Raw genomic sequence first — 201099 nt, 5'->3', positions numbered from 1 at the left:
TACGATGTACTGCACCCATTTTAAAATCCCTTTTCCCTGTGCCGACAAAAAGCCAGTATAAAATGCCTCGTCTATCGTATGTGTCACTGTATTTCCATCCCACGGATCATAAATTACCAGTTCCCCGTTTCTCTTCCAGTCTAGAACCACAAATGAATGACAGATTCCCCTTGGATACAGAATTGCATTTCCAATCAGACATCCGTTTCTCTCAAAAACAGACTCAATCTGCCGGCAATAATCATGCAGGAGACTGTGTGCCGAGTCATATGTACCTAATGTAACTGTCTGTATCAAGTTACTCTCACAATCTCCCAGCACAACATACTTTAAGCCTCGCATCTTCATCTGATCATTTCCCGGAAAATTTCCCTCCAAACCTCCGTGCAGAAAGTCTGCATTCCTGGCAATAGCTGACTGCCACGCATCCACAAAATATATTCCATTTCTTCTTTTTACAATATCTGTACGCAGTCCATCCAGATTGCTGACCGCTACCTCCGTCTCCGGACTTTCCAGTGTAAACGCAAATTCCGTAAAATTTTTCTTATACTGCTCTCCGACAACTTTACAGGCCGCCACCCAGCACCAGTTTGTTCTGTTCTGAATATACTTCATTGATTTTTCTCCATCCTCGTCACTGTCGTAGCATTATAAGTAGGTCCTTCCACCATTGTTTCATCTTTTTCAAATCTTGTAAAATAGTAAACCTCATTATATGGTGCCCTCCCTGTAATACAGGATGCCAGACACCGATTCTACCGGCTCATCATAAGCTGCCTTACCCTCCGCCTTTTTATTGATTCCAGCCAGACATCGTTCCCAGAAAATCACATGCACCTATCTTCTCTCCAATGAGTAGAATGCGCCCTCCATCAGCAGCAGTACCTGTCCATCCTCAGATACGATCACTGTCACTGGATTGTATCTGTCGCTTTCTCCATCTTTAAAGCTGGCAAACAATTTTATATAGACAACTGGATATTCCACAAAAAATTTTTCCGACAGTGTCGTTGTATCACTGTAAATGGGATACTCGTCATTTATTCTTTCTGTACTTAAAATGATAGAAAACGGGCTTTCATAGCCATTGACACGGATTGTGTATCCATCTTCATATTCTTCCATCGGTTGTACTTCAACGCTGATATCCGGCACAGGACTCTCCTCTGCTGCTCGGACCGCCTCGTGATATTCCCCGAAAAACGTTTCCCGTGCTTCCTCGTCCGCATAAGTATCCGGCTCAAACTTGCGCAGGTTATACGGGAGAACATATCCCATATATGTATTCGTCGTCCATGTTCCTTTTAGCGGGGCTATCATAGCATCTGTCTCTTCCAAGCTCCACCGGTTGTTAATTCTTCCCGTATCCATCAGCCTGTCTCTGCTAACCGAAATTTCTTTTCCATCCAAAACCCGGAATGTGATATTCTCATTTTCGGAGACATCTTTACGCTCTTCCTCTGTACTTGAAATCTCTATCTCACTTTCATACTCGTTATGCCATATTCCTTGACCTTCTTGTCCTTCGGCAGAACATGCGCTAGTCTGGATAGTGAACAATATGATGATGCTGATAAAAATAAATTTTTTTCTCCCCATGACAGTTCTCCTTCCATAATCTAAAATCCATTCTGATAGATGGCATATTCTTCTTCCCTTCTTTCGCTCAATCCTGGATTTCGTTCTACATATGCTTTTGCTTCTTGTGCATTATCTTGATAAAGATACGTATATGCATATCTATAATCGAAATTTTCTAACAAACTCCACACCTTTTCATCATCTCTTTCTGCCATTGCATCTATCACCTCATGTGTAAGTTTGTTTGAATTTCTGTTATAAAATAAATCCATTACTGCATCATATGCATTCTGATCAAGCACCTGATTCGTGTCTTCCAGATAAGAATTTATCTGATTCTTTGACTGTTCCAAAACAATTCTGAGTAACCTCTCCCCTTCTTCTTCGCTCACTGTACCATCTGAATTATAATTTATTTTCACCTCTGGATACTGTTGCATATCAAATCCATATGCAATGGTCTTTCCACCATTATATGCTCTCGGAACAAATCCTTCTTGCTGCTTTACAAATTCCACAAGGTTGTCTGTATAATCTTTGACAAAATGTTCTGAAGAAATATTTTCCTCATTTTCATACTCACTTCCATGTACATTCCGCTCTGCCTGATTCTCCAACTTCATATAAAGCAAATCCTCGCAGTCCATTTCTTCCTCTTCCCCTGTACAGCCTTTCTGCACACGATTCAGCGCTTCCACCCTCTCTTCTTCCGTGGCATAATCAAACTCCTCTGCGCCCACCTCTCTGTCCTGCCCGGAATTGATGGGCATAATAATGCCACCGTGTTTACAGACAAGAAATGAATCCATCGTCAATGTATTGCACCCTTCTATTTCACCGTCCTCTTTTGGCAGCTTGTTTCCATTATCCACGATCTTCGTCTGGTCATACGATTCCATCCATGTTCCCAAAATATGGGGCTTACACTTTTTGCCATGGCACGTTTTTCCGTCATCTCCTATAAGCTGGATCTGCTCTGTCTCCAATTCCTCCCCGGGCGTGCAGATACCGAACCATGTGATGTTTTCCTCATCCCCCTGTATACAGTCTAACTCATGTACCACTGCATGAGCCTTGATATAAACCCCATGACAGGGACTTAAGTTCATCATCCTTTTATTGCTTCCCTGGCTGCACATCAGCTCTGCTCCCCGTACCAGATAGGCAGGATTCTTCTTGTTTTCGTTATGCTGGGTCAGGTGTTCCTTAATGATGGCAGCCGACTCCTCCTCGTCTGCATCCTCCGTTTCAAGGTTTTCCTTCTGCTCCATGAGTTTCTCCTGTCCGTCTTCCCCCAGCGCATCCCATTCCTCCTGCTGGCTTTTGATCTGTGCCGTATAATCCTTTCCTTCTGTCACCTGAGAGTTCTCATCTGTTTCACTCATCCTTCTCCCTCCATATCACTTGCAGCTCCGTCAATCCGATTCCCCGAAGCCCCCTCTTTAGCATACTCTCCACAACATCAAGATTTCCCACAATATATGCCTTTTCCACGCCTGCGATCCGGAAAATCGCATGTCCCCGCACTTTCTTTCCATCCAGCACAATCTCTTTTAAAAGACTGCGGTTCAGATTAAATACTGCATGTTTTGAAAGGCTGTCCACCTCCTCAAAAAACGGTAGAAAATACCGGGATACCTTCTCGTTTTCTCTGTCTAATAGTACCGTCTCTCTCCACACAGTCCGTGGCTCATACATCTCCACAACCCTTTTTGCTCCCTGCGACAGCAGAAAAACAGGGGTTGAAATTACATCCGGATAAAAGGTATCCGTATCTCCCTTTACCGTCAACAGCTGTCTGTGCGCGATCTTATATGCACTTTCCCGGTGAATATCCCTAACGTCAATCTTATCGTGCAGCTGGACAATCTGTGGCAACTGGGATATTTTTTTATCTGTTTCCAGAAGAAAATATTTCATCTGTCTTCCCTCTCTGATACAAAGGTATACTCTTTTCCATATACCGTCCAAATGAAACTACAACATCAGCATCCGGCATATTACACTCCCCATACACTTCTTCCACAGCCATAGGAACCAACTCCCGTAAAAGAAGCATCACCATAAAATAATGATTCCATAGATAAGTACTCCGCACATCATCAAGTTCATACTCCTTTATGCGTGGTATCTTTGCAGCCGCCTTCCTCTTAAAATCTGTGATATCATTCTCCACATGTTCAAAAATGAACGCCGGAGTCCAGTATTCATATACCGGGGTATCATCAAAAAACATTCTTTCATCGCAAAATGCGATCTGCAGCTCATAGCTTTTTGTCAGACTGCTACTGTACAAGACAGACAAGATGATATTCTTCACTGCCTTTTGTTCTTTCTGACAGCTTTGAATCCCCCGGCGCACTTTCCTTGTAAACTCCCAGCAGATCTCATTTCTGTTTGCCTTGTAATACTCTTTTATCTCCTCTTTCCGATCTGCGAATCTTTCTGCCCGATAGTCGTTTATGACCTGATCGATTTTCTCTGTTCTGTCCATCCAATCCCCTCTGACTTTTAATTCAGCCTGACCTTCGTTCCCTGCATGATCATGCTATCTGACAGCACCATACTGGTATTTCCCTGCTTTAAGGAGATTTTCTGCGGAGATACCAGATCTATATTGGCACTTACACTCGTAATCTCGATTGCCTCTTTTGATTCAAACATAATCTTTTTGTCACTGATAATAGAAATCCCGTCATCATCCGACAGTTCCAGTGACATTCCACGATTATTTGTGATCAGGATTGCGTCCGGTTTAAGTAAAATCTCTTTTCCCTGTTTATTTCTGATCGACTTGTTTTCCGGATTTGTCCTTTGCCCACCGGCTCCATTCTCGAAATGCATAGCATTTAGCACATAAGCCTCATCGGCATCCTCGGATGGAAAATACAGCCGCACACGGTCTCCTTTTTCCGGCATACAGTACCATCCGCTCCCATCCGGAGATGAATAAACAGTCGCATATGGAAACCATCTGCCTGCACCGGAACATTCGTCCTTGTGGATGGTCAGTGTGACCGATGTTCCCTTCACTCCGGTTACCGTTCCCTCAAGCGATACACCGCTTAGATGCCGGTTTTCCACTTCCTCCTCCGTTTTCTCTGTACCAAACGTATAAGTGTGATACAGCACACCCTTATTATAAAACGTTTCCCTTTGGATTACATATAGATTTTTTCCATTAAAATTTACACTATCTCCAATATCATAAATCTCTCGCAGTGTTCCCTCATAGGCAACGCCCGTTTTTGTCTGCCGGATCATGTATTCCGTCAAAGTCACGCCGCCTCTGTTTGTACCCATGGGTCTGCCAAAATACAGTTTTTCACCAGATCCAATATAGTTTGGATAAACAACGGTGTGACATAAATTTGCAAGACGCTTTGCAAACTGCCAGTCTGTTTCCTGATACTGACACAAAAATCGGTTGATGCTTTTTCTGTTCCCCGCCTCCATAATATATCCATATTCCTGATACGAACCTCCAAGGGAGGCCAATATCTCATCATAGGTACAGCCAGGACTTTGAAACGTCCGGATATGTGTCTCTAAATCCATCAGAAAGCTGCCTGTCTTAATTTTAACTTTCAGAGTTTTCAGTCCGTTTTCAACACTGATCTCCCCATCTGTCACAACTCCGGTAAATAAAACTCCCGCCTTTCCCCACTCATCGTATACCATTACGGATGCCCACACAGAGGAGCCAAGCAGCTTCAGGTATTCCCCCTCCTTTTCTTTTTTCATATATCCCTTAACCATCATAAAACCATGCTGGTTTGCACACACCACTCCACTGCACTGTAGAATTTCTGATAATCCAAATGGCTCTAATACGACCCGCTGTTCCCTCATAACTGTTTTTCCTCCTCCGAAAGATCAAGAATTGAATACATCATCTGTCTCGCCGCTTCTCTCCATTCAAGTACATCTTCGTAGTCACAGTTAAAAATACCATGCAGCATCTTCCCCCCAATTCTTGAGACAAACATTAAATTATATACATCTGTATCAAGCCCGTAGCTCTTAAACTCAAACCATCCAACAGGCACATGTCTCTTATCCACTCCGCTCTCATAAAATACAAATGCAGGGTTCAGCCTTTTTAGTGCTTCCCGTGACTGATCTCTCAACTCCTTGATGTGTTCTTCCTCTATTCCTATGTCTGTCAGACTCATACCAAAGTTCACAGTTGTATCCCTGCTAGTCCTGATGACCTGTGGACGCTGCTGGGAAGAATACTTTATCCTTGCCAGTTTTACAGGCAGTGTGACAAATGATTCCGGAAGCATGACCCCTAGTTTCCCCTGAAACATCTCCTTCCTCTCAAACCGCACCAACTCATTTTTTATGTACATTCCGGTTTCTAAGGTGCTGTATTTCTCATTACGGGCATGTCTTCTGTACTCCAATATCTTTTCATCAAAAAATTCTTCCATCCGCTTCTCCTATTTTCGGTTTACTCGACAACGATTCTCTTGGGTGTTTTTCTTTCCATTCTAGAGTTCTTATTGCCTATAATTCTTTCCATATCCCCATAAATTCTATTATTGTCATTTTTTTCTGCTGTATGATCCGCTAATTTTCCACACAGATATGCCGCAATCACCTTTCGCCCCACTCTCCCCTGCGCATTCCAGATCAGACTGCATATCCCAAAATCTGCCGCATCCTTCTCCCTCATATTCCAGAGTTCCTCCACAAACTGTAGGAGCAGTGCCGGGTGAAGCGTTTTCTCCCCAACTCCCGCCACCGTAGCACAGATCAGATTTACCGTATCGTACTCCGTTGACATATCCGCAAAATTCTTATAACTGTCACGCAGTACCGACCCTTCCCGCAGATAGAAGCGGCACATTTCCATCTGGTTCTCGCCAAGCTCCAGCTCCTCATCCAGAAAAAATCTGACACGGTATGCCTTGTAGTCTAAATTTGTCTCATCCTCCAAAAATTCGGCTTTCAAAACCTGCCACCTGTTCTTCGGTTGATAATCCACCCTCTCCTCTTCCATCATCAGATAGATAAAATCGTGAAATTTCAGCATTCCCTTCCCGATGACAAGCCGACCATCTTCTGCATGTATCTCGCAACCCTTTAACAGGCCGTCCGTATGATCCGCATAATACAACTGCCATCCTGCATAGGTGTAATCCCTGATATCCCACAAACTTTCTTTTTTCAAAATACGCCTGCCCGCAAACACCGGAACCCTGATTTCCATGAAACTTCACACTCCTATTTCTTCCCGTCAAAAAAACTGTTCACCCAGTTATCACTCTCGAAACTGAAAAATTCTGCTTTCCCCAGATAAAGTTCATCCATTTCACAATAAACCGGAACAACCTGAAATCCCCATTCCTCCTGTTCTGCCCATACGAAGAACTTCGCATCTCCATTCTCAATACTGTCCGTCTCTTTCTGTAGAATATGGGAACCATAAACCGCCTCAATCTCCTCATAGCTTTTCTGTGAAAAATCTTCTTGCCTACATACATACTGAAAACGGCAATGTTCCTCCCCGTCCGTATTTTTCAAATACAGCGGAAGAATCAAATCCTCCATATTCCTCGAAATAGTTCCCGCCGTATCCCAGTCTTTAAAACCATCCACCAGTACCACTTCTTTTCCATTATGGGTATAAGCGGTAATCCGATAGGGGAGTACAGCTTTCCCATTGTTCAGGTGAATATCTGCCAGCCCATATTTCCGGTCACGCAGATATTTCAGCGCCCCGTCCACACAAGTCATCTTTAATTCAAAATCTGCCGCATCAATATTCGCCCTTTTCCGAAACTGTATCATTCTCCCCGGAACGAACTCTTTTAACGCATCCTTGAACAAATCAATCTTGCAGGACTGCCCCGTCAGCTTAATAAAGGAAAAATCCTGTATTCTTCCGCTGTGGTATAATTCCTCCATAAATTTCTGTACAATGCCGTATATCTCGCCGGATAACAGCAGCTCTATCTCAAAATAGTTCATCATCACTTCCGGTATCATCTTTTCCACCGTAAGGCTGTTCCCTTTCCAGAAAGACAGTTTCCATTTATCCAATAAAATGGTATTTTCCCTCTGCTCCTTCTGTTCCGAAGTAACTGCGACCTCCAATGCTCCGACTTTTCCGTAAAATAATTTTTTTATCTGCTCTGCTGTATTGAACAAGGTATAAAAATTATTTTTCACCTTGTAATACTCGCTGCGGTTATATCTTTCAAAATCGGCAAAACGCGTTGGAAGTGTCTCTTCCGCTTTCTGATATTCCTGCTCTAAATACTGATAAAACGCCTTTACTCCATGAGAATCAATAAAACGGTAAATATCCGTATCCATATATTCCAAGATTTCTTTCACACTGCTTACATTCTGATTTCCTTTGGCACGCACCAGTGCGATTTTCAATATCTGCATGATGCGGTATGTCAGGTTATTTCCACCAAAGTCCGTGTCGCCATTCTCATAGGCAGTTTCCATATAAATTTTGTAAGCAGCTCTGCGGTCCTGAATACGGAAACGGTACGAACACAAATCCGTTGTTCCTCCTCCACAGTCAATGATAAGCGCTTCGTATTCTTCATTTTCTTCCAGAGTCTCCTGCTCTAACATATTGGAAATGGTGTTATATAATACAGCCATTCCCTCATCGAGCATCGTTTCCTGACCCGTCATATATTCCGGCAGTATCTCCCGGAACATTCTGCGGAAATAATGCTTCTGCTTCACCGGACTTGAGATATGTACCTGAGAAATGCGGCATTTAAAACGGTTCTCCGTTTTTCTTATGATATACAGGAAAAATCGACGTAAAATCTCCGCCCGCTTTACCAGCCTCCGCCGTCCCTGTCTGTCAACAATTTCTTCCTCTTTCTCGTATTCCCCAATCCAGCGTTTCACATCATAAAAGACACAAAAACCCTCGTCCACATAACTTGCATTTGCCAGCCTTATCGCATCATAACCGAACAGCAGCTTGTAATCCTCTTCTTCCACTGCCAATACTCCAATCACGCTGGGCAATAGCATACTTTCTCCGTTACCATCCTCAAAAGCTGTATAATTGATCTCATTTTCCCTGCAATTTTTTACCGCAGCCTGCTCTCCGACATTTTCAAAATAAGCAGAATCCAGATACACCCCGCCAGTGGTATTTACAGAACCAAAATCAATCGCCATGGGCAGCATCAGTGTGACAGGTTTTCTCACCACAAAATCAATCAGTGGTATACTGTAAACCTCGATATGCTCCGGCAATATCGTGGGCTCACCATAATACAAATGATACAAGCTCTCCGATGTCTGACATCCCATACAGAAAATTCTGTAATCTTTTCTCTGTGTCTCCCGTGTCTCTAACTCCGCAGCCTTGGTCAGATATAATTTTTCCTGTCTCCCTCCGTGCTCTTTGAGATTTAAAATTGCACAGAGTGTCATATCGCTTCCCATTAAAAAGGCATTTGTTCCTGACAGTTCTTTCTTATAAGGAATGGTATAGCCGTCATAATACTCGATGGAAAGTCCCTCGTAAGCTAAAATCTGGGACTGACAGTATAATTCTTCGCAGGGCTTTATCACAATTCTGGTCTTTTTTAAAAATTCTTCTACCCGCTCTTCTCCCCCTTTTTTCTTGTCACAGATAAAGAAGTCCTGTCTTTTTCCCATATAACGCATAATGGCCTGGATCAGTTCTTCTTTATCGAGAGGGTGTATGACACCGTTCATGATTTTTTCACGACGGCAGATTTCTCTTAGCTGATAGGTGGTCATCAACTCCAGTTCTGATTTTTCATATTTTATTTCGTTTTTCATCGTATCTGTTCCGGCTGCCTTCATACCTATCACCTCCGCCTCTATATTAAAAGTACCTGATCTAATATCATAGTTTCTTCTATTTCCAAAATTCCGAAATGTTCCAGATAAAAAACTTCTGTCCTCACTCCGATCGGTAAAAAAGTGTCTAATAAAAATTGAACCCTTTTCCTTTCTTCCTGCGTTTCTGCACTTCCAACGTAAATATAAAGTTCATTGGCGCAATCCATGCTTTTATATATAATAGAGTCTTTATATATCTCTTGAAACAGCCACTTGAAAATCTCACGATAGTTACGAGAAGATACGACATCCATGAGCGCCAATACAATATATTTTTTTTCATAGGATGAAAATAACTGTATAGCCGCCTTTGCCTTCCTCCCAAACTGCCCGCTTTCCAATTCCTCCACCAGAAACTTAACATAATAATCCTTCCTGCTCATGCCCATCCTTAAGTCCGTCAGCGCCAGATAATGAAATACCGCATCCACAAAGATTTCCTTTGTTTTTTCATATTCTTTCTGATTAATATCCAACACCCCGCTGAAAATATCAAAAAAGCGGTAAAATGGATTCACCTCTACGGCAGTCTGCTCCACTGTCTGCGTATTTAAATCGTAAAAGGAAACCTCCAGATACGGACTTCGTACCTCTGGCACCTCATACTGCAAATCAGCTTCCCTTATTCCGTTTTTTTCCGCTGCCAGCACAACCTCCCAGATATACTGCATAAAATTTAAACTCCTTTGTCCTGCAAAATACCGACACACTTATATTCACAGACCGATAACTGTATCTGTGACACAAAAAAACGTACCATATCTTCGCAAAAATTGTTTTTCTGTCCCTTTCGTCTAAAATACAATGCCAGAATTTTTCTTGTCTCCATCGGGAAAATGGTACTTCCTGAAAACGGATTCATATCCCCCTCCAGGCAGGAGTCCGGTGACATCCCAAGCACCTCACACTTTTCTAATTCTACATAAAAATTATTTTCAAAACGTTGTACCATCCAAAACAATTCCGTCCGGCTGCCAAGGAAAGTCTCCTGCTGTTCTCTGTAATTTTGAAAAAAACTGCTTTTTCTGCTGTTGCTCAACATTTCGTAGGTATACCCATGGGAACTTGTATCTATCTTTCCAATAAAGCGGTATGCCTCCCAATCACGAAAGGATTCTTTCAATGAGGTCATGATAATTTTGTCTTTTTCATGCCTGACCTTAAGAACATCCTCATTGATCCCAAGCATATATCCGCTGTCTAAATCATAATTTTTCAAATCCAACTCATGCTCATAATATTTCTCATCCATACACGGGACCATAAATTTACGGCATTGGAATGTGAATTTTTCAATATTCCATAACAAAAGCATGTCATTTTTGATATCTTCCTCATAGCTGCCAAACTCTATTTTCAGACTGTTTATGTCTGTTTCCCCGTCCGCATACACTTCATAGAATCTGTCCAGATATCCCGTATTGACTGTCGTCCAGCCTATCTTGTTATAGACAAATACCTGATATAACTCTGACAGCGCCTGCTGATAGCATTTTGCTTTCCGTACTCTGATGGCATAGGGCTTGCCATTGTCATCAAAACCCTGAAAATCTGCGGTTTTCTCAAATTCTTCTTTCCTCTGATAACTGCCTGCAAAATAGATAAGGCAGGGCATTGGTTCCGTCTTCTCCTGCTCCTTATCCTCCTGCACTAATACAGGAATAACCGGATACAGCGTTCCATTGATGGGGTCATAGTCCTTTTGCTTTATAACCGTCATAGAAACTGCATATTTTTCATTCGGAATCTCTATTTCCCGTTTGATTTGATTTTCCAAATCCAGATACCGTTTCTCCATCCGTTCAAAAATCGGCACGAGACCTTCTAACAATATCTCCCTTGCGTCCTTCCGCTCATCCAGATCCTCTATTTCTGTCAGCCTTTTTCGTATGTGCTGCTGTAAATCTGTAATACTTTCCACAATGTTCACCTCCTCCATCGAAAGCAATCCGTGAGAAGAACGCTGCTTTTGCGTTCTTCCGTGTGAAATTAGAACTTCTTCGGCGGTGTACCCAATGGTGCAGCGTCGATTTTAGAAGTTCTTTTCACATGCCATCCTGTCCAATCTGCGTATCAATATCACTTAAAATTCCCTCTATCCTCTGCACATCTTCATCGCTCCCAAGTTCCTGATAAATCGACTTTGCAGAGAGATACTGTGATTTTGCTCCCCACAAATCCCCGGACTGCCGGCAGAATTCTCCTTGACTTTCACAAGCAGCCGCTTTATTTTTCTGTTCTTCCTGAACACTCAACTTCTGTTCCACGGCATCCAGCTTTTTCTGCACAGCTTCCTCTCCCGCTGTATCTGATACTTCGCTATACTTGATAACTGCCATGGTGTAATAAACTTTCGCCCCTACATAATCTTTTTCCAGACATGCCTTATCTCCCGATGCCACCATCTCCGCTGCGGCAACTGTCTGCTGTGCCTGACTATCTGCTTCTTCCTTCGCTTCACTTTCGGCGTCCGCCTTTGCCTCATAAAGTTTTTCCAGTGAATCCATAGCTGTCTGTTTACCCTCTGTGTCATGTACGGACAGTGCAGCCTTTTTTGCCAGCAGATACTTCTCTTCTGCCCCATCGTAGTCGCCCTGCTCTAATAACGTATCTCCCAGTTTAATATAATCCTCCACCGACAGGAATACGCTGATATTTTCCAGCTTATTTTCTATGTAATCCGTCCCTACATTGTCCGCATATCTGATACGATCCAATGCAGAAAGATAGTATTCTTCCGCCGCTTCATAATCTGCGCTGCTGTAGCTTTCATCTGCCAGTATCACCGTCTCTATCACAAAGGAATATTCCTGCAGGCGCTTTCTCATACTGCTGTCCCTCAGCTTTTCTGCCAGTTCCTGCGCCTGCCAACATTCCTCTTTTGCCCTGACATAATTTCCGGTATTGATATATTCCACCGTATTTGTAAAATGATAGTTCATATCCTCGATGCGCTGCACCTTTTTATAATGTAGAAACCACAACACTACACCGATAATGATTACTGCTATGACAACAGCAACTGTAATCGTCACTATTTTTTTGATCCGTTTCCGTTTCTCCGGATTTTGATATACTTTATTGATAAAAATAACTGCCAGCGTATAGTTATCCAGATTCTCCGGCTGTCTTGAAAGCAGTAAATCCTCGATATTATCCACCGTTGTCTTTACTTCATTGTCAGCCTCTGCAAAGACATCGTCCAGCTCTGCCTCGTCCACATTCTCCCAGATTCCTCTTGTATACAAGGCAATCATATCGTTTTCTACCAGCTTTATCTTCTTTGAAACCACGGGCTTAAAATTTTTCTGTCCCAGATAAGCATAAAGATTATTTCTCTCTTCATGCTTCATCAACTCGTCTTTGGCGATTTTTTCCTGCTCCACCATCTCCTGGGCAAGAGACATATCCTTCGTCTGCCGGAAAACTGCCCCGCCCCGGTACATACGGAGCCTTGTGTTCCCCACATACCCATATCTCAATTTCTGATAGTCTGTTACAACGACTGTAATAGACGCCTTTAACCGTCTGTCACTTTCTTTTCCTAACAATGCCCGGTTTGCCTGCTTTAATAGGCCCTTTACAGACCACTTTGACATAGATGGTTTTTCCTGAAAACTCAGAATGACGGTCTCAATCGCAAGTCTTGCGCTTTCTACATCTGTGATCTCCGTGATTCCGTCCGCTATGACATAGCAGGCGAACTCGTCTAATTCCACATACCCAAAATAATCTCTGTTTTTTAACCTGCTTCCCTCTTCGGAAATAAACCGTGCTTCAAAGTCACTGTTCTGTTTTCTCATGCCATTTCTCCAACCTTTATCAGAACTACGCTGGCGTTGTCCTTATCGCCTTTTTTCTGATTTACCAGTTCCACCAGATCAAATGCCATTCTCCTGCAGCGTTTCTTCTGGGAAAGGCAGTCCTCCATCTCTTTCCATGTGACGCTCTCCTGCATTCCATTGCTGAAAATTGCCACCACGTCCTCTTCCTGTAAACGAATCGGTTTGTCGTAAAACTGGATTTCCTTAAAACCATCCCTTCCCAAGTAATTGTAAATTCTTTTTTCCTGCAGCATGAACAGGGCAGCTTCTCTTGTCAGAACACCTTCCACATACTTATCCTGTGCCAGCACATCTACAGTATGTCCCGTTCCAAGAGGAATCAGTTCCTCATTTCGGAATACTGCAATCTTTACATTCCCGACAATCCCGTAAAACAGAAATCCTCCCTGTATCATAACGGCGCTGACCGCCGCCATTCCTCTTCCCTCATCCATCTGTTTTAAAATTTCCCGGTTTGCAGTCTGAAATGCTTTCCTGAAAAAATAGGAAGGGTGATCCGCCATGTTATATGTTCCAAAAATTTCTTTAAAAACCCGGATGACCGTTTTGGCTGCTATCCTGCCGCCCGCTTCTTTTCCCATTCCATCCGCCAGAACCGCCAGTAACCCATTCTCATTTTCTTCTATTGTATAGTAATCCATCTGTATTTCACGGCTGCCGATGGTCTTGCTTGCTCCTGTCTCATATCCTTCTCTGCTGCTCTGGAATACCAGACAAAACCGGTACAAAAATGCAATTCCTAATAACACACACAAGATGCAGATGGTCAGGTATGGGGCACTCATTTATCGTCCTCCCACATATAATGCTCTCCGCAGAAAGGAACAAAAAGGAATGTACTCTCTCCCATCTCTATCACGTCATATGCGCTCAAAGGCTGCGGCAGATAAACCGCTTCGCCGTTCAGATAGACCAGACCATTACTGTCCCCCGGCAAAATCATATTCTCCCGTTTCTTTGCGTCGAATACAATCACTGCATGGTTTCTCCGTGCGATTTTGTTGTCCCCCAAAATCTGGATATCCATGTCGTCTGCCCGTCCCACAAAATTTTTCCCGTCCATTACCCGGTAATCCTTGCCTCTTCTCGGGCCTTTTACACATACAATCCAACCGCAGACCGGATGCTCCTCCTCCAGAAAGAGAATATCCTCAATCTCTTCCTGAGATTTCTCCACTGACTTTTTTTCTTTGGTTGCTGTCTCAATATTGCAGTACGGGCATACTGTTCCGTACCTTCTGCTTGAAAAAAGATGTCCATTTTGACAGCGAATTAAATTTCCACTCATACTTTGTCTCTCCTTATTTTGCCCTTAATCTTGTGTTCCCGATAAAAATAATGTCGCCTGCATTAATCCGGCATGGATGTTCCTTTGAAACCTGATACAGTTTCCCATCCCTTGCGTCCTGAATTCTTACACCGTTTCTGCTTCCTAAATCCTCGATATACCACTGTCCCGCCGCATAATTCAACACGGCGTGCTGACGGTCTACCATTCCGCCATACTCTGTATTTTGAAGGTTAATGTCCACATTTTCCTTGTGCTCGTCCCGTCCGATCAAAAGCGAGGTCTTTCCGCCAATATGCCAGGCAGAAATTTCGTTTCCCTCTTCATCTAACAGCAGAAGTTCCTGTATTCCCCGTCCGTTTGCGCCTCTTTTCCGCTTAGTCGGCAGAGAATCCATCACCGCCAGCAGCAGAAATGCCAGAAATACAATCCCGCAGACAGCTGTGAGCGTATCCCGTCCTCTGCTCTGCTCCATATATGTAAAACATAGAATTATAATTGCAGCGGAAAGGCTGCATATCATCATATCCATGAAATTTTTCTTATTCATTTTCACCTCAATATACCCACAAATTTGCATTCATAAAGTCAAACCGTCTTTCTCAGCGTTTAAATCCCATATAACGCTCAAATAAGTCTGTCACATCCATGGGATTTATTTTTTGCTGTGAACTGTTTTCCTTCTTCTCGCTCTGCACTCCTTTGGAAAAAAATCGTTCAAATTCCTTTTCGATATCTCCCGGATAAATCGATCCTCCGGCGCTCCTTCTGCCTGTTTGGGCACTGTTTCTGCCTGTCGCACTTTCCCGTTCTCTCTGTGCTGCTCTGGCATCATACTCTTTTCTTTTTTGTTTATCACCGAGAATCCGGTATGCCTCTCCGATTTCCTTAAACCGTTCCTCTGCTCTTTTATCTCCCGGATGAGTATCGGGGTGGCATTCTTTTGCCGCTTTTCTGTATGCCTTTTTTATGATATCCTCATCGTCCGTCTGCGAAACGCCTAATACCTGATATGGATTCATGTTTATTCCAACCTTTTTCATAACAATACAAATCTGATAACGCACACTTCTGATTACTGATTTAAGGCGCAGGCTGTCACATTTACTGACAATCTGCGCCCTGCTGTTATGCTGAATAATTTCCTTCTACCGCTACAGAAGCAATTTTGTCTTTCTTCTGTCTGAGCACTAACGTAAAGATTCCGACGCCTTCCTTGTTGTCAAAATCTTCACTGTATTTAATGACAAATGCATCGGGAAAACAATATTTTCTTTCCATCACGCCGCCTGCCACATGCTCTACCGTCACCTTGCGATAACAATCTGCTTTCTCTGCCGAAACAACCGACCATAATGCCAGCTTTCTTGTACTGTCCGTGATATCCCCGTCCAAAGCCGCTAAAATCTTTCCTGTAATCACCATAGTTGCGCCGACGTCCTTGGTTCTTGCATTCGAATCCAACGGAATATCAGTGGTAACATTTACGCTTCTGACACACTCCTTAGCCACTTCAAAGCTCTCGCTTCCTTCAACTTTTACTAAAAATGACATAATTCCATCTCCTTTTTAAAATATTTAAAATCCGCAAGAAGAATACTGAACCTGCATTCTTCTCATGCTATTCGCCGTAACCGCCTTCAATCTTCACCGCATCATTTTCGTCCTTCTTCTGCTTAATATGCAGGTAGAAAGTACCCACGCCGGTTTCATCGTCCAAATGCTCTTTATATTCCATGACAAACGCATTGGGGATTGTATATTCTCTTACCACCTGCCCTGCTGATACAACGTCGATCTTTGCACTTCTGTAGCAGTCTGCCTGCTCGGACGGAACCTGAGACCATTTGGCTAATCCGAGTGTTCCGTCATCTCCGTCTGCTCCCACTTTATAGAGCATTTTTCCGGTAATCTTTACTGCGATACCGAAATCTGTTGCCCTTGCGTTGGAATCTGTTGCAGAATCAGAACCGAAACTGACTTTCTCGATGGTTCTCTCATCCAGACTGATGTTCTCTGCGCCTCCACTCACTGCTAATCTAAAACCCATGTTCATTTCCTCCTTCTTTTCTTTCGGACTTTATTTAAAATGTTCTGTCCTCACTGTTGACCCGGTTAATCTCGATTTCGAGGTTCTTCACATTGCCGTTGAATGCGATATCAAGCGTGCAGTAGCCTGCCGTTTCGTCGATGGAATACCGGATATCATCTCCGTTTCCGATAATCGCATTAATGTAATCTTTTTTCTCCATCCACCTACTTCTCTGGCTGGTAGGCTTGCTGGAGAAAAACTCCACAATATTTTCCTGCTTAAAGTCACCTGTTGCCAGGCGCATCACCCTCTGAATATAAGTAGTCACCTGTGTCTTGTAGATTGGCTCATAGCTCTTTCCGTCTGTCAGCAGGTTACGCGCCTTATAAACCATGATGTTCTGAATATTCAGATCCTTAAGCACTGCGTTTTCAGAGGAAAATACAAATCCGAAATTCTTCCGGTTGATATCACTCTTAATATCATTCGTATATCCTGTAATCTCTTTTGCCATGGTTGTCCGAACCTGTAGTGCATGATCTCCTGACTCAATATCAAACCGAACACCTGGAAGCTGTTCGTCTACATTTTTCTTAAAAACTTCTTTTAAGTAGTCCGGACTCTGGTAAGCTGCCACCAGTCCGGCTGCCACATATGCGGCTCCTATATAAACGCCGTCAATCCAGATTTTCATAATATCTTCTTTTTCTTTGGACAGTGCTGCCGTATTCTGTTCCGTGACATACATCCTGTTATCCAGAATCACTCCGGATTTATCTTTAGGGATCACTGTAAAATTCGGAATGCAGGGAATTGCATACTCGCTGAATGGCTTGCCGATTAGCTGTGCGCACTTTGTTTCATACTTTTCAATTCCCTCTGTCGCCATAATATTAAAGGTGGTCTTATCCCCCGTCTCATAGCTGAAGAAACACTGCACTTCGTAATCTTTCAACGCATCCAGTATTCGAACCAGTGACTCCACGCTGTTTACATCCTCTTTCTCTACGTTCTCATTTCCCTGAAAACGCTGTCTTACCGCCTTAAGCTTAGAACTGCTGTTTAAAGAAACCGATGGAACAATCGCATACCAGATGGTATTCTCAAAATCATTTTTTGCATTTACTGTATTGAGATATGCTAAAAGTCTCGGAATGTTGCTGCTCTTTGCCAGCATATCGTTGCTTATATTGGAAATCACCATGGAAGGTCTCATGCCCTTGCAATTTCTCGGATATTGCTCAAAGAAAGACCATACTCCCATGATTTTCTCTACCAGTGGTTTTACCGTCTTGATAAAATCGTCCTTGCTCCGCTTGTAAAACTCAAGGTAAGAGTTGTAGTTCGATACTTCTTTCTCAATATCTACGACGCTCTCCATGGTAGAAGCCAAAGGACAGAACGTTCTCGCAACCAGGGACTTCACATACTCATTTCCGTCCTCATTCAGGTCCATATAATCTTTTTCGATTGCCTGAATCAATCCTGCATTGGCATTGTCGTCCAATACCATCAGTTCTTTTTTGTTTTCCTTCGGCGCCTCTAAAATCTTAAGTTCCCCATGCTCGTCCATGCTGAGAACGCCAAGACTTAATGGGGCTTCGTCTTTCTTCGTCTGCCCGTCTCCTAACAGCAGCCTTGTTTTGATATCCTCTATCGCAAGCGGCAACATCGCCATCACATTATTGTAGTTTACGCTTGCTTCTTCAAACATCAGATTCAGCTTATCCGCCGTATCTAACTTTTTTGGATCGCCGTCCTCAAGTTTCGCATACTCACTGTATGTATACTGGAGTTCCTTCCGGTTCTGCCGGATATCATCCATGACCTTTTTGGGGGAAATCATATCTGTCAGTTTCTCAAATTTAAAATCTACGTTAATACTTCCCTCTGCCCGCTTTGCCTCAACAAGAGTCATCAACATTTTCAGATAATCATTCTGGCGGTTCAGATGGATTTCGCTTAACAACTCATCCTCAATGTTTTCCGGTTTTTTGAGGGTATAGATTACTTTCTGGTTATTTGCGTCAAAATAAGAATATACTACCGGCTCAAATTTTTCTAAAAACTCATCGAAACTTCTTACCAGCAAGGCGTCGTTTATTTCCTTGATTTTATCATCACTTACGCTGTTTACCCCTCTGACGTCTCCCACAAGTGTTAGAAGATTCAGCTTTTCCGGATTGATTTCCTCAAAGAGAATCGTCCTGTTTGTCTGTGTTATTGTATTCACTTTGTTCCTCCTTACCTTTCGCTTGGTTTCATATTTTTATAATGAAGTTCGATTTCTGTTCCCCCATTATTAAAAATCAACAGTATTTTTTCTCCATAACATAAGGAATATTTTCTCTCCCGTTTCAAAATCTGGTTTCCTTTTACGATGGTTGCATAACCGTTGTTTTTGAAACATAAGGTGTGGTCTTTCCCTCCGGTAAACCGGATTTTGTCTGCATCCGATAATTTATAATCAATCCCGCAGCGGTCTTTCACCCAGTCAAAGGATATACTTTTCCGTGATTTTCCAAATAATTTAATACTACAAGGCGGAATATCGTCTTCCCGCTCTCCCTTTAACAGATACACTGCCAGTTGTCCTGAAAAATCATACTTTGGCACCACAGGAGGTTCTGACGGTTCTATGATAATGGAACCCGTCTCACCATCGTTTTTTTTTTGCTTTTTCCTTTCATATAAAACAGAAAATAAAAGCGCCACTGCACATAGCGATATAATCACAATCCAAAGGACTGTATAATCAGGTTCTTCCTCTACAACCGGAACTGTCAATTCCACCATATCTGTTGTCTCTATGTAATGGATCACATTTCCTGATGTCTGAGTGGTAACCTCTACATTTACATTTGTTGTCTCGTCTGTCTGATACGGAACCAACGCTGTACCATTTTCCACTTCGTAAGAACTCTCCTGACCGTCTATCAAAACAGAAATGCTATTTTTCAAGGTTTCTGAATCCAAAACCGGTTTATCCTGATGGTTTACAACATTTACCTTCAGGGTAAATGTCCCTTCCTCTGATGTATAGGATTTCTCCATATCAGCTTTTAAAAAATATTCTTTTATCAGATAAATATGGACATTTCCTCTGTTTTCCAGAGAATAGTCCATTGTAATCTGCCGTTCCAATGGATTTTCCAATTCAGCAACCGCAAACTTGTTTCCCTGAAGCATATTCAGACTCTCACACTGTCCTGTAACATGAAAATCCTCGATATTTTCTCCTGACACGAGAAGTATCTTTGCATTCTGCATATAAGTATCCTGCAGATCCACTGTCATATTTCCTTCTCCGGAAACCGCCTCACCAAGTTCTATTTTTTCTATCTGTAACGTCTGGAACAGATATTTTGCAGTGATTTCTTCCATCGTCTGGTTTTCGCCTACTGTATACTGCTCTCCTGACGTCACTTTCGTTCCATACGAAACCTCATTCTCCGTCTTATCATTGGGGATTGCAAACATGTCAATTTTTATTCCCTGTTCTGCAATCTGATCCACCATATTTTCAAACTGCCTGATTGCAGTTTCTGTTTCGCTTTGATCCCGCAGAGAAATTTCCCCGTCGGAAATAAATACCACTCTTTTATCTGCCGCCGCACTGTCAAACATATCAGCCGCCGTTTCCAACGCCACCGCTGGGGTGGTGTAGCCCTGCAGTTCTACCGTCTCGAGTGCATGTCTGGTTTTCTGATTAATGTTTCCGAAATCTTCCTCATAAACAATTTCCGTGTTATATACCAGCAATGCCACTTCGTATTCTTTCGGCAACGCCGACGCTATCATGCATGCGCTGTCCGCTGCCTCAATCCACTGTCCGTCTCCCTGCATTGATTTGCTTGCATCCAGCAAAAATATAATCTGTTTTTTTTCGGTGACTTCATTCTTTTCCGCTCCAAAAGTTCTCACCGGAAACAGTAAAGAAAAAAACATCAGCAGCATTACTAATTTAATTGTTATCTTCTCTATTTTTTTCATTTTTCTCCGTATATCTTTTTACTGACCATGCCAGATAACTTACTCCGCACCAAATTACTGCGCCCCAAGCCGCATAGGCAGCTTTCTTATTCACCATCAGAAATACCATTCCCACGACCAGTTCGGTCACAACTATGATTCGCGCTTTTTTCCAATGACTTTCTTTTCATTACGCATATAGTTTATACCTGAGTAATTCTGAAATCTCTTATACGTTGAATTTTCGACATAATTTGTCACTTTTTCCGGAAACACACTATATAGTATGTGCCTTTAAAATTGGTATAACTTGTCATCTCTATCGCACAAAACTCTTTTACTTTCATTCTCATCTTGATTAGATATATAAGCACATTATGTTTCTATTAACGCTGTCCGGTATTTAATTTACATTATACCGTTGTGAGTAAACTCCTAATAATTATGTAAAATAGTTATTAGAAAGGATGTCACAATTATGACTGAGAACCGTATCCGTGAGCTCCGCAGGAGCCACAACATGTCACAGGAAGCCCTTGGGACTATAATCAACACCACCCAGCAGGCGGTAAGCAAGATGGAAAAAGACACATGTGCCATCTCCACAGACCTGCTTATCAGCATGGCAAGGTATTTTAATGTTACCGCTGACTATATCCTCGGGCTGTCCGATATAAAACGGGATTTGAGCGGGCAGATCCGCATGAATCAGGAGATGGATCAGTGCTATGACATTGTACTCCGCTACAACAACCTGACGGACACGAACAAAAAGACACTCCGGTGTATTCTCAAACGTTTGGAACAGGCGCAGTTGGAAGAAGGGGAATCAGATATAGCAGAAGAGGTACTTAAAAATGCTGAAGATAGCCATATGTGATGATGACCTTGGCTTTACGGGAAACCTTGAGAACTTGGTGTTAGAAGAAAGCCAGAGTATGGGAATCCGGGTTAATACGGATGTATTTTCTGATGGAAAGACACTTTTGAAGAGCATACAGTCCGGGGAACGATACGGACTTATTTTTATAGATATTGAAATGGAACAGGTTGACGGCATTTCTGCCGCACGGAAAATCCGTGAGACAGATCGTTCAGTGCTGTTTATATATATTTCAGGATATGACAAATATTTAAAGGAACTGTTTGAAGTGGAACCGTTCCGTTTTCTATCAAAACCGTTGGATAAAGAAAAATTTCGCAGATATTTTAAGGAAGCCTGCCAACGGATAGGAGAAACGGAAATATTTTTCCAGTTCACTTACAACAGGGAGATCCGAAAGGTTCCATTAAAAGACATAGTATATTTTGAAAGTCGCAACCGTGTGGTGCATATCTTTCTGCGGAACGGAAGTACAGCATATTTTTATGGAAAGTTAAGCGTTGTTGAGAAGGAACTAGCAGACAGCCGGAGGTATTTCCTCCGCATCCACCAGTCATTCCTTGTGAATTATGATTATATAACAAAAATGAATTTTTTTAACATAACAATCAGTATGAATGGGAAAGAGATGGAACTGAAAATCAGTGAGGACCGACAGAAGGAAGTGCGCCGTCAGCTCTGCACAATGGCAGCGGGAAAGGCTGTCATTGAATGAGGGAATATCTTTCAATTATATCGGGATTTCTGCTTCCGGTACTGCAACTTCTGATTATACAGAGATACATAACAACCCTTTTCGGTTCGGGAAGCAGGAAACTCACAGGCATGATAGGCTGGCTTTTATACTATGCCTTCCTTGTTACGGCAGGGTTTGGTATCCTGTTTCCTCCGCAGTTTCTGTTGGTCGGGAATATCCTGATGGTATTTATGATCAATACCGTTACCAGAAAAGAGAGTCTGAAAAGACATTGTATCAGCACCCTTCTTATCTGTACGGTATGGATGCTGGTAGAAGTCATTGTGCTGCTGGCCTTAGAGGCAGTTGGCACAGACAAATGCGTCATTGATGTTGCTGGAAGTTTCATATCCAAGATGTGTATGCTTCTGTTTTCAGTACTACTTGGCCGTTACGCAAAGAAAAAACAGTATGCGGAAATCCCGCTGCGTTATTTCATCATAACCCTTTTGGTACCGGCAAGTAGCAGTTATATGATGCACCATATCTTTCTTATGACGGCGCTATATGCGGAATATTCCTTTTTTTCGGTTGTTGCAGGCATACTTCTCCTGCTTATCAATTATGTGATCTTTACAGTATATGACCGGGTGGGACAGGCAGCGGAGCTTCAATCCCGGAACCGGCTGTATGAACAGCAATTAGATTTATGCAGCCATCAGGCAGAGGAACGGGAAGGTTATTATCTGGAACTGCGTCGGATGCGGCATGACATGAAGAATCACTTATCGGGAATTCTTGGCATGGTAAATGCCGGACAGACAAAAGAAGCCAGTGATTACATACAGAAGATGCTGGATGATGGTATCGGAACTGGCTCAGATGAAATCTCCCACACTGGAAACATCGTGGTGGATTCCCTTGTGAACCATAAGTATGCCCTTGCCCAGAAGGACGGTATCCGGTTTGAGGCAAGGATATTTATTCCGTCCGTACTGCCGTTCCAGAGTGGACACCTAGCCATTATCTTTGGAAATCTGCTGGAAAATGCACTTGAGGCCTGTAGGAAACTGCCACAGGAGCAGAGATATATCATACTGGAAGCTACTTATATAAAAGAAATGCTCCAGATTTGTATAAAAAATGGTAGTCCAGAGAAATTAAAAAAAGACAGCAGCGGACGATACCTTACCACAAAGGAGGATAATGGCTGGCATGGAATTGGTCTTGCCTCGGTAGAACAAGCACTGGCTGATTATAATGGAGAACTGTTCACTAAGTATGAACATGGAGAATTTCGGGTATCTGCGGTGTTATATAGTAATTCCATAGAGAAAAACTGACCTGTATTTTCCTATTTTCTACAACTATTCGGTTTTTCTCTTTCTTTGTTTTATACTGTAAGATTATTAAAGGAGACCTCTTCTATGGAACATTTATCTATTGTACTAACGAACTACATCTTTAAAAAGGGGATTATTGATGAAAAAAATTATGAAATATACCAATATGGCTTTCAATGCTTTTTGGAAGTTTCTGCCAGCACAATTTGCAGTATTGTAATTGCCTTGTTGCTGCATATGTTTTCCGAATGCCTGTTTTTCTTCCTATTGTTCATTCCAATGCGTTCATTCAGCGGCGGCTTGCATTTAAAAACCTATTTTTCCTGTTTTATCGGCTCCTGCTTGATACTAACTACTACCCTACTTATTGTAAAATATCTTACTATCCCGATTCCTATTTCCTTTATGCTGTACGTGTTTTGTTCCATTATAATTTTAATCATAGGACCTGTAGATCATCCAAATCGGGAAGTTGATTCACAGGAAAACCGTATTTTTATCCGAAGAACACATTTCACCTTATTATTCAGTTTTCTGCTTGCAGTTATTTTCGCCATAACTAGAAATACAAGATATTTGTTTCTTCAGGCAATTGTATTTGCTTTTATATGTATAACCTCTTTTATCGGACACATTGCTTATAAACAGTCTTAATTTTCCACCTGTAAAGCAATATGGATTTTATTCTGAAGGATTTGTATACTTTGTCTGTATTCTTCCTGAAGCAAGTATGGAATTTTATTGTCAAGATTACAAATATTTTCGAAATCTTGACAGCCTAACAGCTTTCTATTCTTATAAAACCATTGCCAGCGCCAATTACGTAGCAAACTGTCTGCCATTTCTTCCGGCGAATGAAAAACCTCATCAATTTTCATTGAGTTGTTCTGTGTACTATCTCTTTCATACAATCCGAGTACAGATACATAGCCCACTTGGTACATATAGGCAATATGATAATCCCTTGATTGCTCAAGTGTCTCTGAAAAAACAGCTATCAACTCCTCGTATTTGTCCATCTAATAATCTCTCCTCAATATCACACCATTGCATAAAGGTTATAATGGTTATTATTTACTTCTCATATTAAAACTTATCATAACACTTATTTCTTTTATTAACTATTACTACATCAAATAATACCAAAATTCATTTTCTCTGTCCTAATCCTTAAAGTGAAAAGTTCCCTGCACAGGCCACGGTGAACCATACCATAGTCCACCTAACCGGCGCAGTAATCCCTTTGTGCTTACCTTATGATTTTAAACAGCAGACTGCTTCTGCCACCATTATCACGCCAGCGCTGTTTCTTGCGTATAAATCCGTTTTCCTCCAGATCGCTGATAGCTCGTTTTACGGTGCTGACAGACAGATGCAGTTCCCTGGCAATGGTACCGATTGCCGGGTAGCAGGTGCCTTCCTTATTTGCACGATCCTTTAGGTACAGATATACCGCCACAGCCCTATGGGGCAGTTCTGCTTCATATATTTCTTTTTTGTTCAACTAATCACCTAATCCTCTGTTCTGAGAGCCTGTCTGACCTTTGCCACCGTTTCATTCATCTGGGACTGCAGCATACCACCGCTTCTGGATGCAGTGCCTTGTTCCGTACCTTCCGTCTCCTCATCCACACAGCACATGTATCTGCGGATAATCTCTTCTTCAATCTCCTGCTTGTCTGCGTAGGCTACCTTTCTTGCTGACTTTTCCTCAATCTCGTATGGCTCCTCGAAAGTAATACCCCATTTTAGGAATAACTTCAGCTTGGTCCTCATGGGATGGCTGCCTGTTTTCGACACAATAAAGTTTCCTTTTGGCAGGGACTTTAATTCATCCGGTGTCATCAATGGTCTTTGTATCATCTGGAGGGACTGACTCGGATCATTCTTTCCCCTGCTGATGGAGCCGGACATGACCGTCTTGTTTCCAAGGCTCTTGGACAGTACCTCTGCGGATTCCGAGTTTGGTGCAAATCCACCGAAGATGGTATCCTGGCAGTTATCGATGATAATCTCTGCCCCTTCTTTTCCGTAGTTCTTATTAAGCTGTGCAAAGGACTGTATCATGGGTACGATACTTACCCTTCTGGAACGGGATGCAGAGAACATCATCTCCGCACTCTCAATCTTTGGTATGGTTCCGACCTCATCCCAATAGAAAACCACACGGTTATCCAGCTTTCCTCCATTCTCATCTGCCACCACAAGGATTTCCCTATAGAGTTGCTGCAAAATCAGAGAGATAATAAAATACTTGGTGTTGTCTTCTTCCGGCATCACTAAAAATACCGCTGTCTTCTGCTTACAAAACATTTCAGCATCGATAGCGGTATCAAAGCACAGTATCTGCTCCAGTTCGGAATCCAGAAAGGAGTTCAGTCTGGAGAGTGCTGTGGAAAGAACAGACTGCATGGACTGCTCTGCGGTATTTAAAGCTGCCCCGGCAAACCATTTGGCTTTGTGGGTATCCGGAAGCTTTGCCATAAGCAACTGAAACTGATTTCTTCCTTTTACCTTGGATGGCGCCAGTAAATCCTGAATCAGTTTAAATACACTAATGATGTGTCTTTTCTCCTTGGGACAGAATTCTGCTATTAACAGGATGACTGCGGTCAGCACACCTTCTGCGGCATCATAGAAGAATGCATTTTGTCCGTAGCTGGCACTGTCGGCTCCCCCAGAGGATATGATTGTCTTGGCAGTAATCTTTGCATACTTTTCTGCCTTTGCCTTGGCACTTAAGTTGTTATGATCTGCCAGATACTCATCCATGTACTTGTTTACCAAATGGAGCATATTATCGCCATCACTTCTAGTTGGGTTTCTTAAATCAATGACTGCGGTGTGGTACCCATAGTATTTCTTGGCGATGCCTGCATAGTTTCGGTAAAGGTCGCCCTTGGTATCCGTAGTCAGAAAACTCATTCCGCAGGCACAAGCATATTCGATGTTGGGATAGAGAAAGTGTGCGGTCTTACCCACACCTGCTGCCCCAATCATCAGACAATGCACATCCCCGGTATCCACAAGGGCATATAACTTTCCTACCCTCTCAATGCTGCCAAGCACAAGTCCCTGTGCTGTCGGCAGGTTTTCTCCTTTCCTCCACTTCTCCGGCTCATAGGCTACTTCCACATAGGTTTCTTTAATTTCCTTCTTGGTAGCAAACCGGGCGGTACCGTGCTGGCCATCTCCTACGGTCTTACTCTTGATTCCATTGAGCGTATAATAATGTGCCAGCAGGGAAAGTCCTCCAATCACTAAAAACATAATTCCTCCTAACACAAGCAACATCACGACTGGCTGCATTCCATCCTCATCTCCTTTCTCTGTATGGGTTCCTCATATTCTGTTGCAACAAAAATATGAGCCTTGATACACTCCATCGTCAGGCTCATACATTTCTTCACAAATTCTTCTTTATTCTCTTTTAAGGACAAATCCTCTTTGTCAAATACCTCCATCAGTTCCTCAAAGGCTTTCTGCATGTTCCGAAGCCTTGTATTGTAGTTCCCCTTATCCCTATGTGGCCGGTATCGCTTATGCAGGTTATCCAGTATTTCATCTGCACTTGTTTCCCTGCCAAGTTCCCTGCCTGTTTTCTCCATGCATCGGATTAACACCCCGGTTAAAAGCATTCCTCCACCGTCGAAAGCATCCTCCAGATGTTCTTTTCCGTTTCCTTTCTTCAGTGCATTGTAAATGTCTTGATAATACCGGCACACGCTTTCCTTGGTGGCATACTTCATATCCACACTGTCTGTGACCTGCTTTAGTATTTCCATCCACGCATCGCATTCCAGAATCTTTGGATGCTCCTGTGCCGGAATTACTTCTTCCCCATGCAGGAGTTTTAAATCTTCATTCCAGTCCTTGCAGGAGGATTTTAAATTCTTAATCTGTCTGTACCCATTCTGCACCAGAATCTCTGCCAGTCTTCCACAGGCTTCTATGCCTGCCGGATCATGGTCCAGGCACAGCACAACCGTATCCAGATTTGAGTAATCTTTTAACATCTGCAGCATGGCATGTTCTGAAACTCCGTTTAAGACAATATAACTGTTCTCCTGCCAGTTTACAGGGTACAAGGTCAGAAATGATAGAAAGTCAATGGGTGCCTCAAATACATACAACTTATTTCCTGCTCCGACATAACCGAACCCATAGGAAGAGTCCGAACCATCCTCGTTCATGCGGAAGCTCCTGCCATCCGAACAAGTACCCTTTTTATGTATGTGGCGTGCATTCCCTTCCTTATCCACTCCGACAAATACAGCGTTGTGATGCCCGGCCGATTCATACAGTGTTCCCTGTCTGGCAAAAAAGGACAGCACCTCCCTACTGATATGCCTTTTCTGCATCAGATAGGCATATACTCTTTTCATGGTATCGTTCTTTTCCGGCGGTATTAATACTTTCGGTTCTTTTTCTTCTGTGGTTTTCTCTTCCTTGGGACGTACTGATTTCTTGCCTGTTGTTTCCCTCGGCGGACTTCCTCCATGAATGACCTGTCCGGTTTCCCCATCTAACAAATAGGTAACTGCCTCCGGATAAGACATCCCAAAGAACTCCTGCATGAAATCAATAGCATGGCTTCCCATCTGTTGGCTGTGTCTGTACCAGCGGTTTCCACGGAACGTCACACTACCATGCCGCTTCCATCTCCATTCATTTCCGGAGCGTTCCACTTCTTCATGCTCCCGTTTCAAAATATCCATGATGGGTACTGCATTGGCTCTTTCCTTCTGCTCCTCTGTAAAATAAATGAAATCTCCCAATCTGCTCCTCCTTCCTATTGTGTCTGTACCATTTCTTCCTTATCATCTCTTGCATGACCCTGTGCAATTTTCTTATTCTTAATCTTTCTAGCCAGCTTACGGTCCATACCGGCTCGTCTGCCTCCTTTCTTTCCAGAAGCATCGTCCTCTATGATCTTTTCCAGATGATGCATGAGCCTGGTTGCCATTAGTAGTAAATCCGGATGGGGCATATCATTCCAGTGTTCCAGAAAATAAGTAGCGTACACATTTCCCTGCTCCGCTGCCAATCTGAAATATTCGTATGCTTTTTCCTTATCCTGCTCTACCTCTTTTCCCATCAGATACACCTTGCCAAGGACATACTGTGCATACTGATTTCCCACGCCGGCTGACTCCTCCAGATACAGTATGGCAGGTTCTACATTTTTTGCCACCTCCTCCCCTGCAAGATATAGCTTCCCAAGCCGGTATAATGCAAATTCATTTTTCCGGTTTGCTGCCAGTGTAAGATAGCGGACTGCTCTGCCAATGTCCTTATACTCATCCGACAGATATAGTCTGCCTAACCGGTACCACGCATAGGCATTATCTGCATCTGCTGCCCTGTGTAAATGATAGAACGCCTTTTCCATATCCTTTGCTGTCAGTTCCCCATCCGCATACAGTTTTCCAAGGGCATAATCTGCAAAAGAATTGCCCTGCTCAGAAGCTGCTGTTAGCAATTTAAGTGCCTGCTTGATTTTTTCATAGTCCGGTATTTCCTCAGGGTTGCTTTTCAGTTTCTCCGTTTCCTGACGTATGTATAGCTTTGCCAGTTGATAGGCTGCATGGGTATTTCCATAGTCCGCAGACTTACAAAGATACTTTTCGGTTTCCTTTTCATCTGCTTCGGTACCAACGCCTTGCAGGTACATGGTTCCGATACGGTACCATAAGGTATCATCCCTGGACTTCTTTTCCAGATTTAAAAAACCAAGAAACGCTACCCGGTAGCACTTCTCCGCCAGATCCGTATTCCTCTGGGTTCCTCTTCCGGCTTCATACAATTTCCCCAACTCAAAGGATGCATAAGGATTTCCCTTTTTATGGGAACGCTGAAACAACTGACAGGCTTTTCCCTCGTCCTGCTTCACACCTTTTCCATGCAGATACAGCATACCAAGGGAATATAAGGCGTACTTATGCTCTTTGCCTGATGCTATCTCAAACCATTTGGCCGCCTCCGGCAGATTCTCCTCGGTTCCCAAGCCATACTGACACATTTTACCGATGCGGTATTCCAGATAAGTGTTTTCTTTTCTGTCTTCCACAACAAGCATTGCCTTTAGAGACTTTTCATACCACTCCTGTGCTTTCGTCTTGTCTGCTTCCACAAAAATACCCTGTGCATACATCTTTCCCATGTCTGCCATTGCATAGGCATTTCCCTGTTCGGCTTCCTCCTTCATAACCTCATAGGCAGCCTCCTCATCCGTCTCCATCTCTGATGTGCCATACAGATATTCCCTTGCCTCTTTATAAGCATCCGTCCACTTAGCATAAAACTCCTGACTATCCGCATCTTCTGCTTCCGTTTCATCACTGAAATCATCTGCCGGGGTTTCTATCATATCTTCTGGCACTTCAGAATCATCTGCATCTATTTCTTCCCTTTCGGTTTCCAAATCTTCCAGTCCCTCATCCTCTGTATAAAGATATCCTTCTCCGTATCGTACTGCTTCCCGGATGACCATGTTTTTGATGCTTTTTAATTCCTTCTGCTCCGACAACGGAAGCTGCTCTGCATCTGCATCCTTGTAAAAATGGAGTATCTCACTTTTGCTCTCCATCCATTGTTTGTAACACTCTGCTACCTTTTCTTCCTTTGCCAGTTCATCCACAATACCATTAACAATTGCCTTTACATCTGCTTTCAGATATCCGTATACCTTCTTGCCTCCGGTATTCATTAACCGCTTGGATAACAACTGCATCTGTTCTGCAATTTTTTCGTTGTGACAGATACCACTTTGCATTTGCTGCAATAAAAAAAGCAGACTTTTATTTGCCTGCTCTTTCAACTGTTCCCTTTGCTGTGTTCTCTTTTCATAAATACTCATAAACTCCTGACGGAAAATGTCATGGGCATAGGTAGACCTCATGGTGTCAATACCTTTTGGCGATAGATAACCTTCCGATGGATTTGTGGAGTACACCACCAGATGTACATGAGGGTGATGGGACTCATTATGGAATGCTGCATACCATTTGAGGTTTCTGCTGTCTATCTTATAATTTTCACACAGAAGTTCCACCCTGCTCCGTAGCAGTGCCTGCCACTGTGCGGCATTGTCATATCCAAGCCTTTCTGCATCCTCTCTCCGCAAGCTGATAACATTTGTCCATATCACTCCCGGATGTTTTGCCACCTCCTCTGCCACATGGGACATCACAACAGACTCCCCCTCATTAGAAAACAGACCATGAGTACCGATTCTTTCTACTCTTGGTCTGTTTGCAAGGTAATCTATGTAATTTTTCTTCTTGGCAATGATATCAAGGTTGTTTTCCAGTGCCTGCGTGATAAACTCTGTTGCATTTTCCCTTGTTGGCCTCTGAAGATAATCATAATACTCATGCATGCGGTCTGCATCCTCTATCTTTGACAGGATATCTGCTATCAATTCCTTTTGCTTAACCGTAGCCGGAAGCAGACCGCAGGTATTATCTATCTTCTCCACACCTTCACGGGTGCTGATATAATTCATGTAATTGGCAAGATGTGAAGGAGGGGCATTCTTGAGATAGTTGCAGCGTAAAATTAGTTTAGGCATTTATTTCTCCTCATGAAAAAAGACCACTACACTTCTGCAATGGTCTTCTTGTTTAATTGTAAAACAGGTGCAACCTGAAGATTCACGTTCTTATACTTTCATTAATTGCATAATCTCCTCTACCTTGTCTGTATTATTACTCAATTACTTCTTCAATAATTTCAATAATTGCTTTTTCGGTTTCCATGTATTCATTCTGCTCTAATATGAAATCATCCAACTGCTCAATTATTGAACGGTAACTATAGTCGATTTCATCTTCCAAGCTATCTGCTACACCACCATCCTCATCATACTCCATATAACCCACTGTGAGTTCCACAGTTCCGCATGCTATTATTTCTTTTTCATCAGATAAACTAATATCAATCCATTCTTTATCACCTGCACTTGGATTAATATTAATTTCATCGATTTTCAAAAATAATTTTTGGTCATCAATCCCTAATATCTCAATATCATCTCCATATCCTATACTATCTGGAAGATTTGCTATATCCATTTTTCTTGACGCATCTTCATATTTGAAATCTACCCATTTCTTCATCTCAGATATTTCTTCTTCAGAAATACCATCTTCATCAATTACTCCTGGAAAATCTGTGATTTCTTCCAATTTTGAAGAAATAATACGAATTACACTTTCTATATTTTCTCTATCCGAGAACAATTCCAGTAGCGAATCATATATACTTGATATTTCTTCATATTCCTTATGCAATTCATTAATGCAACTAAAGCGCTCGATAATATCCTCTAACATTTTTGATTCAACAAGATCTTCTTCAAGGTATGTTTCATAATCACCCAATGGATTCAGTCCAACCGATTCACGATCCATATCCTCTATCTCTTGCTCATAATCATATTTCGAATCACCTTCTATCTCATATCTCTCTTTTCTTGAATCTCCACCTAAAATTATTTTAAATGGTAATATCTCAAAAGTATTTTCAGCTCTGTTAATTTCAATTCTACAAGCAAATTTCGCCTTATGCTCTTCTCTAATTCCAATAGTTTCCACATAAACATACTTTTTTTCTTCTGAATCCCATGGAGCATTATCATAGTCCTCGTAAAAACAATCCATAGTGAATGAGCCTTGGCATATTAAAGTTACAATGGATTTATTGTCATCAATTTCATCAACAGAATGAATTCCAATAGTTACATCTGACAAACCGTTCAAGTAGGTTTCTGTATAATCATAACCCTCTGTTACCCCTTTTCTGTCATGTGATAGCCCAATTACATTTATCTCCACATCATTTTGTATGTATCGAGCTAGTTGTGATTCAATACCAGATTTTTGGGCTATCACAAAATCTTTTGTAGCCGCATAAAATTTTTCCTGTTTATTCATTTCACCATATAAAGCTCCTAAAGAAGAAAAGAACAGATGATTATCCCATTGCTGACAGGCTTCTTTAAACCCGTTATCATCACTTATTATCGCAACCATTTCTTCATGTCCAAATCTCTCTCTGATTTGATTTGCTATAAATGCATCTGGAAACTCTTTTCTCTTTTTCTCACCAGTTTGAAATGGAGCTCGAATTTCAAAATAATCGTCTATTATTGCATCCAAATCTATTTTACAAGTATCAAGAATCTCCGCATCCAAATCTCTATATACTTATGTAGCAAATCTATACTCTTCTGTCTTATTTCAGCCTTATCAATACTTAAATCCAGAATATGCCCTAATCCCAGTTGTTTCATTTGATAATCAGTCGCTGTCTTCAAAGCATCTGCCCTTAGTTTTCGCATCAGTGAGCATACAGTAGCACCTCTTTGAGCAATATGTTTTTCCGCTTCCTTAACTACAATATTACTTAATACAACTTTCACTTTTCCTTTTTTTACATAGTTTACCAAAAGTTGAAGCGTACTCTTTTCATCAAAATCAAAATTTGCTGCATCCAAAATATTAGTATCTAATGTCACATAAATAGGATATTTTATCATTTCTCATCAGCCCTTTTTCGTTATTTAATATTCTCAACCTCTAGTTGAATTTTAATACCACTCTTATTGATATCTGCATTAGTCAATCCTTGACACTTAAAACCTCTCTAATTCTGCTACAATAAGACCGTAAATCTCAAAGTCGTTAACTATAAATCTTTTCCCCATTATATCATTCAAGGGAAAATATGTCATTGAATTCTTTCCCTTGCATCAATCATGCTGATATTTATACGCATCCTCAAAAGTTACCGCACCATTAATTCTTTTTACTTCATCCGTACACTTTGCCTGCAACTTCCTTAGTGCCTCTTCATCCACTCCATGACTATATGCAATCACATGGGACAGCTTTGAGGTTTCCACCGCCAGCTTATACATTGCACGGGCCATCCGGTTCTCGCTATCCTTCACTGTGGAATGCATCACTGAGGAGATAGTGGAAAGCATATAGTTTTCGATTTTCTCTGATGTCAAATAGCCGATATAAAATTTCAATGCCTGATTTAAAAATTCATTTCTTGATTTCACATCTGTCTGCTCCAGTAATCCATCTATCTGCTCCAGCAAGTCTTCCTCAATATAAAATCCCTTCCTTACTTTTCCTTCGCTTGCCACTCTCATCCTCCTTCTCTACTACTCCTCGCAGATATCTACGATGTGATCACACAATTTCTGCGGTATCACACTTCTTTCTCTGGCTCCTTTTAATCCCTGCGTCCCAGTCTTGCTTCCTCTTGGAGCTGCCACGTGACACGAATCTCCGTTATGACACATCGGCAAGAACTTCGGATCGGGATGATTCGTCCAGATGTCAGTCGGCTTCATCCGGTTGTCACCGTACTGACAATATGTCACAGTGCATCTTGACAGACCTTTCATCCATTCCATCTTCCGCATACCACCTCTGGTATTTTCAATAAAATAATACTTTGGCTGTAACTCTTCAATAAGTTTCAGCACATGCTGATCTACCATGTCACAAAATTTTGCATATGCACTGACCGGTTCCAAACTTCCGGTTTCAGGATTTTTTCTTCTGTGATGACTGATTGCAGCAATACTGAATGTGGAACAGTCCGGACTCGCCCAGATGACATCCGGCTTTCCAAAAAGCCTTAAGATATCTTCTGCGGTTACCTTACTGATGTCTTCATACAAATCAATGTTCTCAAAGTCCTTAGACCACTCCACACTGAATACTTCATGCCCTCTGCTTTCAAAGGCTTTCCCGATACTCCGTGTTCCTGCAAATAATTCTAAAACTTTCATAGTCCCATACCGGTAGTGGTGCGCACCTTACCCCACGGGACTACTCATTTCCTTTCCATTTTTCTTCTGCCTACAAGCATTATTGCGAAAGGCATAAACTTAAGTTCCCTCAATGCCTTTCAATCCTTAAAAACAATAAAAACAGGCATAACTTCTTCCAAATCTTCAAAAAAGTTATGCCATACCACAAATCCCCCAACGGCTCTGCCGGTGGGTGTTTCACGGGTTAGGCCGCGTATCAGCGGCATAACCCCTTTAACCTGCACTATTTTCGACCCTAGTTTTACAGCCCTCATTTACCCCGGATTTCGTTTCTTTACTCTGCCATTTCCGGCTATTCCGATTACATTTCCTCAAATTGGCTCAAACAGGGCAGAATGGGTGCATGTCGTTCACTTTATCTACTTTTGCCAAACGAAGGCACAAATCGGCTCACGAACGCTCACAGGGGGTAATTTCCCCTACTTCACTATCTGCGCTTACTCATTCTGAGAATATACCCCGGTAGTCATGCCAGCGTTTTTTGCAGTATTTTTGTTGCTTTTCTTAATAGCTGCAGGCACATCACCCCTGCTGTCTATGTATTCCCTTACGGCCTGGGGAACATATTTCTCATACATCTTTCCAAGCACCTCTGTCATCTCGGACTCGAAGTCGGCATCCTTCTTGCCCATATACTGCTTGATGGCATTGAGTTTCTCTTCTTCATACTTGATTGTTACTACTGCCTGTTTCATGTTCTTCTACCTCCATTTTTAAAACTTTGTTGTATTTTCCTCTTGGAAACACAGTTAATAAAACGCTTTGTTGTATCTACATCTGCTGTGTCATATCCTGTACCACAGATTGACTCTGGCTTTCCAAATAATTAAGCCACACATCTTTTTCCACACCAAACAATCCTTCATGAGCAAGGATTTCTTCCCTACTATCCAGCACAGCTTCAGTTCCGTCTTTATACAATTTATGGAGTTCCATCTCGGTATCCAGTAGTTCTAATGCCCTCTCCTTGGTAAGCGGAAGCATGCCATCCCACTGATACCCATATGAATGCATTTCTTCCACGCTAACCCTATCCGGCATAGGAATTTCCTCTTGAGATACCGCCACTACACGGGATAAGACTTGCGTATCACGGCTGTACTGATATACTTCATCTGATAAAATCTCAGTCGGATGCAGTTGGGTACGATTCACCTCTTTTACCATTTCACGCAGCATATCAAAGTCTGTATCTTTCTGTTTTTTTAACAAAATACTTTCGTGGATAGATGATGGAATAACCACAATATCTCCACCAACCCCTTCTGCTATCCTGCTCATGACTTCCGTATCAAACATATAAGCTGCACCATATTGTTTATCCTTATTGCTCAGAACATACATTTCCAAAAGTTCCGTTGCCTCCGACATTTCATCATAGCCAACAGAACGTAACACATTACTCATGGTAGAAAACTCAGGTGGATAGTGGTCGTGCATATTGTTCCAAGCCACTTCCTTTAATGTATTTTCATCGATTCCCCATGACTCCAAATGGGCATTATGTATTAAAACACTTCCCTTTTCTCCATTGGAAAGTTCTACATTAACCCTGTAAAGAAGTGCCAAGTCATCTCTGATTTCATGGGGAACATTTTCCAATAACTCACGGTTCATTTCCACATTCTGTACTACAACAAAAATCCCATTCTTTATCTTCTCATACTGAAATTCAGCAGCCGAAAAGTCACCCACCTGTTCCATACTTTCCATATACATATCTGCTATTTTCTGTAAAATAGCATCCATGCTAACACCTTCTGTATGGGCCTGATAGTATGGCTCAAGATAAATTGCAGGAACAATGTTCCTGTCTCCTTTAATGGAAAGTGCATCCCAAATTACATTGTTGTTCTTTCTCTGCTCCATGATATTGATTTCATGTACGTTGTAATCCTGTGGCAGAAAATCTCTTATATGGTCTGCCACATATTGTTTAAAACTTTCATAGTTCATAATCGTTTACCCTCCTGTTATTTACATACCCATAACCATACCGCTTTCCTGTTCCTGACCGGTTTCCTGTACTTCTCCCTCATCCGCTGTCCGAACGCCGGAATCCGTCTGCTCCGGAACAGTTTCCCTTGCAGCATTCTGTCTGCTGGTGCGTCTGCCCTGTCCTCTTGTCTGTCTCTGAGTCTCTGTCCCTTCTTCCTGCACAGTTTCCTGCTCCGGTGCCAGCTTGCTTTCCACAAATTTTCGCACCTGCTGGGGAACATTTTTCTCATAGATTTTGTCCAAGTGTTCTTTTAATGCTTTTTCTACGGTACTATCATTCTCCCTTAAGAAAAACTCCAAGGCCTCCATCTTTGCCTCGGAAAATCCAATCTTGATTTCTTTCTCTGCCATTTCTTGCTCCTCCTACATTGTCATATTCATTCCGGCAGTCTGTGTTTCCTGCACTTCCTGATACTGCTCCATGATTTCCTTTACCGATGGTACAAATGCAGCGTATCTGGCATAGGATGAGCCTTCGCTCTCCACCAGCACACCATCTTCCATGCCCTCTCCGGTTATTAAAAGACAGTGCCACACACCATCCTTTTCACACATCAAATCCACATTTTCCCTGATAAAGTCATAGTCATGCATCAGATGCTTGGTAAAGGATTCATACTCATTAGCCGGAAGCACAATGACCTTTTCCACACAGAATTCATTTGCCTCTATCTCCGGCTCTTTTCTAAAAAATACTGCTCTCACACTTCCTCCTTTTGAAGCGCAAAACAGATGCCTGTGGCATCAAAAAACTACTGTGGTCTGCCATAAAGCACCTGCTTGTCTTCGTCAAACAAATTTCGATATACTACTTTTCCCTTGGAATAAGATGCATCCACTACCTTTCCATCCCCGGCATAGATGCCCACATGGGTAATGTTCATGAACCGCCCATTGGGTTTATAACTCCAGAATACAAGGTCCCCCGGCTGTAAATCCTCTTTTGCAATGGTCAGGTTATGCTCCACCAGATATCTTCCCTGCTCTGCAGCAGTCCCCGGCAGAATAATCCCCACCTGCCTGTAACACCACAGTGTCATGTAACTGCAATCCACATAATTGTCTTTTCCTCTGTAGGTCTGTGAGTAAGGATGCCCCAGCCGAGACATGGCAAGTTCCACCACCTTTTCTCCTACCTCACTTACAGGCAGGTCATAATAGGTAATGTCACCGTCTCCGTTCCAGCCGGACCATCCATCAAAGCCATCTCCCTCCTGCGGTGCTGTGGTGTTGTATTTTGCGATATGCCACACATTCATTGCATTGGACTGCTGTTCATAGGTTGCTGACACTCCGTAGTGGTCTTTTATCCTCTCAAACAGTTCCACCTTGTCTGTAATGGCTATGGATGCCTGATAGGTTTCCATAGTCTGGGTACCGTCCTCATTGGTAACCGTCCGGGTACGCTCTTCAAAATTCACAAAGGATTCTGCAAATCTCTGGTAGTCCGATTCCGTAAGCCAGAGCCAGTCCTCGCCGAAATACAGAGAGTAAAACACCGCCTCGACCAGATACCTGTCCTGAACATCCCCCTCCGCTACTGCATCTATCTCGTCCATAGCGGCATCCAGATATCCGAAGCTTTGCTGCATCTTGTAGATATATCCTTTATAATCGGCAGGCATGCTTAAAGGAGCAATTCCTCCATGAAATGCCAGACGCACTGCCGCCCTGTTATGGTCTGCCGCTGCGGATGCAAGGTTTAGGATACACACTATGGCAAGAATAAAGGGAATGCATATCCCCACAATCACAGATGCTATCCCTGTCCAGACCTTTTTATTGGTACCAACCGCAATAGCGGCCTTGGCTATCATTGCAGCAGTTGTTGGTTCCATATCGGTTCCTCCATTCTTTCATTCTCAAGTCGTTTCTCCATCACTTCCTTACAGTGAGTCACGCTTTCAAGCAGTCGGTTTACATCAAAACCTGCGTCCAGATATCCTGCTGTGATGGTGTCCAGATAATATGAGGATGGCTTTCCAATCTCATGTCCTTCGTTCATTGTATAAGCCATAATGGTTTCACATCCTTCTTCCGTCTGTACCTCCAAGTCCACCTTGCCATAAAGTCTGGGATATCCTTCATACATATCCAGATTCCTTTCATCCTCCGGTCCAATCTCCCAGATTAACACCGGTACGCTGGAGCCTGCTTTCGGCTCCACTGTGGCTACCGCAGACATACTGTGTCCGCGAAACAACAGCTCATGATCCTTGATTTCCCCTTTGCCGATTACCTTTGCTGTGGGACATCTTCTTGCCATCTGTCCGAGATTTAAATTGGAACCATAGGCAATGTACTTCTTTCTTCTTTCCACTTTTCCTTACCTCCTTGTCCTATAATGACAGATTCATGCCGTGCTCCTGACACTCCTCTGCCTCTTCTATTGGTTCTTCCTGCACCGCCTCCTCCGATGCCCTTAAGGATTCCTCCTTTTCCTTTTTCGCCTTCAGCCTCTCCTTTTGTTTCTCTGCCTGTGCCGGGTCCTTCCATGCAATACCGCCCTCAAGATTTTCAAGCAGGAACTTTCTGGCTGTCTTAAACTCATCCCCAATCATGCCAAGCCGTAAGAGCCATGTGCGGAAGGTATACTTCTCATTGGTGCTGGTGGTCTTTCTGGTGGCGGCGCAGGTCTGGTTTAATGCCTGCCCGGAAATGGCAAGGCAAAACTGTATGTAGGTTTTTACTTTCCCTGCATGGGTAGTGGAATTAAACAGACGAAACTCAATGGTTCCCTTCTGGAACACACTGTGCAGGTTCAGGCAGTGGTATCTGCTGTCATGATAATGCCTGTGGCGGCCATCATTTCCCTTGTACCAGATGTTGCTGACCTCCGCCAATGTTTTTGGCTTTTTCCGGTTCAGACTCTGCAAAAAATCCTCTTCCACTTTCTTGCAGTAACGGTGTTCACGGTTTACATCCACCTGCAATGCCTTGTAGATTAAATCCTCTTTGCTATACATGATGTTGGTAATATTCCTGAGTGTCTTCGCATTATGGGGTGCGGCATTCACATGAACATGAATGCCACACTTTTCCCCTGCAATGGCTCCTGCATGACGAAGCTGCCTTACAATCTCCTGAATGGTTGGGATGTCTGCATATTCACAGATAGGGGATACAAACTCTACCTTGTACTCATCCCAGGCATGGGTTCCGTCCTTTTTCTTTGCCACAATACTGGAATCATACATGACCTTCCACTTCCTCCCCTGATTGTCATAGACACTGTATTCCTCATAATAACCACCATCATATTGGTAGCTGTTACCCAAGTATTTGGAGATAACCTCCGCTGCTTTCTGTCTGGTCAGACCGGTCAGTTCGATTTCAATCCCGAATTTCTGCTCCCGCATATCCATAGGCTAACCTCCAGTTATCTTCCGCCTGCACTACCGAACAGCTTCTCCTTATACTCCGGTGCGTGTACCATCAGATTGTATCGTTCATTGCCACACTTATAAAGGCACACACCTCGCTGGGGATAGCGGATGAGATTATACTCACTCTTCTCAAGCTGCAAGGTATCGATATAAAACTTGGCATCGATGTTACCGGCATTGAATAAAAAGGCATGTGTCGGGATGGAGAACAGCGGTTTTGTATATTCACGGATACCGTCAATGTTGAAGTCCTCCAGATTCTGGCTGGCAAGGATGACCGCACTGTCCTTCTTACGCACGCGTTTCATAAAGTTACGGATGTATTCCACCGCAGTAAGGTTGGTTAAGAACAGATAGAACTCATCGATGCTGGCGGCAGTATGACCGTTTGTTAACAGTTCATTGGACATGTAGGAAAGAATGTTAAACAACATTGCATCCTTCACATTTCTGCTGGCCTGTAACAAGCCTTTTACACCGAAAGTTAAAAAACTGCTGTTCGTGATATTGGTATGTCCGTTAAAAAATTTGGACTCCGCTCCTTTACACATGGAGTGAAGTCCTAAACAGATTTCCTGCAAAAGCTCTGCGGTATAAAGTTGTTTCTTTTTGGCATCGTAGTGCTTATATTCCTCCTCCATCAAATCATAAAGGTCTGAAAGGATAGGGTAATCGGTAGGTTTCAGTTTACTAAAGTCCGTATCATCCCGGATGTTCCACTTCTCATACAGCTTTCCTAACATGATTTCAATGGTATCAATCTGGCTGTCCGTGAAATTCTTATAGGTACGGAAGAAATCCTTTAAGAAAGAGATGTGCTGGCTAAGTTTGGAAGAACAGCGGAAGGCGATTGGTGCCTCCGTATCTTCAGGGCTTCCGTTCTCATCCCAAGTCTTAGGCTCCAGCACATTAATAATAAACTCGCCACTCATAAGATCCACAAAGCATCCACCCAGATTGTTTGTCAGGTCAATGTATTCATGCTCCGGATCAAGGCAGATAACCTTCATGCCGGACTCCCTTAAGATGGTTAATATCAGCTTTAACAGATAGGATTTACCCTGTCCGGAGTTTCCGAGAATCAGGATATTGGCATTGGTCTTATCATCGGCTCTCTGATTAAAGTCCACAATCACATTACTTCCAAACTTATCCCTGCCGATATAGAATCCATTCTTATCCGTTTTGCCGGAATAGTTGAAGGGGAACAGATTGGCCACGCTGGATGCAGGGAGCGCACGTTCAAACTGCTCACGGAACTCATTTCTGCCTACCGGATGGACACACATAAATCCCTGCTTCTGGCGAAGCAGGAGCTTGTCCACATTCAACTTGGAGCGGATTAATTCTGTCAACACCTCTGTCTGCAACAGCTTTAATTTGTCCATGTCCGGGGCAGACAATTCGATAAACACAGCCGTATGGAGCAGCGGCTCCCTGTTCCTGTGCATGGTGGCAATAATGGTTGTCACATCCTGTAAGTTACTTGCTGCAGTAACCGTTTCCTGCAAGTTTTCCGTATTCCCCTGTTTCATACGGTTCTTATTGGCAGCATTGCTGATAATCTTTTTCTCCTCTGCCGGTGTGACCTGTCTGGTATAAATCCTTAAGGTAACGCCATCCTTTTCTCCAAGGTGTCTTAAAATCGCCTGTTCATCCGTTGCAGTAGGATATTCTCTTAGCGCCCAGACACTACGGTATGTGTTTCCACAGATATAGTGGTCCGTATTAAACTGGATAACGGATGGGGCAATCATATCTAAAAAACCTTTCAGCTTTGCCTCGGCAGCCGATTCCGTTACCGTGTTTTTCTTTCTGTTCTTATTCATTTAAAATAATCCACCTTTCTCCGTCAAATTCTTCGAACTTTTCGGTTGTTACATTCTGCTCAAAGTACACTGCAAGGATTCTTCTGATATCCTCTTCCTCGGCTCTCTTGGATTTGAACCCCTGCTCCACAAGCATTTTCTCAATACGGTTTAAGTAGGAGAAAATCTCATTTTCCTTCTGATTACAGAGACGGATAATTAACAGAAACTCTCTTGCAGTAGCCATCTGCACCTGCATGCGGTCTAAGTAATTTGCATCCTTTTCCAGAAGCTTTCGCACCACAGGGTTGGTTTCCTCCTCCATACGATTCTTCAGATATCTCTTGTTGTCCTCAAAATTCTCTCTGGAATTTAAGCACATCATCTCAATCTCTGTAATGCCCTTAAGCACCGTCATCAGCCCATAAATTCTGGCAGACAGACTCTCTTCTGAAAGTACGGAGATGTTGCTCGGCTGGATTAAGAAATAAACCAGCTCATCATTTCTGTATGTTCTGACGCTGTAATCCGTCACTTCCTTGGTTCCCATCAGTTCTCTGGTGGACTCCATATTCTTCTTACTCATCCGGTGTATACCTCCATTCATAATGCTGCTGGTCCATTAAAAAGTACGCACAGGCATAGCGGATAAAATCCCTAATGCTGGTATCCTCCACCTGTATGGTTAAAAACGCATAGGCTCCGGCAATCACCAGCGGAAACCACAGCCCTGCGTATGCAAACGCAAACACAGAGAACAGAACAATAATACCTATAATGGCAAGGTCTTTTAGTTTCCACATCCACATGGTTGCCTTTGCTTTCAAGTTATCGGGATAGATATACATCCTCTTCCTCCTCTCCCATTTTTAATATATCCTGAGAAAGTCTTCTCAGGATTGTCGCGGCATTCGCCGAATGAACATGCAAGCATGTTCGCCCGGCTCATTGCTCGCACAAAAAATAGGCGATGCCGCATAGAATAAAATCCACACATGGCACCGCCACACTGTTTCCCAATGCTCTGTATCTTGCACTGTCACTTGCTCCCGGTATGTCTGTCCAGTAATCGGGAAATCCCATCAGCCTTTCGCACTCTAATGGTATTAGTCTGCGTACCAAGCTGCTGGTATCCACAATGCACTTGCTCTGGTCCACATATTGATTGCTGACCATCTTCTCATCCCCGGCACACAGACTTCCGCTGACCTCTTGATAAGGCTTTGGCATATTATCCGGATTGTACACACAATGCCTGTCTTCTGTGGTCAGGGTATAACTGATGCCTTGCTGGTACCCACATCCGTTTCCGCCATTCTTCTCCTTCCGGTTTACAATGTTCCCGGCAATGCAGAATGGCTCTTTGTTTACGGCAAGAGGCGGATTGGAACGTCCATGTGCAAGCAGGGTTCCGCTTTTGTTTTCATGCACATCCATCCGCTCTCCGCCCTGATCTAACAGGCAGATTACATAGTCTTTTCTGGGACTTGCCCTGCCTGCATCAGCAGTGCCTGTTTTAAAATAGCAGGCAACACCTTTCCTCTCTTCTCGCTTCTTCTGATAATTCCTCCACACGCTGTCGGACTCAAATAGTATTTCACCGGCACTGTGTCCTCCAAAATCTGCGACAAGGAAGATGCGATTTCTTCTCTGGGGCACACCCCAAAATTGAGCATCCAATACTCTCCAAGCAACAGAGAATCCTTCTCCCATAATAAGCCCGGCAGGAGTCCATGCCCCTCCCGGCGATCCAGGTATAGATATGTCTGCCTCTTTGATGCGGCAGACCTCTTCGAGGACTGTGTGGAAGTCGGCTCCGTGTGTTTCTCCACTGGAGAAGGCTCCCGGCACATTTTCCCAAAGCATATACCGAGGTCGAATAAACTCATCTGTCCGTCTTCTATGGTTTCTCATCCTCCTTCTGTCCTGTTTTCTCATTTCTTTTACAATCCGCACCTGTTCCATGAATAAGCCGGACCTCTCCCCTGCAAGCCCCTCTCTCTTGCCCGCCACGGATAAATCCTGACAGGGGGAGCCTCCTGCTATCACATCTACCACCGGCAGATTTGCCCCATGCAGTTTCGTAATATCCCCCATATGCTTCATCTGCGGAAAGCGGTATGCTGTCACCGCCATCGGAAAGGGTTTTATCTCGCTTGCCCACACGGGACGGATATCATTCATGGTAGCTGCCAGCGGAAATCCGCCTATCCCATCAAACAGACTTCCTAATTTCAACTCTATCATAGCACCACCTTATGCTGCCACTGCCTTCACGACCGTTCTGGTCATATTGATGGCGGTCTGGGCTGCATACACACTGCTCATGATATTGGTCTTGGTGCTGGTATCCAATCCGAACTGTCCTGCAATACGAGGCACTTCTGTGCTGGATAACATGAGTCCTAATCCTAACAATGAATGGTCTTTAAATACCATAAGTCCTGCGGTGAGGATAGTGGACTGCAAAAACGCAGTGATACAGATACCAATAACCTGCTTGCACCACTGGATAAATCCGTCTATGTATCCTCTGGGAACAGAGAACATATAAAGGCTTCCAACCGCTATCTGGATCAAGAGGATTCCGCCTCTTTTTAAGTTGGCAAAGAACACTTTGATTACTGCATACCCCATCATGACTGCACAAAAAATCATCAATATAGGATTTCCGATTCCCGGAAAAGATGCAGACATTAACACCTGCTGTGCTGTCAGTCCAATGCTTTCTGCATTGGTAATGCCCGTAATCGCCGAACCGAACATTCCTTGCAGGGATACACACAGCGAGTACAGGTTGACCGGCACTACCGTGAACAGACTTACCGCCATAAAACCTTTGATATAATTCATGGCAGTGTCTTTTATGCTTCCTCTGCCTCCCTGATACTCAATGGCACACTCAAAGGCTCCTACCACAAGTCCGACACCAAACAGTGCCCATCCAAAGTAACTAAAAAAAGTGGTAACTGCTTCTACCCAAGGTAATGCAAACAGTTCCACTCCCATGTTGTTCATCATCACAAAGAAATCATTTAAAAAACCTATGATTTTCCCATATATCCAGTCAAGTATCTGGTCCAGGATAGTCTCGGCCACAAAATCAAATATAAACATAGCTTGCCTCCTTCCTGTTTACTGCTCCCTATGTACCCATCTGCATGGTGCAATTCTGACTCTCCTGTGTCATTGACATATCCTGAAATATGGACAGATAGTTTTCCACAGTGTCTGCAACCTTCTGGTAGTCTGCCGCTCCCGGATGGAACACATACCACTCACTTTTTCCATTATCCGTCCAGATATGAGGATTTACTCCATCCTTAAAATTGGGATTGCTTACCTTGGGTTTACCCCAGATATCTGTAAACCGAAGCAGGACGCTGTCTACCACTCCTTCTCTTCTGTTGATAATGGATGCTTTTAAGCCTGCATAATGGTCACTTACTCCAAGAGTTACAAACTCTATTCTGGCTCTCAAATCCCCTCCAAGGGTTCCATAGCACATACGCCCTACATACTTCTGTTCTTTCAGAATGTCACTGTTTCCCATAATCTTTTTTAGTTCCGATTCAAAAAAAATCATATACACCTCCAAAACTCTATTTCCCCTTGCTGTAAAAAATTTAAGAAATAAAAAAGACATGCCAATCTCTCAGCACATCTTTTAGCGAAATTATAGTTGCAAACTATCAATCCATTCCTTCAGTTTTCTTTCGTTTTCCATTCTCTCCGCTTGTGTAGGTGGTCTTTTCGAAGGACAATCTGGATTTGAACACTTAATTATGGTTTCATTTCTTGTCCTTTCTCTTAAAACCTTTGTATGCGATTCCTTTATTTCATAATATTCTTTAACCCCTTGACCACAAGCGCATTTTTCTGAAGAAATCAATCTTTCTTCATCAACTTCCCAACTAGCACCCATACTTATCACCTTCCTTTTCTATATTTTACCGCAAGGAATAACCATGTCAAATAAAATATTTACATACCAAGAATCTTCCAGATATAGGCAGGTGCGGTCAGGGTAAAGACCAGACAGGCAAACAGAATTGCCGGAGCTGCCCATTCAAACTGTCCGTGCTTTCGGTAATCAAAATATGCTGTTCCTAACTTTGCAAAAAAGAATACTGCAAGGATCAAATCAATTGCAGGGAATACAACCTTGTTTACCACCGTCTTAATCTGTCCGGACGCATCTTTCCATGTTCCCTCAATGGCTCCGGCCACATCCCCGGTACCGGCTGCACATACAGTGGTTCCAAACATGCAGGAAAGCACAAGAACCAGCATTACCATCACTAACCATTTCTTTTTCTTCATTTCTCTTCCTTTCTCCTTTCGGTACAGAAAAAGACTGCCCGTAAGCAGTCCTTTTCCACTTGTTTTTAGTTACATTGTTATCTGAGGTGTTTGTGTCTGCTCCTGTAGCAGTTCCGCCACCTCATATATATTGGGGTTCTCATAGAACCTTAAATCTCCCCTGAAGCCTACCTTTAAGTGACTGAATTCCTCCCCAAGCCTCAGTATCTCCTCCGGCACCCCAGCAGGGAATTCCTGATTCCATATCACCCAATTTCCATTCTGATATCTTGGGGACAGCTCCAGCACCACATATTCCTCTGGCATAAACTTTGGATATCTCCTCGGCAATCCGTTTGTATCATAGTACAGTTTTCCTTCCTCCATGACCGTTAATTCCATCAGCCTTAAGGTATCCTCCAAGGAAGCGCAGAACCAGCATTCCGTATCTCGAAATTTCCTTATCCTACCGTCCTGTAAGATTAGCTCTATGTTCTCCCTTTTTGTGTAGTGATAAAGCAGACCTTTTGGTCTGTCAATTCTTTCATATGCCACTCAATATCTATGTCCTTTCTATAACCTGCGAACTTTGGGCCATCGGCACAAATTCGCGTGTGAAAAATCTTCCATATATGGATTTTTCACACTATTACCTTGCCCTTTGTGGTGCGATATGCCAGTCATCCCACAAATCACCCGATATCTGCACGGAGTCTGTCAGATTCACACTCAGCATTCCATCCGGTGTCCAGCAGTCCAATAAATAGGTGTAGACCGTATAGGTACCATCCGGCATCCAAATGGGGGTAAAATGTGTCCTGCGGTTATAGGTGGAATAATGGTTATTCCGAAATTCAAACCCAGCATGATATCCGCCACTTGTCTTCTCCAGTAATCTCCAATAGGTCTTATAATAAAACTCCGGGAAATAACTGACCGCTGTCTGCGGTGGTGTGGTTGATGCAGACTGGCTAGTGGATGCACTGGCATTTACACTGATGTTCACACCGTATCCACTCTTGATAGTGGTAGCTGTCGCAGTAGGGGATTTTGCATCCGTAGTAAGATCCATTGTTGCCGATAGGGATGCCGAATATCTGTCCAAATCAAACTCCCACCAGCCTTCATCCACATACTCTCCCTCATCTTCCCAATATCCATGACTGCTTTCACAGTCCTCCGGGCAATCTTCAGAATGAGAGCCAGTCTTCCACTCCCAATCACTATGCCATACCCATTTTTCTTTCCACCAAGGCCTCCATACACTCCATGATGCGCTTGTCTTTTGTGGATTTGCAGGAATAATGGCATTGTCTGCATTGTAGGAATCATTTCTGTCATCGGCTACCGGATTGGGCGGTGGATTCTTATCAAGGTCTACGATATTGGCAGTAATGGTTCCTTTACTTGCACTGCCTCCTCCGCTTACACTCACATTTATGGTGATGTGCTGTTCCGTGGATGGCGTATGCCACTTCACCCACACAACCTGCTGTCCGTCCTCCGGATAATACACATTATTTACGGTATAGTTCCTTCCGAGGATGCGGAAAGTCACGCTTACCGGATGGTCGGGATCGCTTTGTCCCCCACTTATGGTGACGGCTGTTACCACATCTGTGTCTACCCGGTACTCATAATCCGCTGCAATCACTTCCGGTGTTATCACCTCATCAAACCTTACAATACCAAGTCCTAACGAGCCTATGATTTCATCATCAGACACCTTCTGATTCTTGGCACCACCCCAAGCCGGATATCCCAAATCCGCAGTTTCAAGGAACATGGCAAGGGGCAGGTTCTTATGTGTCAGGGACGTCAGCTTTTTCCTTAACATACCGCCTCTGACCTGGTTATACATTGCTGCTTCTGTAGCGGTGAATGCAGTCCGTACTCCTTCAAACGTCACATACGCAATAGGTTCTAATAACAACTTATAGTCCCCACCTATCAACGTGTCATAATCCATCCCCACATATCCTGCTATGCTTCGAATAACCTGCTCATCCGTAAAATAACTTTTGATAGCGGCAAGACTGGCACTGCCTGATGATGTGGTAATAATCTTAGGCAGGGACTGTGCAGGAACATAATAATCATACCCTCCTACCTTTGCAGAAAGCCCTGCTCCACCTCTGTAATCAGACTTACATACTTTTCCAAAATGTACCTTGATATCACTTGGACTTCTATTTGTCAAATCAATGGATGCGGTCACTGCACTTCCATCACTGGCGCTTACCACTGTGACACGCACTCCTTCATCTCCTGTGTTCCAAAAGTTTGTATCCGTACCTTCTCCTAATCCTCCACCACCGTTGTCGATGTTTCCCTCTCCTTCAGCATGCACCGTCATGGGCGCCAGTGTGGATACGATTAACAAAAAAGTAAGAACCCAAAGTTTAAATCGTTTCATGTTGCCTCCCTTCAATGCAATGAACCACCTGCTGTTACAGATGGCTCACTGCATGAAAAAAGCACAGCGTTTTTTCACTGTGCCTCTTTCTTGGTATCCTTAATCCATGATACCTACCTTATTTCCGTTCTCATACATATCATCCGCATTCGTTCCCGAACCGGCACCCTCATCAGGTAACCATCCGAATCCTTCCACATATACCATTCCATCCTTGGTATCTCCGGTTTTTGGAGTATCATCCGCAGGCGTTTTCGTCTCTTCCGGCTCCTCATACTCTGGTGGTGTATCCGGCTTTGTGGTATCCGCATCCTCTGTTAAGGCAGGCGGTTCCTCCGGCTTTTCATCTTCCGTTTTTTCAGGCGTCTGCTGGATTTCCTGCTTTCCGCTCTCCATGCCATTCTCCGTTTCTGTTTCGATAACTAACTCTTTTGTTTCCTCTGTGCTTTCCGTTTCTTTCTGCACCGGCTCTGTCTTTTCCGTATCTACCACAAGTTCCATCTCTTCCGTAGTCTTGCTTTCTTCAGGTAACTCCTGCACCGGCTCCTTATAAAGCACCCTGCTGATACCGAAAATCAATAATACGCACACTGCTGCAAGTCCTGCGATGATAAGTCGTTTCTTTGTACTATCTTTCATAGCAATCCCTCCTGTATGTAATTTTTCATTTTTCTGTTTCTCAACCCACAACCTACCACACAACTTTGCATAAGTCTATCAAAATGTAATAGGTTGCATGATATCTGTAACATCTTACTAAAATTTTTCTGTATAGGCTGCCCGAACCTTTAGATTAATTGTCATATTTGTGATGATTTTTCCGGCAAATCTTACCGGCACCTCCAGCCGAATAGAGGCATCTGCATAATAGGAGCCGCCTCCTGCACCAAGAGCAGTATTGGGGATGGATACCGAAAGATTGCTCAAACGGTACTCCCTTTCTCCTCCGTTATTGACTCTTACATATCCATCCCCGTCCTCTTCCAGACCGAGTAAAAAACACATCCTGCTGTAAATATCCCCATAGTCCACTGAGGCTGAGAAAGTTTCCCCATCAGGCTCATAGCCTGCGGCATATCCTTCCCTTACACTGTGGTAAACCTCGTTATAGTTGTCATTGACTGTGGATATTACAGCAGACTCCATTGCATCCTTAATACCTGCAGCGGTAATCACAAGGCGCATGTATTCTGCAACTCCAAGGATAATAATCAGCATGCAGATGGTCACTGCCACCACTAACGGCATCATATTTCCTTTCCGGTCTTTTAACAGGGTGACAATCTTTTTCCTTAACTTCCTCATTTCCAATACACCTCACTCTTTCCGGAGGCTCTCGCACGGATGGTTATCGGGAACGAGCCAAAGTTTCCAAACAGCCCTAAATCCTTCTGCACTGTAACGGTTACCGTTACCTCTTCATTTAATTGCAGATTTCCGGTACTTGACCACTGCACAGTAGGGTGGAGTCCGGTTCTTTCTTCCAAGACCCTTTGTCTGTTCGAAGTCTCACTTCCTACCCTTCCATTGATTTCTGCCTCTCTTACCAGTTCGTCTGCAAAATTGTCTACCTGCATTTTGGTGATAAAGATGGGAAACAACCTTACACCAAGGGCAATCACCAGCATAACACATAGCACCATCACTGCCACATCGATATACCCCTCTCCCCTTTTATCATGCAGTATCTTTCTTATTTTCTTCATAGCATTCCTTTCTCTTAGGCAGAAGAATGGCTGTGCCATTCTTCTGTGTGAAACATAGTTATTCTTAGACTGCGTTCTTTGCAGGCTTAGAATAACTTTTCACACTGACCTCCCTAAAATAGCGTACCCATTGACTTGATAATCTCATAGATGATAATAGCGAAGTAAGTTGCCAGAAAACACATCAGCATGGCAAAGGAATACACTCTAATCTTGGGTGGTATCTTGGCTGCCTTCGCTTTCAGTCTCTGAAGCTCCGTCTGCTTAAAGTCATGGGTTAACATCTGGAAGTACACGGCTCCGTCATCTCCCCTTAATACACCAATAAGACCTCTGACCACATCCGATAACTGTGGGGAATTGAGTCTTGCTTCAAAGCGGGTTAGAGCTGCCTCGTAGCTGCTGGATCGCATGTCTGCACACACAATATCCAGTTCCTTCCGGAAGACTGCCCCGGCATTCTCCTTATAATGTTCCAGCATGGAAAGCACATCCCTGCTGTTTTTCAGTTCCTGCGTGATAGTAGATACAAAGCGGTATAACTCTTCCTCTATCTGCTCCCTTTTTTCTTTCAGCATTTCATCTGCCTTCTGGATTTCCTTGTAATAAATCATAATGCCTAAGAGGATTACAAATAGAACTGCCAGCGGAAACACATAAAGTGCCGGAATAATCAGCAAAAAGACACTTCCGGCTTTTAAGTATGCGTATGCGGTATATACTTCCGGTGTCATGCCAAGCCCAGATGCACGAAGCACACTTGCCATTCGGTTTTTCTTGTAATCATTGATACGGATGTATCTGGCAATCTTCACGGCTCCATCCATATAAAAGGCATCCAAGGTCTTGGATAACTGTTTTCCTTCCTTGCCTGTATCCATCATTACCCTGCTGGTCTTTAAGGTCGGCAGGCGTAATAGTCCTGCAAGCAGCAGAAAGAGACCTACAGAAAAGGTCAAAAACATACAAAATAATATCAGATTCATACTGCCTCCTTTCTACGACCTGTACTCTATCGGTTTTGTCAATCTGATTACATGGGCTGTGGATACAAAAATAATAATGCCTGCAATGCTTAACATGATCTGCCCCACCACCGTGTGCATCAGTGTGTGGTACCAATCCTTATTTAAGAAATATAAAAGGGGAATATTACCCACCACCAGCACTACCATTGTGATAAACTCTTTCCTCGGCTCCATGACCATATATTCCAGTTCTGCATTCACAATACGCATGTCGGACAGTTTGGCCACAATCGGTGTAAGAGTTGTCTTTAACGACCTGTCATACAGGCAGGCTTTTAAGGCATCCACCCATTCCTTAAACACATCATCTGCTATCCTTGTTCTAAGTTCATCCAAGGCCGCCTCCAAGTCCGGATCAATCAGACGGATTCTTGACACAAAATCCTGAAAGATGTTCTTTACCGGCGGATTTAGGTATTCCAGATTCTCTTCCACCGAAGTTAAGATATCCTCACTTCTAAGATACGCTGTAGTAATGATGGACAGTGCTGTTTCCAGTTCTGCCGACACATCCTTTTTAAAGTGGGATTCAGTCAGCTTAATGTACCAGAAGGGCAGGAACATAAACCCTACCGCTGCTACGGGTACCAGAAAGAGATTTCCAAGCATGACTGCTCCTGCGGCACCTGCGGCAAACAGTACCAGCGATACCGTGCATAAAAACGGGAAAGTGTTTTCCCTGTCCGTTGCCTTCAGGATACTCTGTATCTCTTCCACTTCTCTACTTAGGAAGGACTTTTTCTTTCTCTGTGTCTGCTCTAAAATCTCCTCACGGATGCCTTTTGGTCCATCCAACAGCCTCTTAAAAATATTACCGGTAAAATCCGTAAGATTAATGCCCAACAATAAAAATAAGCCTATGATGATACCCATACAGGCCATTACCTGCATTGTCAGCATACGCTTGCACCTCCTCCCGTAATTTTATTTAACACTTCCCTGGGCATTCCGTTTTCAAGGAACCTCTTTTTTAAGCTCCCTGAAATACCGCACACCTTTTTATGGATTCCGTTGATGATGAATTTATCTCCTTCCATCCGGTTTTCCGTAATTTCATAACGAAACAGGGAATTAAAATGTCTCTTTCCATCGGGTGTGATTTCACACTCCATGATTTCCATGAGCCTTCTTTTCTTGTTCTCAAGCTGCTTGGTAAATACCACGATGGGGAATGCCTCCGTTACCAAATCCATCAGCACCTCATCATCCATGTCGTATTTTCTCTTACACAGGGTTCTCATTCGGCTGTAGGTGGATTCACAACTGTTACTGTGAATGGTGGTAAGCACTGTATGCCCGGTTCTTGCAGATTCCTGTGCGGTATATGCTTCCGAGCTTCTCATCTCTCCCACACAGATAATCTCTGGGTTGAAACGCAGGGCCATATCAAGGAGCATATCCTGATCGATGTTCTGCTTTTCATTTTCGCTGAATCTGGTCAGGGTATGGATGACGCTGTTGGTTACCTTTCCATCCTTCTCCCTGACAAGAGCCAGCTCCCTGCTTCCGTTCTCAATGGTAAAGATACGCTTGTTATCGGGAATGGTAGTAAGGAGCCACCCTGCCAGAGTTGTTTTGCCGGAGCTGGTGGCACCTGCCACACAGATACTGATTCCATAACGCAGACATTCTGCCAGAAAATCTAGCATTTCATCGGTAGCGGTTCCTCCATCCACAAAGTCACTCTTTTTGAGACTCTGGGAATTTACGATTCGGATGGAAGCTGCAATACCTACGTCCTCATCCACAAGTGGTGTCTTTAACACCGCAATACGGATATTTTTACTCAAATGCCCAAGGACTGCCGGGGATGCATTATCAAGCACCATGCCGGACACATGGAGCATTCTTCGTATCACATTGATGGCATGCTCCGGGGACTCAAAGTGTTCCTCCATCTTCTCACATCTGCCATCGCTGTACTGCACCTCAATATCCCTCCATGAGTTGATATCGATTTCCTCAATGCCTGTTCCGAATATGTACTTGGTTAAAAAAGAAAACTCTGCCATTTCCGTATAAAGGTCATCGATTAGTTCTTCCCTTGTCTTTCCCTTTACGGTGATTCGATAATCTGCTATGTACTTTGAGATGTATCTCTTGACCTGCTGTTTTACCTCATCGTTCCCGCCTTCCACCATGAGGGTGGAATACTTGCTGGAGATATACTCCTGCACTTCCTTTAACACATCGGAGAATGCCCTGCCTTTTTCCTCCGGGGAAAAAAATAAATTCTGGTTATTTCCCATCATACACCGAACACCTCCTTGCTGATTTTCTCAATCTCTTTTCTGAATGCCCTGCTCTCCTTCAGTCCAAGCTCTGCCAACATATCTCCCTCCAGATACTGTGTTTCTACTTCCCTGCTGTGGGGAATCTGAAAGGAAACGGAGCCAAGCACCTGTTCCATATGGCTGCTTGCCTCCTGCTGTTTTACATTGGATGCCACCTTAAGCTGCTTATCCGCATCCCATTTGTTGTCACGAAGCAGTGGCAACTGTGAGGACAGATAACTGATGGATTTTAAATCACAGTTTACAAGTCTTAAGACCGTATCCGCTTCCATCAGTGCCACCGCCGACAACACATCTGAAGCAATGGTGCTTCCGCAGTCAATAATGACAAAGGGAGCCACCTCTCTTGCCTGCTCAATCAATTCCACAGCCTGTGTCTGGTCATAAGGCGGATAAGTGAACACGTTCTCCCCTTTTAACATCCCCACCATGCTTAAGTAATCATTCTTTCTGTAGAACATACAGTTTTTCTTAATCAGATTTTCCGTTACATGGGTGGCAGCAAGAATGCTCCCCAGGGACTTTTCTCCTTTCAAGTCCCCGGTTGCACAGATGCAGGGCAGGGGCGGTGTGGTCATGTCTGCAAAAATTAACAGCACATTTTTCTTTTTTCTGGCAAGATAATCTGCCAGCTTTACGGAAACCGTTGTCTTGCCGGAGGATGGACTCCCCCATACGGCAAGCACTCCACCCTGCACATCTGGCTGTTCCTCATCAAATCCTGTATTTCTCGTAAACAGAGAGTTCTGTTTAAAGTTCACGTTCTATTCCTCCCTATCTGTACTTGTTTCTTCTTCCTCTGTGGTTTCCTGACCGTCTGCATTCATAACAGGCTGACCGTCTTCTTCAGTTGCACCATCTTCCTGCATGGCAGCCTCCTCCGCTGCTTTTATTTCGTCCAGCATCTGATCCTGTGCCTTGATAAACTCCGAAGCTTTATCCGCATCTCCACGGAACACAAGGGATAAATGGATTTCTCCCTCTGCTTCCAATCTGGCAAGGAGTTTACTCTGCTCCGGTCTTACCAGAATGGTTACCGTGGAAGGCAGTTCTTTCTCTTCCTCCTCTGACAGTTTCTCCCCGGTGTTGGCATCATAGCCGGACTTGGCTGTCACTGCGATGACCTCCACGTATTTGAGTTCCACAGGGATTATGGTTTCTCCACTGCCAAGATAATCCGGTGCAATGACGGATACGATATCTCCACTCTTTAACTTGCCGGACAATCCTTCCGCAAAGGTATTGATGGTAATGGACATGGCCTGCTTTTCCCCATTTAAACTGTAAAGGTACTTATTTTCTGCGGCAGGCTCATTGGAAATCTTATCCGTAAGAATGTAATCTCCTGCATACACAGTTGTGGTCAGATATCTTCCCTCCACATCTGCAATATTTCTTATCACGTTTTCCGGCAGGTTATGATTTCCTACCTCTACCTCGTCCAACATACTTCTTGTAATCTCTTCGCCCTCATTTACCTGCCTATTAAAACGGACAATGGTAACCTTTTTGGATAAGCCTGCATTGACAAGGGGTGTAATGGCAAAGCAGATAATCAGGGACACTGCAATACAGAAAATCCCCAGCACGGTTCTGTTCTTAAATAATTTCATTCTATTCCTCTTTTCTGCGCACGCCCTTTGTGCATAACGAGTTTGTGTCAAGTGCGCGCAGACACAAATCTCGCGTGTGAAAAATCTTGCATATATGGATTTTTCACACTGTCCTCCTAATAATTTGTTCTTACCTTTGTATATTTCTTGCGGTTCTTACATACTGCAGCCACTACTCCAGTGATAACTGCCAGCACACCGGCTGCTACTAACATTTTTTTCATGATTACCTCCAATTCTTCACAAAAAAAGACACCGCATTTTTTACGGTGTCCTCTAAGTTCATCTATTACATTGTCATATTCGGCTCGGACAACTCCTGCTTTTCTGACATTACCATGTCATATGCAGGCTTTAAAATCTGTTCGAACCTTGCAGTTATATACCTCTTATAAAAGGTTTTCTGCAACTCGGTAATAAAGGGTACTTCCTCAATAAACCCTTTTATCTGCTCCAAGTTAATTTTCGGAACCATTCTTTGTATTGCGGCATTACACTGCGGCTCCTCTGCCGACATAAGAAAATCATAGTAATTGATTTTTCTTCCGTCTAACTTAATTGCTGATGTTGGAAATTGGTATACCCTGGCATTCATCACATCTTCATTTACCAGTGCCTGTTCCATAATCCTCTCGTCTGCCTGCGGCAACAGACAGCTTCCGCAGTCATAAACCGGAGCAATGCTTGCCTCTTTTGTAGAATCATCATACAAAAAGCCCCAGTTTCCATTGTGCCTATCAAAATTTCCAAGCAGGGCATCTACCACAAAGACATTAAAGAAGTGCTGCATCAAAAGGGACGGTTCCACATACTGCTGTTTTTCTATGGTATCCATAATGTCTGCCAGTTCTGTTCCGCTTCCTCCGGATTCGGAATCCAGAATGGTATTTTTTATGGAGCAAAAGTCAAACAACCGATATCCTTTCTCAGTAAAGTCCCGGCATGCACATACCACCTTCACTTTCCCGCTTACTTCATAGGTTCCAAGCAGGGTTTCCTGTGCCTTGATGCCAACCATGTTAAAAATACTGCTTGCTATATGCTCGCTGATACAACTGTTCGTATAGGACAGCCCTGTCGGCTTCGTAGCACCGGACGGTGGAAACTTAAGCATATACTCTCTTCCGTTATATTCCACTGCAATCTTCTTTCCGTTAGCACCATTGTATGCTCTTCCTAAAATCTTCTTGCAGTTTGTAAAATCAATCGTTCCTGTCATGTTTTCCTCCGAAAAGATACTTGTTTCGCAAAAATTCTGCATGTTCCCGTGTAATCGCTCCATCATTAATCTCTGCTATGTTAATGCTTCCGTACAGTTCTCCCCACAGGCAATCCAATAAATCGGACTTAGTTTTCAGACCTTCCTTGTAGGCATCTAAATCGTGCTGCAGATATTCCGGCAGGCCATACTCGTAGGCACGTTCCCTTTCTGCATTCTGTATTGCTGCAACTGTCAGCATCTCCATGGAAACGCCCAATACCTTTGCTAATTTATATACCGTTTCTGCACTGCATTTTTCCAGTCTGGTTTTTCCACTGCATATATCATTCAGTGTAGCGTGAGGAATACCTGCTTCTACTGCAAGTCGGTATTTTGTCATGTTCTGTTTCTTTAATAACCTTTCTACCATTTCCTCTTCCTCCTCTCTATCTATTATATCGGTATACCGAAATATTATCAATAGAAAGTAAAAAGTTTTTGTAGGGTTTTAGAAATGCCATTTTACAAAAACATAAAGACACTTATAACCATCCCGACAAGCAGGAAAGGAGCAAGCGGATATGCCTGTTCCTTCTCTGCTATACAATTTAGTTTTCTTATTTTCCTTATGCACTGCCTTACTACATGAAACAGTAACAGAAGACTCAGTGCCATAAGAAGTCCTGCAAGGGTCCGTTCAAACCCAAACACCAATCCGCAGGCTCCTGTCAGCTTGATATCTCCTCCTCCGATACCTCCTACAGTTATCCCTGCAACAAGTAGTGGTAACGCCACAAGAAGGCCTGTCAGATAAACAGGCTCCGATGGAATCAGACTTACCCCGGCAATTAAAAACGGCATCCAATCCGGAATGATTCGCTTTCGGATGTCAGAGACCGCCGCCAAAAACAGAACGAGAAAAAATAGGGCAAGCCTTATCATCCCTTCCACCTGCTACATTCCCATGCTCATGCCGGTGGTCTCTTCCTGCTCCATACCCTCTTCCGGCTCATCCTGATCAAGCACCGGTGTGAGAACACTCTCCTGATAAGCTGTTTCCACTGCCATGTCAAACTGCTGTTTCATGGACTTGTCCGCAAAATACACGGAGTCCTTATACTGCTCTGTGTGAGGCATCTTGGTTCGGGGCATGGTCACGGTAAGACCATAGTCATCCTGCTTAATCTTCACGTTACGGATCGTCATAATGTCTGCCACATTTACGTCTGCATTGGCAAGCACCTCTCTCTCCGGGTTATGCTCTGTGATGGTCACCTTAAAAGGTACCTGCTGTTCCATGTTCTCTGTGTTATTATTCTGTGTAGCTGCATTTCTAGGCATACTCTCTTCCTCCTTCTTTCTCTGGTATTAACCGGCATAATTGAACATTTCCTGAATTCTTCTGGTAAGGGTAGGCATTACTACATCTCCGAAGAGGGCATACAAACCGGCAAGCAAAAGGGCACCAATTACTACCGCAATCAAAATCTTAACTGCGGTATCCACATAGTTTTCTCCCTTCTTATCCTTCAACAGCATTGCTGCCCTTGCTACGGTTACCTTCATGTTTCCTGCTACCTTGTTCATCATCTTTCTCATTGATTTTTCCTCCATATGATTTCATTTTATTTTTCTGGTTATTTGGGTTTCTTACATACCGATCATGTCCATTGCCTGACCTTCCGGTGCCTGCTGCATTTCATGATGCTTTGCCATACTGTTCTGACTCTGGGTGAGCGCCTGTTCATAGGCACCAAGGACTGCATCATTTAACTGCTTTCTGCATTCCGGTGTAATAGGGAAACAGATATCTTTATACTCATTCCCTACCTTGTAGCTGGGCATGGATACAAATAATCCATGACTGCCCTCAATAATCTTGACTCCTCTGATTGCAAAGGCTCCGTTAATGTTTACACTTGCGGTACCTTTGATGGACTCATTTGGTTTGATGGACTGGATGCGTACATCAAAATCAAGAGGCTGTGTCTGTTTCGCCTGTTCGGACTGTGTTTCGCTCTGTGCATTCTGCTGGTTATTTTTTGTTCCTTTTCCCGCCATGTTCTTCCTTTCTGCCTTACGGCTATTCTGATTTAAATACAATTTCCGCAAAGCCTTTCGGCTCTACATAAAAATAGCGGCTTACCTCTTCCTCTGAAAATTCCACTACATCGGATATGGATAATGCATGTCCTTCAAAATCCCTTGGCACCCTTCTGCCAAATTTCTCCCAGACATTTTCGAGACTAAAGGTATCCATCTCTCCCTCATAAACAAGCGCATACTCCTTTTCTTTCGGTTTTTCAAAGTCTCTCTTTTCTCTCTCTGCCAGACTGATAAACCGCATAAGGAGCGGACTGTCCTGTTTAAGCTGATAGATTCTTATCCTCCTTCCTTTTGCTGCCTGTACTGTCACTTCCATCCCTCCGACCTCTGACAGACGGTCATAGACTCCCGACCTTATTTCCACTGCCAGCTTTTCTTTTTCAGACAGGTAAGCAATGATTTCCCCTTTATCAAAAATGGAATCCAATACTACTTTCCCCTCTGACAGATAACCTGCCGGATTTCCATAGTAGATAAGGATTCCATCACGAAAATATATGTTTTTCATACTGCTTCTCCATTCATATCCCACGAAGATACGGTATCAACTGATTATTTAGAAACTCGTTGTCCTCACAATACAGGAATAATTTTGACAACCCAATTAAAAATGGCTCTCCTTCCAACATGTGGATGGTGATAATGCTCCCCTCCTTGCAATTTTTAATAAAATCTGCAATGGCTATCAGGTTTCCTTCCACCACCGTTTCACTGACCTTGTCATCCTGAATTTCAAAGGCCTTGTATTTACTTTTTAGCAATCCGCTCCTCCCTCCTGCTGTGCAAGTTTCAAAATCCTCGCGGCAAGTGCCACCTGCTTTTCATGGCTCATGGTCTTTACGGCTGCATGGACATAAGCCTCCACAGCTTCTGCATCCTGCTTTCCTACCTCTAAAATGTCTACCTTGGATATAACAATCTTCCCGGAGTTTATGGAAACCTTTAAGATATCCCCTTTCTCCATCTCCGCTTTCTGTCGCATTTCCAAAGGTATCAGTACCCTGCCCTTTTCATCCAACAATTTATACACCGGCTTTTTCATCGCTTCCCTCCTCGGTCATTCGTAAAACAATGTTTACTTTTTCCCTGGGGATGCCAAGCTCTGCACAGATATCCAGAAGTTCTTTGGGTACATCCTCTGACCCCACATCCTCCGTAGGCAGAATCACAATTTTTCTATCCAAGCAGACAATGTCCAAGTCTGCATCCAAGGGAATGTGTGCATCTGCAAGCAACTGTGGCGGCAGTTTAAACTCCGTTTCCCCACTCTGCAGCTCCTCCAACGGATTTTCCCCTGCTCTCTTTAACATAAATTCCCTTGATTCATTCCGGTAATCCTTCTCACCTGCGGCAAGATAAATCAGATTTACCTCTTCTCCGGTATGAATACCTGTCTGTGTAAGCAATACAATGGGAATTTCAATACAGCCTTTTTCATTCAGCACTCCTGTTATCTCCACTAACTGAACCATCTTCGTCCTCCTTCCTGCTACTGCCATGCCACACAGAAGTCTTCTGCTCATCAAACATTTCAAACAGATTCATCTGCATCGGCAGGCTCTTTCTTCTTTCTTCCATGTCATAGTTGGCAATCAGCACCTCCGGAAACTCACTTCCATTGTCATAGCGCTGTGCCAGATTGTTGATTCGTGTTACCGCTTCAATCTGAAAGTCCTGATACAATTCCCTGATGTACTCACAGTCATTGTAGGAGACCATGAATTTCCCCTCGATGCCTACCAGCGTATCCCTAAGTCTTACATGGTCTTCTTTGCGGAACACCACTTCATAATGCCCTTCGGTTTCAAAATACGGTGGATCGCAATAAAAAAAGGCATTCGGTCTGTCATACTGACGGATGAGTGCCTCAAAATCTTTATTTTCAATCACGGTATCTTTTAACCTCCGGTTTGCCTCCCAGAGAATAGTAAAGGTCTTCCTTATGTCAAATGGCTGGCACCCATAAGAGGTACAGCCGCTTCCATAGCTGTAGCGGATAATCTTATAAAAGGCCGCCGCCCTTTTCACATCCCCTACCTCTGCCCTTTCCATAAGGATGTCACAAATCTCTGCTGCCTCCGGCTCTTTTAAGAAATGAGTTGCTATCTCCAGTTCCTCTGCCAGATGCTCGCTTTTGAATTCTTCCATCGTAAGGAATTTCCTGAGTGTCACAAACTCATCCCTGGAGTTAAGCGGCAGGAAAGACAATTCCCGAAGCAGTGCCATCGGTCTTTCCTTGACACAATAAAAGAGGTTTGCAAGATTCGAATTGAAATCATTGTAAACCTCCATACATTTATCAGGCGGCTTTCCAAATAAAACCCATCCGCCTCCGCCAAATACTTCTATGTAGCGGTCATAGTGCCCCGGCATTCTCAGGTATATCAGGTCACGGAGTGACTTCTTACCGCCTACCCAACTGATAATGCTATTCAATTATGTCCTCCTCTCCTTTATTTCGGTCCCTCCATCTGCTGTGCCTGTCCTGTCACCAAGGATTCATCCACCAGCCTGCGGATGTCTGCAACTGTCTCCGGCATATCCGTAAAGTTCACATGGTGGTCACGTTCAACGAGTGGCGTGTACCAATAATCGTAGGGAATATAGTATTCCCTGATGGCACGCTTCTGCTCCTCCGTAAGCTCTGCATGTCCCTGCACCAATGGTCCTCCCGGTGTAAGGAATGTAGTACCCCAATGCTCACCGGATGATTCCAAGTCCAGTGTTACCAACGCAAGGGCCTGTATGCCGGATTCCCTTCCTCTTACCACCGCAGGCATCATAATCATACCATAGCTTTCATCCACATACCCTTCTCCATACACTTCCTCGAATGCCTGATGCATGGCAAGGAGCTTCTCGGCAGCATAGGATGTATTCTCCGTATTACAGGACGTATTTAAGAGCAGGAAATCTGTCTTGTCCAAGATTTCATTTATCTTGTCAATAAACTCCTGCTCTTTCTTTTCACTAATTTCATCCTGATGTGTGATGATATCGAAACGGTCTTCTTCCACATTTAATGCAAGGGAGCTTCCGTTCTCCCACTTCATATGGATTTGCCCGATGTCATCCACATGGTCTACAACTCCCCGGCTCCCCGGCGGCACGGTCTGCTCCCCTTCCATGCTGTAAAGACGAACGGGCGTACCTTTCGGGTACTGTTCCTTAATGCGTTCTACTTCTTCTCTTCTTAACATGATTCTCCTTCCTCAATCTCCTTGATTCTTTTCTTTAGGCGGATACCATCCTTGACACCCTGCAAGTATAACTGCTCCTGTTTAATACAGCTAATGTCCAGAATACAGCCTGTCAGTTCACTGATTAGTTTGTACTCTTCCGACCTCGGTCCGCCAAATCTTTCCCTTATCCGGTTCCATGCTCCGATTTCTTTTTCTGCCAGTTCTTTGGCATCCTCCCTCTGCAAAATGTCATGACGGTAACTCTCAATTAATTCCTGGAAAAACTGATAAAAAATATCTGCTCTCTCTTCCATAGGTCTGCTCCTTTCCTTTTTGTAGGACACACAATACTACAGAGCATCCAATATACCCAGCACAATATTTTTAGCAGCACATATCCATTCCCTGTACCTGTCCTCCCATCAGTTCCTCTTCCGTCATAACGCTCCAGAAATTTACACTGTTCCAGAAACTGACATAAATTTCTCCGTCCTCTACGTTAATCGGACGCTGTTCAAAGCCTTCGCCCCATCCGTCACTCATCTGTCCGGTCCAGTATTCTTTCAGTACCTTAATATCTTCCTCTGTCAATGGCTCACTGATTTTACATTCCAGAACACCATACAGTTCCCCATTTATCTCAGCTACCTTGGGATGTGCCGACATAACTTTTGCTGCCACTTCCCTGCTTTCATCAAAGTAATGCATGAGACCTCTGGTTTCTTCTCCTACACATTCCTCCTTTGCAATGGCTTCTGCTATCGCCTCTGCATACGGTGTAAGGTCACTGCGGTACAGATTGCCTTCGTCTACGCCTTCCACCATCAGGTTTCCTGTAAGAGGACTATATAAACAAAACTTTTCAAAGCAGTCATAATCAATTTCCAACGGTTCCGCAAACTCTCCCTTGTACTGACCATACTCCTCTATCGGTCTGATGGCTCCCACGAAGCCACCCTCCACATATCCGCTTGTTACAAGAGTTCCAACTCTTTTATCAGCGGCAAAGGATGCATAATTGATATGAGGGAGTAAGATTTCATCCACATCAAACAATCCCGATTCCGTTACAAGAAATTTTCCATACTCTTCATCGTTATGTACCAACGGATTGATTTCAAACTCCCCAAGGTGTGTTGCAATATAAGCCACATCCGGGAAATCACATAAGCCGGTAAATTCCACCACCATTGCAAGCTGATTCATTTTTACTTCATCAAACCGCTTGACGGCATGACACATTTCGTTAAACAGTGTCAACTGTTCTACCTCTCTTAAATCCTCCGTTGTCGGCACAAGAATTTCCGGCAGATGTAAGTTTTCAATTTCAATTACTTCCATTTCCCAATAGTCCTGCACCTGTAACCGTTCCTTTACCTTGTTCATGGAACAGATATCCATTGGCAGATAGAAAAATTCCGTATCCTCTCTCTTGTTCTGCACCTCTACAACTGCCACAATCTCATCCGATGCAACAAAAGGCGGAAAGTTTTTCCCGTTGTACACTTCCTGCATTTGAAAGCCATGATCTACAAAGACACCATAGGGTAAGACTTCTAGCCGGCTCTCCTTCAAGGTCTTTTTCGCAAACTCAATAAAATTGGTCTGTGCTTTTTCTTCTTCTGACATTCCGAGGAACTCATCCAAGTAAAGACGTTCCCCGACCTGTCTGGCATCTGAAAAATCCGTAAGCAGTGAAAGACCTTTCATACTGAATGTCAGATTGATTAAATCCTGCATGGTAGCCACACCATAATCCTCCGCATACACTGACAGAACTTTTCTTTCATATTCCGTCAGGCTTTCCATCCTCTTGGCAAAGAAATTTACCTCATCCATGTTTACAGTCTGACCTTCAAATCTATGCAGGGGATTTTCCTGCTCTGACACTTCCACAAGTCTGCACATGGGTACTATTTCTTCAATACCAATCCGCCTCATCTGCAAATTTAATTCCGCATCTGACAATGGAAGTTCAATATTTCTTCTTCCTCCGCTTAATACCTTAATCCGCATTCCACACCTCCTGCTTTACAATTTCCACTCCACACTTCTCGATGACAAAGGCATTCACGATGCTCCTTAGTATTTCATCGGGTATCAAATCCCGGTCAGTCAGCTCCGACAATCGGATATGTTTGGTTCCGTTATAAACATCCTTCGCTGCATGAAAAAGAATGTACTGCTCCAGTGTCACACCACCGAGCCTTATCCTGTCAAAGTAAATCCCGGTATCCAGCACATTTTTACTGACTCTGTCCCAGAGTTCCTCATCCGCAGACAAAAGAAATACGGCGGCAGCATAATTGGGTGTATGCTGTAATGCCTTCGCCCTCTTACCCATAAGCAGGGAATAAAAATCATTTCTGTGTTTCTTATTTCGGAAAATCAATTCCCTATCTGCCTCTGTAAAGATTTCCTCCACTCTCTTTTTCAGATGTTCCAACTGCATCCGGCTGATTACACAATCCACGATTTCAGAATAGTTTCCCCGGCTTTTCCAGTCCATCTCCTCAATGATGCAGATACCACACCCCCTCGGTCTGTATCCCGGCGGCTGCTGCATCTGCCTTTCCAGTACACGAAGTCCCGGACTTAAACAAAACAATTTTGACATTTTTACCTCCAAACAAAAATAAGGCGGCACCTATTTCATTTCTAAAATAAGTACCGCCTTACATATTCATCCGCATCCCCTGTCCTGTGTCTTCCGGTGGAATGCTTTTTCTCAGTTCTGACACCTCATCCATGATATCAAAGACTTCATCATATGGATGATAACTGATTGCTCCAGATTCATCCACCACGACTGCAAACTCACCTTTTAAGGTAAGCGTTAATGCTCCACCCTGCATACCTTTCATTTTAAATCCTTTGTTTCTGGCAAGTTCTGCCACCGCATAGAAAAAAGGTGTCATCCCTTCCATTGATATCTCTTCCTCCACAGACTGCCTGTCCTCAGACAATGCACTGCATACAAGTTCCGTAAATTCCTGTTCGTTCATACACATTTCACGGAACCGTCTGCCATACTCTGCAAGGACATCAAAATCACTTGAGTAACAGAAGAACCCTCCTGCTTCACAGTCGAACGAAATCTTTTTCAGATTCTCTTCGCCTTCAAACGCCTTTTCAAACACATACTTCCATTCATGACCATCTCCATGCGTATAAAATCTGCCATCGGTTACCGACTCTCCTGCCCGGATAGTATACTGATTAAACGCTTCCTGTCCAAAATCCCTGTACTCCTCGCTTAAAAAACTAAGAGGAAGACATAAACTATAAACACCATCTTCATGATCCATCATGTAGAATGGTTTATTTTCTTCATCAAATTTCTTTATCTGTTGCTTGATATCCATAGACCACCATCCTTTCTTTAATCGTCCCTCTTTCATAAACAAAAAAGTAACCAATTTTTACGTTGGTTACTTTCTCTACTCTCTACTGCTCTGCAATTCTTGCGGCTAATTCTTCTAAGTACATCCACCTATCCATCTTTTCTTCCAGTAGACTCTCTGCTACTTCTTTATCAGCCATTATCTGATTCAATTTTACAAAGTCTGTTGATACTGCAGCCATTTCACTTTCAAGCTTTTCTATTTTTTCTTCCAGTGCGGCAATATCACTTTCTATCGTTTCATAATCCTTCTGTTCCTGATAGGTAAACTTCAACTTCTGCGAGCCACGGGTACGCTGTCCTTTCTGTGCCTGCTGCGTATTCGTCTTGGATGCATTGCCTGCTTTCTTTGCCTGCTCTGCCTCCTGTTCCTCTTTCTCTGCTAATTTCTTCAAAGAATAATCGGTATAACCACCTTCGTATTGTTTCAGTTTTCCGTCTTCCTCAAAAGCAAAAATGCGTTTCATGGTTCTATCAAGGAAATACCGGTCATGAGACACCGTAACAACAATGCCCTCGTAGCGGTCCAAGTAGTCTTCCAAGATAGTTAATGTGGCTATGTCGAGATTGTTACTAGGCTCATCCAAAAGGAGGTAATTTGGGCTGGTTGCGAGTACACGAAGCAGGTTTAATCTCTTCTTTTCTCCGCCGGACAACTTTCCAATCGGACTATACTGCTTTTCCGGCGGAAATAAAAACCGTTCCAGCATGGCGGATGCAGAGATACTTCCCTCTGTTGTCTGGATATATTCTGCGGTATCTTTTACATAATCAATCACTCTTTGCTTCGGGTCCATATAGGATAAGTCAACTTCATTATCATCGTTGGTTTTTTCTGAAGCAATTTCCTGTGCATAATATCCCATCTTAACAGTCTGTCCAATGATAACCTGTCCGGAGTCCGGCGGTATCATCCCTGCAATAATTTTCATCAGCGTGGATTTTCCGCAACCGTTTGGTCCAACAAAACCAACCCTGTCCCCTTTCAAAAAGATATAGGAAAAATCATCTATCAGTTTTTTCTCCCCATATGCTTTGCAGATATGTTCCAGCTCTACTGTAGTTTTACCAAGTCTTGTAGAGATAGAACTTAATTCCACCTGTGAATCTTGCACCGGAGCCTGACGATCTCTTAACTCCTCATAACGCTGAATGTGTGCTTTCTGCTTGGTGGAACGCGCCCTGGCTCCTCTGCGTATCCATTCCAGTTCTACACGAAGTATGGACTGGCGTTTTCTTTCACTTGCCAGTTCCATTTCCTGACGCTGGGTTTTCAATTCCAAGTATCCTGAATAATTTGTCTGGTAACTATAAATTAATCCCTTATCGATTTCAATAATCCGGTTTGTCACGCTGTCTAAAAAGTAGCGGTCATGGGTTACCATGATGAGCGCCCCTCTCCAATTTTTCAGATAGTCTTCCAACCAATCTGCCATGTCATTATCTAAATGGTTTGTAGGCTCGTCCAGCAACAAAATGTCTGCCGGGGAAAGCAATACGGAAATCAATGCAAGACGCTTTCTCTGTCCTCCGGATAACTGTCCTGCCGGCTGCATGTAATCTTTAATTCCAAGCCGGGTCATCATTGCTTTAGCTTCACTCTCTATGGACCAACGGTTTTCCTCTGTCACATTTCCTTCCAGTACACAATCTAGACTACTTTTATCCGGTGCAAACTCCGGGTGCTGTGGCAGGTAACGGAGTACCACATGGTTGGCAAGCGTAACGGTTCCTTCATCCGTTTCTTCCTCACCCATAATCATTCTAAGCAGGGTTGTCTTTCCGGTTCCGTTGATACCAATGACACCCACCTTCTCTCCTTCCTGTAAGGAAAAGGATGCACCATCAAATAACTTCCTCTCAGTATAGGACTTTGTCAGATTCTCTATGTTAATCAAATTCATGTTATTGCCTCACTCATTTACTTTATCTCTCATTATACACCAAATAAAAAAGTAGTCATCTCTTTTGACTACATTCCTTGTTACACAATACACAGTATAATGACATTTTTGTGTATCCAGTACCTTTTACACCTATTTTTTTACACAATACACTCTATGCACTCCTCAAAAGGTTACTCCAGTTTACATCCAGGATCAGCACATTGGGCGCCTCCATCAGAACACGCAGGAGGTTCAGCCGCCTCTTTTCCCCGCCTGAAAGCTTGCCGATGAGGCCATACTGCTCTTCGCCCGGAAACAGGAACCGTTCCAGCATCTGGGAGGCGGTTATGCTCCCTTCCCCTGTCTGTACGTACTCCGCCGTTTCCCGGATATAATCAATTACCCGCTTCGACGGATCCATACCGGCTGTTTTCAAATCGATAAAGGCGCTCCCGCCTTCGGCGGGGGCCGCCGCAACCCCGCTTGCGATTTCCTGGGCATAATAACCGATTTTGATGGTCTGTCCCACTACCACCTCTCCCGTATCGGGCTGCAGCTGTCCTGTAAGGATCTTCATCAGGGTCGTTTTTCCGCAGCCATTGGGGCCGATAAATCCCACCCGGTCTTTTTTCAGGAAAACATAGGAAAAATCTTCGATCAGCTTCTTTTCCCCATAAGCCTTGCCGATATGGGAAAGCTCCACTGTGGTACGTCCCATCCGGGAGGAAACGGATCCCATCTCCACCCTGCCGTCCCCAGACGGCCCCTCCGCATTCTTAAGCTCCTCGTAGCGCTGGATACGGGCCTTCTGCTTGGTGGAACGCGCCCTGGCCCCTCTCTGCATCCAGGCCAGCTCGTTCCGGAGGATGGACTGCCTTTTCCGTTCGCCGGCAGCCTGCATCTCCTCCCGTTCCGCTTTCTGCGCAAGATACCCTTCATAATTGGACTGGCAGGAATAAATATTCCCTTTATCAATTTCTATAATCCGGTTTGCCACGCTGTCCAGGAAATACCGGTCATGGGTTACCATGACCAGCGCGCCCTTCCATTTTTTCAGGTAATCCTCCAGCCAGTCCGCCATGCTGTTATCCAGATGGTTGGTAGGCTCGTCAAGGATGAGGATATCCGCAGGCATAAGCAGAGTGGCCACCAACGCAAGGCGCTTTTTCTGTCCGCCGGACAGCTCCCCGCATTTCTGCCCGAAATCCGTCACCCCCAGCCTGGTAAGCATGGCCTTCGCCTGGCTTTCCAGTTCCCAGCCGTCATGACTGTCTCCCTCCCCCGCAGGTTGGTCTGCAGACAGGCTCTTTTCACTCCCCTTTTGCACGCTCTCCAAAATCGTATCCCCGGGATCGAAAACAGGCTGCTGGGACAGGAAACGCACCACCACATGGTTGGCTCTTGTTACATTTCCCTCATCCGGCTCCTCCGTACCCGCCATGATTTTCAGCAGCGTGGACTTTCCGGTGCCGTTGATACCGATGACGCCTACCTTTTCCCCCTCCTGCAGGTAAAAAGAAGCGTTGTCGAACAGCTTCCTCTCTCCATAGGATTTGGTGATATTTTCCACTGTGAGTATGTTCATTAGGGTAAATGTCCTTTCTTAAAAATCTTTTAATTCTGTCTGTCCCGCTATCTTTCCCGTTCTGTTTTTGTTATATTATTGCTATAGCAAACAACGCCGGCAGCGACCTGCCTGTAAGCCCTGTGTTCTCAGCGTCCGCTCCGGCGGGCAGAAAGGAGTTCTTATGAAAAAAATGATAGTAGCGGCTGCCGCAGCCGCCATGCTCACCCTGAGCGCATGCAACAATAGTGACGGAACCATCGCCGTTGTTCCTTCCGCGGCGGAACCCGATGTAAGTACCATAACCGTGAACAGCAGCGAAAAGGTCAATGTAGTGCCGGATATCGCCGAGGTTGTTTATTCCGTCCAGACGGAAGGCACGGACGCGGCCGGCTGCCAGCAGCAGAATACCCAGGATGTAAACAAGGTAGTGGAGCTTCTCACAAGCCTGGGCGTGGAAGAAGGCTCCATCCAGACTACCGGCTATTATATGAATCCCCGCTATGACTGGAGCAATGATACCCGGAAGCTTATCGGTTATGAGGCCACAACCACACTGACCGTATCGGATCTACTCATCGACCGGCTGGGGGATATCCTCACCCAGTCCGTTAACGCGGGAATCAACAACATCCAGTCCATCTCCTATTTATCCAGCAAATATGACGAAAGCTATCAGGAAGCCCTGCGCCTGTCCATCGAAGCCGCCAGGACAAAGGCAGAGGCCATGGCGGCCGCCGCCGGCTGCCAGCTGGGTGATATAACGGATCTCAGGGAACAAAGCAGCTACAGCCAGGCGCGTTACACGGATAATTCCCTTATGGAAAAAACGAATCTGTCCGCAGCTGCGGATACCGGCAGCGTAACCATTATGCCGGGTGAGCTGGAAGTGGAAGCACTGATTACCGTGGAATACCAGCTGTTTCCCAATTCCTGAACGGAGGGCCGCAACGAATGAAAATCCTGATTATTGACGGACAGGGAGGCCGCATGGGCGGCCTGCTTGCTGAAAAAATAAAGAAAGCCTCCATACCGGGCGCGGAAATCTATGCCCTGGGAACCAACAGTACGGCCACTGCCGCCATGCTGAAGGCCGGAGCCGATTACGGCGCCACCGGAGAAAACCCGGTGCTGGTAAACTGCCGGGATGCGGATTATATCATAGGTCCGCTGGGTATCATGGCGGCCGATGCCTTATTGGGAGAGGTGACTCCCGCCATGGCGGTGGCAGTAGGCCGCAGCCAGGCTATGAAGATACTCCTGCCGGTAAACAAATGCAGCCAGCATGTCGTGGGCGTGGGGGAATACTCCATGTCCGAGCTGGCGGAACAAGCCCTCTCGTATCTGCTTTCCTGCATCCGGGAAAACGGCTGATACCCGGCGGTAACTAAACCGCCTGTCCCCGTCCGTTCCCCGGCCTTTTCCTACGGCTTCCTTCGGAACATGGCAGCGGCCCCTGACGGATGTTAACCTGCGTCGGGGCCGCTGCTGTTTTGTGGCTGCACCGTATGCTGCGTTCCAATCCGGCCGGTCAGCATACGTATCTAGTTCACTATTCTTCTCACCGACAGAATCGGCTTGTAGGTGGCATATCCGTATTTAATTCCCGTTTTCACACTGCTGGCATGGACAATTCTGCCGTTTCCCAGATAAATAGCCACATGTCCGGCATAGCAGATCAGATCGCCCGGCTGTGCCTCTTCATAAGACACTTCCCTTCCCGCGCTTCTCTGGGAAGCGGAATTCCTGGGAAGGCTGTAGCCATATACCTTATAAACCGACTGCGTGAAGCCGGAGCAGTCCGCCCCGTTGGTCAGGCTGGTTCCCCCCGGTACATAGGGGTTGCCTACAAACTGACAGGCATACTGGGCGATATCGCTGCCAGAACCGCTGCCCATTTTGGGCGGTACGGTTTTCGCACCTCCCGAGGTGGCGGGTGTGCCGGAAGAGCTTTGGGAAGAAGATGCATTGTTTTTCTGCTCCGCCGCTTTTTTCTTTGCCTCCTCTTCCGCCTTCTTGGCCTGTTCGGCCGATGCCAGCTTCTGGATCTCCGCATTCTGCTGCTTTATCCTGGCTTTATAGGCCGCCGCCTCCTGCTTTGCCTTAGCCAGCTGGACCTCATAATCCGCGGCGATGGCTTTCTGTTCGTCCAGGGATTCCTGCAGGGATGCTTTTTCCTGCTCCAGCTCATATTCGGCTGCCTCCAGCTCGGATTTCTGTTCCTCCAGGCTCTCCTTCAGTTCGGCCACCTGTTTTACCGTCGCTGCATAATCATCCAGCATATTTCTGTCATAGGTGTAGATTTCCTGCACATATTCCGCCTTGTTCAGCATATCCGACCAGCTTTTAGACGCCATCAGAAGTTCGATATAGCTGGTCTCTCCTTTTTCATACAAATATTGGATCCGTTTTTTCATGGCATAATATTGGGCATCTTCTTTTTCCTTGGCCGCATCATAATCCTTCTGTGCCTGCTCAATCTGCTCCTCCGTATCCGCGATTTCGTCCTCAAGCAGGCTGACGCTTGCCATGATTTCCGCAATCTGGCTTGTCAAACCGCTGATTTCGGCATCCACATCCTCTTTTTCCCCGGACAGGTCATTGATCTGATCATTCAGGGAATCCAGCTGGTTCTGGGTGCCTTTCTTCTCATTTTCCTTCTCCTGCCGCTGCTTCTGAAGGTCGCTGATACTGGTAGCATATGCTGTCTGCGTCATGGTGAAAGCCAATATTAATATCAAAATCAGACTGGTAAATTTCTTCCGCATATTCTGCCCTTCTTACGTATCCATCGGTGCACTTTATCTGTCAGTTTTATTTTCCCTTACAACGAGCCATACGGACGCATTTATGCGTCCACCTGGGTGCTGCGGCGGGGTATTGGACTCAGGTATTTGCCTTATAATTCGCAGTTCTTTACTGTCCTGGGGAAAGGAATGACATCCCTGATATTTCCCATTCCGGTCAGGTACATAACGCATCTTTCAAAGCCAAGCCCAAAGCCGGCATGGCGTGCGGATCCGTAACGCCTTAAATCCAGATAGAAGTCATAATCCTCTTTATTAAGGTTCATTTCCTCCATACGCTTCTCCAGCAGCTCCAGCTTGTCCTCCCTCTGGCTACCGCCGATGATCTCACCGATACCGGGAACCAGGCAGTCCATAGCCGCAACCGTTTTGCCATCTTCATTCAGCTTCATATAAAAGGCCTTGATCTCTTTCGGGTAATCGGTCACAAAAACAGGGCGCTTGAATTCCTTCTCGGTAAGAAAACGCTCATGCTCGGTCTGCAGGTCGCTTCCCCAATGAACCTTGTATTCAAATTCCTCATTGTGCTTTTCCAGGATTTCAATGGCTTCGGTATAGGTCACATGTCCGAACTCGGAAGAAAGTACATGCTCCAGACGTTCAATCAGGCCCTTATCCACAAACTGGTTAAAGAAAGCCATTTCCTCCGGGGCGTTGTCCAGCACATAACGGATTACATATTTCAGCATGCCTTCTGCCAGAATCATATCATCCTTCAGATCCGCAAAGGCCATTTCCGGCTCAATCATCCAGAATTCCGCAGCATGGCGTGTGGTATTGGAATTTTCCGCGCGGAAGGTAGGCCCGAAGGTGTAAACATTACGGAAAGCAAACGCATAGGTTTCCGCATCCAGCTGCCCGCTCACCGTGAGATTGGTGGGCTTGCAGAAAAAGTCCTGGCTGTAATCCACCTTTCCTTCTTCCGTCCTGGGCACATTTTCCAGATCCAGGGTGGTTACCTGGAACATTTCGCCGGCGCCTTCACAATCACTTCCGGTAATCAGGGGCGTATGCACATACACAAAATTCCTTTCCTGGAAAAATCTGTGAATGGCGAAAGCTGCCAGGGAACGGACACGGAAAACTGCCTGAAAGGTGTTCGTTCTGGGACGCAGATGGGATATGGTACGAAGGTATTCAAAGCTGTGACGCTTTTTCTGCAGCGGATAATCCGCCGGGGAAGCCCCTTCCACAAGAACCTCTTCCGCCTGCATTTCAATAGGCTGCTTTGCACCGGGCGTCTCCACAATCCTGCCGGTTACCACAACAGCCGCACCCACGCCTATTTTCGTTATATCCCCGAAATTTGTCATTTCACTGCCATATACAATCTGAAGCGGCTCAAAGAAGGTTCCGTCATTGACCACAAGGAAACCGAAATTTTTGGAGTCCCTGTTGCTTCTGACCCATCCTCCCACAGTTACCTGCTTTTCCTTATACTGTTCTTTTTCTCTGAATAAATCCTTGATGTTTGTCAGTTCCATTTTCACTCCCGCTGCGGCTTTGGCCGCATTTCCAATCTGAGGAGCTGAAAGTGCACTTCTTTCAGCGTTCCCCCTACGTTACTTTTTCGTTACTATTGTTATCCTGCTGTTATTTCGTTTCTGTCTGTGTTTCGGAAGCTGTCTCGGCTGCCGTCCCCGTTTCGGTCTCATCTGCCTGGGCGGTTTCCTCCGCAGATGTTTCTTGAGCCGCTGTTTCTTCCGGCTGGGTATCGGTTATCACCGCATTATCAAAAAGGAAAGACAGCACCTTTTCGGTCATCATATATTCCTTATACCCCTTCAGATCCAGAGCTTTTTTGTATTCCTCCACATCCTCATAGCCATAATCGCCCGCATTCTTTGCAAGCTCTTCATCCATATCCTCATCCGTCACATTCAGGTTTTCCGCATCGGCTATAGCCTTCATGGCGATGATTTCCCTGGAAGCCTGTTCCGCGGATTCCTGGAGCTGTTCCTCTGAAGAACCGGTAGCAGCCATAAAACTTTCCAGATCATAGCCATACATGGCGGCATAGGAGGACATATTGGATTTAATCCTGTCATAGTACCTTGTCACCATTTCAGCCGGAGGCTCCTTGAATTCGGAATTTTCCACCACTTTGGCTAAAATATCCATCTGTGCGTTGGAGTCATGGGTGCTCTGCTCATCTTCCATAAGCAGTTCATACGCATACTGTCTGTATTCGTCAACCGTGCTGCAGTTTCCTTCCAGCCCCTTAACCAGTTCGTCGGTCAGTTCCGGGATAGTCTCCGTATGGATGCTGTTTACCGTAACCGTAAATACCGCTTCTTTGCCTGCCACCTCTTCGCTGGGGTAGCTTTCCGGGAAAGTAACCGTTACATCCCTGGTCTCACCGATTGCAGCGCCGATCAGGCCATCCTCAAAGCCGGGGATAAAGCTTCCGGATCCGATTTCCAGATCGTATCCCTGGGCGGTACCGCCGTCGAATGCCACTCCGTCAATCTTTCCTTCATAGTCAATATTAGTAAAGTCTCCGTTCTGAACGGCCCTGTCCGTAATATCCGTAGTCACCATGTTGCTCTGCAGCACATAATCGATATAGCTCTGCAGATATTCATCGGTTACCGCCGGAGCTTCCGCCGTAACTTCGATGCCTTTATATTCTCCCAACGTCACATAATCCCCTACGTTAATCCCGTCAACATAGGCATCGTCTCCATATTCCACGGTCTCCGTCCCGGTTTCCGCCTGGGTTCCGGTTTCCGTGCTGCTTTCAGTAGCGGCCTGGGTGCTTTCCCCGCTGTCCGCCGACTTGCCGCATCCTGCAAGTACAGAAGCTGACAGGGCCAGTACTGTAATTGTCGTAATAAATTTTTTCATGATTTGTCTCCTCTTATCATTCACAATAGCGCAACCTGCACCGTCTGTCATTGTATCATATTTTTTTCTTTCTTAAAACCCTTAGTTACGGTAATTCACATATATTTAAGAAATAACGGTAACCAATTCCTTGCTTAATCCCCGAAAGTCTGCTACAATATTTTTGCATATAACATAAGGAGGTTTCCACGTGAATACAGTTACTATAGTATTATTAGTCATATTGGCTGTCTTAATCGTTGCGGTTGTCGTTTTATACATCCTCGGAAAAAAAGCGCAGAAGAAGCAGGCCGAACAGCAGGAACAGATCGAAGCCTACAAACAGACCGTATCCATGCTGATTATTGACAAAAAAAGGATGAAGCTGAAGGATGCCGGGCTGCCCGCCGCGGTGATAGAACAGACTCCCAAGCTGCTGCGTGGTTCCAAGCTTCCTATCGTTAAAGCAAAGGTCGGCCCCCAGGTCATGACCCTTGTATGCGAGGAAAGTATTTTTGAATCCGTACCGGTAAAGAAAGAAGTAAAAGCTACCGTGAGCGGTATTTATATCACTGCTGTAAAAGGGCTGCACGGAACCGCTATTGTGAAGCCTGCCAAGAAAAAGGGCTGGTTTAAGCGCAATGTGGAGAAGCTTCAGGAAAAGGCAGGAGCCAAACCGCTGAAGTAAGGAGCCTGTGCACTTGCCTGCAGGGCATAGATGAAATGTGCGCCGTCGGATGCACAAGAGAGAGTTTGAAAATTCATTCCCGCAATTTTCAAACTCTCTCCGGAAAAATAACGGCTGCCGGATGGCATACATCCGGCAGCTATTTTTATGCCTGTTTTATTCCTGCGGGAAGGCTTCGCTATATCCGTTCCCTGTTGTATACAATATTCCCTCTTCCGCCGTCCTTCCGGCCCATCTGAGGGGTCACGGCCCTGGCAATCAGCCCTCTCTTTCCCATAAAGGAAAAAGGGACATCATCGGTATTCCCCGCCTTAATATCCTCACAAACAGCGATTACATCCTCCAGAATCTCCTTATGCCCGTTCCCGTCTCCATGGGAAAGATAAACGGTATCGAATTTCCCTTCCAGCTTTCGGGAAAGTTTTTTCAGGCTTTCCTCATATTCCGTTATCGTTGTGGAGTAGTAATCAAACAGGAATGTGAAATAATTGCACGCATCTCCGAGAAGAACCGAACGCTCCTGAGGAATCAGCATGACCACGGAACCAAGGGTATGCCCCGGGCAGTCGTACACCTCAATGGTGGTGTCTCCCAAATCAAAAACATCCCCGTCCGACAAATCCCGGAAATCCCCGCAGGGTGCTTCGGGGATAAAATCGTCCGGTTCCACCTCCCATTCCAAAGGAGTCCCGGCAAGCCCTTCCTTCCTGAATTCCAGGGAGCAATGATCGTTATAGATCGAATCATCCTTATGGTTCATATACACTTCTGTAAATTCCGGGGCCCCCATGGCATGATCCACATGGCCGTGGGTGAGCAGCACCATAACAGGCTTATCCGTCAGCTTCTCCACGCAGGCCTTCAGGCTTTTGATACCTGTCCCGGTATCCAGCAGGGCGGCTTTCCTGCTCCCTTCCACCAGATACATCAGTTCTCCGCAGAAGCCGTAGATTCTGGTTACCCGGTCCGTTAGTTTTTCTGTTCGAAACTGCAGCATGTTAATCCTCCCCTTATCTGCCTCACCGGCGGAATATCAGATATACTTTCTGATAAACTCCTCCACCGCATCCAGCGCTTCTTCACAGTTAAAGCCTCCAAACCCATGGTTCGCACCCACAAGCTTGACGAATTCCACCGTTTTATCCAGCTCCTTCATTTTTTCATACAAGCGGCAGCTCTGGTTAAAGGGAACCAGCATATCGCTTCCCCCATGCATGATCAACAGCGGCGGCGTCTCTTTGTCCCTTTCCAGATAATTCATGGGTACCGTGGCTTCGGCCAGTTCCGGATTCTCCAGCACATTTTTCCCGCCGATAACACAACCCTCGGGGCTTTCAGGGCCGATATGATCCTGCACGCTGGGATAGAAATTCATTTTCCCAATGTCCGTAGGCCCATACCAGTCCACAATACACCGCACGCACGCCGACTGTTCCCTGTAGGCATCCATATCCGGCTCCCTGTCTCCTGTAAAACCTGCCATCAGCGCCGTATGCCCGCCGCTGGAATCCCCCCACAAAGCCACACGCTGCGCATCTACCCTGTACCGGGATGCATTTATTTTCAAAAACCGGATCGCCGCCTTCGTATCCACTACCTGCGCCGGAAAGGGTGCGGTCTCACTGGGCCGGTATTCCACAATCGCTATGGCATAGCCGCGCTGGCTCATACGCAGAAGGTTAGGCAGATGACAGTACAGATCCTGCTTATGCCAGGCAGACCCCTGCACGAATACCAGCAAAGGCCATTTTCTGTCCGCCTCCTCCGCCGTTTTGGGAATCAACAGCTGCAAATGAAGGTTCATGCCGTCCCTGTTGGCATACACCTCATCCGGCAGGAACTCCACATCATACCCAAAGGTATCCTTCCATCTTACCGTTTTCACCCCCTGCGGCAATTCCTCCGATTCCGGAAACTCCCCCGCCCCCGCCTCAAGCGGCGGGATTACCTTCCATTCCTCCATGTTCCACTCCTCCTTAAGAATCCTCTTCTTTTATTTATCCTTGCCAACTGTTCCGTATTTTTACGGTTATTGTCATTGTACCACAGATCCGCACGGGTTTGAAAATTGCTTTCTGTTCAGAGGTGCAAATAAAAAAGCAGCCGGCCCCCGGAGGTTTACGTGCTCCCCCGGCAGATCAGCTGCCTTACTCTATACATTCCGTCTGGCTTATTTATTGTTCATGGGAATAAAAGATATATTCCCCCGGGCCAACTTCGGTTTCCACGCCGTCAATCACGATAACTGCCGGAGAAGGGGTGGTGATTTCATAGCGGATACGGCCTTCCTCCTGCTTCCACAACGAACGGACAAGACCCTTTCTCGTATCAATAGAAGCTTCCAGCCATTCCAGCCTGGTATCGGGCTGCGGCGCAATCCTCACCCGTTCAAAGCCGGGCGCCTCTTCCACGGTATGGATTCCGGCCGCCTCTTCATATACCCAGTCGGCTACAGCGCCGTAGGCGTAATGGTTGAAGGAATTCATATCCGTACTCCAGAAATCGCCGTTCTCCATGATGCCGTCCCAATGCTCCCATACGGTGGTCGCCCCTTTGGTAACCGGATACAGCCAGGAAGGATATTCGGTACGCAGCAGCAGTGTATATGCCAAATCGGTATGTCCATAGCTGCTGAGCACATGGAGAAGATAAGGCGTGCCCACGAAGCCCGTCTGCAGTTTGCTGCCGCAGGAAACCACCATATCCGCAAGGGCATCCGCGGTCTTCTGCGGATCCTCCGCCAGGTGAAAGTGCACCGCCAGAACATGCTCGGTCTGGGTACGGTAATCGGTAAAGGTCTTACGGAAGGTTTCCACAATATTCCGGTACAGCTCCTCATAGAAGCTCACATCCTCCCCCAGCACTTTTCCCGCTTTCACCACAAGAGAGGTGGAATGGGCATAAAATGCGGAGGCGATGAAATCTGCACGGGAGGATCCCTTATAGCTTCCCACAGGTGCATCCAGCCCCAGCCAGTCTTCATAATGCTCCCCGCCCGTCCACAGCCAGGCATCCTTCGTGGTATCGGTGATGAAGCCGATGTATTTCTTCATGCAGTCAAACTGTCTGGCAAGGATTTCTTTGTTCCCATAGGTGAGATAGATCTGCCAGGGGCAAATCGTAGCCGCATCGTCCCAGGCGGCGCTGCCGCTTCCCACATACAGCGTGGGCACCACATGGCCGATCGAACCGTTGGGAAGCTGATCCGCAGCCATATCCGCCAGCCATTTAGTAAAAAACCGGTCCACATCATAGTTATAGCTTGCCGTCTTTACAAAGGCCTGCGCATCACCGGTCCAGCCCATGCGTTCGTCACGCTGCGGGCAGTCGGTGGGCACATCCAGGAAATTTCCCTTCTGCCCCCAGATGATATTGCTGAAAAGCTGATTCAGCAGCGGATTGGAGGAACGCAGATAACCGGTGCGTTTCATATCGGAATGCACGGCTATGGCATAAAAAAGTTCCGGCTTCGGTGTCCCCGGGAACTGATCCAGGCGGATATAACGGAAACCGAAGAATGTCATTTTCGGTTTATATGTCTGCACTCCGTCACAGCAGGTATAATATATTTTGGCTTTTGCAGCACGGTAATTGGCATTATAAAAATTACCGTCTTTGTCCAGAACCTCCCCGTGGGATATTTCTACCATATCCCCCGCTTTGGCGTCTACCGTAAACTGAAGGTAACCGGTCACTTCCTGTCCGAAATCCACTACAGTTTCCCCATTGGGAGCCGTAAATACAGAAGCGGCCTTCACATATTCCTGTTCGGTAATGACCTCCCCTTCCTGGGGGATCAGGTTATCCGTGGTCCAGTCAAATACGGCAGCCGGAAGATATTCCCCGGCCTCAAAGCTTGCATCAAAGGTTTCTCCGTCATAGATCTCACTGAAACGGATTTTACTTTCCCCCGCCTTCCAGCTTTCATCCGTCCCCATGACAAAGGAATTCCCTTCCGTATCCGTAACCGTTATTTCAGCGAGCAGCCCGGCAGGGACAGCCGCTCTCTGCGCTTTCCCTTCTTCGGTAATCCATCCTGGTATCGGACTTCTGTACCAGCCCTTGCCTACCGTAACGGTAAGGAGGTTTTCGTCCTCCAGAAGCTTAGTAATATCATAAACCTGATATTGAAGCCTTGTTTTATAGGAGGTCCACCCGGGTGCCAGCACATAATCGCCCACCCGCTTTCCATTCAGGACTGCCTCATATACCCCCAATGCCGTCACCTTTAGTTCCGCTTTGGCAATCTGTCTCCCCCATTCCCTGCTGCGGTCAAATTCCCTGACAAAAACAGGGCAGACCTCTCCCATCTCCTGAGACGGTTTGATCCATTTAGCCTTCCATTCCATATGTAATCCCTCTCCGTGCGCTGCAACGCACCTGTTATTATGACTGCCGGACACGCCTATTTGCCCGGCCTGAACCGGCCGGCTGGATAAAAACAGCCGCCGTTACTTCCTGCAATTATAAGCTTACCTGATTTTTCTTGCTGCGGTACTGCTGGGGTGTGCAGCCGAAGCTTTCCTTAAAATTTCTGTAAAAGCAGCTGATATCCGAATATCCTACCGCAGCGGCTACCTCTTCTATGCTGCAGGAGGAATTTTCAATCATCCCCGCAGACTGCTTCATCCGGAATTCCTTCAGCAGGAAACGGAACGTTTTTCCTGTTTCCCGCCGGATATACCGGCTTAAGTAGCCTTCACTTTTTCCGAAATGCTTTGCCAGGGAGGTTAGGGTCACCGTCGTGTAATTCTCACGGATATACCGTACAATCATGGGCAGAGCGGCTTCGCTCACACGGATGCTCCCCATGTTTTCCATCTCCTGCTGGTGGGCTTTCAGCGCCCATCCGAACAAAAGCATCACATAGCCTTTCATCATCAGGCTGCCTCCGGCTTCCCGGCTCTTTTTCTGCAGCAGGCCTTCCTCACACATTTCCAGCACGATCCTGCGCAGGCGCTCATCCCTGCCGCAGCGGACCACCAACACCCGTCCGCTTCCCTTACTGTAAAGCATCTGCCAGAAAAAATCAGAAATGCTGTCATTTTCCAGAAGCAGGCTGTAGAAGGCCTCTCCGAAAGTGCTGCGCTTGAGGATGATATTGACAGTCACCGCATCCTCCTCCCAGGTAAAAACCGCCTGGTTCATTTCCGGAGGGACAACACAAAAGTCCCCCTCTTCCAGCAGTGTCTCCCTGTCCTGGGTCTTACCCTGGGCAAAAAAACGGCATCTGCCCCTGAGCGCATATACCACCTTGATGAACTTCAGGTTATGGTAAAACGGCGGGGCATACCGATCATGGAGAATGATGGAGCATTCCATATTTTCATCCGGAAAGCAATCCTGCTCCGTGAGAAGGTTTCCCATAAATACCGGAGCCGTTTCCCCCAGCGTACAGCCGCTTTTATCGGTGCTGCGGAACCGTTCTTTAAATTCTTCCCAGTTCCATACCACATGCCGGAAGGCCTCCGGGTTAGCCAGGTAAATTTCCCGGCAGCTTTCTTCATAATCCCGCAGCGGGATCAGCCTGTTCTCAATATCCTGATAATCCATACGCCCATATTCCTGTATTTACATTAACTATGGTAAAATAACAGTGTCTGTTACATGATATCTTCCAAAGCCTTTCATTTACTGCTTTCTTACATAGTAAATGCTTTGTCATAAAAAGTCACTATGATTTTTGGCTGTCTTTTTATGACCTCCTGTATCACGAAAGGGCTGTTACGCAAGCACTTGGTAACATGCTTTTTGTAACAGCCCTCCGCCGCATCGTTTCCTTATTCGTTTCCTTATCTTCAGGAAATCAGGCTGATACCCCGGTTTTCCTTGGGACGGATATGCATCTCTATCTTACAGTCTGCGAGATATTCATAATTTACCTCCAGGGCATAGTCCACATTAACCCTGATTTCCTTCTCACTTTCCGTATAGGTTACCTTGCCGGTATCCAGTCCGATCAGGATGCTCCCATAAGGGGTGAGATAATTGGTCATATTTTTTTTATTTTCTTCAAATACCATATAAACATTAACCAGACCCCGTTTGGTCAGGTTAAGTTCCCGATCGCGGAATTTGATTATGTTCTTGGTAGGTTCCTCGTAGCCTTCCATCACTTCTTCGTAAATAACATAATGCGTATCATTTTTCTTATAATATTGGCCCCATTGGATTGTTTCAATCTCTTCACTGTCGGCTCCCTGGTCAAACTGCAGTCCTTTGATGGAAACCATTACCTCTTTTGTCATAGCAAACCTCCTGTTGTCAGTATTCTTCAATCTGAATGGTCTTGGCCGACAGGATTCCATATTTAATGATGGAATTGGCAAAGCGTTTAAATTTTTCCGCTCCGTCACTGACATAAAATTTATATTTATTATCCCCTAAAGCCGGCGCCTGGGGATTCAGCAGCTCATGCGCGGCCAGAAGCTTTTTCAGCTCGGCCGCCGTTTCATAAGCAGGATTCACCAGGGTTACCTTATCCCCCATAATCCGACCTACCGTGGAACGGATAAGCGGGTAATGTGTACATCCCAATATTAACGTATCAATCCCGATATCTATAAGCTCCGTCAGATAACGGGAAGCAATTTCATCCGTCACCGGATCCTGGAGCAGCCCTTCCTCCACCAAAGGGACAAACAGCGGACAGGCTTTTCCGGTTACCCTTGCATCCGGGTTTATATTATGTATGTAATCTGTATAAATCTGGCTTCCAATCGTTCCCTCCGTCCCTATGACGCCGATTTTCCCGTTCGAGGTCACCTCAGCGGCCACCCTGGCCCCGGGCTTCACCACACCGATAATGGGAATATCGATTTCTTTTTCCAGACTGTCCAGGGCATAGGCGCTTGCCGTATTGCAGGCGACCACTATAGCTTTTACCTCCTGGGTACGCAGGAAGCGCACGATCTGCCGGGAATACCTTGTTACCGTATCCCGGGACTTGCTGCCATAGGGCAGCCTGGCGGTATCCCCGAAATAGACGATTCTTTCATTGGGAATCTGGCGCATAATTTCCCGCGCCACTGTGAGGCCGCCGATTCCGGAGTCAAACACCCCGATTGCAGCGCTTCGCAGCTCTGTTTTACTCTGTATCATTCTTTCCTCGATTCCGCCGCCGAAACGGCACTTTTAACCGATGGAAATCTGCCTGTTACCATTCCACTCCCGCAGAATACGTTACCTGGTCATCCTCCCGGAAGCCGGGGGAAGCTTCACTGCTGCCTTCCTCTCTTTTTCCGGACAAATCCGCTTTTTTCCCTTTTTCTTTCTCCATAAAGCTGAAACGGATCGTAACCTCTCCTTTTCCGGCATCCAGTATCTGATAGTAATCCTTCACGTTATCCGCGGATTCCACAGGAGTTCCATCCTCTATTTTCTGATAGGCATCGCCCGCAAAGGTGTATTCCGGATATAAAATATTCCAGAAGCTGCATACAAGCAGCCCCGCTGCCGCGATATCCCGTAATGTGTCCTTATATTTCATACTGTCAGTTCCCTTCCGTTTTGTCTATGGAAAGTATTGACAGCTGCTGCCCGGCTTATACCCGGGATGAGCCCTTATTCTGCTGAATCTGGTTCAGGATGGACTGTTCCTGGTTATAAATATGCATTTTGATCGCACCGGCCCCCGCGTTTTTATCTCTGCTGCTGATGCATCTGTATATCTCTTCATGCTCTTCGATCAAGCGTCCGTGCTGGCTCACGTCCTTAATATATTCCAGGCGGTAGCGGTACATCTGCTGGGAAAGATTTCCCACCATCTGCGCCAGCTTTTCATTCCTGCTGCCCTGTACAATAATATCATGAAGCTCCACATCGGCCTGGGCTATCCGGACAGCATCCTGGGTTTTGGTAATTTCCGCAAAATTATCACAGGCCTCCCGGAGCCTGCCGATCTCTTCCTCCGAAATTCTCTCACAGGCCAGCTCCATCGCCAGCGCGTCCAGCGCCTGGCGCACCTCCAGCACATCCCGCAGGCTCTTCGCGGTGATCTGTGCTACCTCCGCCCCCCGCCTGGGTATCATGGTTACAAGCCCTTCCAGCTCCAGCTTGCGGATGGCCTCCCTGATCGGGGTGCGGCTGACGCCCAGCTTATTGGCAAGATGGATTTCCATCAGCCTTTCTCCCGGCTTCATCTCCCCTTTCAGTATGCTTTCCCGCAGCGTATTGAATACCACGTCTCGCAGCGGCAGGTAATCATTGGTATTTTCTTCAGCTTTCATCTATACTCCCATCTTCTTGCAGTTATTTACGGATACAGGTCTTATCGGAAAAAGAGGTAAGATATACCTGTTTTGCCAGGCCGGCCCTCCGCAGATCCTCACAGGCCCTTGCAGCAAGATCCTTCCTGTCATACAAAGCAAATACGGTGGGGCCGCTGCCGCTCATCAATGCCCCCAGCGCCCCCCTGTGTACAAGGAATTGTTTTATCTGTCCAATCACAGGATATTCCTTCTGTGTTACCGTCTCCAGCACATTTTCCAGCCTCTCAGCCACACCCAGGATATTGCCTTCCCGTATGCTATCCAGGATACCGTCAATATCAGGATGTTTTTCCAGGCTGTCCAGACGCAGGTTTTCATAAACAAAACGGGTGGAAACATGAATGGGAGGTTTGGCTATAATGACCGAACAGCGGGGTGCGGACGGCAGTTCCGTCAGGATTTCCCCTATCCCCTCGGAAAGCGCGGTTCCTCCCTGCAGGCAGTATGGCACATCGGCACCGACCGATACCGCCCTTTTCTGCAGTTCCTCCAGGGTCAGGCCCAGCCCGAAAAGCTCATTCATTCCCGCAAAAGCGGCCGCAGCGTCGGTGCTTCCCCCCGCCATTCCTGCCGCAACGGGTATTTTTTTCTTCAAATGGATAGACAGGCCTTCCCTGATACCGAATTCCTTCCTGAGAAGCTCTGCGGTTTTTACGATAAGGTTATGCCCGTCCGTGGGAAGGGAACGCAGATTGGCGGTCAGCCGCACCTTATCCCCCGGCTGTTTCCGGAAGGTGAGCTCATCATACAGGTTTACCGTCTGCATGATCATCCTCACTTCATGATATCCGTCTTCCCTGCGCCTTATGACATCCAGGCCCAAATTGATCTTGGCCATTGCTTTTAATGTAATTTCTTCCATTGCCGGCTCCCATCTGTGCAGCAGGGTTTCAGCCCGGATAGAGAGGGGACGCCCTGTGCCTGTACCTATTCTGTTCCTGATTGTATACACTGATTGTACTTAAGTATATACAATCAGGGCGGGTTCGTCAATGTTTATCTTTCTTTGCCAAAGGCCCGGAAAGCCGCGTAAATGCTGGGAATAAAGTACATTTGACAGTTCGTCTTAGTTTATGATATTTTATCTTGTTTTATACCGGTTTAATAAGAATTGGGGTACAGATTGGGGTATTTTTATGTTGTCCATTTCCTGCTGTTTTGTGTTGGGAAGCACATGGGAATACAGGTCCATTGTCATAGCAGGCTGGAATGCCCCAAAATTGTTTTCAGTACCTGAGGGCTGCCGCCCTGCTCTATATAGCGTGTGGCGAAAGTATCCCTGAGTGCATGGGGATATCTCGATCACTTGTCCGGCTTTCAGGAGTATCTACCGTGTGTTTTCCTCCCTCTGTCCGGCTCTGGGTCGATGAAATGTGTATCACATTATTGATATAATCCACATCCTTCCATGTTATGGCCGCCGCTTCCCCGACACGCATTCCGGTGCAGAACAGGAGAGGGATTAGTTCATAATACCATTCCGGGCGCAGCAGTTCCACGAAAAGAGTCTGCTCTTCTACTGTCAGGGCCCTGTGATATGTCTCACTTGCTTTTTTTCCATCGTCCTTCAGCGGCTTTACCCCAGCAGCCGGACTTCTGGTTATAATTCCATCTCCTACGGCTGAATTGAGCATGCTTTTCAATGCCCCCAGAGTTTTTTTCGGCATACCATTCTCCTCCTACGTTTCAGCTTGCTGGCCAAAATATTTTTCCACCTCCGCAAAAGCTTCCTGTAGCTCCGTAATCTTATCGCTGCCGATTCTGTTCAGCTCCGCTTACAAACGGACAGGCAGCCGGCAACCTCACTGTTTTCATTGACAGAAGAAAAACCCATCCTAAGGTAAAACACTACCTCTGACAAATCCACAAGTTCCTTCTTTTCCACGCTTGATCCCATTTGTCGGAAACTGATATTCATTTTCCTGTTTTGGATATGCCGCCGCAAAGGAATAGACAATCCGTTTTAACAGCCTATCATTGCTTATCATCAAAAGAAGCCTGCCTATGTATTCCCTGTATTCTTCATTGATAGTCCCATTCATTTCCCCATTATCCTGGGGAAGTTTTTCATAGTGCATTGGTAAAGCCCTCCTATAATTTTTCTTTGGCAGGAGGGATAATACTGTGCTATAATCAGACTATCCCCTCTACATTGGTGTGTGGTCGGGTATTTTCTTTTATTAGCCCTGTGCAGTTGCCGCTGCATGGGGTTTTTAAATACCCTGCGCTTCCTCTTCGGTCCCTCTGGCCTGCAGCTCCTGCTTTCCCTCTTCCTGGATAATCTCCATCTGCTTTTCAATGGCTTTCTTCCTCTCTTCCAGAGTTTTCAGGGTGTTTACCTTCTTTAATAATGTTTTCGGGGTAATAGGCCCTTCAGCCTTTCAAGCATCTTCTGAACTATCGTTTCCGCTCTGGTCCGCTCATCAGTATATGGCTTGAAATTTATGGGGGCTTTCGGCCTTCCCGGTTGCTATTCTCTTGTTTGTTTCTAATTACATATTACACTTTATAGTGTATAATGAAGTCAGGAGGTGATATGATGGCTTTAACTTACGGTGAAAAAATCAAAATACTTCTAAAGAGAAAAGGGTTAACTATTACAGAACTTGCTGAACTACTGGGAACATCTCGTCAAAATCTATCAAACAAATTTGCTCGTGATAACTTTCAGGAAAAAGAAATGATAGAAATCGCGCAAAAATTAGGCTGTACCTATAAAGGATCTGTAATCATAAACGAAACCCAGGAGGAATTGTAAACTCTTTGCCTCCTGTCCATACTAAGGATATTCACAAACCGAATACCCATCACCATGAAAGGAAGTGACTCTTATGCCATTACCGCAGGAAAGAACTTATACTATCGATGATATTTACGCTCTGCCTGATGGGGAACGTGCTGAGCTGATTGACGGCCAGATTTATTATATGGCTCCTCCGGCACGAAAGCACCAACGTATTGTTTTACAATTATCGCGTGTTATATCCGACTATATTGATAAGAACAATGGCCCTTGTGAGGTCGATATAGCCCCATTTGCCGTGTTTCTGAATGGAAACGATAAAACCTATGTAGAACCGGATATCAGCGTTATATGTGACCCTGGCAAGCTTAATGATAAGGGCTGTTCTGGTGCGCCTGACTGGATTATTGAGATCGTGTCTCCCAGCAGCAGAGCAATGGACTATCTGACAAAATTACTCAACTACAAAATTGCCGGTGTTCGTGATTACTGGATTGTGGATCCGGATAAAAACCGCATCACAGTTTATCGATTTGGAATAGATAAAGTAGATGAGTACTCCTTTACCGATGATATCCCGGCCAGCATCTATCCCGGCTTCTCCATTAACCTGTCAAAACTGAATATCTGACCACATGCCTGCTGCCGCCGGATTGCTTCTGAATGGCAGCAGGCTTTTTGTATCCATGTGCTTCCCTTTTTCATTGGACTATATCAGGCAGGCCATTCTTGTCAGCTTGGCCGCCACCAGATTGTAGGTTGCTGGATGGAATTAAGGTCTGACAATATTGTCGGACCTTGATGGGGATCCCTCAATTTTGGGGGACCCTTTTATCGATTTCAAACAACCTGTCAAAACTGAATATCTGATCACACGCCTGCTGCCGCCTGATTATTCCTGAATGGCAGCAGGCTTTTTGTATCCGCGGTACATTCCTTTCCCCAGAACATATTCATCTCTTCCGGAGTATGCCTATCCGGCCGGAGTGCATGCGCAATCGTTGGGATTCACATAAAACAGGAGCATGCTCCCCCCGGTTCATGCTCCTTCACGTGTCTTATGCTATCAGGAAATCCCTTTTACAATCAATAATTTATCGCCCGGATGGATTTCATCCGAAGTCAGTTCATTGATATCCTTGATCTGGGAAACCGGCACATAATATTTTTTGCCGATATTCCAGAGGCTGTCGCCTTCCCTCGCTATATAAGCGACAATGCCGGGCAGGCTGCTGAGCTTATCGGGATCCAGATCCGTCACCTTCACATCCTGGATCATAGGCTCTTCATAATGGCTGAACACAATACCGTGGAAACCCAGGACGGCCTTAACCTCGACCTCATCCGCATCGATCATGGTAACACTCAGATCCTCGGGGACCGATTCCAGCTTGTAGGTGCATTCCGGTGTGATGCCGGGTATCTCCAGTACATAGCTGAAAGGAATCGTACCGGCTATGCTGTCGTAGGGTACCTCCGGATCTCCGGTCCCGTACAGGCTCTTTACCGCTGCCGCCCCGGTAATCCGCAGGCCCTCCTCCACAATCTTGGTTTCCGCCATCTGTATCTCGCATTCGCTGTGACACAGCTGCTGCATTTTAGGCAGGCCTGCCGCAACCTTAAAGCGGCCGGAAATCTTTGTTTTTCCCATATTTTTCATCAGAAGCTGTTTCAGCTTTCCTACGCCGGCGACTGCTTCCATTTCTTTGGTAACCCCATATACATCGGAAAGAATTTCCGTCTGCTCTTCTTCATATATTTTCATATCCAGGTCGAGGACGATTTCCAGACCGATAACCCGCTCTTCCCCGTCGGTATCCGCTTTTACCTCCAGCTCCTTATGCCCGATCTGGCAGGTGATATCGTCCACCATGCGTTCCCTCATCCCCTGGCAGTCCAGCACGCCGCTGAACGGGATCGAAGACTCATACCACATGACAGGGCGGTTCTCCCCTTCTCCTTCGTAAAGGAAGAACAGATGGACCTCTCCCTGGATGGAAAGCTTCCCTTCCGACAGCCGGAACTGTGTTTCCCCCAGCTTGCAGGTCTGCCAGAAAATAGTAAAGATATTGGGATACCCGTTAGGCAGTTCCATTTCTTCACGGATACGGAAAATATCCTTTTTCTGGATAGCCAGGCCGGCGAGATTGATGGTTTTCTGCCTGAATTCCACCGGTTCGCTGCTGCTCAGCTCCACCGCCGCCTCTTCATCATAAAGCTCTTCCACATACAGCCCCAGCCGGATCAGCGCCTGCACGCTCAGTTTTCTGGAGTTTATCATTCCGACACTCAAATCCTCCAGATCCTTTTTCACGGAAACGCTGTCGGTGGAAACCACTCCTTCCATATAAATCTGTTCGTCAAAAGGAATGCTTCCTTCCATGCTGGCAGGACGGCGCACATCATCGTCCGACAGATACAGGACGCTAAATTCCAGCTTTCCTTTGATATACACATGATCCTGCACCGCTCTGATTTCATCGATGACCACTTCCCCCTGCTCCTCGATGAGCTGGTAAACGTCCGGCCTGGAATCCGTGATATTGATATCGTCTTCCATCGTCACCTGCGTACTGGCCTTACATTTAATGCGGTCCATATGTATATTCTTTTTTATTAATTCCATACGAATACCCTCCACGCGAATGCCTTTGTACAATGTATTCGCCGGATGCTAAAATATGACGGCTGCGGGCAAAAAAAATACCGCCGGGGCAGGCCGTAAGGTTCTTTCTCGCGTTTGGGTATCCTGTACCACGCCCTGTGCAGTATGCTGTTCCCCAGATACTGATATACCAAACGTTCCGATGAGCCCAAAGCATCCCATGTGGCAGATAGGCTGCCCCATGGGATTGGTCTCATCTTCACGGTATATAAAGCATCTGGGGAACAGCATACTGCACAGGGCGTGGTACAGGATACCCAAACGCGAGAAAGAACCGGCCGTAACCCCACAGGCGGCATTTTTACCGGTGCTTTATTTCACACATCCGATAATTTCATGGATATCCTGAATCTTCTCTTCCTTCATAAATGCTTCGATCCCTTTCACCACCTCTTCGGTGGCATAAGGATTGATAAAATTGGCGGCGCCCACGGCCACTGCGGTGGCTCCGGCCATTAGGAATTCCAGGGCATCTTCGGCGTTGGATATGCCGCCCATACCGATAATGGGAATGGAAACCGCCCGGGCACACTGGTAAACCATGCGTACGGCCACCGGCTTGACGGCAGGGCCGGACATGCCGCCTGTTTTATTTGCCAGCACAAAGTTCCTGCGGCGGATATCAATTTTCATCCCCGTGAGGGTGTTAATGAGGGAAACGGCATCCGCACCCGCCGCCTCCGCCGCCTTTGCCATCTCCGCAATATCGGTTACATTGGGGCTCAGCTTCATGATAATGGGCTGTCTGGCTTTTTTCTTTACCGCCGCGGTGATGTCGGACAGGCAGTCCGCCCTCTGGCCGAAGGCTATGGCCCCTTCCTTCACATTGGGACAGGAAACATTGATTTCCAGCATATCCACATCCGTGTCCGCCAGACGTTCCACCACCTCCAGATAGTCCTCCACTGTTTTTCCGCATACATTGACAATGATCTTCGTATCGTACTGCTTTAAAAAAGGGATATCCCTTTCTATAAACACATCAATCCCCGGGTTCTGCAGCCCGATGGCATTGAGCATGCCGCCGTATACCTCCGCCACCCTGGGCGTGGGATTTCCGGGCCATGGTACATTGGCCACCCCCTTGGTCACTACGGCACCCAGCTGGTTTAAATCCACGAATTCCCCGTATTCCATGCCGGATCCAAAGGTACCGGATGCGGTCATCACCGGGTTTTTAAAGGTAACACCTGCTATGGTAACTTTTGTATTCATCTTCAACAATCCACCTCCCTGGCTTCAAACACAGGCCCGTCCGTACATATCCGGGCATTATGGACATGGGAATGGGCGTCCACATCCTTTGTTTTACAGACACAGCCCAGGCATGCCCCCACACCGCAGGCCATGCGCTCCTCCAGGGAAATATAAGCCGGGATATCCGCTTCCAGCGCATACTGTCTGACAGCCCGGAGCATAGGCATGGGGCCGCAGGCATAAATGATGTCGGCCTTCAGCCCGTTTTCACGGATGGCGTCCATTACATTGCCTTTGGTTCCCACGCTGCCGTCCTCCGTGGCGATGTACACCCGGCCGTTTTTTTCAAAATCCGATCGCAGGAAGCAATGATCATCCCGGTATCCCACAATTATCTTTTTATCACATTTCAGCTGTTTGGCAAGCTCCAGAATAGGCGGTACACCGATACCGCCGCCTATCAGGAATGCGGTCTGCCCTTCCCCCGCTTTATCCAGGGGGAAGCCGTTACCCAGAATTCCCAGGATATCCACCCCGTCACCTTCCCGGTACGTGGAAAATTCCCCGGTTCCTTTGCCTGCCACCCGGTACACGATACGCAGGCTCCCTTCCTCCTTATCCACCTCGCAGATGCTGATAGGGCGGGGGAGCAGGGTGCTTTTATCCCGGGGATAAAGAGCAATAAACTGGCCCGGTGCCGCGTCCCGGGCTAAACTGGTGCCGATCCGGCAGTCGTAGATGCCGGGAGCGATCTCCCGCTGGCTTAAAACCGTGGCTTTTTCTTTTTTCTTTAGTGCCATTTTCAATCCTTTCTGTTTTTACATTCGCAAATGGTATCCTTCCGTCCATGAGGAACACTACATACCGCCGCATGGATGGAGCCTGCTTTATGATCTAATCCGGTAAGCTATCCTTCCCGCGCATATCGTATAGTGGATCCTTCCCTTAAGTTCCCGCCCCAGAAAAGGCGTATTTGCAGATTTGGAGTAAAAACGCTCCGCCTTCCACGTTTCTTTATCATTAAAGAGAATGAGATCCGCAGGGCCACCTTCCGCAAGATATCCCGCATCCAGGCGGTAAAGTCTGGCGGGTGCCAGGGACAAACGCTCCAACAGCTGGGAAAGGGTCAGCTTTCCGGTATCCACCAGCTCCATAATCCCTAGGGAAAGCGAGGTTTCCAGACCGATAATACCGCTGGGCGCCTCCGTCAGGGGCTTCTGCTTCTCCTGCGCCGTATGGGGGGCATGATCCGTGGCTATCATATCAATGGTATTATCCTGCAGGCCCTCTATAATGGCCTGCCTGTCCGCTTCCTCCCGGAGGGGCGGATTCATTTTGGCAAGACTTCCGTATCGGATAACCGCCTCCTCCGTCAGGGTAAAATGATGGGGTGCCGCCTCCGCATGGACATCCGCCCCCCGCCGTTTCGCCTCCCGTACCAGCGCCACCCCTTCCCGGGTGCTGATATGCTGAATAACCACCGCAGCCCCGGTTTCCTCCGCCAGACGCACATCTCTTGCAATCATATCGATTTCCGCCTGCCGGTCGGAACCTCCTATCCCGTAATACGCACTGGCCTTTCCCCGGTTGATGCCGTTATTCTCAATAAATGCCGGATTTTCTTCATGAAAGCTGATGGGGACACCCAGCGCCGCCGCCGTTTCCATGGCTTTACGCGCTGTTTCTTCCTTTAAAAGAGGGATGCCGTCATCCGTAAACCCTGCCGCCCCTTCTGCCAGAAGGCCTGCCATATCCGTAAGCTCTTCCCCCTTCATACCCATGGTAACATTGGCACAGCTCTTCACATGGACAGACGTATGACTCCCCTTTTCCAGCACATACCTCAAGGTTTCCCTGTTATCCACACAGGGCCTGGTATTCGCCATGAGAATCACCGTGGTAATCCCCCCTGCCGCTGCCGCCCGCGCCCCCGTATTTATATCTTCTTTTTCCGTAAATCCAGGATCACGGAAATGCACATGGGCATCCACCAGGCCCGGAGCCGCAATCAGTCCCTCCCCATCAATCACCTGAAGCATGTCCGCTTCGTCCCCGGAAAAAACAGCCGCCTCGTCTTCCCGGATCGTGTCCCTAATTTTACGTATTTTCTCCCCCTGCACCAGAACATCCTTTTTGGCATCCGTACCGGACGCAGGGTCTATCATTCGTGCATTTTTAATTAACAGCATGCCGTTCTCCTTTACTCTCAAAACCAGCCGGTCCATGCCCCCATTCCCATGCGCTTCCGCCGGCTGCCCGCAAGGTTTTTAACCATTAAGTATTTCTATTGTACCAAGTCGCTTAGGCGACGGCCATACCTATTTACAAAATTTTCACCACGCTTATGTCAAGTTAACGACAAAATTATAAAAGCTCTAGCCAAAGCCAGAACTTTTATATAAGCAACATTTTCACTATGGCCGTGTTCCTAATAGCCGAACATCTTACGAATTTCTTCGTCAGTAGGTTCAGGTTCGTCATTTTCATATTTCTCCGTTGTATAATCCCCAGAGCCTCCGTTATCAAACTGCTCAAGGAACTTAATTGTACCCGTTATCCCCAAAGTCTCTTTTAATGCAATTAATCCTTTTTTCTGAATTTCTGTACTGCTCATTATATTTAATCGCTTTGTAATCATAAATACAGCACCTCCAATAACCACTGATTAGGACCTAATACCCTCGTGTACGTGTTAATACGGTTACAATTATTCATAAATTTTCTATCTGTTGTTAATAATACATCTGCCTTTGCTGCTTCCGCACAGGCCAAATGAATACTGTCTTTATACTTTATATTAGAATTATGCCTTATTTCCTCTGCCCTATCTACTATTTGTAAAGTGATTTTAGTTTCCTCTGAACACAGCCCATATACCAGTTGTAATACGGAATCTTATACAAATCCTGCGTATCATTCATTTCCCTGACAAGCATTTCACTACCAATTAAACGAATTGCTGACTGCTCCACTAACTCCAAAATAGCATAACCGAATTTCTTTCATAGTATATTTGCGAATAGCTTCGGTCATCCAGCAAACGATTATAGCAACAATTATCCAGATAAATTCTCATATATACCTCCAAATCTACTTTATTATAGCCCAAAATTCTAATTAAAACAATTGATTATATCCCATATTCGAAATAAGCGGTAACAGTTCAGCCCTCTGTAGGAGCCCGTGCCTACCCAGTGCCCTGCCCTTTGCGTCATTCGTTGGCCAACATCTCCTGAAACCGCGATGATGGTATTCGCTAATACTGCAGAGTCGGAGATAGGGAATATCCCAGTGGACAAGTTGAGAATAGTGGAAAATTAATTTACGCTGTTTAAAGACGGAGGTTTACATATGTTGCTGAAACAAGTTCTGGCACAACAGCTTTACAGACCTCCCTGAAGGCTATAAAGGTATCATCCAGTCCCGTTCCCGGTGATCTATACCAGGCGCAGGAGTGCCGCCCAAACGGCGGAAAGTCCGTGCTCCCTTTCCCCCCAAAGCAGGCCGGGGCGAAGGGGGACACGGACTTTCCGCCCCACCTCATTCACGGTAGATCCGGATGCCGGATGGCAGTCCGGCAGCCTCTCTTCAATCAAATACCACCGTTTTATCGCGGAATTCAATCTTCAATACAATATAAGGATAAGAAGGACTCGTCGCGGGGGCGCTTCCTGCCTTCGGCCCCAGCAGGTTGGTATTTACATAGACCGCATTCTCCGTCTCGTACAAATCATTCACCGTAACACTGTAGCCGCCGCTTTCCTGCTTTCCGTACCCGATACAGATATACAGGTACCCCTCGTCCGCATAGGTAAGCTTGAAGGCACTTTCCTTTTTCTGATCCAGGATTTCCTTCAGCTCATCCGGCAGCCTATCCTCACTCACCACCGTGAATTCCAGATTTTCCCGGTTTTGTTCGTTTACCGTATCACCGCCGCAGGCAGAAAGGCAGGCAGCCATAATGGAGGCTATCACCAGCAAGCATATTTTTTTCATAAAGAACCTATCCGTCTTTTTTACTAATCTATTGGCGTACAGGATGTCCTATGCCTGCTTTTTCCACAATCCTGTTTGTTTTTTTACCCGTTATCCACAATATTGCGGGCAACGTCAGGTTTGTTTGTGATTATGGCGTCAATGCCTTCCCGGACCAGATACTGCATATATTTTTCTTCATCCACTGTCCAGACATGCAGAAGCAGCTTCCTATCCCGGCACGCTTCCAGAAAACCGTCATACTGCAGGTTATACAGCGCCGGATGAAGGGCGTCCGCCCCCAGCCCGGCCGCATAGCCGGGAACATCCTGGAAGCCGTCCCCATACAGCAGCCCGGTTCTCGCCGCCGGATCAAATTCCCGCATTTTCATCACGCTGTAATGGTTAAAGGACGAATATATGATTTTTCCCTGCATCCCCTTTTCCTTCTCCAGCAGATACAATTTTTCTTCAATACCCGGATAAAAATAAATCCCCGTCTTGATTTCCACATTGATTTCCAGACCCAAAGGCTTCAAAAGGTCATAGACCTCCCCCAGCGTGGGGATCCGCACATCCTGATATTCCGGATGGGTTTTGTTAAACTGTAGTTTCCTCAGTTCCTCCAGTGTATAATCCCGCACATATCCATGCCCGCCGCTTACCCGGTCAATCGTCTCATCATGGATTACCACCAGCTCCCCGTCTTTACTAAGCTGTACGTCCAGCTCCACGCCGTCCGCCCCCTGCTCCGCTCCCAGGCGGAAGGCCTCCAGTGTATTTTCCGGCGCATATGCGCTCGCTCCCCGGTGTGCCCAGACCTTTGTTTTCATATACATTTCCCTCCTATATTTCCAGCTTCATTCCATCATATGCCGCAATCTTGCTTCCATACGTCTCATCCGGGCTGTGCAGCTCTCTCGCCATATGGGAAAGCACCAGCTTCCCGTCCTCCTTCAGGATACCGCATTCCCTGACGGAAGCCTCGAGAAGCTCCACCATGGGCAGGGTATTATGTCCGCCTATCCGGTAATTGGCCCGCAGATTTCCCACCGTAGCCTCCAGAATCATCACATCCAGCTTCTGCTTCTGCAAGAGCGACCAGGTATGGGCCAGAAACCAGGCGCCGTCGCAGCCGTAGAAAAAAGCCTTCCCTTCTGCCGAAAACAGATAGTGGAGAGCCGTTTCCTGTGTCCTGGACACCTCATGGTTGGCTCCAAGCGGCAGAACGGACACCCTCCCGGCTTTTACCCGCACGCCGGTCTTCAGCGGATGCAGCCTCATCCGATCCAGCTCCTCCCGGGTAAGCTTCAGCCAGGGAAGCGTACCTTCATGGCAGTAAAAACCCACCTTTCCCTTTGCTTCTCCCAGAAAATCATGCAACGCCTTATGGCTGAAATGATCCTTATGGCTATGGGTGAGAAATATGCCTTTCAGCCCCGATAAGTCCAGCTTCAGTACCTTTTTGGCAAAAAACCAGGACTCCGGGGCCGGATCAATCAGATATGTTCCGTTGACCAGCAGGCTGGAAGTACGGCGGATAACTCCGCCCGTATCGTATCTCACATCCGCTCCCGGCCGCAGCGGCCAGTCGGCAGCTCCCGTACCCAGAAAAATAAGTTCAAACGCCGCCATAATCCTTCTCCTCCTTACGCGTGTCCGGAAATTCTTTCTGCACGCTCTACTTCCGGCTTTTCTGATATTCCTTCGGTGTCATCCCATATTTCTTTTTAAACAGGCTGAAAAAGTAGGGGTAGCTGGTAAAGCCGGAACGGTCTATGATTTCCTTCAGCTTCCCGTCCGAAGTATCCATACATTCCTTGGCCCGTTCCAAACGCACCTCGTTCAGATATTCCACGAACCCGGTTCCCACCTCGGCCTTGAACAGGGTGCTCAGATAAGAGCTGTTCATGCCCGCATTTTCCGCCGCATCCACCAGGGATATCCCTTCCCTGTAATGTTGATGGATATAGGATACCACTTTCTTTACCGGAACGGAATAGTCTTTCCCGTTTTCCAGCCTTCCGTTTTCCGCAAGAACGGCCCCGAAAAGCTGCAGGAAAAATTCACGGCATTCCTTCAGCTTTTCCAGCGAGGCCACATACTCCAGAACGCCGGTGCGGTGCCGGTACACCTTTTCATACGCGATGCCCTGCTTTTTGCAGAAGGATAAAGAAAGGATGATCAAATCGGAAAAAAGCTGGCTGCAGCCGGTCCTTCCCGTGTTCTTTTCATAGATTTCCCGGAAAATCCCTTCCAGTACGTCCTCCAGCGCTTCCTTATCCCCCTGCTTCAGGGCCGCCGTCAGCTTTTGCTCCTCCTCCAGGCGGATGCCATTCCCTTCATTGTATTCCCGATTGGCTGCGGCCTCTTTAGGCTTATTTAAGTCCAGGAATTCATTTCTCCTCCTGTTTTCCAACTCCTGGAAGCCGTCCTGCATTTCCGTCAGTGCACCGGATCTTCCGATATGGAAATTTCCTTCCAGACGCATGAATTTATCCAGGCAGAAGCTGCTGCGGTTTACGATCCGGCGCAGCTCCTCCCCCGCTTTCTGCTCGCTGACAACGCCGTTCAGGGAAATGAGCAGCAGTATTTCATTCTTTTCCAGAGGCACGGCAAGCCCCTGGAATTCTTCCCGTATAATTTCTTCCAGCACGTTGCACACGGAAAAAATCACCAGCCTTTTATCCCGCAGGGTCCCTCCGTTTATCTTTTCCTCCAGATTCCGGATACTCAAAAGCACGGGAATGACCCGGCCGGCATCCAGTTCAATGGACAAGACCTGCATATCCCGTTCAATAAATGCCTCTTTTCCCCGGTATTCCCCGCTTATCAGCTGCAGCACAAACTGCCTGCGCAGCGCCTGCAGGTTGTTCTCATCTTTTTTGATTTTAGGGCCTACTTTCAGGACCTCCTCCGCTTTATGCAGCGATTCCAGCAGGCTGTCGGGCGTCAGATCATTTTTAATCAGATAATCGATGGCATTATGCTTTAATACATCCCTCACATATTTGTAATCATCGTAGCCGCTCAGGCAAATGGTACAGATTTCGGGATATTCCCGGGCGATCCGGCGCACCAGTTCATCCCCGTTCATCCGGTTCATCCTGACATCGGTAATCACGATCTGGGGACGCAGCAGAGGGAGCAGGGACCATGCCTGTTCGCCGTCGCCGCATTCCCCGCAGACGCAATAGCCTTCCTTTTCCCAGTCGATGAGAGAGCGTACCATCATCCTGCTGAGCAATTCATCATCCACCAACAATACTCTAATCATCTTCTTCACCAACCTGATATCTTTTCGGAATGCGCAGCGAAACACAGGTGAAAATGCCTTTTTCCCCTGTGATGCTCACACCGTATTTCTCTCCGTAATATAGCTGAATCCGTTTCTGGATATTGAACAGGCCTATCCCTTCCCCATTCTGGAGATTGGCAAGGATATCCCTGCTCTCCTCCTCACTCAGCCCTTTTCCGTTATCCTCCACATCTATCTGCACATCTTCCCCTTCGGAATAGACGGATACGGAAATACAACCGCCCTCCCGATCCATCACCCCGCCGTGCTTCAGGGAATTTTCCACAATAGGCTGTATGAGCATCTTAAGAATATAGCATGACCGCAGCCCTTCCTCGATTCTGCATACGAATTTTATACGGGCCGCCTTCTGGAATTCCTTCATGCAGACATATTTATTCAGATAATCCAGTTCCTCCTGAAAGGTCATATAAGTATTCTTAGACATATTTACCTGCATGATGGAGCTGAGGGCATTTACCGCATCCACAATGGAATCCGCCCCCTGCATCTGTCCCATCCATTTGATGGTATTCAGGCTGTTATACAGAAAATGGGGATTGATCTGGGCCTGTAAGGCCCTCAATGCCAATACCCTTTTTTCCTTTTCATGCTTTTTAATATCCGTGATCTGTTCTTTGATCCGATCGATCATATCCCCGAACCGGTGATACAGCACCTCCGCCTCATCGCCGGAGTGGATAGCCACATCAAGGCAGAGATTCGATTTCTGTATTTTTCCCACCGCATCGGTGAGGATTTCTATATTTTTTAAGAACCGTTCCGCCAGGACGCGGCATAAAAATACCGCAACCAGGGACAGCAGCACCAGCACCACTGCGTTGATTGACAGCATTCTGCTGTGCTGCCCGGAAATCTGTTCATAGGGTATCAGCACAATGCTCTGCCAGCCGGTCACTTCCGATACCATCCGCAGCAGCAGCACCTTCCGGTTTCCGATCCTGCACACCGCCTTATCCTGACTGCATACCATTCCGGATATCTCTTCGGCTCCGACAGCGCCCTCCTGCGTAAACCATTCCAGGTTATTTCTGTATATTTCCTGCCCGCAGGCTTTATCCCAGACGAGCAGCCCCGAGTCATATCGTTCCGTCTCGTTATAAATCCCATATATCCCGCGGCAGTTAATCAGCATGACCACCCAGGCCCCGGGCGTCCCTTTTCCCATATTCAGCTGCTTTGTCAGCACGATCCGCGGATAATCGTATTTATCCCGGGCCTGCTGTACCCCGAATACCACATCCTGTTTTCCGGCCATATCCTTATAATACTTCAGGGTTTTATCATCCAGCTCCGTATACGCCCCTCCCGCGGAGAATTCCATTCCGTTTTCCGTATACACATAAATATTCTGCATATATTCCGCACCGGTCATGACAGCCTTTAATAAAAGCTGCATATTTCTCATATCCGTCAGACGTTCACTGTCGTCCTCATAAGAGGTTTTATTCAGTATGGGCTTTGCCAGCGTATTATTCTGCAGGACAAAAGCAATGAGGCGCAGCTTTTTTAAATAGCTTTCCACGTTTCCGTTGGCAGTTTCCGTCATCTGACTCGCATACTCCACCCCGCGCTCGTCAATTTCACGGGTAAAAGCCACTCCCCAGATCACGGTTGTGGCCAGAACAAATACAAAAAGCAGGCTGGCCACAATAATAACAAATTTATGCTTCATACTGAAAAACTTTTTCTTCATAAGTTAACCCTTTACCGCCCCGTCCGCCAGCCCTGCCACAATATACTTCTGCATAAACAGATACAAAATGACAATGGGCATGGAAACCAATACCACATCCGCAAACAGCAGCTGCCAGTCCGACGCCTTCTGTCCCATAAACAGATAGGTGGTGAGCACCGCGGTGGTCCTTTTTGCACTGTTCAGCAAATAAAGGGAAATCCCGAAATCATTCCATATGGACATCACGCAATGCATCAGCGCAGTGATGGTCACCGGCTTGAGCAACGGGAAAATAATACGGAAATACATGAGAAGGGGGCTTGCACCGTCAATGATCGCGGCTTCGTCAATTTCACTGGAAATCCCCTTGATAAAACCGGTATAAATAAAAAAGATAAAAGGGAAAATACTGGCTGCATATACCAGTATAGCACCGGCAACCGCTCCTGTTCCAGTGGTCATATGTACTTTTGACAGCATAAAATAAACCGGTACCATTGCCAGGGGAAGCGTCAGGCCCATCACGATAAAATTATTCACCGCCCTCATGGCCCTTGTTTTTCTCCTGACCACGACAAAAGCTGCCATGGAAGCACAGGAGAGCACCAGAGCCGCTCCCAGAAAGGTGACTATGGCACTGTTCATAAAGCTGGAGACCAGCCTGGCCTCCCGGATTACGGTTCCGTAGTTTTCCAGGAACTGGTTCCAGGAGATTCCGGTCAGGCTCAATTCCAGCAGATTGGCCTGCCTTTTGCTTTTCATGGAATTCAGGAACACCATCAGAAAAGGAACCAGAACCAGGAAGCTGATCAGGACGCCCAACATTTCACAAACAGCCTGCTTACTTTTTTTCTTATTCATCAAACCTCCACCTCATTTTTGGCAATTGTCCGGTAGGTGCACAGGGTTATGATGAGAATCATCACAGCCAGCAGGGTGGTTCCCGCTGTGGCTTCCCCATATTTCTGGTAGCTGTAGGAATTATAAATCATGGTATTGAATACCTCCGTGGCATAGCCCGGCCCTCCTCCCGTCGTCGCCACAACGATATCAAATACCTTCAGTCCGCCGATGATACTCAACACTACCACGTTATTGATAGATGCCATCAAAAGAGGAACCGTGATTTTAGTAAACTGCTGCCATTTAGTAGCCCCGTCCATGAGCGCTGCCTCGTAATAATCTTTGGATATATTCTGCATGCCGGCCAATAGAATCATCATGGTATACCCGGACCATTTCCAGATTTCGATAAAACAGATGGACAGCATGGCAATGCCCGTATCCGTCAGCCATTTCGGCTGGAAACCGGTGAGTCCCGCCGCACGCAGCGCCGTATTGATCAATCCCTTGGAGGGGTGCATCAAAGAAGTGAAAACAATGCCTACCGCTATGGAATTGACTACCGCCGGCATATAAAAAACAGTGCGCAGATAGTTGGTGGTTTTCAGTTGCCGGTTCAGCAGCACCGCCAGAAGCATACCGATGGACACCTTTCCCGCGGTGGTTACTATGGTAAAGAGGAACGTGTTTTTAAAAGCAATGCTCATATTCGGGTTTTTCAGAATACTCACATAGTTTTCCAGGCCTACGAAATCCGCTCTCCTGAAATTCCAGTTCGTAAAAGAATACCGGAAGCCCATAAGAAACGGGACGATAAAAAAAAGCAGAAAAAGGAAAATACCGGGCAGGGCAAAATAGACGGGGTATTGTTTTTTTCTTAACATATATCATTCCTTCCTTCTAAAAAAGGGACAGGAGCCCGGCTGCAGGGCCGGACCCGCGTCCCTTATCCGATGGGGATCAATAGCCCCAGTCCGGATTACCCGCTTCTTTTGCATAGGTATCCCAGTCGGTATCATAGCCTGCCAGAACCTCTTCGGGGGTCTTGTCACCCGCCAGCATGGCCTGTACGTCACTTGCCATGGAAGGAGTGGAATACAGGGTATTGGGAAGGGTATTGGTTTTTCCCGCTTCCATCAGGGCGGATACATCCGCCGGGATACTGCTCAGCTCCACTTCCACGCCGTTTACGGCGGGAATGCCCTGGTGCAGCTTATAATACTCTGTCATCGCTTCTTTCGATACCAGTTCTCCCACAATCTGAGCTGCCAACTCCGCTTTTTTTCCGCCTGCCGGAATCACAAACCCGGTGGGAGTTTCCGTATAAGCGATGGAATCTGCCGCATCCGTGGCGGGAATAGGGAAAAATCCGATATTATCCAGCTCCTCCTCCGATTCCGCCAGCTTGGTCAGCTCCGCATAGATCCAGGTTGCCTGGGGATACATGGCAGCCGTGCCCGTGAGCAGCGCTTCCTGGGCATCCGCATAGCTGTCCGACAGGAAGGTATCCTGGATATAGCCTTGATCCTTCATTTCCTTCATCCGTTCAAAGGTGAGCTGCATATATTCCATATCCGCCCAAAGCTTTTCATGGCTGTTTAGAGATGCAATGCTTCCGGGCACCGTACTCTCCTGCTTCAGCCGGGCGTCAATGGGAATGATCTGAAGTGTCCACTCATTATCCGTTGTTCCCGAAATGTACATGGGGGTAACCCCTGCGGCCTTCAGTGTCTCACAGGCAGCCAGGAATTCCTCCCAGGTCTGGGGAACTGCAATCTTGTTGTCCGCAAAAACCTGCTTATTGTAACACATGCCGAAAACGGTTACATCCCCGAAGGGTGCGCATATCAGCCTTCCATTGTAGGTCTGGTTGGGGGATTCCAGAATGCTGGCATTATAATCCTGTGTCCAGCCGCCGGACAGTTCCATAAATAAATCTTCCCCGATTTCCGTAGCACTTGTCTTAGCCCCCTGCCACCAAAGGATATCCGGGACCTCACCGGACTGCATTTTTGCAAAAATCAGCTCGTTTCCGGATCCGCCCTCCGGCACCTCTTCAAATTCAAATTTAACGTTACATTTTTCCGCCACATAATCAAACACCGCATTGGCTTCTTCAGTCCTCCAGCTGGAATGACACATAACATTCAGGGTTTCCCCGCCGCCGTCCACACCGGCGGCCTCTGCAGGCGCACTTTCCTGACTCTCCGTCGCCTGCGCGGAACCCTCCTCCGTTTTGCTTTCCTCCTGTACGGCTGCCGCCGGCTCACTCGCCGCTCCCGCACCGGAACTGTTCCCGCAGCCTGCCAGAGCTGTTACCCCCATAGCTGCACACAATAAGATACTGACCAGTTTCTTTTTCATTTCTTCTCCCATCTGCGCCTCACAGCGCGCACATCCGTCCGGGCAGCCGGACACCTGTCCCTTCCGGTCCTTGCCCTGTTTTGTTGTTTCCTGATATCTTTATTGTAACAAAGGTTTTCATTCGTAAGATTACTGTTTTTTTGGATTCATTACTTATTTTTTGGGTGGAAGCTACCGTTCATGGCCTTGTGCCTGCTGCCCGGTGGTTATGCCTGCCCGTTTTCCCCACCCGGTTTTTCCCTGGGGCGGCGGTGCTGCAAGGTTCCTTCCAGGGTCCGCTCCCGCTCGGCCGAAAACGCAGCAGTACTAACGCTGCACAGGACACAGCGCAAGGACTGGCGTTTTCAGACGCCCCTTCCAGGAATCCTTGCAGCACCGCCGCCCCAGGGAAAAACCGGGTGGGGAAAACGGGCAGGCATAACCACCGGGCAGCAGGCACAAGGCCATGAATAACAACGATGGACGGCCAAGAGTTTTCCCTTAACAATCTCTTGCGTTGGCAATAATGGTAGTATATACTAAAAAGGCAGCGTAGTCTTTGCTTCCGCTGCCTTTACGCAACCAGAAAAGGAAGGGATTATCCTATGATTCGTTTTATCAGTGTGGCATTGTTTGTTATTCTGTTTCTCATCCTGAGCATTCCGTTACTCATCGCAGAGTGGATTATCGGTAAATTTAATATGGATATTAAAAACCGCAGTTCCCTTGCGATTGTCAATTGGGCATTCCGCTGGTGTCTGCGCCTGTCCGGTGTAAAAATCACCTATATCGGTGAGGATCGAATCCCAAAGGATCAGGCTGTCCTTTATATCGGCAATCACCGCAGCTATTTTGATATTCTCATGACCTATGTACGGGTTCCCCGCCCCACCGGATATGTGGCAAAGGTGGAAATGCTGAAAATCCCGCTTCTGAGCCACTGGATGAAAAACCTGCATTGCCTGTTCCTGGATCGGAAGGATCTGAAGCAGGGAGCTAAAATTATCCTTACTGCAATCAGTAAAATCAAAGATGGGATTTCCATCTGTATTTTCCCGGAGGGTACGCGCAACAAGGTGGTTGATACGTTTCTGCCTTTCCATGCCGGAAGCTTTAAGATCGCAGAAAAAAGCGGCTGTCCTGTCATCCCCATTGCCCTGAATAATGCGGGGGATGTTTTTGAAGATCATTTCCCCAGAATTAAGAAAACCCATGTGGTTATTGAATATGGGGAGCCGATCTATCCGAATGAACTGTCCCGGGAGGAGAAGAAAAGGCTGCCTGATATTACGTTGGAACGGATTAAGGAAATGTATTTCGGAAATAAAGAATTGGTTTAGTACATAAATCCAGCCCGCCGGTATTCCCGGCGGGCATTTGGCTTCCCGGGCTTCGAACAGCTACTTTCCCTTTCGGGAACTCGCTTATTTCTAATTGTGGTCACTTGTAAAGTGTAGTTTAGCTTTAAAATACATTTGGTTTATCGTTGCATATTCATCTTCTGCATGATAAAATATCTACGTATAATTGAAAAGAAATCAGAGGATAGTCTGATGGTTTCCTTCGGAAATAAACGAAGGAGGAAAGGGAGCATGGACACACTTGAAGTGTTGACATTGGTGCTGGTAATTTTTGCGGCACTTGCTTACATAGATAACCATCAGGACAAAAAATAGCTATCCTCTACTGCCATTAGAGGATAGCCCGTAACTAAAAATTATGTGTCAATCCGAAGTGCAATCATTGGATCACCCAATCCTTTGATTACTTCTAAGTAGATTATACACGGGGTACTTGATTTTTTCAAGTACCCTTTTTATTTGCATATACCATCTTTTTGGTAAACTTTTTGGTAACAGTTCAGCAGACAGAGGTACACTGTGTACTCCGTATTTACCAGAAGTGCAAAATATTTACGGTACACACCTTAAGAGTGTCATTTATATGGTTCCTATGCAATTTCATGCATTCCCATTCCCGATGAATCGGTCACAGGAGTTCATTACAGTATAGTACATAAATCCAGCCCGCCGGTATTCCCGGCGGACTGTTATTTTGCAAGGTGTGTTGTTGTTTTTGTCTACTGGCCGAAGGAACAATATCTGTCATATGCTCCCTGATATATCGCAACTAATTCTTCCATGCCGGCGGCGTTCAGATCTTGTTTGAACTTATCCCAGCCCTCATCCGTGGTGCCGTTCATAACAGCATCCATCTGGTATGCATTCACAATATTCTCTATGGTACCATAGATCTGTGACAGCTTGTTGTTCTCTTCCAGAGAGAGCATCATTTTAGGTATGGCGGGGATTTCCTCCAGGCATTCTTCTTTTCCGTTTACCCTCTGGCCTTCCAGAATCGGCACCGCATCCCATGTATAATCCACATATTTGTCGTAATATTCATTTAAAACAGCCAGGGAGCCTCTTGTGGGGGAAGTATTGGTTCTCTGCTCTGAAAAATACTGCCAGCCGTTCTGCAGAATGATGTTATCATTTTCATCCAGGTTAAAATGCAGGAGGCCGTCATCCCCTTTTACATAGGTATAACCGATAGCACCCCAATTCAGCGTAATCGATATTTCCGGATCCATGCAGTAATTTACCAGCGCCGCTATTACCTCCGGATATTCGCACTTATCGGTGATTGCCACCATGGAGGTATCCTGCATCTCCGAATAATTCAGTACATTTCCGCATTTTCCTTCCGGTCCGGACAGTCTTGGCAGCGGGACATATTCTTCTCTCACGTCCAAATCCACAATATTATCTCTGGGCGTCCAGCACTGGAATGCCCCGATAACCGCATCCGGCTGTGCCAGCTTATTAATATATAGAGGGGTTCCTGTTCCGGAAGGTGCAAAGGAATCCGGATCGATCAGCCCTTCTGCATACATATCATGGAAGAAATCACAGGTTTTGCGGAAAGACGCATCGGCGGCTGCAAAAACTATTTTTCCGTCAATCAGCCTCAGATGGTTTGCCGTAGCATTCCCCGAACATACCGAATCCGCCATTCCAAAGGCTCCGGTAAAATAATAGAATGAATCAAAGGAACCAAACCCGTCATCATTTCCGAATTCAAGAGCATACGGGATTTCATCCGCTTCCCCGTTCCCGTTCAGATCGCCGGCCTCCTTAAATGCACGCATGCAATCCACAAACTCTTCGACTGTGGCAGGCATTTGTTTGCCCACCTTATCCAGCCAGGCCTTGTTTATCATAAAAGGCCCCGGTGTCAGTACAAGCCCGTGCATCTCTTCAATATAAGGGAAGCCATAGCTATGGCCGTTGGGTGTTGTGGAGCCCTGCTTATACTGGGGGTGATCCTTGAATATCTGTGCCAGCTTTGGCGCATATTGATCAATCAAATCCTCCGTCGGGACAAAAATATCCTGATCGGAATACTGAACCGCCATATCGCTGCTGATTCCGTTCCAGAAAACGTCGGGATATTCCCCGCTGGTCAGCATAAGGTTGATTTTCTCCGCAGAACCGTCGGCGGGAATTTCCTGCCATTCAATCGGAATCCCCGTTTCCTCCGTAATTTTTTTGGTCATTTCCTTGTCTTTGGTGGGTACCGAGCTGTCCGCCCCAATCACCACCGCAATGGTAATCGGCTCCATCTTACCGGGATCCTTCACAATAGGAAGCGTCCCGTCCAGATTAAAATTGTCCAGGCGCCCGGCTTCTGCCGAACCGCCGTCCTGCTCCGTTTGGCTGCTTTGCGCTGCGGGCGTATTTTGGCATCCTGCCGTAACACACACGCACAAACATAACATACATGCTAACATTTTCTTTTTCATACAATCTCCTTTTCCCGGAGCGTGCTGCAAAAACACGCTACCCTTTCACAGCTCCCATTAACACACCTTTTGCAAAATATTTCTGAACAAACGGATAAGCAACCAGCAGCGGCAGTGCCGATACTACAATAATGGAATATTTTAATTGCTCAGCCATCTTCATTCTCTGTGCAACCTCTGTTCCGCTGGATGTGAGGGCAGAGGTCTGGTTGGATAATACCAGGTTCCGTAAGATTACCTGCAGCGGCATCTTATCCTGCGTCCCCATAAACATCAGCGCATTCATAAAAGAATTCCATATGGATGTGGCGTAAAAGAGGAGCATAACCGCAATAATCGTCGACGACAGCGGAACCGCTACGCGGAAGAAAAAATCGAAATCATTGCAGCCGTCGATTTTTGATGCGTCGTACAGTTCATCCGGTATATTGGAATCGAAAAAAGAACGGCAGACAATCAGGTTATATACGGATACCGCTGTCGGCAGAATCATGGCCCATATTGAATCATATATGCCAACCGTATTGATAATCAGATACAGCGGGATAATACCGCCGCTGAAAAACATGGTAAAAGTAAATAAGAAGTTAAGCACTCTCCTGCCCCACAGTGCCTTTCTGGACAGGGCAAACGCACAGGGAACCGTTGCCGCTATGGCTGCTGCGGTTCCGCCAAATGTATAAATAAGTGTATTGGCATAACCCGTCCAAATAGGACGGTACTGAAATATCTTTTTGTACCCGCCCAGGAAGAGCTTTTCCGGATACAACAGAATCTTTCCCGAATTCACAATCGTAGGATCGGTGAAGGAAGCCAGCAGTACATAATAAAGTGGATAAGCAATCACCAGGCAGATAAAAACCATCAACACGGCGTTTACCATATCAAAAACCCGGTCCCCCCACATTTTTTTCATCCCTGCGGGCAGAGAACCGCCCCTTTCCCTTACGGGATTTTGCTTCTTTTTCATAAGTCCCCTCCTAAAAGATATAACAAGACAGACAAGACTAAGCTGTCACTAGAAAATACTGATATCCGCAGTTTTTCTGGATATGGCATTTACTATCAGCAAAATAAGGAAATTAACAATGGCGTTAAACAGGCCGACCGCTGTGGCAAAAGAGAACTGGGCGTTCTGCAGCCCCACCTTATACACATAGGTAGAAATAATCTCGCTGACCGTGGTATTTGTCCCGCTTTGCATCAGATATACTTTTTCATACCCGATTGACATGATATTTCCGATAGAAAGAATAAACATGATGATAATTGTGGGCATGATTAAAGGGATATCGATGTACAGAATCCGTTTCAGCTTTGTGGCCCCGTCCATAATAGCCGCCTCATAGTAGTCCTGGCTGATCCCGGTCAGCGCCGCAATGTAAACGATTGCAGAAAAACCCATGGTCTGCCATATATTGGAGATAACGTATAAGGATCGGAAGTATTCGGCCGCAGACGTAAGATACAGGGCATTGCCTCCGTTAAAAAATTTGATAATCGTATTAATAAAACCGCTGGGGGCGCAGATAACGCTCAGGATACTTACAACGACCACATTGGAAACAAAATAGGGTGCGTAGGAAATCGTCTGTACCACTTTCCTTCTTTTGTTATTTTTAATCTGGTTCAAAAGCAGGGCAAAAATAACCGGAACCGGAAAGGAAAGCAATATGGTCAGCAGGCTCAGTATTATGGTATTTCCGATAATCTGGGGAGCCACGCTGGTACTGAAAAATGAAATAAAATGCTTCAGTATCGGTTCCGCCCAGGGGCTGCCCAGGATTCCCAGCTTGCCTTTATAGTCCTTAAAGGCTATGAGTATGCCGTACATAGGCATGTATGCAAATACCACCAGCCAGAACAACGCCGGCAGCATCAAAACATACAGTCTCCAGTTCCGGGAAAATGTCCTCTTAACTTTTTCCTTCATATCTTCCGCCCCCTTCCCGCTATTTAACAAGAGTCCTGTATTCCAGGTTTTCGATGCAGGCTTCCCCGTAAGAAGCTGCAAACCCGAACGTTCCCTCCCGGAACTCGTTCATTCTGGCGCTCATGGCATATTTCCCTCCGAAATATACCTCCAGAACCGGTCCGTCCTTGATGACATCCATGTGATAGGTCACATCCGGCAGCACCTCTGTTTTTCTTTCCGACTCAAGCATAAAGGGATAATCGCTTCGTTTTCTGGGCCACCGGTCAAAGGTCATCCGGTTCATGACAGGATCAATGCCCACATAATAGGCCGCTTCATTATCCTTGTCACTGTTTAAGAACAGGTAAAAATTGCGGATTCCTTTCCGGAAGGTCACATCAAAGGAAAGCCTGCAGCTGTTTTCCAGGTCGCCCAGATCCAGGCTGCTGAAGCCGTCCGGCCTGCCGATTCTCCAGCTGTCCTGGTATTTCAGCACCGTACCGATGGTATAGCCTTCCCGGTAGCGTACCGGAACACAATAGGACTCCTTTATTTTATCGGGCACCGCTGCAAAAAGCTGTCCGTCCTCCCCCTGCACAATTTTATGGATGACGATGTTACCACCCCACTGCGTATCCGCAAAATCCTTGTCCTGATCCGTTGTGGGATTCCATCCGATGATGTATCTGTCCGTTCCGTCCGACACCGTCTTGGCCGCATAAAAATTACGGTTGTCAAACGTGTCGTATTCCGGTGTCAGCCATGGCCCCTTTAACGACTTTGCCATACGGTAATGCGTTTCGCATTTGTCTGTGAATTCACTGAAAACCAGATACCACCATTCTCCCATGCGGAACAAATCGGGACATTCATGGGTAAAGTACTCTCTCGGACTGTAAAACGGTTCCTCCTGAACCTCCCAGGTAATGAGATCCCCGCTGACCGCAACCGCCGTGCATCCCCTTCTTCTGCTTGGGCCGTAATTCACCCTGGCTGCCAGCAGCATGTTAAACTTTTTCGTTTCTTCATTATAAAAAACAAACGGATCCCTGAAATCGTGAGGTTCAAAGCAGTCCGGTGCGTCGATCCTGAACGCAGGGTCTTTTTTCCAGGTCCGGAAATCGCTGCTCACCGCCATCCTGATGACTTCCTGTTTCTTCCCTTCTTTCGGGAAATGAGGATTATGGCCGGTATAAAATATGTAATAGCTGCCATCCCTCTCAAAGACGCTTCCGGTAAAAATATAAAGATCCTGCTCCTCCCGGCTTCCTCTGGAAATAACCTCCCCCTTTTCTGCAAAAGTAACAAAATCCCTGGTTTCCAGCAGATACCACGGGGTACCTTCCCCGCATCTGCCCGCATCCCGGAAATCTCTCAGGTAGAATAACTGAAAGGCGCCGTCTTTGTAAAAAGGGATGACATCAGCGGCTGCCGATTCTTCAGGTCTGTAATACATAATGGGTGTCCTCCTTAATGTATACGTTTACATTATCTCTTTAAAAAAACTGCAGTATCCTCACTGCATTGTTTGTATAGGCAAATAATAACAGCGAATGTAAACGTTGTCAATACTTTTCCTGTTTTTCTCTTATTTGCACAAAAAACAAAAGGAATCTCCTTTCTTTTTCCCATACGTTATTATATAATATTAACAAATACATCAAAGGAGGATTCCTATGGCAACCAGCAAAGACGTCGCCAGGCGGGCCGGTGTATCCGTAGCCACTATATCCAGAGTTTATCAATATCCTGAACGAGTAAAGCCGGAAACAAGAGAGTTGGTTTTAAAGGCTGCCAGGGAATTGGACTACTATCCCAACCTTCTGGCCAGAAGCCTGAAGCAAAGCAGGAGCAACTCCATCGGCATTGCTGTAAACGATTTCACAAACCCTTTTTATTTTCAGGTAATCGAACAAATACATAACCGGCTGGACCATACCGATTATCAGCTGTTAACGTTTTCACCTTCCGGTAACTACTTCTCGAACAACAAGGTAATACGTTACCTGCGCTCCAACCAACTGGATGCCTTTCTGTTTACCCCGTTATTTTATAACAAGGAGGATCTGCGTCTGTTTACGAATTCCAAACAATATTGCCTTCAGCTTTATACGGACTACTACGACGGACTGGATTCCATTACCATTGATGACCGGTACGGCACCTACCTTGCGGTCAAATATCTGCTGGAAAACGGCCATCGTAAAATCCTGGTGCTGAACGTTGCCGTAGATGGCAAGGATGTGCGGGACGAAGGGTACAATCAGGCTTATTTTGACAGGGATCTGGTTCCGGATCCGGAATACATCCTTCACTACTCCTGTAACCGGAATTACATCAAATCCATCGAAGATAATATCATGCGGTTAAAACCTACCGCCATCATATGCCACGCGGAAACGCTGACCATATGGACTCTGTCCGCCCTGAAGGAACTGAATCTGAACTATCCGGAGGATATCAGCCTTATCGCATATGATGATCACCCCTGGGCCGATATCATGGGGATAACTGCAGTCGCCCAGCCTATAACTCTTGTGGGAAGCACTATTGCGGATACGGTATTGGACGCGCTTTCCTCCACGGATCCCAAACCTGTCATCAAGAAAAAAATAAGACCGGAATTGATTATGAGGGACAGTGTGCGGATGCTGTAAATTGCGGCATTGACCACAAAAAAAGGCTATCCTCTGCTGCCAACAGAGGATAGCCTGTAACTAAAAATTATGCGTGAATCCGAATTGTAATGCCGGTTACTGAATGCAATTCTTTATAAAATAGTTTTCAGCCGGTGACAACACCCTTTTGCAGCATCACGTTGGCATAAACAGCCATTTCCCCGGTTGCCACAATGGCATAGGCGGTTTTGGCCTCTTCATAAAAAGCGAAACGTTCGATATTCCCCACCGCATCGCTCCCTCTGTCGTCATGCCTGGTGATGATTTCCTTATACGTATCCCAGATAGGGGTCTTTACCGGATCGCCGGGCATTACCTCCATGAGGTTCACCGGATGCTCCACATAGGTGTCCAGCGGGAATACCCGGAGGATCGCATCCAGGATTTCCGGCACACCGTGGCCGTCAAGACGCACGACTTTGGCATTTTTCCCCATGGATTCCACCGGGAAATTGCCGTCCGCAATCACGATTCTGTCACTGTGGCCCATCTCACACAGAACCTTTAAAAGCTCCGGTGATAAAATAGAAGGGATTCCTTTTAACATAGCTGCCTCCAATCACCAATTCTGTAACAGTTCGGACAAGTCTGTGCTGTTACACCCAATTCTTACAATCTTCCTGATATTTCCGGTATGCCGCTTCCCATTTTTCCGGATCCTGAGGCTCAAACCTGCGGATATCCTCCGATGCACGGATCACACTGCGGATTTCGCCGAGGCTTCCGATAGAACCTTCCGCCATCAGCTGGATAGCGATGTTTCCGTAAACGGTTGCTTCCACCGGGCCGGCGCAGACCGGGCACCCGCACGCATTTGCAGTCAGCTGGCAGAGCAGGGCGCTCTGGGTCCCGCCGCCCACCATATGGATTACCGGATATTCTTTTCCCGTGCATTCTTTAATCTCTTCCAGCGCCATGCGGTATTTCAGCGCAAGGCTTTCATTGATGCAGCGCACCAGCTGGCCTTCTGTTTCCGGCACCGGCTGACCGGTACGTTTACAGAATTCCCGTATTCTGCGGGGTACATTTCCTGAAGGGGCGAATTCCGGCGCATCCGGATCGATCAGGGATCGGAAGGGTTCTTCCGGTGCAGCCAGTTTTTCCAGTTCCCCGAAGCTGAATTCTTTTCCTTCCCTCATCCACTGGCGGCGGCTTTCCTGTATCAGCCAGAGTCCTATAATATTTTTCAGGAAGGAAATCTTTCCTCCCACGCCGCCTTCATTGGTAATGTTAAAACGGGTGCTGTTCTCATTGATAACAGGAGCATCCAGTTCCGTCCCGAACAGGCTCCAGGTACCGCAGCTGATAAAAATAAAATCCTTTTCCCCGGTAGGCACCGCGGCCAGCGCGCACTGGGTATCGTGTCCGGCACCCGCCACCACCTTCATGGATTCCACTCCCAGCTCCTCGCAGATTTCCGGCCGCAGCATACCTACCGGTGTACCGCTTGGAACGATTTGCGCAAGCAGACGTCCCGGCAGCTTTAATGTTTCAATAACCTCCTGTGACCATTCCTTGTGCACCGCATCCAGCAGCTGTGTGGTGGATGCCGCGGAATACTCACAGCATTTTTCCCCGGACAGATAATAGGTAAAAAGATCCGGCATCATCAGGAGGCTGTCCGCCATATCCAGCAGCCTTTTCCGGTTCAGGGATAAGTACAGAAGCTGGAATACCGTATTGATTTCCATAAACTGATTGCCGGTGATTTGGTAAAACCGCTCCTTGTCAATGCTCTCAAAGCTTTTTTCCAGCATACCGGCAACTCTGCCGTCCCGATAGTGCACCGGATTCTCCAGGAGGTTTCCCGCCTCATCCAGGATGCCGAAATCAACCCCCCAGGTGTCCACACTGATGCTGTCTATTTTGCCGTAAGCCTTGGACTTAAGCAGCCCCTGTTTTATTTCATGGAATAACCGGAGGAAATCCCAATACATCGTTTTTCCCAGAATAACGGGGTCGTTGGAGAAGCGGTGAAGCTCCTCCACGGTTATTTTATCCCCGTCAAAGGTTCCCAGCATAACCCTGCCGCTGGAAGCCCCCAGATCAACCGCCAATACCTTCTTTGTTTCCATAGGCCCCTCCTACTTGTACAGAGGTCCGTATGCCTCACATGCACGGTAATCCTGGCCTTCCTTATCCATGCCAAACGCATTCCATGCGGAAGGGCGGAAAATCTTTTCCTCCGGCACATTGTGCATGCTTACCGGAATCCGCAGCATGGAGCACATGGTAATCAAATCCGCTCCGATATGTCCGTAGCTGATAGCGCCGTGGTTAGCGCCCCAGTTATTCATTACATCATAAGCCGTTGCAAACGCGCCTTTTCCCGTAGTGCGGGGTGCGAACCAGGTGCAGGGCCATGTATAGTCGGTACGTTTCCAGAGCTTGTCGGATACCTCATCCGGCAGCTTCACGGTCCAGCCTTCCGCAATCTGAAGCACAGGCCCCAGGCCCTTAACCAGATTCAGACGGATCATGGTAACAGGCATTTCCGCTTCGGTAAGGAATCTGGAAGAATAGCCGCCACCTCGGAAATAGCCGAAATCAGCCGCATTCCAGGTAGTGGCATCCATAATGGCTTTCTGATCCTCTTCGGTAATATCATACCAGGGCTTCATCACGCCATTGCCGTTTTCGTCCTTTGCCTGTCCGTTTGCATCCAGACATGCCGCACCGGAATTGATCAGATGGATAAAGCCGCCCGCATCCCTGGCAACACCTTCGATATCATAGCCGGTTGCTTTCTTAACTGCTTCCGGGCTCCAGTAGGTACGCACATCGGCAAATATCTGCGCGCGGTTGGTCAGAAGCTTCATGAACATCATTCCCAGGCCGTTCAGAACATCATTTTCGGTTGCAAGGACATAAGGCTCCCTCGCCCCGTTCCAGTCAAAGGAAGTATTCAGCATCGCCTCGGCAAAGTCACAGTTAGGATAGAAATCCGTCCACTGGCGCTGTCCCTGGAAGCCCGCCGCGATGGCATTGTGTCCCACCATTTCTTCTTCGCAGCCTTCGGGAAGATTCTTATTGCCGTTCATCAAATCCTTGATGATACACATCATCTTCACAACAAACGCCCAGTCCTCATCTTTCTTTTCCCTGGATTTCTGAACAGCTTCCGGATTCTTGTCAAAGCCCTCGATACAGTTGGCCTTTGTCCAGGCTAACGCTTTTTCAAACTCGGCTTTATCATAAATACCTTCCGTCATGCGGCGGATAATTTCCACTTCATCCACGGATTCCACACGCATACCCAGATATTCTTCAATAAATGCCGGATCGATAATGGATCCGCCGATCCCCATACAAATAGAACCGATCTGCAGGTAAGACTTGCCTCTCATGCTGGCTACCGCTACCGCAGCGCGGCCGAAACGCAGAAGCTTCTCAACCACATCCTCCGGAATATCGGTGGCATCCGCATCCTGCACATCATGTCCGTAAATACCAAAAGCAGGAAGCCCCTTCTGTGCATGGGTAGCCAGCACGCTTGCCAGATACACCGCACCGGGACGCTCTGTTCCGTTAAATCCCCATACCCCCTTGATGGTTTTGGGATCCATATCCATGGTCTCCGCACCATAGCACCAGCAGGGTGTTACCGTCAGAGTAATATCCACACCGGCCTTACGGAATTTATCCGCACATGCCGCAGTCTCACCCACCCGTCCGATGGTGGTATCCGCGATAATAACCTTTACCGGATCACCGTTGGCATAACGAAGGTTTTCCTCAAACAGCTTCGCCGCCGCCTTCGCCATATTCATGGTCTGCTCTTCCAGAGACTCCCTCACCTTAAGATAGCCTCTTCTTCCGTCAATCGTAGGTCTGATGCCGATCACCGGAAAATCCCCCACATATCTGTTCTCTGCCATTTTCTTTCCCTCCTTGTAAAAATACCATTACCGGTTTCTCTTTGACATGCCGCAGTTATATATATACGGACGATGTCTGTTATGTTCAGTATAACATTGGCAATTTGTTTTTGCCTGTGTTATAATGGCAAAAAATATAACAATATTCACTTTTATACAAGCTTCCCTTTTCCCTGTGAAAAAGGAAAACGGATTCTTTCAAAGGCCGCCCCCCAGGGGTGCTGCGGAGGGAAACAAGAATGCATTATCTGGATTATAATGAAAAGATAGAACACGGGACCCCGGACTTTCCCATCGCCTTTTATCATGTGGACGAGCATCATTCCCGCTACAACATGCCCTTCCACTGGCATAAAGAAATGGAGCTGATACAGGTGCAAAGCGGCTTTCTGCGCCTGTATCTGGACGACAGGGAGATTCTGGCCCAAACAGGTGACGTGATACTGATCGAGGAGGGCGTTATCCATGGGGGAATCCCGGAGCACTGCGTATATGAATGCGCCGTATTTGACCTTAAGGCCACCCTGATGCACACGGATGCCTGTAAAAAATACATCCGTCTCATTTCCCGCCATCAGATTCAGCTATATCCTTATTTTCAGGCGGTTCCTCCAAAAGAAACGGATCCGTCCGTTTCCTCCCTTCCCGGTATATCCCCCGCCCCGAAGGATTATACCCGCCTTCTCCGGGCCGTGGAAAGGCTCTTTGATGCCATCCGCTATCCTCATGCAGGCAGCGAACTAAGCACCCTCGGTGCCCTTTATGAGATTTTCGGCTGTCTTTTTGAAGAGGAATACTATACACCGGCCACGGATGCCCCCGCCTCCGGCCAGAAAAAAATGGATCAGCTGAAGCCGGTGCTGGAATACATCGATTCCAATTATTCCGGCACCGTCACGCTTACGGATCTTTCCCGTATCGCGGGTATGACCCCCAAATATTTCTGCCGGTATTTCCGGGCCGCCATTCACCGCACACCCATGGATTACCTGAATTATTACCGGATAGAACGGGCCTGTTATATCCTGAGCACCACGGAACTTCCTGTCACCGACGTCGCATATCAGTGCGGTTTCAATGACAGCAGCTATTTTGTGAAAACCTTCCGGAAATATATGGGCGTTACGCCGAAGCAGTATGCACTCCGCCTGTAAGCGGCTTCCGGCCCCGGGGAACTTCCCCCGTCCTGCTTAGACCAAGTAAGCGGCTTCCCTCCCGTCACAATTCCATCCCGCAGGCTTGAACAAAGCCTGCAAATATGGCCCTGCTGTCTTGCGATGTGATATACGAGAATTCGGGATGCCACTGTACTCCAAGGAAAAACCGTTTTCCTTTCATATAGACGCTCTCAACCAGCCCGTCCGCCGACCGCGCCGCTGCTTCCAGCCCGGGTGCCAAATCCCGGATAGCCTGATGATGGCAGCTGTTCACAGAAATCGTTTTTTTACCGGTAATTTTCCACAAAAGAGAGTCTTTTTCCACAATTACCTCATGAACGCTGCGATCATAGGGCGACTGCTGGTGATGCTCGGTTTCTGTGGGATACTCCGTGGGAATATCCTGGTACAGCGTCCCTCCCAGCGCCGCATTCATTATCTGAATCCCTCTGCAAATCCCAAGCACAGGCTTGTCCGCTTTCAGGATTTCGGGCAGAAGGATCTGTTCCATCTCATCCCGCATGACACAGGTTTCCCCGCAGGTATCCTTCTTTTCTTCTCCATAGACAGGCGGCTCCACATCCGGCCCGCCTGTCAGCACAAAGCCGTCCAGCTGTGCGGCAAGCTGACGCAGTGTCTCCTGTTCCCCGGTCAATGGGAGCATTACCGGGATTCCCCCCGCATCCTCCAGACCTTTCATATATCCGGGAAGCATCCAATAGCTCTCCTTCCCGCTGTCATACAACGGGGCTATTCCTATTACAGGTTTCATTTTCCATCCTCCTTCAGCAGATAGGTAGTTCGGGCCTAACCAATTATAGCATCTCTCCGGCGGTTCGGAAATAACGGCTGCATCCTCCGTGATCCAGCTTTATGTCCCACAATGGTAACAGCTCTCTGCGTTCCAACCTTATATTCAGTAACGCACCCCTTTTTATTCCGCAAAAAAGGTGCCGCAGAACCTGTTATCCCGGCTCTGCAGCACCTGTGTATAGCTATTTTCAGATCTCGTACCAGATAATCTGGTTCGGTTCCAGATCCAGCTGAAAGCTGATGCCGTCTCCCTTGTAAACGGTGGTGGACTGTGCTTCATAAGTATTGTTAACCACACAGTATTTTCCGTTCTTGATATAGGCATGTACTTCTACGTTAACATTCGTGCTGAACCACTTGTTAATATTTTCTTCGTCCCCGGCGCTCCAAAGGATAGCGCGGTATAGCAGTCTGCTGTTTTCAAAGCTGTAAGGAAGGCCGCTGATGTAAACGGCACGGCCTTTTCCGAACTCGTTCACTGCCAGATGCACCTCTTTATCCTCTGCGCACAGCACCTTTGCATCCGCAAGCGCATAAACGTATCTTCTTGATTCCCCAAAATCAATCGCGCTTTTCGAATCCTCCGTGATGAAATGGCTGTGGGTTTCCCAGTTATACTTATCATATCCCAGGGTAAAATCTCGTTCTTCTTCCACGCCGAATACATTGGACAGCTGGAAGAAGTGGCCGTTGGCCTGATGGCCGCTGGGTTCTCCCACCCCGATAATACCGCCTCCGTTGTATACAAATTCCTTTACGGCGGAAGAAATCACCGGATTGCACCACCACTCGCCGCCCGTATGGGCCGTATCCGCATCCCCTACGTTGATAATCACATCGATATCTTTGAGAATGTCCTTATTTTCCAGAATATCCTCAAAGCTGATAAATTTCACATCAAAAGGAGCTCCTGAAAGGGCCTCTATGATCCCTGCATAGGAGTAATTCTGTTTGAAGTAAATGGCATGGTGCACCATATGGCAGCCCCAGGCTCTCATTTTACCCCAGCAGTTCAGTACAGCCACCTTTTTCACACAATAGGGGGTGGTACCCTTGATATTTTCATACAGTTCCCTGAATTCCTCACAAACCGATTCCACATATTCCACAAAATCGGGGAACTCATTGGCAAGCTTCAGATACCCGCCGTAACCGATACGATCAATGGGTTTTCTTAAGATAGCGCGCCTTGCCGTCACCCAGTTATATTTTGCCTCTTTTACCGGATCGCCTCCCTCGTGGAAGGTATCGGGGAAGAAATAAGGCAGAAGGCGGCCTTCCGTATACGTAACCCCTTCGATATCACTGATCAGGCGTAAGGTCGATCCATTGCCTACGCTTCCTACCACCGCGTCCAGTCCGATGCTCTTGAATTCTTCCATGAACGGTTCCGTACCGATCCAGTGATCGCCCAGGAACATCATGGCCTCTCTGCCGCATTCATGACAGATATCCACCATTTCCTTAGCTATCTTGGCCACTTCCCGTCTCTGGAAAGCCTGGAAATCCTTGAATTCCCTGGAAGGAATGCGGTACTGGTTATTGTAATAGCCCTGATCGATGATATATTCCGGACGGAAAGGATAGCCTGCTTCCTTTTCAAACTGCTCCAGGATATAAGGGCTTACCGATGCGGAATAGCCATACCAGTCCACGTACTTTTCTCTCGCCAGTTCGTCGAACATCAGGGTGAACTGGTGGAAAAAGGTGGTGAACCGGAGCACATTAACATAAGGATGATCCTCAATGAACTTCCGCAGACGCTTCATCGTATATTCATGGGTTTTCGGCTGTCTCACATCAAAGGTGATCTGATGCTCCACATCCTTCCAGTCATTTACAACGGCATTGTACATGTGAACCGGATCCCACATAATATAAGCAAGAAAGCTCACCGTATAATCATGGAAAGGAATACTCTTGATTTCCACTTCTCCTGCGGCCTCATCATAAGACCAGTCCCCTGCGGGCACCACCTCTCCGGTGCTCCTGTCAATCACTTCCCACCAGCGCCTGATATCATCCCGGCTGTTAGGTGTGAGCATATCCGGATACAGGCCTTTCATGAGACGGACCCTGAGAACCTTCCCGTCCGCCGTGTAAATAGGCGTCATTACATACATCTGCTGGATTTCATCCGGATTGGCCTTCGCCCAGTCATTATCTTTTCTGGTGGTATAATAGGTGGAATATACCTTTAATCCCACATCCTTTAATTCTATGGGGAAATCTGTACCGTCGCAGTCGCGCACCGCGTCAGCCCCCCAGCGCCTGGATAATTCCAGGGTCTCCTGAATCACATCTATATCAGTAGGAATTGTTACTCTTCCTTTCTTCTGGTCCATCCTGCGGCCCCTCCTGTCTTTTCTTTTATTTACAAGGTATTATCCCTTGATACCGCCGCCTGTTACGCCGGCAATAATCTTCTCGGATAAGAAGATATATAATAAGAACGTAGGTAAAAATACGATGACAACAGCTGCGAACAATCCGCCGTAATCTCCTGTGTATTTCATGGAGTTTACAATCTGCAGCAAACCGACTCCAACAGGTGTCATCTTCTCGGAGCTTGCGAAGATCAGGGCCATGAAGAATTCATTCCATACTCCCAGGAAGTTGAAAATAGTAACCGTGATCAGCGCGGGCTGAACCAGAGGCAGCATGATAACCCAGAAGGTTTTCGCCGGAGGACAGCCGTCAATCGCCGCCGCTTCTTCATAGGTTCTTGAAAGCGTTGCGAAGAAGTTGAGCAGATAGGTTGTGGTATAAGGCACATTCAAAAAGATATACAGCAGTATCAGAAGAATCCTGCCCTTCAGGTTCCATTTCGTTGTCAGGGCAAAAATAGGCATGATAATCATAACAGCCGGGATACTCATAGCCACAATAAGCCCTGATTTGATAATCTTATTTCCAATGAAATCAAATCGGGACAGCACGTAAGCGCCCGGTGCAGATATCAGGATAACCCCTGTACAGGAAACGACTGCATATAGCAGGGAGTTGGCAAAGAACACGGACACATTCTGTGCCTGCCATGCATTCACATAGTTTTCCAGATGGAATCCCGTCTCAAATTTAAAAACGCCGCCGGAAAAGATTTCCCTGGATGTGGAAAGGCTGGCCCCAAGAATCCAAAACAAAAAGGCGGCGGTAAAAATAATCCAGACAAGTACGATAATATATCCCGGAAGGAGAGCCAGTTCTTTTCTCCAGTTCACTTTTTCTTTTACTTTGTTCTTTTTACTCATCTTACCCTCCTTAAAATTCCAGATCGTCATCCCGAAGCAATCTGTTCATAACGAAATAAATCACTATGATAATGAGTGCAAGGACAACACCCACAGCAGCACCTGCGCCCGCATCCCTTGTTGCATTCGCTTTTCCGCCGAATACCGTATCATACAGATAAACTACCGGAACAATGGTGGTCGCTTCCGAATCCACCGGGGAGAACATCTTGGACCAGAGGAAGAATGTGGTGGTATGCACACTCCAGAATGTGATATTGGTTTTGGTAATCCCTTTCAGCAGGGGCATGGTTATCTTTCCGAACTGCTGTACTTTATTGGCACCGTCAATGGTGGCCGCCTCATACAGATCCTGCGGGATTCTTTCAATACCGCTGATAAAAATCAGCATATAATAGCCCACGGCGCCGAAAATGAAAGCAAAGAGCATCGCCCAGAATTTGGTATCCGTTCCCAGCCATTTCACTCCGTTCAGCCCTAATGTGGTCAAAATCTTGTTCAGCATACCATAATCGTTATTATATACGTACTGAATCCACATGGTAGCCAGTGCAACCGCACTGATTACGTTAGGAAGGTAAATGGCAGCACGGAAGAATTTTTTAAAACGGATTCCGCTGGTAAGGATTACCGCAAAAAGCAGGGAAAAAGACAGAGTAATAATACCGCCCACCAGCCAGATACGGAACATATTCCACATGGAAACCAAGTAGGTAGGACTCTTAAAAATCCGGGCATAGTTCCCAAAACCGTTGAAAGTCCATGTGGACATGTTGGCGGTAACACTCTCTATCTGAAAGAAACTCATGACTAATGTCCTGGCAACCGGGTACAGATACATAACAATCAGGGTCAACAGGCATGGAAGTATGAAACCTACAATTAAAGCCTTGTTTTTTTTCATTCTATGTCACCTCACCTTATGAAAAGAGGCGGCGCCACTTAAGCGCCGCCTCCGCCAGAAAAACTTATTTATACAAAGCGTCCAAAGCCTTGGCAAAGTCTTCGCCGGTAGCATATCTGCCTTCATACAGTCCGATACAGATATCTTTAATATTTGTGCCCAAATCAGCGTTTTCATTCAGTCCCATGTTCCAGCTGAGAGGGTTGCTTGTTGCTAACAGAGTTTCAACGGTACCATTCATGATGGCAGGAGCTGTGTTGTTAGGGTCCGCAGGAATCTGAGAACCTGCATCGGCCATCTTCTGGTCAAATTCTCCGCTTGTAAGTAACATCAGGAAATCGAATGCTGCCTGAGGGTTCTCACTGTAAGAAGTAATTGCAAGGGAGTTGGCACCTGCATAAGCGTTGGAAGGATCCGCGCCGCCTTCTATTTCAGGGTAATTGAACATTCCCCAGTTAATCTCTGAGCCGGTGTTATTGTTGATTTCAGCTGCTACGTAGTTCGCACATACAACCATTGCCACCTTGCCGGTAAGGCCGATTTTGTTCTGGCTGGAAGGATATTCATCCGGTGCGCCGTCTGCCAGATATCCGGCATTTACAAAGTCAATAATCTGCTGGGCTGCTTTAGCAACGCCTTCGTTCTCACTCCATCCGCCGTTCAGGGAAAGTTCTTTAATGACATCCTCTCCGATAACCCTGTCAAGATGGTAACCGAATGTGAAATCGGAATATGTACTGTCAAGTGCCAGCGGCTGATATCCCTTGTCTACCATAGTCTGGCAGGCTGCGAGGAATTCTTCCCAAGTGGTGGGAACTTCGATTCCGCAGTCATCGAAAATATCTTTGTTGTAGAATACACCGCCTACCTGAGGCTGTTCGGTAATTGCGCAAAGGAATCCGGCCCATCCTGTTACCACTTCATTAAAGCACTTAAAGCTGTTGGCTTCATAGTTGGCGGCCTTTGCCATGTCTGTTAAATCGTAGCAGTATTCTGCATAGGTCTTTCCGATTCTGGAGTAGTCATCCTCGAAGATATCAATCTTCTCTCCGGATTCCAGTGCCGTTGCAAGTATGGTCTTAACATCACGGCCCTTCCACTCGATATTTATGGTTGCGCCTGTCTGCTCTTTAAAAGCGTCGGCTGCTTCCTGGATTACTTTTCCCTGAGGTTCTGTGGAGTTCCACATGGACCAGAAGGTCAATGTTACGTCGCTGTAATCAGCTGCACCGGCATCTGCTGCGGTGGTCTCTGCCGTTGTATCAGCGGGTGTTTCTTCTTTTGCTTCTTCGGTAGCTGCAGGCGCCGGTGTCTCGGCCGGTGTGCTTTCAGCAGGTTTGCTGCTGCTGCCGCAGCCTGCGAGCAGGCTCGTCGCCATAACAGCAGTTAATAACAAACTGACAATCTTCTTTTTCATTTTTTTCCTCCTTTTGTTTGAACATTTCCGTATTGCTTTTTGATAATATCAGTATATCCTCAATAACATATCTATACAATCCATATGTTGCTTCATTTTTTATAATTATTGCTTTTTGAAGCAACATTTGATAAAATATTTTTAGTGATAAACGTGCATCAAAGAAAAAATTAAATAATTTTTTTAAACAATGTGCTTAAGAGGGGGATTTTTGAGGTTGTCATTTTTACATTTTTGCACATCTTTTTTGTACAAATGCTCACTTTCTTTGCACATCCTATTTTTGCCAACGCAGTATTTCTAAAAAAGGAGCGTATTTATGCCTATTTCAAGATATCCGCTGGAAAATGATGATATTAATCCGATCAATGCCAAACTGTTATACGTCACACATTCCGTTTATGAAAATGACTGGCCGAGCCTGCCCCATACCCATTACTTTACGGAGTTATGCTATATTAAAAAGGGGAACGGGAATTATTTGATAGAAGATCAGATTTATCCGATAAAAGAGGATGATTTCATTATCATAAACGCCAATATCGCCCATACGGAACGTTCGGTGGGAGAGGTTCCTCTGGAATATATCATCCTGGGCGTGGAAGGGCTTAATTTTTCTTTTGAAGGGGATCACGAGCACATTATTTTCAACTGCAGGAATGATCATGCCAAGTTTATCTATCTTATGAATGGGCTGCTCTCGGAAATGGAGGAAAAGAAACCTCATTACGAACTGGTATGCCAGGATCTGCTGGAACTGCTGATTGTCAACCTGATCCGGCGCACACATTTTGACTTTGAGTTCGTCCCTTCCGTTAAATCCAGCCGCGAGTGTATTAAGCTGAAACAGTACATTGAGTCAAACTATCCCCAGGATATCACCCTGGATACCCTTGCGGAGGTGTCCCATCTGAATAAATATTATATGGTGCATGCCTTCACACGCCAGTTCGGTTGCTCCCCCATCAATTATCTGTGTGAGGTAAGAATAAAGGCCAGCAAAGAGCTGCTGGCCACTACGGATTACAGTATTACGGAGGTCGCCCAGTCCTCGGGCTTTTCCTCCCAGAGCTATTTCGCCCAGTGTTTCCTGAAGCACTGCCGCATGACCGCCAGCGCATATCGGAAAGCCTGTCACAACGAATGAACATAAGCTGTTTTCCGATCTGCAGCAAATACACCTATGGACGGAACAGGAACGGATATCCTTATTTTCTCAAAGGGGCAGTTCATACTGCCCTTCGAAGCAGGAAACAGCCTTTCGCTCCCTCACCTTCTCCCCTTCCCGGACGCTGCCCACGAGCAGCTCTCCCTGTTTGTCCGCCTTACGCAGATTTTCCTCCAGGGACCTTGGCGAATGGTTAGCATAGCAGTAAATGCAGCCGTTGCGGCAGGTATTGTAAGCGCCGATATCAACGCTTTCATAACAGCCGCAGCCTTTCCGCTGCCCTTTATCCGGCTTAAGGCGGAGCTTTCCGCCCAGGATTTCCTCCAGCACCGCCTTATCGATACAGGCGGCCCTTCCCACACCCAGAGCGGACAGATCCGCTTCTTCACAGCAGGCATTTACAGGAATGCCCATAGATGATGCGGTGCGGGAAAAAAAGGCGGCAAGCTCTTCCATTTCTTCTTTATTTACAGGACGCAGAAGTTTCTCCTCCCGTAAACGCAGGGCGTCACTCCCCGCCTCCGGGCAGCCGGATCGCTGCGCGGCGTTTCCTATCCCGCGCTTTTCGTACATATCCACAAAGCTGATGGTAATACTCCGCATGCATCCCTGAAGCTCTCTGCAAAGTCTTGCAAATTCCCTTTTATGGTAAGCCGGATTCAGGACCTCATTTACCACCACCGGATCATAACGCCATATGATGCGCTCTCTTCCGATTTCCCGGGCAAGCTCCCGGAAGCAGTCCTCGATCTCCTTTTTATCCCGCAGCCCCGGTTCCAGGTTTTTTCCGTAGGGGGTCAGCGTGAACTGGAAATAATACCGGTAGCCCCTGTCGGAAAGCTCCTTCAGATAGGGCATGAGGGGCGCCGGATCCTTGCTCCAGAATACGATGCCATCCACGGTTTCCGGGGAAAGGGGGATTCTGCTGATCTGGCCGTGGTTCATGGGATTTCTCACCACCACATATCCGGCCCGGATCCGGTTCATAAACCATTCGCTGTGCCGGCACGGGATATCGGTCCGCCTGGATACGGATACAATCATGACAGCTGCTCCACTATCTTTTCAAATCCCATACCATGGGAAGCTTTAATCAATACGGTATCTCCGGGCCTGAGTATCTCTTCTATCCCTTTGAGCAGGCTTTCCCTGTCTTCAAAATAGAAAACAGCACCTGCCGCGCCCGTGTTCTTTTCTTCTGCCGCTTTCACTGCCCCTTCATAAATACAGCGGGCCAGTGTTCCTGCGCAGATAACGCATTCCACACCTGCGTCAACCGCGTATTTTCCCACACGGGCGTGCATTTCCTTTTCCTGCTCCCCCAGCTCAAACATATCTCCCATGACGGCGACCCTGCGGCCGTCCGCCTGCAGAAGCAAATCAACAGCAGCCTCCATAGAAACCGGATTGGCATTATAGCAGTCATCGATCAGCACCTTATCCGCCAGCTTAACTATATGGCTTCGCCCGCTCACGCTTTCCGCCCCGGCAATCCCGTCCCGGATTTCCTCCGGCTTCAGCCCAAGCAGCAGCCCCGCCGCGGTTGCCGCCAGGGCGTTATATACCATATGCTCTCCCGGCAGGGGGATTTGTACCGCAAAGCTTTCCCCGTTCCCGTGGATGACCGCCTCGCTTCCAAACAGACCTTTCCCCCGGATATCCGTGGCATATACCTGACATTCCTCCGACAGGCCGAAGGTGACAGGCTTTTTGCCCTTCACTTCCTTTATGGAAGCCAGCATATCATCATCACCGTTCACACAAACGCTGCCGTCTTCGTCCATAAAATCAAAGATTTCTGATTTTGCCTTCAGGATCCCCTCCCGGCTTCCCAGGAATTCCAGATGGCACTGGCCGATATTGGTCATAATACAGATATCCGGCCTGGCAATACGGCTCAGATTATGCATTTCCCCAAAATGATTGATCCCCATTTCCAGCACGGCCACCTCCGTATCCCCGGGCATGGAAAGCACGGTAAGCGGTACCCCTATTTCATTATTATAGTTACCCTGGGTTTTGTGTACCTTATACTTTTGGGCGAGCACCGCCGCCACAAACTCCTTTGTGCTGGTCTTTCCCACACTTCCGGTGATTCCCACCACCTTTACAGGCAGCTGCCTGCGGTAGAATTCAGCGATCCGTTTCAGGGCCTCAAAGCTGTCCTTAACAACAATACAAGGGCCTGGTATATCCTCCGGCTCCTTTTCACATACTGCGCCCAGGGCACCTCCGGCAAAAACATCAGGTATAAACCGGTGTCCGTCCACCCGTTCCCCCTTTGTGGCAACAAATATAAAATCCGCGGCCGCCTTTCTGGAATCGATCACAACGCCGGCTGCTTCCCTGCTGCATGTTTCCTTCCTGCTCTCTTCGGAAGGGTACACAAGCCTTCCTTCACAGACCTTTGCAATATTGGTCAGTGTCATATTTTTCATACTCGGTTTCTCCTCATGCTATTCCGTTCCGGTTCGTTCGTAATCGTTCAGACAGCCCGGATGGTTACATTCCGTCCTTCAGTGCCAGCTGCAGAATCCATTCGCACAGATCCTCAAAGCAGATGCCGATAGCCTGCGCTTCCTGAGGAATCAGGGAGGTGGGTGTCATTCCCGGCAGCGTATTGGCCTCCAGGCAATAGACCTTCCCGTCCTCGTCCATCATGAAATCCATACGGGCATACTGCTTCAGGCGCAGCGCCTGAAATACCTGCTCGGAGATGCGCTGCATTTCCTCCGCCTTCTCTTCCGGCAGATCAGCAGGGCAGGTTTCAACCGTGCTGCCCGCCTGGTATTTATTTTTATAATCATAAAATCCGCTGATGGGTGCAATTTCAATCACCGGCAAGGCTTTTCCGTCGATGACGGCACAGGAAAATTCCCGGCCCTGAATATATTGTTCAACTACCGCTTCCTCATCATATAGGAAAGCTTCCTTTAGGGCCGCCTGGTATTCCGTCTCATCATGGGCGATGCATACACCGACGCTGGATCCGCCCCTGCAGGCTTTTACCACACAGGGAAAAGGCACCCGTTCCCCGTTATCCTCACCTTTTACCACATGGATCCCCTCCGGGGTGGGTATGGAATGGAAAGCAAACAGCTCCTTTGCCAGGCTTTTATCCATAGCCAGTGCGGAACTGACATAATCCGTACCGGTATACCGGATTCCCAGCAGGTCAAAGGCCGCCTGTACCTTTCCGTTTTCCCCGTCTTCGCCGTGCAGTCCCAGGAAAACCACATCCGCCATCTGGCAGACAGGGATGACTCCCGGGCCGAAAAAGCTCTTCCCGCCGTCTGGGCGCATCGCTTTTATCCGGGAAATATCCGGATTGCTTTCCCGAACCCCACCGATAGTTTCCGCCCAGTCCCTATCCTTTTCAAAAATATCTTCATAGTCCCCTTCATATCCTAAATAGACATCCAGAAGAATGGCCTGGTGTCCTTTTTTCTTCAGCGCTTGATAAATCATCCGGCTGGAGCTGAGGGATACATCCCTTTCTGTACTGATTCCGCCGCCTAACACTACGATTTTCATGCATTTCCTCCCTTATCCCGTCATTCCACAGTCTTTCTTTTTGGTAACAGTCCCTCTCCTTCACAAACGGCTGGATTCCTGTGAACGGTTACCCTTTTTCTACCTTATTTTTCACCCCTCCTGTTTATGCAGGGACAAGTCTGAAAAGTGTATTTTTGACTGTGCTTCTCAATTGTAGCATATATACAGCGTTTGTAAAATGAAAAAAGTGCTTCTTTTTTGGCGCTGTGTGCTGCTAAGTTACTGGTCACGGACTAAACAGTAACGCTGCAGAAACGGAAGCTTGCAAACCGGGAGGCCGGGACAATGCAGGGAGGGACAAATGGAGAGATAAGACATGCGGAAGGTTCTCTCCCCTGTCCGGGGACAGGGGAAAGAACCTTTGTTTTGACGGCAATGAAGCCGGGCCGGCTGTTACCGGCAGGAATTTTAGAGGAAATGGTTAGAAATTTTCGGCACGGTATACGATATTGCCGTTAATTATGGTGCACATGGTTTTGGTGAAGGTTTCCATGGGGTTGCCGGAAAAAATGGCGATATCTGCATCTTTTCCGGGTTCCAGACTGCCTACTCTGTCGTAGACACGGCAGATGCGGGCGGGGTTGCAGGTGATGGCACGCAGGCCCTCTTCCATAGGGAGGCCGGATTTTACGGCAAGGCCTGCACAAAGAGGGAGGGACTGGATGAGGGTGACGGGATGGTCCGTGGTTATGGCCACGAGAACTCCGGCTTTGTGGAGAATGCCCGCCGTTTTAAAGGCCATGTTCTGTACCTCGATCTTGCTGCGGCTTGACAGGTCGGGTCCTACGATGGCAGGAAAGCCTTCCCTGGCCAGTTCCCCGGCTATGAGGTGGCCTTCGCTGCAGTGGTCAAGGGTGATGGAAAGGCCGAACTCCCTGGCGATCCTGATTGCGGTAAAGATATCATCCACGCGATGTACATGGGCTTTGAGGGGGATTTTCCCTTCCAGGACGGGCAGCCAGCATTCCATGCGGAAATCGGGTTCAAAGGGAGCATCGGATGGTTTGTCTTTATCCTGCCGGGAAGCCTGCCAGGCTTGTTTTTTCTTTTGGTATTGTACGGCTTTGAAGAGTTCTTCCCGGAGCAGCCCGGCTATAGCCATCCGGGTGACAGGTGATTTCTGCTGGTCGGCAAAGTTCACTTTTGGATTTTCCCCGAAAGCGATTTTCATGGCAGCGGGTTCTTTGACGATTAAATCGTCAATGCGACGGCCTTTTGTTTTAATAAAGATAAACTGGCCGCCCACGATATTGGAGCTTCCCGGGCCTACCATGATAGAGGTGATTCCCGCACGGACAGCGTCATCAAAAGCGGCGTCCATGGTGTTTACCGCATCCAGTGCCCTCAGCCAGGGTGTGATGGGAGACACGTTTTCGTTGCAGTCGTCTCCCTCCATGCCTTTTTTCTCTTCCGTGATGCCCACATGGCAGTGCGCCTCTACGAGGCCGGGCATAACCAGACAACCGGAGGCATCGATAACTTCCGTGTCTCTGCCCTCCGGTATTTTTATCTGATCCGTAACTGCGGCAATTTTTCCATTTTCAATAAGCACGCATCCCCCTGGCAGGACTTTCCCTGCCATAGTCAGAATGCGCCCATTTATAATAAGAAGCGTTTCACCCATTTCAGCTCAGCCTGTTCAGCGGATTCACCGGTTGGCCGTCCTTGGTCAGCTTGAAATAAACATTGCAGCCCTCCACGCTGTAATATTTCGTGGGTTCCGCTACCTTTCCTATAATTTCTCCTGTGGTGATCACATCACCTTCCGCAACGGTAAGATCGGTGAGCTGTCCGTAGGTAAGCTCATAGCCGTCTCCCAGGTTAACCACGACAGCCATTCCGATTTCAGGATCCTGATAGACGGAGGAAACCTGTCCATCCGCTGCTGCGGCAATTCCTTCTCCCTGGGTGGCTGCGATAATGATGGCGGGATTATACTTGTATTGCTGGAGAGTTGCGAAATAAACGGTCTTGTCCATGCTGTAATTGACAAGTACATTTCCCACGATAGGCCATACCAGGGTATCGCTGTCCGTAAAATCAAGGGCGGGTGTGGTGTTCATGGCATCCTCGTCACGTTTTGCGGTATCGGAGGAATCGTCTGTTTTGGCAATGGCATCCGCCGCATTGGCTTCCAGCACTTCTTCAGCCGGATCTGCGGCAGCAAGTTCCTCATCCTTTGCCGCCTGTTCGTTCTGTGCGGCATCCGCCAGGCCTTCGCCTGCCTGTCCGTTTTCCAAAGATGCCTGATTTTGTCCGGCCGTGCTTCCCAGCATGTTCATGCCGGGGTTGTCCACATCTCCGGAATTGGCTTCCTGGAAGCTGGGATCGTAATCCAGTTCACCGCTGTCGGCAAGCTGGCCGTCTCCTGTGCTGCCGTCGGCCTGTGCTTCTCCTGCTTTTTCTTTATTGGATTCTTCCAAAGCGGTGAAATCCACCACATATCCGTCTTCCTTGTCCTGACTTTTGTTTCTTACATACAAACCGGTAGCAGTCAGCGCCGTCAGAACGAGGCAGCTGGACACCAGCATGATCGCTTTTTCTTTTCTAAAGCTTGATCTCCTTCTTCTTCTCATAGGGCATTCCTTCTCTTTCCTATTCATTTTGGCAGATGCCAATTATCAGTTGAAATCCTTCAAGCTTAGTCTTTCCGTTTTCCTTTCCTTTATTCAGTTTTTTGTATTTCAACGCCTTCAAAAAAACCTTTTAAAAGCGCGAGAAAATCTTCTCCCTGTACTGCCCTTCTGTTCGCCTCATACTGGCAGAATCCCAGACCATGCCCTACTCCCTTACTTTCCAGCGTGACGGTTCCCCCATTTTCACTTATGGTAAAGCAAGAGGACTGGATGGAAAAAAGGCTTCGGAATTTTTCTCCGGACATATGTATTCCTTTTGCCTCCACCCACAGCACATAACCGGCGCTGTCCCGGGTCAGGGTGATTTTTTCAGCCCCGTCCACTCCCATGGTCTGCCAGAAATCTTTTTCCTTCAGGGTGACGGTGCTGCTGTAGCCGGACGCCTCGATGTCATGGCTGCAGTCCACGCTTGTCAGGTAGTCGTAGCCCTCTCCGAACACTTCTTTTCCGTTTCTTGTCTTTCCCGCGCTGAGCCAGAAATAAGCGGGTTCAATCACCTGGCCTTCCCAGGTCAGGTACATTCCTCTGGTCTGCGCCGCGGCGGAGGATATTTTGGCCTGTTTTTCTTCATAGGCATCCTCCCAGAGGGTTTCCCTGCTGCGGACATCCAGATAATCCTGTCCGATATCCCGGGCATAAATGAGATTATCATCAATGGAACTTCTGTTTTCATAGGCCCGCATGCAGAGGGTGCGCAGGATTACCGCCTGGGCCTTGAGAGTCTCCTCTTCACAGTCCGCGGGAATGCTCGCGGCAAGAGCGCCCTCCACATAGGTTTCCAGAGGAAGCCTGCTCACACCGACCCCGGTTTCGCAGGCCACCATAATGCTGCTTTCCTCTCCGGGTACCGCCAGGGTTTCCTCTCCCACCTCTCCCTTTCCGAACAATAAACTGCAGGCATAGGGCAGAAGCAGCAAAAATAAAAGCACCGCGCAAAGGTCCAGCAGCCTCTGCCGGCCTGCGGTGCTTCGGAACGTACCCTGCAGCGGTCTTCGGGAAAAAGACCGCGCTTTCGGTAATAGGGAATTTCTGTCCATATGCATTTCTCCTTTTCCCGCAAAAATGGTTACCATTCTCATCCTGCCGGTTTTATCCCGCCGGCGTCCTGCAAACAACCGGATCCGCAGCGTAAATTGCAGGTACTATATTTTATGTGACAATCGTGAATTTATTCCCGCGGACAACGGGCCAAACGGAACGCAGAGCAAATACCCCATGAACTTATATTTACTGCGCTTCCTGCAGAAAAAAGGGACAGAAAAGCCGCCTCCGGGATTTTTCCCGCGCCGGGAAACCAGGGCGCGGGAAAAAACGCAGATACGGCTCATATTTTTTTATACTCTGTTGTAATTGATAAGGCAGCCCTCCAAAATAATCCGGCGTTCTTCCTTTGTCAAATCACCTAATGTGAGGGTGAAAGGCTTCAGTCCGTCCGCTTTCACCGCATAAGCGGTAATGCTGCCCTGCTCTTCCTCCACTGCCTTCCGGATCCCGGGGATAAACAGATAATCCAGATTGGCGAAGGGCAGTTCCCCTTCTTCTATAAGGAAAGGAAGCATTCCCCAGTTGATCAGGTTGGAACGGTATCTCTTGGTGGCGTATTCATTGGCTATATTAGCCCAGCCTCCCAGCACCTTCTGACAGCTCGCCGCCTGTTCTCTTGCGGAACCGTCTCCGGGCTTGACCGCAAAAATAGTGGAACCAAAACCGATATTTCCTTCTCCCGCCTCCGGGAACTGCTTATGGATGGTTTCCATGACAGGAACCAGCTCGGGTTTTGCCTCTACAGGGCATCTGCCTTCCATCACTGCGGTCTGCGCTTTTTGGATTTCCTTTGCCCTTCCCACATAGGCGGGATCTTTTCTGGACAGGGTGAACTCCGCAAGCCCCAGGGGGTTGGAGCGGTAGGAGGAGGTTTCCCCGGAAGGGATCAGTTCGTCCGTTGTGGTGACCGGATCATGGATTTCGGATACCACCTGAAGCACCATATTCTCAGGAAGGCTGCACATTGCCGGCCAGTCTTTGATATTGGGACCGAAATGGATTTCCACCTCCGGATCGGCCACGCCCCTGGAATCGAATACACGGTTTTCATAAATCTTGGAATCAAAATGATATTTATATTTTCCAAGCTCACCCTCAAATTCCGTAGCGGGCGTGAGGAAACCTTTATTGGCTGCCGTTGCAGCAATGGATCGGGCATCCATGAGGGCGACAGATGCAATCTGCCCGTTCTGGAGCTTGCTTCCTTCCCTGTTGGGGAAGTTCCTGGTGGAATGACGAATGCTGAAGCCGTTATTGGCAGGCGTATCCCCTGCACCGAAGCAGGGACCGCAGAAGGCAGTCTTCATTACCGCGCCGGTTTCCAGAATTGCGGCCGCACAGCCGTTTTTAATAAGCTCCATATAGACAGGCATGGAAGCCGGGTATACGCTCAGGGTGAATTCATCCGAACCGATGTATTGTCCCTTCAGGATATCCGCCGCCGCGCAGATATTCTCAAAACCGCCTCCCGCACAGCCTGCAATAATCCCCTGATCCACATAGAATTTTCCGTTTCTTACCTTATCCTTCAGGGAATATTCCACCGCGCCGTCAAGGCTTACCGCCGCCCGCTGCTCCACTTCATGGAGGATATCCTCCAGATTGGCATTCACTTCTTCAATAGTATACGTATTGCTGGGATGGAAAGGCATGGCGATCATAGGTTTTACCGCAGACAGATCCACGCAGATCATGCCGTCATAATACGCCGCCTCTCCGGGGGCAAGTTCCTTATATTCTTCTTTTCTTCCATGGATTTCGTAAAATTTCCCGATAACCTTATCTGTTTTCCAGATGGAGGAAAGGCAGGTTGTCTCCGTGGTCATAACATCAATGCCGATACGGAAATCCGCACTTAATTTTTCAACGCCGGGGCCTACGAATTCCATCACTTTATTTTTCACATACCCATTTTTGAAAACAGCCCCAATAATAGCCAGCGCAACGTCCTGGGGACCTACCCCCTTTACCGGCTCCCCGGTAAGATAAACGCCTATCACGCCGGGCATCTTGATATCATAGGTCTGGTTCAGAAGCTGTTTAACCAGCTCCGGCCCGCCTTCCCCCATAGCCATAGTGCCCAGGGCGCCGTAGCGGGTATGAGAATCGGATCCAAGAATCATCCTGCCGCCGCCCGCCAGCATTTCCCTGGCAAACTGGTGGATAACCGCCTGATGAGGGGGAACATAAACTCCGCCGTACTTCTTTGCGCAGGTAAGCCCGAACAGATGGTCGTCCTCATTGATGGTTCCGCCTACCGCACAAAGGGAATTGTGACAGTTGGTGAGTACATAGGGGATGGGGAACTTCGTCAGGCCGGAAGCCCTCGCCGTCTGAATAATCCCCACAAAAGTGATGTCATGGGATGTGAGCTTGTCAAATTTAATTTTCAGGTTGTCCATGCTGCCGGAGGTATTGTGGCTCTCCAGAATCCCGTAGCTAATCGTTTCCTTTGCCGCCGCTTCCTTATCTATCTGCTTTCCGGTTTTTGCCGCAATAGCAGCAGCCGCTTCCTGATTATCAGGAATGATTTCCGTGCCGTTTACAAGATAGGCACCGCCTTCCAGTAATGTTACCATGTGTTTCCTCCTTCTATTTATGTAATGCATCAATAAAACTTTCCTAGTTGGTTACTAATACTTTATTATAGAGGAAACAGAAAAAGGAATCAATCTTAAATTACGGAAGGCAAAATAACGGCAAATGGCATATGTTAAATTATTGCTAAATTACACCCAGGATTCTTGATTCTTATCTCCCGGTCTGGTATTCTGTTTCATAAAAAATAACAGCAGAAAGGAGGAATGCATTATTATGGAAGAATCGGACGACGGCGACGGGAACCCTTCCCGCTTTCAATGCCCTGCGGTTATTCTGCTGGAATGAACAGAGATATCATTTTCCGGGTAACTGTCATAGGATTGAAAAAAGAAAGGATTTCATTTACATATGAATATTACTTTGCTCATAATTGTATTTTGTATTATCATGTCTGCTTATTTCTCGGCAACGGAAACTGCATTTTCTTCTTTAAACCGTATCCGTATTAAGAATATGGCTGAAAAGGGAAACAAACGGGCCGCTTTGGTTTTGAAACTGTCGGCGGATTATGACAGGCTTCTGTCCACCATTCTCATCGGCAATAATATCGTGAATATCGCCTGCGCCTCTCTTGCCACACTTTTGTTTGTGCGTCTTTTGGGAGAAGATTTGGGCGCCAGTGTGTCCACTGCCGCCACCACCGTCATCGTCCTTATTTTCGGTGAAGTTTCTCCGAAAAGTATTGCAAAGGAAAGTCCCGAAAGCTTTGCCATGTTTTCCGCACCTATCCTGAATGTTATGGCGATACTCCTCACTCCCCTGAATTATTTGTTCAAGCTTTGGAAGCGGGTGTTATCCAGGCTTTTCCGCACATCCTCCAGCCAGGCGATTACAGAAGAGGAACTGATAACCATTGTAGAGGAAGCGAGGCAGGGCGGCGGGATCGACGAACAGGAAGGGGATTTGCTGCGTAACGCCATTGAATTCAACGATTTAAAGGCAGCGGACATTCTCACGCCGAGAATTGATATCAAAGGGGTGAGCATGGATTCCTCCAAAGAAGAAATCGCTTCCGTCTTTGCAGCCACAGGTTATTCCAGGCTCCCGGTATATCATGATTCCATTGATAACATTACCGGCATTCTGTATCACAAGGACTTTTATAACCAGATTTACGGAGCGGGAAAGAAAGCCGAATGCCCTGAAGCAAGCCGCGGAGTATTTGACCCTCACGACAGCCGCCAACCTGACGCACAAGCGCGTACGGCTGGTTCGTTTCCCGCAGGAATAAAGGACGTAATACGTCCGGCCCTCTACATCACCAAGCACAGGAAGATCAGCCATTTGCTGCAGGAGCTGCAGGCTTCAAAGCTGCATATCGCCATTGTTATCGATGAATTCGGAGGAACCGTAGGGATTATTACCCTGGAGGATATCCTGGAAGAGCTGGTAGGTGAAATCTGGGATGAACATGATGAAATTATACAGTCCATACAGAAGCTTTCCGGCAATGAATTCGTTGTTATGGGAAGCGCCAACGCGGATAAGCTTTTTGAGCAGCTGGGTATTGAAGAGGAAACGGAAAGTGTATCGGTTAACGGCTGGATAATGAATGAGCTTCGGAAAATACCCGAAAAGGGGGATTCCTTCCGCTTCCATGACTGGCAGGTTACCGTCACGGAAATGGAGGAAAGGCGCGTGAAAACAGCGCGTCTCTTCCGCACTGCCGCCTGACGGGGATACCCGCCCATAAAAATACCGCGCCGGAAAACCGGCACGGTATTTTTCATCTATATCATTCCCCTAAAGGCAGCCTGCTGTTTTATATATACTTCTCTGCAATACTCATCATTTTGTCCCACTTGCTTTCCATATCCGCAACCAGCTTGAATTGTGTGCGTGCCCGATCCAGATTATGTTCGGGACGATGGATTTTAAAATATACATCACCCTGGAGGTAATCCGCCAGGAAGCGCATTCCGCATTCCAGCGTCATCAACTTGGCCCCCATGGGAAGCATCCTGATTTCCTGCTCCGTCAGGCTGCCCCCGCAGCCTTCCACATAACCCTTTGTATATATCTCAAACAGCTTTAAATCACAGCTGATCAGATCCAGGTTTTTCTCGTCCTCCGCTCCTGTGCTGGCTCCGAAACGAATGGAATCGCCGTAGTCATAGAGGGCGGAACCCGGCATAACCGTATCCAGGTCAATGACGCAGAGCCCTTTACCGGTTTTATTATCTATCATAATATTATTCAGCTTGGTGTCATTATGGGTCACACGCAGCGGAATCCTGTTTTTAGCCAGGGCATCACAGATAACATGGGTATCCGGCTCCCTGTCCAGCACAAAACGGATTTCCTTTTCCACTCCTGCCGCCCTTTTGAAGGTATCCGCTTCCACCGCTTTTCTGAAATCGGCAAACCGTTTCACCGTATTGTGGAAATCAGGGATCGTCTCATGCAGGGTCGCTGCCGGATAATCCGCAAGCAGCTTCTGGAAATTGCCAAAAGAAAGAGCACTGTTATAGAAGTCCTCCGGCTTTTCCACGGTATCAAAGCTGGTGGCATCTTCAATAAAAATATACATCCTCCAGAAGTCCCCGTCCTCGTCCACCAGATAATTCTCTCCGTCCACGGTGCGGATAACATTCAGGGTTTCCCGATCCGGGTCGCCGCCGTTCCTGATGATTTTATTCCGGAGGAAAGAGGTGACATTCATGATGTTTTCCATCAGTTCCCTGGGTTTCTTAAAAATATCATCGTTCATGCGCTGCAGGATATAACGTCTGTGTTTCCCGCTTCCCAAATCACAGGTCAGACATACGGTATCATTGATATGGCCGCTTCCGTAAGGAACCGCCTCCGTCAGGATTCCTTCCGTGCGGAACCTGGGAGCAATTTTTTCTTTTACCAAATTCATGTCCAAATTATCCATTTTCCTACCTCACCTTATGTTTCTCAGCCGCAGTCCCGCCGGCTGTCCCCGTTTTGCAGTTTCATTATAACACTCTTGTACAAAAATTATTTACACAATAATTTCGGTTTTTTATCCGATCATGGCATTTCTCGTCTTTTTTTACAATTTTTCAGGTAACATCACCATTTTTCTATTATGTATTTCTATCCCAATCGGATTATTGGGCACAGCAAAAAGTCGGATTGCACAATTCCCTATTTATTTTTTGCACAATGCATCCAAATCTTTGTACTATTATAAAATTCTCAATAAAACGGAAGAAAAAAAGGTGATTTACTGCGTAAAATTTGTTACTATATATAATAGAACTCAAACTACGCAGGTGCCAGATGGCCCTCTGCGTAGTTTGAGAAACAGAAGATAAAGCCGGGATGCGGGAAATACATGCGGGAAGAATTCGGGAAGAAACCTGTTTTCCCTGCTCCGGAGCCGGAGGATGATACAAATGGAGCCGAATACCGTCAATAACTACGAATCTGTAACCTTACATCAATCCCTTCTGATCAGCAAGCTCTTTACCGTCCATTATTTTGAATACATGAATGATTTCTCATTTCCCGGGGAAGCCCATAATTTCTGGGAGTTCCTGTGTGTGGACAAGGGGGAAGTGGATGTGGTGGCAGGAAGCCGCACCCTTTCCCTGAAAAAGGACGAAATCATCTTCCATAAGCCGAATGAATTCCATACGGTGCGGTCCAACGGAAAAGTCGCGCCCAATGTGGTGGTGGTTTCCTTTGAGTGTACTTCTCCTTCCATGGATTTTTTCAAGGATCGGATCCTTACCATCGGGGAGGCGGAGCGGAGCCTGATTGCCCAGATCATAATGGAGGCCCGGCAGATGTTTTCCTGCCCTCTGGATGATCCGTATTTAAAAAAGATGGAACCGGCTGAAAATCCGCCCTTCGGCTGCAGCCAGATGATACAGCTCCATCTGGAACAGCTGCTGATACAGCTGATCCGCCGCTACACCGCATCCCGTCAGGAACGCAGGCAGCCTTCCACCCTGAAGCAGAAATCCGATGTGGATTTATATGAACGGATTATGACGTATCTGGAACAGAACCTGTATTCCCAGCTGACCATCGAACAGATCTGCAAAGACAATCTGGTGGGGCGGTCCCAGCTGCAGAAGCTGTTCCGGGAACGAAACGGCTGCGGCATCATCGATTATTTTTCCCATATGAAAATTGATGCGGCAAAGCAGCTCATCCGGAACCAGAGTCTGAACTTCACACAGATAGCCGACACCATGGGTTATACCTCAGTCCACTACTTTTCCAGGCAGTTTAAAAAGGTGACAGGAATGACGCCTTCGGAATATTCCTCTTCTATTAAGAAATTATCAGAAGAACCGCAGTTCAGGAAATAACCTGAACTGCGGTAAATGGTAACCGTCCAGACAGATCTTTGTGCCCTGCGGCTGCTATGATTCCCCCAGGATCTTTTCCAGTTCCCGGATCACAATCTTCAGCGCTTTGATTCTGGCATATTTTTTGTCCGTGGACTCCAGGATATGCCAGGGTGCATAAACCGTGCTGGTCTTTTGTATCATTTCGTTTACAGCCGCCTCATAGGAATCCCATTTTTCCCGGTTTCTCCAATCCTCATCGGTTATTTTCCACCGTTTTTCGGGTGTGTTCTGTCTCTCGTTAAAGCGTTCCAGCTGCGTATCCTTATCAATATGGACCCAGAATTTGATAACCACTGCGCCCCAGTCTACCAGCTCCTTTTCGAATTCATTGATTTCGTTATAGGCCCGCTGCCAGTCGTTGGTGCTGCAGAAGCCTTCAATGCGTTCCACCATGACTCTTCCGTACCAGGTGCGGTCGAAAATGGCAACATGGCCCGTCTTGGGCAGCCGGGTCCAGAAACGCCACAGATAGTGCCGCGCTTTTTCATGCGGTTCCGGGCTGGCGATGGGATGCACCTCAAAGCCTCTGGGATCCAGCGCTCCGGTGATCCGTTTTATATTGCCTCCTTTTCCGGCGGCATCCCAGCCTTCGTAGGCAATGATCAGAGGCACGCGTTTGCGGTAAAGCCGGTTGTGAAGCTCTCCCAGCCTTTTCTGAAGCTTTTCCAGCTCCTCCTGGTATTCCTCTTCCTCCATGGTTTTATCCAGGGGAATTTCCTCCAGCCGAGGCATTTTTTCCAGAGGGAAAGTGTTCTGCAGCAGAGGGACCGCCAGGCTCTTATTCTGCAGCGCCACCTCTATTCCCTGACACAGCATTTCCAATACCTGCAGCTGCGCCCATTTACGGGAATGGGCATCCACAATGTACCAGGGTGCGGTTGACACATTGGTATCATTCAGATACCGGTCAAATACCTTCATGCATTTGTCATAATGCTTACTCTGCCAGCGGTCAGAATCGCTCACCCTCCAGCTGGTATCCTCGTTTGACAGAAGGCCGTCCAGACGTTTTTTCTGCTCTTTTTCTTCTATATGGAAGAAAAATTTCATCACCAGATAGCCGTTATCCGTCAGCTGCCTTTCAAAACGCTTCACGCTTTCAATACGGGAAGCATACCCCTTTTGATCCAGCTTATCCCGCAGCACATCACCGGTGATTTCTTCCATCCAGCCGGAATCCAGAAACGTGAATTTCCCCGCTTCCGGCAGTCGTGCAAAATAGCGGTACAGGAAAGGCTTGCGCAGTTCCTCCTCCGTGGGGGCGGACATGGTCGCCACCTTGAAGAAACGGGGATCAATGTTACGGATAATTTTACCTATCGTACTTCCTTTTCCGGCGGCCCCCCAGCCTTCCATCAGGACCAGCACCGGAAGCCCCCTGTCCTTAATCTGCATCTGTAAGGCAAACAGGTGGTTCCTCGCATCCTCCAGCCGTCTGAGCAATTCCTCTTCCCGGGGTTTTTCCTGCTCCACATGATTTTTCAGCATACTGCCTCCTCCCTGATTCCCTGTACGGAAATCCTGCGGCTTTTGTTTATAGTTTTTGCCTGTTTTGGCGCCGCTATTCAAAGGTGGCCCTTTCTGACATGCCGGCGCTTTCTACCTTCAGTGTAGCATACGGTGGGTCTGGAAACAATTCCCATTTCTGTCCGCCAGCCATGGAATGTTACTGTTCACGGCCGGCGGACATCGCGTCCTACTCCGGCCCGTTTTTCTCCAGTCTCATGCAGTAAAAGCAGTATACGCCCGTGTGTACGCCCCACAGAACGCACACCAGGACAATGGGAAAATTGCCGGTGCCGAACATTAATTTCCCCAGGAGGGCAACCGCTTCCATAATAGGAAGCAGGGATTTCATGACCTGGAAGGTACCGTAGGCAGACTTGTAAACTATCATCCGTTCGGCTTCGTCACAGCTTTCCATCCATTTCTTATTAAAATTAGTGTCGCCCACATCCCCTTCTTTTAAGGGATGGATTTTTTTAATCTGTTTTATCAGAAGCGCTTCCATAAGAAACACCACAGAACAGAACACTAGAAACAGAACTACAGACACAAGCATATACGGATTCTTCTTATCCATGGCTAAACCGAACAGCAAAAACTGGATGACCATATTCATTTCATTGGCGGTCATAGCGGCATTCTGATAATCGTTTGCCTGATCCTCGCCTTCGTAGGTTCCCAGCCTGATCTGTGCTCCCGCTTTCCGGTAATACACAAGGGCCACCGCACCTAAAACCACAAAAAAGCCTGCCTGGTACCCTAATGCATACTGTAAATAGCCGTTATAAAAGAAACGCATGGCGTCTGCCGTATCCCCCTTGACGGCAAAAACAAGAAATGCTGCCGCGTAGCCGATAACTCCCCCTATAACCAGCCACAATGCCATTTTAGCAAGAATTCGTCCCATACTTTTAGGTTTGTTTTTATTGTCCTTCATCGTTCTCTCCCATCCGCCGGTCACAGCCGGCCATCCGCTGCTATTGCATTATTGCTTTTTTCAGTCCTGAATCCCGGGCAGAACCGTAAATGCACGGACCTGCCGAACGGTTATCTTTACTCTTCATATCGGAAAATGTCCTCCACCGTAGTCTGACAGATAGCAGCCAGCTTCAGGGCCAGACTCACGGAAGGCGAGTAATCCCCTCTCTCAATCAGGCTGATCGTCTGCCTGGATACACCGGCCATTTTCCCAAGCTCCTCCTGGTTTACTCCCAGTCTTGCCCGATGCTCCTTCAGTTGGTTATATAATGGCATTACGGCCTCCTTTCCCACGGCTGTTCCCGTGAAATTCCCTGTAACACAAAAAAGGATGACAACTTTCCTTGTCATCCTTATCATAGCATTGACAAATAAAGTTGTCAATGACAACTTTATTTGTCAACTTTTATCGTTTAAGACCATGAAAATATCCGGTTTGGTCTTTACAGGTTCTCCCCCTGATTCGTCTCTGCCATAAGCTGCCCGGTATCAGGCCAGTCCTGATTGGTCCATGAATTCCCGGACCGTCCTGGCTTTGGCCGCCAACTTAAGCCACTTTTTCAGAAGCACTAAGTCGGTTTCCGATAGGATCCGTTCATGAAGCCCGGCAGGAATTTCTCCCACATCCTCCAGCAGATCAAGTACATTTTCCGCTTTTCCCACACTGTATTCATCAGCGCGGATTTTTTTCATTTCTTCTTCTTCGTTATACTCAAAAATTGACATGGCAACAACCTCCGCCCTCTGTGCAGACAAAAAGTCTGCAAGGATATTTTCCTGGATGCATTCCGTCACCCAATACAGACGACTCAACGCTGTGTTAAGTGTCCGCATTGCTTCCCACCGCCATATTGTTTGGCAGCTATCCTTGAACCAAGGCGGATAGCCTCCACTACAGCGAACAGTAAATCAACCACTTGAAAATTGAAGTACATTTGTTTTTGCTGTCTGCCCGACTCTTCCGGCCAAACCGGCGGTATATATGGAATATCGGGTTCCACAAACAGAATTGGCATGTCATTATCCGTTTTAACCCCAAGATAATCAAATAAAATGGTTCTTTCCAACCCCAAAAGGTCAGCATAAAACTCACGTGCCCGACTGGCGTCGGTGCAATCAATCATAAGGTTTCCAATAGTTAAATCCGGTATCATTTGTATCCCTCCCCTTCAACGACCGTGTTATTTATTCCAAAGGATACTTTGCATAAAAAATTTACCTGTCCCGATATTGGTATTCCAATGGTTCTTTCCGGGAAGCAATCCAATCTGCTTTGCTCATCTCATAATTTATAATGGAATTCATGATCCCCAGCTGATCACGCCAGGCATTTTTTTCTAATCCAATACGCCGGAAGCCAAGCTTATTTTCGTATACATGCTGCGCTCGTTTATTATTAAGATTCGTGTCTAAGATCATTTTTTTATAGTCATGATGAAGGAACAGCGCATCTATAAATACGGAAAGCAATATCGTACCATAACCCTTTTCCTGCTGGGAAAAATCGCAGATTTTAATACCAAGTTCTGCGGCACCATCCTTATTGCGGTAATTCATTTCTCCAATAGGCCTACCGTCAAGTTCTATGATATGCCTCCTATGGGTTTCATCTGTATCATCAGCAAGACTTTTACGTATTTCTTCCGGCGTACATCCCAAACCATTTGGCAGGCCTGCGTGAGCCATAATCTTTCCGTCATTCCACCATGCACAGAGCTGAATGGCATCAGCCGCTACTGCATTGCGAATGATTAAGTTATCATATTTAATGAACATATACATACCCCTATCCTTCTGCCGTTCTATACAAATATAAATGGTACAAGCCATTCCCTTATTCCCTCGTTAATTTCCGTATCCAATTCCCATAATGGGATTCCAGAAATGCAGGAACACATTTGAATATCTGATCCGCATTCAGACAGCATACCACCACCGCAGGAGATGCCTTCACCACGAATGCCATAAGAAAAGACAGCGGAATAACAATTCCCCAGATACTTATCAAGTCCATTTTCACAACAAACATGGCATTTCCGCCACCGCGGATGATTCCGTTATTTGTAGGCATCTGATAGGACATCCCCACGATCACAACGCTGAGTATCATCAGGAAGGTATTCGCCATATCCTTGGTCGCCGGTGCCAAATCATAGAAACGCAGCAGAGGGACGCGGATAACAAACAGGATAAGGCCGGAAACCGCACCTATTACCAGAAACATCCGCTGCATCAGCCTGGCATACTGTTTAACAAGGGGAATATCACCTGTCCCGATTGTCTTACCGATGATTACGGATGCCGTTGACGCCGCACCCACCGCCATGGATTTTACCATCAGGAAAATAGTGGACGCCACACTGTTCGCCGCGATTGCCGCCGCAGTCATATGGCCCAGGATAACGGTCTGAAGCGCCGTATTGACTCCCCACAGTCCCTGCACCACCAGCATTGGGGCGGTGACTTTAAGATAATCTCTGCATAAGTCCTTATCCAGGTGAAAATAATCCCCCGGCCCAAGCCGCAGATTGGTCTCCTTTTTGCGGATATAGAAAAGCAGCACCGCAAGCTCTATTATCCGGGCTGCCAGCGTTCCTGTGGCCGCTCCTGCCGCCCCCATTTCCGGCGCGCCGAAGTGCCCGTATATCAGGACATAATTGATTCCACAGTTTATGAAAAATGTGATAACAGACAGCCCGAAGGCGATTTTCACCAGCTCCACGCTGCGCATGGTGGCGAGAAGGATCTGGGTTATGGCAAAGAAAAAATAAGTAAAACGGATAATGACGAGGTAACGGACGCCTTCCTTAATAATCGCCTGCTCCGTTGTAAAAATCCCCATGGTCTGGTACGGAAAAATGCTGACCAAGGTAAACAGGATAACCGCGACCCCAAGCCCTGCCCACATAGCCCCTGCCGCGATTTTTTTCATCGGCTCCGTTCGACGCTGTCCCCAGTACTGGCTGCAGAAAATGACAAGCCCTTCTCCCAGCGCCGTCAGGAGCTGTTGATAAATAAACTGGATCTGGTTCACTGCCGCCACTCCGGAAAGGGCGGTTTCACTATAAGCGCCCAGCATCATATTGTCCGCCAGATTCACACTTAAGGTCACCACATTCTGCAGTACAAGCACAATATAAATGGAAAAAAAGTTCCGGTAAAACGAGGTGTCTGTTTTTTGTCTCATGTAATTCGATTCCTTCCTGCCGTTCCGATTGCCTGAAGCAGATCTGCAATACTTATACCTGGGGAGCCATTATTGTTTTGACGCCCTTGTCACCGAAGCCCGCTACCAGCTCGTCCGGCGCATGCCAGTCCGTAATGAGAACATCCACGTCCTCCGGCCTGGCGATCAGAACCATGGAATCATCCCCGAATTTGGTATAGTCCAGCAGCATGATCTTTTCTTTGGAAATAGTAAGGATTTTCCGTTTCAGCTCCGCTTCTCCCAGCGTTGGCGTGGAAAAGCCTCTTTCCACCGTAAAATGATTGGCACTGATAAATCCTTTGTCGAAAAAGAGGTTCCCCAGCACCTGCTCCGCCAGATATCCCACGCAGGAATAAATATTGGTGCGAAGCTCGCCTCCTATAATAATGCTGTGGATATCTGCAGCTTTGGCAAGCTCCATCGCCACAAAAATATTGTTGGTACAGGGCATGATATTCCGTTTCGGCCCTTCCACAATCATGCGGGCGAGTTCGAAGGTCGTCGTTCCGCTGTCCAGGAAAACCGCCTCCCCATCCTGGATGCAGTCGTAGGCCGCGGCAGCAATCGCTTTCTTTTCTTCCCGATGGCGTACTTCATTTTCCTGATGGGAAAACTCCCGCAGAGAACCGTACCGGCTTACCGCACCACCCCAGGTACGCTTTAAAACCCCTTCCTGTTCCATATTCGCAAGCAGCTTACGCACGGAAACCTCCGAAAGTGAAAAAGCTTCACTCAATTCCGAAACCGATATGGAAGATTTTATTTTCAGTTGATCCAAGATGTATTTCCGCCGTTCGTCCTGATTCATAATGCACCTCACTGCCGGATGGCCCGGCATATTCTTTTTTTACTCCAATTATATACTTCCTCGCGCACACTCTGCAACCATCTCTTGCTTTTTTCCTCAATAACCGGTAACCGTTCGTTACTGTTCACTCAGTACTGTGCATTTACTGCACAGTACGTGAAAAAGTGATTCAAGAGTGCATAAATCTCATCGCCGCAGGCGATTTTAAATGGATTTATGCAGGTTGCTGGTCACGGAGTGAACAGTAACTACCGTTCAGCAGAACACAAAGGGCCGGCTGAACGGTTATCGGTTATTGTGACTGTACAGCCGTAAGGAGGATAACCCGGAAAAATCAGTCAGAACGATCGCTTTGCTTTCAAATTAGTTACGAATATATTTCACTTTCTATAGACATCAAAAGATGAATATATTATAATGCAACTAGAAACGGTGCCGCTGACGGCACCGATACATATACTTATTTAGTAGGAGGAATCCATATGATAATCGACAGTGCAAAGCTGAACGGCCCCTGTTCCTGCGGCAGAAGCCATGAAATGATCACGAAAGAGGCCGTCATCGAAGCCGGCTGCCTGGAAAAGCTGGATTTTTATACGGACAAATACGGAATTACCGGAAAGCGTGCCGTTATTTATGACGAAAACACCTATCATGCCACAAACAGGGTGCATCCCGCCGCCGAACAGGAAATCATCCTGGATCCGGCCAACCTGCATGCCAATGAAATCGCCGTGGGAAAGGTGATGGAGCAGCTGTCGGAGGATATTGATTATCTGGTTGCCATAGGCAGCGGCACCATTCATGATACGACCCGGTACTGCGCCAATGACAGAGGAATCCCTTTTATTTCCTGCCCTACTGCCGCCAGTGTGGACGGCTTCTGTTCTACCGTGTCCGCCATGACCTGGAAGGGATATAAAAAAACCATGCCCGGTGTGGCGCCTGTTTTTGTGCTGGCGGATATTAACATTATCAAAGAGGCTCCCCTGTATCTGGCCCTCAGCGGCGCAGGGGATATCTTCGGAAAATACACCGCTCTTGCCGACTGGAACATCGGCCATGCCCTGACCGGGGAATATGTATGCCCGGTTATCGAATCCATGACCCGGGATGCGGTGGACGCCGTCCGTTCCTGCTGTACGGGATTGAAGGTACAGGATGAAACCGCCTTTGAACAGCTGACTTACGGGCTTATCCTATCCGGTCTTGCCATGCAGCTGATGGGAAATTCCCGTCCGGCTTCCGGCTCCGAGCATCACATCTCCCATTTGATTGAAATGCAGCCTGTCGCCTTCCCGTTCCGCTCCGATGCGTTGCACGGGGAAAAAGTAGGGGTGGGTACCATCCTCATCTCCCAGGCCTGCCACAGGCTTGCGGACATCGAAGATATCTCCCCCTATGTCCGTTCCTATTCCATGCTTCCCGGGGATGAACTGGAAGCCATGTATGGCCCCGCCCTGTATCCCAGCATCCTGGAGGAAAACAAAAAGGATTGCATGGATGGGGTTACACCGGAAATGCTTATAAATGCCTGGCCGGAAATCCGCAGAATTATCAACACAATTCCCCGCCCGGAAGAGCTTACCGCTTTATATGAAGAAATCGGGGCGAAGAAATCCATGGAGGATATTGAGGTCCCTTCCGCTTATCTGCCGCAGCTTCTGCGCTTTTCCCCCAGCGCGCGGAACCGGCTGACTATGATGCGTGTCTGCTGGATGCTGACCGTTTAAGAAAACCTTGTCCGATTTTTACTATGACAACATCGAAGTTTATCATACAATTTCCTCAAAGGAGGAATAACATATGAAATATCAGGGTTGTCTTTTAGCAGTGAAGGATATATCAGTATCCAGGAATTTTTATGAAAAGGTGCTTCATCAAAACATCATTATGGATGTGGGCGAACATATAACCTTTGAGGGGTTTTCCCTGCAGGAGGGATATGCCGGGCTTATCGGCGTTGCAGCTGATAGTGTGGCAGAGCAGTCCCACAACTTCCAGGTCTATTTTGAAACAGAGGATTTAGACGGCATCTATGAGGAATTGAAACGCACGGACGGCCTGCAGTGGGTACATGAAATAAAGGAATATCCGTGGGGCCAGCGTGACATCCGGTTATATGACCCGGACAGGCATATTGTGGAAATTGCAGAGGATATGAATACGGTTATCCGCCGCTTTTCCAGTCAGGGTATGCCGCCTGAGGAAATAGCCGCACGTACCATGCTTCCCCTGGAAATTGTAAAGCAGGCATAACAAACCGGGCACACCGCTGTTTTCAGCGATATGCCCGGTTTTGTTATGCCTTTCCGCAGTCTATTCCTCCATCTCCACTTCCAGCACATAATCAATATCATCCGGCAGCACGGGGTCCGGCCCCAAATCAGCAAACACAATATCCGGATAATCACTGTGCACCCAGCTGGTGGATACCGGGATTTCATAACCGGTGGACAGGGCGCGGATTTTTTTCACCTTGTCTTTTTCCAGCCCTATGAGGGGTACCGGGCCGATGGTATTTTCATACATATGGAAATAATAGCGGTTCCCGTTCCTGGTAATGCGTCCGAAATCCGGCTTCGGCAAATCACAGGCCCCGCAGCCGTAGATGCTGTCATGGTTGTATCGCATCCATTTACCGATGGTTTCCAGTATCTCCATGGACTGGGGCGGGATATTGCCATAGGCGTCCGGCCCCACATTCAGCAGCATATTTCCCCCCTTGGAAACACATTCCACCAGCTTCTTAATGAGCATGGGGGCAGGCTTGAAAAACCGGTCGGTACCGTGATAGCCCCAGTTCCCGTTCATCGTGACGCAGGCTTCCCAGGCAAGCGGTTTCCCCTCCTTATCCGTCAGCCCTTTCGGGGGAATGATCTGCTCAGGGCTTACAAAATCCCCATGATAGGGGGTGGGGGCACATTCCGCCAGGGAACCGAAGCCCTCTCCGCTCACCTCCAGCCGGTTATCAATAATGACCGTAGGCTGCAGGCTGCGTACCATATTGATAAGCTCCGTGGCCCTCCATTTTTCACCCCTCATATCGTCATAGGAAAAATCAAACCACAGCACATCCAGCTTTCCGTAATTGGTGCAGATCTCCCGGACCTGGTTGTGCATATAATCCAGATAACGGTTAAAATCCCTGTTTTCGTCGCTGTAGGCTTCGTTTCCCCTCATGGGATGGTTCCGGTCGGCGTAATGAGGGTAATCCTCATGGTACCAGTCCAGCAGGGAGAAATAAAGCCCCACCTTCAGGCCCTCTGCCCTGACGGCTTCCACATATTCCGCCACCAGGTCCCTGCCGCATTTGGTATTGGTGGACTTGAAATCCGTATACTGGCTGTCAAACAGGCAGAAGCCGTCATGATGCTTCGCGGTAAGCACCACATATTTCATGCCGGCATTTTTGGCCGCCCTGGCCCATTTTTTGGGATCGTAGTCCCTGGGATCGAATTCATAAAAATACTTCATGTACTCTTCTTTGGGAATCTGCTCCGTACTGCGCAGCCATTCCCCCCTTGCCGGAATGGCATACAGCCCCCAGTGGATAAACATCCCAAACCGCGCCTGCCTGTACCATTCCATTCTTTTGTCATAGTCTTCCCTGTTAAACTGATACATGTACCCTCTCCTTTTCGGTTACCCTTTTTTCCTTGTCTTTCCTTTACAGCTCCTCCACCCAGCGTATGGTTTCCCATACCGGTTCTCCGTCGTTGCGCTGTGCAGGTCCCGGCGTGCTCCTTCCCCGGAAAATATGAGCCTTCAGAAGCCCACGCAGTTCTTTCTCCACCTCCGGGTAATCCCCGATAACATTCCATCGCTCTCCGATATCGGCGGATAAATCATACAGCTGGAACCTGGGTGCACCCGCAGGTTCTTCTCCGGGCCTTGGATCCGACCAGCCACCGGATCCGGGACACATTTCCAGCTTGAACCGCCCTTTCCGGATCGAAAGGGAGCCGTCAATGCTCTGATGGATCAAATCTTCCCTTACCTCACCTCCGTCCGGATTCAGCCACAGAGGCAGATTGCTCACGCTGTCCTCCCCCATGCCGGGATCCAGCGATAGCTGCAGGTAATCCGCCATGGTTGCCATGATATCACAAAGACAGACCACCGCCCCGCAGCGTTTTCCCTTCGGCACTTTTCCCGGCCACTGGACGATCAGCGGAATCCGGTGCCCGCCTTCATAAATATCAGCCTTGGTCCCGCGGAAAACATAGCTGGGATTATGCCCCTTTTCCAGAAGCCGGGGATAATCTGCCATAGGTGAACAGCCGTTATCTGAAGTATAGATCACAATTGTATTTTCATAAAGCCCTAATTCTTTCAGCTTCCGGTTGATTCTTCCCGCCACATCATCACAGTGAAGAACAAAATCCCCATATTCATTGGTACCGGATTTCCCCCGGAACTGCTCCGCCGGAAGAATCGGGGTATGAGGCGCCGGCATAGGAAAATATAGAAAAAACGGTTCAGCCTGGTATTCCTCTATTTTTTCCAGCACCTTGTCCGTCAGCTCATCCAGCACCCGCTCCTGTACAAAACCCGGAGCCGTTGGCCCTTCCCGGAAAAACCCTTTTCCCGTGCCCTTAGTCACATGATCCGGCAGCGCCGTGAAATGATCGTTCTCGATATAAATATAAGGAGGCATATCCAGAGAGGCACTGATTCCATAGAAATAGTCAAACCCGTTGGAAACCGGGGAGCGTTCTATTTTACCGGCATAATCCACATGATCGCAAGTCTCGAAGTCCGGTTTTTCCACAAACCCCTGCTCTTTGGCAAAATGCATCCCCAAATGCCACTTTCCAATCATCGCCGTCCGGTAGCCGTTTTCCTTCAGCATATCCGCCAGCGTTTTTCTCCCCGTTTCGATTAAAGCCTCCGAATAGCCTCCCATCACGCTGGATTTCAGCCGGGAACGCCAGTTATAGCGTCCGGTCAGGATTCCGTAACGGGACGGCGTACAGACGGCGGCCGTGGCATGGGCGTCCGTAAAGCAGATCCCGTTTTCCGCCATTTCATCCAGGTTCGGCGTCTGAAACCCGCAGTTTTCATTCAGCGCGGAGATATCACCGTACCCCATATCATCCGCCAGTATATATATCAGATTCGGCTTCGCCATAATAATCCCTCCCAAAAGGGGCCGGCCATCGGGCCAGCCCCACTTATTCCTCTGTCCAGACAGGAAATCCTGTTATTGTGTAACGGCTCGATCCCTTCCCATTTACTGCGCATCCAGCCCGTAATTGTTATCGGCACTCCACTCTTTTTCCGCCTTGATGGTTTCAAATACCGTACGGAAGGAGTCCTGCACATATTGGGCAAACGCATCGGTATCATAGGTCCCTTCCAGATACATCTGTCCGCCGCGGCAGAAGAAATCACGAAGTTCGCTGTTCACTCCCGTGTAATAGGCGAAACGGAGCGGTTCCTCTGTAATAATAAAGCCGGAAAGCCTGTCGGGCAGCTCCGTACTCGTGGAAAGCGGGATACGGTTAATCCCTTCCGCAAACCTCCTCTGCACATCCGGGGATGACATAAACTGCGCGAAATCAATGGCAGCCGCCAGCTTCACGGGATCGGACTCACACGCTTTGTTTACGGCAAATATGATATCGGGCTGACCGCCCAGAATCACGGATTTCCCCATGGCATTTTCATTGGTTTGTGTTGTGATTACCGGGATTGCCATAACGCCGTATTCAAAGCTGTCTCCCACATTTGCGGAAATGGCGGTCAGGTTGGTGGACATGGCCTGTACCATGGCAACCTCGCCCCGGATAAACATATCGATTGCTGTTTTCTGATCCAGCCCGTTATAGTCGGAGGTCCAGTACTGCGAAAAATCCTTCATCAGGTCAAAGGAATCCTTGATGGAATCGGAGGTGAAATCCAGCGTCCCTTCATCAAAGGCCTTTACCATTTCATTGAGTTCGATAAAGCCGTTTCCGGATATATCCGTCTCAGCCACCAGGTCGTTGTTCAGCTGGCTGCACACGGAGTTGTTGAACCACAGCCAGGATAGATCGTCCTTAGAGGCATTGGGGAAGGCAAAGGGTGTTGTCCCCGCACTCTTCAGCTTCCCGCACACATCCATGAATTCCGCCCACGTTTCCGGCACCTGGACACCAGCGGCGTCAAACAATGACTTATTGTAGAAAATCCGCACAACGCTTGTGGAGGAAGGATATCCCGGCACATCGTTATCCGTCAGATACATCCTTTCCAGAATGGAGTCCGGCAGCGTTTCCTTCCACGGCTTGCCCGTATCATAGGGGCTTTCCTTTTCATACAGATCCTTGAAATTATACAGATATCCCGCTTCATAATCCGCCGTGATATCATAGATAATCCCTGTATAGACATCAGGTCCCTGGTTTGCGGTAAACTGAGTGGTCAGCCAGACCCGGTAATCGGTAGGCTGCTTTTCAAATTTCACGGCAGCCCCTGTCTTGGTTTCCCATTCCTTAATAATTTCTTCGGACAGCGTATTGGCTGTTTCGTCCGTGGATAGGTCCTGGGCAAATACAAGCGTCACCCCGGAAAAATCCATATCCCCGGCTGCTGTTGTTTCTTCCCCTCCCGTTTCCGCCGCTGCCGAAACCGGTGTCTCCCCGCCGGTACCTGCGCCGGTTTCCGCCGGTGCCTCCGTGTTCCGGGAACTTCCGCAGCCCGCAAGCAGCGTTACGGATATTGCGATTGCAGCGATTGCTTTCCATCTCTTTTTCATTTCCATTCCTCCTTGATTTTAACCTTGATTTTTACCCTTCCTTTTCCTGCTTCCGCATAACGGTTCCGCCTTGTCTGAACCGTTATTTTTTCCCTCCTGTATCAGCCCTTTACCGCGCCCTGCGTGATGCCTGCCACAAAGTATTTGCTGGCAAAGCAGAACAGGATAACGAGAGGAAGAGAAGCGATGATATATCCGGCAAACAGCACGCCGTTACCATCCGATACCGATACAATCAGTTTGGTCAGCGCCACCGCTATCTGCTGCGTGGCCTCGCCGGAACTGGCAACCAGCGGCCAGATGTAATTGTTCCATGCATTCAGCCCTGTCATGATAGTAACGGTGGAAAGGATAGGCTTTGACAGGGGAAGCACTACCTTGAGCAAAATATCCATATCCCCTGCGCCTTCGATTTCCGCGGCTTCAAACAGACTCTTGGAAATGGACTCCATGGAGCTTCGTGTGAGAAAAGTCCCCATTGCCACCTGATAGGCAGCGGGCGGCAGAATCAGTCCCCAATAGGAATTAAACAGCCCCAGATTGGTAATCTGTACAAACTGCGGTATCAGCATGACAAAACCCGGTATCATAAGAAGCGCGATAATCCCGTAATAAAAAAACTCTTTTCCCCAAAAATACTCATACCGGACGAAAGCGTAGCTTGCCAGCATGGAAACCACTACAGTTATCAGAATGACCGCAAAGGTCACCAGCAGGGAATTCAGCATGGGCCGGACCACCTGGGGCAGAGCCTTCGCATAATTCAGGAACTGCCAGTTCACCGCCAGTTGAAATGGCGTCTTAATGATTTCGGTCTGCCCTTTAAAGGAATTGATAACCAGCAGGTAAAAAGGGGCCAGAGTGAGCAGCAAAAGAATGCCCAACAGAATACGGCTGAAAATACTGATTGTTTTTCTCATGGCGCTGTCCCTCCCCTAATCCATACGTTCCGTATTTTTCATAACCCTCTGGTTAATCACCGTCAGTATCATAATAATGGCAAACATAATTACCCCGATTGCGGATGCGTACCCCATTTTCCGGTAGGTAAAGCCCTGTTCGTAGAGTACCACCGAAGGTGTGATGGTGGCTGTCCCCGGCCCGCCCTTGGTCAGTATATAAACCGTATCAAATACCTGTACCGCATTAATTATAGCAAGCGTTACCGTAAGCTTCATCTGGCTGGCCAGCATGGGTAAATCAATTTTGATAAACCGCTGGAATATGTTGGCGCCGTCTATTTCCGCCGCTTCAAACATGTCTTTGGAAATATTCTGAAGCGCCCCGAAATAGAGAAGGAACTGCAGTCCCCCCAGGGAAGCGCTGCCAAGCCAGGGAAACCCTATGGCTATGATAGAACCCAGCGCCGTCGTGCTGTCACCCAGCCACGGCTTTGCCAGATTCTCCAGGCCGATGGAGGAAAGGATATTATTCAGTACCCCCGTATCCCCCGCCAGGATCCATTTCCACAGCAGGATGATTACCACACTGGGAACCACCATAGGGAACGTGAAAGCAGTTCTCACCACATATTGTTTTCCGGCGGACTTCACCGCATACAGCAGTTCCGCTGCCAGCAGAGGGAACGAAAGGACAATGAGAATGTCCGCTCCGGCAATCCAGAGGCTGTTTACCAGGGATTTGGTGAAGGTGATGTCCCTGAATGCCGCTATGTAATTGTCCAGCCCCACAAAAAGATTGACGTTGGCACCATTCCAGTTAAAAAAGGATTTTATAATCGCCATACCAAAAGGAATATACTTGAAGGTGACCATCAGCAGATAAATAGGCAGAAGGAACAGATACGGCTTCACCATCCCGGACAGAGATTTCTTTTTCAACGGCTCCTTCCTATTCCCCCGGGGGCCGCCGGCCGGTTCCTTTTGTATATGAGGATAGCTCGCAGAACGTGGCATCCGTTGTTTCATATCCCCTTCCCTCCTTCGCTTGTGGCAAATGTGATATTTCCTTTGATAAAATCACTTTTCTCTTATTCACTTTATTCGATATATTTATTTTATAAGGTTACAAACCGTAAATCAGTGGGTTATTTTTATATCTTATGTGTATTATTTTTAACTTTTTTATATATTTTGCCTCATTCCTTCAGGTTACTTATCCAAAACAACGGATATCCCGCACTACAGGACATCCGTTGTCAGCATAAGACATCTTTTATTCCCTCTTTTTGCGCTTGTAACCGTTCATCCAGATCTGAACCGTTACCGCCACGTTTTCTTACGGGCAGCGCAGTAAATGCGCAGGCCTTCCTGAACTTTACTTCATCTTTCCCTTCATCACCACCCGGCAGCCGCCCCCCTGTGCCGGATACAGTGTCACGCCATATTCCGGGCCGTCGGAAAGCTTGATGCGGTTGTTCACATTTTTCAGCGCCACACCGGTCCCGTTCTCCGAATCCGTGGCCTCATAATTGATCTCCGCCAGCTGGGCGTTCAGCTCCCTGCTCCTCTCCGGCGTAATGCCCGTTCCGTCATCGGTTACGGTCACCGTCAGCGTTTCCCCTTCCGCTTCGGCACAGATGCGGATGCTTCCCCGGTGGCCGTTTTTTGGCAGAATTCCGTGGCTCCAGGCATTTTCCACGAGAGGCTGCAGCGTCAGCTTCAACACACTTATCTGTAAAAGGGGGCCGTCCACCCTGCATTCCAGGCTGATACTGTCATCAAACCGCATATTTATGATGCTTACATAGGCTTTGACATGCTCGATTTCCTTCGCCAGAGGTACTCTGTGATTTTTCATATCACAGCTGTACCGCATCATATGGGACAGGTTTTCCGTCAGCAGGACAATGGAATCCACCTCTTCTATCTGGGCGATGCAATAAATATTATCCAGCGTATTATACAGAAAATGGGGATTGATCTGGGACTGCAGGGCGGAAAGCTGGGCTTCCTTTTCCTGTACCCTGCTCAGATACATATTGGCGCTCATTTCCTGAAGCTTGCGTTTCATCTGATTGAAGCGGTTGCCGATCTGGCCCAGCTCGTCATTGCTTTTCACCTGGATAAACGTATCATTCTCTTCTTCAATGGTGCTGATAAGCTTGTTCAGCAGCGTTATAGGCATCATGATCCGGCTGCTGAAAATAACAGTCAGCGCCATGGCGGCCACACCGGTTCCCAGAATAATAAGATTGATATTCCGTATAATACGGTTCATATCCCGGAAGGTATCCTCCGTGGATTCTGCGGAATAAATATGCCATCCGAACTGCTCATTCCCCACCCCGTCCACAAACCATTCCTTATTCAGGAAGGTTCCCGACTTTCCCAGATCCTCCCTGTGGTTAGCAATCAGCCCGGTGATGTCCTTCTCCTGATCCGGCGTCAGGTTGATGCGGGCCAGTATTTCCCCGTCGCCGCCGGCTATCAGATACCCCCTGGAATTCTGCGTATATTCCTCAAAAATCCCCCGGATATAATCCATATTGATGCTGAACAGAATAAACGGCTTCTCCTCCTGTCTAAATCCGCTGGAAGAAGGCACATTCCAGGCCCTCATATAATAGATCGCCTCATTTTTAGTTATATTTTCCGGCCTGAAGTCCTCCGTCAACGGCCCGTACACCAGCTTCAGGCTGCCGTTTTTGCGGAATTCCCGATACCAGTCCGCTTCCTGAAACGAGAAATCCTTCTGTATGGCGCCGTTACCCACATAGGCATTTTTATTTTCATTCACATAAAAGATAACCCCCGTAACAACGGACTGCAGGTTATTGCCGTTTATCGTTTCCTTCACCTCATGTTCATAATCCAGCCGCTGCTTCATCTGTTCAAAATCACTCATATGAGGCTGGTAACGGAACATTTCATACAATTGCTCGCTGTTGAAGGATATAAAAATCTGATTCACCTTATCAGAAAGGCTGTTAAGTTCATAATTGATTTCCTTCATCTGCTGGGAATTATTCTGCTCCAGCAGGCCGCTGATAAAGTCATGGCTGTAATAATTAATAGAAAGCGTCGTCCCCAGCATTGCCACCAGCAGAACCAGGCCGAAGGCCAGGATCAGTCTCGTCCGCATCCCCAGCTTTTCAAATTTCCGTTCCATCCCCGTCCTCTATCTCTCTGGCAATGCGCGCTTTATATTCTCCCGGGGTCTCCCCGCTGATTTTCTTAAACACCTTGGTAAAATACTGGTAATCATCATACCCCACTGCCCCGGCAATCTGTCCCAGCTTATATTCCGTGGATGCAATCAGTTCCTGCGCTTTTTCCACCCTTATCTGCGCAAGATAGTTCACCAGGGATTTTCCCGACACCCTCTTAAACAGGCTGGAAAAATAGGATTCCGTCACATGGCATTCCTCTGCCATCCGGCTGAGAGGATAATGCCTGGCACAGTCCTCCCGGATATCCTGCATGAGCTTTTCCACAAACCGGGAGGAAGAATTCTCGTCCGTAAGCGCCGCCAGACGCTCCTCCAGCACATCTCCCACGGGACTCTCCCCCTGCTGCCGCTCCGCCTCAAGCTGCCGCACACACTCATCCAGAATCCCGTTCAGTTGATCCCTGCTCACCGGCTTCAGCAGATAATCCACGGCCCGGAACCGGATCGCCCTTCTCGCATTGTCAAAATCATCATAGGCAGAAATCATCACAATTTTCGCTTTGGGGTTGATTTCATAAATCTGTTCTCCCAGATCACAGCCGTTCTCCTGGGGGAACATAACATCCGAAAGAATGATATCCGGCATCTCCTGCCGGAAAATCTCCAGGGCCTGCGTTACATTTTCCGCTTCCAGGACATCCCCGATATGATTCCTCTCCCTGTCAATCATCCGGACGATACCCTTGCGGATCCATCGTTCATCATCCGCCACAAGTACTTTCACCATAACTCCCCTTCTCTCCCGTAAATGATAGTAACCGTTCAGACCTGTCCGGACCGTTACAAATAATTCCCTCTATGCATACCATAGTCCCCCTGCCTCCAAACCCGGGAAAGAACCATTTCCCTGTTATATAGCTTATCACCAGCAGCATTTTGCAGTCAATGTGTTCCGCCGCATTCTTTCCGGTACCGATCAGGACATAAAAAACAACACCTAAACCTTTTGGCTTAGGTGCGTTACTCAAACTTCGCAGGCGCAAAATGGCCTTCCGCCCGCTGTCTGCGGCGCGCTGCCGGGATGGAGAAGGATTTTTCTTCTGCGTTCAATCTTCCGTGATTTCACGCACCTTATCCACCGTAATTCCGCATATTTCTGCGATTTCCCCTTCACTTCGGCCTTCTTTCGCAAGGGTAATTATTTTTTTTGCAAGCAGCAATCCTTGTTCTATGCCCTGTTCTTCAATCGCCTCACTTAAATTGCACATTTCTTTCAGCTCCTCTCCCATTTCACGTTCCATGTCCATCCCATATTTTTGTACCAGAATTTTTTCTTTTGCTTCCACCGGCGCATTCATGCATATCCATATACTGTATACTTTTTTCAGCCCGTTATAATCGGAAGCGGTAAATTCCCTGTCCATTTGTTCCGAAATCATTCGTGCCCCATAAAATATTCCCCTTGTGACAATCCGGTATTTTAAATAAAAACTTTTCTGCGCTTCAATATTGATCAGGAGCTTTATCATGGACGGATCTTCGTCCCCAGGAATCCAGGCCCGGAACCGGATATCATATGTAATGCAACCTTCCCCCGGGATTTTACTTTCTGTATTGTCCCCTGTTATCAAACTATCCTCTTTTCCCTTCCCTCCGGGACGCAACGGAGTCCTGGCAATTTCAATATCGGTATCAATCCAACTGACAATCTCCTCAACCGAATACCCTTCATATTCTGCCGCAGCACCTTTAAGAATCCGGGCAAGAACCTGCCTGCTGCCCAAAATGCGTTTCACATGTTCATCATACTGTACCTTTATCCGGGCAGCTTTAAGCTCCTCAGATATCCATGTCCTTTGTTTCATTTTTACCTCCCAAATGGGCAGGAACACGGATAATGCCGCCTTGAGGCATGCCTTTCGTCCCTGCCGTTAAATAAATGTGATTTTCGGCAGAAACTGCCAGAATGTGCGAGCGCACATGATGAAATAATACGAATATAATTATCATACTTTACAGTTTACTGATTGTCAATATAGCAGTCAAAACTTTAACATATCCTTTTTAACAACGGGAGTAACACTCTAGTACAGCATTACCGTGATAGTAATGTAACGCTGTACTAGTACTGGCATTCCTTCCGGTACCGTGCAGGGGTTATCCCGTGGCACTGTTTAAATACCCTGTCAAAATAGCTTCTGTCCCCATAGCCTGTCTGTGCCGCAATCTCCTCAATGGTCATCCTTCCCTCCTTCAGAAGCGTACAGGCCCGGTTCATACGGAATTCCATGACCAGGCTGCTGAAGGTCCTGTAGGTATATTTTTTTATCAGACGCATCATTGTCCGCTGCGTATAGTTAAAATGACCGGCCAGGGTTTCCAGCGTGATATCTTTGTAATGAACGGAAATATAAGAGATAACCCGGACAATATCCACCTTATCCTCCCCCATGCTCCGGCAGGCGATCCGTCTTTCATACTGACGGGCCAGAGCGATAAAAAGCCCGGCCAGATTCACATTCATCATATTCTGGTACATTTCTTTTTTCCGGTAATATTCTTCAATAACCGTCAGGAGATAAGAACGTGCCCCGCTGTCCTCCTCACAGGAAAATACCAGATGGCCGGCAGGCGATTCGATATGGTACAGCGCTTTGATAAAAAAGGCGGATATAGGATTGGTATTATCCAGCAAGGGCAGAAGCGTACTGTGAAACCATTCCTTCTTCATAATAATATTAAAAATAACCGATTCCTCCTCCTCAATTCCCAGCTGATGCACAGCTTCCAGGTTATAAATACAGATATCGCCCTCGTTAAGCGTTCCTGCTTTCCCCTCTATCGTGGTGGTACAATGCCCCTGATATACAAAAACCAGCTCAAAAAAATCATGGTTGTGATACCGGGTCACAAACCGGTGCACTCCCTTTCTGCGATCCGCGGTTTTTATCGTTTCCATAGCTGCCTTTACCTGCTCTTCCCCGGCAAAGGCATGCTCCGCCCGTATGGTTTGATGGTTTTCCTTTTCCCCGTCTGCCCCGGCCTCTTCCTCCCCGTTATCCCCAGACAGATTGGTATAATACCCCTCTCTGCTGTCTTTGGGGCTCTCCGGCCTGCTCTTTTCCCATGCGATCCATTCCCGCACGGCATCTTGATCCTTCTCCTCCGCCATCGCTGTCTCCTTGTCACTTTATTACATAAATATTATTCTTTTTCGTCCTGTTATTCAATACTGTCCTGCCAAAAAACATCCTATAATGGACACATCATGTAACAGGCAAGCCAACAATTTCTTACTTGATTCCCAAGAGGTGATATTTATGAAAAATTACCGTACCAATCCCCAATGGCCTTCACTGGCCCACTATGAAACCAAAGGAAGCTTTCCGGAAGAATTCCGGAAACCCGCCGGGTGCAGCCGGCCCAGAATGCGGTGGTGGCTTCCCTCCGCCATGCTCAGCATGGACGGCATTGAAAAGGATATCCGTTCCATGGCGGAAGCAGGCTTTGGCGGCGCCGAAGTTGTCCCCATGCCCCGCTTCGATACCTCCGGCGCTTTTACCATTGAATGGGGCACTCCCGGCTGGAAAGCTTTCGCCAGGCATATTCTGCGTACCGCGGCGAAATATGACTTTACCATTGATTTTTCCATGACTCCGTTCTGGCCCCTTTCCCTTCCCGGCATCACCGATGCCTCCGACCCTTTGCAGGGCGCGCAGATGGAAGCGGATTCCGCTTATCGGGACGGAATCACTAAAGACCGCCCTTATTCCGGCCCCGTCCCGATCCCTCCCCAGGCTGTGGAGGATGCCGCCAGTGCAGGCACTCTTCCCCGGCTGGCTGCGGTGACCTGCGCCCGTTATGCGGATAAAGAAACCAAAACACTTGCTTATGGCTCGGCCAGAGCATTCCGCCTCGGGGAAGAGGTCATTCCAAAGGATGGAGATCCCCTTTCCTGGAGTATATCCTTCTGCCCGGAGGAGGAAGGGGAGTACGTGCTGTTCGGCTGGTGGGAGCATCCTTCAGGAAACAGGACCTGTCAGAATCTCCAGCTGGATCATTACAGCAGGGAAGCCACCAGGCGTCTTACCGGATATTGGGAAAGGGAGCTTATCCCCTGCTTCGGCGGGGACTTTTCCAATATGGTTTCCCTGTTCATCGATTCCCTGGAATTCCAGACCCATCTGGACTGGACCTATGGCTTTCTGGATGCTTTCCGTGAGCAAAACAAGTATGATCTGGCCCCCTATCTGCCGGCTCTGTATGATCCGGACAGTCCGGGCTGTTTCGTATCCTTCCCTGTGCCGGAATTTCGGTTCGATGAACACACGGAACAGATCCTACGTGATTACCAGGAATTTCTCACCCGGCTCTACATAGATAACCATCTGGTGCCGCTTACCGCATTTTGTGAAAAGCATCATATAAACCTGCGCTACCAGACTTCTTATGGAAAGGTTCTGGAATTGGCCCAGACAGCCATGTATGTATCCATCCCGGAGACCGAAACGCTATACGGCGGGGATATCCTTGATTTCTACCGTCTGCAGGCAGGCAGCATGCACCTTTCCGGCAAACAAATCTATTCCATTGAGGCTTCCGCAGAAATGAACGGAAGGGGCAACGGCGGCGTTAATTCCGGTAATTACCAGCAGACCTGGGGGAACCAGCTGTGGCATATACAACGGGCTTTTTCCTGCTGTGTCAACCAGGCCGTGTTCCATGGTTACTCCTACGAGGGTTATTATGAGGGAGAAGGAAACGAAAACGGGTTTCTGCCGGGAACACACTGGCCGGGCTACACCACCATGGGCTACAGTGAATTCTCCAACAACTGGAGCAGCTGCCAGCCCAACTGGCTTCATGTGAACCATTACACCGATTTCCTCGCCCGGAATCAATTCATACTCCGGCAGGGGATTGGCAGAACCGATCTTGCCGTCCTCCGGCAGAGCTATGAAGAAACCATTGATTTCAACCAGGCGGTTAAATTATATGATGACGGCGGGCTTTTGGAGCAGCTTGGCTATACCTATGATTTTATCAGCCCCTCCGCATTGGCACTTTCCGGGACCATAGTCTCCGAATCGCCGCAGGAGCCGCACCATGCGGTGCTCGCAGCCGACGGCCCGGCCTATAAGGCGCTGCTTTTGGAAAACCAGACCTTCCTGCCCTATGAAACCGCCCTCCGGCTGCTGGATTTCGCCCAAAAAGGCCTGCCAATCCTGTTCGTGGGTGAGCTTCCCCGGCAGTCCGCCTTCCATCGGGAAAAGGATATCACTCCGATTATAGAGGAACTGCTGCTTCTTCCCGGGGTAAAACAGGTACCTTCCGTACAGGAGGTTCCCGGACAGCTGGAGGCCCTGCGGATCCTTCCCCTTGCCAGATATCACAAACGCTCCCGGATACTCAATGTTTCCCGGCATACGCCGGATACGGATTTTTATTACTTCTATAATTACGGAGATGCCGATACCTATCCCCAGGCGCAGGAAATGCCTTCCCAGGAAACCTTGGTTACCCTGACGGGCGAAGGGATCCCCTGTCTGCTGGATGCCTGGAGCGGCTGTATCCGCCCTCTTGCCGCTTACCAGACAGGAGAAGGGACCGTTACCGCACTTCTGAACCTGGAACCAGGCGGCAGCTGTATCCTTGCCCTGACCCGGGATCCGGCCCGTCTCGGCCTGGATCTGCCTTCTGTCCATACGGAAGATTTAAGCATCCGGGCAGAATATGATACAGCCGGCGGCATATACGAGCAACTGCCGTCCGGCTCTCCCATTGCGTTGGAAAACTGGAAGCTCATACTGGAAAAATGGACCGACAGCCCGGTTCCCTCCGAAAGCGTAAAGACGGTTTTCACTTTCGATCCGCTGCCGGATCTGGTACCCTGGAAGGATCTTCCGGGGCAGGAAAGCACCTCCGGTATCGGTATCTATGAAACTTCTTTTTTCCTGGATAAGGCCTGGGAGGACAATACAGGCTATCTCCTGAAACTGGGAAAAATCTGTGACAGCTTCAGCATTACAGTCAACCACAGAGAAATCCCTGTGAATCAGTCCTCCTCATCCATCGATATCGGTCCCTGCCTGCACAGAGGGGAAAACACACTGACCATTACCGTAGCCTCCACTCTCCTCAATGCCCTGCTGGATTATACCTACAGGAATGCGGTCACCTATCCTAAATGGCAGGCTGAGATAAGAGTTCCCGATCCTTACGGTTTATGGGGGAATGTCTGCCTGCTTCCCTATGATAAAAAGACGCTTGTTTCCCCGCAGAGGTAACTTTATTCAGGAAACCGGGACGGCCCCGAAAATGGACCGCCCCGGTCATTTTTCCGGGTTTTTTCTGTTTCAGTCCGGCCCTGTATCTCTCCCGTTCCGTTTTTTTAACGTCCGTTTATATTCCCGGATGGTCATCCCTGTTGTCGTCTTGAAAAGGCGGATCATATAATTCATGTTCTGGAAATTCATCAGGGAAGCGATCTCATTCAGGGAATATTTTCCGCAGTCCAAATATTCCCTTATCTTTTCCACCCTTCTGTTATTCACATATTTCACATAGGTTTCCCCGGTATATTCTTTAAACCGTTTGCAAAAATGCGGCACGCTCATAAAACTTAGCTGTGCCGCTTCTGTGAGGGGTATCGCTTCACAAATATGCGCTTCCAGATACTGCAGCACCGATTCCATCGTGTCATCGGCCAGCCTTTTTAACAGGGACCGGGACAGCTCCTGCATTTCTGCCGTCAGCTCCTGTTCCAGCCGGCTTACGCAGGGAGCGTTCATAATTTCCTCCAGCTTTCCCCCGAATCCCAGAATCAGCTGGCTTGCCAGGCTGTATTTCTGGGCAAGGGCATAAATAAACCGGTTCATCCCGTGGAACAGTTCTTTTTTAACCAGATCCGGATCCTCCATCCTGGCCCTGCAATGTTCCAGAAAATCCCCCAGCTGCCTGCCGAACTCTTCCATCCATCCTTCTTCTGTAAAACGATCCGCATCCGGAGAAAAGGACACTTTCCTACCCATCCCGGATCTATCTGCTGCAAAAAACCACTTTCCCTGTTCATAGAAATCCTGGCGCAGCATGGCAAGCCCTTCCTGGTACCGTTCCCGCATTTCCTTCAGTTCTTCAAAAAACCCGCTGCACCCTATCAGCAGCCGCTCGTTTACAAACAGCCGCACATTCTGATTCAGGCCGTCACAGTATGTTTGGAGCTGCTCCGCCTTTTTTCCGGCGCTTTGTTCCCCGGGAAACTGGAACAGGATAAACATTTCTTTATTATAAGGCGAAAAAAAGGTTCCCATACCTTCCTTTTCCACAATGTTATCCAGCAGATGGATCAGCATCGTTTTATCCACATGCCCTGATAAAAGGGAATCATCCGGGCTGTCGCGGCTCTGAAGCTTTAAAACCCCCACCGCATAGCTGCTGCAGCTTACCTGTCCCTCCTGTGTCCATCTCTCTTTCCCGCCCGGGCTTTTTTCCGCAAGCCGTGGCAGGATTTTCTCCCCGTTTATTTTTTCTATTACCTCATTTAATTTTTCTTCCGTAACCTCCTGCTTCAGGATATAGCTGTCCGCCCCTAATTCCAGCGCCTCCCTGGCATAGGAGAAATTATCATGGCAGCTAACGATTATGATACCCGTGCTCAGGTTTTCATCCCGTACCGCTTTAATAAACGCCAGCCCGTCCATATCCGGCATCTCGATATCGGTTATCACAATATCCACCTGGCTGCCTCCCCGCAGGTACGCCAGAGCATCCAGGGAAGAGGAAAAGGTTCCCTGCACCATGATATCCTGTTTCCCTTCCAGAAAGGTCTGGATCCCTATCCTTGCCAAGATCTCATCATCGATTATAATTATCCGTATCATTTTCCTCCCTCGCTCCCCTCTCCATAACCGGCAGGATAAAATGGGCGCAGGTGCCTTTCCCCGGTTCACTCTCCATAAACAGGCCAAAGGGTTCTCCGTATTCCAGTTTGATGATCTGCCGGATATTCTTTATCCCCACATTGGTATGCTGCTTGTCGGCGGCCTCCTCCTGCCGCTCCCATTCCGGGACAGCAAAACCTTTCCCGTTATCACGGATCACCACATGCAGCTTCCCTTCTTCCCGGTACGACTGCAGCTCTATCCTCCCGCCGCTCAGTTTCCCCCTGCTGAAGCCGTGGATAATGGCATTTTCCACTATAGACTGCAGCAGGAATTTCCTAATCAGCAGGTTCTCCGTATCCGGTTCCACACAATAATGCATCTCAAAATTCATAAATCTTGTTTTCTGGATCACCACATAATGCTCCAGCAGCTTTCTTTCCTCGGCAACCGTATGAAGGCTGCTGCCCTTGTTTGTGATCTGCATCAGGATATAAATGAGGGAATCTGTCACATTTTGAATGGTGGCCTGCTTGTTAATCACCGCCAGCCATTTGACCGTGTTCAGAGAGTTATAAATGAAATGGGGATTCATCTGGGAAATCAGCACCTGCATTTCGAAGCTGTTTTTCTCCCGTTCCACCTTCCGGTTATCCAGAATCAGTTCGTTTACTTTTCTTGTCATTGCATTGAAATGGATGAAAAGGCTGTTGATTTCCTTTGTCTTATAGATTTCCTCCGCGCTGATTTGCAGTTCGCCTTCCGCAAATCGGTCCATGGCATGGGTCAGGGAAAGGATAGGATGGATGATATGACGGTTCATCAGCACAATCATTACAAATATCAGAATCACATAGATACAGGCTATCATAAAAATACTGATCCCCACCGGTTTGAAATCCGTAAAAAAAGAGCTGACCGGAACGATTGCCAGCTGGATCCAATCCGTCTTGTAGGATTTCGAATAGGCTACAAGGCAATTCGCTCCCTGTATTTTCCGGGTGAAAAATCCGGTTTTCTCCGTAAATACCATGCCTGGTATATGAAAGTCCTGATTCAGTCTGCTGTTATCCGAGGAATACAACACCATGCCGGAAGGGTGAAGGACATAGGTGACGGCACCGTTCATTTTAATGGTGCCGAAGGCATCGTCAAAAACCGATTTATCAACCGTCATAAACATGATTCCAATATTCTGCTTATCCTCTGCATTCAAAGCGCGGGCAATCACATACTTGTAGGTCCCGAACGGATAGGGGGAGTATATGCTTCTGGGAAGCCAGACCACTCTTCCTTTTTCGCCGGTAATCTGGGATCTGCATTTATTTACATAATCAACGATAGAGGCATTGGATGACCCCGCATGGACCATAGTCCCCCGCACTTCTATCTGCATGGACGCCATTTTCGAGTTGGCATTGCAGATGTTGCTCATTTCCAGGCGTATTTGCTCCCAATCCGCATCGGTGATCTCCTTTTTTTCCAGAATATCCACCGTATTATTATGATACAGCGTCATGGATAAATCCCGGTACTGGTTATAAACGGTATTCAGCTGTTCCTGGGTGGATTTCAGATTAGTGACCAGATAGTCCCCATAAATCCTGCAGGTATAGCGGTACATGATACTGACCGACAAAAGTATGACCAACAGAAAAGGTGCTATAATCAGAAAAATATAGTACAGCACCACATGATGCTTCAAACTGATTGACAAGGGCTTTGCTAAAAATAGGCTTTTCTTCTCCATAAACCCTCCCGTACGCACGGATAGAATATTTTTCATTCTATCATACGCTTTTTTCATTTACAACCGGACGGAAGGTTCTGGAAAATTCGGATAAAATCGTGAATAAATCATAAGATCCGTAACATTTTTAAATTCTTATGCAGGGATTGGATAATATTGTGAACCGGAATGGTAAGATTGTTAATTGTTCCGTACCCAAAAGCCGATATAATGAAACCATAATCTCGAGGTTACCGCAAAAACAAGGAGGATTCATTATGAAAGGGAAAAAAGTTCTGGCTCTCTTAACCTGTACTGCGCTTCTGGCCGGCAGTCTGACAGCCTGCGGCAATGCCGCTTCCACAACGGCGCCATCCGCACAGGAGCCTCAGGAAACAAGCACAGCTCCTGCATCGGAGGCTGCTGAAGAAACACCCGCCGCCTCAAATGAGAACGCGGCGGATGACTCCATTACCGGTTCTTTAACCATTTGGGAACATGGCACCGGCTTTGAAAACTCTCTGGCCGCCGTAATTGAAGGTTTCCAGAAAAAATATCCCAATGTGGAAGTGGAATATGAAATCAAGGATGGGGATACCTATTACAGCCTCCTCACCACTGCCATCCAGTCCGGGGAAGCTCCTGATCTCTTCTGGACCAACGGCACTGCTACCACAAATATGCAGGATTATGTAAAAAACGACGTCCTCATGGATATCAGCGATTTGGATTTCAGTGCCCTTACCGAGGACAGCATGAAGCTTGCCACCATCAATGACACGGTTTATTCCGTTCCCTGGCTTACCATGGACACAAGGGCCTGCTTCTATAATAAGGATCTCTTTACCGAAAACGGCTGGGAAATCCCCTCAAAATTCAGTGAATTTGAAGATTTGCTTGCAAAACAAAAGGAAGCCGGCGTGATTCCCATCTCCTTCTCTCCCACCAGCTTCGGCAGTGTTTTATTTATCTTTGAACCGGTTTTATCCGCAATGGATCCGGAATATACCAAAGGTCTTTCCGATTATTCCGTTAAACTGACCGATCAGCCGGCAAAAGATGCCCTGAATAAAATGCTGGAATGGGCGGACAAAGGATATTATGGAGATAACTACAAAGGTGTTATTGACGGCTCTGCAGCTATTCTCACCTTTACCACCGGCAAAGCAGCCATGTTCATCGGCGGATCCTGGGAAATGTCCAGCATTGAATCCAATAACCCGGATTTGAATTACGGAGCCTTCCAGATTCCCGCGGAAGATGGTACTACCGGTATGGTTGGTACCTGTGCAAACGGCTTTTCCATTTATAAAGATACCAAAAGCCCGGAAGCGGCAAAGGCCTTCGCCCAGTACTGCGCATCCCTGGAAGCACAGACCACATGGGTTCAGGTACAGAGAGCCGTATCAGGAAGCCCGGAAATCCAGTCTGCGAATCCCATTGCCAACGAGATTTCCAACTGTGATAACGTATATACAAGCTGGCAGTCCCTCATTTCCAAACATTCCGTGGAAGGCGGAACCGGAAATGCAATTACCGAAGAATACTTCCCCAAGCTTTTCGTAGGGGATATCACCGTAGACCAGCTTATGGATGATTTGGGAAAAGAAATGCAATAGCAAATGCCCGATACGGACCTGTAAAGCAACCATCCAGACGGCCCTTTGTGCCTTGCGGCATCCCCTCCCCTAGCAGGGAGGGGATGCTATGGACGGTTTCGCCGCAGGTCCGTATAGATGTCACGAAACAGACAGGAGATCGAATATGAAACAACGAAGAAAGAAAAAGCCGTATCTCTTTTTTATAACTCCCGGCTTTATTGCATACACCATTTTTATCATCCTTCCCATCCTTTATGTCATATACCTGTCGGTGTTTGAGTGGTCCGGACTGGGTGAAATGAAGCTGGTCGGAATGGAGAATTTTAAAACCTTATTTACAAATACAAGAATTGCCCCCGTATTTTTCAACGCCCTGAAAAATAACCTGAAATACCTGCTTTGTGTCTGGTTTATCATCACACCGTTCCAGTTCCTGGTGGCATATTTGTTTTATCTGAAGATTCCCTTCTTCAAATATTACAAGTTCATGATATTCATGCCCTATGTAATCAGCTCTACCATCGTAAGTTTTTTTGCCACTATGGTATTTAACCCTACCATAGGTTTTCTGAATACCTTTTTTGAGAAATTAGGGTTGGACGGTCTGGTGAGCGCATGGGTAGGTGACCCCAAGCTGTCCTTTAAAATCATGATTGCCCTCGTCTTATGGCAGGGCGCCGCGTCCGGTATGATGATTTTCTACGCCAATATGATGGATATCCCTTCGGATATTATCGAAGCCAGCAAAATAGACGGCTGTTCCGAGGCGCAGCGCCTGTTCCGCATCCTGATCCCTTTGTCCCTTCCGGCCTGCTCCTCCATTATCGTCATGAGCTCTATCTGGGCACTGGGTGTTTTCGATATTCCGTTTATGCTGGGAGGCCCCACCGGGGGCGTAAACAGCTCCCTGGATTTTGTCAATCTGGTTTTTTACCGGTATACCTTCGGCAGTGTACTCAGCGGCGAGGTAAATCTGGGCTTCGGCGCTTCCATCAGCGTAACCATGTTTTTTATCATCATGATCGTTACCTTTATCCAGAATAAAGTGCTTACCAAATTTGAATACGATACCTAAGGAGGACATATGGCAAAGAAAGGAAAAAACAAAGAAATCATATCCGGCACTTCCCGCCTGGTGCGCTGGATATTTTCCATATTACTGCTTTTATTCACAAGCATCACCATATTTGTCCTGTTTTCCACCTTTTTAAATTCCTTTAAAACAAAGGCAAATATCCTGAACGATACGTTTGGCTGGCCCCAGTCCTTTTCCCTGGACAGTTACATCGAAATTTTCAAAAAGGACAACTTCGGACGCTACTTTCTCAACAGCATCCTCCTGACCGGCTGCGGCACCACCGGCTGCGTGATGCTTGCCGCTCTGACGGCATTCGGCATTGCCCGGTATGAATTTAAGGGAAAGCCCCTTCTTACCTCTTATTTCCTGTTTGGAATGATGTTCCCCATCCAGGTGAGCGTCCTCCCCTTGTTCATCATCCTGAAAAAGCTGTCCCTTCTGAATAAGCTTCCGGGAATGATACTGGTATACGCCTCCGGCATTTCCCTTTCCGTATATATCTTCCAGAAGTTTTTCCGCACCGTCCCCACCGCTTTGGATGAATCCGCACGGCTTGACGGCGCAAGCGAATTCCGCATTTTTGCCCAGATCATCCTTCCGTTATGTAAACCGGTTATTTCTACGGTAGCATTAATCACGGCGGTAGGCGAGTGGAACGATTTCTATATGCCTATGGTTCTCCTGGGCGGGAAGAGTGTGCGCACCCTGCCTCTGGCAATTTATAATTATCTGAATGAGTTCATCAAATATATGAATGTGTCCTTTGCGGCTGTTATGATAACGCTGATTCCCATCATTGTTATTTATTTCCTGTTTTCCAACCAATTGGTGGAGGGGATTACCGGCGGGGCGGTCAAGGGGTAGGGCGGAACACGGTATCCCTTTTTCCTGTATCACATTCTTACGGTCAGCGCAGTAAATGCGCTGACCTGCTGATTAGTTTCTAGGAATTTGTCGCCATTCAGTAACAGTTCACGTCCTCTCCCACAGGTGCAGAGATGCTGTGAATGCTAACATTTTCGTTCATGAATTTAAAAGATGCCTTCTCACCAAACCAGTACTTTTTGTACTCCCCTTGATGAATCCGGCATCTTTTAACAACAGCTCCCATTTGTCCGAACTGTTATATCTTTTATTCTACTATCATCCGATTACACTTTATGTCAATGAATATCGTTTATTTTTCCGTCACCTTGGTCTTCTCCGCCCTCTTCGGCAGCACCACCTTATCCAGATGCCAGATTTCATCCACATATTCCTGGATGGTTCTGTCGGAGCTGAACTTTCCGGAGCAGGCGACATTCAGTATGGCGCTCTTCGCCCAGTTTTCCTCATTCCGGTAAGCTGCTTCCACCCTGCTCTGCGCTTCGGCATAAGGCTTGAAATCCTTCAGGATGAAATACATATCCGCCTTGGAGGTGCTCTGGGTGTTCAGCAGGGAATTGTAAAGAGGACGGAACAGCTCCGTATCATACGGGGCAAAGGTCCCGTTGATAAGCTGCATCAGCACTCTGCGGATATCCGGGTCGTTGTTGAAAATGTCCATGGGATTATAGCCGCCGTAGTTTTCAAACCGGATGACTTCATCCGAGCTTAAGCCGAAGATGAAGGCGTTTTCCATCCCCACCTCTTCCACAATTTCCACATTGGCTCCATCCATGGTTCCCAGCGTCAGGGCACCGTTAAGCATGAATTTCATATTTCCGGTTCCGGAAGCTTCTTTGCTGGCCGTGGAAATCTGTTCGGACACATCCGCCGCCGCAAATATCCATTCCGCATTGGAAACCTTGTAGTCTTCAATAAATACCACCTTTATTTTGCCGCCGATGGAAGGGTCGTTGTTCACCACATCCGCCACCGCATTGATCAGCTTGATGGTCAGCTTGGCATTCCGGTAGCCCGCCGCCGCTTTGGCTCCGAAAATAAATGTCCTGGGATAGAAATCCATATCCGGATGGTCCTTCAGTCCATTATAGAGGTACATGATGTGAAGGATATTCAGCAGCTGGCGTTTATACTCATGAAGGCGTTTCACCTGTACATCAAAGATAGAACGGGGATCCACCTCCACACCGTTGTGCTCCATAATGTATTTGGCAAGGCGCACCTTGTTCTGGTACTTGATGTTCATGAACTCCTGCTGCGCTTTTTTATCCTCCGCATAAATCTTCAGGCCGCTGATCCGGGACAGATCCGTAATCCAGTCACTGCCCACATGCCCGGTTACCCACTGTGCCAGAAGCGGATTCCCGTGAAGAAGGAATCTTCTCTGGGTGATGCCGTTTGTCTTGTTATTAAACTTTTCAGGCATCATCTCATAGAAATCCTTCAGTTCCTGTTTTTCCAGGATTTCCGTATGGAGCCTTGCCACGCCGTTGACAGAATAACCGGACACGATAGCAAGATGCGCCATCTTTACCTGTCCGTCATAAATAACGGCCATTTTGGCAATTTTGGACTGGTTGCCGGGATACATCTGGGAAACCTGGGCCACAAAGCGGCGGTTGATTTCTTCCACAATCTGGTAAATACGGGGGAGAAGTCTGGAAAACAGCTCAATCGGCCATTTTTCCAGGGCTTCGGCCATGATGGTATGGTTGGTGTAGGCACAGGTCTTTGTGGTGACCGCCCAGGCCTCATCCCAGGTCAGATAATGATCATCCATCAGGATGCGCATCAGCTCTGCAATCGCAACCGTAGGATGGGTATCGTTGAGCTGGAAGGTTACCTTTTCATGGAACTTCCGGATATCATCGTGCTTCCTCATATACTTTTCCACCGCTTCCTGTACGGAGGCGGAGATAAAGAAGTACTGCTGCTTCAGGCGCAGCTCCTTACCGGCGTAATGGTTATCGTTGGGATAGAGCACTTCCACAATATTTCTTGCCAGGTTTTCCTGCTCCACAGCCTTCTGGTAATCCCCTTTGTCAAAGGACTCCAGCTGGAAGCACTCCACCGGCTCCGCATCCCAGATACGCAGCGTATTCACAATACCGTTTCCATAACCCACAATAGGCATATCATAAGGTACGGCCTTCACGGACTGATAGCCTTCCTGCTTAAAGCAGTTGCGTCCGTTTTCATCCACATATACATTGACGTAACCGCCGAATTTAACCTCTTTGGCATATTCCGGACGGCGCAGTTCAAAAGGATTGCCGTCCGCCAGCCAGTTATCCGGCACTTCCATCTGATAACCGTCGCGGATTTCCTGTTTAAACATCCCGTAACGGTAACGGATTCCGCAGCCGTATGCGGCATAGCCCAGAGTCGCAAGGGAATCCAGGAAGCAGGCCGCCAGACGTCCCAGGCCGCCGTTGCCGAGCGCGGGATCCGGCTCCTGATCCTCCACGATATTGATATCAATACCCAAATCCTCCAGGGCTTCCTCCACATCGCTGTACGCCTGCAGGTTGATCAGGTTATTTCCCAATGCACGGCCCATCAGAAATTCCATGGAAAGATAATATACGGTTTTCGGATCCTTTTTCTGATACTCCTTCTGGGTATTCATCCAGTTATCCACAATAGTATCCTTGATGGCATAGGACACCGCCTGGAAAATCTGCTGCTGGGTAGCTTCCTCCAGGGTTTTACGGTAAAGGGTCTTTACATTATAAACCACACTGTTCTTGAATAAATCTTTGTCAAATTTCTGAATCACCGGTTTCTTAAGCATTTATTTCCTCCTCGCTCCTCATAACTATCTCTCAATTTCCGGTCTCCTGCGGTGATGCGGGGACCGTTCTTTCCTACTATATTTATGCCTGATGTACGCCCAATACGTACAGTTTACAACAATTTACCAGATATGAAAACAGTAATTTTGTAAAAATAAGTATTAAATTCAAATAAAAAAGCCGCCACTTTACCAAAGCGGCGGCTCCTATCGTCAGCAAAACAATAATTACTGCACTTTTTCGATAGCGATGGTCACATTTTCCCCGTTTACGTTCCATTCCTTGCTTACAGCCAGCATATCTCCTGCCGTAATGGAATCTGCAAGCACCTTGCCGGCAATGAATTCCCGGTTGGCGGAGGCTACCTCTGCTATTGAATCGTTTCCGCACAGAGACACCCGGATGTGATCCATGACCTCAAAACCTGCTTCTTTACGCATCGTCTGGATTTTACTGATGATTTCAAATACAAAGCCTTCTTCGATGAGTTCTTTTGTCAGATTGGTATCCAGGACTACCGTCATATTGTTGTCGGCCTCGGACACATAACCCTCCTTCTGGGTCATCTCAATCAGCAGATCCTCCTTCGTCAGGCTGACCTCCACACCGTTTACCTCAAAGGTAATGGCTCCGGAAGCATTCAGCTCGTCCATTGCGGCATTTCCGTCCAGGGCAGCCAGGGTCTTTTGGATTCCTCCCAGCTGTTTGCCGTATTTCGGGCCTACCGTACGCAGCTGGGGCTTGAAGGTGTAGGTGGTAAACGCTCTCACATCGTCGGTGAATACCACTTTTTTCACATTCAGTTCATCCTCCACGATTTCCTTATAGAAATCACTCAGGGCGTTTCCTGCTTTTACAAACATGGTACCGATTGGCTGACGGTTCTTGATATTCGCCGTATTTCTGCAGGCGCGTCCCATTACCACGATATCCAGCACTTCTTCCATGGCCTCTTCCAGTCCCTTATCCACAAAGGCGGGATCCGCAACGGGGAAATCACACAGGTGCACGCTTTCCGGCGCGTTTTTATCCAGGCTTCTCACCAGGTTAAGGTAGATTTCCTCTGTCATAAAGGGAATCATAGGTGCTGCGAGCTTGCTCACGGTTACCAGGGCGGTATACAGCGTCATATAAGCATTGATCTTATCCTGCTCCATTCCCTTAGCCCAGAAGCGCTCACGGCTTCTTCTCACATACCAGTTGCTGCAGTCATCCACAAAATCCTGAAGCGCTCTGGCCGCCTCCGGGATCTGGTAAGCGTCCAAGCGGGTATCCACCTCCGTGATCAGGGTATTCAGACGGCTTAACAGCCATTTATCCAGCACGGAAAGCTTATCGGCCTCCAGCTTATACTTGGTGGCGTCAAAATTATCAATATTGGCATACAGTACATAGAACGCATAGGTGTTCCAAAGGGTACCCATGAATTTACGCTGTCCTTCGATCACAGCCTTGCCATGGAAACGGCTTGGCAGCCAGGGCGCGCTGCTGGAATAGAAATACCAGCGGATAGCATCCGCACCGTATTCCTGCAGGGCCTCGAAGGGATCGATCGCATTCCCCTTGGACTTGCTCATCTTCTGTCCGTTCTCATCCTGCACAAGCCCCAGGACAATCACATTTTCAAAGGAGGTCTGATCAAAAAGCAGGGTGGATTCCGCCAGCAGGGAATAGAACCATCCCCGGGTCTGATCCACAGCTTCGGAAATAAACTGGGCAGGGAACTGCTGCTCAAAGGTTTCTTTCTTTTCAAACGGGTAATGGTGCTGTGCAAAAGGCATGGCTCCGGAATCAAACCAGCAGTCGATTACCTCCGGCACACGCTTCATGGGCTTGCCGCATTTCGGGCAGGGTATGGTGATGGCATCGATATACGGACGATGCAGCTCCACCGTCTTTGCCTCCGGGATGCCGCTTAATGCTTCCAGTTCTTCCCGGCTTCCAACGGAAAGCATTTCCCCGCAGTCGCACTGCCAGATATTCAGGGGCGTCCCCCAATACCTGTTTCTGGAAAGCCCCCAGTCCTGGATGTTTTCCAGCCAGTCTCCGAAACGGCCTTTTCCGATGGATTCCGGAATCCAGTTTATGGTATTGTTGTTGGCGATCAGATGCTCTTTAACCGCCGTCATTTTTATGAACCAGGATTCCCTCGCGTAATAGATTAACGGGGTATCGCATCTCCAGCAGAAGGGGTAGCTGTGCTCAAATTTGGGTGCCGAGAACAGCAGGCTGGCCGCCGCCAGTTCCTTCAGGATGACCGGATCCGCTTCCTTACAGAAGGTCCCCGCCCAGGGGGTTTCCTTCGTCATTTCCCCCTTGGTATCCACCAGCTGGACAAAAGGCAGATCATACTTGCGTCCCACGTTGGCGTCGTCCTCACCGAAAGCAGGGGCGATATGGACCACGCCGGTACCGTCGGTCAGGGTTACATAGCTGTCACAGGTTACATAAAATGCCTTTTTATGCTGTTTTTCACAGGTTTCCACCGCACAGTCAAACAGCGGTTCATATTCCTTATATTCCAGATCCTTACCCACATAGGTTTCCAGCACCTCATAGGCGGGAACCTCCGGATTTTCCTTGTTCAAATCGCCCAGGACCGTATCCAGCAGCGCCTGCGCCATATAATAGGTATATCCGTCCGCCGCTTTTACTTTCACATACTCTTCTTTGGGGTTTACGCAAAGAGCCACGTTGGAGGGCAGGGTCCAGGGGGTGGTGGTCCATGCCAGGATATAAGCATCCTCTCCTTTTACCTTAAAACGGGCGACCGCAGAGCGTTCCTTCACGTCCTTGTAGCCCTGGGCCACCTCATGGGAGGACAGGGGCGTACCGCAGCGGGGGCAGTAAGGCACGATTTTAAAGCCCTTGTAAAGAAGGCCTTTATCCCAGATTTTTTTCAGCGCCCACCATTCCGACTCGATATATTCATCATGGTAGGTTACGTAAGGATCATCCATATCCGCCCAGAAGCCGACCTTCCTGGAAAAATCCTCCCACATGCCCTTATATTTCCATACGCTCTCTTTACATTTCTCAATGAAAGGGGCGATTCCGTACTCTTCAATCTGTTCCTTGCCGTCCAGGCCCAGAAGCTTCTCCACCTCCAGCTCCACCGGAAGTCCGTGGGTATCCCAGCCGGCCTTTCTGGGAACCATATACCCCTTCATGGTACGGTAACGGGGAATCATATCCTTGATGGCACGGGTTTCCACGTGGCCGATATGCGGTTTCCCGTTTGCGGTGGGCGGTCCGTCATAAAAGGTATAAGCAGGGCAGCCCTCCCTGATTTTCATACTTTTTTCAAATATTTTGTGGTCTTCCCAGAATTGTTCCACCTCGTGTTCCCGTTCCACGAAGTTCAGATCTGTATTTACCTTGGTGTAAAGTGACATTTCTTTCTTCCTTTCCACGGCCTTCAGCCGCTAACGTCCGGGCAGGCCCGAACCGTTGCCCTCAGCCATTCCTCCTGAAAAACTGCTCCATAAAACCATTGACAGGACTGCCGGTCTCCCGGTATTTCCCGGAAAACAAAAACCCCGTCCTTGTAAAAGGACGAGGTTCAAGACTCGTTATACCACCTGTTACAGCATACGGCCTATAAAAACAGACGTCTGCATAAATGACGCTGTCCCTATAAGAATATATGGTTTCCCGTAACGGGGGAAATCCGGCGTTGCCTACTCGTTCCCTTTCAGCCCGCAGCTAAGAAGTGATCTTCCCCATGCCTTACTCGTACCGGTCTTCCACCTGCACCGGCTCGCTGCAGCTTTCCAGCATGGCTACTGTCTTCCTCATGGCTTTTTTCCTGTGTTCATGTCGGTATTATATAGCCCGGAAAGCCGCATTGTCAAGGGGTTTTAGATTCTTTCAAGGACAGCGCGGCAGAGAGGCCGTGAATTATAACCACAAAGGAGCGAAATTATTATTATTTTGATACCAAATATGCTAAATGAGTCTCTTCATCATTATCTTTATTTCTTAAAAGCATTATGATTCGGATTCCTCCTATTCCATCATGCGCTTCTACCTGTCCAAGCGGTAATTCAACATATTTTTCAATTACTGTCCCATCCTCCGCAAGCCAATTATCGGGTACAATATTATTCTCTATCCGTATTGCTCGAAGAAAAATTGACCCGCATTGTGTATTCACAGCAAACCTATCTCCACCCTGCATTTTATATACTTCGTCTCCACTATTATAAGGCTCAAGAATTTCCTGTGTTCCGGCGGACTCATTCCAAACTACCAAATTAATTTCTTCTGAACCTTCCTGCGCAGCAAATGTATCAAAATCTTGTATAGCAATTATGGGCTCTGAATTCCCTTCTTCTATATTTGACTCAGCTTGGATACTGTCAGTTTCCATTGCAGAAGGCGCTTCCTGTGTTACCACACTTTCTTCCGGCTCCATTTTTTCCTCAGGACTTCCGCAGCCCCACAATACCACAGGCAGAAATAAGAATACACATAATAGACATATTTTCTTATATTTCATATCTTAATCCCTCCATACCATACTATTATTTTTTAACAATAATAGTAACTGTCACATTTTATGTCAACGATTTTATTAAAAACTAATCCGGCAAGTCTTGGTTGTAACGTTCAGACGCCCTTTGTGCTCTGTCCCTGAAAACTTGAAAAAGTATTTTCCCTGGCCTCCGATATATGGTATATTCTGTTTGTATACAATCTTGTTTGCCTAAGATAAAGGAGTTTATTCATGAATTGGATAAAAGCATATGTACTTAAAATATACCATAATATGGGTCAATATCTGCGGTGGCTGTTTTTCAGCGCCCTGACCGGGACGGCCGTGGGCCTCTTTGCTTCTCTCTTTTCCTGGTGCCTGAACCAGGCGACCGCACTGCGCACCCGGAACCAATATATGTTCCTCACCCTCCCGTTGGGCGGTCTGCTGATTGTTTTCCTCTACAAGGCTTTTCATTATGAAAATAACGGCGGGACGGATTCAGTCATCGAAAGCATCCACAGCAAGATCATCATTCCCTTCCGCATGGCGTTCCTCATCTTCTGTTCCACCATTATCACCATCCTCTGCGGTGGTTCCGTGGGGCGGGAGGGCGCTGCTCTTCAGATCGGAGGAAGTATGGGTAAAAAGCTGGGCGACCTCTTCCATTTTAATGAAACAGACAAGAAAATCATTCTGATGAGCGGCATGGCTGCCGCTTTTTCCGCGCTGTTCGGCACCCCTATGGCGGCCGCCTTTTTTGCCATGGAGGTCTCCAGTGTGGGCATTATGTATTACGCCGCACTGGTACCCAGCATCTGTGCCGCCCTGGTTGCCAACGATATCGCCAAATTCACGGGCGTGCAGACGGAAAATTTCCACGTCATGAATGATCTGGAGCTTTCCCTTATCCCCGGCCTGAAGGTAGTGCTTCTGGCTGCCTGCTGCGCCATACTGAGCATTTTGTTCTGTATGATGCTTCAGATGGGGGAACGGGTATTTAAAACATATTTTTCCAACCTCTATATCCGTATTGCTGCCGGAGGCTGCCTGCTCATCCTCCTGACCCTTCTCACACAAAGCCAGGACTACCTGGGCACCGGCATGCCCGTCATTGAACACGCCCTGGCCGGCACCGCACTGCCGTGGGCTTTTTTCTTTAAAATGCTCTTTACGGTCATTACCATCTCCGCCGGCTACAAGGGCGGGGAAATCGTACCGTCCCTTTTCATCGGCGCCACCTTCGGCTGTACCGCAGGGGCGCTCCTGGGACTACCCGCTTCCCTGGGAGCAGCCGTGGGCATGATCGCCGTTTTCTGCGGAGTCACCAACTGCCCTGTCACCTCCCTGCTCATCTCCTTTGAGCTGTTCGGCTTTGACGATGCGTATTATTTTCTCATCGCCGTAGCCACCAGTTATATGCTGTCCGGCTATTACAGCCTGTACCACAGCCAGACCATTGTCTATTCCAAATTTGAAAACAAATACGTGAACCAGCATACCAGCCACCGGTTTTAACCGCTTGGCTTCCTGATCCCCGCACAGCGGCGGCCATGCGTGGTAACCTGAAACATGAAAAAACTTGCTTTCTTTCTCAATTACGCGTATTATATTTGTAACTCAAACTTCGCAGGAGCAAAATGGCCTTCCGTCCGCTGGCAGAGCGGTGTCTCCGGGACGGAAAAGGAATGTTCACCAGCTCCTCCCGAATTACTTTAGTAATTTACCATGGAGATGAGACCGGTCAAGTGTGTCAGCCTCATCTGACACACTTGACGCCTTCGGGCTCATCGGAATGTCCGGCCTGATGGACTGGCGAATATCCTTTTCCATCCCGGAGACACCGTTCTGCCAGCGGGCGGAAGGCCATTTTGCTCCTGCGAAATTTGAGTTTGTAATTTCATGTAACTGTCCGGCTGTGCAAAGCCTGAATTATAAACAAAGCGGAGGAGAACCCATGAAAACGCGGAATCTTACCCTTATGACCGATCTCTACGAACTGACGATGATGCAGGGCTATTTTAAAAACATGGACCGTAATGAAACGGTTATATTTGACGCCTTTTACCGGAATAATCCGATGGAATCGGGCTATGCCATCAGCGCAGGGCTGCAGCAGGTGATTGAATATGTGGAAAACCTGCATTTTGACGAGGACGAGCTGACTTATCTGAAAAGCCTTGGCATCTTTGAGGACGCCTTCCTGGAATACCTGAAAAGCTTCCGTTTTTCAGGCAGCATTTATGCCATCCCGGAAGGGAGCGTCATGTTCCCCAGAGAACCCATGATCAAGGTTATCGCTCCCATTATGGAGGCCCAGCTGATTGAAACTGCCATTCTGAATATCATCAACCACCAGAGCCTGATCGCTACCAAGACCTCCCGGGTATGCTACGCCGCCCGCGGTGACGGAATCATGGAGTTCGGGCTGCGCCGCGCCCAGGGTCCGGACGCCGGCATATACGGCGCGAGAGCCGCTATGATCGGCGGCTGTATCGGTACCAGTAATGTGCTGGCCGGACAGCTGTTTGACGTACCGGTAAAAGGGACCCATGCACACAGCTGGATCATGAGCTTCCCCGATGAATATACGGCCTTCAAGGTTTATGCGGATATGTACCCCGGCGCATGCATCCTGCTTGTGGATACCTATGATACGTTAAAATCAGGCGTACCCAATGCCATCCGCGTCTTTACGGAAATGCGGGAGGCGGGTATCCCCCTCACCTTCTACGGTATCCGCCTGGACAGCGGCGACCTGGCATATCTTTCCAAGAAGGCCCGGAAAATGCTGGATGAGGCAGGTTTCCCGGATGCGGTCATTTCCGCTTCCAACGATCTGGACGAATATCTTATCGACAGCCTGAAGGTACAGGGCTGTAAGGTTACCTCCTGGGGTGTGGGCACCCATATGATCACCTCCAAAAACTGGCCTTCCTTCGGCGGTGTGTACAAGCTGGCCGCCATTATGGATGAGAGCGGAAATTTTGTACCAAAAATCAAGCTTTCCGAAAATTCGGAAAAGATCACCAATCCCGGCAACAAGGTGATCCACCGGATTTATGAAAAGGATTCCGGCAAAATAAAGGCCGATCTCATCGCCCTGTCCGACGAGGTATTCAGCGAGCACGATCCGCTGCTTCTCTTCGATCCGCTGGAACCCTGGAAAAAGACACTGCTGGAAGCCGGCACCTATACGATGCGCGAGCTTATGGTCCCCGTATTCCTGGATGGGAAATGTGTATACCGTTCTCCCAGTGTCATGGAAATCAGGGACTACTGCCAGAAAGAGCTGAATACCCTTTGGGATGAGACAAGACGTCTTGTCAATCCTCATCAGGTATATGTAGACCTTTCTTCCAAGCTGTATAACATCAAAATCCAGCTTCTGGATCAGATGGGCCAGGTACACTGACCGGAAACCGGAACCGACAAGGAGAATTTATGCTTAAAATAATTACCGATTCCGCTTCCGACCTGTCGGAAGAGCTAATCAACCGCTATCAGCTTCACGTCATCCCCACTCCGGTGGTTATAGACGAGGTGGATTATCTGGATGGAAAAACCATTCATACCAGGGAATTTTATGAAATACTTGACGATACGTCCAGGGATGTGAGAACCTATCACATAAACCCCGCCATGTTTGAAGAAGCCTTCACGCCCTACGCCAAAAACGGGGACAGTATCCTTTACCTCTGCTTTTCCACGGGGATCGCAGGAACCTTCAACGCTGCCAATATTGCCAGGAACAACGTGCTGGAAGAATACCCTTCTTTTGATCTGACCATCATCGATTCCCGCTGCGCCTCTGCAGGTTTCGGCCTTCTGGTGGTCAAGCTCCTCACAATGCTGGAACACGGGGCTTCCAAAGAAACGCTGATAGAAGCAGCCGAATTCTACCGCAGCCATATCCGCCACGTGTTTACGGTCAATACCCTTGCCTATCTCATTAAAGGCGGCAGGCTTTCCAAGTTTAAAGGAAACCTGGCCGAAGCGCTGGATATGAAACCGGTTCTCATCGTGGATGGGATCGGAAGCCTGCAGGTACTCAAAACCGTCCGCGGGCATAAAAAATCGCTGAAAAGCCTGGTTGAATATGCGGAAGAAAACGGAGCCGATCTGGAAAAACAGCTTATTTCCGTCTGCCACGGCGAAGACGAAGAAGCGCTGCATTTTGTTGTGGATATGATAAAGGACAAGCTGCATCCTGCCGGTATCATGGTGTCCGTAGTAGGCTGTGCCATCGGCGCCCATACCGGCAGAGGTATTATAGGCGTATGCTTCCTGGATGCCCCGGAGGATCCCTATCAGGAATATCTTTCATAAATATGCAACAAGAAAAGCCGCCTGCAGCCTGCAGACGGCTTTTCTTGTTACATATAAGTATGGCCTGTGAATCGTGCGTCCGTTGTTTCTATCCTTTTCCGTACAAAAACGGCCGCGCCGCATGCACACGAAAGAAGTCAATCAACGGTCCCATAAAGAACGCCGTGACCACCGTCCCCACCCCCACTACCGAGCCCAGGGCAAATCCCACAATTACGCAGATTAAATCCGTAGTAATCCGCAGATAGCGGAATTTGCCGAGCTTTCGTTCCGTGAGGATCAGGGATACAGCGTCATAGGTGGATACTCCCAGATCCGCCGTAAAGTACATAGCCGATGCAAAGCACAGAATTACCAGCCCTGCTGCAAGCAATGCGATCCGAACCGGCATGGACGGGCTGTCACCGATGATACCCGCAACCACATCATCGGAGAACTGTACCACATATCCTAACAGGAAAATATTTACAAACGTGGATATCCCGATATGATGTTTGTTCAGGAAAAAAATCAGCAGAAGCATCAACAGATTGATTATCATGTACAGCGTGCCGAAATCCATAAACGTCAATTTGTTGCTGATCCCGTTTACAAACACCTGAAAAGGATCCGTGCCGAACCGGGCATTCCGGAACAACCCCACCGCCATCCCGCTGACTGTCACACCTATAAATGCCATCAATATTCTTTTTCTGATTCTGTTATCCTTCATAACGCCCTCACCGCTCTTCCAGCAGTTTTTCCTCCAGATCCCTGCGGTTGCGGATCCGGATAGTATGGTCGAAGTCCGTATAATCCGTAAAATATACCGTAGCGGCTCCCGGGGTTTTCGTTTCACTGTCCTCCTTGCCTTCCGTGAAACGATGCTCCCCGAAGCCCGGCCCGATCAGCAGGCTGTCCTTTTCATTGTACGCCTCCAGCTCCCGATCTTTTATGACCAGCACCTCGCTGCCGTTCACAGGAAGCATCACATGCTCGCTTGCCATGTATGCAATGCCGGAAAAGGCCAGTTCCACTCTCCAGGGCGCTCCCTGCACACCGTTTGTCACCACCCGTATGTCAATGCCGCATTCCGCAGGAGCCACATACACATCTATTTCCATATCAGGCCCCAGCTTTTTCCTGCGGCTGCTCTGATCCATCTTCCACCAGTCGCTTGTCTCCGGTTTTTCCTCAAAAGGAAGATAATACCACCCCCTCATGGTCTGATGGAGATGGGCTGTGCCGTCCGGCAGGATTTCCATCGTTTCCGCCTTAAACGCCCGGTGTTCGCAGAAGCTTCCCGCCACCTTCATCTCCAGTTTGCTTGTCCCGTTATGGAAATAAAGGAAATTGGATTTCTCCCGCATTACCGTATAGCTGTAATTTCCCTTCCTGGCCCGCAGGATACCGGAATCTTCATAAAACCGGGTAAAATCCGGCTGCTCATAGCGCCCCACATATTCGAAGCGGCGATATTCCGGATGCAGCATCAGATGAATCAGACATTCCGGAGAGAAAATCCTTTTTTCTTCAATTATATCGAAAATAGTGTTGCACATCCCCAGGAATTCCGGAATTTCATATTTTATGCCCATAGCCAGATACTCTATATAATAACTCAGGGGATATACCAGCCGGTCTTTATCAAAACGGGTGGAATTGGCTGTGAAAATACTCCCGTCCGGTTCCCAGTAGGTGAGCATCATATACAGGTTTCGGATGGTATGCTGTTCATACTGGGCATCTCCCCTTGCTTCGGAAAGCATCAGCATGGCATCGTTATTTACACTATTATAATTTCCGGCAGATTTCTCTGCAAATTCTCCGTCGGCATTACAGTCAATCCCTTCTATCAGGTAACTATCGGCGGAGTCCGCCAGCTTTTTATCCCCGAAAAGCACACCACATTTCGCCAGTGAGGAAGCAATGGCCCAACGATGGTTGGGGGTATGGAAACCTCCTTCCAGCAGGCCGTACGCACCGTCATGCACAATTTCCCCTATCCGTTTCAGGAAGCTTTCTTCCTCTCCTGTGCGCTCCTGCTTTTTCTGCAGATACTCATACAGCGGGATAAAAAAGCCGATACAGAAAGCGGTATCCGGTGCGGATAAAAAATTACAGGTGACATAATCAAAAAGGCCGTTTTCATGCTGTACACTGCGGATATATGCCAACCCCAGTTCCGCCCGCCAAGCCAGCAGCGGATTGCGGTAATAACGGCTGTCCGGATTACAGTACAACGTAATCATGGGTTCCACGCAGATAATTGTATACTTTGCCTGAACCATCCGATTCGTGTCATAAAATCCTCCGTAACAGGGGCTTTTTTCATCCATTTCCTGCGCCCGCAGACGGCTGGCCACCCGTTCCTCGGTGTCCTTCAATATTTTTTTATAATGTTTTTCCATTGTTATACCCCGCCCATCAGTTCAGGCTGTCAAAGTATTCCGCCCTTCCGTCCAATATCTTCTGAAGCCCTGCATTTACCAATTCATTATAGCCGGACTCCCAGGTTGCGTCAAACTGATCTGCAGGAGCAACGATACATCTGTACACAAATTCAATCATACGGGTCTTTACATCCGCACCATAGGTCTGTTCATCCTCTGTAATATAGGAGAATACCGGGAAACGGAACTTTCCTGCCTCCTTCACTTTCTGGAAATTCTGATACCATTCAAGGCTTGCCCATTGGGTAGCCTGGTTGTTAAAGGAGGTCTGGGCCAGCACCTCGGGATCATTGGCCCACTCGAAATTCAGGTTCATGAGACACAGATCATCACAGGTTCCGGGATAGCCTTTTTCATTCTTTTCCGCTTCGGCCGGTTCTACTGCCACACCCAGATCATCTATTTTGTGTTCCGGCGTATAACGGATATTAAGAGCCACCTCCGGATCGGCCATCCAGTTCAGATACTTCATACAGGCCGCCACCTTCTCCTCACTTGCGCTGGAAGGAATCATTACAAACATGGCATAACGATATTCATAAGGCTCTCTGTAGCTTCCATCCGGCAGGTCAAAGCACTGGACGGGTACGAAGGTTTCATGTCCCACCGCATTATTCAATATCTCAAAGCTTGCATGGGGGTGATAAGGATCATCCAGCACGAAGCCCACACTGCCGTTGGAAATAGCTGCCATAAATACATCTTCTGCCGTATCGGTTGGGAAATCTTTGGTAATCAGGCCGTCATTATACCATTGGTTCAGCTGCTTCAGGCCTTCCTCGGCACCGGGAGCCACCGACATATACCATTCATTATAAATGTAAGCTGTACGGTCATCCGGCAGATCCACATAGGAACCCAGGAAATTCAGATACATTTTCTCGGTATCGTTCCGTCCGCTCATAGCCCAGGGAATCGTGGTATCGCCGCCCAGATTATTTTCCTTTGCTGCTGTCAGGTATTCGCCAAGCTCCTCTTTCGTAGCGGGCATTTCCATGCCAAGCTCGTCCAGCCAGTCTTGTCTGATGTATGCCATGTGGCGGGGTTCTTCCGTACCCCTCTGCTTCATCACAGCGTATTTCGCATCGCCCACCATACTGATATCCTGGGCTTCGCCGCAGAAATTCTGGATATTGGAGCCATACTGCTTATAAGCATCCGTCAGTTCATGGAGCGCACCGCTGCTGGCATAGCTGTAAAACAAGGTCTGGTCATAGGTAAATACGATATCCGGCGCCGTTCCGCCGGACATCATGATATTAAGTTTGTCGTCAGACTCCGAACGGGGAACCGAAACATATTCCACATTGATATTATACAGTTCCTTTACCTGCTCCTGAATCCACTTCGTCAGCGTATTATTCTCCGTTGTGGTTCCGGGGGCCGCATTTCCCCTGTCCCATGCCATCACACGGATCGTTACCTCTTCCCCTTTTTCTGCTGTCTCCGATCCGGCTGAAGCCGTGGCCTGTGCGGCGGTGCCGGCCGTCTGTGCACTTCCTCCGTCTGTCGTGCCGGCTGCTGTGTCTTTTCCGCCGCATCCCGCCGCTGCCAAAGTCATGGCAGAAGCAAGGGCAATTGCCAGTGTCTTTTTCAAGATACCTTTTCTCTTCATAACTGTTCCTCCATTTTTTTATTCATCTATAAATTACATTATCCGGGTTTTTCCGGATATGTTTTTACGTAGCTGCGCTCAACCTTTAACAGCGCCAATCATTATCCCTTTTGTAAAGAATTTCTGTACAAACGGATATACTACCAGCATCGGAAGCATGGAAATCACAATACTTGCTGCTTTGATGTTCTCCGCTATCAGATTGGTGGTAAGCCCCTCCTCCACAGAGACATTCACTGCCTCCACAAACTGCTTCAGCACCATTTGTACGGTGTATAACGATGAGGTGTTAATATAGTACAATACATCACTGATACCGTTCCACCGGCCCACCGCGTAGAACAGTCCCAGGGTCGCCATGGTAGGATACACCAGCGGAAGCGCCACTCTGGTCAGCGTGGTAAACTGACCGCAGCCGTCTATCTTGGCCGCGTCGTAGATTGCGGAGTCTATCCCGCGGAATGCATTGCACATAATAATCATGTTGTAAGCGCTCAGCGCCCCGGGGATAATCAAAGCCCATACCGTATCAATCATGTGGAAGCTTCTTACATTCAAATATTCGGGGATTATTCCGGGGTTCAGATACATGGTCAGCACGAACAGGGTCATAATGATGCCGCCGCCTCTCAAGCCTTTCTTGGAAAGCGGATAGGCCGCCAATACGGTCATCAGCAGGTTCACTGCCGTGGAACCCAGCATCAGCAAGATGGAATAGCCGAAGGCACGCACGAAGCTTCCGCTCTGTAATGCCCGGGTATAGGCCTCCGTGTTGAAGCCCACTGGGAATATGAATACTCTGCCTGCTGTAATCGCATCCTTGGAACTGAAGGATACCGAGATTACGCGCAGGATAGGAACCATGGCTATTACCGTTACCAGAATAAAGAATGCCGTCCAAAAAAACTGGAATAATTTTTCGGTTCTGCTGTTTACTCCGCTGTTCATTATACAATACCCTCCTGTCCCATCTTTTTTATCACCCAATTGGCTGACAGTACCAGCACCACTCCTACCACGGTCTGGAAAAGCCCCACTGCAGTAGCAAAGTCAAAACGTCCTGCCGCCAGGCCGATGGAGTATACATAAGTGCTGATTACATTAGAAGCATCCCGCACCATGGTATTTCCCATAAGGTAAGGCCTGTCAAAGCTGATAGTCACCAGCTTGCCAATCTGCATAATCAAAAGGACGGTAATGGTGGAAGAAATCTGCGGCAGCGTCACATGCCAGATACGCTGCAGGCGGGTGGCGCCGTCTATGTAAGCTGCCTCCCCCAGGGAAGCGTCCGTGGCCATCAGGGCCGCCAGATATACGATAAGGGAATAACCTGCCCCCTGCCACACGCCGGAAAACCAGTATACAAACCGCCATACCCCTGTTTCGCTCAAAAAGGGAATACTCGATCCGCCCAATGCGTTTACGATATTATTTATCATGCCGGTATTGGCAAACAGCTGGGTGGCGATACCCGAAATAATAACCCAGGACAGGAAATTCGGCAGATACAGAAGTGTCTGTGTCACCTTACGCACCCTTGCGCTGCGCAGCTCGTTCAGGAAAATTGCCAGGAATATCGGGATAGGAAAGCCGAGAACCAAATCCCCCATATTCAATACCAGTGTGTTTTTCAAAGCAACCCAGAAATCCCCGGATGTAAAGGCTTCCTTAAAATGTGTCAGACCTATCCACGGACTGTCCCAGATACCCTGGAAGATATTGAATTTCTTAAAGGCTACAACTACACCAAGCATGGGTTTGTACTTGAATAGAATCATGTAGATGACCGGCACCAGCAGCATGGCATATAACTGCCAGTTATTTCTCAGGTAAAGTTTTCCGTTTGTTTTTTTCCTGCCCGCCCGGAACGGTGTATTTTTCCCTCTCATATGTCCTCCTGTTTTGATGTATACAGTAACTGTTCACTCCCTTTGTGTCCCCTCTTCCATTCAACAAGGAACAAAATAGCCAGCGCCTGTCCATAGGGCATGGGCTTGAGCGGTATTTCTTTGTAAAAGTCCCTGCTCTCCCTCCCCATGGGGGTACCGTAGGATACCTGTCCCAGAACCCCGTCCTCCGATATCAGGGACAGAATCGGATTCAGCGCCCGGTCTGCCGCTGCCAGCCACTTTTCCTCCAGAAGGCCGCTGTGTACTCCCCGCAGGATTCCATACGCAAAACCGCATGTGGCGCTGGCTTCCTCGTAGGATTCCGGGTCATCCAGCAGCGTATGCCACATACCGCTGTCCGCCTGACACCTCGACAGGGCTTCCACCTGACTGCAGAGGGTTTCCTTTAAAATACGCTCCACAGGCTCAGGACAGGATATCATGCTGAGCAGCTCCGGAATCGCAATGGTACTCCAGCAGTTCCCTCTTCCCCAGAAAGCCCCTGCAAAATGATTCCTTTCCAGAAAAGTCCAGCCATGGTACCAGAAGCCGCTTATCGGATCCTGCAGATATTTCATATGAAGCAGAAACTGATACTGGGCCTCGTTACGGTAATCCTCCCGATCCAATATCCTTCCCATATTGGCAAGGAAAAGCACGGTCATCACCAATGTGTCATCCCAAAGCTCCTGCTCGTTGACATCATCAGAAGTCATATGCTGTATCCCGCCTTCCATGGTGCGGGGCATTCCGTTCATAATCCATTCCGCCGCTTCCCGGCAGGGCTTCATATAATTCTCATCCTTCAGGTATTCCGCCAGATAAGACATAGTCAGGAAAGGAGCCGCCGTATTCACATTGCACTGCGGAAAGCCTACCTGCAGCTGCCTGTCATAATAACGGGTAAGCATTTCCAGATATTTTTTTTCCCCTGAGGCCGCAAACAGTTTCCAGATACCGTAAAGCCCTACGCCCTGGGTCCATTCCCAATGCGCATATTTACGCAGCTCCTCTTCCGATAACTTCTTCTTCCTGCGCATATTTTCCATAAATACGTCATCATCTTCATATAAGATTCCCGTAAAGGCATTAATCAGCTTTTGAAGCTTTTTATCTATTTCCTGTAACATTCCTTTATCTCCCCGCCTGTAACTATATTTTCTTCCTATTCCTTGCTTTTTGGCATTTGATCCACTATAATATAATTGTGAAAAAATAGGCTGTTTGCAGTAAATGGGGAAAGAAGGTATCCTATCCATGCCTCAGACAATAGAATATAAGGAAAAACATTTTATTATTGTCAACGATATTAAAAATTCTTTATTTTATTTTTTTGATTTTGATATCCGTTCCACAGAAAAAAACATGGAATTCGAGCATCTTCATTCCTATTATGAAATTCATATCCTGCTAAGCCCTATGGCCACACATTTTATTGAAGGCATTCCCTACCGCATCCGGACCAATGATTTCGTGCTGCTGGAACCATCCCGCCTGCATAAGTCCTTTTATCCCAGTGAGACGCCCTCCAAAAGGCTGGTAATCACCTTTATGTACCGTGATGATGGCTACGGTTTCAAGGAGACCTATGAAAAGCTCCTGACACCATTTCATGAACATGTACCCATCTTCCGTTTCCCTGAAGCCCAGCAGAAGGAATTGGTACGGATTCTGAACGAAATCGTGGCGCTGTCCCATCAGGCCGGCACCCAGGAAATGACCGGCGCTTATGAACTCATGATACACAGCCTGTTCACCCAGTTTCTGTATTACCTGAAGGATTTCCATGACTTTAACATCTATGAGACAGAGAATCCGCAGGACCGGCTGTCTGAGCGGATTTATACCGTAGCCAATTATATCCATACCCATTACATGGACGACCTGACTCTGGAAGAGCTGGCGAAAAATATCTACATGGATCCTTTTTACCTGTCCCACCAGTTCAGGGAGGTTACCGGCTATACGGTCACCCAATATATCCATCTGGTCCGGATCCGTAATTGCCAGTTCCTGCTGCTGAATACGGAAGATAAGATTTCAGATATCTCCGCCGCCTGCGGATTTACCAGTTTTTCTCAATTTAACCGCGTCTTCCATAAATTCTGCAATGAATCTCCTTCCGAATATCGGAAAAGTCAGTCAACCAACCGGCTTCTTTCGGAACGGCCGAAGTCCTTACGGCACTAATCGTATCATTCATTGTTTTAAGTATAGTAAATTCAAATAGCATAGTCTATGTATTAATTGTCTTTTACAGAGCAAAAACATTGCATATTTTGCGTTGGATTAGTAATAGCCATATTGGTAAAGTCGGAAGCTGCTACAAAAAAGAGCCACTTGCATTCCCTGCTTTCCGCATTCCAGGGAAGAATCATACTGTAATCATAATATCCTTTACCCCGGGTTTCCTCCCGTTGCGTAAGAACTATTTTTCTCTCATACCCGCCGCTGCCGTAAATAGATAACTGCTCCAGGGGCAGATTTCCCAGAATTGTCAGTTCTATCCCTTCCTTCCGGGGGGTCGCGTACAATATCGGGCCGTTGGTCAGGAAGCTTTGGCCATTGCGCAGTGCATCCAGCACTTTTTCTGAATCCGGCCGCCCCTCCAGCTTTACATAGGTCCGCACACCGCCGCTTGTAAGATTGGACTCCGCCCATTTCTCCAGGCGTGGCAGCAGACGGGTATGCAGCAGATCCAGGCAGCCCAGTTGTGCTCCATAGCTTTCTTCCAGCCGTCTCCGTATTTCTTTCTGCTCTTTCAGTACGCTGTCAATCCACATCAGCTCCCCAAACAATTCATGATAATCATTCGCGCGTATATTGTGGGTATCGCTCCCCGTGACCGCCGGAATATACCTGCCCTGTTCCAGCAGTTCCCGCCACAGCTGCGCCGCGTCGGCATTAACGGTGCCGTAATACATAGGATGGGATCCATTCCATATTTCCATAGTCTGAAATATGTCCAGCATATCATAAAAGGCTGGGTTGAATGAGGTGGAAACACTGTAATCCCGGGGATGATTCAACTGAGGAATGCCTCCTTCCCCACGGATTTGCGAAGCAATCCGCCTGAACTCCGAACGCAGGGCCTCCTCTGTACGTTCCTCCCCGGGTACATGGTAGATGACATCTTTCTCCACGCCGAGAGACAATACATGACCGTTGGAAGTGGATATCTCCTTGGACACAACCGGCAGGAAATCTTCTTTTTCCTGTGCCCTCCATGCGTCGTGATTCAAGGTATTATGGTGATCGCTGAGAGCGCCGAAGGCCAATCCCATGGCCCGCATGGAACAGCTCACCTCCTCCGGCGTCTCGCATACATCATCGTCCCCGCCGTAAACCGGGCTGCTGTAAATACTGTGATGATGTAAGTCTCCCGCATAATACCCTTTTTCCCCCAGATTCACAAAGCTCTCTAACGAATAGCTTTTCCGTATGCCTGTCTCCGTTATCCTAAGTTCCTCTGTAATGATGATATATTCACTGCCTTTGGAGATTTCCGCCATATACCTGCCTGTGGGAAGGCTCTTCTGCAGGATTCCGTCTTCACCGGTCATTTCCCGTATCATATCAATCCGGCCGTTGACCTTATGGAAGGTCCCTGCGGATTCCCCTGCCCGGAGAGGGAACAGCTTCACCTGGGCAGGTGTGGGCAGTCCCTTCTCATCCGCAACCGTTACATGAAGGGTTCCTATGCGCCTCTCCTGCATCGCTTTCCCGGGATATAGAATCCCCCGCTCTTCCAAAAGGTTCCGTGCCTGCCGGATCATTCTCCACAGCTGCTTTGCATCGCAGCCGGGCTTTTCTCCCTGTGCTTTCAGAATACTGATTCCAATGGACAAAAATTTCTCTGGTTTTGACATGTATTTTTCCTCACTTAAATAAAGTACATAGCTGCTGCAATAAAATATACCGCCGAATAATACAGCGTAAGAAGCACCGCACTCAAAACACGGGACTGCGTTTCATGCAGAATCCGGAACCCCAGGATATTGTCTGAAATATAAAAACAGATCCCGCCTGCCGCCATAAACATTCCTGCCATACCGCCCATTTCCCGGGCCACAGCCAGGGCCATCGCAGTCATAAAGGATAAAAGAGCGCCGTATCCCACCATATAAACGGCCTGTCTACCGAAATGGTACAGAAACCTCCCGTGAAGCAAAAGCATAAAAGCAAGCAGCAGCACAAAAAGGAGGACTGTTGTGATCCTTACCGGCACCAGATGAATATAAGCCGCCAGGAAACAAACATGCCCCATTCCAAAAGCTGCCACCCCCGCCAGGAAAACCAGCTCCAGCAGTACATCCGCGGCCATACAGAAAAAGGTGCCCGCAAATATCCAAAGGGCAACGCCGCGTAGCTGTCCTTCTGCACCTGATACATAGAATAATGCCGCCAGAACAGGCATAAAGGTTGCCAGTGCTTTAAAAACAAGTCCCCCTTTCCCCTTTTTCTCCTTATTCCGGAAGTAATATTGTCCAAACACAGCCGTAAGCACCGCCGCAGTCAGGAGTATTATATTTTTCTGGAGAACCACAGGCAGCTCCCTCTCTTTCCGGGCGGTACTTCCCTTTCCAAACCGCCTCCATTTTCCCATCATAACTCATGTCACCCAAGATTTCCAGCGCAGACTGTTCGAACGTTACTGTTCATAGTTGCTTCCCGGCTGCATTTGCTATTGAATCCATGCCCATTCCCTGCTATCATTGGTTCATACAGACAAAAACTGCTGTACCCGTTTCTGTCCACATGGCATTGCGATGCCTGTAATCACGGTCACATCACGATAGGAGTATCATGACAAAAAAACGAATATATGTATGTCTGTCAGTTCTTCTTTTTATGGCCTTCCTTATCTGTCTGCTGACCTTACGGATCTATGGCAGCTTATCCGTAAAAGGCGGACAGGCTGCCATAGCGCCGGACTCTGTTTTCTTTTCCCAGAAAAATCCGCTTTGGGCCGGTGATACCCTGGGGAATTCTTCTTTCACCATGGAATCCTCCGGCTGTCTGACGGCCTGCCTGGCGGCGGCATTGCGCATGCAGGATATTGCCGTTCCCGGCCTGGCCCCCGTAGATCCCGGCAGTTTGAACGCCATGCTTTCCCGGGAACAGGTCTATGATGAGGAAGGGAATATCCGGTGGGAGACTCTGCAATCGGCGCTGCAGGTATCCATAGAACGGGTGAACGGCGTATCCGCCATGAAAGGAACCGATCTGGCGGCACTGATATCCGAAGGAATTTACCCCATCGTCCGTGTCCGCATGAACGGGCTGGGCAGTTTTCATTATGTTCTTCTGATCCAATGCCGGGACGGACGTTTCTGGTGTATGGATCCCCTCAGTCCTGACGAAAAACCGGTTCCTCTGTCGGATTTCGGAAACCGTATTTATGCTATACGCTATTTTAATAACCGTTCAGACAAGTCTGAACGGTTACCTTTTTGTACCTCTTCTGCTATTAATCCGCAGCTATCAGATCCTCCAGCATTTTCTTCGCCATCCGGATATCCTTTTTCTGCTCTTCTCCGGAGATTTCCCTCTCAATGGTGATGTCCCCCTCATAGCCGATCTCCTTCAGCTTTCTGATAAACGCAGGATAATCTACCTTTCCCTGTCCCAGAGGCTTCTCTTCGCCCAGTTCATGGCCGTCCGTGGGGTAACATCCGTCCTTGCCGTGTATCCCCATCACATATTCCCCGAATACATCCAGGGAATCCACCGGATTCCCTTTTCCGTACATCAACAGGTTGGCGGGATCCAGATTCACCCCTACATTATCCATTCCTATATCCTGAATGGCGCGCTTTAAGGCCACCGGTGTTTCCTGTCCGGTTTCAAAAAGGAAATTCTGCCCGTTTTCCCTGCACTTTGCCGCAAGCTCCTTCAGGCACGCTATCACCCCATGATAGTTGGGATCATACGGATTTTCGGGCATAAAACCTACATGAGTCACCAGATTTCCCACTCCGATCCAACGGGCGAAAGCAGAGCCTTCCATCAGCATGGCCAGCCGCTGGAAACGGAACGCCGCAGGGACCAGGCCCAAAGTCTCCTGCCCTTCATAAAAATTCCAGGCTTTCGGTCCTTCCCAGCCGCACCAGAAAGCAGTGATTTCGATCTTCTTCTCACAGACCGCTTCTCTCACCATAACCGCGGTTTCTTCCGTAAGAAGGCTCCTGTCCCAGCACACAAGCTGGCAGCTTTCCACGCCCATCTCCCGTAATTCGCCGAATTTCTCCTTCAAGTCCGTATCCGCATGCAGATTTACCAAAATACCTACTCTCATCTTATACCTCCTGTGATACTTCCTTATTTCCCACTCTGAAAGGCGCTTTCCGCCTTTCCTCTCCTGTCCGCACTTTTGCGCATCTCAAGTATGCCGGCTCTCTGCCAGGCCCTCCAGATACTTCTTTCCCGCTTCCAGCTCCTTCAGACCCAGAAGCACCGATTTCACACCTTCCTCCAAAGGCGCTCTCACAATTTCCCTCTCCTGCGCCAGACACTCGTAAAAATACTTGATCTCCGTATAATAAGGCCCTAAATCCGATATATTAATGCCCGCGGACTCATCATGCATATTCCATTCCCCCGTAAGCTCCGGAACGGATATCCGTTCTCCCTTATGATAAACCTGCAGAGACGGCGTATCATTTCCCCTGTAAAGGATCGTGGCATCCTCAAAACACGCCCGGAAGGAAGATTCAAAGGGAAGTGCCGTACATACATCCCAGATTCCCTCTGCTGTTGCGAAAACGCTGCCAAACTGATAAGAGGTAACCACCTGGTTTATCATCCCGCTTGGGAAAGCCGTCGCTTTTACCGTAAAAGAATCCGGTTCACCCAGCATATATCGCAAGAAATCCAGATCATGGATATGCAGATCAAGCACGACACTGCCGCTTTTTTTCTCCTCATGGAACCAGTCCTCGTATCCCCATTTCGTATCACCGCTGATACGCTGCATCACAATAGATTTCAGTTCACCAAAGGTTTTCTTCTCATAAGCCTCTTTCAAATACCGGTATTCTTCAAAAGAACGGACTACCTGGCCCACCATCACCTTCACACCCGTTTTTTTCTGCACCTCCAGAAGCCTTTTACAATCTTCCCCCGTCAGACAAACAGGCTTTTCCACAAATACATGCATGCCTTTCTCCATCGCCGCCACAGCCATCTCGGCATGAAGATAACTGGGCAGACAGATATGTACCGCATCCAGCTCCTCCTCCCTTACCAGATCCATTCCCGTCGTATACTTCCTGGCCGACCGCCACTGCTTCGATGCCCTCTCCAGAAATTCCTCCCTGCAGTCAGCCAGTGCCGCCACTTCCACATCCATCTTACCTGAAAGCGCCTTTAAAGACAGATTATGGGTCGTGCCCATACCTCCGCAACCAATTACTCCGACCTTCATAAAGTATCCCCTTTCCCAACCTATGTTTTAACGGTTCAGTCCCTTCACAGTTCCTGCCATAATCCATCCTGAATCGCCTTTAGCGATGACTTTTGGCACTCTGTGATTCTTTAATTTGTCCTATCATATTACAAATTCACAATACCATCTGCCCTTCTCCTTGTCAATCCCCCTTTTCCCCATACCGTAACAGTCCAGCCTTCGTCCGTACTGTTACGGCCTGTTTTCTCACAGTCTGCGCAGAAAATGCACAGCCATGCCTGAACTGTCACCACGGGTCATTCCATCTTGCAGTTTCCCGCCACTCATGATACAATTCTTATTAGTAATTCCATATTACAATTAAACCAAAGAGGCATTTATGAAATTAGTAAACCAACAGCTGATCAAAAATACAAACCTGAAGCAGCTCTACAATTCCGTTTTCGAAAACAGGGGGATTTCCCGGGCTGCGCTGGCCAAACAGACAGGTCTGAGCCGTACTGCGGTTTCCGCGCTGATTGACGAACTGTCCGAAAGAGGTTTTCTATATGATTCCGGTATGGGGGACAGTTCCGGTGTAGGCAGAAAGCCGAACTGCCTGGAACTTTGTGCAGGGAATTATTATGTGGCGGTATTCGGCTGGGAGGAAACCTCGGTTCATGCCTTCCTTATTGATATCTGCGGCACTACGGCTATGCAGGAGCGGCTGGAAAAGGCTTCTTCCGATTCTTATGCCCGGCTTTGCCGCAGCTTTCTCACCGGACAGATCCTGGAACGGATCCGGCCGGAGCAGATTCTGGGGCTGTGCTTTGTCCTGCCGGCCATGATCGATCCGGAAAAAGAAGAGGTGTTCTCCACCACCTTTCCCTTAGACAACGATCAGGGGGAAGCCGGGGTCCTTCCCTTTCTGCGCTCGCTTTTTTCCGATTATGCCGTAGCTGTCCTGAACGATACGGCCTGCTGCGCCTACGCGGAAAAAATCTATACCGGCATCCGGGAAAAGGATTATGCATTCATCCAGTTCAGCAGAGGGATCGGCGCTTCTCTTTTTATCCAGGATAAGCTTCTGGGACAGGCCTGTGCCTCATATACCCAGTTCGGCCATTTCAGCATTTCGCCGGAAGGCCCGCCCTGCCCCTGCGGCAACCGCGGATGTCTGGAGGTGGTACTGAGTGAGGCCACCCTCCGGAACCGTCTGCTGGAGAAGGGCACCACTTCGTCCCTGCTCTCCCGGGACGCTGTCCGCTATGAGGATCTGGGCAGGGCCTCCCTGTACACAGACACGGCAGCCGTACTGGTTATTAAAGATTTAGCCGGGGAATTGGCCCTGGCCTTGTCCAACCTCATCTGCCTGGTACATCCCCGGCTGATTGTCCTCGGCGGGAAATCCGTTTCCTTAGGTCCTGTATTTCTGGAGGAAATACGCCGCTGCCTGGGTGAAACCGGTTTTTCACGCATGACGGGAAGCGTAAAACTGCGCTACAGCCAGCTGGATTCCTACGCCTGCTATAACGGCGCCATGAAATATTTTTTCGACACCCATTATCAGTTTACCGCCACCATGAATGGCTCTTTTTTTATCGGCTGACCCGATATATCCTGATTAGGCCCGACCGGCTGTCAGGTGCTTTCACTCAAACTATATTGTAGTAGAAAAGAGGAATATATGTATGAAAAAGCTGAGAACCGCCCTCATCGGCTGCGGAAGGATATCCGCCAGCTATGCCTTTGCCTTTCCCCGGCTTACGGATATTTCAGAATTCGTCTGTGCCATTGATATCGAAGAGGACAGGGCAAAGGCTTTCGCCGCCCCCCTTGGCGCCGCCTACGGCACCTGTCTGGAGGATTTACTTGATAAGGATATTGATGCGGTGCATCTGTGTCTCCCGCACTACCTCCATGCGCCCATGGCTATCCGTGCTATGGAAGCGGGCATGCATGTCCTTACGGAAAAGCCGGTTGCCGTCACCCTGCAGGATGCGGACAAGATGAAAGCCGCCTCGGAAAAAACCGGGAAAAAGCTAGGCGTTATTTTTCAAACCCGTTATGAAGCAAGCGTACAGCAGCTGCGCAACATGATCCGGGACGGCGCTTTCGGCCGCATCATAAGCGCCCGCTCCATTCTCACCTGGTCACGCCCCTATTCCTATTACGAAGGCTGTGACTGGAAGGGTACCTGGGACAAGGAAGGGGGCGGTGTGCTCATCGATCAGGCCATCCACAGCATCGACCGGATCCGTTATATGCTGGGAAGCGATGTGGAATGGATCGAGGGCAGCATACATAACCATTACCACGACCGTATCCATGTGGAGGATACCGCAGAGGCCGCCATCTGTTTTAAGAACGGCTGTCTTTACAGCTTGTATGCCACGAATTCCTATGCTGCCGACGCTCCCATTTTCCTGGAGTTCCAGGGGGAAAAGGGCCGCTGCGGCCTGAAGCAGGATGTCGGCTTCTATGAGCTGGACGGCACTTACGAAGAAATACAGCCGGTGCCCGCGCCGGGAAATAAGGACATCCCTGATTATTGGGGCATGGGCCACTATGCACAGCTTCGGGATTTCTATCTTTCCCTATGTAATAATACTCCGGTTTCCATCGATGTGACCGAGGGCAGAAAAACATTGGAAATCGTAAAGGGCATTTATTATTCTTCCCTCTGCGGCAGACGGATTACCCTTCCTTTTGAGGATACCGGTTATACCGATCTGAATGTGGCGTCCGTTCCTTCGCTGTCCTCTTCTGCCCTCTGATGCTTTATCCGGACATGAAAACAGCCGCAGGATCTACCCTCCGGGATTACCGTCCGCTCTCTGTCTGCCGCTTCTTGTTCAGGCAGGGAGGGATAATAAACCCGTAGGGTAGATTCTGCGGCCTTCTTTTTCTTATTGTTCCATTTGTCTGCCCAGAAAGCCGGCCGCGGACAGGATGAGCTTCTGCTCCACTTCCCCCATCTTCCCCTTGGGGTCATTGTTCAGAAGAAGCACCGCTCCAATCACATCCCCTTCACAGATAATAGGGCTGACAGCCTCATTCACATATTCCGGCTCGCCTTCTTCCGCCACCTGGATAAAACTCCTCTCGTTCTTTCCCGCAAGAATACTTTCTCTGTTCTCAATCGCTTCTTCCAAAGCCTTGCTGATGGATTTTCCCAAAAGCGCCTTACAGCCTCCTGCTGCTGCAATAAACTGATCCCGGTCTGCAATCAGTGTCATCTGCCCTGAAACCTGTGCAAGGCTTTCCGCGTACTGCTTTGCAAATGTACTCATTTCCCCGATAGGAGAATATTTTTTCAGAATAATTTCTCCTTCCCTGTCGGTAAAAATTTCAAGGGGATCACTCTCCCGGATACGCAGTGTCCTCCTGATTTCCTTGGGGATTACAATCCTCCCCAGGTCATCTATTCTTCTCACAATTCCTGTTGCCTTCATGTTTCCTCCTTCTAAAAGGCCGACCGGCCCGGGCCGCACAGCCTCTTCTTTCCGTTTTTAACATTTATTTCTTTTCGGGTTGGTAAATGTAGTATTTGTAAAATTGAGGAAAATATGCAACCAATCTTTCCGGAAACTACGTTGGACAAATCTGTAGTCCTCTTTTATAATAAATGTAAGAACCCGGGAGCCGCAGCCGCTGCAGGGAATGCGGTTTTCCGGTTAAAGGAATATATGAGGGGTTTTATGTATACATATTTTATTGCCGATGACGAAACCAAAATAAGACAGGGTCTGCGCCGGCTGATCGACTGGGAGGAGCTGGGCTTTTTTTGCGTGGGCGAAGCTTCAAACGGGGAGGACGCCCTTGCGGTCATCCTGGAAAAAAAACCGGATATCGCTTTGCTGGATATCCGTATGCCGCGGCTGAGCGGCCTTGATGTGGCACGCCTTGCCAGAGAGAAAAATTATGAAGGCACCATTCTCATCCTCAGCGGCTATTCCGATTTTAAGTATGCCCAGGAGGCCATGTGTTACGATGTGAAATTTTATATCACCAAACCGGTGGATGAGGACGACCTTACCGCCCATCTTCTCAAAATACGGGAAGAGCTTGATGAAAAAAAGAAACGCACCTCCGCAATTGAATATTACAGCGAAAAGGCCCGCAGCGGCATCCTCCGTGATTTTCTCACCGGTTCCTCCCGGACACTTACGGAGGAGCTTAAAGAGCTTGGTTTGCTTTCCGGCTGTTACCAGGCCGCCATTTATGAAAAATACAGTCACGATGCCGCCGCGGTATCCTACCGCTTTTCCGATTTGCTGCACCTCACCAATGAGGATAACCATTCGTATGAAACCTTAACCATTGATCATAATGAAATTATTCTGTTAAAAGGAGATTTTGCGATCCGTCGTTTTTCCGAATTTGTGGAGCGGTTCGAACGGGAGGTAAAGCCGCAGAAGGGTTCCCCCTTAGACAGCCTTTTCATTACCTACGGAAGGGTCGTTTACCGGCCGGAAGATATCACCGGCTCCTACCGGGAAGCCCTTTATCTTTTACAAATGCGTTTTTACTGTGATCCGGGGCAGCATACCTTCGGCTATCACCAGCTGGCCCCGCCCCAAAACAGTTATTTTATACCGGATAAAGCCACTCTGGAGGAATACAGGGACATGCTGGTGGATTATATTCAGACACGGAACCGGCGTTTGCTGGCGGAAACTCTCGGCCGGCTCCGGGAACAGATCTACCTCTCCTCCGTCCCCATCGAGGATATCCGGCGTTTTTTCCTTGATCTCTATCTTCAGGTCAGGGAAGCTGTCCGTTATCATTATCATACCGCAGATATCCCTTTTCCTCCGGGCAGCTGGGCGGCGGATTTTATCAATACCCGGTATTATCTGTATGAAATCATCACCTTTATCTCCGAACAGACGGAAATGATCCTGCGTTCCCTTGGGACCGCCTCCCGGGAAAGCACCCTGGACAATGTCATTTATTACATCAGGCATAATTACATGAATAACCTGAAGCTGGAACGGATCGCACCTCTTTTTGGCTATAACAGCTCCTATCTGGGAAAGCTCTTCACCCAGAAAATAGGCATGAATTTCACGGCTTATCTGGATCGGGTGCGGATTGACGCCTCCCTGGAGCTGCTGAAGGAAGGTACTCTGAAGGTTTATGAAATAGCGGAAAAAGTGGGCTACAGCAACGTGGATTATTTCCACACCAAGTTTAAGAAGGTAATGGGAGAAAGTCCCGCGGAATACCGCAGAAAGCTGCGTTAACAAAGGAGTTTCCATATGTCGTCAAAGCACGGTCCCCACAGCAGGATACAAAAGCATATGCACCGGATGCTGATACCGGTCATCCTGGTTCCGCTCCTGTTTATCGGTGTTTTCCTTTCTTTTTATGCCATAAACTTCCTGTACCGCCAGGCACAGACCCAGGTAGAGTCGGATAATCTGCGGGCGAAGTCCGTCCTCCTGGACGCTGCCCTTCATTTTTATACCATTTCCGAGGAGCTGTTTTCCGACGGGGATCTGTCCCGTATTCTCACTGCGGATTATGAAAACGAAGAAGAGGCAATGCGTATCTGCAACGGTTATGAACGGCTGGCAAGAACCCACGCCAATAACGCTGCCATTTCCTCCATCCTCATTTATACGGATAACCCTTCTATCCCTGACTGCCGGTATATCCAGCAGGCCGACCCGGATATGCTGGCGGAATGGTTCCCCCTGGTTTCCGTAAGCGGCACCACATCCTGGCAGTCCAGTACCCTGGGCTACAGTGAATCCACTTACCCCGGGACCGACGAACGTTCGCCGGAGCTGACCTTCCTGCGCTCGATTCCCCTTTCCCCGTCCTCCCATCATGCGATTCTGGTCATCAAGCTCAGCAACAATTACCTTAAAAACCGCATCCAGAATAATGCCCTGTTTACGGCCCTGTCTATCCAGGATCAACCCGTTTTTTTCTCCAGCAGCCGTTTTTACCAGGGACAGCCCCAGCCGGTTCCGATTGATTTCGAGAAAAAAGGCTTCCACACCAGCGGTTTCCTTCCCTTCGGAGGGGAGAAGCAAATCGGCTGTATCACCACCCTTCCCGCATACCATACGGACGGACAGTTCTATCTCACTACCATCGATTTGCATGCGAAAACCTCTATCTACCAAATAGGCTTCATCTGCCTGCTGGTGCTGACCGCAGCCATTGCCGCTTCCCTCTACGGCATCCTCTACTCCACCCGCTATTTCAGCCGGCGTGTGACGACCCTGCAGGCCGCTATGGAACATGCCAGCCGGGGAAATTATGACATTATCGATACCTTTAAAGGCGACGATGAACTCACCGATACCTTTTTGAACCTGAAAATCATGATCGGCAACATCAAACAGCAGGAGCTGCAGGTCTATGAAGCCAGGATAAAGGAACAGACCTTGATCAACCAGCAGCAGCAAATGGAATACAAGCTTCTTGCCAGCCAGATCAATCCCCATTTCCTCTATAATTCCCTGGAAACAATCCGTATGATGTCCGTGGGAAGCGGAGACCGGGAAACAGCCTCCGCCATTAAGCTCCTGGGGAAAACCATGCATTATGTGCTGGAAAATACGGGAACGGCCAGCACCACTCTGGATAAAGAACTGGATTATATCGCTTCCTACCTCGCCATCCAAAAGCTGCGATTTGAAGACCGGTTTGATTATACCCTTCGGATCCCCCCTGATTTTTCCCTCTCTTCTTATAAAATACTGCCGCTTCTCCTTCAGCCCATCATAGAAAATGCTATCCTGCACGGCCTGGAGGAAAAAGATACCGGCGGTCAATTGACCATCACCCTGCATACGGAAGAGGAAAAGCTTCATATTATTATAGAGGATAACGGAAAAGGCATGACCGAAGAAGAATGGCACACCCTGTCGGAAAAACTGGAAGCCTCCGGGGATCCGGATATCCCTGATTTTCCGGATCCCTCCGTCCCTGCCGGCAGCATCGGTCTATGCAACATCAGCCGGCGCATCCGTCTCATTTACGGTTCCCCTTACTCCATGCACCTGACCAGCAGTCCCGGGAGGGGAACCTGTGTCCGCCTGCTTCTCCCCCTGATTCCCGCAGACTGAATGGAACCGGATAGGGGAATCCGCCCCTTCTGCTTTCGTGCCTTCATACCAAAGGAAGAGCCGCCTCCTAAAGAGTATTCTCTTTAGGAAGCGGCTTCTTTTTTACAGGTTATGACCGAGAAATTCCTCCAGGCTTTGATAATCCCGGTTGGCAATGAGCCTCTCAGGGAAATGGATTTCCTCTAGCATCCGGAGTGATTCCGGATACAGCCCGATGGAATGGGCGGAGTGGGCATCGGAATTTACCATAATCATCGTTCCTTCCCGGGCGCACAGCTGGGCGGCCTGACGGCAGACAGCCGGGATATGGGCGCCGAACCGGGCGGAGGCTTCATTGATTTCCAGAGCCTTTCCCAGCCGGCGGGCTTCCCGGATAACCGGCAGCATATCAAACCGGTAGCCGGATCTCCCCACATGGCCCAGTACATTGACCCTGCCGTTCTGCAGCACCTTCAGATACATATTTGTATTTGCGGCGGTATCTTCCCGGTCGGTTTCCATTTTACCAGGCCCCCGGTGGACGCTGGCAATCACCAGCTCCAAATCTTTCCATGCCTCCTCCAGCACACTTTTCCCCTCATGCATCACATTATAGTTGGCCAGATGTCCTTCCAAATCCACGATATCCGCTTCCATTCCGCGCAGGATGCGGACTCCCCGGATATGGGAAGGAAGCACGGTCAGGTTGATGATGGGAACTGCCTTATCCCCGAATTCCTCTTCTTTTATGGGACAGAAATGATCCGTCACCGCGATGCATTCCAGCTTCCTGCCGGCCGCATAGGCGGCGCATTCCTCAATGGTACTGTACGCATGCCCGCTCAATATGGTATGGACATGGCAATCCGTTTTTATCTGATACATGAATCCCCATCCTTTACTGAAGCACTTTCTGCCTTTCCGCCTTTTGATCCTCCACCTTCTGCATATCTATTTCCAGAATTCTCTCATATCCCAGGCCATAGACGGTTTCCTGCATCTGGCGGATGTATTCCTTAAATTCCGCTTCGTCCTTTGCAAATACCGCCTTCCAGGAATACTCCACCACCGTGGAGTTAATCTGTGTACGGATTGTGGCGATTTCGGAATCCTCCGCCGGTTCGGAATAGGAGCATCCCGGGGCCACCAGCACCTGCCCGTGATCCTTGTAATATTCCACCGCCGTCTTTACTCCATAGTGCTCCTGCCAGTCCTCGATCAAAGGGTTGCTGTTTAATTCCGTATAGGAATCCCATAAGGTATAATCGTAAGGATGGTTTGTTTCCGGATTGATTTCCGCGCTGGAGATCGCTTTGATTCCCAGCTGGGACTTTCCGTCCTTCCAGCTTCCTCCGCCGTATTCCTCCGGCATCTGTGCATCCCCGTCCACCAGGCACTGCCTGCCGAATTCGGTAAGGACCGGCGCACCATCCTTCATTTCCCAGGTAAGCCCTTCGGGTCCGCACAGGGTTACGCTGTGTCCCGCACTGTTGCCGATCCCTTCCGGGGAATACAGCCAGTCAATGAAATCCGCCATCCTCTGGGGATCCTGGGCCTTGCTTCCTATCATGGCACTGTTGGCGGGGTTTCCTTTGGCATAGCAGCCCCAGGAATAAATCCGGGTATCCGCAACGGGAATCGCCATAAACCCCTTTCCCTCCTCCACATGCTCGGTCACATTATAGGCCGCCTGTCCCAGCCAAGGCCAGGGAGAAAAAAGAACGGCGCCGTCTTTATATTTACTGTAAAGCGTATCATAGTTCTGCGTGGTGGATTCCGGATCCATCAGCCCCATCTGGTTGGCTGTGAAAAACAGCTTTAAATTACGCACATATACGGAATCATCCTCAACCAGGCTCTGGGGCGGAAGGGAATCATCTG

The 201099-nt window shown here is 47.5% G+C and carries 183 protein-coding genes and 2 pseudogenes (1 of these 185 cut by a window edge); 30 read left to right on the top strand and 155 right to left on the bottom strand.

Annotated features, from left to right (window positions below; genetic code table 11):
* From DXA36_RS08455 to DXA36_RS08360, 20 genes are all read right to left on the bottom strand, one after another.
* On the bottom strand, nucleotides 1-618 hold a 618-nt coding region (locus DXA36_RS08455), incomplete at its 3' end, for a hypothetical protein (RefSeq protein WP_069431780.1).
* Between the two features lie 222 nt (nucleotides 619-840).
* Nucleotides 841-1602: a hypothetical protein gene (locus DXA36_RS08450; RefSeq protein WP_069431781.1), complete on the bottom strand. Its 762-nt coding sequence runs from the start codon at nucleotides 1600-1602 to the stop codon at nucleotides 841-843.
* A gap of 20 nt (nucleotides 1603-1622) precedes the next feature.
* Nucleotides 1623-2969: a PAAR-like protein gene (locus tag DXA36_RS08445; RefSeq protein ID WP_069431782.1), complete on the bottom strand. Its 1347-nt coding sequence runs from the start codon at nucleotides 2967-2969 to the stop codon at nucleotides 1623-1625.
* Nucleotides 2962-3504, bottom strand: a complete 543-nt coding sequence (locus DXA36_RS08440; RefSeq protein WP_069431783.1) for a hypothetical protein — start codon at nucleotides 3502-3504, stop codon at nucleotides 2962-2964. Before DXA36_RS08440 ends, DXA36_RS08445 begins: the two co-directional genes overlap by 8 nt.
* Complete coding sequence (locus DXA36_RS08435; RefSeq protein WP_069431784.1) at nucleotides 3476-4078, bottom strand: hypothetical protein; 603 nt, start codon at nucleotides 4076-4078, stop codon at nucleotides 3476-3478. Before DXA36_RS08435 ends, DXA36_RS08440 begins: the two co-directional genes overlap by 29 nt.
* Before the next feature lie 17 nt (nucleotides 4079-4095).
* Nucleotides 4096-5436 (bottom strand): phage baseplate assembly protein V, encoded by a 1341-nt coding sequence (locus DXA36_RS08430; protein ID WP_118678115.1) that lies wholly within the window; start codon nucleotides 5434-5436, stop codon nucleotides 4096-4098.
* Entirely contained in the window at nucleotides 5433-6020 is a 588-nt protein-coding gene (locus DXA36_RS08425) for a hypothetical protein (RefSeq protein ID WP_069431785.1), read from the bottom strand. Before DXA36_RS08425 ends, DXA36_RS08430 begins: the two co-directional genes overlap by 4 nt.
* Nucleotides 6021-6040: 20 nt before the next feature.
* The gene (locus DXA36_RS08420) at nucleotides 6041-6802 is read right to left on the bottom strand and encodes a hypothetical protein (protein ID WP_069431786.1); all 762 of its coding nucleotides are present in this window, start codon (nucleotides 6800-6802) and stop codon (nucleotides 6041-6043) included.
* Between the two features lie 14 nt (nucleotides 6803-6816).
* Nucleotides 6817-9408 carry a molecular chaperone gene (locus DXA36_RS08415; protein ID WP_069431787.1) on the bottom strand — a complete coding sequence of 864 codons (2592 nt, stop codon included), beginning with the start codon at nucleotides 9406-9408 and terminating at the stop codon, nucleotides 6817-6819.
* Nucleotides 9409-9425: 17 nt separating this feature from the next.
* Entirely contained in the window at nucleotides 9426-10118 is a 693-nt protein-coding gene (locus tag DXA36_RS08410; RefSeq protein WP_069431788.1) for a hypothetical protein, read from the bottom strand.
* 5 nt (nucleotides 10119-10123) lie between these two features.
* Nucleotides 10124-11368 (bottom strand): hypothetical protein, encoded by a 1245-nt coding sequence (locus DXA36_RS08405; protein ID WP_242878370.1) that lies wholly within the window; start codon nucleotides 11366-11368, stop codon nucleotides 10124-10126.
* Between the two features lie 124 nt (nucleotides 11369-11492).
* Nucleotides 11493-13250: a PP2C family protein-serine/threonine phosphatase gene (locus DXA36_RS08400; protein ID WP_069431790.1), complete on the bottom strand. Its 1758-nt coding sequence runs from the start codon at nucleotides 13248-13250 to the stop codon at nucleotides 11493-11495.
* Complete coding sequence (locus DXA36_RS08395) at nucleotides 13247-14077, bottom strand: PP2C family protein-serine/threonine phosphatase (RefSeq protein WP_069431791.1); 831 nt, start codon at nucleotides 14075-14077, stop codon at nucleotides 13247-13249. Before DXA36_RS08395 ends, DXA36_RS08400 begins: the two co-directional genes overlap by 4 nt.
* The gene (locus DXA36_RS08390) at nucleotides 14074-14580 is read right to left on the bottom strand and encodes an FHA domain-containing protein (RefSeq protein WP_007888293.1); all 507 of its coding nucleotides are present in this window, start codon (nucleotides 14578-14580) and stop codon (nucleotides 14074-14076) included. Before DXA36_RS08390 ends, DXA36_RS08395 begins: the two co-directional genes overlap by 4 nt.
* A gap of 13 nt (nucleotides 14581-14593) precedes the next feature.
* A complete protein-coding gene (locus DXA36_RS08385; RefSeq protein WP_069157957.1) occupies nucleotides 14594-15130 on the bottom strand; it encodes an FHA domain-containing protein in 537 nt (178 codons plus the stop codon).
* 52 nt (nucleotides 15131-15182) lie between these two features.
* Nucleotides 15183-15602, bottom strand: a complete 420-nt coding sequence (locus DXA36_RS08380) for a J domain-containing protein (RefSeq protein ID WP_069431835.1) — start codon at nucleotides 15600-15602, stop codon at nucleotides 15183-15185.
* Between the two features lie 106 nt (nucleotides 15603-15708).
* Entirely contained in the window at nucleotides 15709-16134 is a 426-nt protein-coding gene (locus DXA36_RS08375) for a membrane-associated protease 1 (protein WP_069431792.1), read from the bottom strand.
* Nucleotides 16135-16201: 67 nt separating this feature from the next.
* Nucleotides 16202-16630 (bottom strand): hypothetical protein, encoded by a 429-nt coding sequence (locus tag DXA36_RS08370; protein WP_069157722.1) that lies wholly within the window; start codon nucleotides 16628-16630, stop codon nucleotides 16202-16204.
* A gap of 34 nt (nucleotides 16631-16664) precedes the next feature.
* Complete coding sequence (locus tag DXA36_RS08365; RefSeq protein WP_069157723.1) at nucleotides 16665-18845, bottom strand: transcriptional regulator; 2181 nt, start codon at nucleotides 18843-18845, stop codon at nucleotides 16665-16667.
* 11 nt (nucleotides 18846-18856) lie between these two features.
* Nucleotides 18857-20605 (bottom strand): vWA domain-containing protein, encoded by a 1749-nt coding sequence (locus DXA36_RS08360; RefSeq protein WP_087758629.1) that lies wholly within the window; start codon nucleotides 20603-20605, stop codon nucleotides 18857-18859.
* A gap of 457 nt (nucleotides 20606-21062) precedes the next feature.
* Between DXA36_RS08360 and DXA36_RS08350 the strand changes: the two genes are divergently transcribed.
* The 4 genes from DXA36_RS08350 (at nucleotide 21063) to DXA36_RS08335 (ending at nucleotide 24140) form a co-directional block, all read left to right on the top strand.
* Nucleotides 21063-21464: a helix-turn-helix transcriptional regulator gene (locus DXA36_RS08350; protein ID WP_118678113.1), complete on the top strand. Its 402-nt coding sequence runs from the start codon at nucleotides 21063-21065 to the stop codon at nucleotides 21462-21464.
* Complete coding sequence (locus DXA36_RS08345) at nucleotides 21442-22182, top strand: LytR/AlgR family response regulator transcription factor (protein WP_069431794.1); 741 nt, start codon at nucleotides 21442-21444, stop codon at nucleotides 22180-22182. Before DXA36_RS08350 ends, DXA36_RS08345 begins: the two co-directional genes overlap by 23 nt.
* Nucleotides 22183-22292: 110 nt before the next feature.
* Complete coding sequence (locus DXA36_RS08340) at nucleotides 22293-23486, top strand: ATP-binding protein (protein WP_243114590.1); 1194 nt, start codon at nucleotides 22293-22295, stop codon at nucleotides 23484-23486.
* Nucleotides 23487-23570: 84 nt separating this feature from the next.
* Nucleotides 23571-24140 (top strand): accessory gene regulator ArgB-like protein, encoded by a 570-nt coding sequence (locus DXA36_RS08335; protein ID WP_069157728.1) that lies wholly within the window; start codon nucleotides 23571-23573, stop codon nucleotides 24138-24140.
* Here DXA36_RS08335 and DXA36_RS08330 read toward each other — a convergent pair.
* The 51 genes and pseudogenes from DXA36_RS08330 to DXA36_RS08075 form a co-directional block, all read right to left on the bottom strand.
* Nucleotides 24137-24505 carry a hypothetical protein gene (locus tag DXA36_RS08330; RefSeq protein ID WP_069157729.1) on the bottom strand — a complete coding sequence of 123 codons (369 nt, stop codon included), beginning with the start codon at nucleotides 24503-24505 and terminating at the stop codon, nucleotides 24137-24139. The two genes, DXA36_RS08335 and DXA36_RS08330, sit on opposite strands and share 4 nt — an antisense overlap.
* Before the next feature lie 230 nt (nucleotides 24506-24735).
* The gene (locus DXA36_RS08325; protein WP_069157730.1) at nucleotides 24736-24990 is read right to left on the bottom strand and encodes a helix-turn-helix domain-containing protein; all 255 of its coding nucleotides are present in this window, start codon (nucleotides 24988-24990) and stop codon (nucleotides 24736-24738) included.
* An 8-nt stretch (nucleotides 24991-24998) separates the two neighbouring features.
* The gene (locus tag DXA36_RS08320; protein WP_069157731.1) at nucleotides 24999-26795 is read right to left on the bottom strand and encodes a VirD4-like conjugal transfer protein, CD1115 family; all 1797 of its coding nucleotides are present in this window, start codon (nucleotides 26793-26795) and stop codon (nucleotides 24999-25001) included.
* Entirely contained in the window at nucleotides 26780-28264 is a 1485-nt protein-coding gene (locus tag DXA36_RS08315) for a DUF3991 and toprim domain-containing protein (protein WP_069157732.1), read from the bottom strand. Before DXA36_RS08315 ends, DXA36_RS08320 begins: the two co-directional genes overlap by 16 nt.
* 14 nt (nucleotides 28265-28278) lie before the next feature.
* Nucleotides 28279-31059 (bottom strand): MobP3 family relaxase, encoded by a 2781-nt coding sequence (gene mobP3, locus DXA36_RS08310; RefSeq protein WP_069431796.1) that lies wholly within the window; start codon nucleotides 31057-31059, stop codon nucleotides 28279-28281.
* A 136-nt stretch (nucleotides 31060-31195) separates the two neighbouring features.
* Nucleotides 31196-33027: pseudogene (locus tag DXA36_RS08305) on the bottom strand (PIN domain-containing protein).
* Nucleotides 33028-33240: 213 nt separating this feature from the next.
* Nucleotides 33241-33651, bottom strand: coding sequence for a ribbon-helix-helix domain-containing protein (locus tag DXA36_RS08295; protein ID WP_081338317.1), 411 nt, complete (start codon nucleotides 33649-33651; stop codon nucleotides 33241-33243).
* Between the two features lie 12 nt (nucleotides 33652-33663).
* Nucleotides 33664-34299 carry a DNA cytosine methyltransferase gene (locus DXA36_RS08290; RefSeq protein WP_069431798.1) on the bottom strand — a complete coding sequence of 212 codons (636 nt, stop codon included), beginning with the start codon at nucleotides 34297-34299 and terminating at the stop codon, nucleotides 33664-33666.
* A gap of 479 nt (nucleotides 34300-34778) precedes the next feature.
* A complete protein-coding gene (locus DXA36_RS08285) occupies nucleotides 34779-35036 on the bottom strand; it encodes a DUF6103 family protein (RefSeq protein WP_069431799.1) in 258 nt (85 codons plus the stop codon).
* 76 nt (nucleotides 35037-35112) lie between these two features.
* Nucleotides 35113-36297, bottom strand: coding sequence for a DUF5688 family protein (locus DXA36_RS08280; RefSeq protein WP_069431800.1), 1185 nt, complete (start codon nucleotides 36295-36297; stop codon nucleotides 35113-35115).
* Nucleotides 36298-36318: 21 nt separating this feature from the next.
* Entirely contained in the window at nucleotides 36319-36690 is a 372-nt protein-coding gene (locus DXA36_RS08275) for a DUF6103 family protein (protein ID WP_069431801.1), read from the bottom strand.
* 12 nt (nucleotides 36691-36702) lie between these two features.
* A complete protein-coding gene (locus DXA36_RS08270) occupies nucleotides 36703-37044 on the bottom strand; it encodes a DUF6329 domain-containing protein (RefSeq protein WP_069157741.1) in 342 nt (113 codons plus the stop codon).
* A gap of 47 nt (nucleotides 37045-37091) precedes the next feature.
* Nucleotides 37092-38177 carry a C40 family peptidase gene (locus tag DXA36_RS08265; protein WP_069157742.1) on the bottom strand — a complete coding sequence of 362 codons (1086 nt, stop codon included), beginning with the start codon at nucleotides 38175-38177 and terminating at the stop codon, nucleotides 37092-37094.
* Nucleotides 38153-38605 (bottom strand): gamma-glutamylcyclotransferase family protein, encoded by a 453-nt coding sequence (locus DXA36_RS08260; RefSeq protein ID WP_069157959.1) that lies wholly within the window; start codon nucleotides 38603-38605, stop codon nucleotides 38153-38155. Before DXA36_RS08260 ends, DXA36_RS08265 begins: the two co-directional genes overlap by 25 nt.
* A 73-nt stretch (nucleotides 38606-38678) precedes the next feature.
* Nucleotides 38679-39704 (bottom strand): amidoligase family protein, encoded by a 1026-nt coding sequence (locus tag DXA36_RS08255; protein ID WP_069157743.1) that lies wholly within the window; start codon nucleotides 39702-39704, stop codon nucleotides 38679-38681.
* A 14-nt stretch (nucleotides 39705-39718) separates the two neighbouring features.
* Nucleotides 39719-41554 (bottom strand): VirB4 family type IV secretion system protein, encoded by a 1836-nt coding sequence (locus DXA36_RS08250; protein ID WP_069431802.1) that lies wholly within the window; start codon nucleotides 41552-41554, stop codon nucleotides 39719-39721.
* Nucleotides 41547-42119, bottom strand: a complete 573-nt coding sequence (locus DXA36_RS08245) for a hypothetical protein (protein WP_069431803.1) — start codon at nucleotides 42117-42119, stop codon at nucleotides 41547-41549. The genes DXA36_RS08250 and DXA36_RS08245 overlap by 8 nt, the downstream gene beginning before the upstream one ends.
* Entirely contained in the window at nucleotides 42112-42381 is a 270-nt protein-coding gene (locus tag DXA36_RS08240; protein ID WP_069431804.1) for a hypothetical protein, read from the bottom strand. The genes DXA36_RS08245 and DXA36_RS08240 overlap by 8 nt, the downstream gene beginning before the upstream one ends.
* 97 nt (nucleotides 42382-42478) lie before the next feature.
* On the bottom strand, nucleotides 42479-43780 hold the full coding sequence (locus DXA36_RS08235; protein ID WP_171905559.1) for a DNA cytosine methyltransferase: 1302 nt from the start codon (nucleotides 43778-43780) through the stop codon (nucleotides 42479-42481).
* A gap of 9 nt (nucleotides 43781-43789) precedes the next feature.
* Nucleotides 43790-44650 (bottom strand): conjugal transfer protein TrbL family protein, encoded by an 861-nt coding sequence (locus tag DXA36_RS08230; RefSeq protein ID WP_069431805.1) that lies wholly within the window; start codon nucleotides 44648-44650, stop codon nucleotides 43790-43792.
* Nucleotides 44651-44678: 28 nt separating this feature from the next.
* A complete protein-coding gene (locus DXA36_RS08225; protein WP_069431806.1) occupies nucleotides 44679-45119 on the bottom strand; it encodes a hypothetical protein in 441 nt (146 codons plus the stop codon).
* A gap of 90 nt (nucleotides 45120-45209) precedes the next feature.
* Complete coding sequence (locus DXA36_RS08220) at nucleotides 45210-45458, bottom strand: hypothetical protein (protein ID WP_069431807.1); 249 nt, start codon at nucleotides 45456-45458, stop codon at nucleotides 45210-45212.
* 59 nt (nucleotides 45459-45517) lie between these two features.
* Nucleotides 45518-45856 (bottom strand): DUF3852 domain-containing protein, encoded by a 339-nt coding sequence (locus tag DXA36_RS08215; RefSeq protein ID WP_069431808.1) that lies wholly within the window; start codon nucleotides 45854-45856, stop codon nucleotides 45518-45520.
* A gap of 69 nt (nucleotides 45857-45925) precedes the next feature.
* The gene (locus tag DXA36_RS08210) at nucleotides 45926-46390 is read right to left on the bottom strand and encodes a hypothetical protein (RefSeq protein WP_069431809.1); all 465 of its coding nucleotides are present in this window, start codon (nucleotides 46388-46390) and stop codon (nucleotides 45926-45928) included.
* Nucleotides 46391-46484: 94 nt separating this feature from the next.
* Entirely contained in the window at nucleotides 46485-48251 is a 1767-nt protein-coding gene (locus DXA36_RS08205; RefSeq protein WP_069157754.1) for a hypothetical protein, read from the bottom strand.
* Between the two features lie 99 nt (nucleotides 48252-48350).
* Entirely contained in the window at nucleotides 48351-48890 is a 540-nt protein-coding gene (locus DXA36_RS08200; protein ID WP_069431810.1) for a DUF6550 family protein, read from the bottom strand.
* A 117-nt stretch (nucleotides 48891-49007) separates the two neighbouring features.
* The gene (locus DXA36_RS08195; RefSeq protein ID WP_069157756.1) at nucleotides 49008-49556 is read right to left on the bottom strand and encodes a hypothetical protein; all 549 of its coding nucleotides are present in this window, start codon (nucleotides 49554-49556) and stop codon (nucleotides 49008-49010) included.
* Nucleotides 49553-49957: a DUF4320 family protein gene (locus tag DXA36_RS08190; protein ID WP_087758498.1), complete on the bottom strand. Its 405-nt coding sequence runs from the start codon at nucleotides 49955-49957 to the stop codon at nucleotides 49553-49555. The genes DXA36_RS08195 and DXA36_RS08190 overlap by 4 nt, the downstream gene beginning before the upstream one ends.
* A 113-nt stretch (nucleotides 49958-50070) precedes the next feature.
* A complete protein-coding gene (locus DXA36_RS08185) occupies nucleotides 50071-50943 on the bottom strand; it encodes a secretion protein F (protein ID WP_069431811.1) in 873 nt (290 codons plus the stop codon).
* Nucleotides 50944-50955: 12 nt separating this feature from the next.
* Complete coding sequence (locus DXA36_RS08180) at nucleotides 50956-51885, bottom strand: type II secretion system F family protein (RefSeq protein WP_069157758.1); 930 nt, start codon at nucleotides 51883-51885, stop codon at nucleotides 50956-50958.
* Entirely contained in the window at nucleotides 51879-53234 is a 1356-nt protein-coding gene (locus DXA36_RS08175; protein WP_069157961.1) for a type II/IV secretion system ATPase subunit, read from the bottom strand. Before DXA36_RS08175 ends, DXA36_RS08180 begins: the two co-directional genes overlap by 7 nt.
* Nucleotides 53234-54040 carry an AAA family ATPase gene (locus DXA36_RS08170; RefSeq protein WP_069157759.1) on the bottom strand — a complete coding sequence of 269 codons (807 nt, stop codon included), beginning with the start codon at nucleotides 54038-54040 and terminating at the stop codon, nucleotides 53234-53236. Before DXA36_RS08170 ends, DXA36_RS08175 begins: the two co-directional genes overlap by 1 nt.
* Before the next feature lie 3 nt (nucleotides 54041-54043).
* Complete coding sequence (gene cpaB / locus DXA36_RS08165; RefSeq protein ID WP_069157760.1) at nucleotides 54044-54892, bottom strand: Flp pilus assembly protein CpaB; 849 nt, start codon at nucleotides 54890-54892, stop codon at nucleotides 54044-54046.
* 289 nt (nucleotides 54893-55181) lie between these two features.
* Nucleotides 55182-56111: a HipA domain-containing protein gene (locus DXA36_RS08160; protein WP_069157761.1), complete on the bottom strand. Its 930-nt coding sequence runs from the start codon at nucleotides 56109-56111 to the stop codon at nucleotides 55182-55184.
* Nucleotides 56095-56523, bottom strand: coding sequence for a helix-turn-helix transcriptional regulator (locus DXA36_RS08155; protein WP_069157762.1), 429 nt, complete (start codon nucleotides 56521-56523; stop codon nucleotides 56095-56097). The genes DXA36_RS08160 and DXA36_RS08155 overlap by 17 nt, the downstream gene beginning before the upstream one ends.
* 92 nt (nucleotides 56524-56615) lie before the next feature.
* A complete protein-coding gene (locus DXA36_RS34200) occupies nucleotides 56616-57035 on the bottom strand; it encodes a prepilin peptidase (RefSeq protein WP_069157763.1) in 420 nt (139 codons plus the stop codon).
* A 12-nt stretch (nucleotides 57036-57047) separates the two neighbouring features.
* Nucleotides 57048-57434, bottom strand: coding sequence for a septation protein SpoVG family protein (locus tag DXA36_RS08145; protein WP_069431812.1), 387 nt, complete (start codon nucleotides 57432-57434; stop codon nucleotides 57048-57050).
* A gap of 27 nt (nucleotides 57435-57461) precedes the next feature.
* Nucleotides 57462-57659 carry a DUF6133 family protein gene (locus tag DXA36_RS08140; protein ID WP_334293119.1) on the bottom strand — a complete coding sequence of 66 codons (198 nt, stop codon included), beginning with the start codon at nucleotides 57657-57659 and terminating at the stop codon, nucleotides 57462-57464.
* An 84-nt stretch (nucleotides 57660-57743) separates the two neighbouring features.
* Nucleotides 57744-58154: a SpoVG family protein gene (locus tag DXA36_RS08135; RefSeq protein WP_069157962.1), complete on the bottom strand. Its 411-nt coding sequence runs from the start codon at nucleotides 58152-58154 to the stop codon at nucleotides 57744-57746.
* 22 nt (nucleotides 58155-58176) lie between these two features.
* Entirely contained in the window at nucleotides 58177-58707 is a 531-nt protein-coding gene (locus DXA36_RS08130) for a YodL domain-containing protein (RefSeq protein WP_069431813.1), read from the bottom strand.
* Between the two features lie 13 nt (nucleotides 58708-58720).
* Nucleotides 58721-58960 carry a hypothetical protein gene (locus DXA36_RS08125; protein ID WP_069157767.1) on the bottom strand — a complete coding sequence of 80 codons (240 nt, stop codon included), beginning with the start codon at nucleotides 58958-58960 and terminating at the stop codon, nucleotides 58721-58723.
* Entirely contained in the window at nucleotides 58954-59241 is a 288-nt protein-coding gene (locus tag DXA36_RS08120; protein ID WP_069157768.1) for an AbrB/MazE/SpoVT family DNA-binding domain-containing protein, read from the bottom strand. The genes DXA36_RS08125 and DXA36_RS08120 overlap by 7 nt, the downstream gene beginning before the upstream one ends.
* Complete coding sequence (locus tag DXA36_RS08115) at nucleotides 59222-59671, bottom strand: hypothetical protein (RefSeq protein WP_069157769.1); 450 nt, start codon at nucleotides 59669-59671, stop codon at nucleotides 59222-59224. Before DXA36_RS08115 ends, DXA36_RS08120 begins: the two co-directional genes overlap by 20 nt.
* Complete coding sequence (locus tag DXA36_RS08110) at nucleotides 59634-60635, bottom strand: DNA adenine methylase (protein ID WP_242878372.1); 1002 nt, start codon at nucleotides 60633-60635, stop codon at nucleotides 59634-59636. Before DXA36_RS08110 ends, DXA36_RS08115 begins: the two co-directional genes overlap by 38 nt.
* Nucleotides 60636-60652: 17 nt before the next feature.
* Nucleotides 60653-61399, bottom strand: coding sequence for a DUF4314 domain-containing protein (locus DXA36_RS08105; RefSeq protein WP_069431814.1), 747 nt, complete (start codon nucleotides 61397-61399; stop codon nucleotides 60653-60655).
* The gene (locus DXA36_RS08100) at nucleotides 61393-61695 is read right to left on the bottom strand and encodes a Fe-S metabolism protein, SufE family (protein WP_069157771.1); all 303 of its coding nucleotides are present in this window, start codon (nucleotides 61693-61695) and stop codon (nucleotides 61393-61395) included. The genes DXA36_RS08105 and DXA36_RS08100 overlap by 7 nt, the downstream gene beginning before the upstream one ends.
* A gap of 70 nt (nucleotides 61696-61765) precedes the next feature.
* On the bottom strand, nucleotides 61766-63397 hold the full coding sequence (locus DXA36_RS08095; RefSeq protein ID WP_069157772.1) for a hypothetical protein: 1632 nt from the start codon (nucleotides 63395-63397) through the stop codon (nucleotides 61766-61768).
* Entirely contained in the window at nucleotides 63387-63998 is a 612-nt protein-coding gene (locus DXA36_RS08090; protein WP_069157773.1) for a hypothetical protein, read from the bottom strand. The genes DXA36_RS08095 and DXA36_RS08090 overlap by 11 nt, the downstream gene beginning before the upstream one ends.
* A gap of 58 nt (nucleotides 63999-64056) precedes the next feature.
* Complete coding sequence (locus DXA36_RS08085; protein WP_069157774.1) at nucleotides 64057-64746, bottom strand: Imm51 family immunity protein; 690 nt, start codon at nucleotides 64744-64746, stop codon at nucleotides 64057-64059.
* Nucleotides 64747-64828: 82 nt separating this feature from the next.
* Nucleotides 64829-66688 carry an ABC-F family ATP-binding cassette domain-containing protein gene (locus DXA36_RS08080; RefSeq protein WP_069431815.1) on the bottom strand — a complete coding sequence of 620 codons (1860 nt, stop codon included), beginning with the start codon at nucleotides 66686-66688 and terminating at the stop codon, nucleotides 64829-64831.
* A gap of 187 nt (nucleotides 66689-66875) precedes the next feature.
* A pseudogene (locus DXA36_RS08075) lies at nucleotides 66876-68255 on the bottom strand (ABC-F family ATP-binding cassette domain-containing protein); the annotation flags it as partial.
* 163 nt (nucleotides 68256-68418) lie between these two features.
* Between DXA36_RS08075 and DXA36_RS08070 the strand changes: the two are divergent.
* The gene (locus tag DXA36_RS08070) at nucleotides 68419-69171 is read left to right on the top strand and encodes an SIMPL domain-containing protein (protein WP_118678109.1); all 753 of its coding nucleotides are present in this window, start codon (nucleotides 68419-68421) and stop codon (nucleotides 69169-69171) included.
* Between the two features lie 17 nt (nucleotides 69172-69188).
* Nucleotides 69189-69608: a DUF3842 family protein gene (locus tag DXA36_RS08065; RefSeq protein ID WP_118678107.1), complete on the top strand. Its 420-nt coding sequence runs from the start codon at nucleotides 69189-69191 to the stop codon at nucleotides 69606-69608.
* Nucleotides 69609-69778: 170 nt separating this feature from the next.
* On the opposite strand, the gene DXA36_RS08060 is transcribed toward DXA36_RS08065, so the two are convergent.
* From DXA36_RS08060 to tig, 3 genes are all read right to left on the bottom strand, one after another.
* The gene (locus DXA36_RS08060) at nucleotides 69779-71002 is read right to left on the bottom strand and encodes a C40 family peptidase (protein WP_118678105.1); all 1224 of its coding nucleotides are present in this window, start codon (nucleotides 71000-71002) and stop codon (nucleotides 69779-69781) included.
* A 131-nt stretch (nucleotides 71003-71133) separates the two neighbouring features.
* On the bottom strand, nucleotides 71134-72525 hold the full coding sequence (asnS, locus tag DXA36_RS08055; protein ID WP_118678103.1) for an asparagine--tRNA ligase: 1392 nt from the start codon (nucleotides 72523-72525) through the stop codon (nucleotides 71134-71136).
* A 109-nt stretch (nucleotides 72526-72634) separates the two neighbouring features.
* On the bottom strand, nucleotides 72635-73888 hold the full coding sequence (gene tig, locus DXA36_RS08050) for a trigger factor (RefSeq protein WP_182478982.1): 1254 nt from the start codon (nucleotides 73886-73888) through the stop codon (nucleotides 72635-72637).
* A 190-nt stretch (nucleotides 73889-74078) separates the two neighbouring features.
* On the opposite strand from tig, the gene DXA36_RS08045 reads away from it, so the two are divergent.
* Complete coding sequence (locus tag DXA36_RS08045; protein ID WP_118678099.1) at nucleotides 74079-74555, top strand: hypothetical protein; 477 nt, start codon at nucleotides 74079-74081, stop codon at nucleotides 74553-74555.
* Between the two features lie 178 nt (nucleotides 74556-74733).
* On the opposite strand, the gene DXA36_RS08040 is transcribed toward DXA36_RS08045, so the two are convergent.
* From DXA36_RS08040 to DXA36_RS07985, 12 genes are all read right to left on the bottom strand, one after another.
* Nucleotides 74734-75552 carry an MBL fold metallo-hydrolase gene (locus tag DXA36_RS08040; RefSeq protein ID WP_118678097.1) on the bottom strand — a complete coding sequence of 273 codons (819 nt, stop codon included), beginning with the start codon at nucleotides 75550-75552 and terminating at the stop codon, nucleotides 74734-74736.
* Nucleotides 75553-75588: 36 nt separating this feature from the next.
* Entirely contained in the window at nucleotides 75589-76518 is a 930-nt protein-coding gene (locus DXA36_RS08035) for an alpha/beta hydrolase (RefSeq protein WP_118678095.1), read from the bottom strand.
* 211 nt (nucleotides 76519-76729) lie between these two features.
* Nucleotides 76730-78904 carry an alpha-L-rhamnosidase gene (locus tag DXA36_RS08030; protein WP_118678093.1) on the bottom strand — a complete coding sequence of 725 codons (2175 nt, stop codon included), beginning with the start codon at nucleotides 78902-78904 and terminating at the stop codon, nucleotides 76730-76732.
* A gap of 115 nt (nucleotides 78905-79019) precedes the next feature.
* Nucleotides 79020-80108, bottom strand: coding sequence for an AraC family transcriptional regulator (locus tag DXA36_RS08025; protein WP_118678091.1), 1089 nt, complete (start codon nucleotides 80106-80108; stop codon nucleotides 79020-79022).
* Nucleotides 80109-80353: 245 nt separating this feature from the next.
* Nucleotides 80354-80803 (bottom strand): DUF1934 domain-containing protein, encoded by a 450-nt coding sequence (locus DXA36_RS08020; protein ID WP_118678089.1) that lies wholly within the window; start codon nucleotides 80801-80803, stop codon nucleotides 80354-80356.
* Nucleotides 80804-80819: 16 nt separating this feature from the next.
* Nucleotides 80820-81656: a glutamate racemase gene (murI, locus tag DXA36_RS08015; protein WP_118678087.1), complete on the bottom strand. Its 837-nt coding sequence runs from the start codon at nucleotides 81654-81656 to the stop codon at nucleotides 80820-80822.
* Nucleotides 81657-81711: 55 nt separating this feature from the next.
* On the bottom strand, nucleotides 81712-82044 hold the full coding sequence (locus tag DXA36_RS08010; protein ID WP_118678085.1) for a hypothetical protein: 333 nt from the start codon (nucleotides 82042-82044) through the stop codon (nucleotides 81712-81714).
* 55 nt (nucleotides 82045-82099) lie between these two features.
* Entirely contained in the window at nucleotides 82100-82783 is a 684-nt protein-coding gene (locus DXA36_RS08005; RefSeq protein WP_118678083.1) for a GntR family transcriptional regulator, read from the bottom strand.
* Between the two features lie 22 nt (nucleotides 82784-82805).
* On the bottom strand, nucleotides 82806-83687 hold the full coding sequence (gene ispE / locus DXA36_RS08000; RefSeq protein ID WP_118678142.1) for a 4-(cytidine 5'-diphospho)-2-C-methyl-D-erythritol kinase: 882 nt from the start codon (nucleotides 83685-83687) through the stop codon (nucleotides 82806-82808).
* 332 nt (nucleotides 83688-84019) lie between these two features.
* Nucleotides 84020-84082, bottom strand: coding sequence for a hypothetical protein (locus tag DXA36_RS34385; RefSeq protein ID WP_412249459.1), 63 nt, complete (start codon nucleotides 84080-84082; stop codon nucleotides 84020-84022).
* Nucleotides 84079-84492: a site-specific integrase gene (locus tag DXA36_RS07990; protein WP_118678081.1), complete on the bottom strand. Its 414-nt coding sequence runs from the start codon at nucleotides 84490-84492 to the stop codon at nucleotides 84079-84081. Before DXA36_RS07990 ends, DXA36_RS34385 begins: the two co-directional genes overlap by 4 nt.
* 168 nt (nucleotides 84493-84660) lie before the next feature.
* Nucleotides 84661-84903, bottom strand: coding sequence for a hypothetical protein (locus tag DXA36_RS07985; protein ID WP_118678079.1), 243 nt, complete (start codon nucleotides 84901-84903; stop codon nucleotides 84661-84663).
* A 458-nt stretch (nucleotides 84904-85361) separates the two neighbouring features.
* Between DXA36_RS07985 and DXA36_RS07980 the strand changes: the two genes are divergently transcribed.
* Together DXA36_RS07980 and DXA36_RS07975 are read left to right on the top strand one after the other, a co-directional pair.
* Entirely contained in the window at nucleotides 85362-85583 is a 222-nt protein-coding gene (locus DXA36_RS07980) for a helix-turn-helix transcriptional regulator (protein ID WP_321011304.1), read from the top strand.
* Between the two features lie 73 nt (nucleotides 85584-85656).
* The gene (locus DXA36_RS07975; RefSeq protein ID WP_118678077.1) at nucleotides 85657-86199 is read left to right on the top strand and encodes a Uma2 family endonuclease; all 543 of its coding nucleotides are present in this window, start codon (nucleotides 85657-85659) and stop codon (nucleotides 86197-86199) included.
* 435 nt (nucleotides 86200-86634) lie between these two features.
* Here DXA36_RS07975 and DXA36_RS07970 read toward each other — a convergent pair whose 3' ends face one another.
* The 14 genes from DXA36_RS07970 to DXA36_RS07900 form a co-directional block, all read right to left on the bottom strand.
* The gene (locus DXA36_RS07970; protein ID WP_118678075.1) at nucleotides 86635-88194 is read right to left on the bottom strand and encodes a DUF3794 and LysM peptidoglycan-binding domain-containing protein; all 1560 of its coding nucleotides are present in this window, start codon (nucleotides 88192-88194) and stop codon (nucleotides 86635-86637) included.
* A 351-nt stretch (nucleotides 88195-88545) separates the two neighbouring features.
* A complete protein-coding gene (locus DXA36_RS07960; RefSeq protein WP_118678071.1) occupies nucleotides 88546-89448 on the bottom strand; it encodes a dihydroorotate dehydrogenase in 903 nt (300 codons plus the stop codon).
* A 2-nt stretch (nucleotides 89449-89450) separates the two neighbouring features.
* Entirely contained in the window at nucleotides 89451-90230 is a 780-nt protein-coding gene (locus DXA36_RS07955; protein ID WP_118678069.1) for a dihydroorotate dehydrogenase electron transfer subunit, read from the bottom strand.
* Between the two features lie 87 nt (nucleotides 90231-90317).
* Nucleotides 90318-91619, bottom strand: a complete 1302-nt coding sequence (locus DXA36_RS07950) for a dihydroorotase (protein ID WP_118678138.1) — start codon at nucleotides 91617-91619, stop codon at nucleotides 90318-90320.
* A gap of 239 nt (nucleotides 91620-91858) precedes the next feature.
* Nucleotides 91859-92068, bottom strand: a complete 210-nt coding sequence (locus DXA36_RS07945) for a hypothetical protein (RefSeq protein ID WP_118678067.1) — start codon at nucleotides 92066-92068, stop codon at nucleotides 91859-91861.
* Nucleotides 92065-92226 carry a hypothetical protein gene (locus DXA36_RS34195; RefSeq protein WP_243114592.1) on the bottom strand — a complete coding sequence of 54 codons (162 nt, stop codon included), beginning with the start codon at nucleotides 92224-92226 and terminating at the stop codon, nucleotides 92065-92067. Before DXA36_RS34195 ends, DXA36_RS07945 begins: the two co-directional genes overlap by 4 nt.
* A gap of 792 nt (nucleotides 92227-93018) precedes the next feature.
* Nucleotides 93019-93426, bottom strand: coding sequence for a protease complex subunit PrcB family protein (locus tag DXA36_RS07935; protein ID WP_118678065.1), 408 nt, complete (start codon nucleotides 93424-93426; stop codon nucleotides 93019-93021).
* An 83-nt stretch (nucleotides 93427-93509) separates the two neighbouring features.
* On the bottom strand, nucleotides 93510-94238 hold the full coding sequence (locus DXA36_RS07930) for a glycerophosphodiester phosphodiesterase (protein ID WP_118678063.1): 729 nt from the start codon (nucleotides 94236-94238) through the stop codon (nucleotides 93510-93512).
* Between the two features lie 13 nt (nucleotides 94239-94251).
* Nucleotides 94252-95040 carry an MBL fold metallo-hydrolase gene (locus DXA36_RS07925; RefSeq protein ID WP_118678061.1) on the bottom strand — a complete coding sequence of 263 codons (789 nt, stop codon included), beginning with the start codon at nucleotides 95038-95040 and terminating at the stop codon, nucleotides 94252-94254.
* Nucleotides 95041-95086: 46 nt separating this feature from the next.
* Nucleotides 95087-96682, bottom strand: a complete 1596-nt coding sequence (locus tag DXA36_RS07920) for a response regulator (RefSeq protein ID WP_118678059.1) — start codon at nucleotides 96680-96682, stop codon at nucleotides 95087-95089.
* On the bottom strand, nucleotides 96675-98420 hold the full coding sequence (locus DXA36_RS07915) for a cache domain-containing sensor histidine kinase (protein ID WP_118678057.1): 1746 nt from the start codon (nucleotides 98418-98420) through the stop codon (nucleotides 96675-96677). Before DXA36_RS07915 ends, DXA36_RS07920 begins: the two co-directional genes overlap by 8 nt.
* Nucleotides 98421-98423: 3 nt before the next feature.
* Nucleotides 98424-99263 carry a carbohydrate ABC transporter permease gene (locus tag DXA36_RS07910; protein ID WP_118678055.1) on the bottom strand — a complete coding sequence of 280 codons (840 nt, stop codon included), beginning with the start codon at nucleotides 99261-99263 and terminating at the stop codon, nucleotides 98424-98426.
* Nucleotides 99263-100129: a carbohydrate ABC transporter permease gene (locus tag DXA36_RS07905; protein WP_118678053.1), complete on the bottom strand. Its 867-nt coding sequence runs from the start codon at nucleotides 100127-100129 to the stop codon at nucleotides 99263-99265. Before DXA36_RS07905 ends, DXA36_RS07910 begins: the two co-directional genes overlap by 1 nt.
* A 76-nt stretch (nucleotides 100130-100205) precedes the next feature.
* Nucleotides 100206-101609 (bottom strand): ABC transporter substrate-binding protein, encoded by a 1404-nt coding sequence (locus DXA36_RS07900; RefSeq protein WP_182478981.1) that lies wholly within the window; start codon nucleotides 101607-101609, stop codon nucleotides 100206-100208.
* Nucleotides 101610-102193: 584 nt separating this feature from the next.
* Here DXA36_RS07900 and DXA36_RS07890 point away from each other — a divergent pair.
* Nucleotides 102194-102928, top strand: a complete 735-nt coding sequence (locus tag DXA36_RS07890; protein ID WP_118678047.1) for a lysophospholipid acyltransferase family protein — start codon at nucleotides 102194-102196, stop codon at nucleotides 102926-102928.
* A 740-nt stretch (nucleotides 102929-103668) separates the two neighbouring features.
* Here DXA36_RS07890 and DXA36_RS07885 read toward each other — a convergent pair.
* From DXA36_RS07885 to DXA36_RS07870, 4 genes are read right to left on the bottom strand one after another with little or no spacing between them, the layout of a single operon-like run.
* Nucleotides 103669-105393 (bottom strand): extracellular solute-binding protein, encoded by a 1725-nt coding sequence (locus tag DXA36_RS07885; RefSeq protein ID WP_118678045.1) that lies wholly within the window; start codon nucleotides 105391-105393, stop codon nucleotides 103669-103671.
* 37 nt (nucleotides 105394-105430) lie between these two features.
* Entirely contained in the window at nucleotides 105431-106363 is a 933-nt protein-coding gene (locus tag DXA36_RS07880; RefSeq protein ID WP_207666349.1) for a carbohydrate ABC transporter permease, read from the bottom strand.
* Between the two features lie 48 nt (nucleotides 106364-106411).
* Nucleotides 106412-107326 (bottom strand): ABC transporter permease, encoded by a 915-nt coding sequence (locus DXA36_RS07875; protein WP_207666348.1) that lies wholly within the window; start codon nucleotides 107324-107326, stop codon nucleotides 106412-106414.
* 19 nt (nucleotides 107327-107345) lie between these two features.
* On the bottom strand, nucleotides 107346-108764 hold the full coding sequence (locus DXA36_RS07870) for a family 43 glycosylhydrolase (RefSeq protein ID WP_118678043.1): 1419 nt from the start codon (nucleotides 108762-108764) through the stop codon (nucleotides 107346-107348).
* Between the two features lie 220 nt (nucleotides 108765-108984).
* Here DXA36_RS07870 and DXA36_RS07865 point away from each other — a divergent pair, with 220 nt between their 5' ends.
* A complete protein-coding gene (locus tag DXA36_RS07865) occupies nucleotides 108985-109965 on the top strand; it encodes a LacI family DNA-binding transcriptional regulator (protein WP_118678041.1) in 981 nt (326 codons plus the stop codon).
* Between the two features lie 127 nt (nucleotides 109966-110092).
* Here DXA36_RS07865 and DXA36_RS07860 read toward each other — a convergent pair whose 3' ends face one another.
* Genes DXA36_RS07860 through DXA36_RS07850 form a run of 3 tightly spaced genes read right to left on the bottom strand, consistent with a single transcriptional unit; the run spans nucleotide 110093 to nucleotide 113864 of the window.
* The gene (locus tag DXA36_RS07860) at nucleotides 110093-110533 is read right to left on the bottom strand and encodes an RbsD/FucU family protein (RefSeq protein ID WP_118678039.1); all 441 of its coding nucleotides are present in this window, start codon (nucleotides 110531-110533) and stop codon (nucleotides 110093-110095) included.
* Between the two features lie 49 nt (nucleotides 110534-110582).
* Nucleotides 110583-112061 carry a rhamnulokinase gene (locus DXA36_RS07855; RefSeq protein WP_118678037.1) on the bottom strand — a complete coding sequence of 493 codons (1479 nt, stop codon included), beginning with the start codon at nucleotides 112059-112061 and terminating at the stop codon, nucleotides 110583-110585.
* Nucleotides 112062-112070: 9 nt separating this feature from the next.
* Nucleotides 112071-113864: an L-fucose isomerase gene (locus DXA36_RS07850; protein ID WP_118678035.1), complete on the bottom strand. Its 1794-nt coding sequence runs from the start codon at nucleotides 113862-113864 to the stop codon at nucleotides 112071-112073.
* Between the two features lie 239 nt (nucleotides 113865-114103).
* Here DXA36_RS07850 and DXA36_RS07840 point away from each other — a divergent pair, with 239 nt between their 5' ends.
* Nucleotides 114104-115018 (top strand): AraC family transcriptional regulator, encoded by a 915-nt coding sequence (locus DXA36_RS07840; RefSeq protein ID WP_118678031.1) that lies wholly within the window; start codon nucleotides 114104-114106, stop codon nucleotides 115016-115018.
* 64 nt (nucleotides 115019-115082) lie between these two features.
* On the opposite strand, the gene DXA36_RS07835 is transcribed toward DXA36_RS07840, so the two are convergent.
* The 5 genes from DXA36_RS07835 to DXA36_RS07815 form a co-directional block, all read right to left on the bottom strand.
* Nucleotides 115083-115793: a gamma-glutamyl-gamma-aminobutyrate hydrolase family protein gene (locus tag DXA36_RS07835; protein ID WP_118678029.1), complete on the bottom strand. Its 711-nt coding sequence runs from the start codon at nucleotides 115791-115793 to the stop codon at nucleotides 115083-115085.
* 229 nt (nucleotides 115794-116022) lie between these two features.
* A complete protein-coding gene (gnpA, locus tag DXA36_RS07830) occupies nucleotides 116023-118179 on the bottom strand; it encodes a 1,3-beta-galactosyl-N-acetylhexosamine phosphorylase (RefSeq protein ID WP_118678027.1) in 2157 nt (718 codons plus the stop codon).
* A 39-nt stretch (nucleotides 118180-118218) separates the two neighbouring features.
* On the bottom strand, nucleotides 118219-119085 hold the full coding sequence (locus DXA36_RS07825; protein ID WP_118678025.1) for a carbohydrate ABC transporter permease: 867 nt from the start codon (nucleotides 119083-119085) through the stop codon (nucleotides 118219-118221).
* A 10-nt stretch (nucleotides 119086-119095) separates the two neighbouring features.
* The gene (locus DXA36_RS07820; RefSeq protein WP_118678023.1) at nucleotides 119096-119989 is read right to left on the bottom strand and encodes a carbohydrate ABC transporter permease; all 894 of its coding nucleotides are present in this window, start codon (nucleotides 119987-119989) and stop codon (nucleotides 119096-119098) included.
* A gap of 64 nt (nucleotides 119990-120053) precedes the next feature.
* Nucleotides 120054-121406 carry an ABC transporter substrate-binding protein gene (locus DXA36_RS07815; RefSeq protein WP_118678021.1) on the bottom strand — a complete coding sequence of 451 codons (1353 nt, stop codon included), beginning with the start codon at nucleotides 121404-121406 and terminating at the stop codon, nucleotides 120054-120056.
* A gap of 319 nt (nucleotides 121407-121725) precedes the next feature.
* Between DXA36_RS07815 and DXA36_RS07810 the strand changes: the two genes are divergently transcribed.
* Nucleotides 121726-122553 carry a helix-turn-helix transcriptional regulator gene (locus tag DXA36_RS07810; RefSeq protein WP_118678019.1) on the top strand — a complete coding sequence of 276 codons (828 nt, stop codon included), beginning with the start codon at nucleotides 121726-121728 and terminating at the stop codon, nucleotides 122551-122553.
* Between the two features lie 69 nt (nucleotides 122554-122622).
* On the opposite strand, the gene DXA36_RS07805 is transcribed toward DXA36_RS07810, so the two are convergent.
* The 7 genes from DXA36_RS07805 to DXA36_RS07770 all read right to left on the bottom strand — a co-directional run bounded on the left by DXA36_RS07805 (nucleotide 122623) and on the right by DXA36_RS07770 (nucleotide 132388).
* Nucleotides 122623-123618, bottom strand: a complete 996-nt coding sequence (locus DXA36_RS07805; protein ID WP_118678017.1) for a DUF1848 domain-containing protein — start codon at nucleotides 123616-123618, stop codon at nucleotides 122623-122625.
* Entirely contained in the window at nucleotides 123615-125012 is a 1398-nt protein-coding gene (locus DXA36_RS07800; protein ID WP_118678015.1) for a UDP-N-acetylmuramoyl-tripeptide--D-alanyl-D-alanine ligase, read from the bottom strand. Before DXA36_RS07800 ends, DXA36_RS07805 begins: the two co-directional genes overlap by 4 nt.
* A gap of 64 nt (nucleotides 125013-125076) precedes the next feature.
* Nucleotides 125077-126108 (bottom strand): D-alanine--D-alanine ligase family protein, encoded by a 1032-nt coding sequence (locus tag DXA36_RS07795; RefSeq protein WP_118678013.1) that lies wholly within the window; start codon nucleotides 126106-126108, stop codon nucleotides 125077-125079.
* Between the two features lie 442 nt (nucleotides 126109-126550).
* Nucleotides 126551-127753 carry an amidohydrolase gene (locus DXA36_RS07790; protein ID WP_118678011.1) on the bottom strand — a complete coding sequence of 401 codons (1203 nt, stop codon included), beginning with the start codon at nucleotides 127751-127753 and terminating at the stop codon, nucleotides 126551-126553.
* Nucleotide 127754: 1 nt separating this feature from the next.
* Nucleotides 127755-128705 (bottom strand): M23 family metallopeptidase, encoded by a 951-nt coding sequence (locus tag DXA36_RS07785; protein ID WP_182478980.1) that lies wholly within the window; start codon nucleotides 128703-128705, stop codon nucleotides 127755-127757.
* A gap of 89 nt (nucleotides 128706-128794) precedes the next feature.
* Nucleotides 128795-129802, bottom strand: coding sequence for a SpoIID/LytB domain-containing protein (locus tag DXA36_RS07780; protein ID WP_182478979.1), 1008 nt, complete (start codon nucleotides 129800-129802; stop codon nucleotides 128795-128797).
* Between the two features lie 297 nt (nucleotides 129803-130099).
* A complete protein-coding gene (locus DXA36_RS07770; RefSeq protein WP_118678003.1) occupies nucleotides 130100-132388 on the bottom strand; it encodes a hydratase in 2289 nt (762 codons plus the stop codon).
* A 370-nt stretch (nucleotides 132389-132758) separates the two neighbouring features.
* Here DXA36_RS07770 and DXA36_RS07765 point away from each other — a divergent pair, with 370 nt between their 5' ends.
* Complete coding sequence (locus tag DXA36_RS07765) at nucleotides 132759-134084, top strand: HlyC/CorC family transporter (RefSeq protein ID WP_118678001.1); 1326 nt, start codon at nucleotides 132759-132761, stop codon at nucleotides 134082-134084.
* An 88-nt stretch (nucleotides 134085-134172) separates the two neighbouring features.
* On the opposite strand, the gene DXA36_RS07760 is transcribed toward DXA36_RS07765, so the two are convergent.
* Nucleotides 134173-135288: a phosphotransferase enzyme family protein gene (locus tag DXA36_RS07760; protein ID WP_118677999.1), complete on the bottom strand. Its 1116-nt coding sequence runs from the start codon at nucleotides 135286-135288 to the stop codon at nucleotides 134173-134175.
* Between the two features lie 487 nt (nucleotides 135289-135775).
* Between DXA36_RS07760 and DXA36_RS07755 the strand changes: the two genes are divergently transcribed.
* Complete coding sequence (locus DXA36_RS07755) at nucleotides 135776-136699, top strand: helix-turn-helix domain-containing protein (RefSeq protein WP_118677997.1); 924 nt, start codon at nucleotides 135776-135778, stop codon at nucleotides 136697-136699.
* A 54-nt stretch (nucleotides 136700-136753) separates the two neighbouring features.
* Here the strand turns inward: DXA36_RS07755 and pap are convergent, their stop codons facing one another.
* The 8 genes from pap to DXA36_RS07715 form a co-directional block, all read right to left on the bottom strand.
* Entirely contained in the window at nucleotides 136754-138229 is a 1476-nt protein-coding gene (gene pap / locus DXA36_RS07750) for a polyphosphate:AMP phosphotransferase (RefSeq protein WP_118678132.1), read from the bottom strand.
* Nucleotides 138230-138437: 208 nt separating this feature from the next.
* Nucleotides 138438-139184 carry a DUF3169 family protein gene (locus DXA36_RS07745; protein ID WP_118677995.1) on the bottom strand — a complete coding sequence of 249 codons (747 nt, stop codon included), beginning with the start codon at nucleotides 139182-139184 and terminating at the stop codon, nucleotides 138438-138440.
* A gap of 116 nt (nucleotides 139185-139300) precedes the next feature.
* Entirely contained in the window at nucleotides 139301-139501 is a 201-nt protein-coding gene (locus DXA36_RS07740) for a helix-turn-helix transcriptional regulator (RefSeq protein WP_118677993.1), read from the bottom strand.
* Between the two features lie 213 nt (nucleotides 139502-139714).
* Nucleotides 139715-139951 carry a hypothetical protein gene (locus tag DXA36_RS07735; RefSeq protein ID WP_243114589.1) on the bottom strand — a complete coding sequence of 79 codons (237 nt, stop codon included), beginning with the start codon at nucleotides 139949-139951 and terminating at the stop codon, nucleotides 139715-139717.
* Nucleotides 139952-140034: 83 nt separating this feature from the next.
* A complete protein-coding gene (locus DXA36_RS07730; protein WP_118677991.1) occupies nucleotides 140035-140379 on the bottom strand; it encodes a VOC family protein in 345 nt (114 codons plus the stop codon).
* A gap of 61 nt (nucleotides 140380-140440) precedes the next feature.
* Nucleotides 140441-141001, bottom strand: a complete 561-nt coding sequence (locus tag DXA36_RS07725) for a GNAT family N-acetyltransferase (protein WP_118678130.1) — start codon at nucleotides 140999-141001, stop codon at nucleotides 140441-140443.
* A gap of 58 nt (nucleotides 141002-141059) precedes the next feature.
* The gene (locus DXA36_RS07720) at nucleotides 141060-142412 is read right to left on the bottom strand and encodes an MATE family efflux transporter (protein ID WP_118677989.1); all 1353 of its coding nucleotides are present in this window, start codon (nucleotides 142410-142412) and stop codon (nucleotides 141060-141062) included.
* 52 nt (nucleotides 142413-142464) lie between these two features.
* Nucleotides 142465-143241 carry a DeoR/GlpR family DNA-binding transcription regulator gene (locus DXA36_RS07715; RefSeq protein ID WP_182478978.1) on the bottom strand — a complete coding sequence of 259 codons (777 nt, stop codon included), beginning with the start codon at nucleotides 143239-143241 and terminating at the stop codon, nucleotides 142465-142467.
* A gap of 482 nt (nucleotides 143242-143723) precedes the next feature.
* Between DXA36_RS07715 and DXA36_RS07710 the strand changes: the two genes are divergently transcribed.
* Nucleotides 143724-144974, top strand: coding sequence for a sn-glycerol-1-phosphate dehydrogenase (locus DXA36_RS07710; RefSeq protein WP_118677985.1), 1251 nt, complete (start codon nucleotides 143724-143726; stop codon nucleotides 144972-144974).
* A 73-nt stretch (nucleotides 144975-145047) separates the two neighbouring features.
* Complete coding sequence (locus DXA36_RS07705; RefSeq protein ID WP_118677983.1) at nucleotides 145048-145500, top strand: VOC family protein; 453 nt, start codon at nucleotides 145048-145050, stop codon at nucleotides 145498-145500.
* Between the two features lie 60 nt (nucleotides 145501-145560).
* Here DXA36_RS07705 and DXA36_RS07700 read toward each other — a convergent pair whose 3' ends face one another.
* The 9 genes from DXA36_RS07700 to DXA36_RS07660 form a co-directional block, all read right to left on the bottom strand.
* The gene (locus tag DXA36_RS07700; protein ID WP_118677981.1) at nucleotides 145561-146868 is read right to left on the bottom strand and encodes an alpha-L-fucosidase; all 1308 of its coding nucleotides are present in this window, start codon (nucleotides 146866-146868) and stop codon (nucleotides 145561-145563) included.
* Nucleotides 146869-146911: 43 nt separating this feature from the next.
* Nucleotides 146912-148375, bottom strand: coding sequence for a sulfatase family protein (locus DXA36_RS07695; RefSeq protein ID WP_118677979.1), 1464 nt, complete (start codon nucleotides 148373-148375; stop codon nucleotides 146912-146914).
* A gap of 102 nt (nucleotides 148376-148477) precedes the next feature.
* Nucleotides 148478-149983: an ABC transporter substrate-binding protein gene (locus DXA36_RS07690; protein WP_182478977.1), complete on the bottom strand. Its 1506-nt coding sequence runs from the start codon at nucleotides 149981-149983 to the stop codon at nucleotides 148478-148480.
* A 101-nt stretch (nucleotides 149984-150084) separates the two neighbouring features.
* A complete protein-coding gene (locus tag DXA36_RS07685; protein ID WP_118677975.1) occupies nucleotides 150085-150903 on the bottom strand; it encodes a carbohydrate ABC transporter permease in 819 nt (272 codons plus the stop codon).
* Nucleotides 150904-150918: 15 nt separating this feature from the next.
* The gene (locus DXA36_RS07680; protein ID WP_182478976.1) at nucleotides 150919-151824 is read right to left on the bottom strand and encodes a carbohydrate ABC transporter permease; all 906 of its coding nucleotides are present in this window, start codon (nucleotides 151822-151824) and stop codon (nucleotides 150919-150921) included.
* Nucleotides 151825-152260: 436 nt separating this feature from the next.
* Nucleotides 152261-154054 (bottom strand): sensor histidine kinase, encoded by a 1794-nt coding sequence (locus DXA36_RS07675; RefSeq protein WP_118677971.1) that lies wholly within the window; start codon nucleotides 154052-154054, stop codon nucleotides 152261-152263.
* Nucleotides 154038-154841, bottom strand: coding sequence for a response regulator transcription factor (locus DXA36_RS07670; RefSeq protein ID WP_118677969.1), 804 nt, complete (start codon nucleotides 154839-154841; stop codon nucleotides 154038-154040). The genes DXA36_RS07675 and DXA36_RS07670 overlap by 17 nt, the downstream gene beginning before the upstream one ends.
* 319 nt (nucleotides 154842-155160) lie before the next feature.
* Nucleotides 155161-155919: a hypothetical protein gene (locus tag DXA36_RS07665; RefSeq protein WP_118677967.1), complete on the bottom strand. Its 759-nt coding sequence runs from the start codon at nucleotides 155917-155919 to the stop codon at nucleotides 155161-155163.
* A gap of 257 nt (nucleotides 155920-156176) precedes the next feature.
* Nucleotides 156177-157226 carry an AraC family transcriptional regulator gene (locus tag DXA36_RS07660; protein ID WP_118677965.1) on the bottom strand — a complete coding sequence of 350 codons (1050 nt, stop codon included), beginning with the start codon at nucleotides 157224-157226 and terminating at the stop codon, nucleotides 156177-156179.
* A 148-nt stretch (nucleotides 157227-157374) separates the two neighbouring features.
* Here DXA36_RS07660 and DXA36_RS07655 point away from each other — a divergent pair, with 148 nt between their 5' ends.
* Nucleotides 157375-160341: a glycosyl hydrolase gene (locus DXA36_RS07655; RefSeq protein WP_182478975.1), complete on the top strand. Its 2967-nt coding sequence runs from the start codon at nucleotides 157375-157377 to the stop codon at nucleotides 160339-160341.
* 69 nt (nucleotides 160342-160410) lie between these two features.
* Here DXA36_RS07655 and DXA36_RS07650 read toward each other — a convergent pair whose 3' ends face one another.
* Both DXA36_RS07650 and DXA36_RS07645 read right to left on the bottom strand, forming a co-directional pair.
* Nucleotides 160411-161934, bottom strand: a complete 1524-nt coding sequence (locus tag DXA36_RS07650; protein WP_118677961.1) for a response regulator transcription factor — start codon at nucleotides 161932-161934, stop codon at nucleotides 160411-160413.
* Complete coding sequence (locus DXA36_RS07645; RefSeq protein WP_182478974.1) at nucleotides 161909-163684, bottom strand: sensor histidine kinase; 1776 nt, start codon at nucleotides 163682-163684, stop codon at nucleotides 161909-161911. Before DXA36_RS07645 ends, DXA36_RS07650 begins: the two co-directional genes overlap by 26 nt.
* Nucleotides 163685-163941: 257 nt before the next feature.
* Between DXA36_RS07645 and DXA36_RS07640 the strand changes: the two genes are divergently transcribed.
* From DXA36_RS07640 to DXA36_RS07630, 3 genes are all read left to right on the top strand, one after another.
* The gene (locus tag DXA36_RS07640; RefSeq protein ID WP_182478973.1) at nucleotides 163942-165282 is read left to right on the top strand and encodes an ABC transporter substrate-binding protein; all 1341 of its coding nucleotides are present in this window, start codon (nucleotides 163942-163944) and stop codon (nucleotides 165280-165282) included.
* A 145-nt stretch (nucleotides 165283-165427) separates the two neighbouring features.
* Nucleotides 165428-166339, top strand: a complete 912-nt coding sequence (locus tag DXA36_RS07635) for a carbohydrate ABC transporter permease (protein WP_182478972.1) — start codon at nucleotides 165428-165430, stop codon at nucleotides 166337-166339.
* 9 nt (nucleotides 166340-166348) lie between these two features.
* Nucleotides 166349-167206, top strand: a complete 858-nt coding sequence (locus tag DXA36_RS07630) for a carbohydrate ABC transporter permease (RefSeq protein ID WP_118677953.1) — start codon at nucleotides 166349-166351, stop codon at nucleotides 167204-167206.
* 313 nt (nucleotides 167207-167519) lie between these two features.
* Here DXA36_RS07630 and DXA36_RS07625 read toward each other — a convergent pair whose 3' ends face one another.
* From DXA36_RS07625 to DXA36_RS07615, 3 genes are all read right to left on the bottom strand, one after another.
* Nucleotides 167520-170021, bottom strand: a complete 2502-nt coding sequence (locus DXA36_RS07625; RefSeq protein ID WP_118677951.1) for a glycogen/starch/alpha-glucan phosphorylase — start codon at nucleotides 170019-170021, stop codon at nucleotides 167520-167522.
* A 228-nt stretch (nucleotides 170022-170249) separates the two neighbouring features.
* The gene (gene ileS, locus DXA36_RS07620; RefSeq protein WP_118677949.1) at nucleotides 170250-173417 is read right to left on the bottom strand and encodes an isoleucine--tRNA ligase; all 3168 of its coding nucleotides are present in this window, start codon (nucleotides 173415-173417) and stop codon (nucleotides 170250-170252) included.
* 533 nt (nucleotides 173418-173950) lie between these two features.
* Nucleotides 173951-174523 carry a hypothetical protein gene (locus tag DXA36_RS07615; protein ID WP_118677947.1) on the bottom strand — a complete coding sequence of 191 codons (573 nt, stop codon included), beginning with the start codon at nucleotides 174521-174523 and terminating at the stop codon, nucleotides 173951-173953.
* Nucleotides 174524-174751: 228 nt separating this feature from the next.
* On the opposite strand from DXA36_RS07615, the gene DXA36_RS07610 reads away from it, so the two are divergent.
* The 3 genes from DXA36_RS07610 (at nucleotide 174752) to DXA36_RS07600 (ending at nucleotide 178828) form a co-directional block, all read left to right on the top strand.
* Entirely contained in the window at nucleotides 174752-176017 is a 1266-nt protein-coding gene (locus DXA36_RS07610) for a chloride channel protein (RefSeq protein ID WP_118677945.1), read from the top strand.
* A gap of 439 nt (nucleotides 176018-176456) precedes the next feature.
* On the top strand, nucleotides 176457-177914 hold the full coding sequence (locus DXA36_RS07605; RefSeq protein ID WP_118678128.1) for a nicotinate phosphoribosyltransferase: 1458 nt from the start codon (nucleotides 176457-176459) through the stop codon (nucleotides 177912-177914).
* A 29-nt stretch (nucleotides 177915-177943) separates the two neighbouring features.
* Nucleotides 177944-178828, top strand: a complete 885-nt coding sequence (locus tag DXA36_RS07600) for a DegV family protein (RefSeq protein ID WP_118677943.1) — start codon at nucleotides 177944-177946, stop codon at nucleotides 178826-178828.
* 88 nt (nucleotides 178829-178916) lie between these two features.
* Here DXA36_RS07600 and DXA36_RS07595 read toward each other — a convergent pair whose 3' ends face one another.
* From DXA36_RS07595 to bglB, 6 genes are all read right to left on the bottom strand, one after another.
* Entirely contained in the window at nucleotides 178917-179540 is a 624-nt protein-coding gene (locus tag DXA36_RS07595; RefSeq protein ID WP_118677941.1) for a YczE/YyaS/YitT family protein, read from the bottom strand.
* A gap of 7 nt (nucleotides 179541-179547) precedes the next feature.
* Nucleotides 179548-181218 (bottom strand): hypothetical protein, encoded by a 1671-nt coding sequence (locus tag DXA36_RS07590; protein ID WP_118677939.1) that lies wholly within the window; start codon nucleotides 181216-181218, stop codon nucleotides 179548-179550.
* 16 nt (nucleotides 181219-181234) lie between these two features.
* Nucleotides 181235-182875, bottom strand: a complete 1641-nt coding sequence (locus DXA36_RS07585; protein ID WP_118677937.1) for an extracellular solute-binding protein — start codon at nucleotides 182873-182875, stop codon at nucleotides 181235-181237.
* A 78-nt stretch (nucleotides 182876-182953) separates the two neighbouring features.
* Nucleotides 182954-183823, bottom strand: coding sequence for a carbohydrate ABC transporter permease (locus tag DXA36_RS07580; RefSeq protein WP_118677935.1), 870 nt, complete (start codon nucleotides 183821-183823; stop codon nucleotides 182954-182956).
* Nucleotides 183823-184764 carry an ABC transporter permease gene (locus DXA36_RS07575; RefSeq protein ID WP_118677933.1) on the bottom strand — a complete coding sequence of 314 codons (942 nt, stop codon included), beginning with the start codon at nucleotides 184762-184764 and terminating at the stop codon, nucleotides 183823-183825. Before DXA36_RS07575 ends, DXA36_RS07580 begins: the two co-directional genes overlap by 1 nt.
* The gene (gene bglB / locus DXA36_RS07570; RefSeq protein ID WP_118677931.1) at nucleotides 184761-185894 is read right to left on the bottom strand and encodes a beta-galactosidase BglB; all 1134 of its coding nucleotides are present in this window, start codon (nucleotides 185892-185894) and stop codon (nucleotides 184761-184763) included. Before bglB ends, DXA36_RS07575 begins: the two co-directional genes overlap by 4 nt.
* 103 nt (nucleotides 185895-185997) lie before the next feature.
* On the opposite strand from bglB, the gene DXA36_RS07565 reads away from it, so the two are divergent.
* Entirely contained in the window at nucleotides 185998-186954 is a 957-nt protein-coding gene (locus DXA36_RS07565; protein WP_243114588.1) for a helix-turn-helix transcriptional regulator, read from the top strand.
* Nucleotides 186955-187007: 53 nt separating this feature from the next.
* Here DXA36_RS07565 and DXA36_RS07560 read toward each other — a convergent pair whose 3' ends face one another.
* Both DXA36_RS07560 and DXA36_RS07555 read right to left on the bottom strand, forming a co-directional pair.
* Nucleotides 187008-188633 carry a CehA/McbA family metallohydrolase gene (locus DXA36_RS07560; protein ID WP_118677928.1) on the bottom strand — a complete coding sequence of 542 codons (1626 nt, stop codon included), beginning with the start codon at nucleotides 188631-188633 and terminating at the stop codon, nucleotides 187008-187010.
* A gap of 14 nt (nucleotides 188634-188647) precedes the next feature.
* On the bottom strand, nucleotides 188648-189373 hold the full coding sequence (locus tag DXA36_RS07555) for a lysoplasmalogenase family protein (RefSeq protein WP_118677926.1): 726 nt from the start codon (nucleotides 189371-189373) through the stop codon (nucleotides 188648-188650).
* A gap of 197 nt (nucleotides 189374-189570) precedes the next feature.
* On the opposite strand from DXA36_RS07555, the gene DXA36_RS07550 reads away from it, so the two are divergent.
* On the top strand, nucleotides 189571-190326 hold the full coding sequence (locus tag DXA36_RS07550) for a hypothetical protein (protein WP_118677924.1): 756 nt from the start codon (nucleotides 189571-189573) through the stop codon (nucleotides 190324-190326).
* Here DXA36_RS07550 and DXA36_RS07545 read toward each other — a convergent pair.
* Together DXA36_RS07545 and DXA36_RS07540 are read right to left on the bottom strand one after the other, a co-directional pair.
* Nucleotides 190235-191062 (bottom strand): sugar phosphate isomerase/epimerase family protein, encoded by an 828-nt coding sequence (locus DXA36_RS07545; RefSeq protein WP_118677922.1) that lies wholly within the window; start codon nucleotides 191060-191062, stop codon nucleotides 190235-190237. The genes DXA36_RS07550 and DXA36_RS07545 overlap by 92 nt on opposite strands.
* A gap of 84 nt (nucleotides 191063-191146) precedes the next feature.
* Complete coding sequence (locus DXA36_RS07540; protein ID WP_118677920.1) at nucleotides 191147-192190, bottom strand: Gfo/Idh/MocA family protein; 1044 nt, start codon at nucleotides 192188-192190, stop codon at nucleotides 191147-191149.
* A gap of 361 nt (nucleotides 192191-192551) precedes the next feature.
* Here DXA36_RS07540 and DXA36_RS07535 point away from each other — a divergent pair, with 361 nt between their 5' ends.
* Together DXA36_RS07535 and DXA36_RS07530 are read left to right on the top strand one after the other, a co-directional pair.
* On the top strand, nucleotides 192552-193760 hold the full coding sequence (locus DXA36_RS07535; RefSeq protein ID WP_118677918.1) for an ROK family transcriptional regulator: 1209 nt from the start codon (nucleotides 192552-192554) through the stop codon (nucleotides 193758-193760).
* Nucleotides 193761-193842: 82 nt separating this feature from the next.
* The gene (locus tag DXA36_RS07530; protein ID WP_118677916.1) at nucleotides 193843-194928 is read left to right on the top strand and encodes a Gfo/Idh/MocA family protein; all 1086 of its coding nucleotides are present in this window, start codon (nucleotides 193843-193845) and stop codon (nucleotides 194926-194928) included.
* A gap of 132 nt (nucleotides 194929-195060) precedes the next feature.
* Here the strand turns inward: DXA36_RS07530 and spoVT are convergent, their stop codons facing one another.
* Nucleotides 195061-195606 carry a stage V sporulation protein T gene (gene spoVT / locus DXA36_RS07525; RefSeq protein WP_118677914.1) on the bottom strand — a complete coding sequence of 182 codons (546 nt, stop codon included), beginning with the start codon at nucleotides 195604-195606 and terminating at the stop codon, nucleotides 195061-195063.
* A gap of 246 nt (nucleotides 195607-195852) precedes the next feature.
* On the opposite strand from spoVT, the gene DXA36_RS07520 reads away from it, so the two are divergent.
* Together DXA36_RS07520 and DXA36_RS07515 are read left to right on the top strand one after the other, a co-directional pair.
* Nucleotides 195853-197400 carry a response regulator gene (locus tag DXA36_RS07520; RefSeq protein WP_118678127.1) on the top strand — a complete coding sequence of 516 codons (1548 nt, stop codon included), beginning with the start codon at nucleotides 195853-195855 and terminating at the stop codon, nucleotides 197398-197400.
* Between the two features lie 15 nt (nucleotides 197401-197415).
* Nucleotides 197416-199239: a sensor histidine kinase gene (locus tag DXA36_RS07515; protein ID WP_118677912.1), complete on the top strand. Its 1824-nt coding sequence runs from the start codon at nucleotides 197416-197418 to the stop codon at nucleotides 199237-199239.
* 102 nt (nucleotides 199240-199341) lie between these two features.
* Here the strand turns inward: DXA36_RS07515 and DXA36_RS07510 are convergent, their stop codons facing one another.
* Both DXA36_RS07510 and DXA36_RS07505 read right to left on the bottom strand, forming a co-directional pair.
* On the bottom strand, nucleotides 199342-200103 hold the full coding sequence (locus DXA36_RS07510) for a PHP domain-containing protein (protein WP_118677910.1): 762 nt from the start codon (nucleotides 200101-200103) through the stop codon (nucleotides 199342-199344).
* Nucleotides 200104-200116: 13 nt separating this feature from the next.
* Nucleotides 200117-201099: the 3' portion of an ABC transporter substrate-binding protein gene (locus DXA36_RS07505; protein ID WP_118677908.1), read on the bottom strand. The gene runs 793 nt beyond the window's last position; 983 of the gene's 1776 nt are visible here — the last part of the coding sequence; the start codon falls outside the window, past its right edge — the gene reads right to left on this strand; its stop codon occupies nucleotides 200117-200119.

The sequence above is a fragment of the Eisenbergiella sp. OF01-20 genome (genome assembly GCF_003478085.1).
GTDB lineage: Bacteria > Bacillota > Clostridia > Lachnospirales > Lachnospiraceae > Eisenbergiella.
The sequence above is the reverse complement of the archived record's forward strand: the minus strand, read 5'-3'. Positions and strand labels throughout refer to the sequence as shown.

Coding starts and splice junctions, on each gene's coding strand:
- DXA36_RS08450 (WP_069431781.1), bottom strand. CDS start 1,602: ATGGGGAGAAAAAAATTTATTTTTATCAGCATCATCATATTGTTCACT.
- DXA36_RS08445 (WP_069431782.1), bottom strand. CDS start 2,969: ATGAGTGAAACAGATGAGAACTCTCAGGTGACAGAAGGAAAGGATTAT.
- DXA36_RS08440 (WP_069431783.1), bottom strand. CDS start 3,504: ATGAAATATTTTCTTCTGGAAACAGATAAAAAAATATCCCAGTTGCCA.
- DXA36_RS08435 (WP_069431784.1), bottom strand. CDS start 4,078: ATGGACAGAACAGAGAAAATCGATCAGGTCATAAACGACTATCGGGCA.
- DXA36_RS08430 (WP_118678115.1), bottom strand. CDS start 5,436: ATGAGGGAACAGCGGGTCGTATTAGAGCCATTTGGATTATCAGAAATT.
- DXA36_RS08425 (WP_069431785.1), bottom strand. CDS start 6,020: ATGGAAGAATTTTTTGATGAAAAGATATTGGAGTACAGAAGACATGCC.
- DXA36_RS08420 (WP_069431786.1), bottom strand. CDS start 6,802: ATGGAAATCAGGGTTCCGGTGTTTGCGGGCAGGCGTATTTTGAAAAAA.
- DXA36_RS08415 (WP_069431787.1), bottom strand. CDS start 9,408: ATGAAGGCAGCCGGAACAGATACGATGAAAAACGAAATAAAATATGAA.
- DXA36_RS08410 (WP_069431788.1), bottom strand. CDS start 10,118: ATGCAGTATATCTGGGAGGTTGTGCTGGCAGCGGAAAAAAACGGAATA.
- DXA36_RS08400 (WP_069431790.1), bottom strand. CDS start 13,250: ATGAGAAAACAGAACAGTGACTTTGAAGCACGGTTTATTTCCGAAGAG.
- DXA36_RS08395 (WP_069431791.1), bottom strand. CDS start 14,077: ATGAGTGCCCCATACCTGACCATCTGCATCTTGTGTGTGTTATTAGGA.
- DXA36_RS08390 (WP_007888293.1), bottom strand. CDS start 14,580: ATGAGTGGAAATTTAATTCGCTGTCAAAATGGACATCTTTTTTCAAGC.
- DXA36_RS08385 (WP_069157957.1), bottom strand. CDS start 15,130: ATGAATAAGAAAAATTTCATGGATATGATGATATGCAGCCTTTCCGCT.
- DXA36_RS08380 (WP_069431835.1), bottom strand. CDS start 15,602: ATGAATCCATATCAGGTATTAGGCGTTTCGCAGACGGACGATGAGGAT.
- DXA36_RS08375 (WP_069431792.1), bottom strand. CDS start 16,134: ATGTCATTTTTAGTAAAAGTTGAAGGAAGCGAGAGCTTTGAAGTGGCT.
- DXA36_RS08370 (WP_069157722.1), bottom strand. CDS start 16,630: ATGGGTTTTAGATTAGCAGTGAGTGGAGGCGCAGAGAACATCAGTCTG.
- DXA36_RS08360 (WP_087758629.1), bottom strand. CDS start 20,605: ATGAAAAAAATAGAGAAGATAACAATTAAATTAGTAATGCTGCTGATG.
- DXA36_RS08350 (WP_118678113.1), top strand. CDS start 21,063: ATGACTGAGAACCGTATCCGTGAGCTCCGCAGGAGCCACAACATGTCA.
- DXA36_RS08345 (WP_069431794.1), top strand. CDS start 21,442: ATGCTGAAGATAGCCATATGTGATGATGACCTTGGCTTTACGGGAAAC.
- DXA36_RS08340 (WP_243114590.1), top strand. CDS start 22,293: ATGATAGGCTGGCTTTTATACTATGCCTTCCTTGTTACGGCAGGGTTT.
- DXA36_RS08335 (WP_069157728.1), top strand. CDS start 23,571: ATGGAACATTTATCTATTGTACTAACGAACTACATCTTTAAAAAGGGG.
- DXA36_RS08330 (WP_069157729.1), bottom strand. CDS start 24,505: ATGGACAAATACGAGGAGTTGATAGCTGTTTTTTCAGAGACACTTGAG.
- DXA36_RS08320 (WP_069157731.1), bottom strand. CDS start 26,795: ATGCAGCCAGTCGTGATGTTGCTTGTGTTAGGAGGAATTATGTTTTTA.
- mobP3 (WP_069431796.1), bottom strand. CDS start 31,059: ATGCCTAAACTAATTTTACGCTGCAACTATCTCAAGAATGCCCCTCCT.
- DXA36_RS08295 (WP_081338317.1), bottom strand. CDS start 33,651: ATGAGAGTGGCAAGCGAAGGAAAAGTAAGGAAGGGATTTTATATTGAG.
- DXA36_RS08290 (WP_069431798.1), bottom strand. CDS start 34,299: ATGAAAGTTTTAGAATTATTTGCAGGAACACGGAGTATCGGGAAAGCC.
- DXA36_RS08285 (WP_069431799.1), bottom strand. CDS start 35,036: ATGAAACAGGCAGTAGTAACAATCAAGTATGAAGAAGAGAAACTCAAT.
- DXA36_RS08280 (WP_069431800.1), bottom strand. CDS start 36,297: ATGAACTATGAAAGTTTTAAACAATATGTGGCAGACCATATAAGAGAT.
- DXA36_RS08275 (WP_069431801.1), bottom strand. CDS start 36,690: ATGGCAGAGAAAGAAATCAAGATTGGATTTTCCGAGGCAAAGATGGAG.
- DXA36_RS08265 (WP_069157742.1), bottom strand. CDS start 38,177: ATGGAACCAACAACTGCTGCAATGATAGCCAAGGCCGCTATTGCGGTT.
- DXA36_RS08260 (WP_069157959.1), bottom strand. CDS start 38,605: ATGGCAAGAAGATGTCCCACAGCAAAGGTAATCGGCAAAGGGGAAATC.
- DXA36_RS08255 (WP_069157743.1), bottom strand. CDS start 39,704: ATGGATATGCGGGAGCAGAAATTCGGGATTGAAATCGAACTGACCGGT.
- DXA36_RS08250 (WP_069431802.1), bottom strand. CDS start 41,554: ATGAATAAGAACAGAAAGAAAAACACGGTAACGGAATCGGCTGCCGAG.
- DXA36_RS08245 (WP_069431803.1), bottom strand. CDS start 42,119: ATGAGTAAGAAGAATATGGAGTCCACCAGAGAACTGATGGGAACCAAG.
- DXA36_RS08240 (WP_069431804.1), bottom strand. CDS start 42,381: ATGTATATCTATCCCGATAACTTGAAAGCAAAGGCAACCATGTGGATG.
- DXA36_RS08235 (WP_171905559.1), bottom strand. CDS start 43,780: ATGATAGAGTTGAAATTAGGAAGTCTGTTTGATGGGATAGGCGGATTT.
- DXA36_RS08230 (WP_069431805.1), bottom strand. CDS start 44,650: ATGTTTATATTTGATTTTGTGGCCGAGACTATCCTGGACCAGATACTT.
- DXA36_RS08225 (WP_069431806.1), bottom strand. CDS start 45,119: ATGATTTTTTTTGAATCGGAACTAAAAAAGATTATGGGAAACAGTGAC.
- DXA36_RS08220 (WP_069431807.1), bottom strand. CDS start 45,458: ATGGGTGCTAGTTGGGAAGTTGATGAAGAAAGATTGATTTCTTCAGAA.
- DXA36_RS08215 (WP_069431808.1), bottom strand. CDS start 45,856: ATGAAGAAAAAGAAATGGTTAGTGATGGTAATGCTGGTTCTTGTGCTT.
- DXA36_RS08205 (WP_069157754.1), bottom strand. CDS start 48,251: ATGAAACGATTTAAACTTTGGGTTCTTACTTTTTTGTTAATCGTATCC.
- DXA36_RS08200 (WP_069431810.1), bottom strand. CDS start 48,890: ATGAAAGATAGTACAAAGAAACGACTTATCATCGCAGGACTTGCAGCA.
- DXA36_RS08195 (WP_069157756.1), bottom strand. CDS start 49,556: ATGAGGAAGTTAAGGAAAAAGATTGTCACCCTGTTAAAAGACCGGAAA.
- DXA36_RS08190 (WP_087758498.1), bottom strand. CDS start 49,957: ATGAAGAAAATAAGAAAGATACTGCATGATAAAAGGGGAGAGGGGTAT.
- DXA36_RS08185 (WP_069431811.1), bottom strand. CDS start 50,943: ATGAATCTGATATTATTTTGTATGTTTTTGACCTTTTCTGTAGGTCTC.
- DXA36_RS08180 (WP_069157758.1), bottom strand. CDS start 51,885: ATGCTGACAATGCAGGTAATGGCCTGTATGGGTATCATCATAGGCTTA.
- DXA36_RS08175 (WP_069157961.1), bottom strand. CDS start 53,234: ATGGGAAATAACCAGAATTTATTTTTTTCCCCGGAGGAAAAAGGCAGG.
- cpaB (WP_069157760.1), bottom strand. CDS start 54,892: ATGAAATTATTTAAGAACAGAACCGTGCTGGGGATTTTCTGTATTGCA.
- DXA36_RS08160 (WP_069157761.1), bottom strand. CDS start 56,111: ATGACAGGAACGATTGATTTTACAAACTGCAAGAAGATTTTAGGAAGA.
- DXA36_RS08155 (WP_069157762.1), bottom strand. CDS start 56,523: ATGGTAGAAAGGTTATTAAAGAAACAGAACATGACAAAATACCGACTT.
- DXA36_RS34200 (WP_069157763.1), bottom strand. CDS start 57,035: ATGATAAGGCTTGCCCTATTTTTTCTCGTTCTGTTTTTGGCGGCGGTC.
- DXA36_RS08145 (WP_069431812.1), bottom strand. CDS start 57,434: ATGCCTAGAAATGCAGCTACACAGAATAATAACACAGAGAACATGGAA.
- DXA36_RS08140 (WP_334293119.1), bottom strand. CDS start 57,659: ATGAAGGTAACCGTAGCAAGGGCAGCAATGCTGTTGAAGGATAAGAAG.
- DXA36_RS08135 (WP_069157962.1), bottom strand. CDS start 58,154: ATGGCGGGAAAAGGAACAAAAAATAACCAGCAGAATGCACAGAGCGAA.
- DXA36_RS08130 (WP_069431813.1), bottom strand. CDS start 58,707: ATGAAAAACATATATTTTCGTGATGGAATCCTTATCTACTATGGAAAT.
- DXA36_RS08120 (WP_069157768.1), bottom strand. CDS start 59,241: ATGAAAAAGCCGGTGTATAAATTGTTGGATGAAAAGGGCAGGGTACTG.
- DXA36_RS08115 (WP_069157769.1), bottom strand. CDS start 59,671: ATGGTTCAGTTAGTGGAGATAACAGGAGTGCTGAATGAAAAAGGCTGT.
- DXA36_RS08105 (WP_069431814.1), bottom strand. CDS start 61,399: ATGTTAAGAAGAGAAGAAGTAGAACGCATTAAGGAACAGTACCCGAAA.
- DXA36_RS08100 (WP_069157771.1), bottom strand. CDS start 61,695: ATGGAAGAGAGAGCAGATATTTTTTATCAGTTTTTCCAGGAATTAATT.
- DXA36_RS08095 (WP_069157772.1), bottom strand. CDS start 63,397: ATGCGGATTAAGGTATTAAGCGGAGGAAGAAGAAATATTGAACTTCCA.
- DXA36_RS08090 (WP_069157773.1), bottom strand. CDS start 63,998: ATGTCAAAATTGTTTTGTTTAAGTCCGGGACTTCGTGTACTGGAAAGG.
- DXA36_RS08085 (WP_069157774.1), bottom strand. CDS start 64,746: ATGGATATCAAGCAACAGATAAAGAAATTTGATGAAGAAAATAAACCA.
- DXA36_RS08080 (WP_069431815.1), bottom strand. CDS start 66,688: ATGAATTTGATTAACATAGAGAATCTGACAAAGTCCTATACTGAGAGG.
- DXA36_RS08070 (WP_118678109.1), top strand. CDS start 68,419: ATGAAAAAAATGATAGTAGCGGCTGCCGCAGCCGCCATGCTCACCCTG.
- DXA36_RS08065 (WP_118678107.1), top strand. CDS start 69,189: ATGAAAATCCTGATTATTGACGGACAGGGAGGCCGCATGGGCGGCCTG.
- DXA36_RS08060 (WP_118678105.1), bottom strand. CDS start 71,002: ATGCGGAAGAAATTTACCAGTCTGATTTTGATATTAATATTGGCTTTC.
- asnS (WP_118678103.1), bottom strand. CDS start 72,525: ATGGAACTGACAAACATCAAGGATTTATTCAGAGAAAAAGAACAGTAT.
- tig (WP_182478982.1), bottom strand. CDS start 73,888: ATGAAAAAATTTATTACGACAATTACAGTACTGGCCCTGTCAGCTTCT.
- DXA36_RS08040 (WP_118678097.1), bottom strand. CDS start 75,552: ATGCTGCAGTTTCGAACAGAAAAACTAACGGACCGGGTAACCAGAATC.
- DXA36_RS08035 (WP_118678095.1), bottom strand. CDS start 76,518: ATGGAGGAATGGAAGGTAATCCCGCCGCTTGAGGCGGGGGCGGGGGAG.
- DXA36_RS08030 (WP_118678093.1), bottom strand. CDS start 78,904: ATGGAATGGAAGGCTAAATGGATCAAACCGTCTCAGGAGATGGGAGAG.
- DXA36_RS08025 (WP_118678091.1), bottom strand. CDS start 80,108: ATGGATTATCAGGATATTGAGAACAGGCTGATCCCGCTGCGGGATTAT.
- DXA36_RS08020 (WP_118678089.1), bottom strand. CDS start 80,803: ATGACAAAAGAGGTAATGGTTTCCATCAAAGGACTGCAGTTTGACCAG.
- murI (WP_118678087.1), bottom strand. CDS start 81,656: ATGATACAGAGTAAAACAGAGCTGCGAAGCGCTGCAATCGGGGTGTTT.
- DXA36_RS08010 (WP_118678085.1), bottom strand. CDS start 82,044: ATGAAATATAAGGACACATTACGGGATATCGCGGCAGCGGGGCTGCTT.
- DXA36_RS08005 (WP_118678083.1), bottom strand. CDS start 82,783: ATGAAAGCTGAAGAAAATACCAATGATTACCTGCCGCTGCGAGACGTG.
- ispE (WP_118678142.1), bottom strand. CDS start 83,687: ATGGAAGAAATTACATTAAAAGCAATGGCCAAGATCAATTTGGGCCTG.
- DXA36_RS07990 (WP_118678081.1), bottom strand. CDS start 84,492: ATGCCGAAAAAAACTCTGGGGGCATTGAAAAGCATGCTCAATTCAGCC.
- DXA36_RS07985 (WP_118678079.1), bottom strand. CDS start 84,903: ATGCACTATGAAAAACTTCCCCAGGATAATGGGGAAATGAATGGGACT.
- DXA36_RS07980 (WP_321011304.1), top strand. CDS start 85,362: ATGATGGCTTTAACTTACGGTGAAAAAATCAAAATACTTCTAAAGAGA.
- DXA36_RS07975 (WP_118678077.1), top strand. CDS start 85,657: ATGCCATTACCGCAGGAAAGAACTTATACTATCGATGATATTTACGCT.
- DXA36_RS07970 (WP_118678075.1), bottom strand. CDS start 88,194: ATGGAATTAATAAAAAAGAATATACATATGGACCGCATTAAATGTAAG.
- DXA36_RS07960 (WP_118678071.1), bottom strand. CDS start 89,448: ATGAATACAAAAGTTACCATAGCAGGTGTTACCTTTAAAAACCCGGTG.
- DXA36_RS07955 (WP_118678069.1), bottom strand. CDS start 90,230: ATGGCACTAAAGAAAAAAGAAAAAGCCACGGTTTTAAGCCAGCGGGAG.
- DXA36_RS07950 (WP_118678138.1), bottom strand. CDS start 91,619: ATGCTGTTAATTAAAAATGCACGAATGATAGACCCTGCGTCCGGTACG.
- DXA36_RS07945 (WP_118678067.1), bottom strand. CDS start 92,068: ATGATTACAAAGCGATTAAATATAATGAGCAGTACAGAAATTCAGAAA.
- DXA36_RS07935 (WP_118678065.1), bottom strand. CDS start 93,426: ATGAAAAAAATATGCTTGCTGGTGATAGCCTCCATTATGGCTGCCTGC.
- DXA36_RS07930 (WP_118678063.1), bottom strand. CDS start 94,238: ATGAAAACAAAGGTCTGGGCACACCGGGGAGCGAGCGCATATGCGCCG.
- DXA36_RS07925 (WP_118678061.1), bottom strand. CDS start 95,040: ATGGCGGCGTTTGAACTTATTTTTCTGGGTACGGGAGCTGCCGACTGG.
- DXA36_RS07920 (WP_118678059.1), bottom strand. CDS start 96,682: ATGATTAGAGTATTGTTGGTGGATGATGAATTGCTCAGCAGGATGATG.
- DXA36_RS07915 (WP_118678057.1), bottom strand. CDS start 98,420: ATGAAGAAAAAGTTTTTCAGTATGAAGCATAAATTTGTTATTATTGTG.
- DXA36_RS07910 (WP_118678055.1), bottom strand. CDS start 99,263: ATGAATAAGAAAAAAAGTAAGCAGGCTGTTTGTGAAATGTTGGGCGTC.
- DXA36_RS07905 (WP_118678053.1), bottom strand. CDS start 100,129: ATGTTAAGAAAAAAACAATACCCCGTCTATTTTGCCCTGCCCGGTATT.
- DXA36_RS07900 (WP_182478981.1), bottom strand. CDS start 101,609: ATGAAAAAGAAACTGGTCAGTATCTTATTGTGTGCAGCTATGGGGGTA.
- DXA36_RS07890 (WP_118678047.1), top strand. CDS start 102,194: ATGATTCGTTTTATCAGTGTGGCATTGTTTGTTATTCTGTTTCTCATC.
- DXA36_RS07885 (WP_118678045.1), bottom strand. CDS start 105,393: ATGAAAAAGAAAATGTTAGCATGTATGTTATGTTTGTGCGTGTGTGTT.
- DXA36_RS07880 (WP_207666349.1), bottom strand. CDS start 106,363: ATGAAAAAGAAGCAAAATCCCGTAAGGGAAAGGGGCGGTTCTCTGCCC.
- DXA36_RS07875 (WP_207666348.1), bottom strand. CDS start 107,326: ATGAAGGAAAAAGTTAAGAGGACATTTTCCCGGAACTGGAGACTGTAT.
- DXA36_RS07870 (WP_118678043.1), bottom strand. CDS start 108,764: ATGTATTACAGACCTGAAGAATCGGCAGCCGCTGATGTCATCCCTTTT.
- DXA36_RS07865 (WP_118678041.1), top strand. CDS start 108,985: ATGGCAACCAGCAAAGACGTCGCCAGGCGGGCCGGTGTATCCGTAGCC.
- DXA36_RS07860 (WP_118678039.1), bottom strand. CDS start 110,533: ATGTTAAAAGGAATCCCTTCTATTTTATCACCGGAGCTTTTAAAGGTT.
- DXA36_RS07855 (WP_118678037.1), bottom strand. CDS start 112,061: ATGGAAACAAAGAAGGTATTGGCGGTTGATCTGGGGGCTTCCAGCGGC.
- DXA36_RS07850 (WP_118678035.1), bottom strand. CDS start 113,864: ATGGCAGAGAACAGATATGTGGGGGATTTTCCGGTGATCGGCATCAGA.
- DXA36_RS07840 (WP_118678031.1), top strand. CDS start 114,104: ATGCATTATCTGGATTATAATGAAAAGATAGAACACGGGACCCCGGAC.
- DXA36_RS07835 (WP_118678029.1), bottom strand. CDS start 115,793: ATGAAACCTGTAATAGGAATAGCCCCGTTGTATGACAGCGGGAAGGAG.
- gnpA (WP_118678027.1), bottom strand. CDS start 118,179: ATGGACCAGAAGAAAGGAAGAGTAACAATTCCTACTGATATAGATGTG.
- DXA36_RS07825 (WP_118678025.1), bottom strand. CDS start 119,085: ATGAGTAAAAAGAACAAAGTAAAAGAAAAAGTGAACTGGAGAAAAGAA.
- DXA36_RS07820 (WP_118678023.1), bottom strand. CDS start 119,989: ATGAAAAAAAACAAGGCTTTAATTGTAGGTTTCATACTTCCATGCCTG.
- DXA36_RS07815 (WP_118678021.1), bottom strand. CDS start 121,406: ATGAAAAAGAAGATTGTCAGTTTGTTATTAACTGCTGTTATGGCGACG.
- DXA36_RS07810 (WP_118678019.1), top strand. CDS start 121,726: ATGCCTATTTCAAGATATCCGCTGGAAAATGATGATATTAATCCGATC.
- DXA36_RS07805 (WP_118678017.1), bottom strand. CDS start 123,618: ATGATTGTATCCGTATCCAGGCGGACCGATATCCCGTGCCGGCACAGC.
- DXA36_RS07800 (WP_118678015.1), bottom strand. CDS start 125,012: ATGAAAAATATGACACTGACCAATATTGCAAAGGTCTGTGAAGGAAGG.
- DXA36_RS07795 (WP_118678013.1), bottom strand. CDS start 126,108: ATGAAAATCGTAGTGTTAGGCGGCGGAATCAGTACAGAAAGGGATGTA.
- DXA36_RS07790 (WP_118678011.1), bottom strand. CDS start 127,753: ATGGGTGAAACGCTTCTTATTATAAATGGGCGCATTCTGACTATGGCA.
- DXA36_RS07785 (WP_182478980.1), bottom strand. CDS start 128,705: ATGAGAAGAAGAAGGAGATCAAGCTTTAGAAAAGAAAAAGCGATCATG.
- DXA36_RS07780 (WP_182478979.1), bottom strand. CDS start 129,802: ATGGACAGAAATTCCCTATTACCGAAAGCGCGGTCTTTTTCCCGAAGA.
- DXA36_RS07770 (WP_118678003.1), bottom strand. CDS start 132,388: ATGGTAACATTACTGGAAGGCGGTGCCTATCTTGTAAACGGCACGGAA.
- DXA36_RS07765 (WP_118678001.1), top strand. CDS start 132,759: ATGAATATTACTTTGCTCATAATTGTATTTTGTATTATCATGTCTGCT.
- DXA36_RS07760 (WP_118677999.1), bottom strand. CDS start 135,288: ATGGATAATTTGGACATGAATTTGGTAAAAGAAAAAATTGCTCCCAGG.
- DXA36_RS07755 (WP_118677997.1), top strand. CDS start 135,776: ATGGAGCCGAATACCGTCAATAACTACGAATCTGTAACCTTACATCAA.
- pap (WP_118678132.1), bottom strand. CDS start 138,229: ATGCTGAAAAATCATGTGGAGCAGGAAAAACCCCGGGAAGAGGAATTG.
- DXA36_RS07745 (WP_118677995.1), bottom strand. CDS start 139,184: ATGAAGGACAATAAAAACAAACCTAAAAGTATGGGACGAATTCTTGCT.
- DXA36_RS07740 (WP_118677993.1), bottom strand. CDS start 139,501: ATGCCATTATATAACCAACTGAAGGAGCATCGGGCAAGACTGGGAGTA.
- DXA36_RS07735 (WP_243114589.1), bottom strand. CDS start 139,951: ATGTCAATTTTTGAGTATAACGAAGAAGAAGAAATGAAAAAAATCCGC.
- DXA36_RS07730 (WP_118677991.1), bottom strand. CDS start 140,379: ATGATACCGGATTTAACTATTGGAAACCTTATGATTGATTGCACCGAC.
- DXA36_RS07725 (WP_118678130.1), bottom strand. CDS start 141,001: ATGTTCATTAAATATGATAACTTAATCATTCGCAATGCAGTAGCGGCT.
- DXA36_RS07720 (WP_118677989.1), bottom strand. CDS start 142,412: ATGAGACAAAAAACAGACACCTCGTTTTACCGGAACTTTTTTTCCATT.
- DXA36_RS07715 (WP_182478978.1), bottom strand. CDS start 143,241: ATGAATCAGGACGAACGGCGGAAATACATCTTGGATCAACTGAAAATA.
- DXA36_RS07710 (WP_118677985.1), top strand. CDS start 143,724: ATGATAATCGACAGTGCAAAGCTGAACGGCCCCTGTTCCTGCGGCAGA.
- DXA36_RS07705 (WP_118677983.1), top strand. CDS start 145,048: ATGAAATATCAGGGTTGTCTTTTAGCAGTGAAGGATATATCAGTATCC.
- DXA36_RS07700 (WP_118677981.1), bottom strand. CDS start 146,868: ATGTATCAGTTTAACAGGGAAGACTATGACAAAAGAATGGAATGGTAC.
- DXA36_RS07695 (WP_118677979.1), bottom strand. CDS start 148,375: ATGGCGAAGCCGAATCTGATATATATACTGGCGGATGATATGGGGTAC.
- DXA36_RS07690 (WP_182478977.1), bottom strand. CDS start 149,983: ATGAAAAAGAGATGGAAAGCAATCGCTGCAATCGCAATATCCGTAACG.
- DXA36_RS07685 (WP_118677975.1), bottom strand. CDS start 150,903: ATGAGAAAAACAATCAGTATTTTCAGCCGTATTCTGTTGGGCATTCTT.
- DXA36_RS07675 (WP_118677971.1), bottom strand. CDS start 154,054: ATGGAACGGAAATTTGAAAAGCTGGGGATGCGGACGAGACTGATCCTG.
- DXA36_RS07670 (WP_118677969.1), bottom strand. CDS start 154,841: ATGGTGAAAGTACTTGTGGCGGATGATGAACGATGGATCCGCAAGGGT.
- DXA36_RS07665 (WP_118677967.1), bottom strand. CDS start 155,919: ATGAAACAAAGGACATGGATATCTGAGGAGCTTAAAGCTGCCCGGATA.
- DXA36_RS07660 (WP_118677965.1), bottom strand. CDS start 157,226: ATGGCGGAGGAGAAGGATCAAGATGCCGTGCGGGAATGGATCGCATGG.
- DXA36_RS07655 (WP_182478975.1), top strand. CDS start 157,375: ATGAAAAATTACCGTACCAATCCCCAATGGCCTTCACTGGCCCACTAT.
- DXA36_RS07650 (WP_118677961.1), bottom strand. CDS start 161,934: ATGATACGGATAATTATAATCGATGATGAGATCTTGGCAAGGATAGGG.
- DXA36_RS07645 (WP_182478974.1), bottom strand. CDS start 163,684: ATGGAGAAGAAAAGCCTATTTTTAGCAAAGCCCTTGTCAATCAGTTTG.
- DXA36_RS07640 (WP_182478973.1), top strand. CDS start 163,942: ATGAAAGGGAAAAAAGTTCTGGCTCTCTTAACCTGTACTGCGCTTCTG.
- DXA36_RS07635 (WP_182478972.1), top strand. CDS start 165,428: ATGAAACAACGAAGAAAGAAAAAGCCGTATCTCTTTTTTATAACTCCC.
- DXA36_RS07630 (WP_118677953.1), top strand. CDS start 166,349: ATGGCAAAGAAAGGAAAAAACAAAGAAATCATATCCGGCACTTCCCGC.
- DXA36_RS07625 (WP_118677951.1), bottom strand. CDS start 170,021: ATGCTTAAGAAACCGGTGATTCAGAAATTTGACAAAGATTTATTCAAG.
- ileS (WP_118677949.1), bottom strand. CDS start 173,417: ATGTCACTTTACACCAAGGTAAATACAGATCTGAACTTCGTGGAACGG.
- DXA36_RS07615 (WP_118677947.1), bottom strand. CDS start 174,523: ATGAAATATAAGAAAATATGTCTATTATGTGTATTCTTATTTCTGCCT.
- DXA36_RS07610 (WP_118677945.1), top strand. CDS start 174,752: ATGAATTGGATAAAAGCATATGTACTTAAAATATACCATAATATGGGT.
- DXA36_RS07605 (WP_118678128.1), top strand. CDS start 176,457: ATGAAAACGCGGAATCTTACCCTTATGACCGATCTCTACGAACTGACG.
- DXA36_RS07600 (WP_118677943.1), top strand. CDS start 177,944: ATGCTTAAAATAATTACCGATTCCGCTTCCGACCTGTCGGAAGAGCTA.
- DXA36_RS07595 (WP_118677941.1), bottom strand. CDS start 179,540: ATGAAGGATAACAGAATCAGAAAAAGAATATTGATGGCATTTATAGGT.
- DXA36_RS07590 (WP_118677939.1), bottom strand. CDS start 181,218: ATGGAAAAACATTATAAAAAAATATTGAAGGACACCGAGGAACGGGTG.
- DXA36_RS07585 (WP_118677937.1), bottom strand. CDS start 182,875: ATGAAGAGAAAAGGTATCTTGAAAAAGACACTGGCAATTGCCCTTGCT.
- DXA36_RS07580 (WP_118677935.1), bottom strand. CDS start 183,823: ATGAACAGCGGAGTAAACAGCAGAACCGAAAAATTATTCCAGTTTTTT.
- DXA36_RS07575 (WP_118677933.1), bottom strand. CDS start 184,764: ATGAGAGGGAAAAATACACCGTTCCGGGCGGGCAGGAAAAAAACAAAC.
- bglB (WP_118677931.1), bottom strand. CDS start 185,894: ATGTTACAGGAAATAGATAAAAAGCTTCAAAAGCTGATTAATGCCTTT.
- DXA36_RS07565 (WP_243114588.1), top strand. CDS start 185,998: ATGGGGAAAGAAGGTATCCTATCCATGCCTCAGACAATAGAATATAAG.
- DXA36_RS07560 (WP_118677928.1), bottom strand. CDS start 188,633: ATGTCAAAACCAGAGAAATTTTTGTCCATTGGAATCAGTATTCTGAAA.
- DXA36_RS07555 (WP_118677926.1), bottom strand. CDS start 189,373: ATGATGGGAAAATGGAGGCGGTTTGGAAAGGGAAGTACCGCCCGGAAA.
- DXA36_RS07550 (WP_118677924.1), top strand. CDS start 189,571: ATGACAAAAAAACGAATATATGTATGTCTGTCAGTTCTTCTTTTTATG.
- DXA36_RS07545 (WP_118677922.1), bottom strand. CDS start 191,062: ATGAGAGTAGGTATTTTGGTAAATCTGCATGCGGATACGGACTTGAAG.
- DXA36_RS07540 (WP_118677920.1), bottom strand. CDS start 192,190: ATGAAGGTCGGAGTAATTGGTTGCGGAGGTATGGGCACGACCCATAAT.
- DXA36_RS07535 (WP_118677918.1), top strand. CDS start 192,552: ATGAAATTAGTAAACCAACAGCTGATCAAAAATACAAACCTGAAGCAG.
- DXA36_RS07530 (WP_118677916.1), top strand. CDS start 193,843: ATGAAAAAGCTGAGAACCGCCCTCATCGGCTGCGGAAGGATATCCGCC.
- spoVT (WP_118677914.1), bottom strand. CDS start 195,606: ATGAAGGCAACAGGAATTGTGAGAAGAATAGATGACCTGGGGAGGATT.
- DXA36_RS07520 (WP_118678127.1), top strand. CDS start 195,853: ATGTATACATATTTTATTGCCGATGACGAAACCAAAATAAGACAGGGT.
- DXA36_RS07515 (WP_118677912.1), top strand. CDS start 197,416: ATGTCGTCAAAGCACGGTCCCCACAGCAGGATACAAAAGCATATGCAC.
- DXA36_RS07510 (WP_118677910.1), bottom strand. CDS start 200,103: ATGTATCAGATAAAAACGGATTGCCATGTCCATACCATATTGAGCGGG.